The organism is Bacteroides hominis (assembly GCF_033042785.2).
GTDB lineage: Bacteria > Bacteroidota > Bacteroidia > Bacteroidales > Bacteroidaceae > Bacteroides > Bacteroides hominis.
This window is the reverse complement of record NZ_CP178829.1, coordinates 3,571,052-3,801,737: the sequence shown is the minus strand read 5'-3', so window position 1 is coordinate 3,801,737 and position 230,686 is coordinate 3,571,052. Positions and strand designations below refer to the sequence as shown.

Here is a 230,686-nt window from a genome sequence, read left to right as displayed (position 1 = left end):
CGAGTTAAAAGGCTTATATGATAGAATAGATTCGATTGGTTATAAGCTGGTTATCGAGGATAAGGCTAAGCAATTCATTGCTTCTAAGGGCTACGATGTACAATATGGAGCCCGTCCGTTGAAGCGCGCAATTCAGGCTTATCTGGAAGATGGTTTATCTGAACTGATCATTTCGGCTTCTTTGAAAGAAGGAGATACAATAACTGTTTCTTTGAACGAAGAAAAAGGAGAGTTGGAAATGAATCATGAAGCCAAAACGACTGAATAGCTAAGTTATTTCCTTTGAGTATACGTCAAAATGTCAGACCTTCGGGTCTGGCATTTTTTTTGTCTGTATCTCTACAAAAAATAATTCGATTTAATAACCAGATAATTAAAAAATACACGTTATTATGCAAAAAGGTAATATTGGAGTTACAACAGAGAACATTTTCCCTATCATTAAAAAGTTTTTGTACAGTGATCATGAGATTTTCCTTCGGGAATTAGTCTCCAATGCTGTTGATGCTACACAGAAGTTGAATACACTGGCTTCTATCAGTGAGTTCAAAGGTGAATTGGGTGATTTGACCGTACATGTTTCATTGGGCAAGGATACTATTACCATTTCCGATCGAGGCATCGGTTTGACAGCTGAGGAGATTGATAAATATATCAACCAAATTGCTTTCTCGGGGGCAAATGACTTTCTGGAAAAGTATAAAAATGATGCTAATGCCATTATCGGGCATTTCGGTTTAGGTTTCTATTCCGCCTTTATGGTTTCTAAAAAGGTAGAAATCATTACCAAATCTTATAAAGAAGGTGCACAAGCGGTAAAATGGACTTGTGATGGTAGCCCGGAATTTACTCTTGAAGAGATAGAAAAGGCCGATCGTGGAACAGATATTGTATTGTATATCGATGATGATTGCAAAGAGTTCCTTGAAGAAGCTCGTATCTCTGCACTCTTGAAAAAATATTGTAGCTTCTTACCTGTACCTATTGCCTTTGGTAAGAAAAAAGAGTGGAAAGATGGCAAGCAGGTTGAAACCACTGAAGATAATGTAGTCAACGATACTACTCCTTTGTGGACTAAAAAACCGAGTGAACTTTCTGATGAAGATTATAAGAAGTTCTATCGTGAGTTGTATCCAATGTCTGATGAACCATTGTTTTGGATTCATTTGAATGTGGATTATCCGTTCCATCTGACAGGTATCCTCTATTTCCCGAAAGTAAAAAGCAATATTGACTTAAATAAGAATAAGATTCAGTTATATAGCAACCAGGTTTATGTGACCGATTCGGTAGAAGGTATTGTTCCGGATTTCCTTACTTTACTTCATGGAGTACTTGATTCACCGGATATTCCGTTGAATGTGTCCCGTTCATATTTACAAAGTGATTCAAATGTAAAGAAGATCTCGACTTATATTTCAAAAAAAGTTTCAGATCGTTTGCAGTCTATCTTTAAGAATGATCGTACACAGTTTGAAGAAAAGTGGAATGATTTAAAGATCTTTATTAATTATGGAATGCTTACCCAAGAAGATTTCTATGATAAAGCACAGAAATTTGCCCTATTCACAGATACGGATGGAAAGCATTACACTTTCGAAGAATATCAGGCTCTTATTAAAGATAATCAGACAGATAAAGATAAGAATCTGGTTTATTTATATGCCAATAATAAAGATGAACAGTTTGCTTATATTGAAGCTGCCAAAAATAAAGGATATAATGTGTTGTTGATGGATGGGCAGTTGGATGTGGCAATGGTGAGCATGCTCGAACAAAAACTGGAGAAATCTCGCTTTACTCGTGTAGACAGTGATGTTATTGACAATCTGATTGTGAAAGAAGATAAGAAAAGCGAAGTGCTTGAAGCCACTAAGCAAGAAGCTCTGACTGCAGCTTTCAAGAGCCAGTTGCCAAAGATGGAAAAGGTTGAGTTTAATGTGATGACTCAGGCATTAGGCGAAAATGGTGCTCCTGTAATGATTACACAAAGTGAATATATGCGTCGCATGAAGGAGATGGCAAATATTCAGGCTGGAATGAGTTTTTATGGCGAAATGCCGGATATGTTTAATCTGGTATTGAATTCTGATCACAAACTGGTAAAAGAAGTGCTGTCTGACGAGGAGAAAGAATGTAGCGCAGCTATTGCACCGGTACAAGCTGAATTGGATGAAGTGACAAAACGCCGTGATGCACTCAAGAAAAAACAAGAAGGTAAAAAAGACGAAGATATTCCTGTTGCTGAAAAAGATGAACTTAACGATTTGGATAAGAAATGGGATAATTTGAAACAACAAAAAGAATCGATATTTGCAGGATACGCAGGTAAGAATAAGGTTGTTCGTCAGCTGATTGACCTGGCATTATTACAGAACAACATGCTGAAAGGTGAAGCCTTGAATAATTTTGTAAAAAGAAGTATTGAGTTGATTTAGTCTATCACATTTAATTCATATAACATAAATTAAAAGAGCATTGCGCACGATAAAAGTGTCCGTAATGCTCTTTTTTTATTAATAAATGTGCGGTCAGAGTCGATAGATTAGAAACTATTGTATATATTTGAACGTTAAATCAACCATTTACACGATGTTTTGTTGAGCCTTATGAAGAAAGTTTTTTTATTGTTATTTCTCTTTTTACAGTTCTTACCAATGCTTGTCCACGCTCAGAAAGTTGGGTTAGTATTGAGTGGTGGCGGTGCAAAGGGGCTGACACACATAGGAATAATTCGTGCCCTGGAAGAGAATAATATCCCAATTGATTATATTACAGGTACTTCTATGGGAGCTATTATAGGGTCTCTTTATGCCATGGGATATTCACCTGATGATATGGAGACATTGCTGAAGTCAGATGACTTTAAACGTTGGTATTCTGGTGAAGTGGAAGAAAAATATATGTATTATTTCAAAAAGAATCTTCCGACTCCTGAACTTTTCAATATACGCTTTTCGTTCAAAGATTCACTTAATTTAAAGCCACAGTTTTTGCCAACCAGTGTGGTTAATCCAATTCAGATGAACCTTGTCTTTATCGATCTTTACGCACGGGCAACTGCTACTTGTGAAGGCGATTTTGATAAGTTGTTTGTGCCTTTTCGATGTATAGCTTCCGATGTGTATAATAAAAAACAACTTGTCTTAAAGCGTGGTGATCTTGGAGATGCAGTACGAGCCTCTATGAGTTTTCCTTTTATGTTTAAGCCCATTGAAATAGATAGTTTATTGGCATATGACGGTGGAATTTATAATAACTTTCCTACAGATGTCATGCGAGAGGATTTTCATCCGGATATAATTATAGGTAGTGTTGTTTCTACCAACCCGGGAAAACCGAAAGAAAATGATTTGATGAGTCAGATTGAGAATATGGTAATGCAAAAGACTGATTATTCTCTTCCGGATTCGGCTGGAATATTGATGACATTTAAGTACAACGATGTTAATCTGATGGATTTTCAACGAATGGATGAACTGGTGAAAATAGGATATGATCGGGCCATGGGCTTAATGGATTCTATCAAAAGTCGTGTTCATCGTAGAGTAAATATGGATAATATACGACTGAGGCGGTTGGTTTATAAAAGTAATTATCCGGAACTCCGTTTCAAAAATATATATATCGATGGTGCTAATTCTCATCAACAGGTTTACATAAAGAAAGAATTCCATACTTCAGATGATAAAGAGTTTACCTATGAGGATTTAAAACGGGGATATTTTCGTCTATTATCTGATAATATGATCTCAGAGATTATTCCTCATGCAGTTTTTAACCCCGAAGATGATACTTACGATTTGCATTTGAAGATAAAGATGGAAAATGAATTTTCTGTTCGTTTGGGCGGAAATGTGTCCACTACCAGTTCTAACCAAATTTATCTGGGACTTACATATCAGAATCTTAACTATTATTCGAAGGAGTTTACATTCGATGGACAATTGGGAAAAATATATAATAATGCTCAGTTTATGGCAAAAGTAGACTTTGCCACTACTATTCCTACTTCTTATCGCTTTATTGCTTCGATCAGTACTTTCGATTATTTTAAGAAGGATAAGCTTTTCTCTAAAAATGATAAACCGGCTTTTAATCAAAAAGATGAGCGTTTTCTGAAACTCAAAGTTGCTCTTCCTTTTCTTTCAAGTAAACGAGTGGAGCTTGGGTTTGGAATTGCACAAATAGAAGACCGGTATTTCCAAAATAATGTAATCGACTTCGATAAAGACAAATATGATAAAAGTGAATATCGTTTGTTTGGCGGTTCAGTAAGTTTTAATGGTAGTACATTGAATTTTAGACAATTTCCTACTCAAGGAGCACGAGAGGCACTCGTTGCACAGATATTTACAGGGAAAGAACGCTTTCGCCCTGGGGTGAATTCTGAGAGCAGGAAATCTACCGAAGAGAAACATTCATGGTTACAGTTATCCTATATGAAGGAGAAATACCATAAAATGGGAGCAAATTGGACATTAGGATGGTATCTGGATGCATTATATGCGTCTAAAAACTTCTCAGAGAATTATACAGCTACAATGATGCAGGCCAGTGAATTTGCACCTACTGCACATAGTAAATTAACATATAATGAAGCTTTTCGTGCCAATCAATATCTGGCAGCCGGGATACGGCCTATTTATCGTTTAAATCAGATGTTTCACGTTCGTGGAGAGTTTTATGGCTTTTTACCGATTTTTCCTATAGAAAGAAATCCAATTAATAAGGCTTACTATGGAAAAGCTTTCTCTCGTTTCGAATATTTGGGAGAAGTTTCAGTGGTATGTCAGTTGCCGTTTGGTGCAATCTCGGCATATGTAAATCATTATAGCTCACCGAAAAGGGAGTGGAATGTCGGTTTGACGCTCGGTTGGCAATTGTTTAACTATCGTTTCATCGAATAATTTATTTGCAAAAAAGTTTGCTGAAAGCTTGCAAATTCAAGAAAAGTCCGTATCTTTGCACCCGTTAAACAAAAACAATGGTCGCGTAGCTCAACTGAATAGAGTAGCTGACTACGGATCAGCCGGTTACAGGTTTGAATCCTGTCGCGATCACTTTAAAGTTTAACTAATGGCCGCGTAGCTCAACTGAATAGAGTAGCTGACTACGGATCAGCCGGTTACAGGTTTGAATCCTGTCGCGGTCACTCTAAAAATAACAAACGGTCGCGTAGCTCAACTGAATAGAGTAGCTGACTACGGATCAGCCGGTTACAGGTTTGAATCCTGTCGCGATCACAAAAGAAGGTGTCTTAAAAGGGTACCTTCTTTTTTTGTTATGCCGCCATTAGGATCATACCGGGATCAACGTAAGTTGATGGACTGTCTTTCTCTTCAAGAAAAACATCAATACGAAGAAGGCTGTGTGACAGAGGAAAGGTCTGGATATACAAAAAAAGAGTAAAGTCAATTTTTATGTAACTTTACTCTTTGCTTTCTTATAATGATTTAGTTATTAGCATTTTATATTTAACTCGTTAAGTACGTTTCGAATGGCTTCAAATGTTGTGATACGTGTTGGTACCAGTGGCAAACGAAGTTTATTCTCGATCATTCCCATTGCATTCAACATTGATTTTACTCCGGCAGGGTTTCCGTCTACGAATAACAGGTTAAATAACTCTGTAAATTTATGGTGTATGGTCAGGGCGTTGGCAAAGTCACCTTGCAATGCCAGGCGTGTCATCCTGCTGAATTCACGTGGAAAAGCATTTCCAATAACTGAAATAACCCCTACAGCTCCTAATGTGATTAAAGGGAAAGTAATGCCATCATCTCCGGAAATGACATCAAAATTGGCCGGTTTGTTTTTGATAATATCGTCCATCTGAGTGATATTGCCTGATGCTTCTTTAATTGCTATGACATTTTTGAAGTCTTTAGCAATGCGTAAGGTCGTTTCTGCGGTCATATTAACCCCTGTCCGGCCGGGAACATTATACAATACAATTGGAAGCTCTGTAGCGCCTGCAATTGCCTTATAATGTTGATAGATTCCTTCCTGTGAGGGCTTATTATAGTAAGGAACCACGGATAAGATGGCATCCACTCCGGTGAAATCATCATTTTTGAGTGTTTCTACGATAGCTCGTGTATTGTTTCCACCGACTCCTAATAGAATGGGAATTCTTCCGTTGACACGGTCGATTACCATTTTTTTGATTTTCTTTTTCTCGTCTTCGCTCAGAGTTGGAGTTTCGGCTGTCGTTCCCAGCACACACAGAAAATCTGCATTATTTTGAAGCAGATAGTCTACTAATCGCATTAATGCATCGTAATCAACGCTTTCATCCTCTTTGAAAGGAGTAATCAGCGCTACCCCCATTCCTTTCAATCTAGTCTGTATCATGAGTATTAATAATAATCTCTAAATAATTTGCTCGCAAAAGTACGAATATTTTCTTTTTTTACAGCAATAATAATATATAAAATAAGAATATAGCAGAAAAATGTTACAATATTAGCTTTAGAAATTCCTCTTCGTTCATAATTTTAATCCCCAGTTTATTGGCTTTTTCTAATTTAGCAGGTCCCATATTATCTCCGGCCAAGATAAAACTGGTTTTGGCGGAAATACTTCCCACATTTTTTCCTCCATGCTTTTCAATAAGATCTTTGTATTCGTCTCTTGAATGATGGGTAAACACACCACTAATAACGATGGATTGCCCGGCCAATTTGTCAGTATGCTCACTTAGATCTTCTTCCGGTCTGTATAACTGTAATCCTGCTATTTTCAATCGGTCAATTAATTTACGGTTTGAATCGTTTGCAAAATAGTTAAGAATACTCTGGGCAATTTTTTCGCCGATTTCATCGATGCTGACTAAAGTTTCCAAATCTGCATTTTCCAATTCTACTATGTCTTTGAATGATTTAGCTATTTTTTTAGCTACTGTCTCACCTACAAAACGAATGCCTAATGCAAAAATAACTCTTTCAAAAGGAATTTCCTTACTTTGCATAATTCCTCTGATGATGTTTTCCGCAGATTTGTCTCCCATACGATCGAGATTCTTAATGTCATCAGTCGTCAATTGATAAAGATCGGCTGTATTATGAATTAGATCTAAACGATAGAACATATCAACAGTTTCAGGGCCTAATCCGTCTATATTCATTGCTTTCCGGCTGATGAAATGTTCTATTTTTCCTTTGATCTGCGGTGGACAGGCAGTTTCGTTCGGGCAATAGTGGGCAGCTTCTCCTTCATATCTTATTAACTTGCTGCCACATTCCGGACAATGAGTGATGAATTTTACTTTTTCACCGATCATAAAACGGGCAGCAACATCTACGCCTGTGATTTTAGGAATGATTTCTCCTCCTTTCTCTACATAAACCATATCACCTATATGTAGATCGAGTCCTTCGATGATATCTGCATTGTGTAGAGATGCGCGTTTTACGACTGTTCCGGAAAGCTGTACCGGATCAAGGTTGGCTACAGGTGTAACAGCTCCGGTTCTTCCTACCTGGTAAGATACTGTATTCAGGCGAGTGAGTGCCCGTTCAGCCTGAAATTTATAGGCTATTGCCCAGCGTGGAGATTTGGCAGTGAATCCAAGATTTTTTTGTTGTTTGAGACTGTTAACTTTCAGTACGATTCCGTCTGTAGCAACATTTAAGTTTTTACGTTCTACGTTCCAATAATTAATAAAATCGAATACCTCCTGTAATGTTTGGCATTTACGCATTAGAGGAGAAATCTTGAAGCCCCATTTAGCCGCTTCTTGCAAGTTTTCATAATGTCCGTCAGTAGGCAAATTATCGCCAAGCAAGTAGTAGAGGTAGGCATCCAGTTTTCGGGAAGCCACGATTGCTGAGTTTTGTAATTTTAAAGTTCCTGAAGCGGCATTTCTGGGATTAGCGAAAAGAGGCTCTTCACGGGCCTCTTTTTCCCGGTTTAGCTCTTCGAAAACTTCCCATGGCATTAGGATTTCTCCACGGATTTCGAAAACATCCGGATAATTATTTCCATGCAGAACAAGAGGGATACTCCGAATGGTTTTTACGTTGTCTGTTACATCGTCTCCTTTTTCACCATCACCACGGGTTACGGCACGGATAAGTTTACCATTTTCGTAGGTCAAAGAGATCGAGGTACCGTCATACTTCATCTCGCAACAGATCTCAAAATCTTCATTCAATGCTTTTCGTACTCTGTCATAGAAATCGGTTACTTCATTCTCAGAATAGGTGTTTGACAATGAAAGCATTGGGTATTTATGAGCTACTTGAGTAAAGTTTTTATTGATATCGCTACCTACACGCATAGTAGGTGAGTTTTCATCTTTATATTCTGGATGTTCCTGTTCCAAAGTCTGGAGTTCTCTCATTAAGTCATCAAATTCTTTGTCGGAGATTTCCGGAGCATTCAGCACATAATAGTTGTAATTATGTTGGTGGAGTTGGATTCGAAGCTGATCTATTTTTTCTTTTACAGTCATATATTCTTTGGATTGTTTTAGGCAAAAATACGGGTTTCTCTTCGAATATTTGTACTTTTGCGAAAAATTAAAGATTATGCGTATCGATATTATAACAGTATTGCCCGAAATGATTGAGGGTTTCTTCAATTGTTCTATTATGAAACGGGCTCAAGACAAAGGGCTTGCTGAGATTTATATTCATAATTTGCGTGATTATACAGAAGATAAGTATCGTCGGGTAGATGACTATCCTTTTGGTGGATTTGCCGGTATGGTGATGAAGATAGAACCTATTGAACGATGCATTAATGCTTTGAAAGCAGAACGCGATTATGATGAAGTGATATTTACTACTCCGGATGGCGAGCAGTTTGATCAGAGGATGGCCAACAGTTTATCATTATCTGGTAATCTTATTATCTTATGCGGGCATTTTAAAGGTATTGATTATCGTATCCGGGAGCATCTGATAACGAAAGAAATTAGTATTGGAGATTATGTTCTGACTGGTGGTGAATTGGCTGCTGCCGTGATGGCGGATGCTATAGTGCGGATTATTCCGGGAGTAATTTCTGATGAACAGTCTGCTCTTTCTGATTCTTTTCAGGATAATTTGTTGGCAGCTCCTGTTTATACCCGTCCGGCAGAGTATAATGGTTGGAAGGTGCCTGAAATTTTGCTTTCAGGGCATGAAGCCAAAATTAAAGAGTGGGAACTTCAACAATCGTTGGAGCGCACCAAAAGACTTCGCCCCGATTTATTGGAAGACTAATTCTTATTGTATGTAAAAAAGAATGTCTTGCTAAAAGACAAGACATTCTTTTTTTATGAAACTATACTATTAATAATGGAATTTGTTTTCATGGAACTTCTCTATTTAATACCAGAATTTGTCTAACTTATTCCGGGATTAACAGAGAAAGGAATATCCATGTTTGAATAACTTTTTTATGGCTAATTGTGACGAAGGGCTATTATCTGTTTGTTACTATATCTCAAGTGCACCTATAATTTCAGAAACGGACTTGCATCCATGTCTTTCCAGGTAATCATTTATACCATCCATTACTTTGATGGTGATAGCCGGATCTATGAAATTTGCTGTACCAATCTGTACAGCTGAAGCCCCTGCAAGCATGAACTCGACGGCATCTTTCCAGTTCATGATACCTCCTAATCCTATGATTGGAATATTTACCGCTTTAGCAACCTGCCATACCATCCGTAATGCTATTGGTTTTACAGCTGCTCCCGACATACCTCCGGTTACGGTTGAAAGTATGGGACGTCTGCGTTCAGCATCAATAGCCATTCCCAGTAATGTATTAATTAATGATACACTATCGGCACCATTAGCTTCAGCTGCCCGTGCCATTTCGGCTATATCGGTAACATTGGGGGAAAGCTTAACGATAAGTGTCTTTTTGTAAGCAGAACGAACTGCCTGAACAACTTCTGATACTCCTTTAGTTGTTACTCCAAAAGCCATACCTCCTTGTTTTACATTAGGACATGAGATGTTTAGTTCGATAGCAGGAATTTTGTCAAGTTCATTAATAATCTCTGCCGTTTTTACATAGTCTTCAATAGCCGATCCGGAAACATTCACAATCATATGGGTTTGAATGTCCTTAATACGGGGATATATGTGATCAGAAAAATATTTCACACCCTTATTTTGCAGTCCTACAGCGTTTAACATTCCGGAAGGAGTTTCAGCCATGCGCGGATATGGGTTACCTTCACGCTTGTGAAGAGTAGTACCCTTCACAATGATACCGCCTATTCGCGTTATATCAATAAAATCTGCAAACTCTTCACCATATCCAAATGTACCCGATGCTGTCATTACGGGGTTCTTCATTTGTAGTTTACCAATATTTACACTTAAATCTGCCATAATAGTTTATTTATATTAAAAACCGGACCTTCTTTACAAACGCACAAATGCCCTTCTGTAGTATTCTCAACACAACAAAGACATGCACCTATGCCACATGCCATTGTATTTTCCAATGATACTTCACAATTGATATGATTAGCTTTGGCATATTTGGCTACTGCCATCATCATGGGCTTGGGACCGCATGTATATATCTGTTCGAAGTTTATTTTATTTAATATAGAATGTTGAGTGACATATCCTTTTTCGCCATAACTGCCATCTTCTGTTGTGGTGTAAACCTCTCCGTAAGCGGTAAACTCTTCCAGTTGGAGCAGATCTTTGTCGCTACGTGCTCCTAAAAGGAATGTTGGTTTGCTACCGCTTTTGAACAGCTGCTCGCCTAAATAAAGCATAGGAGCTGTCCCTACACCTCCACCTACTAATAGTAACTTGTCAGAAGGTGTTTTAGGCATTGTGAAACTGCTTCCAAGCGGGAGTACTACATTTATTATATCTCCTTGAGCGGCTTGTGCAAGGCGTTTTGTTCCATCACCGATGAGTTGAATCAGAAACCATACTTCGTTACGTTGTCTGTCTACATAGTTAATAGAGATAGGGCGGCGCAGGAAGGTGGTAGGTGAACCATCCACCCGAATTTCCGCAAACTGTCCCGGTAGCATATCCGGGAGGACGGACTGAGATGTCAATTTCAGCAGAACATAATTAGAATGCAATCTGAGATTCTCAGTTACTGTCAGATCTAAAATAAATTTTTTCATGTATTGTGAGTAAATTCGTATTCGTGTTGCAAAGATACGGGAAATTGTGCAAACAGTGATTTATCTGTCTTATTTTTCTCCTCTGAATGTCTCGTATGTATTATCATCGAAGAAAATTCTTATTTCAGTGATTTTTCTGGAAGGCTTTTCTATATATCTAATTTCCTGTTTTACAATCTCTTTATGGGATGTTTCGGGGCTTTCTAACGCTATTTCTCTGCGATTTTCCGGAGCCATCGTCTCATTGGACGGAATTATAGCATTCTCAGCAAATAAAGAAGGCTGAAAATCGGAAGTCGGTTGAATGGTTTCTTCCGACATATTGCCGTGCCCATATAATAACCATTCCAAATTTACATAATTATATTTTTGATGTACTTTCATGATAACATCTAAACTGGGATTGTTGCGGCCATTCAAAATGTGCGAGAGAGTGGATTGTTGGATACCTATGCTTTCAGCGAAAGCACCGGAAGCCATATTCTCTTTTTCCATGATCATTTTAATCCTATCTTTTATTTCCATATCCTTTGAAGGTTTTACAAATGTATGACTTATATATTAATTCACAAAAGTAAATAGCATATTTACTAATGCACAAAAGTAAAAAATAAAAATCACAAAAGCAAATTACAAATACATAATTCATATTTTACTATTGTAAACGCAAGATAGGACTTCCTCTTTAATTCTGTTTGTATTGCCTATACAGTCGTAACAATATATAAAGTATTACTTTATATAGATATTATAATATATTGATTTATTGTAATATGTATCTATGAATTTTATCTTGTGTTGCTTGTTTATTACAAATGTGTCCATATTTTCATGCATTAGTTGAATATTTGATTGATATATATTTTTTTTCTTATTGATTATTCTGTCATTAGCATGTAAAAAAGGAAATGTTAACTACTCCCCTATTACATCTACAAATGTAAATACACATATGTAATGTCGTCTATTTACATTTGTGCTATATTTATTTGCTATACAAAAATGATATTATTACTTTTGTAAATCCATATAAGGGCTATAGTCCTTATTCACAATTGTCATATTGTATCGTTATATATGCAACAAATAGCATGGGAGTTGCTTTTGTCTTTATGCCTATTGGATATAGATATAAAGAATAGCGTGTCATCATACCTTACATTTAGGCTATAATGCCAAATTTTTGCGTTATTTCCGTATGGTTGGTTATCCAAATGAAATTATTCGATTCTGAGGAAGTCAAATATCACCTAATTATTTGATATATAGAAGAATATGCTTGTTTTTTGATATATATTTTTTTTATATTCTAGAAAAATGAATCTATACATAGAGAAATAGCATTATGATATAATTTATACTACTTTAGATAGCATTATGATGAAGCATTAGCACCATATCACACCCATATAGATGATTGATAGGAATCAGTATAATCACAATTTTATTATATGGGATATGTTATCTTCTTTTTGTTGATTTTTATATTGTTCTATTGGGAGTATACTTATTCGCCCCATGCAAAATCTGTTTTCTTTTAGAAGAAACAGAATACTATATTTAAGTTTTATATGTATGGTAGAGACAGGGAAAAGAGTGTAAAATTGATGTGAAGAATAAAGTGGATAATTATAGGAAAGTATATTTCGGATTATGAGGATATATTTACTCCCCATACACATATTTTATACCGGCAAAATATATGCATATAGGGAGTAGATTTAAAGTGGATTGTTTTTAATGAAGAATCTTGAAGACCAACTCGCGGAGGATGTCTCCATCACTAATTGAACCATTGCCCACACCTTTCGATTTAGCATCTGCATATCGTATTTCTCCTACAATTTGCATTGTTTTTACTCCACTGTATTTTCGCATTGCTGCCAGATAATCGCGAGCTTGCCATGGGGTTTTTAGTCCTAACATTGTGGCTACTCCTTGCTCTGATTTATCCGGTGCATAGTACGCTAACATAAGATTTGAGTAGAAATTAAATAGTAAAGAAAGTGTCATCTGTATCGGGTTTGTTTTAGGATTTTCCTCAAAGTATTTTATTATTTTATTAGCTTTGAGTATATCTTTCTCAACCAGTGCACTACGCAATTCAAAGTTATTATAGTCTTTGCTAATTCCTATGTTTTTCTCTATCTGTTCAGGTGTGACACGTTTTTGACCACTGGGTAATGTAATAATTAGCTTTTCCAGTTCGCCTGTTAGACGGCTGAGATCAGTCCCTACAAAATCGGCCAACATCGCAGTGGCTTTGGGTTCCATATCTATGCCTTTACGTTTCATGTACGAACTGATAAATGCAGGTAGTTGCGCCTCTTTTATCTTTTTAGATTCGAATAGGACACCTGCTTTTTCAACTTCTGCAGCTAATTTTTTTCTACGATCCAAAGTGCCATGCTTATGACAAATGACTAAGATAGTTGAATTTAATGGCTTTTGCAGATAATAAGATAACTCTTCTATATTGCGTATAGCTTGTGCTTCTTTTACTATTACAACCTGATGTTCGGACATCATCGGATAACGTTTAGCGGCATTAATTACGGTTGCTACATCCACATCCGCGCCATAAACCACAGTAAGGTTAAACTCTTTTTCTGTATCCGTCAATACATTGTCGGTGATATAATCGGCTATCAAGTCGATATAATAAGATTCTTCTCCCATCAAATAATAGATGGGGCGATATTGTTTGGCCCTCAATTCTTTGAGGATATCGTCGCAAGTCAGTTCTTGTTTTGCCATATAAATGTTGGTGTGGCGTTACCAGTCGAATTTCAAGTGTTTTACAGTTTTCTTTTCGTCAATAATCATTCGTAATGAAGCAATACCTATCTCTACATGTTCCTCTACATAGTTTTTAGTAACTATATTATCGCTTTTATCGGTTTTCACTCCTTCCGGAATCATAGGCTGGTCGGATACAAGCAGCAAAGCACCGGTCGGAATATGATTGGCAAAGCCACAACTGAATAAGGTTGCTGTTTCCATGTCGACTGCCATTGCACGAGTTTTCTTCAGGTATTCCTTAAAGGCGTCATCATGTTCCCATATACGGCGGTTGGTTGTGTAGACGGTTCCTGTCCAGTAATCGCGTGCATAGTCGCGGATGGCCGATGATACGGCACGTTGTAACATAAATGCCGGTAACGATGGAACTTCGGGTGGAAAATAGTCGTTTGAGGTACCTTCTCCCCGGATAGCGGCAATTGGCAGGATCAGATCACCTATTTTGTTCTTTTTATCAATTCCTCCACATTTGCCCAGAAACAGACAAGCTTTGGGAGAAATGGCGCTTAACAGATCCATGATAATGGCTGCATTGGGACTTCCCATGCCGAAGTTGATGATTGTAATCCCTTCTGCGCTGGCAGATATCATATTGGCATCTCTGCCAAGGATAGGAACATTAAATTTTTCCGCAAATATTTCTACATACTTGTTGAAGTTAGTCAACAGGATATACTCTCCAAAGTCTTCCAGATTACGTTTGGTGTAACGGGGCAGCCAATTAGCTACGATTTCTTGCTTTGTTTTCATAAGATTCCATTAAATTTGTGCTTCCAATAACAGGAAGCCATTATTTAACTTACAAAAATAGTAAATGTTATCGTTAAACCTACCAGTATTTGACACTAAAATCGCCACTCGAAATGGAAAAAATGTTATTTTCGATGTGATTCGCCGTCGTTATGTCGCGTTGACCCCCGAGGAATGGGTCCGTCAGCACTTTGTACACTTTCTTATTGTCTATAAAGGATATCCGTCGTCTCTGATGGCCAATGAGGTGCTGTTGAACTTGAATGGAACCAAGAAACGATGTGACACAGTGCTTTATAAGCGTGATCTTACTGCCAGAATGATTGTTGAATACAAAGCTCCCCACATTGAGATCACACAAGCTGTTTTTGATCAGATTACTCGTTATAATATGGTTTTGAAGGTTGATTATCTGGTTGTCAGTAATGGTATGCAACACTATTGCTGCCGGATGAATTATGATACTCAAAGTTATTCATTTCTGGCTGATATTCCGGATTATGCTATCTTGTAAAATTAACAATGTTAACAGTGAATTTGGACCTTTATTGATTTATCTTTAGGAAGTTAATATCGTAAATGTAAAAAGCTAATTGTTTATCATTACGAAGTTAACTTTAACACACTGTTAAAGTTAACTTCGTAATGACAGATTGTTGTCTTCATAATTTGCTTATAATCAGAACTATTACCTAATAACTCAACATATTCCTATTTTTATGGAATAAGCATGAAAGCACTTAATTGTTTTTGTGATAAGTATAAGAAAAAGTCTATTGTCATCCGAGATTCAGCTCGGTGACAATAGACTGTGAAATGAAAAGGACGTTTTTTACAATAGAGATAGTGATATAGAGAACTATTTCTTTTTCTTCCGATCCAAGACGTTTTCTTGGAATTTCTGCATCAATTCATAAAAATTGGGGATATATACGGTTGCCAGCAATGTATTCAGTGCCATACCAAAGACAACAGCTGCCCCAAGAGCAATGCGGCTTTGTGCCCCGGCTCCGGTAGCGAACAGCAATGGCATTACTCCTAACACAAAGGCGAAAGAAGTCATAAGGATCGGGCGTAAACGAACGTGTCCGGCTTCATAGGCAGCGTCACGTATGGAGTTGCCTTCGGCACGGAAATCGCGTGCGAATTCTACAATTAGAATTCCATTTTTAGCTGAAAGGGCAATCAGCAAAATAATTCCAATCTGAGTGTAGATGCTCACTGGGGTACCCATGACGAAGCAGCCTATCATGGCACCCAACAGAGCCATTGGTAGTCCCATGATAGCTGATAACGGGCTTGTCCAGCTTTCGTATTGGGCTGCCAATACCAGAAATGCTACCAATAGTGCCATAATGAATACAATGGTCGTTGTGTTTCCTGCCTGCGTTTCCTGGTAAGCTACCGAAGTCCATTCGTAACCGAATTCATTGCCCAGTTGCTCTTTTATGAGATTCTCCATCTGTTGTATTCCCTCACCTGAACTACTTCCTGAGGCTACGTTGCAGGTTATGGAAGCTGTTGAATACATATTGTAGCGGCTTATCTGGTCCATACCCAGACGTTCTTCAACTTTTGTAAAAGAAGAAAATGGTACCATATTTCCCGCGGCGTTGGGGACACTGAGCTTCAATACATCATCGATTACTTTCTGTGCCTGTTCCCCGGCTTCTATTTTTACCTGATAGATGCGTCCGAACTGAACAAAGTCGTTGACATAGGCTGCCCCCATGTAATAACTTAGCGTAGAGAATACATTGTCCAACTGGATACCCATAAATTGGACTTTATCACGGTCAATATTCAGGAAGTATTGTGGCACATTGGCCTGGTACATACTGGATATGGATGCGAGGGCCGGTTGTGTGTGATAGGTAGCCATCAAAGTTTCGATAGCTCTCTGCATTTCTGTCGGTCCCAGATTGTTACGATCTTCCAGTTGTAACTGTAAACCTCCCGAGGCTCCTAAGCCGGGAATGGCCGGAGGCACCATCGCAAATATCTGCGCTTCCTGAATGCCATAAGCCATTTCATTGAAACGCTCTACTACAGCTGCAGCAGTGTGTTCTTTTCCTTTCCGTTCATCCCAGTTTTTCAGTACAACGAAATAGGTACCTGTATTTGATTGTTCGCCACCTCCCATAATAGAAAAGCCACTGATACCAATGTAGTCTTTTACTTCCGGATAACTGTCTAAAATTCGGTTCACTTTTTGTCCGACAGCTTGTGTGCGTTCGAGGCTCGATGCCGGTGGCAATTGGATGACAGCGATAAAATACCCGTCATCTTCATCGGGCACGAAAGTTGAAGGCCATTTCATGAACAGAATGACAGCTATCGCTGTAATGATCCCATAAGAGATCAGTGCAAGTCCCGGACGAATGAGTAATCCTTTTACAATGCGGTCATAGAGATTCTGTGTCTTGTCATATACTTTGTTGAATCCTTTGTATATGAAAAAATTGGATGGCTTGTTATGTTCCAAAAACAAGGCACATAATGCAGGGGTCAGTGTCAACGAGTTAATGCCACTCAATACGGTAGAAGCGGCAATGGTCAAGGCAAATTGTTTGTAAAGCTGTCCGGAGATGCCACTGATCAATGTAGTTGGTATGAAAACAGCAAGCAATACCAGTACAACCCCGACAATTGGGCCGGTGATCTCTCCCATTGCTTTGGTGACGGCATCTTTAGGAGAATACTGTCCCGTTTCCAATAATCGGGAAGCATTTTCTACCACTACTATTGCATCGTCTACCACTATCGCTACGGCAAGTATTAATCCAAACAGAGTTAAAGTATTGATTGAGAATCCAAGAGCAGCCATTACTGCCAAAGTACCAATCAGTGATACAGGGATGGTGATACATGGGATGATAACAGCCCGCCAGTTTTGCAGGAACAGGAAAATAACAAGTACTACCAGTAAGGTGGTTTCCAGGAAAGTTACCAATACTTCATCGATAGATGCATTGATGACATCGGTTGTATCCAATGTCACATTATAGCTGACGCCTGCCGGGAAGTTTTGTGCAAGCTCCTGCATCTTAGCTTTGACTCCTTTGGAAACATCAAGCGAGTTTGAACCCGGTTGTTGATAAATAGCAATGGCAGCAGTGGGATGTCCTTTTAGTTTAGAGACAACATTGTACGAGGAACTGCCAAGGTCGATGCGTGCTATATCTTTCAGTCGGAGCATTTTCCCTCCTTCTCCGGTTCGGATAATGATGTTACCGAACTCTTCGGGAGATGTCAGCCGTCCCTGTACATTCAACGTATACTGGTAGGCGTTATTATTATTTTTTCCAATAGGTTGTCCGATATAGCCGGCACTGACTTCAATGTTTTGTGACTGGATAGCTTGATAAACTTGCGCAGGAGAGAGATTACGGATACGCATTGCTTCCGGATCGAGCCAGACACGCATACTGTAGTTTCCTGCCCCCATTACATTGACAGCTCCTACACCCGGTACTCGTGTTAGTTGATCTACCAGATTTAGTTGTGCATAATTCGTAAGATATAGTCCGTCGTATACAGAGTCTTTTGCCTGCATTGTGAGAAACATCACAATGTTGGACGATTGTTTCTGTACAGTTACTCCCTGGACTACAACTGGTTCCGGCAGTGAAGATTGCGCTACACTTACCCGGTTCTGTACCTGTACGGTAGCCATGTCGATATCTGTGCCTACGGCAAAGGTTATAGTCAGTGAATAGGCACCCGAACTGGATGCGGTGGAACTCATGTAAAGCATACCGTCTACTCCGTTCACTTGCTGTTCAATGGGGATGCCGACAGTTTGAGCTACAGTTTCAGCATTTGCTCCCGGATAGAAAGCAGACACCTGTACTGTAGGTGGAGTAATCTCCGGAAACTGTGCGACAGGCAATATATTTAATGTTACCAATCCCGCCACCACGATAATCAATGCCAGTACCGTGGCAAATATAGGCCGATTGATAAAGAACTTTGAAAACATGTACTTAATGATTAGAGGTTTGTGACTCGTGATTGACTGATATTGGCTTGATTTTCATGCCGTCACGCACTTTCATTAATGCCGTTGTGACGTATTGCTCTTTAGCCGAAAGCCCGCTTTTAATTTGACGTAACGTATCGTTAACCAGCTGTCCCGGCTCGATGTGGCGATAGCGCACAACATTCGAATCATTTACAATATATAGGTATTTTCCTAACTGGTCTGTTCCAATAGAGGCTTCTGGTACGAGCAATGCTTGCTTCGCTTCGGCATATGGCAATGTAATGCTGACGTATAGTCCGCTTTTCAGAACCCCTTTCGGATTATCGAGGTTGGCGCGTACGTTAAGTGTTCCTGTACCCAGGTCTACATTGGGCGATAAGTAATCCAGTGTAGCCGGATAGTTTTGTGTACCGTTTTCTCCCAAGCGTACGATAACATTTTTGGGAAGTTCTTTCTCCTTACCGGTTTGTGAAAGTAGCATGGATAGCCATTGGTTGTCTGCTACATTAAAGTAGGTATACATTCGGTCGTCTTTATAGATCGTGGCCAAAGTGACAGGTTGTCCGGCTCCGCTGATATAGCTTCCTACATCGTAAAGTGAGCGGCTGATTGTTCCATTGAAAGGAGCACGGATGTAGCAGTATCCCAGATTGGTACGTGCAGTATTCAGGGTGGCTTCAGCATTGCTAACAGCCGCGGTGGCTTCGGCAACGTTTGATTCTGCCTGTAAAACCTGTATACGACTGACTGCATCACTTTTCAAAGCTTCTTTCATTCGGGTATAGTTATTGCGGGCATATTCCAGTTGTGCAAGCGCAGTTTTCAATTGCGCTTCAGCCTGTGTTACATTATCTTTGTAGATAGTAGGTTCGATAACGAACAGGAGTTGCCCCTGCTTTACACGAGTCCCCGGTGTGAATGAGGCGGATTGCAGGGTGCCGTTGACCCGGGCTACCAGATTTACGGTTTGTTCGGTAGTCAGATATCCCGGATAATCTTTTGTCAGGGTAATGTTTTGTACGAGTGGATATGCCACACTGATTTCCGGAGTAGGCATCTCTCCTCTTCCGGCTTCTTTTTTTCCTTTACATCCGGTCATTACCAAAGGAAAGATGAGAAAAATATACATTAGTTTTTTCATTATGATAGGTCTTTATAGTTAATCATTTAGGTTTCCGGACCATCCGCCTCCCAGGGCTTGGTACATGGCTATCAGCTGGAGCAAGGAATATCCTCTTGCTTGGACCAGTTGGTTCTCATAACTGAGTAGCGAGCGTTGTGCATCCAGTACATTCTGGAATGGGGTTAATCCTTGTTTATAGAGTTCCAGTGAGAGTGTCAAGGTTTCTTGTCCTTGATTACGCACTTCGCGTAGAGCTACTATTTGCTTGATGGAGTTCCGGTAAGCATTCATGGCATTGTCTGTCTCTTGTACGGCAGTCAATACAGTCTGATTAAACTGGTTGATAGCTTCGTCTAATTGTGCTTTAGCCAGTTTGGTGGCATTTACCAATTGAGTCCCTTTAAAAAGTGTCCAGCTTAATGCCGGTGCTATTTCATAGGTCATGCTCTTATGATGGGTCAGATCTTTCAGGTCCTTAGCAGCATAACCAAGCGAACCTTTTAGAAAAATCTGAGGCAGCCAGTCCGATTTGGATGCCCCCACTAAAGCCGCTTGAGCATTCACACTTCGTTCTGCACTACGGATGTCCGGACGACGAAGCAGTAAGTCGGCCGGAAGTCCTACTCCAATTGGTTCCATATAGTCTGGCAATATTCCTGGAGACTCTAATGTGGGACGTATCTCCTGAGGATAAGTGCCTAATAGTATAGCAAGGGTAGTAATGTATTGATTGATACCCGATTCAATTTGGGGGATAGAGGCTTTTGTGCTGAAAAACACAGATTTAGCTTGTGCTACGTCCAATTTAGAAACGAGTCCGGTATTGTATCTCACTTCTGTGATTTTCAATACGGCTTCCTGCGATGCGCAGTTCTTTTGTATTACCGCCAATTCTTGTTGCAGCTCCCGCAGGTTGATATATGCTGAGGCTACTTGGGCGCAGAGTGATACCATTGTACCGGTGTACTCTTCTTTGCTGGCAGCAAAGTTTTCTTTCTGAGCTTTTACACGGTTACGGATGCTTCCGAAGAGGTCTAATTCCCAACTCATATTCAGCGAGGCATCGTAATAATGCTGAGTGGATTGAGGCAATTCACTGGTATTGCCACTACTTTGTTGACGAGTCCATCCGGCATTCAGTCCGATCGTTGGAAAAAAGTTTCCACGCTCCATCCTCAGGTTGGCTTTTGCCATATTGATACGGTCAATAGCGGTCAGTATCGAGTAGTTTTGTTTGACCGCAACAGAAATAAGAGAATCGAGAACCGGATCCTGAAAAGCTTTCCACCATTGGTCATCCACCGGCAATACTTGCTGAAAAATTTGTGCATCTTCTTCCCATTCTTGTGGCAAAGGTTTGTCCAGATAGCGGTTCGTAGCCTGTGGAAAGGCTACGGACGAAAGAAACAGCAAGAACATGATATTTCCTATTCGTAGTTTCATAAGTTTAGGTTATTTAGAAATGAAAACATAACAACGAAAAGAAATATTTGTTTATCCTGTCTATAAGAGAATCACTATGCTTAAAGGGAATATACTTTCTTCTGTGAGAAACGGATATTAATGAATAAACCCGTAACTTTACTATGCTAACAATCGGGCTATAGTAAAATTACGGGTTTTAAATATAATGAATTCCGAACTTTTAAAATCGGACCATCAGAATATCAATGCAAGGCTTTATTCAGCTTTTCTTCTGATAGCTCTTTTGGTTGTAACGGGTGCTTCTTCTACTTTGTGTTCTATCTCCACACCTGCCAGTTCCGGGTCGATCATGATGCGTCCGCAATATTCGCAAACGATAATTTTCTTACGTGAACGGATATCCAACTGTCTCTGAGGCGGAATTTTATTAAAACAACCACCGCATGCATCACGCTGTACGTAAACAATACCCAATCCGTTACGTGAATTCTTGCGGATACGTTTGAAAGACTGGAGTAAGCGCGGCTCTATTTTTGTTTCAAGATCTTTAGCTTTATCTCTCAATTTTTCTTCCTCTTGTTTAGTTTCCTCGATGATTTCGTCCAGCTCATTCTTTTTCTGGTCAAGGTCTTTCTGGCGTTCCTCCAGTGCTTTGGTATTTTTCTCTATTTCTTCAGATTTTTCCTGCTCTTCTGCAGTGAATTCTTTGATTCTTTTTTCGCAAAGCTCTATTTCCAGGGACTGGAATTCGATTTCTTTTGTCAGGAAGTCATATTCGCGGTTGTTACGAACATTGTCTTGCTGTGATTTATATTTCTCAACCGAAGCTTTGGCTGCTTCAATTTCCACTCTCTTACCGGCGATAGCTGATTTGAGTTCGTCTACTTCCGCCTTGATCTTATCGATACGTGTACTCAGACCGGCAATTTCGTCCTCAAGGTCTTGCACTTCCAATGGAAGTTCACCTCTTAACGTTTTAATTTCGTCAATTTTAGATAATGTTGTTTGCAGCTGAAACAAAGCTTTCAACTTTTGTTCCACTGTCAACTCTTTCGGTTCATTTTTAGCTTCTCTTGCCATTTTACTTATAAATATTTAATGGGATTCGTGTTAACCTTACTAAATTGGAGTGCAAAATTAGGAAATAAATCCCGTATTATGGAATAAAAAATTTCTTTTGTGTATTGTTCGCTTTCGTAATGTCCTATTTCTGCAAGTAAAATGTCTGTTTCACGACCAAAGTAGTCATGATATTTAATTTCACCTGTGATAAAAACATCAGCTCCGCTACCTATAGCTTGTGGAATAAGGAAAGCTCCTGCCCCTCCACAGAGGGCAACTTTCTGAATCAGGCGGCCTGTTAGTTTGTTATGTTTCAAACACCCTACTTCAAATGTCTTCTTTATACGCTTCAGGAATTCAAGCTCCGATTCAGCTTCTTCCAGCTCTCCGATGATTCCTGCTCCGACCTGTGCCCAACTATTGTAAAGAGGATATAAGTCGTATGCCGGTTCTTCATAGGGATGTGTCAATAGTAACGTACGGATAACCTCTCTTTTCTTATATTCCGGCAGGATGGTTTCAATCCGTACTTCCGCTTCATGATGAAGTTCTCCTATATTTCCACAAAAAGGTTTACTTCCTTCCTGTGCACGGAAAGTTCCCTCGCCTTCTGTGTTGTAGCTGCATGAGTCATAGTCGCCTATATATCCACATCCGGCAGTGAATAAAGCATTACGGACCTCTTCGGCTTGTGCGGTCGGGACGAATGTGACTAACTTTATCAGGCAGTTCTCTTTGGGTTCAAGTATGCGTACATCTTTTAATCCTATTTTCTCAGCTATTTTATAGTTCACTCCCCCCGGAGCATTGTCAAGATTGGTATGGGCCGAATAAATGACGATGTCGTTTTTGATTGCTTTTAAGATGCAACGTTCAACATAATCTTTACCGGTAATCGATTTATAACCTTTAAAAATAAGGGGATGATGGGATATAACAAGATTACAGCCGGACGCGATAGCTTCGTCAAGCACAGCTTCGGTAACGTCAAGACACAACAAAGCCCCTGTTGTTTCCGCATCTGTCAGTCCGATTTGCAGGCCGGCATTATCAAATCCGTCTTGCAATGGCAGAGGCGCGAACCGTTCAAGGGCGCTTACAATTTCTTTAATTTTCATTATCAGTAGAAAATTTGTTGCAAAGATAAGAAAAAGCCAATACTTTACCTTGCTTTTATTGATTTTTTAATATATTTACCTCCAAATTTATAAAAGCACAAACCGATGAAGGCAATTCTATTATTATTTTTTTCTCTCTTTTTTATTATTTCATGTCAACAGCATAAAGAAACTCCTATATCTGCTACTGAAGAGGAAAATGGATTGCAAGAAACAGTAGATAGCCTTTCCAAGGCAACGGCTATTTTCTGGATCGATAAATACCATATGAAAGAAATGAAAAAGGACGATGCTCTTTCTTTTCGTACGGCCAAGGCTAAAGTTATTATTCGGACTGATGGGACGATTGCCCTTCAGTCCTTTGTGGAAGTACAGCCTGCAAATGCACAACGATATATCCGTTACCGGCTGAAAGATTTCAAAGTTAAGAAGATACTGATGGACAATCGGTATATTAATCCTGGCGAGCAATATGTGCAACTTCGCTACATACCTGCACTTGCTAAGCGTGTCAAATAGTGATTTCTACAATATTTCCTTCAGGATCCAGGATTGCACTTTCGAAATAGCCGTCTCCTGTAGTCCGTGGCTCACTTGCGATCGTAAAGCCATCCTTGCGTAGACGTTCGGTGAGTTTCAATACAGCTTCTTTACTACCGGCAGAAAAGGAGAAATGGGCCAATCCGAGGCTATCTTTTAATGCCGGGGTAGTAATGTCTTGTCGTTGCATAATTTCCAGGGAAGCGAATCCTTGGTCAAAACTGACAAAATAAGATTCAAATCCCTTTTTAGGATTGATATACTTTTCATGGCTTGTTCCGTTGAAATAAGTAATATAGAAATTTTTTAGCTCTTCTAAATGGGTACTCCAGATAGCAATGTGACTGATGTGCATATTCTTTGTAGTATTGTTTAATTATTAATGTTCGCAAATATAGGCAAATATTGATAGTAATGATTTGATTTACATCAATAATCATATCGTTTCTTTATCATTTTGTTTTTCATTGCATATTTTTCATCGACTACCCGATCGGTTGGATAGAATGTGAATGCTATGCGCCAGCCGGATTGTTGATAAATGAATTTTCTTCCGTTGGCACCTTGAATTATCTTCGCATGCTTTTCTTTTAAAAAAAAATCTATTCCTTGGGGGAGAAATTCTCCAGTTTGCAGAAAATCTGTGGTAATGAAGAATCCCGGAATATGTATTTCGCTTATTAATTGTAAAACGGAGTCGGTTAGTGTCATGGTTACTTATTTAAGGGATTCTTTGGTTATTTGTAACATACGGCCATATTCATCGAATGATTTACGGGAGGCCAGTGAGATGGTGATCATTAGTGATAGCATGGAAGCCGTAAAAGTAATGACCATAATCATCATTTGGTATTTGATGGCGACATTCGGGCTGCTTCCTCCCAGAATCTGTCCGATCATAGTACCTGGGAGTGCTACTAATCCCATTACTGAGATGTTGGCAATCAGTGGACTGAAGGATTTTATAATAGCTTGCCGTATAAATGGTGCCTGTGCTTCCTGGCGGGTGGCGCCATTGCCGAGCAGATAACAGTACAATTGTTGCTCCCGTTTCAATCCGCTGTAATATGTATTCAATGCAATGACATTGCTTGATAACATATTTCCCATTAAGATCCCGAAGATGGGGATAAAATATTGAGCGCTGAAGACGTTGTCCAGTTGCAATACAATGCCTATGAAATACATGCCAACCAGAACAACACTACACAGAAATCCAACGGATATAGGGATCAAAAGTACTTCACGTTTTAGCCCGGTGCGCATTAAGGCGGTTTGTCCGGCTACAAAAATCATGATGATAACCCAAAGAAAATTAATCCATGGATTGTTCCACAGGAACAGGTATTTGAGGTACATGCCTATCAGGAAGAGCTGTATAATCATGCGCCCCGTCCCTATCAGGGTGGCTTTCAGTAATCCGGTCTTGAATTTCCACAGGTAGAAAAGCGGGATTGCCAATAGTAGTAGTCCTACGAGTAGGTTGAAATAAGATATATCGATAGTTCCCATATAACTATAATGTGATTAGCTGGTTACATCCGTAGGCGAATGCCCGGTCATGTGAAACGGCAAGTATAGCTGTTCCTTTTGTTGTCTGGTTACGTAGAAAAGCTAAAACTTTATCTGTAGAACCGGAATCCAATGCAGATGTCGGTTCGTCTACAATAATCAAAGGCTTTTCCAGCATAGCTGCCGCTGCTATCATAATGCGTTGGCGTTGTCCACCGGATATTTCTCCTACCCGCTTCTGGTATAAGTCCTTGTCCAGACCTAATTCATCAAAATAAGTGAAGAGTTTTTCCTCAGAAAAAGAGATATGTCGGTTGGCTTTTAGTGCAAAAGGTAGTGCTATCATTTCTTTTACCCATTCGGAGGGAAGCGCTAACTCTTGTGGAATCCAAGCTATATGTCGGCGTATAATATCAATGGTGGCAGGTTCAAGTAAAATATCCCCTACTTTGATTCGGCCTTTCCGTAAAGGAACGAATCCCATGATTGCGTTGAGCAGAGAAGTCTTTCCACGTCCGGATTCTCCTGTTATACAAGCTGTTTCGCCTTTTTTAAGCTGCATGCAAAACTCAGAAAAAAGTATATCCTCCCCGAAAGCAATGCATGCATTGTCTATTTGTAACATTGTGTATCTTTAAATCTATCTTGCAAAGTTAGTGAAAATTCATAATATGTGCGGGATTTCTTTTATCTTTGTATCACTAATTAATGGACAAGATATGATACTGAACGAACGAGATAGTCGCCACGAGCATATATTGAATGTGGCACGGCAGATGATGACTGCTGCCCGTACCGCCCCTAAAGGGAAAGGAATTGATATCATAGAAACTGCAGTTGTCACCGGTAAAGAAATACAGTTACTTTCGGACACATTGAAAGTTATGTTCGAAGAGATGGGAATGAAATTTTTCTTGCGGGATGCAGATAATATTCTCCAGGCTGAATGTATTCTGTTAATAGGTACACGGGAGCAAGCACAGGGACTGAATTGTGGGCATTGCGGTTATGCTACTTGTGCGGGGCGTGCCGAAGGTGTGCCTTGTGCATTGAATAGTATTGATGTGGGTATTGCTATTGGTTCGGCATGTGCTACAGCTGCTGATCTGCGGGTAGACACCCGTGTAATGTTTTCGGCCGGATTGGCTGCCCAACGTCTTGACTGGTTGAAGGGGTGTCGCCAAGTAATGGCTATTCCGGTTAGTGCTTCTTCCAAGAATCCATTTTTTGATCGTAAGTCTAATAAATAACATAGATAGCAAGTGGCATTCAAAGATGTATCCACTTGTTATCCGTATCCTATTCTTCAAAAAACTAAAATATAATGGGAATAATAGTCGGTCTTCCTACTTCAGGAGGTTCAGAGAAAGATTTGCAACTGAACTTTGGTTTAACTGTCGATGATCAGGTAGAGATGTTGGCTCCTTTTCTGCCTGCGGAATGGTTTTTGCAAAGTGGTGTGCAATTAACATGGCCGCATGCTGAAACAGACTGGGCATATATGCTTTCTGAGGTTCAGGAATGTTTTATCAACATAGCTCGTGAAATTGCCAAGCGTGAGCTTTTGCTTATTGTTACTCCCTGTCCGGAGGTGGTAAAGAATCAGATAGCCGGAGTAGTGAATATGAACAATGTACGTTTTCTGGAGTGCGAAACGAATGACACTTGGGCACGTGATCATGGGGCCATCACTCTGATGAATACGAATGGAGCATGTTTGCTGGACTTTACTTTCAATGGTTGGGGAGAAAAGTTCGAAGCCGGTTTAGATAATCAGATAACCCGTAAGGCTGTAGAGGCTGGAGTTCTGAAAGGGCAATATAAAGATTGTCTGGACTTTGTGCTTGAAGGTGGTTCTATTGAAAGTGATGGTATGGGGACATTGCTAACTACTTCCGAATGTTTATTGTCTCCGCATCGTAATGCACCGATGAATCGGGTTGACATAGAGGAACACCTCCGCAGAGTATTTCATTTGCAACGGGTGTTGTGGTTGGATCATGGTTATCTGGCCGGAGATGATACGGATAGTCATATAGACACATTAGCCAGGTTTTGTTCTCCGGATACAATTGCATATGTGAAGTGTTCCGATCCCAAAGATGAACATTATGAGGAGCTTTATAAAATGGAAGAACAGTTGAAAACATTCCGTACGGCATCTGGTGATCCTTATCGTTTACTGGCATTACCTATGGCGGATAAAATAGAAGTATCTGGAGAAAGACTGCCTGCAACGTATGCTAATTTTCTGATTTTGAACGATTCTGTGCTCTATCCCACTTATAATCAGCCGGAAAATGATGAACTGGCAAGAACAGTGCTTCGTGAAGCTTTCCCGGCATATGAAGTGGTGGGCATTGATTGTCGTGCACTCATTAAACAACACGGGTCATTACATTGCGTAACAATGCAATATCCGATGGGAGTCATTAAATAATAAAATTTGAGTATGAGAAAAATAAAAGTAGGAATCATTCAACAGGCCAATACGTCAGATATTAGGATGAATCTGATGAATCTGGCTAAAAGCATTGAAGCTTGTGCCGCTCATGGCGCACAACTCGTCGTTCTTCAGGAACTTCATAATTCATTGTATTTTTGCCAAACTGAAAATACTGATCTATTTGAATTGGCGGAACCGATTCCGGGACCTTCTACAGGATTCTATTCCGAACTGGCGGCAACTAACCGGATAGTGCTTGTTACTTCTTTATTTGAGAAACGTGCTCCGGGATTATATCATAATACAGCCGTTGTTTTCGATCGGGATGGAAGCATTGCCGGTAAATATCGTAAAATGCATATACCTGATGATCCGGCCTATTACGAAAAGTTTTATTTTACTCCGGGAGATATTGGTTTTGAACCGATACAGACTTCTTTGGGTAAATTGGGAATATTGATTTGCTGGGATCAATGGTATCCCGAAGCTGCCCGTCTGATGGCATTGAAAGGAGCTGAAATTTTGATTTATCCTACTGCCATCGGTTGGGAAAGTTCAGATACGGATGATGAAAAAGCCCGTCAGCTCAATGCTTGGATTATTTCTCAGCGCGCACATGCGGTGGCCAATGGACTTCCGGTGATTTCTGTAAATCGTGTAGGCCACGAAGCCGATCCGTCAGGGCAGACCAATGGTATTCTGTTTTGGGGGAATAGTTTTGTTGTTGGTCCTCAAGGTGAATATCTGGCGCAGGCAGGAAATGAACGTCCCGAAAATATAGTTGTTGAAGTAGATCTTGAACGCTCGGAAAATGTACGTCGCTGGTGGCCTTTCCTTCGTGACCGACGTATAGATGAATATGGTAACCTGACGAAACGTTTTATCGATTGAAGTCTTACGTTTCTGTAAATATAAAAAGTCCCGCAGAGTCTATAATCTGCGGGACTTTTTATTGAATATTTTAATATAGTTTTTATCTAAATGTAAGTTTCTTATTGACGATGAAGTTTACTGTTCCGTAGATAAACAATCCCAGGAATTGTGCCAGATACTCATTTACATCCCCACATTCTACCAAAGTAACTAAAAAGAGGAACTGGGCGCTATATGCCAATCCGAAAGCTGAACAAAAGAATAATATCTGCTTCCAGATATTATTCTTTTTATTTTCAATCGGAAAGATCCAATATTTGCTCCAGATAAAATTATGTATCTGGGCTACTATGTACGCTGTAATGTTAGCCGGAATGTAATCGTATGACAATTCATCCATCATCAGCCAAATAACAAAGGCTGTGATTAATGCATTGAGCGTACCAATTACGACAAATCGAAAAATGCGTACTGACTCTTTCACTTACTCCTTAATATCTACAATCAGATTCAGTTCTTCCAGTTGTGACGGATCAAGTGCTGCAGGAGCATCCAACATAACATCACGGCCTGAATTATTTTTCGGGAATGCAATGCAATCGCGGATTGAGTCGAGTCCGGCAAAAAGAGATACCCAACGGTCCAATCCGTAAGCCAAACCACCGTGAGGAGGCGCACCGAATTTGAAGGCATTCATCAAGAAACCAAATTGTTCTTGTGCACGTTCCGGAGTAAATCCGAGTAGTTCGAACATTTTATTCTGTAACTGGCTGTCGTGGATACGGATTGATCCTCCTCCTACTTCTACACCATTGATTACCATATCGTAAGCGTTGGCGCGTACAGCTGCAGGATCTGTATCCAACAGATGGATATCTTCCGGTTTGGGCGAAGTAAACGGATGGTGCATAGCCATTAGACGACCTTCTTCTTCACTCCATTCGAATAGTGGAAAGTCTACTACCCATAAGCACGCGAATGTGTTTTTATCACGTAATCCCAATTGATTACCCATTTCCAGACGCAGTTCGCAGAGTTGCTTACGAGTTTTCATGGCATCATCTCCCGATAAAATCAGAATTAAATCGCCTGGTTTAGCGCCAAAAGCTTCTTTCAATTGCTGTAATACTTCTTGCGTATAGAATTTATCTACACTTGATTTTACAGTACCGTCGGCTTCAATACGGGCGTATACCATGCCTTTTGCACCAATTTGCGGTTTTTTCACAAATTCAGTCAAGGCATCCAGTTGTTTACGAGTATAGCTGGCTGCACCTTCGGCACAAATACCACCAATATATGCAGCATTATCAAATACAGAGAAACCGTGTCCTTTCAGGATATCCATTAATTCAACGAATTCCATACCGAAACGAATATCCGGTTTGTCGCTACCATACAGTTTCATTGCTTCACTCCAAGGCATGCGTGGGAATGGTTCTGTCAGTTCAATATTACGAATAACCTTAAACAGGTGTTTGGCCATTCCTTCAAATGTAACGATTACATCTTCTTGTTCTACGAAGCTCATTTCACAGTCTATTTGAGTGAACTCCGGCTGTCGGTCGGCACGCAGGTCTTCGTCACGGAAACATTTGGCAATCTGGAAATAACGATCGAAACCGGAAACCATCAACAATTGTTTCAAGGTCTGTGGAGATTGTGGCAATGCGTAGAATTGCCCCGGATTCATGCGGGAAGGTACAACAAAATCACGGGCTCCTTCCGGTGTTGAACCGATCAATACCGGAGTTTCTACTTCCAAAAAGCCCAGTTTATCAAGATAACTACGCACTTCTATTGTCATTTTATGACGTAACTCCAGATTTGAACGGACAGCGTTACGACGTAAGTCCAGATAACGGTATTTCATGCGGATATCGTCACCACCATCTGTGTTATCTTCAATGGTAAAAGGAGGAGTAATGGCTGAATTCAAGATATTCAGTTCCGAAACGATAATTTCAATATCACCGGTCGGAATATTTCCGTTCTTACTAAAGCGTTCGTTAACGGTTCCGACAATCTGAATAACGTATTCACGACCCAGCTTGTTGGCACGTTCGCAAAGCTCAGCGTCTATTTCTTCATTAAATACTAATTGAGTGATACCGTAGCGATCACGAAGGTCAACAAAAGTCATACCTCCCATTTTACGGCTGCGCTGTACCCATCCCGACAGCTTGACTTGTTTATTAACATCGGAGATTCTTAATTCTCCGCACGTGTGCGTTCTGAACATATTTAATATATTATTTTTATATTTTTGTTAAAGTAGTTTGCAAAAGTACATATTAATTCGGATTCTGTACTATTTCTAAAGGGCTATTTTTTAGTAAGCTTTTGTATCAGCTGCTTATTTTTTTTCAAAATAACTTTGTTTTTATGTGCTATGTCTTCTACGATGGCTTCATTCATCAGCTTGATACCATTCACATATTCTTGTGCTTTTTGCAGTACGTTGGAATTATCTTTTTTTTTATCGGTAGGTACAACGACTCGTAATCCTTTCTGAATCAGCTCTATCTTGATATCTTCATCAGCCTGCATCGGATCACCGTCAAAATGGACTACTCCCGGTGAACTGCGGTGGATGCACAATTTCTTGCAACGGAAGGTTTTAATTCGGCTGTTCTGGTCAATTGTTTTATTGAAGAGTTGGAAAGCCAGTGCCGGAACATCCAGTACGGTAAATGGTTCAAGAATGGTTACGTCTAACAAACCGTCTGTCAACGTAGCTTGTGGAGCTATATAAGCATTATTTCCATATTGTGAAGCATTGCCGCAAGCTATCAGGAAGGCTTTGTATCTGGAAGTACCGTCTTCTGTTTCCAGTTCATAGGTTTCTGGTTGATACTTCAGGCTTTCTTGCAGAGTTTTTTCCAGATAAGTCAGGAGTCCGCGTTTACCCGCATTGGCAAATTTCAGACTGACAAAAGCATCAAATCCTACTCCGCAGGTACAAAAAAAGTCTGTACCATTTATTTTTCCATAATCTATAATATCAACTAATCCGTCATTCAAAATCTCAAGTGCTTTACGCGGATCCATCGAAATTTGAAGATGTCGTGCCAATCCGTTTCCGGAGCCGCAAGGAATGATGCCCAATGCCGTATTGGTATGTACCAGCGAACGGGCAATCTCATTGATTGTTCCATCGCCTCCTACAGCCACTACTATATCTGTGTGGCTATCTGCCGCATCTGCTGCTATTTCGATTGCATGTCCGGCTCTTTCGGTATACACAATTTCCCAAGTATACTTATCCTTATCTATCTTCTCATCCAGTAGACTCAGAACAAGTTCCTTACTTTGTGTACCCGAAATTGGATTAACGATGAATATTATTTTTTTCTTGTTTTCGATCATGCAAGTTGGTTCCATCATTTATATGTTGTGGTCGACAAAAGTAATATAAATATCTTAATTTTTGCCCTTTCCCAGCTTTCTAAAACTATAAAGAGTATATTTTTTCATAGAAAAAGAACAGCTAAAAACATATTTTGTTATCTTTGCCCCCTGTTTTAAACACTTGTTAAGGAAAAAGGATTTAGACTATTATAAATAAGGTAGTCAATAAGCGAATTATATAAATAACTATTCATGGGATTATTACAAGAGAAGTTAGCTAAATACGACCTCCCTCAGCAGATAAAGGCTAAAGGCGTATATCCATACTTTCGTTGTATCGAAAGTGAACAGAACACAGAGGTGATAATGAGTGGCAGAAAGGTGTTAATGTTTGGCTCGAACTCATACTTAGGCCTGACTAATCATCCGAAAGTAATTGAGGCTGCTGTTGAAGCTACCCGCAAATATGGTACGGGTTGTGCCGGATCGCGTTTTCTGAACGGTACACTTGACCTTCATCTTCAATTGGAGAAAGAACTGGCCGAATTTGTTGGCAAAGAAGATGCTATCATTTATTCCACAGGATTTCAGGTAAATTTGGGTGTAGTTTCGTGTGTGACAGGTCGTGAAGATTATGTGATCTGTGACGAACTTGACCACGCTTCTATTGTTGAAGGACGTCGCCTCTCTTTTTCTACCATCCTTAAGTTTAAGCACAACGACATGGAATCTCTTGAGAAGGAGTTGCAGAAGTGTCGTCCGGATGCAGTGAAACTGATTGTAGTAGATGGAGTATTCAGTATGGAAGGTGATATAGCCAATTTGCCTGAGATCGTTCGTTTGTCTAAGAAATATGATGCCAATATCATGGTAGACGAAGCACACGGCTTGGGAGTTCTGGGCAATAACGGACGTGGTACTTGTGATCATTTCGGGTTGACTAAAGAAGTGGATCTTATCATGGGTACATTCAGTAAGTCATTGGCTGCTATCGGTGGTTTTATAGCTGCTGATGAATCCATTATTAATTATTTGCGTCATAATTCCCGTTCGTATATCTTCAGTGCAAGTAATACGCCTGCTGCCACTGCCGCTGCTCGTGCCGCACTCCAGATTATGAAAAACGAGCCAGAACGTATCGAACACTTATGGGACATTACCAATTACTCTTTAAAGTGTTTCCGTGAGCTTGGTTTCGAAATCGGGCACACCTCCACTCCTATTATTCCGCTATATGTGCGTGATATGGAGAAGACATTTATGGTAACCAAAATGTTATTTGACGAGGGCGTATTTGTAAATCCGGTAGTTCCTCCCGCATGTTCTCCGAACGATACGTTGATTCGCTTCTCATTAATGGCTACACATTCCAAAGAACAGATTGACTTTGCTATCGGTAAGTTGGTGAAATGTTTCAAGGCACTTGATCTTTTATAAATAAGATAAGGAATAAATATACGAAAGGGATTATGTTGTTTGACATAATCCCTTTTTCATTTAAGGCTCCTTTGTTTCCATTTATAGTTTACGTTATCAATATCCTTATCCTTATCAGGGGTATCCCATGACATTATCTATTCTTTAATTGCATCTATTGGATTGGACTTTGCAACCCGCCAACTGTTAAAGCTAACAGTGCATATTGTCATGACTAAAGTTATCAATAGAGGAAGAATAAAAACTTTCAATCCAATGGGGGCTCTATAAGCGAATTGCTCTATCCAGTGCAACATTAGTGTATATACAATGGGAGTTGCGATGACAAATGCAATTAAGATATAACACAAGAATGGACGATTAAGTAACCAAACGATTTGCCAGGTGGAAGCACCGTTCACTTTACGAATTCCTATCTCCCGAGTGCGTTGTTCGGATGCGTACCATGCTATGCCGAACAGACCAAAAGCTGTCAAGAATAAGCTTATGATTGAGTATACCAATAATAATTGAGAGAAATTAGTTACTTCTTGATTGAATGACAAGTATTTCATGTACAAATCTGTACCGGTAAAAGAACGATTAGGGAAATGTGTCTCCCATAGTTGTCGTATCTTTTGTAAGGTCTCAACTCGTTGGTCCGGATCGATCTTTAAAGATATATAATAAGATTGGTTCTCGGGGACTTCTTGCAAGATCATTTGCAATGGGGCTACCGGTTGATTAAAAGAGGTCAGTTTAAAGTCTTTGATTACTCCTACAATAATAGCTCCTTGCTGAGTATTATTCTTGTTGTATTTGTTCAGTGGCTGACTAATGGGGTCTTCTCCTGCGGGTACAAAATGATGTTGGAAGGATTCATTGACAATAACCGGTATAGCGGTTTGGGCTATTAGCTCTTTAGTACGTTCCGGATGAAGTAAAGTCATGTCATATAGTTCCTGAAACTTCGGGCTTTCATTGTACAAATTAACCATGACCAGTGTTTCTTCCTCTCCTTCCTGGTTCACAGGTACTGCCATGCTCCAGGGGTCAAAAATGTTCCCGCGGGTAGTAATCGCACTTTTTATTCCAGGTAGACTTTTTAAATCATTATATATTGGGAGTAATGATAGTTGCTGTCCATCTCCAAGTTCAATTATATTTTCATAACGCTTTCCTTCATTCTCTATCATATTTAATTGTGAACGTATAATTAAGAAAGTTGTCATTAAGGCAATAGATATTATGAACTGGAGTATAATCAGTATAGAGACTATGCGCCTCTTTTTTTTACCAATAAAGAACAGGCGGTAATTACTTTCTGATAGAGAATACATCTTCCTGCTCATGTAAAGTGCGGGAATGACAGATAAGATTATAATAAACAAAGCTAATAATGGCAATACCTTCCCCGAAAATATGAAACCGAATGTTAAATGCGCTGCTACAAGAGAGTTGAATGCCGGTAAAAGATCATTTATCAACAGTACAGACAGCAAGAACGCAAGCATGACAGTCAGAAAAGTATCGGCAAATAGTTGCTTGTGTATATATTGACGGGTAGCTCCCATTAATGTTTCTACATGGAGCATTCTAACCTGTTTCAGCAATCGTGAAAAACTAAGATTGACATAATTAAAACAGGCTATGGATAATATTAACAAAGCAGATAACAGCCCTATGCTGAGTAATGTAATTTCTCTATGTTCCATAGTTTGGGAAGTATCAGAGAGGTCTGTATTGAAATAAGAATCTTGCAGACCTAACAACTGATAATTTCCTTTTCCCATCAAAGTAGGCAGTCCTGTTTCTTCAAATCGTTGACGAAATGAGGCTGACTGGACTTCTTTTTTCAGGAGAATCATACAAGAGCTTCCCTGTTCGGGATCTGACAACGAGGTAAGGATATCAGCTTGTAACATGGCTTGTGGATAATGTCTGAATACCGCAGTTACTTGTACCGTATAAATGGTATCGGGCAATTCCAGTGTAATCGTACGATTTTCATAATTCTCATTTCCAAAATAAAGACGAGCTAATTTCTCGCTGATGGCTACTTGACCGGGGTGAGATAATACTTCAGGCAAATTACCATATACTGTTTCAAAAGGGAAAAAATGAAGTAGTGAACTATCTGCTTTAACTATTGTTTGTTTGTCGAATTTTTCATTTCCGACCCGAATACCTGACGTTTGAAGTTCATTCATTCGCAGATAGCTTTCAATTTCCGGGAATTGGGATACAATGTCTGGAACACTGCCTCCATAAACAAAGGTCCCTTGTTTTTGCTTTTGCATAACCGGAACATTTTGTGTTAGCCGGAAAATATCTTCTTTTCTTGGATTGGAAGATTCTATAGTGTACTCATAAGTAACGAATGATATCAGCAAGATAGTGCATGTAATGCCAATCGCTAAGCTCAATAAGGAGATGGAGGCGAATAGTTTATTTCGCCACCAACTCCTTAAAATAAGTTTCAGTATAACCGGATATTGCATTCTGTTTAAAGTTAAATACTTACTTCTGTTACTACCTGACCATCAAACAGATTAATCACTCGGTCAGCAAATCCTGCATCATGTTGGGAGTGTGTCACCATGACGATGGTAGTTCCTTCTTTATTAAGTTCATTCAGCAGTCCCATCACTTCTTTACCATTCTTGGAGTCAAGGTTACCGGTAGGTTCATCGGCAAGAATCAACTTCGGATTAGCAACGACTGCACGTGCTATGGCAACACGTTGTTGCTGACCTCCTGAGAGTTGTTGGGGGAAATGTTTGCTGCGGTGAGTGATGGCCATGCGTTCCATTGCTTTTTCCACCCGTTGTTTACGTTCAGAAGCGGGAATACCCATGTAAAGTAATGGCAGTTCAATATTCTCGTATACATTCAGCTCGTCGATCAGATTGAAACTCTGGAATACGAAACCGATAACTCCTTTGCGGAGATTGGTACGTTGCGATTCCGTATACTTGGATACTTCTTTCCCATTCAGGTAATATTCGCCTCCTGTAGGATTATCAAGCAGACCTAAAATATTGAGCAAAGTGGATTTTCCGCAACCGGATGGTCCCATAATGGCTACAAACTCGCCTTCTTTCACTTCTACACTGACATTGTTTAACGCCCAGGTTTCTACTTCTTCGGTTTTGAAAATTTTCTGTAAGTTTACTGTTTTAATCATAATGGTAATTTTTTATTGGTTTATATTATTCATTTTTAATGATATCGGCCGGGTTGAGGTGCATCACTCTGTATATTTTGTATGCCGTTGTTACAAAGATAAGCAAACCTATTACAATGAACAGGTAAATGCCCCAGGCAAATCCGCTGACACTGCTGATTGGAGAACTTTTGGTCATATCAATGATCAGTAGCCGTAACAATGGATAAGTGATCATATAGGCCAGTATGAATTGGATGATGTAGACTCTTCCAAACATGAAAGCGATCACTTTAGGTGTAGCACCGTTAATTTTACGAATGGCTACTTCTTTTTGCCGACTAACGGTATCCATGGAGATCGCAGAATACACACTTAACACCACAAGCAATATACTAATGATAGCAAGTAACAGTGAAATATCACCCATCATGTCCCTAATTCCCTGAGTCGTACTTTTTCTTACGTTCAAGGGCTCTATGTCTAATGCCAGTGATTCTGGTACATAGTTACGGCATACCTTCTCTATTTGTGCTTTCGCTTTAGAAAAGGCAATGTCATTTCGAAAACGAATGTATATGACTGATATTTCTTTGGTGGGGAAAAATACGGATATGTGGTATTGGTTATATTCGGAAAGATTTTCTCCGTAGCAGGCTTTATAGGTTCCTAAAATCCGGTAGCTCTCCTCTCCTAATTTCACGTTTCCGCTGATAGAATCTTTGTCCAGTTGTTGCCGGAAGGCTTCGCTGATATAGACCACTTTACTTGCATCGGCATCAACAGTTTCCCCTTGAAATGGAATCCGGAAGAACTGGAAATAGCTGGGATCACCTTGCCGGACATTGATGGTAAGTGTACGATGATCCGCAGACTCATAGCTGCTGGTCAAGAAAGAGTTGAATGAGCCGGTCATCAAAGCTGCGCTTGTTTCTTCCACTCCGGGTAACATCTTTATTTGTGAGAGGATAGCATCTTTGTTTTTATAGAGTGTAACGCTATTCATTTGAAGACAGAAAGTACGGCCTGTTTCTTGGTCGGATAAAGGAAGGTATAGACGGTTATCCTCCTTATTGAATAAATGAACGGCAATGGCTGTTCCCAAGAAGAAAATACACACACATAGTTGTATGCACATCATGATATTGCGGAAAATATGTTTATGACTTTTCCCCATAATATTGCTTGCAAGTCCGGATCTTTGAAGTCGTCTGACTGGAAAGAGAATAATGATTGCACAAATTATGAGTAAACCTAAATATACTTGGAATTGGATAGAGTATAACGTTTGTATATCTATTGGAATCATTTCTTTTGGCGGAATGTAATATACAAGAAGACCACTTACACATTCAGACAATACCAACGAAAGAAGTAAAGAGAAGGTAAGCATCCAGAAAACTTCCGTAAACAATAGTCCGAACAAACTTCGGGCAGTTGCTCCCATACTTTTGCGCAATGCCAGTTCACGGTTTCGGTTATAGAAAGATTGTATGATAAACTTTAAAAAGTTAATCATGCCTGATAACAAAATTAAGGAAGATAAGAAAGTGATGAATGCCATAGCAATGAGGCGTTGTGGCTCTTGATATGAATCGGCTTCTTTGGAGGCAACAAGATATGTCATTTCTCCACGATGCAGAAAAGGGACTCCTTTTAAGCTTTCATTTGCTTTATCAAGTCCGTCAGGAGTGTCTAACACTCCTTCCATAATAAATCCATTTTGCTGGGCATCGTCTCTGCGATAAGAGAAATAGATATCGGCTTGTACACGGAGTACTTTCGGCAACTCTTTTACTACGTTAACGACTTTGTAATAAATGTCTTTTTTCTTTTCTTCTTCTTTGAATTGTACTATTTTCAGCAGAGTACCGACCGGATTCTTTTCTCCATAAACTTTGCGGGCACAACTTTCGGATAACACAACCTCGTCAGGTTCAACAGGAAGTGTATTCCCGTATAAGAATGACGCTTGATAATGCGGGAAGAAGTTGGGGTCTGTACTTATATAAGATACAATATAGGGCTTTTCCTCCTGTTCTTGATTGATAAAGACGACTTCAGCTTGACTTTCAAAGGATCGGCAGCTGAGCTGTTTGATTCCGGGTATAGGATGATCTGTTAATGTTTTGATTTGGGAAGGGGTGAGAAACCATCCCCATGCCCTGTCTTCCTTATTGTTGGGGTTCATGATCCGGAGTCCGATTCTCTGTTCAAAATTGGGCAGACGACGAGTGGCGCCATCTATTTCATTAATGTAGAAATGTACAATACAGAAACAGGTCATACCTACCGAAAGGCAAATGGCTGAGATCAAGCAGTGAGTCTTGTACTTCAAGAGACTGCGAATGGCTATTTTTAAATGATGTAGTATCATAATGGTATATAGTGTAATTTGTTTTTATTCGTTTTTAATAACTTCTGCCGGGTTAGTTCGTGCAATATGGTATATTTGCCAGCTAACAGTACCTGCTATAATTATTATTAAGAGCAAAAGAGAATATATCCAAAGCCATGGGTTAGCGTAATCAAATAGAATGATTTTATGTTGGCTACCTGTAATCATGATAAACAAACTGCTCAAACTCCCTAAAATAGAAGATATTAAGAATAAAATCAGGTAGGTTTTCCCAAATAACCAATAAATATTCAACAGGCGTGCACCATTTATTTTACGGATAGCCACCTCTTTTTGTCTGCGTACGGTGTCAATACTGATTGCACCATAAATTCCTAACATCGTAATCAGTAGGCAAATAGAGGAGCAAACAATGAATAGCCATATAAGTGAGATAGTCCTCAGACCAATTTGTTCTTTATATAAGCTGATGAACTCAAAAGGTTCGTTTTGCGGCAAATATTGATTTATCTCCCCGGCCATCTCTGCTTCTATATCTTTGTGAGAAACATTGGAGGCTAATTGGATATAAATTTTTCCAATTTCATTGTTCATTGCAGAAATGGGCAGAATAGCGAGTAGCTTTGCGCTTGGTGAGTCACAACCTATATGTACCAAACCTTTCACTGGATATATTTTGTTTTGATAACGATAGATTTCCGGAGTAGAATCTGTCTGTAAAGTCTGATATAGCTGTTCGTTTACATAACAAAATGGTTCCCCTGCCTGATGTTTACAATCTATATTCATCAATTCAAAATATTCGTCTGAAACGTAAATAAGTTCTGTGAACCCATAATCCTGAGCATAATCTCTGTTACTATATGCCATTTTTTCGTTCCAGTGGCGTGAACGGAGAAAACTTATAAGTTCCTGCCGATTCTCTTCGATACGGTTATATCCTCTAATATCCAATACCATGATTTCTTTCTTTTCTTTAGCACTCAAGTACGGATTGGCTATTCGGTTATACTCCTGCATCTGCATCCAAATACTGACTGTTCCAATGACGAATAAAAGGGAGAAGAAAAGTTGGAAACCCAATAAAGAGTTTCTTATGATGTGACGCTGACCGGTAGCAGTTCCCCCCTTTAAACCTTGCGCCGCAGTTTTACGCGTAATATACCATGATGAAAGAAGAGAGACTAAGGCACTGATTGACAGTATCCCAATCAAGTATTGGCATTCGTATTTCCAGAGCCGATAGGTATCAATATACAATTCTTTTTGCATCTCATACGAAAACGTACTTATAAACCAGGGTAGGAAACTTTCGGTGACAGCTAAGGTGATTATTCCACTAATCAGGATAACGACAGCTTGTTCAAGGAAAAGTAGCATGAATTGTCCTGAATAAGTAGCTCCTAATGTACTACGTAGACTGATTTCTTTGCAGCGATTGGCAAATGTTCCTATGCTGAACGAGAAATAGTTGATCATACCTACCAATAAAACCAATATCCCAAGAATTGCAATCCATAATTCGGCACCGGACTTGTGCTCCATTTTGCTTTCTAATACTATTTGAGGTACCCATTCCGGGAATTTTGGAAAAAGTTCCAACTTTTGTAGATATTGAGAGAGCCGTTCGGCATCTTCTGCATGTTTTAATAAGATTTTGTGTGCTCCAAATGAAGCGTTTTCTGCTAACGGGAGAAAAACATCATACTGATTGTGGTAGTTGTTCATTCCTGCCGGATAAGGCTCTATGACGGCAATAATCGTATAGTTTCTTCCATTTTCAGTTAGTATGCTCTTTCCCAACGGAGATTTATTACCACAGAATTCTCTTACAAAATCAGTAGTTACTACTGCCTCATTATATGATATTCCAAACTGTTGTAATGACCCGTTCACACACTTGGCAGGAAATACTTTGAAATAATCGGCATTGCATTCAGTTTTGCTTATCTTATAATAAATGGTTTCATCCAAAGTAATCTTGGCATTAGCGTTGAAATAAAAAGCAACTGCTTCAAAGTTCTCTTTTCCGATTTTTTTTTCAAAGTCTTGTATTGGAATATTTACTTGGTATGCATTTCCCTCTATCCATATTTCAGCCTGACGTTCATAAGTCGCTAAATCTTTATTGCCAGTACTGAAAATACGATTATAATAATTGCAAACACTGAAGCAAAGCAATCCGCAAGTGATTCCCAATATAGAAATGCTAGTCTGCGTTTTGTGTTTTATCAATTGCCTGAATGTAGCTTTTATATAATGTAATATCATAATTCGTTTGTATTATTTGTTTTTATGTCTTTATTATTGTTATTATAGATTCAATAAATGTGCCAAACTTGTATAGTACTGTATTCATGTATATTACATCTATTGCTCATTCAAAAACAGTGTGTGATATTGCACGATTCCGGTGCGAATACGCACTCTGACGGCTTATTCACTTTTCATACATTCCGCCGGATTTATTTTAGCTGCTATTATTACTTGTTTTATAACGGAAAGGATAACAATAATACCGGTAAAAAGAAACACACATATAAACAGCCATCCGTGGAAGCCCGTGTGGTATGCGTAGGTTTCCAGCCAGCGGCGGATAAAGATATATCCTAACGGAAGAGCAATCGCATTACCGGTTAAAGTCAGCCATAAATACTCTTTAAAAAACAGGCACAAAATATCAGAGAATCGTGCACCGTTTACTTTCCGAATGGCTATTTCTTTCTTGCGTTGCTCAGTAGAGAGCGAAACCAGAAAGTATACTCCGAATGAAGAAATGAGAATGCAAAGGATAGCCAATAACAGGAAAATACGGAACATCATCTTTTCCGGCCGGTTGAACAATTCCATCAATGTAGAGAGCTGAATGATCTGTGCATCTTCAGTAATCTCTCCTTTGCTATATTCCGGATAAATCTGCCGGACATGTTCCAATGCTTGCTTTTCTTTTCCCGGACGTACCTTTATATAGAAGTACCGGAAACCGTTGTAAGCTTTCGCAGCATCGGCATTGCTTTGATACATAAAGAAGGTCTTCGACAGAGGATATTGCATCGGACAATAGTAATAGTCGCGTAAAATACCACTGATTCTATAAGACTTTGCATCGGTTCCTGTATTATTGATAATAGGACGACCTGTTAAGGAAGGGATATTAAGTTGGCGTGCCCCGGTTTCATTGACAACGATATCTTCCGTTCCTTGATTTTGTATCCATTCTCCTTCTTTCATCTTCATCCCAAAGAATGGGAGAAAATTCTTTTGTACGATGACGCAGTTATCCTCCTCAGATTCATCAGAATTCCGTCCTTCAATAGGGAAATTGGTAATGAAAGTACAATACCATTCCCCTCTGAAAACAAGGATCGGCTGTGTTAAAGCTGTCACTCCTTCGATAGCAGAGCTTTCTTTTAATGCTGCTATAAAAGGACTGCAGTCTTTATTATAAGTCGCATCATATCCTAAATCGATTTGCCATATATGGTCTGTAACGAGCCCTTTATCTGTGTGTGTCATGAAGCTATATTGACTGTAGAACATACATGAAGTGAAAAGAAATAAAGCACCAATAAATATTTGTCCGATGATTAATCCGTTTCGTAAGGACGTTGAAGTCCCATGACTGCTTCGTTTCAGCAATCCGATGATGGGAAGCAGACTTATGACAAGGAAAACAACACAACATAACGGATAGATCCAAAGAGCTGTTCCAAATATTTCCTGTCTGGTGATGCTTTGAATCGTGCCAAAATAATAACTGTTACTCTCTGCCACCAAGCTGGTATAATCTTTATAATATGGAAATAAGAACTCACAAACTCCCATTGATATCAAAAAAGCGATGAATAAAGGTATAATGAGCTCAAGCAGGTTTTTACCTACCAAGCTCAGGGTAGAAGCTCCGAGAGTTGAAAAAGTTGAATTATACCGTGCTTTTCGTTGCTGTTGTCCGATGAACAATACGAGCAGATTCATTAACGCACTGACAAAAGCCAGTAAACCTGCTGTTGCCAAAATGCCGATATGTTGAAATCTTCCCTTGAGTTCCGGAGAACAGTAGACATGAACCTCGGGCAATGAACGTAAGTGGAAATGCCATTCGGAATAAGTATCCCTTTGAGTGTCTGCCTCTTTAATCCGGAAAGATGTTATTTTCTTATTCAGATGTGATGCATTGGCACTGGAGTGTAATAATACATAAGTGGTGCTACGCTTCACAATATTGGCTTGGGGGGTATTCAGAATGAGATACTCAAACTTAAAATCACTGTTCTGCGGATAATTCTCCATTACTCCCGCAACGGTGTAAGATATTTCTTTATTAATTTTCACTTCTTTCCCTATACAGCTGCTGTCTCCATAAAGATGTTTTGCCATTTTCCGGGTCAGAATTACAAAGTTTGCGTTATAAGGCGTTTTATGATAATTTCCTTCGATCATCCGGCATTGGAAGATATCAAAAAAAGTGGAGTCTACTGCCATTCCTATCCAACTTCTTTCTTTACCATCTGCTTCATATTTCACATCGCTGACATGGCATACCTTAGCTATTTCAGGGAATGCTATTATCTCTTTCTCTGCCAGCTGGTGTATTTGGTTCAGTTCTCCTTCCAACCCATCGGCTGTTTTAAATATTCCGGTAGTCGTCAAGGCATAAGTATGTTCACTTTGTGGATGAAAACTGTCAAAATGGTGCTCCCAGTAGTACCAGTAGCCACCTAACAAAAAGGCTATAAAACCGATGGAGAGTCCAATAATGCTGAGTATGTTCTGAACTTTATACTTCAGAAGATTCCTACATGCTATTTTTAAATAAGATCGTATCATGCTATTTTTTTATTCTGTTTTTACTACTTCCGCCGGATTTTGTCGGGCGGCTTTCCACACTCTCCAACCAATACAAAGGCTTATGACAATAGTAGTTCCTGCCAAGATAACGATGTAAATCCAAGCATTTATATAGGTTTGTTCCACATAGCTCTGTAACCATGACTTCATGATGACATAACCGAGTGGAAATGCCAGAAGAGAAGAGAGCTGTATCAATATGAGGTACTCTTTTGCAAAAATAGAGAGTATATTTTTAAGTGTTGCTCCGTTCACCTTTCGAATAGCTATCTCTTTGCGACGTTGTTCGCAAGCCAGTGTTATTAACGAAAATATTCCAAAAATTGCGATCAAAATGCAAACTATTGCTACACAGCTTAATAATTTCAAGAGTGCATGTTCAGATTTTAAATAATCGTTATAAACATCTTCCATGTTGGATAATACGATTTTTGTGTCCGGATATTCTTTTCGGCAAAGATCTTCAACAGCCTGTTTCAGTTTAGGCCACTCCCCTTCCCTGTATTTTATCAGAATATCTCCTTTGCCAAGATAGAAACCGGAAAACCCTTTGGCTATGAATGCTATTGGTTTTACAGGAACAGTGGGCGAAGTAGTGTGGAAGTCTTTGACCAAACCGATGACAGTGGTGGCTGTTCCGTTAGGCCTGATTAATTTCTTGCCAATCGGATCGTTCCAGCCCAAAGTTTTTGCAGCCGTTTCGTTGATAACAATAGTGCTTGCGTCACTCTCTCCTTCTTTCAGCATTTTCCCTTTTAAAAGCCGGATGCCATAGAATTGGGCCAATTCCTCACTTTCCATCAGTACTTCCATGTTCATATCGGGGTCCGAAGGTTGTTTGCCATCCCAGTCCTTGAAAGCCATAGACATAGACACTGTTCTCGGGAGCAAAGAGAAATGTCCTTTCAGTATTTGAGTAACAGAAGGCATCTGCTCTATTTTATCTGCTGCGGGAGGTAGATTGTCTTGCGGATACAAGCTTAAGGTAGCAATGTTTTTACGTTCTATGCCGATATCTGTAGTACTTAGGAAATAGAGTTGTTTCATTATAATGCAGATACAGAAAATGAATCCTATACTGATTGATAACTGAAACAGGATACTTGCCTTACGAATGAAATATCGATGTCTGTTTGTGTTACTCTTCTGTATGTTGGTGTGCAGGGTCTGTCGGTTGAAATAGAGAGTGACGGGCATGAAGAGGCAAAGAGAACATCCAATAATAATCATAAAATACAGAGATGATTCCCAATATATATTTCCGTCTGTCACTCCCGAAAGCTCCTTAAACTCCGACAATACTAATTCTATTAATGCCATGCCTATCAATCCGGCCGAAATCAGGATAACCAGGAACTCGATGGTCAGTAAAGCAAACAGGTTCCGATTGGACGAACCGCAAACTTTGCGTAATGCAAGCTCCTTGGCCCGCATCCATAGGCGGCTGATAAACAGTGACAGATAGTTGATCAACGAACAAAGGATCACCAAACCTCCAATCACAGCGAAGAGAATAATATAGTTGAACTGAATGGCATTATTGTCTGCCAATATCGTGTAATGGCATTTACTGACAGGCATCATTAATAACTCCTTGATAGCCCCCTCGTTTTTATTTGTCTTTATTTCTGTTTGCTGCAGTTTATTACTTAGTGCCTTGGCATCTACTCCTTGATGAAGTTTAATAAAAACATAGAATCCATTATTGTACCAGACGTCCTGCCATTGCCGTATTCCGCCTCCTAATATGGAGAATGGTAAATTGGTATGTTCGCTCCAACTGTTGACAATGGCACAAACTGTTTTGGGGTCTCCATAGACTTTGATTTCTTTACCGATAGGGTTTTCTGTTCCAAAAAGACGGTTGGCAGCTTTGTCCGTCAAGGCTATCTTATTGGCTGATTCTAAAAAGTCAAGGTTTCCCTCAAGAACCCGTATCCGAAACATATTCATGAAACAAGAGTCAGCATTGATCCGGTATAGCTGTTGTGTGGCACCGTCATTGACAGTTATATCCGATTTATAAAATTCAAAAGCACATGCATCCTCTATTTCAGGGAGCATTCTTTTTAAAGAAGTTGAAACCGGATATGGCACCGTTTTATCAAATCCTGTAGCATCCAGTATGGATTTCTTGTATATTAGATGGATTCGGTCGGCTCCCTCGTGAAAAGTGTCGTATGTCATTTCATAGCGAATCCATAAAACGGTAAGAGCGAAACAGGTGAATCCCATAGCCAGTCCGATTATACTAATTATACTTTGGGCCTTATATTTCAATAAGTTTCTGAAAGCAATCTTAAAATAGTGTCGTATCATACTTTTCCTCTTTTATTCTGTTTTTACTACCTCTGCCGGGTTTTGCCGGGCAGCACTCCATACTCTTGAGAAAATACTGATGACAATAACTCCCGCTATGCCTGTAAAGATGGCGACGTACATCCAGGCCGGAATAGTCGTTTGCCGGATGTAACTTTCAATCCATGTTTGCATGATGATGTGGCTGATTGGAAACGCAATGATGGCGGCTATAAACAAAAGAATGAAATACTCTTTAAAGAACATCTGCAAGATGTTCTTTATGGTAGCTCCGTTCACTTTGCGGATAGCTATTTCTTTACGTCGTTGTTCGCATGACAAAGTCACTTGAGAGAAAATGCCAAAAATGGAGATAATGATACAGACCAAAGAAACAATTCCCAATAAGGTCATAAGTGCATCTTCGGAGCGCAGATATTTGTTGTATTCCTCTTCTTCGTTATACAGTCTCATGAAAGAAGACGGGAAATCTTCGTTCTGCATTTTTTGAATTGTGTCCAGACAAGCTTTCCAGCTTCCTTCTTTAAACTTGAATAGGATACTGGCACGTCCCCACAAATATTGCTGCTCTTCGGCACGGACAAAGGCGATAGGTTGCGGAGCAACCGTAGGGGGAAGATGGCTAAAGTCTTTCACAACTCCTATCACATGATAGAATGTTTTCTGTCCGTCGTATTCTGAGTAGAATTTCTTTCCGACGGCACTTTTCCACCCGAATTTTAATGCGGCGGTTTCATTGATGATAACATCATTTGTAATACTCTTATCAGATAACCATTCTCCTTCCGACAAATGCAATCCGTAGTATTTGAAGAAATCTTCGCCCGAAGGCATGATACCGACCGAATATGTTTCATCATTTGTTTTGTTCTGTCCATCCCATCCGTTGATCTCTGTATACATCATTGGCCCTGTGGGAATGATCGGGAAATAGTGTGGCGGCAAAGTTTCCGTAACCATGGGCAAACCGGCAATTTTAGTATTCCATTCATTGATATCACCTCCCTTCATCCAGATGGCAACGTTGGCTAAGTTGTGTCGTTCCATACCCAGATCTGTGTTTTTCAGATAATAAAGTTGTTTCATCATGACAGCTGTGCAGAAAATGAAGCCTAAGCTGATAATTAACTGCATGACCAATCCGGATTTGCGAAATATCCCCCGTTGGGCGGTCTCTTTTTTGTTTTGAATATTATTTTGTAAAGTCCGTTTTCTGAAGTAATACAGAGGGATTTGTGAAATGATAAATGACAGGATAATTACCGCAATGATGTATATCATTGCTTCTGAATATAGTGATGTTGTTTCTGATATTTGTGCCAGTTCTATAAATCGTGATAAACATAACTCTATAAGGACCATTCCTGTTGCAGATCCGGCAATCAATACTAACAGGTATTCGATGGAGAATAGTGCGAACAGTGAATGGTCTGTAGCACCACAAACTTTGCGAAGTCCCATTTCACGGCCACGCATGCGAAGACGACTGATAAAGAGAGTCAGGTAATTGAATAGCGAGCATAGGATGACCAGAGCCCCTGCTATGGCAAAATAACGGATATAATTAAACGAAATAACGATTTCGTCTCTATTTAAGTAATCTGAATAGCGGAGTGAGGTAATCGGCGTTATGGCCAATTGGCCCAAACTGCTCTCTTTTTCTTGTTTAGAGAGGTTGATAGCAGATACTCTTTTTTGAAAGCTCTCGATGTCCGTATTGGAACGTATGCGAATAAATATTTGTTCCGTTTCACTTAACCAGTCGGGGTAATGGCGGATGGGTAGCAAGATACTGTATGCCAGATTGGAGTGTTGTGACCAATCGCTGACGACTGCACATATCCGGCAAAGACGCCCTCCCAACTCAACCTCTTTTCCTAAAGGGTCTTCTTCTCCGAACCAACTTTTAGCCAGCGATTCGGTGATGGCTATTTCTTTTCCTCTTTCTTTAAGAAAGTTGACATTTCCTTTTAGGAGACGTATATCGAACATGTTGATAAAGGCAGAGTCTACTTCGACAGTCAGCAGATTCTCACTCCTGTCATTGAACTGAAGTTTCCGTCTTATGGGAGAGATTCCGCAGATGTCTTCTATCTCGGGTAAATTCTTTTTCAGATATTCCATGGCAGGATATGGCAGTGAATTGCTTAGTACACCGGTTGCCGATTTGAGCTGTGCTCTAACCATATAGATATTGTCGGCCTTTCTATGAAAAGTATCGTATGTCATTTCATAGCGTATCCATAAGGTAGCAAGCGTGAAGCAGGTAATTCCTACAGCCAATCCGATAACACTGATGATACTCTGAGTTTTATATTTCTGCAGATTTCGGAATGCGATTTTAAAATAGTGTCGTATCATTTGGTTCTTGTTTATACAAATAGTGTTTCAAGAAGTATGCCAAAGAAGCAACTCGTTGAGACACTATTGTTTATATGCTTATGGTGTATAGATACACCGTGTGAATTTGCACGATCATAGTGCGCATGCGCACAAAAATACAAATTTACTACTCTCCTTTCAACACTTTGGCCGGATTGATATTGGCAGCTTTTCGTATTTGCCATATCAGAGTGGCCAGCGAAATGAAGGAAGTCACTATGGCAGCAACAGCAAACAGCCACCAGGATATAGGAGCTTTGTTGGCAAATCCTTCCAGATATTTTGAGATGATATACCAGGACAGAGGTGCTGAGATGACAAATGCCACTCCCAGAATAATCGAGTATTTCTTTAACAGGAGCGGATAGATCTCCTTCAGGGTGGCTCCGTTCACTTTACGTAGTGCAATTTCGCGATATCGCTGACGGATGTCGAACATAGATAATCCGAATAATCCCAGGCAAGATATAAGAATGGCAATGACACTGAACAAGGAGTATATCTCGGCAGTTCGCTTATCTTCTTGATACATGGTCGCTATCTCGTCTTCTAAAAAGCTGTATTCAAACTCACCTTCGCCCAGTATTTCATCGTGCAGTTTTTTCAGGAAGGCAATGGCTTCTTGCTTTTTTCCGGGAATGATTTGTGCCATCAGTCGATCTCTATAACTGCCCCGCGGATCTTCGTAAACAATGAAGAGCGGAGGAGTGGTTTTTGATAAGTGACCGATCTTGAAGTCTTTGATCACTCCGATAATCTGATATGGAGGGTTCTTCTCCATTTCTTCGGATTTTGAAGAAGACCACCACAATCTTCTTTCGGGTTGAATCAGGGCCGTTTCTATATTATCTATTTCTAAGAGTGATTTGGCCGATTCATTAATGATCATTTTATAATCACTCCATTGATCAACAGAGTCATTCCACAGGCGCCCCTCTTTTAGCTGAAAGTCGAATAGTTCAATATATTTGTTGCTTAGACTGCTATAAATAACTTGCTTGAACTCATCCCGCTGCACATTCCGCACATTATTATAATTACCGTCCAATTGATTCGGGTTCTCTCCATACTCCCAACGGATAAAGAGCGGAGAATGGTCCATCTCTTCTTTGATGTAAGCCAGATTACTTTTTTCTCTTTGTTTCCGTCTCTCCCACTCTTCGTTCGACATATTTAGATCATATGAAGAACGTTCGGCATATAACTGACACTGAATGATGTCCTTGGTAGTATAGTTCAAATCGGCAGCCAACATGAAACGCACTTGCTTTGTGAAAAAGAGAGAAACAATAATAAGCACAAAGGTGATGAGGTACTGAACGAATAAAAATAGTACACGGGATACGATGGAATGTCCTCCTGCATTCACCGAACGGATAGATACGGAAGGCGAAACGTAATTGTATCTGATGAATGGATAAATAGAAGTCAATAATGGCAACAGAATCAGTACTCCGACAGAAAGTATGGCACTAAATTCCGTATTGGAGATTTGCGGTATCCGGAGCACATGTTCCATCATACCACCGGTTATTTCGATGATACACCAGGATATACATAGAGCCATGCCTGTCAGGATAAAGTTTTCAGTGAAAATCTGTGCGAATACATCCTTTGTACCGGCACCATATACCTTTTTAACTCCAAACTCTCTGGCACGCTTGAGCATCATTACCGTATAGATATTGATGAAATTGAACAAACCGATTATCAACAAAGCAATGGTGACAACAGCAAGTACTAAGATATTATTATAGTTGCCTCTCTGGAAATTACTCTTGCCGTTATCATAGATACGAATGGTCTTGTCGAAATAGAAATCTTTTAATGGAAAAAATTGCAGGCGAGTCGGTGTGTCCATATAGCACCTTAACTTCATAAACTTGTCGTTCTTGACGTTCAGCTTCTTAAAGTCCGTTCCGGGCATCAGTTGTATCAGGCTATAGCTTGAACGCGACCATGAATGTTGCAATTGTTCGGATACAATCAGGTCGAAATCTAAAAAGCTTTTCGTAGGCGGCTCCCCTATTACTCCTGTAATCGTGATGATGTCTCCTGTGCTGTAAGTCATTGTTTTCCCAATCGGATTATCTCCTTTGAACAGTCTTTCAGCCAATCGCCGGGTGATGATGGCATCATTCGGAGATTTCAGAGAGGAGATACCGGATACAGACGGATATGGCAGTATTTGCAGAAACGCACTGTCTGTCACCACGGTTTTCACATTATATATCTGTTTCCCGACTGTAATCCTGTCTTCCGAAAAATTAATCCACCGGGTACTTTTCAGAACAGACGGATCTTTCAACGGATCGATAAAGTTGGGGTCGTTATTTCTATCTTCATTGCTGCTTATTGTCCGCGTTCCATCTTCGTACTCGCAATATAGCAGATAGGTGTTTTCAAGGTCTTTGCAGAAATGGTTTACAGTAACCTCTTGATGGATATACCGTAGGATGATAAGTACACAAGCCAGACTCAAGGCGAGGCCCAGTATATTGATAAATGTATATGTTCTGAAACGTGCCAAGGCTTTCCAGGCCAGCTTTATAGTTTTCATGTTTGTAATGGTTTTGAGTTTGATTTCACCACAGAGCACCACAGAGTCTCACAGAGTTTTAATCTCTTGTTTATAGGATATTAAAAGAAAACCATCTCTGTGCTACTCTGTGGTGAGTTTGATCCATTTTTTATATTACTTCAGTATTAATTCTTCCGCCTCCCCAAAGGTATCATATCCTGTCGTAACGACATAATCTCCGGGCTCTAATCCTCCGGTGATTTCATATTGCTGAGGATTTTGGCGTCCGATGGTGATGGGCGTACGTACTGCCTTTGTTTTTGATGCATTGGTTTTGTAGATCCATTGTCCTCCGGTAGCCTGATAGAAATTACCGCGTGGGATGACAATGGCCTGTTCTGGTTGCCCCAGTTCGATCTGTACACGGAAACTCTTGCCTACACGTACATTATCGGGCATTTCACCGGTGAAAACCAGATCGACATCGAACATGCGGTCTTTCACTTCGGGTACGACTTTAGTAATGCGAAGCGGATACCTCTTGCCCTGATAGTTGACGGTAGCAGGTAGTCCGGTGGTGATGCGGTCAATATAATACTCGCTTAATGAAGTGTGAATCTTGTACTGATCGAGTACCTTGATTTCGGCAATGCTCTCACCTGAACTTACCTGCTGTCCCGGTGTCACTTTGACGAAACTGAGTTGTCCGCCGAGGGGTGCCTTCACTACCAGATTGCCCAGACGCTCTGTGGCTCGCTCATATTTCTTGCGTTCGCGTTCCATATCTGTACGTATCAGATCTTTACGGATGATGGTCACAGCCGAGTCGTGGCGCAGACTTTCACGTTGCAGTTCGGCATTTTTTACCTTATAGTTATATTCGTCTTCCGATACTTCAAGTTGTGCCTTGCTCTTGATACCCATACGAAATTCTTCTTTATCCAGCGCAAAGCTCTTTTTGAGCCGCGCCAGTTCATAATTGGTTTCCAACGTTTGTTGTTTTAGGTTCAGGCTTTTCTGTTCCATTTCGATCTCTTTTTCCTGGTAAGTGATGCGCTGCTTCTCCCAATCGTCCCGTTGGTCCTCGATGCTGCGCAACAAATCCGGATTAGAAAGGGTAAGGATCGTATCTCCCTTTTGGAGCAGGCTTCCTTCCTCAGCGATGATACGCTCTACGCTGCCGGCTTCGCGGGTGTTCACTTTGATAGTGAGAATTGGCTGGATCAGTCCTTCCACATCTACATATTCCATAAACTTACCGTCTTTGACCTCGGCTATCTGTATGTTTTCCGATTCGATGCGGAGCTTGCGCGGACCGACCGACAAAATAATGACGTAAACAAGGAAAGCGGCGAATGCAATGCCTCCGGCTATGTAGAATTTATAGCGGATGTACCAGGGTTTCTTTTCAATTTTAATATCCATATTATTTTTATTTTTTTCGATTAACGATTTTTGTTTCGGATCAGTCTATCAACAGATCATAATTCTCGGTGAGTGGTGCCTTCCCTTCAAAGTCGAAGAGAGTGAGGCTGCGTAAGGTGTAATACAAACTCCAGTAGTTATAAAGGGCTGTTATATAATTACGGCGCGCCTGGTCTTTCTCTGTGATGGAAGCATTCAGGTCGAGAATGGTCGACTTACCGAGCAGATAGAGCTTGCGTGCCACGTCGCTACGCCGTTGGGCAGTTTCGTCGGTACGTGCGGCTATCCGTACCCGCTGCGCCTGAAGGTTGAATTGTTTCACCAGTTTGCGCACATTTAGTTCGAAGTCGGTTTTGTCCTGTTCCACCTGTGTGTATACAAGGTCGCGATTGGAACGTGCCACACGTACCTTGCCTTTGCCGCGTCCCCAGTCGAGAATGGGAAGCGCAATGCCCAAACTGACGTATTGCTGGTCTAAAGGCCGTTTGTATGCACTCCCCAGTTTATCGGCTGTCTGTGTCAATCCGAAACGCAGATAAATATCCGCTTTCAGTCCGGCATTGGCTCGGGCATATGACACATTACTTTCACTTTCCAGTTTCCGGCGCATCATGTTCTGTATCTCCGGGCTGTTCTCGTTGGCCAGCAACAACGCTTCGTGCAATTCTACACTGAAGTCCGGCACATGGTCATTGACTTTCACTTTTAGTTCTTCATCACTTTGAATGCCCAGATACGAGCGTAGCTCCTGCATGCAGTTGTCCATCTCAATACGGGCATTCATTCGGTTGGTTTCTTCGGTTAGTTTGTTCAGTTCCAGTTGCAACATTTCGTTTTCGGTAATGGTACCGATGTTATAGCGCCCCTGGGCATATTGATAGAGTGTGTCTGCGTTGGCATAATTGATGGTGGCGGTTTCGTAATTGCTTTGTGCGGTGGCAAGGTTAAAGAACTTCTGTGTAGCCCGTGCAGCTACCAATTCGAGTGTTTCTACATACGATTTTTTTGCTTCCCGGTAACGTACCGGTTCAATGCGGCGGTCCCATTTCAAACTGTTGTATCCGAAGAGCGACTGGCGGTAACCTATATTAATAGGTGAAGTCTGCCAAGCCGTTGTATGATCACTGAAGAGATCCATGCGTTGCGCTGCCGTCTCTATGAAAAGTGAACCTCCGGTCCAGGGAATATTCTGAGTCAGGCTTAGGGTGAGGTCTGTGCTGAGCATATTCTGTTCTACGAACTTTACAGTTCCGTCTCCCAGTGTTACTTTGTTGATGGCCCGGTTTAAATTGGGGTCCGAAGTCAGGCTCAAAGCAGGCAAATAGTTTGCTTTATAATATTTGTAATTCCAGTAAGCCGAACGGAAACTATGGCGTGCCGTTTGTGCGTCCGGCGACTGAAGCTTGGCAAGCTTCACGGTTTCGTCCAAAGAGAGCTCCATCGTGTGTTCCTGTGCGGCGACCAATGAGATGCAACTGCATCCGGCAATAATAAATATCGTTTTCAGATTCATTGTGTATTTACTTTTTATATAAATCATTCAAAAGGTATGCCATGAATGTAAGTTGCTTTTTAATAGCATTTTATATGTGCGCGCTTCTTTGTCTTCATGTGCATATACGCACAAAAATAGTGCGAATTAGCACACACAACGCATGAATATAATCTGTATCTTTGCCCTCAGCCTAAAGGTAAGCAGTTGTATCCGGCTTACATTGGCATCATTGCATAGTGAGATAAGATGTACGAGATGTATAACCGGGATATGACGAGCTGTACAACTGGTATATCTCATCTTTTAAAGGAACATAAATTAGCTCGTAATATAATATGGAACAGCTTGGAAAGATATTAATTGTAGATGATAATGAAGATGTATTGTTTGCCCTCAATCTTTTGCTCGAACCTTATACCGAAAAGATTAAAGTGGCTACTACCCCCGATCGCATTGAATATTTTATGACTACTTTCGGCCCGGACATCATCCTGCTCGATATGAATTTTAGCCGTGACGCCATCAGTGGGCAGGAAGGATTTGAGAGCCTGCAACAGATTCTGAAGATTGACCCGCAGGCAATCGTGATTTTTATGACGGCATATGCCGATACGGACAAAGCTGTACGGGCCATCAAGGCAGGTGCAACAGATTTTATTCCCAAGCCATGGGAGAAAGAGAAACTTCTGGCAACCTTGTCTTCGAGCATGAAACTCCGACAGTCACGTCACGAAGTGAATATGCTGAAGGAACAGGTGGAAGTATTGAGCGGACAGGGAGGATCAGAGAACGAGATCATCGGTGAGTCGGCAGCCATGCAAGAAGTGTTTGCTACCATTAATAAATTGAGTGAAACGGATGCGAATATCCTGATCTTGGGCGAGAATGGTACCGGAAAGGATGTGATTGCCCGTTTGCTCTATCGTTGTTCTCCTCGTTACGGAAAGCCCTTTGTGACAATTGATCTGGGTAGTATCCCCGAACAATTGTTTGAAAGTGAATTGTTTGGTTATGAGAAGGGTGCTTTCACCGATGCCCGGAAAGCGAAAGCCGGGCGGATGGAAGTGGCTACGGGCGGAACTTTGTTTCTGGATGAAATAGGTAATCTTTCACTTCCAATGCAATCGAAGTTACTGACTGCGATTGAGAAGAGGCAAATCAGTCGGTTGGGTTCCACTCAGTCGGTGCCTATCGATGTACGTCTGGTATGTGCAACCAATGCGGATATCCGGGCAATGGTGGATGAAGGAAACTTCCGTCAGGACTTACTTTACCGCATCAATACGATAGAAATCCATATTCCTCCCCTGCGTGAACGTGGTAATGACGTCATCTTGCTGGCCGAGTTCTTTCTGGAACGTTATGCCCGCAAGTATAAAAAGGATATGCATGGGCTGACGCGTGAGGCGAAGAATAAATTGTTGAAATATAACTGGCCCGGCAATGTGCGCGAGTTGCAACACACCATAGAGCGTGCTGTGATTCTGGGCGACGGCTCTCTGCTGAAGCCGGAGAATTTCCTTTTCCACTCTTCTGTACGGCAGAAAAAAGAAGAGGAAGTACTCAATCTGGAACAGTTGGAACGGCAAGCCGTAGATAAAGCTATGCGCCTGAGCGAAGGCAATATCACCCGGGCGGCCGAATATCTGGGAATCACCCGTTTTGCTCTTTATCGTAAACTCGAAAAACTCGGCTTATGAAACGCTATTCTATCAGTGTAGTGCTACACATCCTTTTGTTGGTAATACTCTCCATCGGAGGATATCTGCTCTTCCATTACGAATTGTGGTTTAGCACTTTGATTGTGACACTTTTGCTGATTGCCACAGGAGTGCACCTCTATTCCATTCAGATGAGATTGGCAGGCATGATGCGGCGACTGACGGATAGCATCCGCTTCAATGATATGACGCAAAGTTTTCAGCCGCCGTTTAAAAGCAGGATGATGGTTGAACTGGCGGATGAACTCTCGCAAACGCTGAAATTGTTCCGAGGCAGACTTCTTGAGGAAGAAGTAAAGCATCAATATTATGAGAATCTGTTAAGTAAGGTAGATACGGCTGTGATGGTGACCGATCGTTCAGGCCGGGTAGAATGGATGAATCATGCGGCTGTGGCTTTAGTCGGGCAAGAAACCCAATTGCCTCAGGAATGGCTTACCACTTCTTGGAACGAGACGCAAGTAGTACGCATCCGGCAGCAAGGAACTTCTGTCGAAATGGCTGTGTCCTGCACCCTGTTTGCTGCACAAAACAAGGAAAGGTTACTGGTCAGTCTGAAAAATATCCATTCGGTATTGGAACGTAACGAGATGGAGGCCTGGCAAAAATTGATACGGGTATTGACTCATGAGATTATGAACTCTATTACTCCTATTATTTCTCTGTCCGAAACATTGAGTGAACGTGGAATACCCGAACGGCTTAGCGAGAAAGAATACGGTGTCATGTTGCAGGCTATGCAGACCATTCATCGGAGAAGCAAGGGACTGCTCGGGTTTGTGGAAAATTATCGTCGGCTGACCCGTATCCCTACTCCTGTCTGTGCGTTGGTGATGGTAGACGAACTCTTTTCTGATCTGAGGAAACTATTTCCGGATGCGTTTATCCATTTTGCGGCTACACATAGAGGTGCTACTCTCTACATCGATCGTGCACAGATAGAACAGGTATTGATTAATCTGATTAAAAACGCGAAAGAAGCCTGTGGACAAAGTACTGCTCCGCAGATTGAAGTGGAATTGGAACAAATACCCGGAAAAGTCTGCAGTTTGACGGTCCGTGATAACGGTGAGGGCATTCTTCCGGAAGTGATGGATAAAATATTCGTTCCGTTTTTTACGACGAAACCTTCGGGGTCCGGCATCGGACTCAGTTTGTGTAAACAGATTATGAATCTGCATGGGGGCACTATCACTGTTTCCTCAGAGATAAGTAAAGGCAGCTGTTTTACACTGATGTTTCCGGGAAGATAGGGGCTGTTAACCCCTATCCAATCCGCTCATGTCCGGATTGAGTTCTTTTACTGCATCGCGCACTTCTTTTTTGGTGGCTTCGCTGTAAGTTCCGGTTTGCTGTACGGGTACTTTGTCTTTAAGTACCTTTTCAGCCTTCTTCTGTTCTTCCGATGAAGTTTTCTCTTTTTCAGTATTCATAAATCCGATCTCCTTTATTTAGTTAATAATAATGTAAACACCCCCACAGATGGATGGTTCATTACATTTTAGTTATTTTCTGTTTCTAATTCTTTGATTTCTTTGTTCAGGAATACCGATAATATGGTTCTTACGACAACGATACCGCCTAAAATAATCAGTTCGTTCATTGTAGGCTCCAATACAGTTTTCAGGATGTCCGAAGCAATCAGAAATTCTAACCCCAATAATAAATAGGTTCCGAATACGGCTCTCAACTTCCGTATATTAGTTGGGGTATAGGTGCCGGTTATCCTCTTCAGTTCATTGAGGATAAAAGAGAGGATAGCAATCAGCGCCCCATAAGTGACAATCAGCAAGCTGATGACACTGATAATAGTAGCCAGTAGACTTAAAAATTGTGTAAGCATAAAAGTTGTTATTTTTGTGATGGATAAAGCGGGTTACCTGTCTCGTCTACTTCCGTCCAATCCTTTACGCTGACGGAAGGAATAGAAACGGAACTGCCATTGATCACCGCACTGAATAAGTAAGAATCTCCGGCTTTCAACTCTCCGCTTGGGACAGGGATCTGAACGCTATAAGTTTTCGAATTGTTGTTTCCATCTGTTTCCACTTCAAGCGTAAGTGTCATCGGATCATTGGTCTGCAGTGGAAGCATGATATATTGCGCCAGAAATCCATTAATGCCCATTTTATTGGGTTTGTCATATGATGTTGCGGGAGGAATAACTCCGGTGGAGAGTGTCATGCTCGCTCCTGGAACCGGCGGAGTGATAGTAGCTGATAGTAGCCTGCTTAATTGAATACCATCTCCGGCAGAGACTTCAACGACAACTTGTGTACAGGCATGCTGGAATACAATGGGAATATTGATCTGTGCACTGCTTACATCCTGGTCGGTACTACCCCACCAAAGATAATCGATGCCATTGAATAAAGGTTCTGACTCTTGTCCGGTAAAAGAAGGTGGTATGGTTGAGAAGTTGTCGGATACGGCGTAAAAATTATAGATGCCGTTCGCAAGATACATTTTATACCCGTCTTTTCCGGATAATACCCCCGGAGAGGAAGTGATGTACAATCCTTCGGCAAACAGAGTTTCCTGACTGGTGGTACTCTGTGCCTTTTGATAGGCGTACAAAGTGCTCTTGATTCCTTTTTTCATAGGAGACATGGCACGGGTCAGGTTTCGGCTTTCGACAGAAGCATTGAAAGTGACGAGTGTCGTCTCCTTTTGTGGAGTTTCGGGAAGATTATCTTCTCCGTTGCCATAAATAATGGTGGTATTTTTGGCACAACTGCCCATAAACAAAGCCATACCGGCAAAAGCAATGAAATACATAGGTTTAGGAATTCTAAGTCTCATGATATTTGTTTTTATAGTGATGTTTCTGTATTATACGTTTGAAACGGGATTTAGTTCACAGCTTTCGGAAATATTGCCGGAAAGTACCGTTTAAAATCTATCTAATAGTATCAAACTTCATTAACAGAGAGAACTTTTTCTATGTTTTATTGTCATTATAGCATAACAATAAAACGTAGAACATATGGCTAAAGTAATTAATAGGGATGTACCTATCGCAGAAGAAAATACCACCCTGACCGGTCAGCCGGCATCGAACATGTATGATGACTGGAGTGAAGAGATGGTGGATCGTGCAGACAATGTGTATGATGATACCAAAAAGAAACCTGCCCAAAGCAAAAAGATAAGAGAAAAGAAGATCAAGGAAATAGATGAAGTGATCAAAGAGGATCTTGAATAACTTGTCTCTGTCGTGTGTTTAGCATAAAAGTCCTGATTCTGGCGGAATCGGGACTTTTTAGGTTAATAGCTTCTATTTTTCTTATATATCCAAATGCGTGACTGATAGGATGTTAAAAAATAAATATGAAAAAATGCTTCTTTCACTATTGCATATTTAAAAATAGTCCCTATCTTTGCACCGCTTTTGAAAGGAACTTCCCTATAAGAACGGGGTGTAGCGCAGTCCGGTTAGCGCACCTGCTTTGGGAGCAGGGGGTCGTGGGTTCGAATCCCGCTACCCCGACGAAGTCAAAGGGAGTTCTTCATTAAAAGTTTTCGGGGTGTAGCGCAGTCCGGTTAGCGCACCTGCTTTGGGAGCAGGGGGTCGTGGGTTCGAATCCCGCTACCCCGACAATAAAAAAACACTGGTAATTAAGTTTGCAACTTAACTATCAGTGTTTTTTATTTATCAGATGGATATTAAAAGGATTTAAGTTCTTCTTCAAATTTGGTGGTAAGTTTTCTTTTACTCATGGAATCTAATTCCGTTTTCGGAAGCGTAAGCCCTCGTTTATAGTTGACAAAAAAGCAAGTATCCCGGTTTTCTCCCGAAGAGTCCATCCATGAGGTGAAGAAGCGAATTTTAGAATAAACCATCTGAAAATCAATATCTTTAAAAAGTAAGATTTCTATCCTCAAAAGCTTTGTTTTAACACAGAGTTAAAGCTTGTTCTTTGGATGTGAATAACAAGTTCTTTAAATGCAAAAGACTTATTATTTGCGCACAAGAACCTGACAACCTCCAAAAGGCGTTAACAATGTTAATTGAAGAAAGGTATAAGAGTGAAGATACCGGTCCGGACGGCGCAAATTCACTTCCGAAACTTGAGTTATCTTATTCAGCCGGTGTCTGGTCTTTCTTATTAAAGCAAGCAAAAAGGACAATTATCAACTTGAAAATAAAGAAATAAAGAATTTACCGCCAAATTTGAAGAAGAACCACAGGATTTATGATTCTTCAAGAATGAAAATACTGCAAAAAACGCAAATTTTAAAATGTTATCCATATAATTGTACTTATGCCGACCTGTGAAACAGAAAGATGAGAAGCTCCCATTGAAAATTAGCATATCGTACATGCAGCAATTTACATTGATAAACTTAAATGCTTTCTTTCTCTTCTAAAATGGGATACAAGAAGGGAATAATTTATAGAATTATTGCCAAACTCCGTAATAGTGCTCTTGTTGATGGCTTCTTGCGGTTTAAAGGTAAATTGGTTATGTAATTGTTGATGCACATCGTATAATACCAAGAATACTACCTGTGACAGAACGCTTGCACGGCTTTATAGATGGAACTTGTGTTAGCTTTTTCACATTTTCAGATAAAAATCCTGGGTGAGTTCTATATACTTTTCACTATATTGATGACGGGAGGTTTCAGTCAGTAATTCTTCTGTTTCGCATGTCTGTTTGGTGAATCTAAATGAAATTAGAGTTCGTTTGGGCGTTCCGCCGGGCTTGGTTATGATAAAGAGTTGACGTGAAGGATATAGCCCATATTTATGAGCAAGTGTTTTAATTTGCTCACCGACATCCATTGGTATCACTATAGTGAATGCTCCCTCTTGCGAAAGTAGTCCGGATACACCTGCTAATAATTCTTCATATGTCAGGCTGTCGTTGTGACGGGCTTTATTACGTTGTTCGTCAGAACACTTTAATGAAGCGTTAAAGTAAGGAGGATTGGAAACTATTGTATCAAATTTGGATATACCATTTTTACTGCTATAATGTTTAAAATCTTGTTGGATTACCTCTATTCTATTTTTCCAGGGCGAGCGGTTTATGTTTTCAGTTGCTTGGGCAGCAGCGACTTCATCAATCTCAAGGGCTGTAATGGAAGCTGTACTGCGCTGGGCTAACATAAGTGCCACCAGTCCTGTGCCGGTACCAATGTCGAGAATGCGGACCGAGGATTTTACGGGAGTCCATGCCCCGAGCAGGACGCCGTCTGTACCTACCTTCATGGCACATTTATCGTGCCAAACGGTAAACTGTTTAAACTGAAAATAAGGTTGGCTCATTTAGCTAATAAATAATTAAGTTCGCCAAAAATAGGTAAATATTGTGATATGACATTCCGTCCGTATTATTATTTGGCATTGTTTTTGTGTTTTTATCGAACAGATGTTTTATTCTTAATGAAGAATCGATTAACTTTGCGAACGTTTTATGCTCGCTGATATGACATAAACTAATTTATACGAAATGAAGAAAGAAAGATATTTAAGAGAGATGGATGACCAGAATGATAACGCATTTTCATTGATTGCCGATTTTGACGGAAATGAAGATCAAGTGTTTGATATTAAGGTTGGTGAAACTCTTCCGGTTCTCCCCCTCCGTAATATGGTATTGTTTCCCGGAGTATTTATGCCTGTTTCTGTAGGTAGAAAATCATCTTTGAGATTGGTGAGGGAAGCTGATAAGAAAAAATCCTATATTGCAGTAGTTTGCCAGAAAATGGCAGAAACAGACGAACCGGCATTCGAAGATTTGCATCCAATCGGAACGATAGGTAAGATTGTACGTGTGCTTGAAATGCCTGACCAGACGACAACAGTCATTATCCAAGGGATGAAACGCCTGGAGTTGAAGAACATTACAGAAACACATCCATACCTGAAAGGAGAAGTGAACATTATCGACGAAGAGATACCTTCGAAAGACGATAAGGAGTTCCAGGCATTGGTAGAAACCTGCAAAGACCTAACAATACGATATATTAAGTCATCGGACTCTTTACATCAGGAATCGGCGTTTGCCATCAAGAACCTGACGAATCACATGTTCTTGGTAGATTTTATCTGCACGAACCTTCCATTAAAGAAGGACGAGAAAATAGAATTGTTACGCATCGATTCTTTGCGCGAACGTACCTATCGGTTACTTGAAATTTTGAACCGCGAGGTACAACTGGCCGAAATTAAAGCATCTATCCAGATGCGTGCTCGTGAAGATATTGACCAGCAACAGCGTGAATATTTCCTGCAACAGCAGATAAAAACCATTCAGGATGAATTGGGTGGCGGAGGCCAGGAACAGGAAATAGAGGAAATGCGTCAGAAAGCGGAACACATGAAGTGGAGTTCCGAGGTGCATGAGACTTTTCTGAAAGAATTGGCTAAACTGGAACGTACTCATCCTCAATCACCTGATTACAGTGTGCAGTTAAATTATCTGCAGACGATGCTTAATCTTCCGTGGGGAGTATATACCACTGACAATCTGAATCTGAAGAATGCGGAAAAGACTCTTAATAAAGATCATTACGGTCTGGAAAAGGTGAAAGAGCGTATTCTGGAACATTTGGCGGTACTGAAGTTGAAAGGTGACATGAAGTCTCCTATTATCTGTTTATATGGTCCTCCGGGAGTCGGTAAGACGTCATTGGGTAAATCCATTGCCGCTGCATTGAAACGGAAATATATCCGTATGTCATTGGGAGGTGTGCACGATGAAGCGGAAATCCGCGGACATCGTAAAACTTATATCGGTGCAATGCCGGGACGTATCATCAAAAACTTGATAAAAGCCGGATCTTCTAATCCGGTGTTTATTTTGGACGAGATTGATAAAGTAAGTGCCGATCGTCAGGGAGATCCTTCTTCTGCTTTGCTTGAAGTGCTTGATCCGGAGCAGAATACGGCTTTCCATGATAATTTTCTGGATGTGGATTATGACTTGTCTAAAGTGATGTTTATCGCTACGGCAAACAATTTAAATACTATCCCGGGACCATTGCTCGACCGTATGGAGTTAATCGAAGTCAGTGGTTATATCACTGAGGAAAAAGTGGAGATCGCACGGAAGCATTTAGTGCCGAAAGAATTGGAAGCAAACGGTATGAAGAAAACCGATATCAAGATTCCAAAAGACACCTTGGAGGCTATTATCGAATCATATACACGTGAAAGCGGTGTGCGCGAACTGGAAAAGAAGATCGGTAAGATCCTTCGTAAGTCCGCCCGTCAATATGCTACGGATGGTTTCTTTTCCAAAACCGAAATTAAACCGGCTGATTTGTACGACTTCCTGGGGGCTCCGGAATATACACGTGATAAATATCAGGGCAACGATTATGCCGGTGTGGTAACAGGTTTGGCATGGACAGCTGTAGGAGGTGAGATCTTGTTTGTCGAAACCAGCTTGAGCCGTGGTAAAGGCGGTCGTCTTACTTTAACCGGAAATTTGGGTGAAGTAATGAAAGAGTCTGCAATGTTGGCACTTGAATATATCAAAGCACACGCTTCACTTCTGAACCTGAATGAAGAAATCTTTGATAACTGGAATATTCATGTCCATGTTCCCGAAGGAGCTATTCCCAAAGACGGTCCTTCGGCAGGTATCACAATGGCTACTTCATTGGCTTCTGCTTTGACACAGCGTAAAGTAAAGGCTAACCTGGCTATGACCGGCGAGATTACCTTACGTGGTAAGGTGCTTCCGGTGGGTGGTATTAAAGAGAAGATTCTGGCTGCTAAACGTGCCGGTATCAAAGAGATCATCATGAGTGCCGAAAATAAAAAGAATATTGACGAAATACAGGATATATATCTGAAAGGACTGACTTTCCATTATGTGAATGATGTAAAAGAAGTTTTTGCTATTGCGTTGACCCAGGAGAAGGTTGCCGATGCCATTGATTTATCCGTAAAGAAAGCCAGCCAGGAATGACATTCGAACTACAATATACAGACGCAAAAAGTAATGCCCGTGCCGGTCTGATCACGACAGCCCACGGGCAAATACAAACCCCTATATTTATGCCGGTAGGTACAATCGGCAGTGTGAAAGGAGTACATCAGACTGAATTGAAAGAGGATATTCAAGCTCAGATTATTCTGGGAAATACGTATCACCTTTATTTGCGTCCGGGACTGGAGGTGCTCGAGAAGGCCGGTGGGTTGCATAAGTTCAATGGATTTGATCGTCCGATGCTGACCGATAGCGGTGGTTTTCAGGTGTTTTCTTTATCCGGAATTCGTAAATTGCGTGAAGAAGGAGCTGAATTCCGTTCACATATCGATGGAAGTAAGCATATCTTCACTCCCGAAAAAGTAATGGACATCGAACGTATTATCGGTGCCGACATTATGATGGCATTTGATGAGTGTCCGCCGGGAGATTCGGATTATGAATATGCCAAAAAGTCATTGGGATTGACGCATCGCTGGCTTGACCGTTGTATTCAACGGTTCAACGAGACGGAACCTAAATATGGCTACAATCAGTCTTTGTTTCCAATTGTGCAAGGATGCGTATATCCTGATTTACGTAAACAATCCGCAGAGTATATAGCTTCTAAAGGTGCAGATGGCAATGCCATAGGCGGACTCGCTGTAGGCGAGCCTGTAGACAAGATGTACGAGATGATAGAGTTAGTGAATGAAATACTTCCGAAGGACAAACCTCGTTATCTGATGGGTGTGGGCACGCCGGTTAATATTCTTGAGGGCATTGAACGTGGAGTTGACATGTTCGACTGTGTAATGCCTACCCGTAACGGGCGAAATGGAATGTTGTTTACGAAAGATGGTATCATGAATATGCGTAATAAAAAATGGGAAGCAGACTTCTCTCCTATTGAGGCTGATGGTGCTTCGTATGTGGACACGTTGTACAGTAAAGCATATCTGCGCCATTTGTTTCATGCTCAGGAACTGTTGGCCATGCAGATAGCATCTATCCATAATCTGGCGTTTTATTTGTGGTTGGTGGGAGAAGCACGCAAGCACATTATTGCAGGGGACTTTTCAACCTGGAAACCTATGATGGTGAAAAGAGTGTCAACAAGACTATAAACTTATGAGAAGCAATCGGTTTATTAAACGCCTGGACTTGTATATCATCAAGAAATTCTTGGGGACATACGTGTTTGCTATTGCATTGATTATTTCTATTGCAGTAGTATTCGACTTTAACGAGAAAATGGATAAGTTTATGGAGCGAAGTGCACCGTGGTCGGCTATCATCTTCGATTACTATATGAACTTCATTCCTTATTTCGCAAATCTGTTCAGTCCGTTGTTCGTATTTATTGCTGTCATATTCTTTACTTCAAAGTTGGCCGAGAACTCTGAGATTATCGCGATGTTCTCTACCGGTATGAGTTTTAAACGCATGCTACGTCCTTATATGATATCGGCCGGTATCATCGCGATCTCTACCTTTATATTAGGATCGTATGTTATCCCGAGGGGAAGTGTGACGCGTTTGGATTTTGAAGATAAATACGTAAAGAAAAAAAAGACTACTTATGTACATAACATACAGTTGGAGATCGACACAGGCGTGATTGCTTATATTGATAATTATCAGGATTATAACAAAACGGGAAACCGCTTTTCGCTGGATAAGTTTGTAGATAAGAAGCTGGTGTCTCATTTGACCGCCCGCAGTATAACTTATGACACTACAGCTGTTAATAAATGGACGATCAAGGATTATATGATTCGTAATCTGGACGGATTGAAGGAGACAATTATCCGTGGGGATAAACTGGACTCCATCATACCGATGGAACCTGCCGATTTTATGATCATGCGTAATCAACAGGAAATGCTGACCAGTCCGCAATTAAGCGCTTATATTGATAAACAACGCCAAAGAGGCATCGCTAATATCAAAGAGTTCGAGATCGAGTATCATAAGCGGATCGCCATGTCATTTGCATCGTTTATCCTGACTGTAATCGGAGTATCTCTTTCTTCAAGAAAAACAAAAGGGGGAATGGGGTTACATTTGGGAATCGGGCTTGGTTTGAGTTTCTCATACATCCTGTTCCAGACCGTAGCATCCACTTTCGCAGTGAATGGAAATATGCCTCCGGTGATCGCAATGTGGATTCCTAACTTACTATATGCACTGATTGCATTTTACTTATATAGAAAGGCTCCCAAATAATGGAGTGCATCTGAATATGAAAGGTCTAAAAATAAGAATTTCCGCCTGCTCCTGTGAAATCACAAGTGCGGGCGGAATTTTTTGTTGTATTCATTTCCTCTTTTGTCTCGTTCCCAAGACCGAAGTCCTGTAGGGAACCCCCACTCTCTTCTTACGCCTTAAAATCAACCTTTGATTTTGTTTGCATAAGCAGAAAGTTCTGCAGCAGAGATGTTTTTGGCTATAATCACACCATTTCCATCCAATAAATAGTTAGTGAAACCCCGGTTCAAACGGTATTTCTTAAACAAGCCGGAGCTTTCGCCTTTAGTTTCCACGAAACAGGTGGGCGTAACTATTTGGTCCTTACGAATGGTTTCTTTAAATACCGACTGGTACTCGTCAAACGAAACGGAAACCATTTCCACATCTTGAGAAGTTGATCGAAGCGCATTGCTTAAACTTGCGTTTTGCATCCGGGACTGCGCATCATAACTTGCCCAGAAACTAAGCAGCACATATTTACCTTTCAAATCGGTTAAATCAAGATTGTGCTGTACATCTGACGTAGTTTCGATTCTGAAATCAGGGGCTACGTCACCCACGTTCAAACCTCCGGTGGGTTTGTCTTTTTCTACGAAAGAAGTCAAGGAACTAATTAGTAATACAACAAAAATCCATTTTACATGCCTCATGTAATTCGGTTTTAGTTAATACTATCCGGGACTGTCCTCTAAACAGTGGTTTCTCCCCGAAACATCGTCTTTTTAGGCACAACAGAGAGGAATCTGTTGACTGTCAAGGCCTTTAATTCAGAAACCGGGTGCAAAGGTAAGTAAATATTATTTCAACTTCCAAATAAACAAGTAAATTTCTCACTTTTTAGGTGCAGTTTTTTATGTTATTTAGCATAAATACTGGGAATTTTCTCCTACTTTTGCAGGATACTTAATGAACAATCCGCTATGCAACCATCAAAAACAGAACTAATTCTGATCCGTATCACCGGTGAAGATCGTCCGGGACTCACAGCTTCCGTAACAGAAATATTGGCAAAATACGATGCTACTATTTTGGATATTGGTCAGGCAGACATTCATAATACTCTTTCGTTGGGTATTCTTTGTATGACTGAGGAGCAACTTTCGGGATTTATGATGAAAGAGTTACTTTTCAAAGCATCTTCTTTGGGAGTGACTATTCGTTTCTATCCAATTTCTGCGGAAGAATACGAAAGCTGGGTAAATCTGCAGGGTAAGAACCGTTATATTCTTACTTTGTTGGGACGTAAGCTCACTGCTCGTCAGATTGCAGCGGTAACCCGTATCTTAGCTGAACAGGACATGAATATTGATGCCATCAAACGTCTGACCGGACGTATTCCATTGGACGAAAGGAAAATGCACACTCGTGCTTGCATTGAGTTTTCAGTTCGTGGTACCCCCCGGGATAAAGAAGCTATGCAGGGACAATTGATGAAGTTGGCCAGTGAACTTGAAATGGACTTCTCTTTCCAGCTCGACAATATGTATCGTCGTATGCGTCGTCTAATCTGTTTTGATATGGATTCTACCTTAATAGAAACCGAAGTGATTGACGAGTTGGCTATGCGTGCAGGTGTAGGGGCCGAAGTAAAAGCAATCACCGAACGTGCCATGCGCGGGGAGATTGACTTTACGGAAAGCTTTCGCGAACGGGTTGCATTGTTGAAGGGGCTGGACGAGTCTGTTATGCAAGAGATTGCCGAGAGTTTACCAATTACCGAAGGAGTCGATCGTCTGATGTATGTACTGAAGAAATATGGTTATAAAATTGCTATTCTTTCGGGAGGCTTTACCTATTTCGGACAATACTTGCAGAAAAAATATGGTGTTGATTATGTATATGCTAATGAACTTGAAATAGTCGATGGCAAACTGACAGGCCGTTATCTGGGAGATGTAGTGGATGGAAAGCGCAAGGCGGAATTGCTCCGGCTGATTGCTCAGGTAGAAAAAGTGGATATTGCTCAAACCATTGCTGTGGGTGACGGAGCCAATGATTTGCCAATGTTGGGGATTGCAGGTCTTGGCATAGCCTTTCATGCAAAGCCTAAAGTAGTAGCCAATGCCAAGCAGTCTATTAATACAATTGGGCTTGATGGGGTACTCTATTTTCTGGGCTTTAAAGACTCATATCTGAATATGTAAGAGTGGGAATAATAAAAGAACCCGAAAAATTTGTACTACGTAGTGAATTTTCTATCTTTGCGAGCAAATAAAAAGAAACGATGAAGTTTTCCGAATTACAATTAAATGACAATGTACTTGAAGCACTCGACGCTATGCGTTTTGAGGAATGTACTCCCATACAAGAACAAGCGATTCCTGTAATACTTGAAGGTAGAGATTTAATAGCAGTAGCGCAAACGGGAACCGGAAAGACGGCTGCCTTTTTGTTGCCTATATTGAATAGATTGTCCGAAGGCGGACACCCGGAGGATGCTATTAACTGTGTGATCATGTCCCCTACTCGTGAACTGGCTCAGCAAATAGACCAGCAAATGGAAGGATTTTCTTATTTTATGCCTGTTTCAAGTGTAGCTGTCTATGGTGGAAATGACGGGATACTTTTCGAACAACAGAAGAAAGGCTTGATGCTCGGGGCTGATGTGGTTATAGCTACACCGGGACGCTTGATTGCACATCTGAGTTTGGGTTACGTTGATTTATCCCAAGTTTCTTATTTTATTCTGGATGAAGCGGATCGCATGCTTGATATGGGCTTTTATGAAGATATAATGCAGATTGTAAAATACTTGCCTAAGGAACGTCAGACCATTATGTTTTCTGCTACCATGCCCTCCAAGATACAGCAATTGGCCAATACTATTCTTAATAATCCGGCGGAGGTCAAACTGGCAGTATCAAAACCGGCTGAAAAAATCGTTCAGGCTGCCTATGTTTGTTACGAGAATCAGAAATTAGGCATTGTACGAAGTCTCTTTGCGGAGGAAGTTCCTGAAAGAGTGATCATCTTTGCATCTTCCAAATTAAAGGTAAAGGAGGTTGCAAAAGCCTTGAAAATGATGAAATTGAATGTCGGAGAGATGCATTCGGATCTTGAGCAGGCACAACGTGAGTTTATTATGCATGAGTTCAAATCGGGACGTATTAATATTCTGGTTGCTACGGACATCGTATCCAGAGGTATTGATATTGATGATATCCGTTTAGTCATCAATTTCGACGTACCGCATGACAGTGAGGATTATGTACACCGCATTGGACGTACTGCGCGTGCAAATAATGATGGAGTCGCTCTTACGTTTGTTAATGAAAAAGAACAGACAAACTTTAAAAATATCGAGAACTTTCTTGAGAAGGAAATTTATAAGATTCCTGTACCTTCAGAATTAGGAGAAGCACCTCAATATAACCCTCGTTCGAATAATAGTGGCGGAAGAGGAGGAAGAAACTTTCGGAATGGAGGTAGAAGAAACAGTAATGGGGGACGCTCTGCATCACCCAGATCGGGCAGAAAATAAGCGTACGCTTTCTGCCCCCTACCCTTTTTTTCTAAAATATGTCTCTTTGATATCTTTTACAATCAGATGCTTATTTGTATTTAGCAGCTGCTATATTCAATTGTCCATTAAAGCTAATGGTCAAATTCACAAGATTGCATACCGGACTTTCCGGAATGCAAACTAAGGCTTGGTAATGATAACCTGTGCGATCAATTCCTGTAAAATTCATATCGGACAAAATGGCTTGTTGCAAAAAGTCCGCAGGAATCACATCAACAAACATTTGTTTGGTGATATCTTTGGCATATAGACTCTTTTTGCCTTCATACACACATATATGCATCACGTTATCATAGTAAATGTTGTCCATACTGATACCATCGTCTGAATATGTTGTTTTCACTACTTTCATTTGTGACGGATTAATGTATACGTAGGCTCTGTAACGGACACCATCGTATATTACTACACTATCTTTTTTAGTAACTTCCGTATAAGTTGGGATAACTTCTGCAGATTTGCGAGAGAAGACCAATGTATCATTCGGATCTTCTGATTTATGCAACTTGACAATGTTGTCAGCCAGAGAATGAAACCAAAAAGAGTATTCACTCTGTTTGTCAATCTGGTATCGGGTTATATCTTTGCCATATGTATAAAGAGTATCTTTTAAAACCTTGAAGTAAACCGGAGTGCTCTGAGTGTCGGCATAATATATAGTATCTCCGATTATGCGCATCAGGGGAGTTTCTGTTTCATCATCAAGCCAAATGCCTTGGAGGATTTCTTTAGCTTTGGGGTCTTCATTGTCTTCAGAGGGCTGTTGTCCTTTGCCATTATTGCATGCTACGAATAAGACCATCAGTAACAATGTTGCAATGTACTTTATCATCTGTTTAATTTTGTGCAAAATTACTCATTTATATCGATAAAGATATAAAAAGGAGCTGAAAAGTAAGTCGGGGATTACAAAAAAACTCCTGACTTTTCAGCTCCGTTATTACTTTTTTGAGGATATGGATATTGGATATTATTTACCGATGCAGTGGTAAATAAAGCCTTGTTCCTCCATTTCTTTTTTATCATAAATGTTACGACCGTCCATGACTACCTGTTGTGACATTGTCTTTCTCACAACAGCCCATGAAGGCAGACGGAATTCTTTCCATTCGGTAACCAGCATCAGCGCATCGGCATCCAAAACGGCATCGTACATGTCGCGTGCATAATATATGGAGTCGCCGATCCGCCTTTTACACTCATCTGCTGCTGCCGGATCATAAGCACGTACGTGACATCCTGCTTTAAGCAACTTATCAATTAATACCAGCGCAGGTGCTTCACGCATGTCATCTGTTTCGGGTTTGAATGCCAGTCCCCATAATGCAATGGTTTTGCCTTTCAGGTTTCCATTGAACTGTTTTACTAACTTATCGAATAACAGGCTTTTTTGAGCTTCATTCACATCCTCTACAGCCCGTAATACCCGCATTTGATATCCATTCTGTTCAGCCGTTTTAATCAAAGCCTTTACATCTTTTGGAAAACATGATCCGCCATAACCGATGCCCGGATAGAGGAATTTACGTCCGATACGGGTATCTGAACCGATACCACTGCGTACCATATTGACATCGGCCCCTACCAATTCACACAAGTTCGCAATGTCGTTCATGAAACTGATCCGGGTAGCTAACATTGAGTTGGCAGCATATTTAGTCATCTCAGCAGAAGGAATGTCCATGAATATCACACGAAAGTTATTTAGCATAAACGGTTTGTAAAGCTTGGTCATTAGTTTCTCTGCACGTTCCGACTCGACGCCAATGACAACACGGTCAGGACTCATAAAATCATTAACAGCATTACCTTCTTTCAGGAATTCAGGATTCGAAGCCACATCAAATTCTATTTTGGCTCCCCGTTTGTCCAGTTCTTCCTGAATGGCAGTACGAACTTTACAGGCTGTACCTACGGGTACGGTACTCTTGGTAACTACCAGTTTATATTTTTTCATGTTCTGTCCGATAGTGCGTGCTACTGCAAGTACGTAACTCAAGTCGGCACTTCCGTCTTCATCGGGAGGGGTTCCAACAGCGGAAAACACCACTTCTACATCATCCAGGCAGCTTTCCAATGAAGTTGTAAACTTCAGTCTTCCAGCTCTGGTATTACGGATAACCATTTCTTCCAACCCATTTTCATAAATGGGAATAATACCTTTTTTAAGTGCTTCTATTTTTTCGTTGTTCGTGTCAACACAAGTGACATCCACACCTATTTCTGCAAAACAGGTTCCTGTGACCAAACCTACGTATCCGGTTCCGACAATTGCAATTTTCATATTCTTTTGATTATTGAGGGTTTCTATTCAAAATACTCTGCTGCTCGGAAATTTCCTGCCTGCCGGTCTTTTTCCGACATGACGAGTTGTGAATCGGCAATAGGCCAGTCGATGCCTAATGCCGGATCATTGTATATTATGGAGGCTTCCGCCTGAGGAGCATATATATTATCTACTTTATAAGTAAAAACGGCCTCTTCGCTTTTCACCAGAAATCCATGAGCAAAACCACGAGGAATAAAAAGCTGGCGCTTATTGTCATCACTTAGCAATACGCTGATATGTTTTCCGAACGTGGGAGACGATTTTCTTAAATCAACAGCTACATCCAAAACTTCGCCTTTAATGACGCGTACCAGTTTAGCTTGGCAATAGTCTCCTTTCTGATAATGGAGTCCGCGCAACGTGCCGAATGAAGATTTGGATTCATTATCCTGTATAAAATTTATCTGCCCGATAGTAGCATCAAACTCTTGCTGCTTAAATGCTTCCATGAAATATCCGCGCGGATCAGAAAAAATCTTCGGTTCAATGATCCACACACCATCTATTTCTGTTTGTATATAATTCATTCGTTTCTAATGATATTATTAAGTAGCGCAAAAGTAGGCATTTTTTCTAATATGACAGGTATAGATAGATAAGAAAGGAAGGTTGAGTTTAGCATTTGTTAATAATAAAATGTGCAGTTTTATGGCATATCTTGAATTAATCTGTTAATTTTGCACACATGATTGAATTGGCACAGCATATTGAAGTATTATTATTGGAGAATGATTGTGTAATTATTCCCGGATTTGGTGGATTTATCGCTCACTACGCTCCTGCTATGAGAGTGGCTGAAGAAAATATATTTCTCCCTCCTACCCGTGTTATCGGTTTCAATCCCCAATTGAGGTTGAATGACGGAGTATTAGTGCAATCATATATGGCTGTGTATGATACCAATTTCTCGGATGCCACAAAAATGGTGGAAAGAGAAGTGGCAGAGCTTATTGCCGTTCTCCATGAAGAAGGAAAAACTGATTTACCTAATATTGGAGAAATCCGTTATACTATTCATAACACTTACGAGTTTATTCCATACGACAATAAAATTACTACTCCTTATCTTTACGGACTCGATTCGTTTGAGATAAAAGAGTTAACGTCTTTACGACGTCCGGAAAGAGAGAAAATTCTTCCGCTCATTCCTAAAGAAAAGAAAAATCGTGAAATCAGCGTAAACTGGGCATTTTTAAGAAATGCAGTAGCAATGATTGCTGCGGTTACATTGTTTTTTCTAATGTCTACTCCTGTCCAAAATACATATGTAGAAAAGGGTAATTATGCTCGATTGCTTCCTACTGATTTGTTTGAGAAGATAGAAAAACAATCGGTAGCAATGACTCCGGTTATGCTGAAAGCAAACGTTGCTACTCCACAAGCTAAACCGGTAACTACAAAGAAGAAAACGACGACTGTCTATAAAGCGTCTGTAACAAAACCGGTTGCAGTAAAAGAAGTAAAAGTTGCCCATCCGGAAAAGCCAATGAAAACAGCTGATGCAAAGGTTACAGAAGCTTCTTTTCCATATCATATAATCATAGCCAGTGTAGCTAATACCAAGGATGCTGAGTTAATGGCTGCCGAATTGAAAACTAAAGGTTATGCAGGTGCCAGTGTATTGACAGGTGACGGCAAAATTCGTGTTAGCATAATGTCATGTGCCAATCGTGAAGACGCTAACCGTCAATTGTTGAAATTAAGAGAGAACGAGGCTTATAAGAATGCCTGGATGCTGGCTAAATAAATATTTTTATAATGAAAAGAATTCTTTGCCCTAAGTGTGAAAATTACCTTTCTTTTGATGAAACCAAATATAGCGAAGGCCAATCATTGGTTTTTGTATGTGAACATTGTGGTAAACAGTTTAGTATCCGACTGGGAAAGAGCAAAATAAAAGCTTCCCGTAAGGAAGAGAAGTTGGACGAGGAGGTATATAAAGAAGGATATGGCTGTATCGTCGTGATTGAGAACGTATTTGGTTTCAAACAAGTCCTACCCCTGCAGGAAGGTGATAACATCATTGGGCGTCGATGTATCGGTACAAATATCAATACTCCGATTGAAACCGGCGATATGAGTATGGACAGACGTCACTGCATTATCAATGTAAAACGTAACAAGCAGGGGGAATTAGTTTATACTTTACGTGATGCCCCGAGTCTGACAGGTACTTTTCTTATGAACGAAATTTTGGGTGATAAAGACCGTATTCGTATTGAAGACGGAGCTATCATTACTATTGGAGCTACTACTATTATTCTCCGTTCTGCAAGAAAAAGAGAGGAAATCTGAATTCTCAATAGAGTATGAACAGTGATATACTTTTCATGCTAATGATCTGAAAAACAATATTTTTAGGAAGTTAATATCGTAAAGGCAGGAAGTTAACTTCTTGCAAACAAGATATTAACTTTCTATCCTTTATGAAGTTAATATCTTACCCCTCCCTTTAAAAAAGTGTTTTTCCCATATTATTTTAAAGTTTAAATTCATAAATATCTGGTTTGTCTTTGCATCTCTAAGTAATTTTTTTAATTTTGTGTTCGATAACGATAAATAAAATCGAAATATAAATAGAATATATTGTATTTATAATCAACAATATACCTTGGCTTTAATACAAATAACTATTCTGTACAATAAAAACACAAAGAAATGAAAAAATTTATGGGTAAGAACTTCCTGCTGCAAACAGAAACGGCTCAGGAATTATATCACGAACATGCATCTAAGATGCCGATTATTGATTATCACTGTCATTTAGTTCCCCAGATGGTAGCGGACGATTACCAGTTTAAATCTATAACCGAAATCTGGCTCGGTGGTGATCATTATAAATGGCGTGCCATGCGCTCAAATGGTGTGGAGGAGCGTTTTTGTACAGGAAAAGACACATCAGATTGGGAAAAATTTGAGAAATGGGCGGAAACAGTTCCATATACCTTACGTAATCCTTTATATCACTGGACTCATCTGGAATTGAAAACAGCATTTGGTATTGATAAAATATTGAACCCCAAAACAGCACGTGAAATTTATGATGAATGTAACGATAAACTGGCTTCTCCAGAATATTCTGCCCGTGGAATGATGCGTCGCTATCATGTGGAAGTCGTTTGTACGACCGATGATCCTATCGATTCATTGGAGTATCACATTAAAACACGTGAAAGTGGATTTGAAATAAAGATGTTACCCACTTGGCGGCCGGATAAAGTGATGGCTGTAGAAATACCATCAGACTTTCGTGCTTATGTTGAAAAACTATCGGAAATAAGTGAGGTCGATATCTCTGATTTTGACGATATGATAACAGCCTTGCGTAAACGCCACGATTACTTTGCCGATCAGGGATGTAAGCTGTCTGATCATGGAATCGAAGAATTTTATGCTGAAGAGTATACGGATAGCGAGATTAAAGCTATTTTCAATAAAATTTATGGTGGATCTGAACTAACAAAAGAGGAGGTTCTGAAATTTAAATCGGCTATGTTGATTATACTGGGTGAAATGGATTGGGAGAAGGGATGGACACAACAATTTCACTATGGTGCAATTCGCAATAACAACAGTCGGATGTTTAAATTGCTGGGACCTGATACTGGGTTTGATTCCATTGGTGAGTTTATGACCGCTAAAGCAATGAGTAAATTTCTGGACCGTCTGAATTCAAAAGGTAGACTGGCCAAAACAATTCTATATAATCTGAATCCTTGTGCAAATGAAATGATTGCTACTATGATAGGTAATTTTCAGGATGGCAGTATCCCCGGAAAAATTCAGTTTGGATCGGGGTGGTGGTTTCTTGATCAGAAGGATGGAATGGAAAAACAATTGAACGCCCTTTCTTTACTTGGATTGTTGAGTCGCTTTGTAGGAATGCTGACGGATTCTCGTTCTTTCCTCTCCTACCCTCGTCATGAGTACTTCCGCCGTACATTGTGTAATCTATTGGGGCGTGATGTGGAAAGCGGTGAAATACCGGCATCTGAGATGGACCGTGTCTGTCAGATGGTTAAAGATATCAGCTATTTTAATGCTAAAAACTTTTTTCAGTTTTAATTACCTGTTTATTTAACTGTTATAATAAATTAAGTCGGAAACTGGTTCTCCAAGCCTTTTTCCGGCTTTTATTTCATGAGTGGCTGGTCGGATTGGCAAAAAATCTTATCTTTGCGTTCGATTATCAATTAAAAAAAGAAAAACATAAATGAACAATTCCCCTCAGCCTGCTGCTAAAGGGTTCACAAGAGCCTTTTATGTCAGCAACACAGTCGAACTGTTTGAACGCATGGCTTACTATGCCGTGTTTATCGTTCTCACTATTTATCTATCTACAATTTTAGGTTTTAATGATTTTGAAGCAAGTATGATTTCCGGCCTTTTTTCCGGTGGATTATACTTGCTTCCTATTTTTACCGGAGCATATGCCGATAAAATCGGTTTTCGCAAATCAATGCTTGTTGCTTTTTCATTATTGACAGCCGGATACTTGGGCCTGGGAGTATTACCCACGTTACTTGAAAGCGGCGGATTAGTGACTTATGGAGAAAGCACTCATTTCGATGGACTGACGGATAGTGCCTCCCGTTGGTTGATAGTCCCGGTTCTATTTATAATTATGATAGGCGGCGCATTTATTAAATCGGTTATTTCAGCTTCTGTTGCCAAGGAAACAACTGAAGCGACTCGGGCACGCGGATATTCTATTTTTTATATGATGGTTAATATCGGTGCCTTTACCGGTAAAACGGTTATCGATCCTCTACGGAATGTTATTGGTGACCAAGCTTATATCTATATTAACTATTTCTCAGGAGTCATGACTCTCATCGCTTTGTTGGCTGTTTTCTTTTTGTATAAATCGACTCATACCGTAGGAGAAGGAAAGAGTATGCGTGAGATCGGACAAGGTTTCTTGCGTATTGTCACTAATTGGCGTTTGCTGATCTTAATCCTTATTATTACGGGATTCTGGATGGTACAACATCAGCTTTATGCTACAATGCCTAAGTATGTTATTCGCATGGCTGGTGAAACTGCAAAACCGGGGTGGATTGCCAATGTAAATCCTTTTGTCGTTGTTTGTTGTGTGAGCTTTGTGACTCGCTGGATGGCCAGACGAAGTGCTATCACTTCGATGAATATTGGTATGTTTCTGATTCCGATATCAGCGCTGTTGATGGCATGTGGTAATCTCTTGGGCAATGAAGTTATCTCGGGAATGAGTAATATTACGTTGATGATGATTGCCGGCATCGTGGTACAAGGCTTGGCAGAATGCTTTATTTCTCCGCGTTATCTGGAATATTTCTCTTTACAAGCTCCTAAAGGTGAAGAAGGCATGTACTTAGGTTTTAGCCATCTTCACTCTTTTTTGTCTTCTATTTTTGGCTTTGGGCTCGCAGGGGTGCTGCTGACCAAGTATTGTCCGGATCCTGCCCTGTTTGAATCCAGAGAAGCTTGGGAAGCCGCCAGTGTAAATGCTCATTACATCTGGTATTACTTTGCAGCAATCGGTTTGATTGCAGCAATTGCATTGCTTATTTTTGCAAAAATCACCGATTTCATCGATAAAAAGAAGAAAGCTAACACCTGATTGTTTTCTTTTTTATGTATATTTGCCGTCACTTTGCCATAAAAGTTGACGGCAATTTGCATTTAAAAGAAGAGAATAATAATGAAGATTAGATTTATAAGCCTGGCAAGTGGCAGTAGCGGAAACTGTTATTATCTGGGTACCGAAAAATACGGCATACTCATTGATGCAGGTATCGGAATTCGTACCATAAAAAAAACGTTGAGAGATATAAATGTGACGATGGATTCGATACGCGCAGTGTTTATAACGCATGATCATGCTGATCATATCAAAGCTGTGGGGCATTTAGGTGAGAAGTTGAATATTCCGGTATATACCACAGCACGTATACATGCGGGGATTAATAAAAGTTATTGTATGACAGAAAAATTGCATGCTTCTGTACGCTATCTGGAGAAAGAAGAGCCTATGCAATTGGAAGACTTCCGCATTGAATCTTTTGAAGTTCCACATGACGGAACAGACAATGTGGGTTATTGTATAGAAGTTGATGGTAAAGTCTTTTCTTTTCTAACAGATTTGGGAGAGATTACTCCGACTGCTGCCCGATATATCTGTAAAGCCCATTATTTGATTCTTGAAGCTAATTATGATGAAGAAATGCTTCGTATGGGACCTTATCCTACATATCTGAAAGAACGTATTTCAAGTAGTACAGGCCATATGAGTAATGTAGATACTGCCGACTTTCTTGCTGAGAATATCACGGAACATCTTCGTTATATCTGGCTTTGTCATCTGAGCAAAGATAATAATCATCCGGAACTGGCTTATAAAACGGTTGAATGGAAATTAAAGAATAAAGGCGTCATTGTTGGGAAGGATGTGCAACTGCTTGCTTTAAAGAGAAATACGCCATCAGAGCTCTATGAATTTGAGTAAGTGTGAGAAAAAAAGAATAAAAAAGATCCCTATTTGTTTTGCAATATGAAATAAAAGCCCTACTTTTGCAACCGCAAACGAGAAACAAGCACTCTTAGCTCAGCTGGTAGAGCAATTGACTCTTAATCAATGGGTCCAGGGTTCGAGTCCCTGAGGGTGTACAAAAGGAGATTATTTATAATCTCCTTTTTGTTTTTGTGACATTTTGAAATATTATCTTATCTTTGTCGCCGCAAAGAATAAAATTGATGAAAACAACTTATCTGTTTGACATACTTGTCGATTATTTGGAACTGGCTTAGCTACGGTTTCACCTTATTTTGATATGCCTTTTCTCGTAATGGTATATCTCATTCTTCTTTTCCTCCTGTATAAATGCAACAGAGGAATGATCTCATTCTTTATCTTATTTCAACTTTAATATGAATAATTGGAAGAAAAAGTTTATTATTATATGGACCGGGCAGCTATTCTCTATACTAAGTAGTTCTATTGCCCAGTTCTCTATTGTTTTGTGGATTAGTCTTAAAACTGGTTCTGCAGAAGTATTGTCATTTGCAACAATTGCTGCCCTATTGCCACAGGCGGTATTAGGTCCTTTTGCCGGTGTATTTGTCGATCGTTGGAATCGTAAGTGGACTATGATTGGAGCAGATAGCTTCGTCGCCCTTTGTTCCGGTATAATTGCATTGTTGTTTTATCTTGATACAGTTGAGCTATGGCATATATATTTTTTGCTTATGTTGCGCTCTGTTGGTGGTGCATTTCATACGCCTGCCATGAAATCGTCTGTGCCATTGCTGGCACCCGAGAAAGAGCTTATGCGCATTGCAGGTATCAATCAGGCGATTCAGTCAGTATGTAACATCGGTGGACCGGCTCTCGGGGCTATATTACTGCTTGCCTTCGACATGAGCCTTGTTATGCTTTTGGATGTATTTGGAGCCATAATAGCTTGTACAGCTTTACTTTTTGTGTATATTCCTAATCCTAAAAAAGAAAATGCTTCTGCTAAGAATGTGCTTTATGATATGCGAGATGGGTTTAATGTCATCATGCGCAACAAAGGAGTCAGTTGGGTTATGGTAACAGAAGTTCTTGTTACATTTTTTGTTATGCCTATGGTAGCTTTGATGCCATTGATGACCTTGAAGAATTTCTCGGGAACGGCATATCAGGTGAGTTTGATAGAGGCCCTTTTCGGTGCAGGCATGCTGGCCGGTGGTGCATTGCTGGGTGTTTGGAATCCTAAGATACGGAAAATTCTGCTGATTGCCACCTCTTACTTTTTACTCGGTCTGGCGTTGGCATTCTGTGGAGTGCTTCCGGCTGAAGGCTTTATCTATTTTGCCATACTAACAGTAGCACAGGGCATAGTTGTTCCGTTCTTTTCCGGACCTTTTACTTCATTGCTTCAAACTCAATTTGAACCGGCATATTTAGGACGGGTATTTTCACTTTTTGATAGCGTGAGCTTACTCCCCTCTATTATAGGGTTGTTTATTACGGGATTTGTTGCTGATAATCTGGGGATAGCCAATATTTTCATTTATTGCGGAATAGCAATTGTGCTTACCGCCGTTTTGATGATGTGTATTCCAGCCGTTAGGGATTTGGAAAGAAAAGGCAGGTAGAACGAATTTATTTATTATAAGTCATCCGTTTATGCTCACTGTTTATCTCTTGGGTTGTGAAGAGATAAACAGTGAGCATCTTATGAAATATAGTATAACCTGAATATATTAAAGACTATTGATTAGAAAATGAATTGGAATCTTCCCTGAACTACGCTGAAGTTTTGGTTGCTTATCTCTTTTATATTAGCTCCGGGTATCATATAGCTATAGTTTAATTTTACTCCGATGTATTTATTAATGTAATAATTAAGTCCAACGGAGATATCTTTTTGTTCTCCTCCCCAGATAGCAGCTTTTCCGTCATTAAGTGTTAGATAATTAAATCGGGAACAGAGCTCCAGGCTTTTTCCTTTCGGCCGGCCGGGACATGCGACTGATTCGTCATATAAATAAGTCTGACCGGCTAAAAGCCAAGAGCATTGAAGATAACCACCTTGTGCTACATAATTTTCAAATGCATCATCCCGCTTCACATGTGTGCGTATATATTCACTTTGCAGACAAAAACGGTGATAATAAACCAATAATTCGGTGCCAAACTTTATCTGATGTGTCGCATGGTCGACAGTGGCTGCAACAATGTTTCGGTTGTCAATCGTGCTCACTCCAGGAGATTTATAAGAAAATACGTTTTTGTCTTCTTCATTCAATGAACCGTCAGGAGTACGATAGATTGTTGCAAACCCTATATGGATAAGCTTCTCATTTTCAAATACCGGTCGATATACTATCCTGCCATCCAACGCATAGCCTTGTGAAACATTTTTCAGATTATTGACATCATTGTCGGTAAATGCCCCTCCCGACAAATAGTAACGTTTACTTCTATAGCTATATGCGACTCCCATTCGCCGACTGTTTGTCAAGGCAAGAACGACTCCGGGAGATTGATTAAAGCGAAGGTCGAAAGTACTACACAGCATTTCTAAGCTGAAGGGTTCATAAAATTGTCCAACCTGTATAGTGTGCTTTTTTTGTGTATACATTGCGTAAGCATCCTTGATTGCTGCTTTATTGCCCGTATAGCCTATTTCAACTTTCATATTCCAGTTTTGATAAGCAACTTTTGCGCCTATGCGAAGATCACCAAATTCCACTCCATTACCAAAATGGTTATCATTTTTAAGATATACGCCTCCATCCAGAAGCATTCGTCCTGTCACTTTACATTGTAGTTTGTCCGAGTTGGGCTGTGCCGAAGATAATAAAGCGTAAGATATGCCCAACAAGTAGGAAAAAGTGTGTTTTAGATATAAGTTCATTTGTTATTAGATTTTTAGCCTTGCTATTTATTTCGGATACAAAAATACATTAAAAGAAATATAGATGAAATGAATATTTATAATTTATTGATATATTGATTTTTTTTCATTAGAAGATTGTAATATAAATCTAATTAAATAGATACAGATAATTTTATAAATTATATATTATAAGAGGTATTATACATTTATCTGTTGAATTATAATAGTTTACGTAAATCGTACTATATAAAATGCTTTAATGTGCGATTAAAAAAACTTTTTTAAAACTTAATCTTTGACCGGAATATGTTTTTTCTTTACTAAATCTTAATTCGACGCTTCTTGGTCTAATATAGATTATTGTAAATGAGACAATTTATCATGTATGATTATTTATGAATGAATACTTAAAAAGATACAAGTGTTTCATTAGACAGAATAAAAGACATTCTTTAGACGAAAAAATTCCTTCAAACATTTGCAGTTTAAAAATAAAGGTTTACCTTTGCACCCGAAATCAAGAACGCTTGATAACATGCACTCTTAGCTCAGCTGGTAGAGCAATTGACTCTTAATCAATGGGTCCAGGGTTCGAGTCCCTGAGGGTGTACAAATGGTATTGAAAACCAGTAAGTTATAAGAATTACCCCTCTATTTACCCCTCTAATAGGGGTTGATGAGAGGATTTCTTGTTTAAGAGTAAGCCAAACCCTTACCGCTATGGATATGGTTTGGATACCTTGAAAACGCTTGCAAGCTTCAATGAGAGAGGATTCACGCCTTATTAGTGAGGGTTTATTTTCTCTTTCTTAGATTCTTCAGAAGTAGCCATGCTACGTAAAGCGTATGCGTGTATGGCAGATGTTCAGTAAACTTTCACGGATTCTGTGAAGGAGATTTTCGATTAATTTCAAACCTCCATTTTATGGAAAAAATTATTGAAAACGGATTGAATAAATCTGTTCTGAACATGGTGTCGTATGATACCGTAATTATGGTGCTGTATCAGCAGCAAAGCGATGTTTCTTTTCAAAGAAGTGTTCCGCAACATTTAGACACAGGAAGTCTGAAAACGCTTCCTTATGGTTCTGATGATATGAAAATTTGTGGAACAGTTGAAAACCTCCGCATCACTGTCTATCCTGAAAAGATTGTTATCATGGGTAGTCTATGCAAGTATTTGAAAGGAAACAACGTTCAAGGTCTTAGCATGGAGGAAACACGTCAAGCGATTGATTTTCTTTCGCAAAAGTTGTGTTTACCTTTAAGGTTGGCTCGTGTGATGCGGATTGACGTTGCCTACAATGCTATCGTATCTCAAAACCCTAAGGAGTATCTTAATCGACTTGGGAGTTTGAGTAGGCATGATAGGCTGGAAGAACCTGATTCTCTTTATTACAGACAGTCTAAAACTCTCTTGCATGTATATGACAAGCTTAAAGAGATGAAGCGTAAAAGAGAATTTTTCGATTGTGGTTTCAATGGAAATATACTGCGTATCGAATTAAGGTTTTCCTATGGGAAGCAGGACTGGAAACGACGCTTTGGAACTGAAACCGTTTTAGTTGATATGTTGCTGAATGAGACTTTCTTTACCAATCTTGTAAAGATGCTCTATGGACGGTACAAGAAAATAGAGAAGGTCAATGATGTGCAGTTAGACCTGCGAGTTGTAAAAGGCAAAAAGGACGCCCGTGTTTTTTTGGTTGCATACATCTTGAAGGTGCAAGGATGTGTTCCCTTGGAGAAGATGATAAGCGAACAACAGAAGACTGGACGGATTAGTTCTAGACAGGTTGACTATCTACGGTCTGTGATTAGTGAGGCTAACAGTGTCGACCAATCCTTCATTCAGAAAAGCGGTCATATTGAAGAACTGGATGCAGCATTTGAACTGATGAGGAAAATGTACGGTTTTTAAAGAACTTCTATAGTAAGCGAAAGTTTCCTTTATTTCAGAGGACTTCAATTACTTAGTTCTCTATCTGTTTGGAAGGGTGATATGATGTGAATTTTCATGTCATATCATCCTTTCTTTTCTTTATTTACATACATCTTCAATCCTGTCTAATTTGTTCAAGTAACAGCCTGATTGCATAACAGAACTTCATATCAGTATTAGGATTAAAAGAAAGGACATCACAACGGATGCCCTCTCTTTCCTCCCAATCGAGTTCATCAATCAATGAACCACTTATATCGTTCATCACCATGTAATGCGCTGCTTATTCCTACCGCTATTTCAGTAGCGTTCAGACTTCTGTCTAAGAAGCTGTCGATATAGCTTGACTTGTTAGCTCCAGTCAGAAGGTTGTAGAACCGCCACATATCCAGTTCGCTACCGAAGCTACCGAAATTCTCGTCACTAATGTATGCTCTTGCTACGGAGTTTATCTGCGTATCGGTCAGCAGCATTCTTGGTAGTCGTTTTTGATAGCCTTGTGGCAAGCACTGATACAGCCGCATTCTTCCCAACAAGGTAGCAAAGTGGTGTTCGGTCATCACTGTATTACCAAGAGACTGCATCAGATGCAGATGCTTTGCAGGGTTGTACTGGTTAAACAATTCCAATAAAGCACGGTACAAGTCTTTTGTACTGCTGACCTCTATTTGAGAACGGTAGCCGTCAGTGAACACGCACATATTGCAGCACACTTGATTCACAAAGCCGATAGCTACGCTGAACCGTTCCAATGTCTTTCTACTGTACAGGTTTTCACGATTGTACGCACGCACCCCTACAATGGAGAGATTCAGTTTGTTGCCACCTACTGTCTCGAATATTGTAGGAACATCAATGGCGAATGCACACCGTTCATAATAAATGGTCTTGTCGCTTTCTAAGAGTTGATTTGCGGGCTTGTGTATCGCTTCGGGTATTCTTCCTTTCACCACATGAGAAACCCGAATAGCTGGCGTCTCTATGCGTTCTCCATTGAAGAAGGAAGTGGCTGCATCATAGGCGGTTTCAATGAATGCAGGGTGTGAAATTGTGAGTTCGTTGTCCTTCGCAAAGACGGGAATGATACATTCCGATTTAAGAGATTTCAGGTCGATTTCCGAGGTGTTCGCTTCGATAAAGTGATTTGTCTTCTTGACGGTTTTCGGCTCGTCTAAGAGGATTTCTGCATCGTCTGCGTAGCTGTTTAGCCCTAAGGTCTTTCTCGGTTCTTGCTGTGCCGTATTCGGCAAAATGGTTACTGCTTCCATGTTGATAAATATTAATGGTTATTGATTGGTTTACGGATAGAAAGTATGCTAAACGGTATCTCGTCCGTATATTGTTCCTATCTGAATATAGACAGGGTTATAAAGTGGACTTGGGAGTATATTGGAACGGATTGGGAGAATTAATTCATCAGGTATAGCGATGAAAAAGTAAAGTAGTGCTTTTTCATCGCTTCATTCTCTTAAAATCAGGTTAATAACCAATGCTTGAAGTATCGGGGCTTTTCAGCTATCGTTAGTCTTTTTCTATCTTGTGTTATTTCACAGAAAATAGCCTGATAAATAGTGTTGTGGTATTGAAGGAAAATGAATGATATATGCAGAAACCATAATGGAATTTTTGTTAAAAGCCTGTTAATTTGAATCGTCTTGCCAAGATTAATTTTAGGAAGGGTGAGGATTAAAATTTTAAAAGCGAATAGTGCGGGGGGATATTAAAGGATAGGCTTCTTATGCTTATAGGTATAAGAAAATCGCATTTCAAGATGGGCTGTCTGTTAATGAGGGGGGGGTAATATTTTACCCCTTATTCATTCAGGATAATTCGTAGAATGAATTTAAAATCTTACTCTAAAATAAAAAGTCGTAACAGAGCATTCCATTACGACTTTCTCACGGCTTCTTTTATTTTCTATTGCTTTACTAAAGTCATGATATATTCAGTATCGTCATCCCATTCCCCTGCGTAATCATGCCAAGTATATTTATAAGTAGCCTGATTTTTAGAAATAGCTATCGTACCTTCAATATAATCATCCTGATTCAGTATGATTTTCAGGTTGCTACCATTTAAGGTATAAGAACAATTAGATGAAGTTTCTTCTCCGTCATCCCAAACTAAACTACCATTACTTTTGAAAGTGAAAGAACCTGAACGCAAATCTTCATCAGAGCTTGAAGTATATTTCCAATAATCATAAAGACATATATAAAATGAAAACAAGTTCCAAATAAATATAGATAAATCATCTATATATCAATAATTTATATACGAGTTTTTATTTTCGGTTGTTTTCTACGTTTTCAGTTGCTTTGCTCTTTTTAGGTGCATTTTTGTTTCTTGTTTGTTTCTTGATTTCGTTTTTTTATTTGTACCTTTGTGATAGGAAATAACGAATAAAAGGACACAAATATGCCAAGGACCAGAAAGCCAATAAAAGTAAAGGAGCCGATTCGTCTTCGGACGAAGGAGTTGGCCAATGGCAGCAAGAGTTTGTATCTGGATATATACCGAAATGGTAAGCGGACATACGAGTATTTGAAAATGTATCTTATTCCGGAAACGGATCGTAATGCCCGCCAACAGAACGAAACGACAATGGCTGCCGCAAATGCAATCAAATCGAAGCGTATCATAGAGTTGACAAGTGGTGAAGCCGGTATCATGAATCACAAGGATAAGGTTTATCTGCTGGACTGGATGCAACTCTATAAAGAGGAACAGAAGAAACGTGGTAAGAAAAACATAGGCCAGATAAAATCTGTTACCGGTATCTTGAAAGAGTATGCAGGAGAAAGATTCACATTAAATCAGATTGACCTCACTTTTTGCCACGGCTATATCGACTATATGCTGACAAACTACCGTCCCAAAGGAAAACCCATCTCGGCTTCTACGCGTAATACCTATTACCAGATTTTCAACGGTGCGTTAAATGCCGCTGTCCGTGCGAAACGGATCTTAAAGAATCCATTCAACGAAATGGAAAAATCGGAGAAGCCCAAGATGCCGGAAAGTGTGCGTTCGTATATGACTATTGAAGAAGTGAGATCATTAATCGCTACACCAATGCAGAACGAAGGGGTAAAAAGTGCCTACCTGTTCTCCTGCTTCTGTGGACTACGTATCAGTGACATTATCGGATTGCAATGGAAAGATGTGTTTATTGACAACGGCCAATACCGCTTGGCAGTAGCCATGCAGAAGACGAAAGAACCGATTTACCTTCCGCTCTCCAATGAAGCGTTGAAGTGGATGCCGGAACGTGGGGACAAGACAGCAGACGACCATGTGTTCGATTTGCCTTCTGGTATCAACCAGCTTATCAAACCATGGGCCAAAGCCGCCGGAATTTCCAAGCGATTCACCTTTCACACCGCCCGCCACACGTTCGCCACAATGATGCTGACATTGGGGGCCGATTTGTACACTGTATCTAAATTGCTCGGTCATACATCTGTAAAGATGACCCAAGTGTATGCCAAAATCGTCAATAAGAAAAAAGACGATGCAGTAAATCTGACCAACGGTTTATTCGATTGACAATGCAATGAACATCAGATATGTAATCACTTATAAGGGTGTTGTTCCGACAGGATTCTCTTTCGGGAGCAACACTCTTATAATATATCATATAAATCCAATTTAAAATATTTCATCATGAAAAGACCTAACAATGGCCCTCTCTCTTTTTGGAGGGAAAAAACATCTGCACCATTTTGTTGCAGAACAGGATGTAGCGAAAGAATTATTCGCATTGCTCGTTGAAGCAAAAACAATGTATCTCCGTGATGTCGTGACGGGCAATAAGCAGTACTACCGTTACGTGGAGGATTTCGTAAACAGCCACCGGTATATCGACTGTGACCATGCGGTCTGCCGGAACTGCCATGAAATGAACATTCATATCATCAAGGGGCTATTAAACGATTGCTCCCATCTTATCCGAGCATTTTTTACCGAAGCAGACTTCTCGTTCGAGAAGTGTATGGAACTGAAACGAACGTATGATACGTTTGTGCCACCATCACAGTCCGTCACGTGCTGCAAAGATGGACCGACAAGAATTTATCCTCTTTCTTTTGGATGCAATCTCACTCGTAAACAGATGATAGGTATTACAGCTTGTGCCAATGCTTATCATCTGTTTTGCGTTTCTACCCTACACGTTGAAGATATGGAAGCCCTGCTTTCCTGTAAAGAAGGATTCTGTATTCGTGTAAACAATATCCGCCATGTGGCCATCCTGTTTGATACACTCCTTGAGCACTCGTTTATCCAAGCCAAATGGCAGTCCGTTCTCAGTAATGGGCGGTTCTTGCAAACCAAGGATGGAAAAGGATTCGTTTCAGCTTCAAGCCTTTCATCCGCTCTGTCTGCCTTGCGTAACAACATGACATCAACAGGTTACGGTATCAGACGAGCCATTGATGAGCTGAGAGAGTGGTAAGAAGTGCCAATAAGCGAAGTATGTGAAAGGTAAAAGCGTGACAGTTGCCGTGATACGTGGTTACTATCACGGTACAAACTCACGCTGACCTTTTGGGTTGCCCTATCTTTGACCTCCGTTAGCGCGCTACATAACGGAGGATATACTTCATTGTCTAAATTTATAATAACTCATTTATGCAAAATAATAGATTGACATTCATGGAACGGCTGAGTGAACGGCTTACAAGCGTCGAAGCCATCCTAAAGAAATTAGATCCGATAGAAAGTCTGTTGGAACGCATCGCATTGCTGGAAAAAAATATATATACCACCAAACAGGTGTTTACCTTCCAAGAGGCTTGTATGTATATCGGAATATCCGAGAGTATGCTGTACAAGCTAACATCAGGCAAGGAGATTCCGCACTACAAGCCACGTGGCAAAATGATATATTTCGCCAAAGAAGATCTGGATGAATGGCTTTTACAGAATTATGAACCAACCGTAGATGAAGCAGCACGTATGGCAAACGAGGCCGCTGCCACACAACCTTTCTTTAATCAAAGACGCCATGGAAAACGAAAGAAGAACTGAATATAATGTGGATATGAGGCCGGAGGAGGATTTCTTATCGGATATCCTCTCCGCCTCGCAGATTCGGGCGACGGATACCTATGAAACGCCGCCACAGATTATCTGGATAGACAACTCGACCATTGCTACGCTCGGCAACTTCAGCGCATCAACCGGCAAGGCGAAATCAAAAAAAACATTTAACGTTTCGGCCATTGTCGCTGCATCGCTGGCAGGGAAACAAGTGCTGAACTACCGGGCGCACCTCCCGGAAGGTAAACGCAAGATTCTGTACGTGGACACGGAGCAGAGCCGCTTCCATTGTCATAATGTACTGGAACGCATCTTGCGGCTTGCCGGACTGCCCACTACAACCGACAGTGAAAACCTCGACTTTATTTGCTTGCGCGAATACTCTCCGGCAATACGCATTGGGGTCATCGACTACGCCTTACGTCAAAGAAAAGGATACGGACTTGTTATCATCGACGGTATCCGTGACCTGATGCTTGACATAAACAGTACCGGTGAGTCCGTGGAAGTCATTAACAAGATGATGGAATGGTCATCAAAGTATGACCTGCATATCCACTGTGTGCTACACTTGAATAAAGGAGATAACAATGTGCGCGGGCATATCGGTACGGAAATGAGCAACAAGGCGGAGACTGTACTGGTCATCAGCAAAAACAACGATTGTCCCAACGTCAGCGAAGTTCATGCGTTGCACATCCGTGAGAAAGAGTTTAAACCTTTTGCTTTCACTGTCAATGAGGGCGGGCTCCCGGTTCTCGCAGAAGGGCATTTGTTTGAGAATGCCCCACATCAGAAACCGAAACAGCGGACGGGTTTTATGGAACTAAGCATCGAACAGCACCGTGAAGCCCTTTCCGCTGCATTTGGAGACAAACCCATCCGTGGGTTTGAAAATATGCTGCAAGCCATGATGACTGCTTACGAGGCAATCGGGTTTAAGCGTGGGAGAAATGTAATGGTCAAACTGCTGCAATATCTGACTGACACCTTAAAACTGGTTATCAAACGAGATAAACTTTTTTATTATGACATGACACAGGCAGAAACCATGCTTTTCGATGAAGAATGAGAGCGGGCGCGGGCCTATATAATTCAGTTTAATTTAGTATTTATATATATAGGGGCGCAAACTAAACTAAACCGCTTTTGTACAAACAAGTGAAAAGAAATTTAATATGACCATAGACGAAGCAAAACGAGTGCGTATCGTGGACTTTTTGGCCCTGCTCGGCCACCGTGCGCAGTATATGAAATCAGAGCAATATTGGTATCTTTCGCCTCTCAGGAAAGAGGTGACGCCATCGTTCAAAGTCAATGACCGGCTGAATGAATGGTATGATTTTGGCGAGGCCACCGGAGGCGACCTTGTGGAACTGGGTAAGTACCTTTGCGGAACTAAAAGTGTGAGTGAAGCATTAGCATACATCAAACGGTATGTCAATGGTGTGTCGCTGCCGAAAACCCGGGCGTTGCCCGCAACCTCTCGACCAGTAGAAGCCGACATGAAGAATTTGATTATCGTGCCGCTGCGACACCACGCACTGCTCTCATATCTCCATTCACGTATGATTGATTCGGATATCGGACGAATGTTCTGCAAGGAAGTCCATTACGAACTGCGCCAGAGACGTTACTTTGCACTGGCCTTTGGCAATATATCCGGTGGATACGAGGTACGAAACCCTTATTACAAAGGATGTATCAAGAACAAGGACATTTCCTTGATACCCCAATCGCGTGGTGAGGCACAGAGCCGTGTCTGCCTATTTGAAGGATTCATGGACTTTCTGTCCTATCTAACCCTAAAACAGACGGACGATAGTGCCATTTGCATTAATGCCCCCTGTGACTACCTTGTTATGAACTCGGTCAGTAATCTGAAAAGGACATTGACGTATTTGCAAAAATACACGTATATTCACTGTTACCTTGACAATGACCTTGCCGGACAAAAGACAGTGGAAACCATAGCCGGGATGTATGGCAGATGCGTCTATAACGAATCAAACTGTTATGCCGGTTACAAAGACCTGAACGACTACTTACGTGGGAAGAAACAATGAACAACCCGCTCCCTAAGCCCTCCTTCATCACGGAGGGCTTTTTTTATATCCCGACTTTTCCTGTTTTCTTATCCAAAATCATATTTGAATATGATTTTGAAATATGATTTTTAGATTTTGAAAAAATGTTATATTGAAACGATACGTTTTATAATCAATAATTTTATCTTTCAAATTATCCATTCTTATTTTGCACACACAACCAAATATAAAAATCATATTATACAAAAATATATGAAATCATATTTTATTTTCACCATTGTCCTGACGGTTGCCTATCTCGTCTATTATGCAGTTATCATCGTGCAGGACCTTTATGGAAAAAAAGGAAATGGCAAGCCGGAAGAAGAGGTATTTGACCTCGGTGCGCCAGAAGATGAACAGAGTGTGTACGTGACGGAGAGCGATACGGGATTCAATGTGGGTAATGAGAAATATGAAACAGATGTTGCCCCTACCGCTTCGCCTGCACCACAGGAGACGGAAACCGCAGACAATAATGGCGAGATAGCCGTGGCGGAGAAGCTAAAACGCCTGAAAGCCCAAGCGGAGGAACAGATGGAAGAAACCGAGACCTACCTGTCGGACGCATACACGGCAGACGAACTATACAAAGCGATGCTTGCCAAAGGAAAGACGGGCAACCGTCCGAAACTGGTATGGAAACCTCTCAAAGACCGATTGTAAAATGTCGAAAGCAAAAAAAATATTATGTGCACTGTGCTTTGTCCCTTATGCGGCATTCGCCAAAAGTGGCAGCGTAAACTACAGTTGGGGTGCAGACGCACTGGCAACGATGCACGACTTCGTGGTGACGATGATGCTGTACGTGCTGTACATCTGCTACGCTGTCGCCTCGGTTTTCGTAGTCGTTGCCGCGCTCCAGATCTATATCAAAATGAACACAGGCGAGGACGGCGTGGTGAAGTCTATCGTATCACTTGTCGGTGCGTGCCTCTTCATCATTGGTGCTTCAATCGTGTTCCCTGCTTTCTTCGGCTACCGCATATAGGTGGCTGACAGAAGTGTAAAATAAATTCAAAAAACAAGAGTACCACAAAAATGTAATAAATATGTTTCAGAAATTCAAAAGAATGTGCCGAAAGGCAAAGAAAACCATCATGCAAGTTTCCACCAAAGTAAGAATGTTAATCATTGCCCTGTTGGGAGGCATACCTGCTATGGCTCAAAGTACAGCAGGCGATTACTCGGCCGGTACGACAGCTCTATCAACCGTAGCGGAGGAAATCGTGAAATACGTTCCTGTCATGGTCAAACTCTGCTATGCCATTGCTGGTGTCGTGGCCATCATCGGAGCCATTTCGGTGTATATTGCCATGAGTGCGTCCGTAATGGTTGCATGATAAATACCTCTTTAGCAAGAGGATAGGTCAGGGTTCAAGTGACCTACTTCCACCCAAATAAGCCCGAGGGGAAACCTAAAGGTGAAAATAGCACTTTGGGAAAGCAATAAGTCAGTCAAAAGCCAGACTGCGACTGAATTGCGAGGGAGAAAGACAGATATGAGGATAAAGTCCATACTGATTGAACGATAGCCCAGCGACAAAAGATGTAGCTGCGACGGAAGGCTTTTACAAACGTCGCATTGTGGCACTTAGACAACGTCATTGGTGTTATAGCAAAGAACCAGCCACAACGCAACCGCAGTAAGCGGAGAAAAGGGCGGAAGTCGTATCCGACAATCTGTCGTGCTAATAGTTATCATGCAGCTAAACGGAGATTACCTAAGTTGGAAAGCCATGAAAGTGGCTATGAGCTTTGGCTTTGAATATCCAATATGGTAACGGAGTTCCCATAGTAGTCCGAGCAAGGTAATGCCTTGTACATGGCGAAGGGGAACAGTTAGTAATGTTTTAATACAAATTTTGAAAACGTGTAAGACGTATGGAAAAATCAGAAAGAGTATTAAAAGCTCTAAGTGACCACAGTCAAAGTTCGGATTATAAGTACGAGCGACTGTATCGGTATCTGTTCAGTGAAGAGATGTTCGCTGTAGCCTACCAACGCATCTATGCGAAGCAAGGCAACATGACACCCGGAACTGACGGCAAGACCATCGATGAGATGAGTCTTGAAAGGATTGAAAGATTGATTGTGTCCTTAAAGGACGAAAGTTACCAACCCCACCCTGCACGCAGAGTGTACATACCGAAGAAGAACGGCAAGAAACGTCCGCTCGGTATTCCCTCATTCGAGGACAAATTGGTGCAGGAGGTAGTTAGACTGCTGCTTGAAGCCATTTATGAAGGTCATTTTGAAGGCACTTCACATGGTTTCCGACCGCACCGAAGCTGCCACACGGCATTGGGTATGATACAGAAGTCTTTTGCGGGAGCAAAGTGGTTTATCGAGGGAGACATCAAAGGCTTCTTTGACAACATAGACCACAACGTACTGATTAGCATTCTTCGTGAACGCATATCAGACGAACGCTTCCTAAGACTTATCCGTAAATTCTTCAATGCAGGGTATGTGGAGGACTGGAAGTACAACAAGACGTACTCAGGAACTCCGCAAGGTGGAATAATCAGCCCCATATTGGCTAACATCTACCTTGACAAGTTCGACAAGTATATCAAGGAGTACGCAGCCAAATTCCGCAAAGGTGACAGACGCAGCATCAATCCCGAATACTGGCGTTTGAACAATAAGAAGAACAGGCTGAAACAGAAGTTGCAGAAAACATCCGATGAGCAGATGCGGAAAAACTATCTGTATGAAATTGCCCAACTGAGCAAACAGATGCTGTCCACTCCTCACAAGGATGCAATGGATGCGGACTTTAGAAGATTGCAGTATGTAAGATACGCGGACGATTTCCTTATATCGGTTATCGGAAGCAAGTCTGAATGCGAGACCATCAAAGCGGACATCACCCAATTCATGAGAGAACAACTCAAACTTGAATTGTCCGATGAGAAAACTTTGATAACACACGCACAAGACAAGGCGAAATTTCTTGGATATGAAATCTTCATCAGAAAGTCAGATGCAGTGAAAAGGAACAGGGACGGAGTACTCAAAAGAGACTTCAACGGCGCAGTGGTGTTAACCCTTAACTCGGCTGTGATACAAAAGAAGCTCACTGAATACAACGCTTTGGAGGTCAGAAACATTGACGGCAAAGACATTTGGTGGTCAAAGCCTCGCAGATATATGACTCCAATGAAGCCCGAAGATATTCTTGCCCAATACAATGCGGAAATCAGAGGACTTTACAACTACTATTCACTTGCCGCAAACGTGTCCAAAGAATGTGCATCTTTCGCCTTCATTATGAAGATGAGTATGTTCAAGACACTTGGCTGGAAACTGAACACTTCCGCAAGGAAAGTTCGCCAGAAGTATCAGAAGGACAAGGACTTTGTCATTCCGTACAACGATGCCAAGGGAAAGCAGAAGTACAGAGTCTTCTACAATGAGGGTTTCAAAAAGAGAAATGCGCAGTTCGATGTTGACTATGACAAACTGCCACAGACCATGTATGTGCCATATCCGAGCCTTGTGGAAAGGTTGAAGGATGGACGGTGTGAACTTTGTGGTAAGGATGGGAAAGTAGTCATGCACCATGTGAGGACACTCACCAAGCTGAAAGGCAATAATGAGTGGGAGAAACTGATGCTCCAAAGACATCGCAAGACACTTGTTGTCTGCGAGGACTGCAACTCAATGATTCAGAACTATGGTAAAGAGTAATGTTACTAATGGAAAGCCGTATACATGGAGACATGTAAGTACGGTTTGGGGGCGAGTACTCGGAAACCGCCCACCGCAAGGTGGGTATGGCGCTGGGTGCTTAGCCCACACAACGAGGAACAGGATGTCAAGAAGAAGATTATAATGGTAGTTGGGGCGTGCCTTTTCTTGATTGCGGCAGCCCAAGCATTACCTCTATTCTTCGGAATTAACGCATAAACAGTCAGGGGAAATGATTAATGACGGACGTTATCCGGATTATCCGCTGTTCAAGGGGTTACAACGGCCTTTGGAGCTGATGGGATTACAAGGCCGCTACATCTATTGGGCGGCAGGCGTGGCTGGTGGAGCCATTGTGGGCTTTATCGCCGCCTACTGTCTTATGGGCTTTGTGGCCGGACTGGTCGTATTGGCAACTGTCTTATCTGCGGGAATCGTGCTTATCATCCTCAAACAGCGAAAAGGGCTGCACAGCAAAAATGTAAAACGTGGAGTGTATGTGTATGCCTATTCGCACAAATTATGACTATAAGAAAAACCATCACGGCAATGTGTGTGGCTGATTGATTGTTGAACGCGGGCGGGTCCGCCTCCAGCCGAGGCAGACCTGCCCCTATTTAATGAACGAATATCGGAATGACCCTATATATCATTTTATTTTTCATCGCCCTATGTACGGGTATGGCCTTGTCAGTCTATACGTTCGGTACGGGCGGCAAGCGCAAGCACATCTTTCAGAATATCTATTTCTCTGTGGAAGATACAGATGGTGTGGGTGTGCTGTACACCAAGACGGGTGAATATTCCGCCGTCTTAAAAATCGAAAATCCGGTACAGAAGTATTCGGCGGACATTGACAGCTATTACGATTTCACGCATCTATTCTCTGCCCTTGCGCAAACACTGGGCGAAGGATATGCCTTACACAAACAGGACATCTTCGTGAGAAAACAGTTCGCGAACGAGCCGGAGCATAATCAAGAATTTCTCTCAGCATCGTACTTCCGTTATTTTAATGGGCGTCCGTACACGGACAGCCTTTGCTATCTGACTATCACACAGGAAGCCAAGAAGAGTCGTCTTTTCTCTTACGATAGCAAGAAATGGCGCGATTTCCTCGTGAAAATTTATAAGGTTCGAGACCTACTACGCGACAGCGGTGTACAAGTGAAATTTCTGAACAAAGCCGAGGCAAGCGAATATGTGGACCGTTACTTTGCGATGAACTTCAAAGACCGTACGGTCTCGATGACGAATGTCAAGGCTGACGACGAAACGGTATCTATGGGTGACAAACGCTGTAAGGTGTACAGCCTCGTGGACGTGGACTGCGCCGCACTCCCCTCGCTGATACGTCCCTATACCAATATCGAGGTGAATAATACCGAGATGCCAGTGGATCTTGTCTCGGTGGTGGATAATATTCCGAACGCAGAAACGGTGGTGTACAACCAAATTATTTTCCTGCCCAGTCAGAAGCGTGAACTGGCATTACTCGACAAAAAGAAGAACCGGCACGCAAGCATCCCCAATCCAAGTAACCAAATGGCCGTAGAGGACATCAAGCAGGTACAGGACGTAATAGCCCGTGAAAGCAAACTGCTCGTGTACACACACTTCAACATGGTGGTGGGCGTGCCTGCCGACACCGACCTTCAAAAATGCACGAATCACTTGGAAAACGCTTTTGGGCGCATGGGCATACATATCAGTAAGCGTGCATACAACCAACTGGAACTGTTCGTCAGTTCGTTTCCGGGCAACTGTTACAGCCTGAACGAGGAATATGACCGTTTTCTGACCCTCTCCGACGCTGCGGTATGCCTGATGTACAAGGAACGGGTGCAGCATAGTGAGGAAACGCCGATAAAAATTTATTATACTGACCGTCAAGGTGTTCCGGTAGCTATCGACATCACGGGAAAAGAGGGAAAGAACAAGCTGACCGACAACTCGAATTTTTTCTGCCTGGGGCCTTCGGGCAGCGGAAAGAGTTTCCACATGAACTCCGTCGTGCGCCAGTTGCATGAACAGGGGACGGACGTGGTAATGGTCGATACGGGTAACTCATACGAGGGGCTATGCGAGTATTTCGGCGGCAAGTATATCAGCTATACCGAGGAACGGCCCATCACGATGAATCCGTTCCGTATCAATCGGGAAGAGATGAACGTAGAAAAAACGGGATTCTTGAAAAACCTCGTCTTGCTTATCTGGAAAGGTACGCAGGGAACGGTCACAAAGACGGAAGACCGTCTGATAGAGCACGTCATCACGGAATATTACGACGCCTACTTCAATGGTTTCGAGGGCTTCACACCCCAACAGCGTGAGGACTTGCGTAAGAGCCTCGTTATTGATGACCGCAACAGCAGTGAGAAGCGGCACGAAAGCGAACGGGAACGCGCGGTCCGCATCGAGGGTATCATTGACGAGATAGAGGGCCGACGCAAGGAACTGAAAGTGGAGGAACTGTCATTCAACTCTTTCTATGAATATTCCGTGCAGCGCATCCCGGATATCTGTGAGGAGAACCGTATCACGGGCATCGACCTCTCGACATACCGCTATATGATGAAGGACTTCTATTTGGGCGGCAACCACGAAAAAACGCTGAACGAGAACATGGACAGCTCGCTGTTCGACGAGACGTTCGTGGTCTTCGAAATCGACAGCATAAAAGATGACCCGCTGCTTTTTCCTTTGGTCACGCTGATTATCATGGATGTTTTCTTGCAAAAAATGCGCATCAAGAAGAACCGCAAAGTCCTTGTCATCGAGGAAGCATGGAAAGCCATCGCCAGCCCGCTGATGGCGGAGTACATTAAATTTATGTACAAAACAGCGCGTAAATTCTGGGCCAGTGTGGGCGTGGTGACACAGGAAATACAAGACATCATCGGCAGCGAAATCGTGAAAGAGGCCATCATCAATAACTCGGATGTGGTGATGCTGCTTGACCAGAGCAAATTCAAGGAACGTTTCGACACCATCAAGACGATTCTTGGCCTAACGGACGTGGACTGTAAGAAAATTTTCACCATTAACCGCCTTGAAAACAAGGAAGGACGCAGCTTCTTCCGCGAGGTGTTTATCCGTCGGGGCACGACCAGCGGTGTTTATGGCGTGGAAGAACCGCGCGAGTGCTACATGACTTACACGACCGAACGAGCGGAGAAAGAGGCTCTGAAGCTTTACAAGCGCGAGTTACAATGCAGCCACCAAGAGGCTATCGAGGCATATTGCCGCGACTGGAATACCAGCGGTATCGGCAAGGCATTGCCGTTTGCGCAGAAAGTTAATGAAGCGGGATGTGTACTGAACTTAACCACTAAAATAACATCATAATGAAAACGAAAAGGATTTTAATCACCCTGTCACTGGGCTACGGGATAAATATGATGGGGTTTGAAAGCAGCTTGACGCGCGAACAAATCTCTGTCAGCAATCCGGAACTCACTGTTTTGTCCCTCCGGGAGTTTTGTATGCTGTCCAAGGAGAACCTGCTCCGCATGGATGACATGACACCGGACAAAGTAGCCGCCATCGAACGGTTGTTGGCAGAGTATTCCCTTCGGTTGGGTATGTCCGATGTAGAACTGGAAGCGTATTTGAACCGGTATTATGAAGAAAACCCCAAAGAAAAGGAGTTTTACGATATGTGCGACAGGCTATGTAACAGCAAACCTGTCTTCGATGAAAACAGGTTTCGAGAAGAACTATTCAGGGAACTGAACAGTAGTCCGATGAGTGAAAAAAGACTAAGTGACTTGGGATGGCTACGTTATCAGACCGTGCGCGAAACTTATCTAAACCAGCCTTTCTTTTTGAGATGGTTCGGCTCCCAAGAAGCCCGGATCAAAAGGGCCATCAAGGATACTACCATCATACATGATATGTTCTGCCGACTTGTCACGGAGAATTGTATCGAATCTGAACGGTGGTATTTCAATCACAAGGAACCGGAATACATAAAAGAGGTCTGAAACGATGAAACGGCTGTTTATCTTTTGGGTTATCCTATTGCCTGCCCTGACACAGCACGTTCACGCACAATATTACAGCGTGAACTATGACGCTCGTACCGTGGCGGCCATGGCCGCAGCATTCGGCACGGAGGCAGTAGCCGAAAGCTACTACCGCGAGCAGGTGGATGATATTCTGAAACACTATACGGCGGCAGAAGTGGCGGCAGCAGGGATATTTTCTTCCAAATTTTTGGAACACAAGGCTCTGTCCGACCTTGGCATCTGGTGCAGCAGCACGGAAAATTACTACTATCGTCGAATTTACCACATGGTGGCAGAAAAAATCATGCCGAAAATATGGGTGGTGGCGAAGCTGATGCTGCGCTCACCACAAACAGCAATCCACTGGGGCAGCTATCTGATGAAGGTGTGCGACGATACGAAGAGCCTGTGTATGCAGTTCGAAAGTGTGGTGACAAACAGCACGCTGTCGTTCTCGGACATCGCTTTTCTGGAAATTGACCGCGACATTGCCACCTTGCTGAACCTCGCAGAATTGGGCGGTACCGATTGGCAACGGATGTTGGACAACTTTACCAAAGTGCCGGGCAATTTCACGATTGAGAACTTAAAGGGCGACATTGACAACCTTTATAACATGGGCGTAGGGCTGGCAACATCAGGTATGGAGAACCTCGGTGACGCTCTACTGCAAAGTAGTGCGTTCCATGACCTGCTGGGTGGCAAAGTCAATGAAATCGGCAACCTGTATGAACACTACGGTACTCTCTTCGAGCAGGCGGAACATGACATCGGCAGTCTGCTAATCGACATGGTGGGCGGTCAGGATAGCGTGGCCGCATTGTTCAATTTCAGCAACTACGACCTCACATCGTGGATGACCGACTATATGGACAATGCTGTCGGGAACTATTACACGCAACGGTGGTATATCGCACGGCGTGATCAAGGAAGCATTTCTCTATGCGACTACTACCCACCGACAGACGACAACAGCATATTGAATGGGGGCGCATGGACACGCTTTAACACGAGTGATCCGGGATTTTATCCGAACGCTTCGCAACGGGAGCAGGCCCTCGCCAATTCAGAACGGTATGCCGGATGGTCAAGAAGCCGAGTGCAACAGCTCAACAATAGCAACGATGGCTACACCTATACTATCAATACCCGACAACAGGCCTATATCATCAGTAAGGGTAACAAACAGACAAAGAAGGCATACGCCTACGAGATACACGTGACACAGAGTTGGAATCGGACGGAGGTGGTCTATGAGGATGTCTTCGACTCCTATTCGATGGATTTGAATACGTTCAAAGCGCAGCTCAATGCCCGCCTCTCGGAGTTCAATGACAACGAGGAAGGCTATGTCTATTACATAGCATCCGATGCACGGAACTATTATCAGGCGACGGATGCCGCAAAATTGCAGGGATGCGAAAGCGTGACCATCAGTGTAACCTGTTCAGACGGGGCGACGCTGGGACAAGGCTCGACACAATACAAGTGTCGCAAGTGTGGCGGCTCACTGGATGCCCACTCCAAAGAGTGCGTCATGCAGACCTCGGTAACGGAGAACGAACTGGACCTTTCAGAACTGGACGCACTGATACGGGAAGCGGACAATCAAGTCGCCGTTCTTCAATCTCAGATTAGTGCCTTGGAAAAGGAAAACGCCGACCTTCTGAAAAAAATTGCCGAGGCGAGCGTGGAAGACGCAGCAGCTTACCGGCAACAATATAACTCCAACCGGACACGTATCGAGGAACTGAAAAGCGAACTTGCCGAGTGGCAACAAAAACAGAAGGAGTACGCAGATGCAAAGCAGGAAGCGGAAGCAGAGAACGATGTGCCGACAGATGATTACTACCGCCTACCGGCTATCATGCAGGATTGCAAGACAGCCTATAGCCTCACTTGGCAGGACGGAGGTACATGGAGCGGCTATACGTTCGTCCGTAAGGCGACGATGCCGAACATCAATGGTATCATTACGTTCCGTGCGACTATTTCTATCGCACGGAAGCCGAAATACTTTCTGGGTATCAAGATTCACCGTGCCATTATCCAAATCAGTTGGGAATTGACTTCGGCATACACAGACACGCACGTTACCGATGTACTGACACTCGATCCGAACCTGCCGAACGAGGAAAAGACTAAAATCGTGAATAATCGCATATCGGAAATCGCACGGGAATATCCCAACTGTAAAATCACTACCGAGTATGCCCGTACAGAACCTATGGAAGAAGTACCGAACAGCGACGTGTACCACCTGCTTTGGTCAAGTGACCGCCTCGAAATCGCACGAGAAGTGGATTCACGTATCACGAAAATATACGCCGACCTCGTATCCTTGGAGAAGATGATGCACTACAAGCGGAACATCATCGACGTACTGAAGGATGTGCTACCGGGACTCGATACGGACGAGGGTCGTAGGCTGACACTCGTGGAAGAGTGCCATGACCGCTGGGTAGAAAACGCACGAACATCCCGAAGTGGCAGAAAGGAGGTACGGCCATGAAACGCACTATACTGATAGCCATTACGTTGCTTGCACTACTACCCGATGTCGCCAAGGGCCAATGGACATTCGATATCGTGTCGGTGGAAGCGTACATAAATGACCACAAAAAACAACGCAGCCTGTTGCTGGCCCGAAGCACGCTGGAATACAGCAACCAACTGCTGCATGAGTACAGCCGTGAGGAGACGGGCAAATACAAGGAAGTAAATATCGACCTTGACCGCTATACCCGTGCCTTTGATGTCATCGACGTGATGTACCAATCCCTGCGGACGGTGCTGAACGTGAAGGATACCTACAGCTCGGTAAGTGACCGTATCGGTGACTATAAGACCATGCTGGAGGCTTTCCATGAGAAAATCCTAAAACATGGGAACATCGAGCCGTCAGACGCACTGATACTGACTATCAATGAAAAAGCAATACGGGACATCGCCAACGAGGGAGAACACCTCTATAAGTCGGTGAGCGACCTCGTGCTGTATGCCACGGGCGCAGCGGCCTGCTCGACCAGCGACCTGCTTATGGTACTGGAGTCCGTGAACAAGTCGCTGGACAGCATTGAGCAACACTTGAACCGGGCATACATCGAGACATGGAGATACATACAGGTACGTATCGGCTACTGGAAATCGAAGATTTACCGGGAACGTACCAAACGGGAAATTATTGACGGTGCTTTCGGACGATGGCGCAATGCGGGACGACTGGATTATTGACGGTAAAAGAGGAAGGAGGTAAATAATGCCACAAGTTAGATTATGACTTCTATGTACCGAAATTGATAAGGGATATCTTAAAACGCAGGAAAAGCGTTTCGTCCTGAATGTTCGGAGAAGTACAAACAGAGAAAGAAACTTTAAGTACAAACAAGTCTATCTGGCCTATAACCAAGAGGCAAATGGACATTTGGATTAATAAAAGATGTAATGAAAAAGATCGTTTTTGAAAAAGACATTACGCTATATAAAGCCGATTGCCTTGAAGTAATGCCTCTTCTCCCAGAATCAAGTATTGATTTAGTTCTATGCGACCCACCTTTCGGAATTACAGCCTCGCAATGGGATAAGATAATACCATTCTCGAAAATGTGGGAGGAGATTAGAAGAGTGAGAAAGGATAATGCGCCTACGGCTTTATTTGGCAGCGAACCGTTCAGCAGCCTTTTACGCTGTGGCAATTTAGCCGAATTTAAATATGACTGGGTATGGGAAAAGTCAAAAGCAAGCAATTTCCTTCTTGCTAAAAAGCAACCTCTAAAAGCGCATGAGCTAATCAGTATCTTTTGTAACGGCAGAACTCCTTATTATCCAATCATGGAGGAAGGTGAGCCTTATGAGAATCGTACAAAGAGAGGAAGTAACTGGACAGGAGTAAACAAGGTACCAAATCCTACATTCAGAAATGAAAACAAAGGAACGAGATACCCACGAAGTGTGAAATATTTTAAAACTGCGGAATCAGAGGGCAAAACGATTCATGTTAATCAAAAACCAGTCGCATTGTTGAAATATCTGATAAAAACATACACGAAAGAGGGTGACACAGTCCTTGATTTTGCCTCTGGAAGCATGAGCACTGCAATCGCCTGTATTCATACGAATAGAAAATGTATTTGTATTGAAAAGGATGATATGCACTTCTTGCGGGGAGAGGAAAGGATTAGAAATGAATATAATATAAAAAGAAATGTGGAATAATCCTGGTGATTAACTGATTGAAGCACATTGAGTATTGAAAGATTAATAACAAATAACCGAAAGTAAATATGGACAGAATACTCTTACTCGTGACGGTTACAATAATTGCAACCACGGCGGCAAAGGCACAATCCGTGACCTATAACCACGATTCGCCGAAACAAAACCAAGTAACAGTAATGGAAACCGGTACGGGAGCACTCTCGCCCGACCTCTACTACTCCATACTGCACAACAAGTATAAGAAGTCGGCAGCAGTCAAGAACAAACTGTCGTTCCGCACACTGGCGGGCGTCCACCTATACAACCAAACGGACGAAGCTGAAGCCATCGACTCGGCATTGGTGAGCCGGGCAAAGATAGAAGCCTTGAACGTGGCTGACCGTCAAGCGGACATCGCATGGGTCGCTGAAGGCGATAAGGTCAACGGACAGATGGTACGGTTCAAACGAAACATAGACCGCATCTTGCCTGTCGGGGGGACACCGGAGGATAAAGACAGATGGACGGAATATTACCATATCTACCAGTGCGCCATTGATGCAACGAAAGATGCCTATATGCCCAACGCACAGCGGAAGAAAGAGTATCTGCGCATCTACGAGGATATAACTCGACAGAACGAAATCCTTGTCGGCTACCTTGCCAAACGGCAGAATACTACGATAACAAGTACGCTACTGAATGCTACCGCTGACCGTACTCTGGATAAGGAGAGTATTGTCCGCGATGCGGTGAACCGATGGCACGAATCGCGCTTTGCCGTGCGCGGCCCGCAATCAGGCAATAACACGGGTGGCAGCGGCGACGGAGATGAAACAGTAAACAAAGGGAACTGAAAAAACAAAAACGTATGGCAGACGGAAATATACTCTCGGATTTCGGTATTAATATCCTTGAAGAAGAAATAGACGATGTGATTTTTCAAACGAACGAGTTCCTGACTGATGCGACTTTTACCGGCTCGCAGGGACCGTTCTGGTGGATACTACAAATGTGCATGGCACTGGCTGCCCTGTTCGCTATTGTGATGGCAGCGGGAATGGCGTACAAGATGATGGTGAAACATGAGCCACTGGATGTGCTGAAGCTGTTCCGTCCTTTGACTGTTTCAATCATCCTCTGTTGGTGGTATCCGCCAGCAGACACGGGTATGGCTGGCAGTGGGAGCAGTTGGTGTTTCCTTGACTTCCTGTCTTACATCCCGAACTGCATCGGCTCGTACACGCATGACCTGTACGAGGCAGAAGCCACCCAAATAGCGGACAAATTCGAGGAAGTGCAGCAACTTATCCATGTACGTGACACGATGTACCAAAGCTTGCAAGCACAGGCAGATGTCGCTCACACGGGTACCTCCGACCCGAATCTGGTAGAAGCGACCATGGAACAAACCGGAGTGGACGAAGTGACGAAGATGGAGAAAGACGCAGCCGAACTGTGGTTTACCTCACTGACGGCAGGAGTCATCGTAGGTATCGACAAAATCATCATGCTTATCGCTCTGATTGTGTATCGTATCGGATGGTGGGCAACCATCTATTGCCAGCAAATCCTACTGGGCATGTTAACAATATTCGGACCTATACAATGGGCGTTCTCGCTGTTGCCCAAATGGGAAGGTGCATGGGCGAAGTGGCTTATAAGGTATCTGACAGTACATTTCTATGGTGCAATGCTCTACTTCGTCGGCTTCTATGTGCTACTGTTATTCGACATTGTACTGTGCATACAGGTAGAAAACCTGACGGCAATCACAGCAAGCGAACAGACAATGGCGGCCTACTTGCAAAACAGCTTCTTCTCCGCCGGCTACTTGATGGCGGCAAGTATCGTGGCACTGAAATGCCTAAACCTCGTGCCGGACTTGGCAGCATGGATGATACCTGAAGGCGACACGGCCTTCTCTACACGGAACTTTGGAGAAGGTGTGGCGCAGCAGGCCAAAATGACGGCTACGGGCGGTATCGGCTCGATGATGAGATAATGATAAACCTAATATTAAATATCCAAAAGATGAATGTACAACAGAAAATTGAGAAATGGTGCAGGAACGAGCGTTTCGTGCACTATGCAAATGAACGCATAAGCGAAGAACTCGTTTATGCACCTAACCACCGAATTGATCCGGAATATGAAGAACTGGACGAAGCCATTACATGGGACAACCGATATATTGTCCCTATGATGACTTACCTTACCTATCGTCTGCAACTGGTCAAATTGCAGAAAAATGCCAAGAATCGAAACCGCCGTGTCTGGTGGATATTCGTGCATGTAATCATGCGGGAAGATTACACACAGCTTTTTGACGGGAAGTTCGAAAAATTTCTGACGGAGTTGCATGATACAGTCATGACAATGTTACATGACGAATACACACGATTGTCTAACAAGAAAAAATAAAGGTATATGGTCATCAAACATTTGGAGAATAAAATCCGACTGGTGGGCATCATCTGCACTGCTTTTCTTGCAGGGTGTATCATCATCAGCGTATCAAGTATCTGGACTGCCCGGACAATGGTAACGGACGCGCAGAAAAAGGTGTATGTGCTGGACGGAAATGTACCTATACTCGTAACCCGCACGACGATGGACGAAACACTGGACGTGGAGGCCAAGAGCCACGTAGAAATGTTTCACCATTACTTTTTTACTCTCGCACCGGACGACAAATACATCCGCTATACGATGGAAAAAGCGATGTACCTGGTCGATGAGACGGGACTGGCACAGTACAATACCCTCAAGGAAAAGGGATTTTACTCCAATATATTGGGTACGAGCGCGGTGTTCTCGATATTCTGTGACAGTATCTCCTTTGACAAAAAGAATATGGAGTTCACCTACTATGGTCGGCAGCGAATCGAGCGCCGGAGTAATATCCTGATGCGCGAACTGGTTACGGCAGGGCAACTTAAACGTGTGCCGAGAACGGACAATAATCCGCATGGATTGCTCATAGTAAACTGGCGCACATTGCTGAACAAAGATATCGAGCAAAAAACAAAGAGTAACTATTAAATCACCAAAGATATGAATATCAAAGGATTCAAACGGATGTTGTTCGGCGAGAAGATGCCGGACAAAGATGACCCGCAGTACAAGGAACGCTACGAGCGAGAGGTGCAGGCCGGGCATAAATTCGCCAAGGCGACACGCATCGACCAAGCGGCGGCCAAGGTGCAGGGCTTTGCCAACGCACACCGGACGCTGTTTCTGGTCATCGTCTTTACATTCGTCATCGGAGCTTTCGTATGGAACGCCTACCGCTTGGTAACTGTGTACAGACACAGTCCGGCAAGTCGCACGGCGACGGAAATGCAGGATTCTGTGCTTCGGAAACGGCACAAGCTGTTGCAGGAAGTCGAAATAAGGGAACATAAAAACAGAGGGGACAAACCACAATAAAAGAATACTTATGAATACACGGCTTGAAAAATCAGTCCGTTCGTCAGACGAATGGTACACGCCAAAGGAGATACTGGACGCATTGGGCAAATTCGACCTTGACCCTTGCGCTCCCATCCGTCCGTTGTGGCCGACTGCCGAGGTCATGTATGACCAGAACATAGATGGGTTGTCCCAGATATGGGAAGGGCGTGTGTGGCTCAATCCTCCCTATTCGCGTCCTCTTATCGAGCTATTCGTCCGGAAATTGGCAGAACATGGCAACGGCATTGCATTATTATTCAACCGTTGCGATTCCAAAATGTTTCAGGACGTCATCTTCCCAAAAGCGACGGGAATGAAATTCCTACGCCACCGCATCCGATTCTACCGACCAGACGGAGCACGAGGTGACTCTCCCAGTCGCGGTAGCATCCTATTAGCTTTCGGAGAAGACAACGCAGAGATACTGAGAAATTGTGCCATTGAAGGCAAATATGTACAACTCAATTAAAAGATGTATAATGAAGATATTGGAGAAAATCAATTTTCGCCAGCCGAAATATATGCTTCCCGCCATCCTTTATTTCCCCCTGCTCGGCACGTCTTATTTCATCTTCGACCTGTTTCAGACAGAAACGATAGAAATACAAGACAAGGCGTTGCAGACGACGGAGTTCCTGAACCCCGAATTGCCGGGGGCACAGATCAAGGACGATGGCATAGGCAGCAAATACGAGAATATGGCGAAATCATGGGGTAAGATACAAGACTACTCCGCTGTAGATAACATAGACCGGGAAGAACCCGATAAAAACAAGGAAGAGTATGAATCGAAATACACGCAGGACGACATCGACCTGCTCACGGAAGAACAACAGGAAAAAGCTGCGGCAGCGGAAATTGCCTCTGCCAAGACACGAGAACAGGAAGCACTTGCCGAACTGGAAAAAGCACTCGCAGAGGCGAGACTGAGAGGGCAAAACGCGACTGTACCCCCGGCAGAAGCGGACACGGCCAACATTGCTCCACCACAAGGAGCAGCAGCCTCCGGAACCATCAACGAAGAGAGCCGGGCTGTGAAAACGCCATCAGCGGACGAACCGCCCAGCGAGGTGGTACGCAAGGTGAAGACAACCTCGGACTACTTTAACACACTGTCGAAGAATGTCCGTGAACCGAAACTCATCCAAGCCATCATTGACGAGAACATCAAAGCGGTGGACGGCTCGCGCGTGAGGTTGCGCCTGCTTGACGATGTGGAGATTGGCGAGTGTGTGATAGCAAGGGGAACATACCTGTACGCTACGGTAAGCGGATTCTCATCCGGGCGCGTGAAAGGTAATATCAGCAGCATCCTCGTGAATGACGAATTGGTGAAAGTGAGTCTCTCACTCTATGATACAGATGGCATGGAGGGGCTGTATGTGCCCAACAGCCAATTCCGGGAAACGAGCAAGGATGTAGCAAGCGGGGCAATGTCGGGCAATATGAACATGAGTATGGGAAGTACAACAGGAAACAGCCTTGCACAATGGGGGATGCAGGCGGTGAACAATGCCTACCAGAAAACAAGCAATGCCATTAGCAAAGCTATCAAGAAAAACAAAGTCAAGTTGAAATACGGAACTTTCGTGTATTTAGTGAACGGACAGGAAAAAAGGAATTAAAACGATGATGACATGGAAACAGATTTATCAGAATATCACAAAGGTACGGATGGGCTTTATTATGCGGACTATATAGCCCCAAATAAAGCCGAAACATTTATCGGAAAACTTGTGAGTACCGAATGGTGGCATCACAGAGGGCAGTTTGCCCTAATATGCAACTTCCGAACAGAAGACAGACGGAGGATTGCCTTATTCGCTTTTCAAAAACATACCGGTTTTTACGGACCAAGATACGGGAATGTTAATTTCAAAACAGTGGAGAAGGGCACTCTTTGGCAATGTGAAATCCAAATGACCCGGACGGGACGTTGTACTTGGGCGCGTGCCAGGCAGATAAAGAAATGAAGCGAAATAGGGAAAAGAAATCAATATAAATATTTTTAATCATGTGCCTATGAAATCTTCAAACTACTTAAAAAAATTATACGGGAATCCGACAGATGAAAAATATACACCGGGATATGGTGTATTACCCATTATCAAATATATACCCGAAGGCAAGATAGTCTGGTGTCCTTTCGATACGAAGCGCAGTGAGTTTGTGCAGAAATTCAAGGATGCCGGTTTCCATGTCGTGTATTCCCATATCTATAACGGACAGGATTTTTTCAACTATGAACCGTCCCAATGGGATATACTCGTATCCAATCCTCCTTTCAGCCGGAAGGTGGAAGTCTTTGAACGCTGTCTGAAACTCGGAAAACCATTCGCCTTGCTGATGTCCAACTATTGGCTGAACAACGTAGCACCCTGCCGACTTTTCCAGAATACTGATCTGGAATTACTCATGTTCGATAAACGTATTCAGTTCGGAAAAGGGAAAAACGTACCGTTCAACAGCAGCTATTTCTGCCATAAAATACTTCCGAAACAAATCATATTCGAACAGATAGATGTTACGGACAAATCTCCAAGTTGTATGCAGGATGACATCCCAGATAAGGCAAATATCAATTCGCAAGAGAATAAAGCAATCATGAATTTTCAATTATAACTCTGTATTTCAATGAAAAGGAATTTATTTGGCATTATGCTTCTATCAGGTATTTCCATTTTACCGAAAGCTAACGCACAAACTACCTACGAAGAAATGGAACAACTGACGGTAAACGAACAGATAACAACTGTCATCACTGCATCGGAACCGGTGCGTTTCGTGGATATTTCCACTGACAAGGTGGCGGGCGATCAGCCCATTGACAACATCATTCGCCTAAAGCCCAAGGAAAGCGGACACGAGGATGGTGAAATACTCGCCATCGTCACCATTGTGACGGAACGATACCGCACACAATACGCACTGATTTATACCACAAGGATGAAAGAGGCAGTAACAGATAAGGAGATATTGCTACAAGAGCGTAATGCGTACAACAATCCGGCAGTCTCAATGTCCACTGCCGACATGACACATCATGCACGGCGCATCTGGAACTCACCTGCAAAAATCCGCAACGTAGCTACCAAAGCACACCGCATGGTGATGCGTCTGAACAATATCTACTCGGTGGGTGACTACTTCTTCATAGACTTTTCCATCGAGAACAAGACGAACATCCGTTTTGACATTGATGAGATACGGATAAAGCTGACAGACAAGAAACTCGCCAAGGCAACCAACGCACAGACTATCGAACTGACACCTGCCCTGGTTCTGGAATCGGGCAAGACATTCAGACACGGCTATCGGAATGTGATTGTCGTGAAAAAGATGACCTTTCCCAATGACAAGCTACTGACCATCGAAATGACGGAGAAACAGATTAGTGGCCGTAACATCAGTCTGAACATCGACTATGAGGATATACTGGCGGCAGATTCGTTCCATGCAGATTTATTGGAGGAGGAATGACTATGAAAAAGACAATCATCGTGATAATTACCTGCGTGTGTATCGCTGCAAGTACAAATGCACAACAAGGTAGCGGACGCCTCTCGCTTGGCACAGGGCTACTCTACAAGAACGGCATGGATATAACGCTCGCCTACGAACACGAAATGAACTATCGCCATACGTGGGAGTTCTTCGTCAACGGCTATCTACAATGGGCAGAGTGCGCTTCGTGCGGGCATATCTGCCTGGAATCATTTTGGCGAAACTACCGCAGCTACGGTTTTGGCGTGGCCTACAAGCCGTGCATGACGCGGGGACGCAACCACTATGGCAGTCTGCGTATCGGAGCTTCAGCCGGAAGCGACATGAATAAGTTCCTCGGTGGCCTGCACTTCGGTTACGAACACAACTATGTGCTACGGGCCGGATGGACACTGTATTGGCAAGTGAAAAGCGATGTGATGATAAAAGGTGCGGACGTGCTGCGAGCAGGTGTCGTGCTGGGTGTGAAACTACCTATAAAATAGGGAAACAAAAAAGAAAGCAATATGATACGAAAGATACATTTGGTGGCAGCGGCAACGGCTGCCGTGCTTTGCACTGCCTGTGACACGCATATAGACGTACCCGATACAGCAGTTCGTCCAGGACATATCCTCTGCGAGGATGGAACAGCCTTGCCTTACGCACAATATGAACAATCGGGGAAAAAAGCGATAGCGGTTGTCTTCGATACCGAAAAACGCGGAGATACGGAGGGGGACGGTTATGCAGTTTACCTGTGGGACATTGCTCCACAGGCATTCGCCGACAGCCTCGGCATCGCACAAGGCACATCGGCTGACATCATGGCTTATGATGGCAATGAGAATACATTCGCACTGTATGATACACAAGAAACCGCTTCGCCAATGGCAGAAGCGGTTTTCGACCTATGGCGGTACGGGCAGAGTGCCTATGTACCGTCCGTGGCAGAGATGCGGCTGCTCTACACCATGCGAAAGATAATCAACCCTGTCATCGAACAATGTGGCGGTGAGCCGTTACCACTGGATGAAAACGACTGTTGGTACTGGACATCCACAGAAGTCGAAAAGCAACAGACAGCCAAGGCATGGCTCTATTCCATGGGGAGCGGCGCAATGCAGGAAACACCTAAAGTACAGGCGCACAAAGTACGCCCTATAATTACCATAAACGAATAAAAGATAGAAAGATATGAAAGATACGGATATATTTTTCAGCATAGCATTGATGATATTGGGAATTGTCCTCATGTATAAGTCCATGAAAGGTAATTCATGCCGACAAATACTGGCAAAACTCGCAGATTCCATAGCATCGGATAAAGAAGATATTAATTTTCAAATTAAAAGGTTCGGCTACCTTTTGGACGAAATGACTGCCGATAATGAAAAAAATTCAATCTTGAAGCGTCATGCCGACAGACTGGAGGAACTTGTCACGCAATTAGACCGCACACGAAACGAGCTTGAAACAAGTAATCTGTCAATGGCGGATATTAACGGAGAGTTGAAAAGAAGTAATGCCGAACTTGTAAAGAGAGCAACCCAATTACGCAATGAGATACAGCAAGACGAGCTTGTCATCCAAAAGATGCAAGAACGCCTTGATTCTCTCAAAAGAATCAAAGTGGGGCTTGAAATAGCCCTGAATAACATTCAGGCAGAAGAAGTACACTATCTCTCGGAACCGGTATTCAGTTTGGGTATTACCCCATCCATCAAAAGCCATCTTGAATCTCATGGAATATTATATATCGGAGACCTGATTCATCTTAACGAGCAATATCTCATGGAAATCTGGGGTATCGGTCCGGTAACACTTGATAAGATAAAAACAAAACTGAACGAGAATGGTGCATGGTTCGGTATGGATGTAATCAGAGTAGGTAATCATTGGTATCGTAGAAAACAAGGACTAATAACAGACTGACTTATGGAAGAAAGTAAGGAATTGCAAGGGTTCTATAAAATATTCCGCACAGTGGTATATGTGTCCGTGCTGCTGGAGTTCTTTGAATATGCCATTGACCCTGCAATGCTCGACCACTGGGGCGGCATACTGACCGACATTCACGGACGCATCAAACAATGGATGATTTACCACGACGGCAATCTTGTGTACAGCAAAATCGCAACGGTACTGCTTATCTGCATCACTTGTGTCGGAACGCGGAACAAGAAGCATCTGGAGTTCAACGCACGCCGGCAGGTGGTGTATCCATTGACGAGTGGGTTATTGCTGCTCGTACTCTCTGTATGGCTGTTCGGCCATACGATGGAAACAAGGCTTTATACCTTACCTCTGAATATCATTCTCTATATGATTGCCTCCATTGCTGGCGTAGTACTGGTACATATCGCATTAGACAACATTTCAAAGTTCATCAAGGAGGGACTGATGAAAGACCGTTTCAACTTCGAGAATGAAAGTTTTGAACAATGTGAAGAAAAAGTCGAGAATGAATACAGCGTAAATATCCCCATGCGATACTACTATAAGGGTAAATTCCGTAAGGGGTGGATTTCTGTAAGCAACTGCTTTCGAGGAACATGGGTAGTTGGAACACCGGGATCGGGTAAGACTTTCAGTATCATAGAGCCGTTTATCCGACAGCATTCGGCCAAAGGTTTCGCCATGGTGGTGTATGACTACAAGTTTCCTACATTGGCGACCAAGCTCTACTACCATTACAAGAAGAACGAGAAACTGGGCAGAGTACCCCAAGGGTGCAAGTTCAACATGATTAATTTTGTGGATGTGGAGTACAGCCGTCGGGTGAATCCAATTCAGGCAAAGTACATCAACAATCTTGCGGCGGCCAGCGAAACGGCGGAAACATTATTGGAAAGCCTACAAAAGGGTAAGAAAGAGGGAGGCGGCGGAAGCGACCAGTTCTTCCAAACCTCGGCGGTAAACTTCCTTGCCGCTTGTATCTACTTCTTCGTGAATTATGAACGTGAACCCTACGATGCCAACGGCAAGCCTCTATATGCGGAAAGACAGCAAGATCCGCAGACCAAATTCTGGAAACCGACAGGTATCGTGCGCGACCGTGAAGGCGGCAATATCGTGGAACCTGCCTACTGGCTGGGAAAGTATTCGGACATGCCACATATTCTGTCATTCTTGAATGAAAGTTATCAGACGATTTTCGAGGTACTGGAAACTGACAATGAGGTTGCTCCGCTGCTTGGTCCATTCCAGACAGCTTTCAAAAATAAGGCAATGGAACAATTGGAGGGTATGATTGGCACGTTACGTGTTTATACCTCGCGTCTGGCAACCAAAGAGAGCTACTGGATATTCCACCGGGATGGCGATGACTTCGACCTGAAGGTGAGTGACCCGAAGAATCCGAGTTACCTGCTGATTGCAAATGACCCGGAAATGGAATCCATCATCGGTGCATTGAACGCTCTTATCCTAAACCGTCTCGTTACCCGTGTGAATACCGGGCAGGGGAAAAATATTCCTGTGAGTATTATAGTGGACGAGTTACCGACACTTTACTTTCACAAAATAGACCGTCTGATAGGTACGGCGCGAAGCAATAAGGTGAGTGTAACGCTCGGCTTTCAGGAACTACCGCAACTGGAAGCCGATTATGGTAAGGTAGGTATGCAAAAGATCATTACGACGGTAGGTAATGTGGTAAGCGGCTCGGCACGTGCCAAAGAAACGCTGGAATGGTTGTCCAATGACATCTTCGGCAAGGTGGTCCAGGTCAAAAAAGGCGTGACTATTGACCGGGACAAAACAAGTATCAATCTCAATGAGAATATGGATAACCTTGTGCCTGCCTCGAAAATCTCGGATATGGCAACCGGATGGATATGCGGTCAGACGGCACGGGACTTTGTGAAGACGAAAACAGGTATGGGCGGTTCAATGAATATTCAAGAATCGGAAGAGTTCAAGACTACAAAGTTCTTCTGCAAAACAGATTTTGATATGGCAGAAATCAAGAAAGAAGAAGCGGCGTATGTGCCGCTGCCGAAGTTCTACACTTTCAAGTCGAGAGAGGAACGGGAGCGCATCCTATATAAAAACTTCGTACAAGTGGGGCAAGATGTGAAAGAGATGATAAAAGACGTTCAAAATAAGCGCAACGCGAAATAAAAATCCGGCTGTCTGACATATAATGTAAATAAAAACAACAAAAACAAAAACCGTCAGTACAATCGTACTGGCGGTTTACTACTAACTAATCTCTTCTTCTGGTTTATCAGGAGAGCTACCTGCTTAATAATTGGGTGAGTTGCTGATGGCAATTTTTTCGTATTCCTCTTTGTCAGTACCGCATTCAATTGCCCTGTCAATGACATCCCCTAACTCGTTGTAACAAACTTCTTCATTGACACACTCTGCATCTTTGCCTTTCAACAGATATACCTCATAATAGTCCGACCCATTAAGTGCAATAATGACGTATCCGGTGTGTAACAGTCCGTTTACTTTGATACGAAGTGCAGGCAGGTCTTTGAAGATGGTGGCTGCAAACTCTGCGATACCCCATGACATGAGGACGGGCATAGGGGTAAGTCCTATCAACTGCTCTTGAATGGTCTGTGCTATTTGTATTACATACTCTTTTTCCATAACTATGCTATTTTTAAGATGATTATTGTTTTTTTATTCGAACCATTCCGGGTTGTCCTTTTTCAGTTCGGCAACCAATTCTACGTCTGTCAGTCGCAGGTTTGCCATGTCGGTAAAGAAGAAAACCTCGTCATAGATTCTTTCGGCTTCCTTGCTTGCGAAGCCTTCGTTTTCATCGTTGAAACTACCGGGCTGAAGGGCATCAAGCAAGGTAATCGAGCCGATAAGGAGTTCTTCACCCTCGTTGGATTCCACCACACGGCAAGGATAGTTATTGCCGCCAAATTGTACTTCTTGTGTTTTCATACGCTTGTTATTTTAATGGGATATGCTTTCCATTTGTCTTGAGGTATTCCATAAGACACTTTGCTTCTTCATGTGATGCACGATTGCGGTCATCATAGTGACGTGTCTCATCCGCCATCACAATGATGCACTCCTTAAACAATCTATAGAGGCTCTGTTGCAGTGTGGGGTGCATATCAGGTATAGCGGCTGCAAAACGCTTGGGATTGAAACTAAAACTATTCACTGCCATTTCCCATTCTTTGGCAAGTTTGTACTCTTTGCTTTCTTTGATGTTGTCCATTGTCATGAAATTTTAATGATTTATTTTTCTTCCCTCTGTTCGGTTCTATATTCTGTCTGAACCGCTTGGGATTTACAGATGCTTTACAGGACTGACGAACAAGCTACTTCCAACGCTTTTTTTGGAAAATTACTCTTTCACAGAAAGGAAGAATTTTATAAAAATGCACTTCAAAGCGATGGAATCAAGTGCGGCAGTCCACCTTCGCGTCTGGAAAACCAATCGGCGAGGACAGGAAGGAACCGGAGAAGGAATAAGATGGAAAAGATAAAAAGGAGGAAACTGATAGGTATAAATGAAGACGGGTGGCGGCGGGGTATCGGGAGGTAGCTATAAATGGGATAGAAAAGGCATAATCGCGCGGATGGCGGGTTTGCCCGGCAGACGCGCCGCCCGACAACGGTTTGGAGCAGTTGTCCGTGAACATCTTTAATCTAATTACAAATTAGGAACGAATAGAGGACAGATTACTCCACCCTCTATTCGTTGGTTACTGATTATGGTTAAGCTGCAATATCTTCCTCTTGTGGCTGTTCTTCGGTCTGCATCCCTACTTCGGATTGCTGTTTGTCAGATTGCTCCGCTTCCTGCTTTGCTTGTTCCTGCACCAAAAGAACGGCTTTTTTCTCTTCGATACGTTGGTGACGCTTCTCATACACTTCATTATGTCCGTTCTTGATGTCTGCCAACAGGTCGGGCATATGTTTTTGTGCGAAGTCAAGCAAGAGGGATGCAATGGCATTGTTGCCGTATGCGTTCTTGAAATTAGCAATTAGAAAATCCCTGCGAATAATCGCTTTCTGCTTGCTCGTGAGGTTGGCAATGATGTTTATCTTTTCTTCATCTGTAAGGTAGGAATAAGGCTTTTTTTCCTCGATACCTACCGCTTCGAAATGCTCTTTGCGGAGGGATGATAGCAAGAAGAAATAAATCATCTTGTCCTCGTCTTGCCCAAACTTGCAATCGGACATATCAACCTCCAAAATCTGTTTTTTTGTGTCCTCTACAGTCTTTTCAAGGGCAATTTCCTTGTTGCGTTTGTCTTGCTTTTCCAACTTCTCTACCGGTGAAAGCGTCTGCTCCTGTTTTGTGTCATTGGTAGTACAGGTAACTTTCGGAACATAACAGAGTACGATGTCCTTGCTCTCAATACGGAAATAAAGGATGATTTCACCTGCTTCACTTCGGGTACGGATTTCTTCGCATTCTTCCGTGTAATCGTTCAAATCCTGTTCGAACTCGCTCTGTGCCTGTTCGTATTCTTCGGTGGTGTCGTACTCATCTTTTCGGGGTGCTTCGGGCTGTTCGGGATATGCCTTTGCATAATAGTTAAGGCTTTCCACTTCGTAACCCATGGCGGTAAGACGTTCTACTACGGCTTCATTGCTGTTGAAACTTTCATAGCAGAGGGATACCTCAGGGCGTTCTTCCATAAGGCGCACGGCTTTCTCCGTGAGATATGCTGCATTCATTTCAGCAAGGCAAGTACGATTGGCGCAATTTCCGCAACCACCCTCGCAAAATAACATCATATTATTTGTATTGTGAGGACACGACAGACAGAGGGTCTTGTCAAATGCGTATCGCTCCAAGTCGGTGGTATATTGCCGTTCGATGTTCCGTGCAACATCAGAGGCTTTCATTCCTCGCCAACTATTGTACTGCATCCCCTCTTTAAGATGCTTGTTGTACACCTCTTTCTGAATATCTTCCCCATAACGGCAAATTTCGCTCGCTACGCTGATTGTGATTTCGTCCTGTTCCAAAAGCTGTGCGATTTCGGGCATTAAGGAAACGAATTTAAGGCGTGTGCGGATATAGCTTTCGTTTTTACCGAACTGCACCGCCAAAGACTGCACATCGTGGCGACCACTATCAATGAGCTTTTGGTAGGCATTTGCTTCCTCTATCGGGGTAACATCCTTGCGCTGGAGGTTTTCAGTTACCGCCATTTCTTCGGCAACTTCGTCTGAAATTTCCATAACGACAGCCGGAATGTCTTCCAATCCTGCCATGAGGGAGGCACGATATCGGCGTTCTCCAAAAACAATCTCAAAGCGGTTGTCTTCTATTGGGCGTACTCCAATAGGCTGTAACACACCCTGCTGACGAATACTCTCGGAAAGTTCTGCAAGGCTCGCTTCGTCAAAATTCTTACGTGGGTTGTAATTGCTCGGCTGCACGTTTGCCAATGCTACCATTGTGATGTTTTTCTCTACTGATTGAATTGCTGTTGCTTCCATAATCATAAAAATTTAATTGGTTTTAATATTTAATTTTTTATTTTCCCTTTGTTCGGTTCTCTTTTCTGCCTGAACCGCTTGGGATTTACAGATGCTTTACAAGGACTGACGAATAAGCGATTTCCGACGCTTTTTCCGGAAAATTACTCTTTCGCAGAAAGGAAGAATTTTATAGGAAATGCACTTCAAAGCGACGGAATCAAGCGCGGCAGTCCACCTTTGCGTCTGGAAAACCAACCGGTGATGGCAGGAATGGACCGGATGAGTGGCATTAAAAGAATATAGAAAAGGAAGAATACGCTGAAAGGCGGATGGTAAAACGGATGGAACTATAAAGGGATGATTAACGATACAACGGGACAAGCGGAAGGACGTAAGACCAGACGGTGTAAAACAGGAATGGAACTTACCGGATAAAAATCCTTTGAGCCATTTCGCTAAATAAATCTGTATCAATTGCCTGTTTTACCAGAAATTTGCATTATTTTTGCAGTAACGAAACAGCTGTTTCGGAAACAGCAGTTTCGGAAACAGCAATAAAAAAGGATAAGGATATGAGATTTTTTGACAGGACAGAAGAAATAGCCTCTCTTCGCAAGATTCGCGAAATGGCCAAAAACAATGCTCAGTTTACAGTGGTAACGGGACGTCGCCGTATCGGTAAGACATCACTCGTGTGGAAGGCATACGAGGACGAACCGATTCTCTATTTCTTTGTTGCCCGGAAAGCCGAAGGCGATTTGTGTGAGGATTACCGGCTTGAAATAGAGAACAAGTTGGGAGTCCCAACCATGGGGCGGGCAGAACACTTCACCGATGTGTTCGAGTACCTGATGAAACTTTCGGCAGAACGTCCCATCACACTCTTTATCGACGAGTTCCAGGAGTTTTTCCGTGTGAACAAATCGGTGTTCAGCGATATGCAGCGCATCTGGGATCTATACAGCCCGAAGTCCCGTATTAACCTGATTGTCTGTGGTTCGATTTATTCCATGATGACAAAGATATTCAAGGATAAGAAAGAGCCGTTGTATAACCGGCAGTCGCGCTTTATGACTGTGCGTCCGTTTACCCCAACTGTTCTGAAAGATATTCTTTCGGAATACAACCCCGGCTACACGGCAGAAGATCTGCTGGCCTTGTACGCTTTCACGGGCGGTGTGGCGAAGTATGTACAACTACTCGTGGATGCAGGAGCAACAACCAAAACGACTATGCTCGACCAGATTATAAAGGCCGACTCCATATTTTTGGGCGAGGGTAAAGCGATTCTTATCGAAGAGTTCGGCAAGGATTACGGAATCTATTTCTCCATACTATCGGCCATTGCACGAGGAAAAACATCCCGTTCGGAAATTGAAAACGTGGTAGGCAAGGAAATCGGCGGTTATCTTACCAAGCTGGAGAAAGAATACGAAATCATATCGAAGAAGCAACCGCTGTTCGAGAAGAGTTCCGCCAAGAATGTCCGGTATGTCATCGAGGATAATTTTTTCACGTTCTGGTTCCGCTTCATCTACAAGTACAGCTATATGCTGGAGATAGAGAACTATGGAAGTGTGAAGATGATTATAGGTCGGGATTATGAAACTTTCAGCGGTCTGATGCTTGAACGTTACTTTAAGCGTGTACTGATAGAACGGCAAGTCTATACGCGTATCGGAGGCTGGTGGGACCGCAAGGGTGAGAACGAAATAGACATAGTAACTGAAAACGAACTGGACGATACGGCGACATTTTTCGAAGTCAAACGCAAGGCCGAAAATATCGACATGGAAAAACTGGAAGCGAAAGCAGCCGCTTTCATGCGTGCAACGGGAGAGTTCAAAGGTTATTCCCTGTCATACAAAGGGTTGTCAATGACTGATATGTAGCAATACATATCGGCATAACGTACTAACAGAAGTCACTGATTTAAAAGAACGGGAAGCGAGGAACATACCCTCACTTACCGTTTTTTTCCAAATACTCCTTCATCGCCTCATTTACAATGTCTCTCAATGACATATTCTTCTCAATAGCAAGGAATTTCATACGCGTATGAACACTCTTGTCGATAACGAAATTGCAATGTACCGCAGGCTCTTTTTCAGTTTTAAGCGGTGTGGCTTCCTTCTTTTGCGGAGATTTCTTCGTGGATGACAGCAATCCGTCCAGTCCGCTTTTCATACTGTCTTTCAATAAATCACTCTTGCCCATATTGTCTTATTTTAATTTCAAAACCTCTTGTGCCAAAGCTATATAATCTTTGGCTCCATTGCAGTTCTTATTGTACTCAAAGACGTTCTTTCCCTTTATAGGAGCTTCGGCCAGTGCCACATTGTCCCGTACAATCGTTTTGAACACTTTATCACAGAAAGAGTCATTGATAATTTCAGCTACGCTCTTGTTGAGTGTCTTGCGCTTGTCAAACTGAGTAATAACAATGCCACCAATACTCAGGTTCGGGTTCAGGCGTTCCTTGACAATCTCAATTACGCTTGTAATCTTCGCCATTCCGCGCATGGCGAGGAATTGTGCCTGCACCGGAATAATCAGAAAGTCCGCTGTGGTAAGGGCATTGAGTGTCAGCAAGCCCAGTGAAGGTGGACAGTCAATCAGGATGTAGTCAAACTTCCGACTGTCAAGCAACTTCGTAATCAGTCCTTTCAGTATCAACTCACGTCCCGGCTCGTTTATCAGTTCGGATTCTGCCGCCGACAGGTCGAGACAGGACGGCACAACAGCAAGTCCATTCTCCAGTTCGATAACCGGTAAGGGATATTCACCTCTCATTGCCCCATACACCGTTTGTTCTTCCTCAATGGAGAGACCACACGATTCTGTAAGATTTGCCTGCCCGTCCATGTCAATAGCCAATACACGCTTTTTCTTCTGTCGCAAAGCAGCGGCAAGATTGATGGTGGTAGTTGTCTTGCCAACCCCACCCTTATGATTCAAAACAGCTATAATTTTTGTCATAATTTGATGTCTTTATATGCGATACAAAGATAATACTATTCTTAGTAAATACTATAATTAGTATATACTATTTTACTAAAAAGAGTATTTTAGTATTTACTACTATACTAAAATACTAATAAACTAAATGTAGTAAATACTACTTTCAGTAATAGCTAACTTACTACTTTACTATAATTAGTAAATACTACATTTAGTATTTGTTGTTTTTCAATACTATATGCACATCATCAGAACGGCAAGTCTTCCTTGTCCTCTTGCGGCATAGCTACCGGTGGTACAGGTACATTGCTTGCGGCATCTGTCGGACTCTCTGCTTCTGAAGTTGTACCCTCCCGTTTTCCGGTATTGATGAACTCCAATGTGTCTGCCGTAATGGATAGTTGAATCTGGGAGTTTTCATCTTTATCCTTCCACAGAGAAGCCGATAATGTCCCCTCAATGAGCAATAACCGTCCTTTGGTCAGGTATTCGGATAGCCGAATGTGGTTCTCTTTCTTACTCCGTACCCTTATCCAAGTAGTAACGCTGTTTCCGTGTGAATAGTCATCTACCGCCATATCAAATGCGATGAATGAACCGTGTGTTCCAGTAATAACCTGGCAATCCTTACCAATGCGACCAATTGTGTGAACGTATAACATAATAAATTCTTTTTGTGGCAGGTGGTTAGTCCTACCGTTACCTTAGTTTATCATTTTTTTATTTTCCCTCTATTCGGCCTGTTTGCGACCTCCGGGATGATTTTTTCTGCATCCAAAGGTGGCAGGAACAATCTGGCAAGGCTGAAGAGGAAAAATACGCTCACCAGCGGAGAGGAAGATTTTTGCGCTTCACTTGCGGCTGAATGCCGGCATTGACACGACTGGGACTGGCGATTACCTTTGCGGAAAAATTCAATCCACGGCAGGTTGCACGGCAGCAGAAAAGCGATAAATAGAAGTATATAAAAAAGGAATAGAAAACGCTAAAGCAGGGAATAATAAAACAGGAGAACGGACATGCAGGACTAAGCTCCAAAGACTACCTTGAAACTGTGAATAGTGATATAGTTATATCATTATCCGCAATTTCAAGTCTGTTCGTGTACCCTTTGAAAAATAACTTGACGCACTTTATGTAATGCGCTACACAAAGCGTGTCAGATTTTTCTTGTAGCAGGCTATCAGTCCTTATACAGATGGATATAGAAAAAAATATAAAAGTAACCGACAATAGCTAATGTCAAATACCCCTTGCTCCAATGGCCTGATTAGACTATTAAGTCCATAATCACTTATATGTACTTTTTAGACTCTTTTGAAAGTTCTCGTGAATTTCTATGGTTATTTTGAAAGCAGTATTCTCAAGTCATTTTTATTGATACCCATATATTTGCATATTTTAAACTCACTTATGCCGTCAGATAACATTTCTTGAGCTGCTTTTCTATTCCTTTCATACGCTTCCAGTTTGTCAAAAATGGTATCTGTTAGATAATCTATCCATTCGAAAAAGACCTTTTCCCCTTCTTGAGTACTAAAATCTATTGTACAGGTTTTCGCACACCTCCTATGAAGTATCAGATAATAAATTCCTCCAATCAGATTCGCCATAATAGCTTTAATATTGATTTTCGCCGGTTTAAACAGATTGTCATAAAACGCAATCAAATTTAGATTCATAATATCCCGTGTTTCTGCTGTTCTCTTTGTCGTTTCATTGATAACCGACATTTCATAAAGTAACAACTTTTGCATTACAGTGTTATCAGACAAGTTCCTATAAAGGGTCTTGAATGTTTCCGCAAAAAACTTTTTAGGTCCCAATATGTTCAGGCTGGAAACGTCAATAGCATCATTGATCCAGAAATCATACTGCTTGGCAAGCCTGTCGTAAAGATTGTCCATCGAGCCGTATCTTCTATAAAACACATTAGCTTCTATGTTTGCAGCTTTCATCAATGCACTCAAATTGACATTACCAAAACCATATTCAGCTACAAGCTTTTCAAGTTCGGATATTACCTCCTTGTCTATTTGTTCATTTGTCCTCCTATTTCGAGCTTTCTTTTCTTTCTGTTTCACTATTATATAGTATGTTATAAAAATAAATCTGCAAAAATCAGTAAAAGGAAATATTTTTATTTTAGCTTTCGATAAACTTCTTCTTTTCTGAATTGACGATAATATCCCAAGGTAGGCTGTAAGTATTTATGCAGCTATTCCATTCTCTTTTCATTTGTTTTGATATAGAGCAATTGGGTCTGTTGCAAATATACATTTTTATGCTTTACAAACAATAGACAGAATATAAAAACTACGTTGCCAATAAATTTGCATTTCAATAATAGACGTATTAATTTGCTTATTTATTGCTATATTATGGGAAAAAATCTCCAATTTGAAAAAAAGAACACTTTCTAATATATACCCATTTGAGAACGAAATAGACGGCTTCCGTAAAGGAAGACTCCTCAAAAACAAACCCGCTAAGATAAACAAAATAATGGAATATGGTTTTGACAATGATGGAAGGATTATTTTAGTAATAGAACATATAACGCCAGAAATATGTAACTATTCTTTTGTCAGTTATATCGACTCTAAAATTACTATATATAAGTATGTTGGAGGAATTCCTCTGTTGCAAAATATTACAATGGTAGTTCTATCTAAAACCGAACTTATTGATGCGTTATATAATTTTGGGAAGTATGGCTATAGAATTGACACTTATTTTTGTAACTCTTCAGATGAGATACTCAATGTACATAGAAAAGCAAAAGAGCACACATCTAATCAATTTATTGAATGCGACTTTCTATTTAAGTACAATGATGGGGAATTAAGCACAATTGAGCAGTCTTACACTAATGGATATAGTAAAATTATTTATAGCATTTAAATGTATTGTATAAATTTTGAAGTTATGAAATGAACGTTCAGAACAAGGAAGTTACGTCTATAGGTAAATATGTAAGACATTCATAGTGCGTAGGTGTTCGGTGATTCCCCGAACACCTACCATACGTTTGGAGCTATTGTAGTACTTCTGCCCACTCAGGCATCAAGGACAGTATGAGGATGAAGAAATGGGATTGCATTACAATAGGTTCAGGTACTATTCGCAGGATATGAGGATGTACATTTCTTCTGATTCGATTGGACTGGAGGCTAATAATCCTACTCTGTGTGGGTATGTGCAGGATGTAACCCTGAATGAACAAAAATAGAGGTTGTCTCCTGCTGCTTATATATAAGAATTTAAATTACTATAACTGATATGGATAAAATATATACATGGCTACCATTCTATAAAGAACTATCCGAATGGCTACTTGGAAAACAGAATAACCAGCCAGAGCTTATATCTAAGTTAAAAGAAATCGGTATTACCGGTTTTCGAGATGGCACAGAAAAAGGTAAAGAGATTACATTACAAGAAATAGATCCGTTCACATTCTTGGCGTATCTCAATAAATTTCACTCCGATGAAAGGAGGGTTGAAATCTTACAGGATTTAAGGCGTAAGCTACATTTTAAATGTACAGAACCGACAGATGTATCAGGCATCCCGACAACACATCCAATGAAAGTGCATCTTTTCCCATGGAAGACAATTAGGGGCAACAATGATATAAATGTATTATGGGAATTGTTCGGACAAGTAAAAGGAGGGAAAGTAGATGAACGACTTTTTCAAACTGCATTGAACATTAAAAGTGTCGGAAAGGGAAAGCTCAGCATTGTTCTGTTCTACGCTAATCCAGAAAAATATGTTCCTTTGGATTCCAACACTTCATCGTATCTAAGAAGCAAGAAACTGGGCTACACTTATGATAGTTTTGCATCATATAATGAGTTGTCAGAAAAAATAGTCAAGACTCTTGGGAAACGTCCGTGGGAGATTTCATACGAGGCATATAATTATACACCGGAGAGTGATTCATCAAGTATTGGTAGCATCCGGACTCTATTCGAGAAACTTGAAGACGAATTAGAGGACGATATGGATTACCATATCTTTTATCGAGGACAGTCAGATAAGAGTTTTGGATTGATTCCCTCCATCTATCGAGAGAAATTCTTAATCCAGAATGAAAATAGAATTTTCAGAGATATTATCGCTCAAAGTCCGGCTGATTTCAAAGGGTGTACATCTACCTTTGAGAAGTTGGTCAAGATGCAGCATTACTCCTTGCCGACACGCCTCTTGGATATTACTACAAATCCTTTGGTAGCTCTGTATTTTGCGTGCGAGAATGATGCCGTTGACGGTAAACTGTTCCGATTCGAAGTTCAAACATCGGATATTAAATATTTCGACAGTGATGCTGTCAGTGTCGTTTCTAATATCGCTAAACGCCCAATAGATTTCAGTATCGAAGATTTGAGAGAATTGGATAGGAAGGAGTTCAACTCCGAAGAAGAAATCCAATATCTTCTGCATGAAATTAAGTACGAGAAACCTCATTTCCAAAATGTGATCGACTCAAAGGATATTGAAAGAGTTTTTTGCGTGAAACCTATGTTTGACAATCCTCGCATAATTCGGCAGTCCGGGGCATTTTTCCTTTATGGTATCAATGGCAATAAAAGCCAACCAGCATCACTCAACTTCAGTTACAAAGTGTACATCATCAATAAAGCGCAGAAGCAGAAAATCAGGAAGCAACTTGAAGCCCTCGGCATAGACAAATCAACGTTGTTCCCAGAAGTCGAACACGTGGCCGAGCATATAAAGGACAAATATCATCTGCCTAAATAACCTTTCCCTCATTTAAAAAAAAAACAAGCCGAGCTATTACGCGGATAGCTCGGCTCTCAGCTTGAAAAAATTACATCAAGTCTTAATTTCGTGGTACATCTTGAACTGCAAGCATTTCTCTACTTTGTATACATACTACTTAAAAGGGAGGACAGCCTGTAAGCAGTGTTTCTTCTATCTTGTCGGTTAATAAATTTAATTGATTGCTTGTTAAGTTCAAGGGAAAATTCTATATTTGCGAAATATGATATCCTCCTTCTTGTCTTGAAAGCGGTCTGACTGCTTTAACCAAGGCGAAATGTCTTGGTTTTATAATAAATAATAAGATCAGCATGGCAGAATTAAAGGCAACCGTGTGCTTACAAGGAAAGGATATAGAAGTGATTTCATCACACATTGAATTTAACCGCAAGACAGATAATAAAGGAAGGCCAGTGACAAATGTTATTGGCGGACGTATTACCATAACCGTTGAATCTACCAGAGAAACTACTATTCTTGAAGCAATGGTAAACAGTCCTTTCAAAGCGATAAGCGGCAAGGTGATTTATTACAACACTAAGGATAATTCAATCTTTCGTGTCGTGGAGTTCAAATATGCGTATATCGTATATTACAAAGAGGTTTACAATGTTGACAGGAAACGCCAAATGTATTCCACCATCACATTTTCTGCGGATATTATTATGATAGGAGACGCATATTTAAGCAATCAATGGTAAGACTGACGATTCCTGCAAGCCTTTATTGGATCTTTCAAAGAAGAAACATGAAATTTAGTTGTTTGGATATTATTGTATTAAGAAATATCACTAACTTTGTTCATTGTGGATGTGGTGATAATGGATTTGCAGCGTCGTTTACTATTTCAATATTTAATGTTCTTATTGCTACATTTTTGTTTTCCAATGGAGTTAAAATAGAATTATGTTAATAACAAAGGTATGAATACTTTGATTCTTGATTTTTTAAACAGCTATGCTGATAATACTAATCCTCAGTATGCCGTGATGCTGAAAGGAAAATGGGGATGTGGCAAAACTCATCTTATAAAAGAATGGAAGAAGAGGTTTGATGGAACCGCAGATACCGACGAGGAAATTACGCTAAAGCCCATCTATATTTCGACCTATGGAATGGATAGCGTGAATGACATCAAGACAGCTATAGATAGGGAATTAAATCCTTTCTTCTATTCGAAAACGGGGCGTTTCATAAAGGGAGTTTTGAAATTAGCCGGTAAGGTAGTCTTCAAGACAAGTATGGATTTTAATGAAGACTCTAAAGAGGATGGTTCCTTTTCCGCAACACTGGATTCGTTGTCGTTACTACAAGTGAAAGACGACAGTATAAAAGGTGTAAAGTTTCTGATATTCGATGACATCGAAAGGTGCCTGATAGAGATGAAGGAATTGTTAGGCTTTATCAACTATTTTGTAGAGCATTGTAATTGTCATGTTGTCGTAATTGGAGATGAGAACCACCTTGAAGAACTTCCCAAGGCTGTATTGGATGAGTTTAAGGAAAAGACCATAGGCAGGGAATTTGAAATACAACCTGACATAGAAGAAGCCATCGAATACTTCCTTGGCGAAGTACCGGTATCCGATTATTTGAAAGAAATGCGTGATTTCATTATTGCCTGTTTTAAGTGTACAAAATCCGACAACTTACGGGTTTTGAGACAATGTTTATATGATTTTAAAAGCCACTTAAACAAACTTCCTCCCGAACTGGTTGAAAAGGAGAATATCTTTCTTAAAAATATTCTTGGGTCATTTATTGCAGTGTATGCAGAGTATAATAATAGAGAGAACAAAGAGGTAATTTGTAATTGGAGTAGAGATTGTCGGATTTCACTACTCCAAGATAATAATGAGGATAAGCAAAGGATACAGCATCTAAGGGAAAAATATCACTCTTTAAACAAAGAGTTAATTTATGATGTCTTAAATCCGGAGTATGTTACGGCTATTATACACTATATTATCACAGGTGCTCCACTTGTAGAATTTATTGTTACGGAGATAAGGGATAAGCAAAAAGAATTGAAACCTTGGGAAATGCTATCCGGCTTTTTCGATATGGAGCAGCAAAAACTTGAAAGTATTTGTCAGGACACTATAAAATCCATATTGGATAGAGAGATAAAAGACGCTTATCAACTTGGTTATAGTATTGCGTATCTATCATATTTTCACGCTATTGGCATTTTCTATTTTATACAGGCTTATGTCTCTTTAATAAAAGTAAGAATAGCAGAAATGATTGATAGCCAAACCAGTTTAGAGGAACTTTATCAGTTAAGAGGGCTTTTTATTAGTGGATGTAATTATGTAACCACAGATTCCAGGACCTCAATAACGGATGATATTGTGGACTATTTCTTGCAGAAGATGAAATCAAAGATAAATGAGTTGCCGGATCAAATGCAAAAAGCACTGCGTAATTTGACTGAAGGAACAGTAGAACAACTTATAATCATAGACAGATTGCCTTATCCAGATAAAAGTTGTACATACGAACTTCGTGCTATATTTGCATCTGAAGATGCCAATGCTCTTTTTGATGCTATCTGCAAACTAAGCAATAAAAGTAGAAATACTTTTACGCAATTTCTTGCTTATCATTATAAATTTGACTATGACCTACAAGATGTGGGAGACAGATATAAGGCAGATGTTCCTTGTTTACTCAAGTTAAAAGATTTGGTCGGTAATGAAATCAGTATATCAAAAGGGGTGGATAAACTTGCCTTCATAAGGTTAAAAGATGCCTTGATTGAAGCTATTAGGAGGTGTGAAGGCAAAAATGATACATTGCCACCAATGTAGAAGCTAAAAATGGCGTATCGCAAAAAACGGATATGCGATGAAAGAATATTATCTCTATTTGACTAAAAACAGAAGATATTAATAGCTATAAATGAGAATGGGTGGCGGCGGGGAATCGGGAGGCTATAAAGGGAGGAAGGATGCCATAAAAGAGTAAAGCCGTCGGCAGACCGGAGCGCAAAAAAATCCCTCTGCCCGGTCATCGCGACCATGCAGAGGGAACGGTTAAATTATGATTATGTCAAGCAGCTTCGGCAATAGCTTCGTGTTTGGCAGCCTGTGGTTGTTCGGCCTCTTTCAGACTTTCATCAATCCTGTGCTGGAGTTCCTTGCATTCCTGTTTGAGCCTTGACAGCTCATCAGTCTTGCTCCACTGGCGACAAACGATTTTCTGCAATGTAGGAATTTCGCTTTCTATCCGCTCTACCGCCTTTTGTTGCTTCTCGATAAGAGAGGGCAATTTGCTTAATGCTCCATGCGGATATTGCGCCGACTCAACGAAACCAAGCGGCAGCGCACCGCTTAGGCCGCATCGGTATTTCAACCCACTTATACCCTCTACAAAGAATGTATTGCGGTCAAACGTACCGTCCATATTATACTCGCTATGCACCAACAAGTTCAGTCCTGCATACGTGCCAACTGTGCCATACGCTCCGTTGCGGTAGGTCTTGGCTATATGGTGCAACTCCCGACCAACTTCCTCGGTACTGGCTTGCGGCAAGTTTAAAAGCAGGGTTGCCTTTGCCCCATTATACGAGTTGATGTATTCCAAATCCCTCTTGAAATCGGCCTCAGTACGCTTTGCCTTTTCGACTTCTTCCTGACAGGCAGCTATTTTACGCTCGGCACGGATGCGTTCTTTCTTGAAAATAGCCTGTTCCTTTTCAAGCTGCATAATCTTGTTGTCGAGCTTCGTCTTGTTCAGCAAGTCGTTATTTCCTGACAGAATAGCCACGAACTCGGCGAAGTTCATACCGCTGTCCTCATCCATGCCTCCCTCGTCGATACGGCGCACGGCAATTGTGCCGTTGTTAATTTGATTGATAAACATCTGCTTGTTTTTCAACAGATTAAACTTGTAGGCATCGAGGGTCTTTTCCGTACCATAAATTACGATATCCACCACATTGCCACCCCACAGCTTTACAGTGTTGCCTTTGCGTACTGCCCTGCCGTTTCGTTGTTCCATGTCAGCAGGTCGCCAAGGTATTTCAAGGTGATGCACCGCCACAGCCCTTTGTTGGGCGTTCACACCTGTGCCTAACATGGTCGTACTTCCAAAAAGAACTCGCACCTTGCCGTTATTCATTTCTTCAAACAGCTTTTTTCTTGTCCTCTCGGTAGTGGCGCATTGGATAAACTGTATTTCATCAGCAGGAATACCGAGCCGTACCAACTTTTCTTTGATGTCGGTATATATGTTCCATTCGTTCGGTTTGTATGTACCAAGGTCGCTGAACACGAACTGTGTACCCCGATTGTCATTCGAGCGTATATAGTAGTCATAGATTGTCCTCGCACAGATAGAAGCCTTGTTATCGGCATCATCCTTGAACTTGCAACCCAACAAGCGCATATCAAGAGCCATTTTTCGGGCTACATTGGTCACAACCAACATTTTAGCCTTGTCGAGGTTGTCGGGTTGCGGAACGTCAAGCCCCAAGTCCTCCCACTGGCCGCTACCGGCAAAAGATACCAAGCGTCCTATCATTTCCTCCTGCTCAATTGTCGGGGGATAAGAGAGGAAACGCACGTTCTTCTCAGGCACATCAAGATTTATCATGTCGGCTGTACGGTAATCCGTAATCTCACGCAGGAACATTGCCAGTTCCGGTACTTTGATATAAGTACGAAAACGCTCTTTGCGCTTCACCGAGCCTGTCACGTTCAACTCATAATCTGCCGTTTTCTTTGTGAATATGGCTGCCCACGCATCGAAACAGCTAATCCGTTGCCGTTGAAGCTCCTGCGGACGCAAATACTTGAACATCACATATAGTTCGGTCAGTGCATTTACCACCACTGTACCCGACAGAAACGTAGCCCCAAGGTCACGACCTGTACGAAGTTGGATGTCACGAATGGCGAACAAGAGGTTCATTGCCCTTTGAGAGCCTTTGGTGTTGCCGATACCTGCCACACGGTTATGGCGTGTCTGGAACATTAAGTTCTTGAAAATATGGCACTCATCTACAAAAATATGGTCTATTCCCATTGTGTGGAAGTCCACAGCATCGTCTTTCCGATTATTGATTTTCATACGCAGTTCTTGTAATTTAGCCCCAAGGTTCTGTTTACGCTTTTCTAACCCCTCCTGCATCTTTCCGCTACGGTAACGCATAGTGGACTGCTCCAAAAATTCAAGGTTACGTTCCACATCGGCAAGCTCTTCCGTGAATATATCTATCATGGTCTCTTCTGACTGCGGTATCTTGGCGAACTGGTCGTGCGTGAGTATGATGCAGTCCCAGTTGTTGTTCTTGATTTTTGAAAAGACCTCTTGCCTGTTGGCAGCGGTAAAATCGTCCTTGCCCGGATAGAGAACTTTGGCCGTAGGGTATGCCTTACGGAACGTATCGGCGATTTCGTGTACATTGGCTTTCAGCCCGATAATAAGCGGCTTGTGTGCCAATCCGAGACGTTTCATTTCGTAGGCGGCAACACACATTATCATCGTCTTGCCTGTGCCTACCTCGTGCCAACAGATACCGCCTCCGTTCTGCTTAATCATCCAGATAGCATCTTTCTGTGAGGGATATAGGCTATCATATGGAAATTGCTCGAAAGAGAGCTGCGGAAAGGTTTGTGCCGAACCGTCATAGTGCGGCCTGACATAGCAGTTGAAACGCTCGTTATACACCCTCACCAGCTCGTCCCGAACCTCTATCGGCTGCCTGTCAAGCCAGCAGTTGAAACGGTCTCTAATCTCCTGTATCTTGGTGGCTGCCTCCTGTATGGCTTCCTCGTCCGGTACACGCACCTTATCACCATTGCGGTATATCTCTTTCGTGATTTCAGGTACAGTATCATGCAGGGCATGAACAAACAAATCCCCACCGTCATAGTTACGAACGAAATAGGTGTTGTAAGCCACCGGAGAGTAACTTTGCAGGCGTACTATGTAGGTGTCGTTCACATCGAAATACATTACGCTTGTCTCGGTCTCGAAAAGTTCAGTTGCAAAATCGGCATATAACTTAGTGTCAATCCAACGCTCACCCATGTTAATGTCGAGTTCCTCGTAGGGTATCGCTTCGGGTGTCGCATCCGCCAAAGCCCTTACAGCAGTTTCCGTCCAATCTTTTTCCCTGTCCGTGAGTTCGGATAAGTAAGAACCTATCTCCTTGCATTTGGCTATGACATTGCCTGAAAGGAACTTGCCTTTGTGCTCCCACTCCCCGACAGCAGGATTGTAAAATATTTCACCTTTGAGGTCGCCGATGATTTCTTCCTCGGCACTATCCGTGGACTGCATCAGGTAGTCCATATCAACCCTGCCGTAGAAATTCAAGCTGCTTGCCAACGCTTCAATCGGTGTCAGCCGTTTGTTCGGGTCTATCTTCTTGAACGCCACAGGTTCACGCATGATGTCGGACTTGACTAAATCTTTTCCAAGCTGCATTTCTATTGTAAAGACTTCCACACCGAGGCTGTCAAGCATGATAAACTCCTTGTTGTCGTTCTCGTGGAAACAGCCCCATTTGGCAACAAAGGCATCGTATCGGGCGTTCAGCTCTCTACGCAATCCGTTATCCTCTTTTTGTTCTTCCCTCTCTTTGATTGACAGTTCAAAGTATGCTTTGCGTATAGGAAAATAGTCTTTCGCCCTATCTGTATTGACCTTACCCTCGTCCACCGGCACAAAATCAATGGCTACCTCTTGATAAAGACTTGATTTTCGATATTGGATAGTACCCACCTGGCCCTCAAACAGTACCATTGCGCCGTCTTTCATCCATGCTTCCACCCCATCCGTGTAGGCTCGTTTACCTTTTTCTACTTGTTTCATCGCTACATTCCCGAAAAGGGACATTTGCATATGTTCGCTGCCCTGTCCGTTCCCTGTGAAAAGACTTTTGCGGAAATATCGGCCAAAGTCGAGTTTCAGCAGTGCGGCGAGATATTGCGACATGGCATTTTCATTTCCCTGCCATTGGTATTTGCGCACATATTTTCCGTATTGGTTCTGCACAATGCGGCTACCTGTTGCAAGGGTGGTTTTCGGCATGGTAAACAATTTGTTGGCGTATTCGGTCATTGTGCCTATGGCGTCCGCCTTTTCCCTGCCTACTTGTAAAAACAGTTGTTCCCGTTGTGAGAGTACCGTCTTGTGCGTGTGCTTTTGGAATATCAGCAGGTCACTGCCTACCTCTATACCGCTTGTCTGCATGAAAAGCATATCGGGCAGACGGATTGCACTTATCAGGTCGGCATGATTTACAAGATATTCACGCACGAACTTGTTACCGGGCGTGTCGGCTATGCCCCTCGATGTGATGAAAGCCAATAACCCACCCTCATTCAACAACTCCATCGCTTTGACAAAAAAGTAGTTGTGTATGGTCTTGGTGGCCTGTTCGTACATACCGCCTTTCTTCCACAGCTCCGCATCGAATACCCGGAAATTGCCAAACGGGATGTTGGAGGCTATGACATCGAAAGTTGTATGCTCAAAACCTTGTTCTCCAATGGTTTCAAATGCAGCCGTCCGTGTTAGCGTGTTCTCATGGAGCAGGGAAAGTATCATCCCCGAAATGAGATCTTTCTCAATGGCATAGTCATACGTGCCGGACATGGCTATGGGCAGAAAACCGCCTATACCTGCACTCGGTTCGAGAAATGAACGCATTTTGAGGCCGTTTTCGCTGAACGTGGCGTGTATCTGCCGCACCACTGCATCAACAAGGAATTTAGGAGTGTAAAATGCTGTCAGTACAGATGCTTTGATACCCTCTATGACATTGTGTCGCATGGGTTCTGTGAAATGAGGGTAAGCATTGATTAACTCCTGCAATCTTTGTATCGGTTCTTGCATATCACCACTTATGGGCTTGTCCGTACCTATATTCAACACTTCTTTGATACCCCCGAAACCAGAATATCGGGATAAAATTTCTTTTTCTTCCGCAGTGGCCTGCCTGCCTTGAACTTGGATTTTCATTGCCGTTTCTATGGCTTCCACGTTCGCTACCAATGATTTCAATTTGTTGTAACTCATAATTTAACCTTTCTTTTTTTCCCTTTTTTCGGCCTGTTTGCGACCTTTGGGATTTATTTTTCTGCCTCCAAAAGGTGGCGGACACAATCTGACAAGGCTGATGCGGAAAAATACGCTCGACAGACGGAGAGGAAGATTTTTGCGGCTCACTCGCGGCGGAACGCCGGCATTGGCAAGATTGGAGCAGCCTATTACCTTTGCGGGAAAATAAGTCCACGAGAGGTCGCACGGCAGCAGCAAAACGATAATAAATGACAATCAAATAGAAAGGGATGAATAAAACTGTAAAACAGGGGTGTTAAAACAGGGTAACGGACAATCGGAACGGATTGCCCGTACTATAATCGGAGGAAGGTGAACTATAAAGGGAGGTGGAATCGGGTGGATTGGCCCATCTCTTGATAATTGCAGACTATTACTCTCAGAATGACGACTATATTAAATGTCGTAAAAAAATGCAACGGACTATTTTTTTTGTATCATGAGCGTATTATTCAGCAAATTAGTTGTATCTTTGTAATCGCATAGATTTTTTTGAAATGAAAACAGCTATACAGATTGCTAAAATAAGAGCAGTGGTACTCTACATCATGCAGAGTTTCACTCAAGGAGTGGACTATATAAAGTTATTTAAAATACTTTATTTTGCCCAACAGGACCATCTTGTCAAATATGGCAAAGTGATTGTCGAAGACTCTTTCAGAGCATTGAAGCATGGCCCGGTGCCAGCCTATACCTACAAGGCACTGCAAATTGCAGAAGGCAAACCCTTGGATGGGAATTTTGACGAGTTCCTTTCAGACATAGAGGTTCGTGACAAGAAGGTATATACTTCTGCCGTACCCGATATGGACTATATATCAGGTGCCAACAAACGTTGTCTTGACGCTGCTATCGCTAAATATAAGGATACAGACCCTTATGACTTGTCCGATTTGTCGCATGACTCGGCATGGGAAGAAGCGATGACACGCATTCAGGATGATCCTCAAAAAAACTTCATTACCATTATAGATATAGCCCGGGCAGGAAAAGCTACCAAGGACATGGTAGATTATATCCGAGAAAAGCAGATTGTCAAGAACGCTTTATCTTAAATCAAATGGACGACAAAACCGGTGCATTGGAAAAGCTGAAAGCTATAATGGCCAAAGCTGAGCAAGTAGATATGTCATCAGTCAAAATTGGTGACATTATTTATGTCCCCTTGGACGAAGAGGACGGACTGATACTAAAAGACGGATATAAAGACCGCAATAAATATATTGTTATTATCGGCTTTACTCCGGAAGGTGTCGCTATCGGTGCCTTACTGATAAATTCGGAAATAGATTCTTCCAAGAGGTCGGAAGAGCTACTGGACTGCCAATATCCTTTGATGGTTCGGAACTATCGTGATATTCTGGACTATGACAGTTGGCTGGATTGTTCCGATATATTCGAACTTTCAAAATTAAAAATCACGGAAAAGAACGGTAAACTGAAAGGTTGCCTGATTTCCGAAGACAGGGAACGGGTAATGCAGTTTCTAAGAGAGACAGAGGTGTTCGATAATGCAACTAAAAGACGTTATGGCATTATTAAATAATGGCGTTAAATCATAGGGAATGGATAGAATATGTTTAGATACCAGAATTTCAAGGAAAGAATCGTTTCTATTGGCAAATGACGGTTTGTATTTAGGCAGATTGTCGTTGAACACATCTACTCCTGATTCCATATCCAACAACGAGAATATATACGGTAGTCACTTTTCAAGTATATCTTTCAAGAATCGGTATTCCATATATGGAAGTCCCAGTTCATCATTAAGTCCATACAATCCGAATACATTAACCCCACCAGTTATTTATTTAAGAGGTGAGAAAATCGGTTGTTTGAGTAAAAATGTGAATCTTACAAATCGTGTAGATCCGGGCGTGCTTAATGACTGGATGATAAGTCAGCGATTATTTGATTAGTTTTCCATACAGAAAAATACATAAGTCTCCAATCGTAAATTGGGAACTTATGTATTTAGTGGGGCAAATGCTGATGCTGTCCTATAAAACGACTGGAGTTATCGTTGTAAGTGATAACTTCTTCAGACATCATTAATCTCTACTTTCCAATCTTATACATATTATCACGGGAGTCAAACCGCACACCGCAAAAAATGTAGTCAGGTGTACGCACTGCCCTTGCCGTGTATATATCCTTGCAGTTGCATTCTTCAAGGTATCCTGCCAAACTATCCACCATAATAGCGCAACTTAACTCCGCTGTTTGATGCTTGAACCGCCTGCCGTTTATTTCGACTAACACATAAGGGGTAAAAAAATCAAACGGGCTATTGCTTTCGGGGGATAAGATGCCGATGTCTATCAGTCTGACAGGATTTAACTTTTCGTCCTTTGCCTTGTCGTTGTCCTTTTCAATTTGTTCACGTAGCAAGCGGAGGTAGCAATCTTTCTTCGCTTCAAAAGTATGTATCGACTTAATCCACTCACGAATCCGTTTCTTAAAGTATGCCATACTATTGGAAACAAAGAGCGTTATCCGTCCGTCTATGACAAAACCGTAATCGGTCATACCACTCCATTTACCCATACATTTATGTCGTACAGGCTCCCATGTCTTGCCTCCTACAAGGGCAACAAATTCATCTACTGCTGCTTTCTCTTTCCTTTTCATTGTATATAGTTTTTAAAATACAGGAATAGTTGCTTTCTCAATCAAAACGTTGTCGGCATAATACTCAATCGCCCCCGTCGTAACACCAATATCCTGACAAACTGTTCTGAGATAGTTTTGATAGTCGTTTCCAGAAAAGTTCTTACCACATAAGTTTTTGAAAATCATCGGAATGGATATATCGTCTGTACTCGATAGTATCACTTTGCCATTCTGCCTAATCTCTGTTTTCATAATGTTATTTTTGTTTTTATTGTTACTATTTCCCTTTGTTCAACCTGTTTGCGACCTTTGGGATTTATTTTTCTGCCTCCAAAAGGTGGCGGAAACAATCTGACAAGGCTGATGCGGGAAAATACGCTCGACAGACGGAGAGGAAGATTTTTGCGGCTCACTCGCGGCGGAACGCCGGCATTGGCAAGATTGGAGCAGCCTATTACCTTTGCGGGAAAATAAGTCCACGAGAGGTCGCACGGCAGCAGCAAAACGATAATAAATGACAATCAAATAGAAAGGGATGAATAAAACTGTAAAACAGGGGTGTTAAAACAGGGTAACGGACAACCAGAACGGATTGCCCGTACTATATCGGAGGAAGGTGAACTATAAAGGGAGGTGGAATCGGATGGATTGGCCCATCTCTTGATAATTGCAGAATGACGACTGTATTAAATCATAGGGAATGAGTAAGTCTTTTTGATAAGGCAGAATGCAGTTCGGAACAGGCAACCAGAAAAACAATGTTTTTTGTTTGCTTATCCGCCAATATTTCGTTATCTTTGTCAAAATGAAGACAGCAGACGGTACTTTCGGGTACGGTTATTGTCGTGACATGGAAGATTCATACTCAGCTTGGAAACAGGCGGAGATTGATATATATATATTATACGTTCACTGAACGTCTTGGAATAGAAAACTGACACTTATCAAAAAGACAAGATGTATAGCAAAATATTCATACTGTATGTTTATACAGCAAGGGTTTGCTTATCTGCCTTTTAGGTATGGCAGTACCTCTATTCCGGAATAGCGTGGGTTCATGCTGTCCTTTAGGGTGCAAGGTGGACATAATTCTTAAAAACACATTGAATATGAAACAGATTTCCTTGCACGTGTACCAGTCCATCGACGGTTGTCCGACTCCTTCGGACAAGCATTTTGATGCGGCTGTGGATGCCTCCAGTTGTGTGCTGATTGACGAAGAAACTTACCTGCGTATTTATATGAACCATTTGGGTTGGCCGATTACGGCGAAAGAGACTTTGGTTGTGACGAACGGCGGCATCGACCTGACGGAGAATGAACGAGTGAAGTTTATCCAAGGAGATGCAGTGGCAGAACTGAGACAGATGAAGGAAAACGGCGACGGTATGGTGGTGGCTTACGGTGAGGAAATCGGGGCTTTACTCTTGGATAACGGGCTGGCGGACGAAATCACAGTGACAACCGTTCCGGTACTAATCGGCGGCGGCGAAAAGGCATTGGAATGCGGATTGAATGACGGCAGAGCTTGGATTGTGCGGTCAAATAAGGTGCTGGTGGACGGAAAAATGAGGACGGTGTACGGGAAGGTCTAATATGACAAATAGATATTATAGCAAAAGTGCAGCAACCAATTGCTGCACTTTTATTATAAAAGACGTGCCCTAAACATGCTAAATAGGCGAAAAGTAAGGCAAGTATATTACTTTTTAAGCCGAATACTAAAAAAGGTAGAGAAAGATATAAGGAGGATGGAGCCTCCGAAGATATAAAAATACAGCAACACCAACTAAACCGGCACATAGGTAAAGCCGGGCAATACATCAGAACTAATAGCGTACTTTGCCATATCACGCTATGGCTGACAAAACAGCCTTTACATGAATGGCAAAGGAGTCACCGCTACGGCTCGGAATATGCAAAAACAAGATGGCTGTTATACGATTGAGCTGCCATAGAGATTTAGAACTTTTAGTCCATTCGCTGTAGCCTTACGATAAGTATAAAACGTACCACCCTTGGGGTTTCCGTCATACCAGGCAATAAGAGACGAACTGTGAAAAACCATATAGTCGTTGCGTCGAAGCAAACAGCCATGGTAGTAGTGTTCGCTCAGGATGATAACATCATCCGAGTTACAGAGAATAGTATCATACCGGGCTTTCATCGCATCGTTCCACCGCTCGGATTGTCCGCGATACGGTACTACGGCAATAACTTGCAGACCTGACAATTCAGACTGCAACGCAAGAGCAACTTCTGCCGCCAGCATATCAAACCCCATGGCACAACCACAGTAAAAATGACGATAACCTCCAGCGTATGCCTTGGTTATCGCTGCCTTTAATTGCAGCTTCAGTTGCTTCCTGTATAGGAATGGAATATTGCGGTGTCCACTGAAGCAAACGGACACTGCCTTATCATACTTTGTCTGGGTCATATTATTTCACTTTGTAATGGGTTCTTGCGAGGAATATACCTCCGAGTACATTAGCACCAAGGCTTTCAAGCTGATTGGCATAGGTAGCATAACTCAGCCCTTTGGTTATCACATCATCAAAGACTACCACAGACCTGCCGTTGAAAAAAGCCGAATCAAACTCAATGACGTTTACCTTACGGACTTCTTTCTCTGCCTTACGGTTTTCGTGAATGGTTAGCCTCTCACCACTCACTGATACATGGTCATAACCATTGATAGCTCCCGTCAGTTCGCATACTCTTTGGCAGAATGCTTTGTAACGTATCTCGTTCTTCTTATCGGTGGATGCCGGTACGGGAGAAAATACAATGTTAGTACATGATGTTCCATAACGTTCGGTCATGTTGGCTGCCGTGCGTTGAGCAACCTCTTCGTATGCCCGTCCATCCTTGAAATCAAAGACTAACTTGCGGTCTGCTATCTCACGCTCACTCACATTGCGTATGCGTGCAGGAAAATACTTACAGAACCATGCCTGTGGCTTGTCCAACTGTTTTTGAAGTTCTATGTCTATCGTCTTTGCCATAACTCTGATAATTTTTCTTTTTCCCTCTTTTTGAAGGCTGTTCAGCCTGCTGAGGGATATTTTCTGCCATCAACTGCCGCCCAAGAATACCGATAAGACAAAACGGGGACAAGAAATACGCTCTGACGTGTCAGAGGAAGATTTTTCGTTCCAGCGATAGTGGCGATTTGATGTTTGGTAAAAGGCGGCTTACTTTGCGGAAAATATGACTACAGCAGAGCTAACCGACAAACAGAATATGCTTTCTTACTACAGGCGGTTGTCATATAGACATGTAGAATAGGTGCAAGATTTATAAAAGGAATGGGTGGGCAGTGGAGCGTCTGTGGCTTGCCGGTCCAAACTTCCCGATGAAGTGACCGTACAACTTAGTCTCAAATCTGGCGAAGCGTAAGCCTTGGCAGTTTGTGACCGAGGTGTACGGTCTTTTCATGTTTGGCTTCCGTAAAGAGTCTTTCACTCACCCCATAGCAGCTCTGCTGCCATAAGGTGAGTGAATGTCTCTTGCGGACAAGTCCTGTGACGCTCCGCTGATGGTGTGGGGCGAAGCTATAAAAACAAACAGACGGCATTGCCGGTTACAAAAGAACAGATAGCAGAGGTCGCTGCAAGGACAACAGATTGGCTTGATTGACACTTGTGGCAAATGTGCCATCGTCCTTGCTTTGCCCCAAAGACGGGTACACAGCATATAGCAGACTTGTATGCCATTTGCCGTGTACCGGTCAGGGCGAACATCTTCTATAAAAGTTGAGCATGTACAATTAAAAGAGGAAATTGTATGGGTAAGACTTTATGATATAAAAGTGATATGGCTTATAAATTATCGGTGCTATTTTAGATTAGTGCCACGATTTTGCTAACTTTGCAAGTGAGTGAAAACGAATTTGATATAAATAATGAAGCCACAACCCCCATATCCGATTATGTCGAAATACACCGTAATGTTGTAAATAACCAGATTGAAACGGGCTGCTTCATTCAAATAAAAATACGATGAATGCAAGACTATTGTTCATACTCCTGCTTTTCACAATTGGGGCATTGTGGTATATTATCGGCTACTGGCGACGAAAAGCAGGAGAAGCGGCATTCGCCGCCGCACGGTTGACCGAAAAGAGCGAGGAACGTGAACGTTACTGTCGTCTGGCGGTAATGGCCGGTCATCGGGAAGCCTGCCGTATGTTCTGTCTCTTGCATCCCGAACGGTTTGATGGCCATTCTCCCCATAAGCCGTTCAAGTTACGAGGCATCCGAATCTCCTTTTACGGATATTACTATCCGTCACGATACAATGCGCTACTCAATGATGAACAGAGGGCTTTCTGCCATTCCATCTACCAGTTCAAACAAGGAGATATACACGGAATCGAGTTCTTTAAAACGTGTATGAATGCCTTGCAACTGAAAAAGAGACCTTACCATATAATGTTCATGCCGTGTAGCAACTGGATAAAATACGGTCAACGGTTCAAACGGCTCGACTGGTACATCGGAAAGCACCGACAGGATTTAACTTCAGGACTGTACGACGTTGATATTTGCGATGCACGAGAAAGCCTGCATGAGGCCAAAGGTGGAGAGAAGCGTATCCTCGAACGAAACTACCTCATTACTGGAAAAATCAAAGGGAAAGAGATTATCATCATAGATGATGTGCTGACAACCGGGCAAAGCGTGGTGGATTACAAGGAAGAGATAGAACGGTGCGGTGGCAAAGTAGTGGCGGCTATCTTCTATGGCAAGACGCTCTCCATGCCTTCGATGCTCCTTGTACAAATACACGTCTGGGGCAACCATATTGCCCATATTATTGAACGGATGACAAAGTAACCGGAACGTTTTCAGCCCTTTTCACTTCTCTTTTACAAACCTGCCAATGCTGATATACACTCCTGCCGGATGGATTGGATATAATCGAATATAAGCGAGGGGCTGATACTCCTGCCATTGAGTTTGCAGGTGATATGCAGGTGTTCGCCGGTGCTGCGTCCTGTGGAGCCGGTAATGCCAACCACATCACGAGGATGAACTATTGCCCCTTTGACGATAAGAATTTTAGAGAGATGACAATAACTGACGGTGTACCTACCATGCCGCAAGGTTACATACTTGCCGGAAGTCTTGTCCTGTCCGACCTTCACGACCACACCCTCCATCATGGCCATCACCTTGTCGCCACGTGCGCGCAAGTCCAGTCCGCCATGAAATTTACTCTTTCCCGTAAACGGGTCCTTACGGTAGCCATAAGGCGAAGTGACCTTGATATAACGTAACGGGTAACTTACACTCAAGTAACGATCCATCCACTTTTTCTTATCCATATCTGCGGATACCGGGATACCTGTTGAAACTTCCTGTACGGAAATCTCGATTTCGGATGCCGGTTCCGCTTGGTCTAACCCCATATCCAATACCTCCATCTTGTAGCGTGTTGGGGTAACGGCAACGGTATTGAATTGTGCTTTGGCTGGCGTGATACATAATGAGACACCCGTCATCATCAATAATAAAATCTTTCTCATGGCAGCAAAGTTAGCACGCTCTTCTTATGGTCTGTCCATTGCCGACTGTTTTTTCTCCAAATATAATTATTTAATCAATTTTGAATATGATTATTTGCGAAAAATCATATTCAAAACATTAAAAATACCACTTTATAATCACTTATAAAGAAATGTTTTAGTCATCAGATAAGAAATCGCTCTATATTTGCTGAGTATAATTTTATAACATCATTCAGAATATGAAAAAAGAACAATTTGAGTTCAACGAACTGCCTTATCCGACATTGGCCCGCTTTGGGCTTACCCAAGAAATGATTGAAGATTTGCCCCTGTGTATCCTGAAAGAAATCGGGAAAGGCGGCTACTCGCCGGTACTGCCCATGCGTGTCACTAACGAGAATGGCGAAGTAATCGAGAGTCGCAGTCGGTTTGCCTTTATCCGTATGGATAGCGGCGAGGTGGATGTGGTCTTTTATCCCACACTGAAGTCGTCACCACTGGAATGCTACAACGAGGAGCAGCAAAAACAGTTGCTTGACGGCAAATCCATCATTGCAGACGTGGCTATGGCGGACGGACGACGCAGTAAAGCTTTCGTGCAAATCGACGAGGAAACAAAACAGGTGATGTATGTTCCGACACCCATCATCGCCCGTAACCTGAAAGTGCTGGCAGAGGTAATGCACTTAGGTACAGTAGAAGTAAACGGAATGCAGCATGGTGAGCCTCTGACGGTGGCAGTGGATGGCGAACCTGTCACGGTAGGCATCGACCTTCACAACAAGACAGGCATCCGTTTCTGCGCAGGTGACGCGCAGAAATGGAAAGAGCAACCCAAGCGTGAATGGGATAAGTACACCTTCGGTTGCTACGGTTGCTGGGTGATGGATGATGACGGCAATCTCGACTACGTTCCAGAGGAGGAATACACCGAAGAACTGTGGAACGAACAGAAGAAAATCGGTGAGCGTAACCGAGCGGCAGGTATTCACAAATAAGACCTATTTAATATAAGCGTATGGCACAACAGAAATATTATCCCGAAGAGATTCTCGTCGAGAAGATGCAGAGCGGCGAATACGGCTGGCTCGATTACATCAACCATTTTTCTGCCGAGTGGCAGGAGGAGTACGCCCATTACTGTGAGGAAAAAGGACTCACGGTCTGCGAAGATTCTGCCGCCGGGTTTGTCCGTTTCAAAGACGAACAATTGGAAGCGGCTATGAAATACGGCAACGCATAACAAGTAACCATCATAACATCAGACTATGACGATACGAACAAATACTAATCCTCGGCAGATGGACTTGCAACCCGAAATGCGCAATCTACTGATGCGTAACGGACTTCAAGCCCATGTCGCATTTGACGGAGGCGGCTACCGGCTGATTGTGCAAGGGCATGATTCACCGTTATTGGTCTATCCTATAACAGAACGACAGATGTTGGCTCTGACGGACTGGGGAACGAATACGGCCAACAAGAAAGCCTACAACATACTCACGAGTATCATAGGAAAAGACTTCTATATGCCGAAAAATTTCGTCCATGCCCGCAATGCCAACGGTCGCGTGGCGATGGGGCTACATGGCTACCGCATCGGTATCGGTGAGTACGGACACATGGGGCGACTGGGTATGCCCCCTCCATTCCTTGGTTGGACACCACGCGAACAGTGGGGTTTCCACCTACGCAGAGTTGGTGGGCAGCTTTTCTTTCCGGGGCCATCCATCGTACCCGAACGCCCAGACGGGCGCATGAAGCCCGGCGAACTGCAATCGGGTGGCTACGGCTTTTACTACAAAGGCGGTCAACAGGAGCAACCCATTGTACAGCAAGATGTATTGAAGAACTTGCAGGAGGTCATTACACCGCTTGTCAGCCGTCCGCGCAGCAAGGAACCGGCACAAGCATACAAGGAGTTGATTGCTTCACCAGTCTATTTTTCCAACGAGAAATGGTCGGAGTGCCTTACTTCGCACGGTCTTATCGTGGATATGGAACGGAGGACACTGACCGTACAATCGGAAAGTGTCAATGCCGATATGGTCTATGACCTGACGGAAGAAGAAGTGAAAAAACTGGCTACCGCATCCATCGAGGAACAACCTGTAGAGAAACGGTTGGATCTGCTGAACGGCATTATCGGAGCGGACTTTGCCGATAAAGTAACGATGGAACAGCTCAACAGCGAACAACGCATCAGTATCGGCCTGCATCCCGAAGTGCGGCATGAACTGGAAGAACGGCAGCGGCAGGAACAAGAATTATTCATGCAGCAAGAAACTCCGATGCGGCAGGAATACATACAGGGCAGTATCGGTGCGGCCGTGGACGGGCGTGACCTGCAACTACTCAACGAAAGCAAAGGCTGGTATCGTGAGGAGAAACATGGCCGGGAAGTAGAGGTCAGTGACATTGCCGTGCAACCGGCACAGACGGAGGGTAAATACAAGATGTCCGCTGTTATTGACGGACAGGTCATCAGCCACGAAATCAGCCAGAAAGACTACGACAAGTTTCTTGCTGTGGATGATTACCACCGGATGAAACTTTTTTCGAAGATTTTCAACGAGGTGGATATGAAGACACGTCCTGAAGCGAACAAGGGGCTTGGCGTGAAGATATTCGCTGCCCTTACCGCCGGTGCTGTGGTGGCATCGGAAGTCGCACATGGCTTCCATCACCACCACTCTCCGGAGTTCTATGGCGAACGTTTCAGCGGACCGCCACATCCATACTTCAAGCCCGGCGTAGATACACCGAGAGATGTGGCCATCCGTAATTTCGAGGCACAGATGAATCAAGATATTAATGAAATGAGAAGAGGGAGGTAAACCTATGAGAGACGGAGACCTTACATACGATGACTTTCTGCAACGACTAAACATCCAGGACGTATTGATTGACGCAGGGTATCACCTGAACCGTCGTGACGGTCTGCGCTATCCCTCGTATGTTCGTTTGGACAGCGACGGCAGACGTATCCGTGGTGACAAATTTATTGTGACACAACAAGGAAAATGTTGTTTCCACGCACAACAACAGAAAGTTTATAACATCATTTCCTTCATCAAGGAGCATCCGCACTTTTTCACGGAGTACCATGCGGGTATGTCTCCGGACAGACTGGTGAATCTTGTCTGTAACAGATTACTGAACATTCCTGTCACTGAACGGAAAACCCGAATAGTGAACCCTAAACGAGATGTAAAGCCATTTGACATAGCGGATTACGACATTCATAAGTTCAATCCGCAGAATCGGGAAACGCAGAAAAAATTTTATCCTTATTTTAAAAGCCGAGGTATCGACCTTTATACACAATATGCCTTCCATCGGCATTTTTATCTGGCTACGAAACATCGGGAGGACGGTGCGACCTACACGAACCTGTCCTTTCCACTAACCCTGCCCAAAGGCGACGGAGCGATTGTGGGACTTGAAGAACGAGGACGTGCCCGTATGGACGGGAGCGGCAGCTACAAAGGCAAAGCCGCAGGGAGCAATTCAAGCGAGGGACTGTGGATTGCCAGCCCTGCCCGCACTTCTCTCACCTCCGCCAAACATATCTATTGGTTCGAAAGTGCTTATGATGCGATGGCATATTACCAACTTCATCAGGCACAGAACAAGGATCTGCGAAAGGCGGTATTCATCTCTACCGGAGGGGCACCGAGCCAGCAGCAATTCATAGGAGCGATAAAAGCAACTCCCCATGCCTCACATCATCTTTGCTTCGATCATGACCGTGCCGGACAAGTCTATGCTATCCACTTTGCTCTCACTCATGCAGGCTGGAACTTCTCCACCTGTCTGTCACAAACCGGCAGACTGATTGTACAGAACAACAGCGAAGACTATTCACAGTATGAAATAGAACTTGAACCATTCAATTTTGAAAAGATTACAGCCATTCTGGGTATAAATGATGCAAAACAAAATTTGAAGAATGGGGAGCGTGACGACATGGGAATTGGTGACGGCTATCTACAGGAAATGAGAATGGTTTGTATGGATGAGTACGAAATGGCTCGTGACGAAGGTTCTGCCAGTGAGGAAGAATTAGAGAAAATGAGAAGCAATCTGGAAGCCATCGAAAAAGCGATTGATGCTTCCATTTCCGGTCCGGAAGCTACAGGATGCATCTTGTATGAATCTGCCGCAGAGGGTTATAAGGATTGGAACGACCAGCTACTCGGCAAACGGATAAAACCAGAGAAGGACAACCTTGACGATTGGGAGATCAGCGGTAAAGCCACGCTGAATCATGCCTTGTCCGATTTGCCCGAAGTCAATCCGGAACATATCCGAAACGGATTATACGACGAAGCGGACCATGAGGCTGTGCGAAAGCGTCTTGAACGTGCGGACAGAGTAATATTCTCCTTTGAAACCAATGACCAAGGAATGTCAGATAAGGGTTTTCAGGAAATGTACAAGATACGGGAAGAACTTGCCCGGTTGGAAGTGGATATAACCAATTCTCTTTCCGGAATGAGAGAAGACTTTCATTCCCGTTTTCACCGATAATCCATAAAACCTATGCAGAGAACTTGTCACAAAACCATTGTCATCCATCCACATACCGGGCAATTTGTCATCAACGAGCTGCCCACTCTCGTGCTGTGCGGCACTGTATGGGTGTACGGAGGCATGGAAGGGCTGCCATTGACAGCTATTGCCACAGTAATTGCCTTGATACTCTCGTTACTGTTACTCTACCGTTATCTCTACCTGCGGCGAATCCGTTATTGCATCGGCACGGAACAACTTGTCAGTGAATACGGTATTATCCGTCGCAAAGTGGATTATATGGAGCTATATCGTATCGTGGATTTTCAAGAGCACCAAAGCCTGCTGCAACAATTTTGTGGGCTGAAAACCGTACGTATCCTTTCAATGGACAGAAACACGCCCCGTCTTGACATGATCGGTATCTTCCATAGGGACGACCTCGTGTCAATTATCCGTGAACGGGTAGAAACTAACAAACGAAAAAAGGGAATATATGAAATCACGAATCATTAGTCTGGGGCTGGTTGCCTCGCTGGTATGCCTGCTTCCACAGGTGGCAGAAGCCCAAATTGCGGCTTCCAATCCGTTGGAATGGACTGCATTGGCCGAAGGTAACGAACTGATAAACGGGCAGATTGAAAAACAAATAAAGGGACAGACACAAACAGCCTTGCTCCAAAACAGCATCGCTACCGAGTTCAACCAAATCCACAAGTGGGAGAAGCAGTACAACAGTTACCTCAAGACAGCAAGCGGTTACGCTTCATCACTGAAAGCCTGTACGCATCTCTACAATGACGGTGTGCGGATTTTCCTCACGCTGGGGAAATTAGGCAAGGCCATCCAAAACAATCCGCAGGGCATTGTGGCCAGTATGAACATGAACAACCTCTATATAGAAACAGCAACGGAACTTGTCTCTGTTTTTACATTGCTGAATGACGCTGTGGCCAAAGGTAGCAACGAAAACATGCTTACGGGGGCAGAACGCAGCAAGACGCTATGGGCGTTGAACGACCAACTATCGGATTTTAGCCGGAAGTTACATCTGCTCTATTTGAGCATACGGTACTATACTTTCAATGATGTGTGGAACAACGTAACGGCAGGAATGCTTGACCGTGACAACGGTGAGGCAGCTCGTATGGCTCTGTCCCATTGGCACAGGGCGGCAGCTCTTGTCCGATAAAATATATCAGTTATGAAATGGACAATTTGGATAAGTATATTACTGCTGTGTCTTACCGGTATCGGTGAGGTACAAGCGCAGAATGACCCTGTACTGGCCGGAATGATTGCAGTATATACCGAAAAGGCAGAGAAGGAGCTGAAGAATCAGGAAAAGGTCATGCTGATGCAGACCACCGGACATATTTGGACAAAAGAAGAAGTGCAGGCGACAACAGACCTGCAACGAGAGTTTAATAACTATCTAAACTCTTTCCGGTCAATAGTCTGCTATGCGGCGCAAACTTATGGGTTCTATTATGAGGTATCGAGGCTGACAGACAATATGGGCGACTTCACCAAACAATTGAAGCGAAGTCCAGCCAATACGCTTGCCGTAGCCCTATCCACACAGCGCAACAAGATTTATAGGGAACTGATGATGAACAGCGTGGAAATTGTGAACGATATACGCACAGCGTGCCTTTCGGAGAACAAGATGACGGAAAAAGAGCGTATGGAAATTGTCTTTGGCATCCGTCCAAAGCTCAAAACAATGAACACAAAGCTGCAACGACTGACCAAAGCGGTAAAGTACACGACAATGGGCGACATTTGGCGGGAAATCGACGAGGGTGCACATCCCGAAGCCGATAAACGTAGTATCGTGGACGCAGCCAAGCGACGTTGGCGACAGATTGGAAAGAATGTAAGACCTTAAAAATGTAATGATATGGGAATTTGGGATTCAATATTAAAATATGGCGGCAAAGCAGCAAAAGCTACCGGAAGAAGTATGGGACATGCTGCACTGCATCCTTCACAAACCTTACGGGGCACAGGACAAGCCGTCAAGACCGCAGCCATCGGCGGTGCAGTCGGTTATGTGGGTTGGGAGAAACTAACCACAGATAAGAGCGTGGTACATATCGTAAGCGATGCGGTCATAGGGAAATCGGCTACGGATACCCTTGCAGATGCAGCGGACGGTGTGCGAGAACTGACAAGCAAAGCCGGAGAAGCAGTCGGTTCCGTCAGCGGTACGGTAGCCGGCATAGACTCAAAACTGGGTGGAGTATCGAATTTTCTACGGCAAGTCTCCAATGGCGGAGTTTCCGATATGTTCGGTAACTTTTTCCGTAATCTCGGACAGGGTAACGTGTCGGGATTGAGTATAGCGGGACTGGTCGCAGCAGCATTTCTTATATTCGGACGCTTCGGCTGGCTGGGCAAGATTGCCGGTGCATTTCTCGGCATGATGCTTATCGGTAACAATGCCGGTATTTTCCGCACACCTGATACGAGAAGCATACAACGAATACAGACACCCGCTCTTCCCGTTGAAGAACAGACGAATAGCGGGGGGATGAAAAGATAAGAATAAGAATCAAATATAATCACATAATGAAATATACAGAAGAAATGATCCTGCAATCCGAAAGTGGATACTGTATGCCTTTTGAAGAACGGAAGGGCAAGGATGTGAAACTATCGCTCGGCTACGGCGAACAAACCGATCCGACAACGGGCAAAACATATTTTCATCATGGCATCGACTTCGATGTACGGTGCTACACGCTGGCGGCTGTCGCCAGCGGTATCGTGTCAGGTATAGGCAATGACCCTATACTCGGCATCTGCCAAACTATACGCTATGGGGAGTATGAAGTGACCTATGGGCATTTGTCAAATGTCTTCGCCCAGTTCGGACAGCGTGTCAAGGCCGGACAGACTGTAGCTTTAAGCGGTGACAAGCTGCATATCGGGATACGCTTCAAGGGTGAGGAACTGAATCCGCTGGAATTTCTAACCATGCTGTATGGGAATATCCAAGCATTGTGTCATGCTGATGGAGGCGAAGCGGCAACATCTCCCAACATGGAGATGGCACTGACCACCGATTACGAGCAGGACAGACAGGAAATAGAGGAATTGATGCTACGTTTCCTGCCCTACTACATGGAAGACTTACAGCGTGGTGCATACCGACTTCCTCCACATACGGAGCAGTCACTCCGCCATGTCTTTACAATGGGAGCAGTCAAAGAATATTTCTATGAAAATATGCCAAGTATATCCAACCCACTCGGACTGGGACATAAAGCAATGCCGCTTGCTTGTAAGGTGCAGAACCTACTCATTGCGGACTTCCTGCATTACCTTGCCCTACGGCATGGCGTGTACTTATCGACGATGGGCGATGATGTAAAAAAAAACTCTACGACGAAGCCCTGACCCATAGTGGTATCATTGACCCACTGGCAGAATTAGACATAGACATCCAGAGCTTTGACATACCGAGAGCAGTCACGGTATATCCTGATCGGGCCGGTGTGCGCTGGTGGACAAAAGCATGGTTCAATAACCGGGAAGAGGGCGAAGCATCGGTGGAGATTGAGCGAGAACAAGCGATACGCTTCATTCACGACAACATCGAGAAGGATGTATGGCTGGAAGAGTTTTATCCCAAACAGATGGAAATTTACCACAACGCCATCGAGCAGACAAAAGAGCAATTATTAATGAATAGAATAGGATAAACATATAATACACTATGGACGGAATCAAGCATAGCGGACGGTTTGCAGAAATGGAACGCCTCGTGAACGACTATTTCAACTGCCATATCGCACCCATCATGTCAAAAACGCGGACTGACCTCATACGGAATCAGGGAGAGGAAATGAAAGAATATTCCACCTCTTTAGGTGGTATTCTCAGTATGATGGCATCTTCGGCACAACCAATGAGCGACCCCTATCAAGCACTCAAGGTCACAGGCGAATGGAACTCCAAAACAACAGAGGACTATATCGAGATGTGCAAGACGGAGATTACCGGTTCCGAGGAAATGCAGCAAGACCTTGCGTATATGGCCGGGCAGTGGCGGGATACCGTCGTGCAGGAAATCGGAAGGGCACGTTACAATGAGTTGTCAGAACAGCTCGGTTGTGACCTCGCCTATGCCTATATGGACCACCGGATAGAGGAACTGATGATTGACCGGTTGGTGAAAGAACGTATGCCCAAGTCTTCCGCTGACTACATCATCCGAAAGGCTGCCGAATCGAGTCTGCTGGGATTATCGCAGACGTTAAGCCGTTCACCGCTGACCGATGAAATAGAGGCACGAGGCGAAGCAGCTTACCGCCCGAACAGATGGGAAAAAGGTACGGGATGGATGTTGGGTACAGCCGCAGATACCCTGATGATGGGTGGTACTGGTTCATGGACGGCACTGGCAAAGTTTACCGGTGCAGATGTGGCTATTGCAGCCATCACCAATCATTTTGAAGGCAAGAAGCCTGATACCCTTTCAGTAGAACAGTGCATCAGTAAAGGAGTGTTCGGCAGAGACAGAAACGTATTCGACGATTTTCGCAAAGAGGCAGCCCAAATACAAATCAAAGAGAACACGGCGATTGGTACAGACAACAAGCAACTGAAAAAGAAAATCCCTGTCATGGACTTTGGCTTCATGGAATGGACACAAAACCAGAATAGCGGTTTATTGTGGCCGAATGTACAGAGCAAGGAAGAACAGAAATATGAGGAACGGTACAAGGATGTGCCGATTGTTGTTGCTCCCGGACAGGAAGAAGCCTACTTGCAGTCTTTGGAACAATGTGACAAAGCGAAAATGGTCAGGACAGAACAGGATGAAATTATGAAAGAAGAGAAGCATGAAACTGTTGTTCCTGCCAATGATGCGGAACAACATGTACAAACGATACAAAGTGCGCAAGTAGCACAGGGAAACGGAAACGGTTGGGGCGGACTGCTTGGTATGCTGGGACTGGATGGCATAGGTAATATCACAGGCAATCTCGGTTATGTAATGGCCATGCTCCCTGATGTTCTACTGGGAATATTCACAGGCAAGACAGAATCATTGCATTTGGAAGACAATATGTTACCGATAGCGAGCATTGTGGCGGGTATGTTTGTGCGTAACCCGTTGCTGAAAATGCTCCTGATAGGCCTGGGAGGTATGAACTTGTTGAATAAGGCAGGACACGAAGCCTTGAAAGAACGAACAGAGGGAAAACTGAACGTAACAAATGAGAACAATGTGCAGTACCGACGCTATACAAATGAAACTCTGAACCCACGTATAGTAAACCCTGTATTGCAAGATAGTACGTTGATTGCCACGATAGACCGAGTACCGTGTACCATCCAGTTGTCACCGATTGTAGCAGAAGCCTACCGTACCGGGGCATTGCCTTTGAACACGCTGGCAAATGCTGTCCTTGCCAAGAACGACCAGCTTCGCCAGGCTGCCGCACGGAATTATGAGGACGGAAAACTGGAAACCATCGTGCGCCCACGGGGTATTCAATAATCCTATAATCAAATAAACGATATGAAAGAAAAATCGCAAATCGAAAAGAAAGCCGAGGAAAAACAAATCACCTTGCTTTCTACGGCTTTGAGTGAAGCCTCGAATGCCGGTGGACACTGGCTCAACGCATCAGGAAAGGGATACCCGCGCCTCTATCCAAAGGGTGTTTCTGTCAGCGCATTCAATGCACTATTCATGACGCTGCATTCTGATAAAAATGGATGCAAAACCAACCAGTTCACGCTATTCAGCGATGCCAAGGCACAAGGAGCCTCGGTGCGTGAGAATGAACAAGGCGTTCCATTTTTGTTTTATAATTGGAACAAGTACGTTCACCGCAATAATCCAGAACAGGTTATCAGTCGTGATGACTACATGAAACTGTATGAAGAGGAACAAAAATTATATAAAGGTGTACATAACCGTGAAATTCGCACTTTGTTCAACATTGACCAGACGACACTACCCTACGTGGATAAGGAGCGATACGAAACGACGTTGCGGCGGTATGGAAGTGCAGTGGAAAGAGGATATACGGAAGCTGACAACCGACGGTTGCATATTCAATTCAACGACTTCCTACTGAGGATGCGAGACAACCTTGTGCCTGTTCGTTTGGATGGAAGCGGTGTACCCCACTACGAAACAGATAAGGATGCGGTCTATATGCCGCGACAAAGAGAGTTCAGACATTATCACGACTATATACAGGAAGCCTTGCGGCAAATCGTGAGTGCTACCGGACACCAACAACGGTTAGCGCGTGAAGGTATGGTGATGAAGAACGGTGTGGCTCCTTCGGAGGATGCTGTCAGACAGGAACGGTTGGTAGTGGAACTGGCTTCAGGGATTAAAATGTTGGAACTGGGGTTGCCAGCACGGTTGTCTGAAGAAAGTCTGAAGACAGTGGAATACTGGTGCCGGGAGCTGAAAGAGAACCCGAACTTGATGGACGCTCTCGAAAGTGACGTGAACAATGCCATCGAAGTAATCAATAAAGCGGAACGGGGCGAGAAAATCGAATACGCCACCATGCGCAACCGGCGAGACACTTCAACCATGCAGGAGCAAATGCCCAAACATTATTTTGTGTCGAACGAGATTCGGCAGCATCCGGATAAAGAAACGAAAAAAATTGTGCTTGTTATTGATCCACAGGCAAAAACCGCAGATGTAATTCTTCCAGCAGGGGCTTCTACAGAGGTAGATAACGAGATACCGGGAATGAACAAGGGACGTATCATGCGAGCGTTGCAGAAAGATGGAATCGAGCAGGTACGCTTCTACAATACGGATGGTGCATTAGGTTATCGACCCGATGACAGTTATTTTGCCGAGAAGATGATTATGCTGGCCCGGCTGAAGAACTGGGCGATGGAGAAGCTCTCCACACTGGACGTGGCGTCAGCGGTCAAACAGGCGAATGAGATCGGATTTGACCACGTAGAGATGATTCAAGATGATAAGAAACGATGGGCACTTTATATCAAACCCGAAAATAAGAGCGGATATAGCATCTATCCTGATAAAGAAGATATAAACCGCTTCTTTTCAACACTCAAGCAAGCGATGGATAACATCGGTAAGGTTCGGATGGAACTGGCGCACAAGTATTATGCGCTGGCCGAGGTCAAACCTGACCTGAAGGTGGATTTGTTCAGCAGCGAAATGCCGGAAATAGACTTGAACCGTATCCAGCGTGTTTCGGTTTTCAAAACCAAACAAGACGGCATACAATGCGTCGCAACTATTGATGGGCAGAAACAGCCTGCCCGAAGTGTCACTCCACAACAGTGGCAGCGGATGTGGATAGCGGAAGAGCGTGACAGCTACAAACGTCATTTGGCAGCTACCTTATTCGCAGACGTACTACAAAAAGGACAATCGCAGGAGGCACACACCGGAGAGAAACAACAGAAAGAAGCAGAGTTGTGGCCGATAGAAACGGTAGCGCAGGAACGGACGGAATCAGACAACAAGGGTATTTCACCGGAACGGCAGTTGTGGGACAAACTTAAAGCGAATCATCCCGATGCCTTGCAACTGCTTCGCACGAAAGATGGTTATCGGCTCTATAACGAAGATGCGGTACAGGGTGCAAAGATATTGGGCATAACCCTAAAAGAGTATCCAGAAGGGGACATTACGGCTTCAACGGAATTTTCAACGGAGCAGCTCGACAACTATCTGTCTAAGCTCGTCCGTGCCGGGGCACGGGTTGCTATAAGTGACATGGAGGAACAAGAAACACACAGAGGTTTTCATAGATAAGAAGTAAGGAAATGAGCAAGAACCAACAATACGCAATGAAATATGCAGAGTATGCTATGGAGCAGATGCGCCGGTACGGAATCCCCGCATCCGTGACGTTGGCACAAGGCATACTGGAAAGTTCCAACGGGCAAAGCCGTTTGGCGCAGAACGAGAACAATCATTTTGGCATCAAGGCTACGCCTGCATGGATTGCCGAAGGAGGAAGGTATGGTATATATACTGACGATAAGCCGAATGAGAAGTTTTGCAGTTATGACAGTGTGGGTGATTCATACGAACACCACTCCCGTTTTTTAAAAGAAAACAGCCGCTATGCCCAATGTTTTGCACTTTCGCCCGACGATTACAAGGGTTGGACACAAAATATCGAACAGGCCGGTTATGCCACAGGCGGAGAATATGCCGAGAGTCTGCAACGGATTATAGAGCAAAATGGCTTACAGCAGTATGACAAACTGGTGATGCAGGAAATGGAGACACAGGGTAAGCGGTTCGGTACGGAACATAATCCTCTCCGAACGTCTGAAAATTCAGAGTATGGTGCGGAGTACTCATTCCCGGTAGAGCGTGAAGAGTTTCTTTTTGTTACCTCGCCTTTCGGTATGCGGCAAGATCCGATGGACAACACGAAACAACAGATGCATAAGGGAATTGATATCCGTTGCAATGGCGATGCGGTACTGGCTACTGAGAACAACGGGAAGGTGGTGGCTGTGAATCAGAATAAGAACACGCCCGGTGGGAAATCGCTGACTGTGGAATATACCCGAACGGATGGCAGCAAGGTACAATGTACTTATATGCACCTTAAGGAGGTTACTGTAAAGGTCGGTGATGTAGTAAAAGCCGGTGGGAAGCTCGGCACATCGGGCAACACAGGTACACGTACAACGGGCGAACATCTACATTTCGGCGTGACAAACTTCTATGCAGACGGAACAAAGCGTGACATCGACCCTGCGGCTTATCTGACTGAAATCGCACAGAAAGGTAATATCAAATTGGAAGTGTTGCACAACGGGAACAGCCTGCTCACCCGATATAAAGGAACAGAAGAGAATGCCGCTGGCAAAAACCTTTCGCCCGACGGATGGATGAAGAAGTTGCTTTCGTCAGAGGATAGCGGTGTGGGAATGTCAGGATGCAATGACCCTATAGTAGAGATGGCGATGACAGCCTTTAGTTCCCTTATGCTATTGGCCGTACAAATCGACAACAAGAACGAGGAGGAGCAAAAGACTGCCATATCCAAACAAATGGATAGTGGACGCATCAATCTGAAATCATTATTACCGGGCATGAAAAACTGCGAACTGGCAATCAGTGAAAATGGAAAGGCTATTCTGCGAGTGAACAATGGAGAACTGCGCATGTCACGTGAGTTGACTACTGCGGAGTTAAGCCGTCTGTCGGCAACACTGAATAACAATACTCTCACAGAAGAAGCCAAAAGGATACGTGTAACCGGTATGCTGAATACGGTTATCCTCTCGGAAGCGGCTTCACAGAATTTTGAACAAGGGATGTCCCAACAGCAGGGACAGACAGAGAACCTAAAAAGATAGAAGCGTGGCGATATGGTAAAATGCGTGATGATACAGCTATGCAGATGTCTGTTCGGACTGTCCTACCTTGCCTTGTATGTCCTGCTCTGCTACCAACTCTTCGGCTGGGTAGCAACGCTCATTATCGTGAGCGTTCAACTGTTCCTTGCCGGATGGCTGATCTGGGCAATGATACGAGCACCCGATTAAGAGCAATGATTTAGCAGTTCAACAACAAATCATGGCAACACAGTTGTCGGGTGATTATGTATCACATTAAAAGACAATAGAAATGATAAAATGTAATGTTACGGTATGTGGCGTTATCGGACGTGATGCGTCGATACGCACCAATAAGGAAGGGAAAACGTTCCTGGTTTTTCCTCTTCGAGTAATGATCCCTGACACTGACGGGAAGACTATGCCTATTGAGGTGGATGTCAGCAAAGATACTGCCGGAAAGGAGGTTTCCAAATATCGAAATGGTTCCCGCATCGAGGTTTCGGGGACAATGTATCTCAAACACCGTGGTGACAAACTTTATTTCAATCTTTTTATTAACGAAATTCGTACAGCTACGGCAGATGCGAAAGATACGGTCAAGGGCGAATTAGTATTTCGAGGTAAGGTCGGGCAGCATATCGAGGAAAAAAGGGATAAGAAAGACCAGCCTTACACAATGTTTTCGGCATTCAGTACGGAGAAAGTAGAGGATGGCTTTGAATACCAATGGGTACGTTTTTTCTGTTTTGGCAAAGAACGCGAAGCATGGTTACAGCCGGGCGTGCGAGTGGATGCCAAAGGTGAAATATCCCTTTCGGCATATAACGGAAAGCTGAATGTTTCATGCAAAGTGGAAGAACTTGTACAGTATGTAGCAGATTCGTCTAATTCCAATCAGTAAAGGATATGGCCGGATATAAAAAACAGCACACGGACGGGCCGAACAGCGAAGATAAAGCATTAGACCTCTTCGCTGAAATGATGATTGAGAAAATCGAGAGTATCCGTAAGGATTGGAGAAAGCCATGGTTCACGGAAGGAGCGTTACAATGGCCCTGCAATCTTTCCGGACGCGAGTATAATGGTATGAATGCCATTATGTTGCTTATACATTGTGAAAAGGAAGGTTACAAGATTCCGCGCTTCTGCACTTTTGAGTGTGTACAACGGCTCAACAAATCCGATAAGGACAATCAGGAGAAACCTCGTGTTTCTGTACTTCGTGGAGAGAAATCATTCCCAATCATGCTGACTACATTCACCTGCATACACAAGGATTCTGGTGAGAAGATTAAGTATGATGACTACAAAAAACTATCTGATAACGAGAAGAAGGAATACAATGTTTATCCTAAGATGCAGGTATTCCGAGTCTTTAACGTGGCACAGACCAACTTGCAGGAGGCAAGACCGGAGCTGTGGCAAAAACTCGAAAAGGAGTATTCGCTACCGAATATTGAGAACGGAGAGTATTTCAGCTTCGCTCCCGTCGATGCGCTGATAAAGGACAATCTGTGGATTTGTCCGATCAAACCACAGCATCAGGATAACGCTTACTACTCTATATCGAGAAATGAAATCGTTGTGCCGGAAAAGGAACAGTTCAAATCTGGAGAGGCGTTCTATGGAACACTATTCCATGAGATGACACACTCGACCGGTGCGGAAGGAGTTCTCGACCGTATCAAGCCGACAACTTTCGGCTCGGCAGAGTATGCGCGCGAAGAATTGGTAGCCGAGTTAGGCAGCGCATTGGTTGCCCAACGTTACGGCATGACGAAACATATAAAAGAGGACAGTTGTGCCTACCTCAAAGGATGGCTCGACAAATTGAAGGAATCGCCACAATTCATCAAGACAACTCTGTTGGATGTGAAAAGAGCGGCTTCTCTGATTACCCAAAAGGTGGATAAGATTGCACTGGAATTGGAGCAGAACATTGATGAAGAGCAAACAGTAGCACCGAAAGAAAAAGTGTATTATTCTTCCGTGGCCTATCTTCAGCTTACCGATGACACGATGCGGTTGGACGCATTCAAGGATAAGGGGGACTACGAAGGACTGCTGACTCTCGCCAAGGAGTATTATGACGGTAACGGCATTAACGAAGAATATACTTATTCTTCTCCCATACAGAACCGAGGAGACAATCTTTTGATTGAGGACAAGGATTTTGCTGTGGTGTACAATGGGAGTGTCGGAGGAACTTATGAAGTGATGCTGAAATTCACGGAAAAGGAAGTACGCGACCATATCAGGCGTTATGGTATCGAACATGCTGGAGATACGTTAAAAGGGGTAGCCAAGGAGATGGCTGCGGAACAATTCGCTATCATGACACAACAAAAGATTCCTGCATTTGAAATGCCGAATGGTGATGTGCTGTATGTCAGCTATAATAAAGAATCCGACATGATAGATATCGGGCCAGTTACTAATGCGGGACTTGTCGCACAACATCGTTTCCCATACGACCATAATGCTTCGTTGGATGCCAACCTGCAAACCGTGAACGAAAAGCTGAATAATATGGAGGAATACCGGGAAGAGCTACAAGAAGCAGAGTACAGCGGCGGAATGCGCCGATAAAACGGAAAAAGATGCGGAGCTGTTTGCTCCGTACCTTTTCTTGAATTTATTTTATTACTCTAACAAATTATCTATCATAGACTGTAAATTTGTTATATCGCAATACTGATTATGTCCCCCTCTGTAATCTTTCGCGTGTTGGGCTGTCCGGATTAAGAAAGAATCGAGTTCTATTTTTACACCGCTACCCATTCGGGACAAACCGGAAGAGTGACTGATGTAAACGAATTTACCGTTACGTTCTATGAAACAAGAGGTATTATAATGCCCCTTTAAGTTGAATGTTACTTTTGCGCCAACGGCTGTTGCGTACTTGGAAATCTCACGTACTAAGGCCGTTTGGAAACTGCGGTATTTTTTTGAAACATAGACTCCTGCATCTGCAAGGATTGCGTTCTGCCATTTGGTATAAAAATTCTGTGCCATATTTTTAATATTAATTCTGTAAATAATTCTCCCAATTCTCTTTGTCAATAGTTAATTTGTTCATTTCCCAATCGTATTCCACTTCCGGCATATCAGAATAAGGGAAATACACAGTGTAGCCTATCTGTCCATAAGAACAATGTAGCGGTATAACGCAAATCTCCTGACCACAATAAGGCTGTGGCGTACAATATTTCTTCCAATCAAAACGACCTGCTGCTATATTGCAGCAAAGTAATTTTAGAGTTACTATACCTTTCCAACTCTGAAAATCTTTTTTATAACCTTTTTTCATACTACTAATGTGCTATATTATAATAAACTTCGGGTTCACTTGACACGTTGTAAATCCAGCTTCCGCAACGTACCAATAGAGCATTCTTGCCATAATAGAGTTTCTTCATTCCGGTTATACTTCCTGTTATGTGAAAGTTAGGGAAACGACTGATGTCTATTTTCTGTGCATCGCATCTGTAGAGTGTTTTAGTTCTCATTGCATTTATTTTTTTAAGTTGTTTTTTATTTCCCTCTTCTTGAAGCCTTCCGACTTTACCCAAGAGGTTGTTTCATGTGCATTTTCAACGGTGGATGCAAGAACTATGAGCAAGTAACCGGAATGAAATTTTATGAATACCGGAATCTGTGATTGCGGAAGGTTACGTCAAATTTCATTTCAGGTAGCAACAGCGGTACTTGAACATCGTTTGCCACCGTACCTTTGCGCACGAAACAAACAATGGTGCATGTCGGGACTGTGAGAATGTAATACAATTAGAACAGGTAATATAGAATCGGTAAAAGAGGCTGTGAATTGGTAACAGAGGTTCGGCAGAACATGGTCTATAAAAGTAACCGGACTGTTATATAGGAAGATGATAACCACCCGCTTGAGTTGCGGGTGGCTTTAAAAAAATTATATGGAGTATCAGAAGTGATAGTCGATGACTCCTCCGATATAGAGTATCGTTCCCGGTTCAAGCGTACAGACAAACTCCATAAATGCAAAAGATTTTTCGGCAAATGACTGGTATCCCTCTCCGTCCAAATAGAAATGATACGCAATATCCAATGGATTTTCCAATGCCTTTTCAAGTTGATAAACAGGGCCTACAAACTCCAACATATTTTCCGTCGTAATAGCTTCAGCTTTCTTACGGATGTTAGTCACAAAGTTCTCTTTCCATTGTTCCACACCACCAATGTAGCGTATGGTGTCATCACCTACAAGTTCGAACATATCTTTTGGTAGAGCAGTATTGACCAAATAACGAATATCCTCCTTACGTTCTTCGTCATCTATCTCCGCACAATAGTCATAGAAACTGCCATCTCCTTGATGGAGAGTGTCTTCATTCAGATAGTTTTCTTTTTCTATCCACATTTTAGAAATCTGAAAAATTCGGCTGTGCATAATTTTGAAATTTAAATGATTAAACTTTATTCCCTTTACTTGAAGCTCTTCCGGCTTCTTGTCTGGAATGATTTTTATGCGAAATTGACAGCAAGGAAAGGATGGATAAGGCAAGTAAACAGTGGATGGAATGAAGTGGAATACCCAAATCTTCGATATGCGGAAGGCTGCCACAAGTATCCGGGAACTGTTAGCGCAGCGTTACTTGACCATTCTAAAGCTGTATCTTTGCATACAAAATCTCTCAGATAAGAACTGCCGATGTGCGATATAAAGAATATCCGGATTGGAAGAATATAAAAGACTGGAGAAGCACTCTGAGACTGTATAAAAGGACTGAAGGCGACAAAGTCTCCCCAATCTGCATGGCAAATCAGAGAAGCTTATCGGATAATGATAGTTCGCTGCACGCTGTCAGCATACCGTCATTTCGTTTTCTGCATCGGATTAGTCTTAGCCTGCGGCATATTCATAGATGTTACAGAAAGAATTGTCGTTTTCATCTTTCCGTTGTTCGGCAATAGCAAGAATTTCTGTTATTGATTCGACAGACTGACCGCTTATCACCTCAAACCACTTGAATACTTCTGTCTGGTTGACAAAATATTCCTTGTACCATTTGTCGTCTGGAGTACATAGGTCTGCAATGTACTTGTCGGGAAAGTATTTACCCTCTTGGTCATTTGTCCAGTACTCCGCCAGACCCGACTCTTCCGATTGATAGAAATAACATAGTGTTGGGAATTTCTCACATACCAGTTCAAGTGTTTCATCACACGGAAACCAAGCTGTTTCCGTTGTGAATTTCAAGAATGTCAGGCCAATAAATGTGTTATACTGTTTAGAAACGGAGTACGACGAGTAAAAAAGGAATAGGACCGGTTGTGGGAGTTCGGTGGAGCATGGCTATAAGAGTAATCGGGCTGAATATACAATACAAGGAAATGCTATCCACCCGCTTTGGCTACAGGTGGATATGTTATTGTCATTCCGCACCTCTCATGATGGTGAGTTGGTCGGGACGGTTAGGAAACCAATAAGAATCACTGTCAATATATACACATCTGCCACTATTACAGAGATTCCCAAAAGCTAAGACCTCACAAGGTCCAAATATCACTCCATAATCGTTTGTAAACGCCACCATATCTCCCACACTCAAGTCGTTTTCCGTATCCATCACCTTGGAAAGGTGGTCGTAAAACTCAATACCTTCAGCTTCACGTTCTGTTTTCCAACGCAAAAAGTCTTCTTTATGACTTCTACCGGTATGTATCGGTGATAATTCAGAAGGAAAAACCTCCGCTTCCGAAGTATCAGATGCAATCAAAATAACGCTATCCTCTTCAATGTTTTCCGGAATAGAAGCCACTTGGTAAACCCCATTAGACAGACCACTATCTGGGTCATGCCAATAAAGAAGATTACCCAACTTGATAAAATCGTATTTTCCCATATTCTTTGATTTATTATTTCCCTTTGCTTGAAGCTCTTTCGGCTTCTTGCCGGGGATTGATTTTTATGCAGGATTAACAGTGGAATAAGGGCGATAAGACAAGTAAACAGTAAATGGAATGGAACGGAATACCCAACCTTCGAATGTAAGAGCAGAAGCATGCTTGTCCTTTTATACCTTGCAATGAGAAGGGGACTGAAAGTCAATCTTTGATTTGAGGAAGGCTGCCGTAAAATATCCAGGAACCGTTAGCATAGCGGTGCTTGACAATCGTCCGGACACTGTACCTTTGCATATAAAATCTCTTCGGCCAGATTTGCCGATGGTGCGATAAGGGAATACTCAGAATGGAAAAACATAAAAAGGGGTATCATATTATAGGCGAAATATATAACAGAGCTAATATAAGTCCTAAAAAAATATTTTTGCTATCTTTGCCAGAGTATTATATAATATTAAGAACATAACAATGGAAAAAACATTTACACAAATCTGTGAATTGTTCGATCAATTCTCAAAAGATGCCAACCTCCAGATGGAGAAAAGCAACAAAGCTGCCGGAACTCGTGCCCGCAAAGTATCACTTGAACTTGAAAAACTTCTCAAACAGTTCAGAAAAGAGTCACTCGAAGCATCGAAATAATTTTCATTCTGGTTCTGACAGTAGGAAAATGGCGAACTTCACGTGTACCATATCGAAAAAGCCTCTTCGCTTCACAGCGGAGAGGCTTCATTGATTATGACAAAGTTAAACATCAATTATGCGAAATTTCTATTTCGCTTTTGGAAAAAACAACTCCACTTTCGTATGTCTGTTGGCTTCCACGGGCGTATAGTCGGCAATTCCACCTTTGCTAACTCTGATAATCCGCTTGGCTGGTATTCCACGTTGTTCCAGTTCTGCGGTAATAAAACCTGCTCTCGATATACTCAAAGAATCATTGATACTTGATGTTCCTGTAGAACTGTCAGCAGCACCAGTTACCCTCACGGATAAACTGTATTTCTTAGCTACACGAGCCAGTTCGTCAAGATTAAGCCTCTGTGAGGTATCCGTCAGATGTGTCGTATTGAGAGCAAAAAAGAAATAGATGGGTGTACCGATGCACTCTCCATCAGCGTATGAAAGAACCGTGGAATCCATAGCGAGGGTGTCCTGATGGGCGGACTGCACATTTCGGGAAGCCGTGTAATTATATGATGGCTTTCCATTCTCTGTCTGAAGAATAGTCGTGTCAAGAGGTGACGACCCGTCCCAATAGCTATGCTTCAATCTTGCACGAAGCGAGTTCAAACCGCTATAATTATTTATAGGATATCTGCATCCGGTTATATCGTCGTTGTCAAAGATATGGCTATATGTATCGAGTAGTCCTTCGATTTCCAGAATTTTCTTTAATTCCACGAGCGTTCGCTTATCTTGATTGTGACGTCCCACATAACGCCTGTTCTCCTCCGAAAGGAAGTTGCCATAATCGACAAGCAGTTCGTTCCGATGGATGTATGGTGCCGTATCCACTGCGCGCTTCCAGCCGACCTTACCGAGATGAAAGGTGAATCCGGCAGTCAGCGAAAGCATGTGATCGCCCAGACGGTTTGGATAGCCATATCCGTCGAAATCCTGGAATGTAGTTGTGTTAGAGAGTTCCAGCATAGCACTAACCCGTTTGGAAATACGGTATTGTGTTAGTATGCCGTAAGAAAGCGCAAAGGGATTGTTCCCGTTGGTGGCGTTATGTAGCAGACCGACACCCATAAAGGGTGCAAGCCTCCAACGTACCTGTTCCTGTCGGGCATATCTGCGTCCAAGGAGATTCCACAGGAGATCTGCATGGATATAATGGTAGTCCTGCGTAGATAATTGTGCATCCTTAAACTGCAAGCCACTATAATTTACCCTTGCGCCGACCAAAGGAGTAAACCATTTGCCGACGGCGAGGCTGTACGAAGGTTTCACTCGTCCAAAAAGGTCTTCACAACCGAGAGGTGTACCAAGAAAAACTGTCGCACCTCCGGATATGCTAACAAACCAGTTGCCGGTTCGAGATGCCGGAAGTAGCACCCCGTTGAGATAGACGGGCTGCATCGGTTGAAGCAATTCCGCTACTTCATAATGAATAGTGTGTCGTACAGTGTCCTTCTGTACGGGTTGTACACTTGCTTGTGCCTGCAACGTGCAGAGCAAAGCGAAGATGAAAATAATTTGTTTCGTCATATTCCAATGATTTCATTAGTTATACTTTTAATCTGGTGTAAAGCGTATGCCATTTACCGTTTAGATTTCTTGCCGATAGTCGAGCGCATCATGCGGCTCGCCATCCTCATACAGCGAAGTGCCCATGCTCGATTGTCCTCGTCCTCGTCGCGTCCCCATTTGAGGTCACTCCCTCCGCCTCCACCACCATGTGATTCGGCAAATGTAGTGGCATCATCTACCATTCCGAGAAATAGCATTGTCGCACAGTGCATGATTTCCGTACCCCGCTCGGCGATAGACTGTACCAGTGAACCGTCAAAGAGCTGCCGTTCTGAAACATTCATTTGTGCCGATGCGTTACGATACTCGCTGATTACACTCTCCAGTAGGACGTCTTTAAACAAGCTATCCACTTTGGAGTGTACATCACGGGAATATTGATAGGCCTCCTCTTTGAGTTCTTCGGTACGTTCTTCAATGGCTCCCATATCCTTTTTCAGTTCGATGAGTTGCCGGTCAGCCGTCTGCAACTTTTCCTGCTTGTCTGCCAGTTGTCTGATGATTCCTTGCAGCTCTTTTTCCAACATTTGTATTTGGATTGCCAATTCTGCCGCATTGCCTTTGTTTTCTTTTAAATTGTACTCGGCTGCCGATAACAAGGTTTCTTTTTCAGTTTTCTGCTTTTCAAGATTGCTAATCATTGTCGTAAGCCCTTTGACTCTGCGTTCTGCCAACCGGATGTCTGATTGAAGTTCACCCAATACCTGTTGATGGAGTTTGATATTATCCTCGATTGTTGTACACTCTTCAGACAACATTCGGCGGTATTCCTCAGTCGTTCTGTGCCGTGCACCCGTTTCGGATATGCTTGTTCCTCTTGACATTCCCCACTTTGTATTGACTTCTGCGAAAAAGTCCGTATGAAGTTGTTTCATTCTTGCACTATATTCAAACTTATCCTTACCGGCGAAGATTTCCTTGTACGCAAAGCGACTATCCTTGATTGGCAGAAGCGTACAGTGGATATGCGGGTTCAATTCATCCAGATGTACAATGAATGCAGCGATGTTCTGCTCACCATATCTGCCACAAACGAATGAATAAACATCCTTGGCCCAGCGTTCAATGTCACGCTTCCGTTCGATGCGGGTATTGTCCGCACCTTTTTCAAAGTCCACCTGTTGCGTACCGAAAGCAAGTTCCTGCATTCGCTGCCGTGAACCGCCGAAGATGATATTTACCACCGTGCGGTATTTTGGTTCGAGCAGCCCCTCATTAGGATCTTTGATTCCACGGTGACTCAATATGTCCGCCATCCGTTTGGGAATGCTACGGCTTGTGTCGATGGGATGTATTTTACCTCCGGGCGCAATCTCGAAGTTCAGCCGTTTACGCGTAGGATCATAATTTCCCTTACTCATAGCGTACTTCTCTGCCTTTTCACTACGGTCACGCAGATGTTCATTACTTTGGGCGGTGGTAATCCCTTTCGACACCTGCACGTCGAGTACCTGTTTTTGATTTGCCATACGTTTTTCATATTGTTTCGGACAATCTACCGTGTCCCAGCTTGCTGCTTGTTCGGACACCCTTCCCACCAACGTCAGGCAGGTGGGGTATTAGGCTCCCCCTTCCCTTTGTTCGTGGCAGGCGGGCAAGCCCGGATGCCTTCTATAACTGGCAGGGGGGCTTCACTGGATACAAAAGTGGATTGTTGCGGTTATACATTCTGTTTTCAACCTCCAATCTGATACGTTGCCTCCTGTGCCTTTGCCGCAAATGCCAGAAAAGGCTTAAAAAGCGTTTTAAGGAACTCCCTGTCATCTTCATCATAATCGGAATTTTCATCCCTATCTACATCAAGAATAAGCCCGGCAATACCTTTCGAAGTTGCAATAAGTCCTGTCCAGTCTCCATACAATTCCAATCGGAAGTAGTCCATAAACTCTGCACTGTCATCGAATCTCGACTTACGCAGTGCCCGTTGTATAGCGGCAAATGTAATGCACTCCAAAGCTACCATACGAATCTTGACAGCTCGTTCATCATCATCCGCTGCCGGATTGATGCGAGTGATACTGTCCGGAGATGGGCAGCTATCGCATATGCCAGCTTCATCCATTGCCCGACGAACAAGTTGCTCACACTTGATTCCGATCTCGTCAAGGGACACTTTGCCGATTATCCAATCGGACAATGCCTCACGTAGCTGTTCTGCAAGGTTCAACTTCTTCTGTCCATTGCAAGACTCCGTGGATTGGCTGGTTTGCACAGTCATGGTAATGATGACGCTTTTGGAAAGCCGGATGCGATTCAACAAGCCGAACTCTTCCATTACATCCAAAAAAGAACGGACAGTAGCCCTATGCCAATGCCATTCCGATGAAAGGTCAGAAACAGTCACGTGGCACTGGTTGGGTTGAAGTTCGTAGCCTTTGTTCCTTAAAAAAGGGGAAACAAAACCTGCCAAAGATTTATCCAATAAATCACAGAAGGCTTCTGTCTTTGTTTTTCGTTCACCGACTTTCTCCTTGAGGTAGTCAAATACTTCTCTGTCTGCCAATATAGGGACAGCTATTTTCTGCTTGGTTTTCATTTTCATTTCATTTTTTAATTATTACTATTGTGCGGATATATCAGTGTTGCCGCTATCCGCATCTTGCGGCAATATCGCGTGATGATGGTCATAATAACTTTCGGCTAATAGTCTGGGGAATTTCATCCATTCAGAGATTATGCCTATGTCCTGAAATTCGGTCATAACCCGAACAGAGGGATAGAACAGGGCAGCCAAAAGAAGATAGGCGGCAGTTACCGCCGTTGTGTACAAGTGTGGAACAAAACTGATGGCCAAAGCCACCAATGAGAGTATGACAAACATACATGGTCGGTCACATAAACCTCTTAACAATCTGTCCGCTCTCCTAAATGAATATATAGTGGCACAGATAGCAGTTGAAAGAAAAACACCGAACTCGCCAACATGTCCGCTGATGTAAACATAGTGGAAGAGCAATAGCAGAATCAATACGACCTGTACATATAGTTTACGAGCCTTTACACTGTGTATCATAGCATCGTAGAACCTTACCATAAAAGAACGGTGGCTTTTGTACAATGCTAATGGCAATACGAAAAGCGTTATACAGAAGATAAGTTGTAGTATATTCCAAATCATAAATAATAGGGTTTCTCGCGTATTTGAATGGGGGATATCATCAACTCTAATTGGACAATATTGTGGGTGGCCAATAGGATGATAACTTCGGCGTCCCTCGGTGAAAGGTATATCGCTGCTTTCTTAATACGTTGCTTGAACGTATGCTCCTGCTTACGGTAGGCTGCCAATGCCTTATCCAGTTTATGTTCCGGAATTGTCCATGTCATGCCTTTGGCGTATGAGCCTTTGTCTTTGTAAGCCCGCAGTACCAACGTGCGGGAAACAATGTAATTGATATATCCGTTTCTTGACAAAGCATACTCCTTATAGAAATTGTCATCAACAACCTCTATCCATGTCCGGTATTCCCTAATCCAATAAACCATTTGTCGGTATAGTGTGTCCCGCATAACATGACCATTAAAGGAAATCCATCAAGAGATCGTCTTTGTTCTTCTTATACTTGAATGTGCCACTTTTGGAATGAAGATCCAAATCAAGGCACAGCTCGCCGTACATCTGCTCAAGAGAATCATAGATGGTGACAAGAATGCTATTTACCTTACCGTCTGCATCTGTCTTGCAATTCATCTTGAACATCTGTCCAAATGCCGGGTTGGAGTATGCACAGGTGCTATGCCCGAATTTGTCAGCGTGCGTGGGGATGTGGTGGTAGAGAGTTATAAGCTCCATATCGTCCTCAAACAGATCCATCACTTCCTCCAAATCGTAAGGGTCGCGTAGCGGGAAGGTCAGTAGAGCGTAGTCACCGTAGAATTGTGCTTCCTCCATTGTCGTCACATCGAGTAGTTGCGGTAGTTGCAGAGGGACAAATGTCATAAAGTCATTGAAAAAATGTCGTAACATATTCATTTTTTATATTGTTAGAGCGTCTGTATGAAAATATCCATAAGCATTCCTGGCAGTTCAGTCAGTTGACCACTTTCCGATTGCAGGATTCGGCTCAAGGTTTTGAACGCCACAGGTGTCTGTGCCGCCATCCTGTCAAGTTGTTTCCGTTCTTTATCGGAAAGCAATGTCATAGAGAATCCGTCCAGTGAAGTATAAGGGTGGATAAGCATCCATATATAAGCATGTGCTTGCGAAGAAGTCTTGATTTTTTTGTTCCGAACATCTTCTATACAAATCTGCATATTTTGTATTTGGCGACGATTGGTGCGCATTGTCAAATAAAGCATAGCCTCCCGATAGGTAATCTCCTTTCTCTCAGCGGCAAAGAATATCTGCGAACAACACTGTTCAGTACCACGTGTGATGTCAGCCATACTCTCACCTTCGAAATCGTGCAAGTGAGAGAGGAACGCACGGAATATAGCATCTTCTTTAGTGATATAAGTAATCAGTTCATTGCGGCTATGTATGCCGTTACGGATAGTTCGAGTCAGTAACATACGGTAAGCCGCAAGGATTTCCTCTTTGTTACCCTTATGAAGCGGAAGATTATCCAGTGAGTTGAAAAACGGGCGGATTTCTCCAGCGGCATGATGCAGTTCCTCATCATTGTTATAAGGTGAGAACTCTCCTTTGAGAGCCAAAAGTTCCTGATAAGTACGCGTCTTTGAGAGGGCTAAGCGTGAGAACTCAGTGCGGATAGAATCATGCAGTCTGATACACTCTTCACGCTGATTGGAATGGGGGTGGCTGAGCGTATCATTCCGGAGATACCTAAAAACAGAGTCTTTTACAGTTTGCCATTGTAGGATATGCTTGGTCAATACTTGAAATGAGGAATCTTTCTGACGTCGTATATTGTATAAGTACTCCCTGTATATTCCGGCAGGATCGTTCGTAGCTTCAGACAATGATTTGCCATTTCTATCGCTGCATGATATCAGGCCCAATATGGCCAATGAAACGATACATCTTCCAGTCAAAAATGATGGAGTCTTGTAGTATGATTTTAAAATTTTCATATTTAACAATTCATATTTAACGATGCAAATCTATATATTATTTTTATTGTAAAAGCTCTTTTATATCGCATTTAGTATAATTTTTGGTATCATATTAATAATATGATTATCAATGAAAACAAGTGCAAGAAAAAAAGCTAAAAAAAGGATTCAGCGAGATTTTTGCCACGATATGATTTTAGATTAAAATGAAAGTGCTATATTTGCACTTGTTATCAAAACAGTGTATATTAAAATGGCAAAAGTTGGCTATATATTCAAGGAAAATAATGACAGTTTTGATGCTGAGAGAGAATGGATGCAGCGATACGGTTGTGTACAAATCGTAGAGGAAACAGTTGAACATGAAACATTGAGACCTATGTGGAAACAGCTTATGGCGAATCTTCAAAGGGGCGATGAAATAGTCATATCCAAATTCAGCAATGCTGCACGCGGTTTAAGAGAACTGGCCGCGTTCATCGAACTATGCCGTATCAAAATTGTACGTGTCATATCCATTCATGACAGAGTTGATACTCGCGGTGAATTATTCCCCGGTACGACAGCAGCCGATGTGTTGTGGATAATAGGGGCATTTCCGGAAGAAATTGCCGCACTACGAAAATATTCCGCTCATGTCGAGAAGTTACGCCAGAATATCAAAGCCCCGGCTATGCCGAAGGTATTACCTAAAGCTGAACGAGATAAGACAATCGTGGATATGTATATCAACGGGCATTCTTTCGATGACATTTGGGCTGCAAGCGGTTTTAGCAGCAAAAGTTCTATTTGGCGCATACTCAATAAATATGGCGTAAAACTTGATCGTGGCCAAACCAGCGGTCCGCGTGTCAAACAGAACCCGAAAGAGGACGGAACAAATGAAGGTGGCTCCTGATAGAATTTTCAGATAATCAGGATCGTATATTTGTTTTTCGGTTATTATTTTGTATTTTTATTATTGTTAAAACTATAAAAGTAAGACTTATGGGAGATATTATAATTGTATTGCTGGTATTCTGGGTTGTCGGCAAGCTCTTGAAGGGCGTGTTTGGCGGTTTCAGTAAAAGCAGCTTCAAAGATGATAAGTAGGCCAGCCAAGGGATGGGATAAATACGGTCAAAAAAGACTGGTTCAAGAGGCGTGAAATTGTAAGAAGGAAGTGGAATGGAATAAATATAAACGGAGCTTCCGGCAACAGGAATCCAGGATATATCGGTTGAGATATACCCTGAATACATGTCGGATATTGTCTGTCCGGAGATGTTTAGGCTTTCCACCTATACCCCTCGTCTGTCAGTTCCAAGTATTCCTCTAATCCCGGTTTTACGAAAAAGACAATTTCAAAGGCTTCGTTACTTCCGTTATCGGGGAATGTCATGTCGGTTTCTCCATTTCGGATAGTCCCTTTGCCCACGTTGGAACCAAGGTCTTCATCCGCATAGGCATATTGAAACTCGACGTCCGGAAATATCTCGGAGAGTGTTTGGATAAGCAGAGGCACACCTTCCCAAGCCGTATCAAACCAAAGCACGTTCGGTTCTTCAAAATTCTGATTAAAGGCATTCCATTTTGTACCCCAGTTGGCAATAGACCATTCATACCAAGTAGGATAACCGTATTTTCCCCAGTTTCTCAGATATGTCATTCCAAGTTGTAATGCTTCTTCCCTGACTTTTTCCTCCTGAATTTCCATCCATTGAATGACTTTCAGGTCGTCCTGTGAATTGAACGGTTTACGTTGCTGTGCTATGATATACTGCATACCAAATTCCCCAGAAGTGGACGCTTCTATCAGTAAGTCCTTTGGCATAGGGATAATGTTGTTGAAGTCAATATAGCAAGGCGTACTGTCTTCATCAGTTTTTCCTTTTAAGAAATCCATCACATTTTGTACTGTTTCTCTGTCTGCGTTTATTTCTAAACGGTTTGTTACATAATTAGGCATGATTTTAATGTTTAAAGAATTGGTTAGTATTAACTTTTATTTCCCATATTGTCGGTTCTTTACTGATTGAACCGTTTTGGGATTTATGGATGCGGTAAACGGATGTCGATACAGCTTCATACGGCAACTTTTCTTGCCAAATTACTCTTGCGCAGGAAGGAAGAATTTTGTAAGAAATACACTTCAAGTAGCAGGATCAAGCGCGATAGCCGACCTTTGCATCTGATAAAACCAAACCGGTGATAGGATGAAGAATAGATGGGAGATAAAATGAAAAATAATTAATATAAAAGAAGAATGCTATTCCTTTTGCAGAAATATAAAAAAGGAATAGAATGATATAATTATAAAAGAGGGGCTATTATTACCCTCTCAATTATAAGAGGGTATGTTCTCAAACTCGCGCCCCTTATTTGTAATACTGTAATACTGTAATACCGCAACACCTCCGTTAAAGGTCATTACGGTATTTTTTTTGAATTATTCTTGTGTTGCTTCCATAGCATTGCTGTATTCTTTGATTTGCTCCATTGTCAGCCATTCGGGTTTTTCGTTTTCTCGGAAGCTGTCGTGAATTTTCGTCATGTATTCAATTTGTGTCTTTTCAGAACCAGCCCACAAACGACGAGAACTTTTGTTTCCAAAGCCAAGATAATATTCACAGTCGGCTTGCAAACGCCCCAATAACATATACCTGAATTTTAAATCGTGCTGTAATACTTCTTCTATTGTCATACTCGTTTTCGTTTTTAATTAAGTTTTTTATTTTCCCTTTTTTCAAGTCTTTCGACTTTGCCGGAAGGGTTGTTTTTCATGTGCGTCCCAAACGACGAAGCAGGAACGCAGTGCAAGGAATCGGAAATGAAATTTTATGAATACCGAAATCTATGATTTAGGAAGATTACGTCAAATTTCATTTCGGATAGCGTAGCGATACTTGGATAGCGTTCGTTCGCCGTAATTTTGCACACGAAAACAAGACCGGGCGAAAGTCTGGATAACGACAGGAAACATCAACATTCATTACATAAGGACTGTAAAAGAGAAGCAGGCAGTTACGCTGCTATAAAAGGGAAACAAGGAAATTAAAAAAGTGGGCACGGAGCAATCTGTAAAAAAGGGGGATGCCACCTGTCTTCGGGCAAAAGAAGATACCATACCGATATGATTTAACCGATACGGTATCTCTTTGGTAGTCATCAGTACCATACTTTCAGAAAACCATTTAAAAACATTCGATATTCGCCTCTTGGAAAATCTGCGGGGCGTGCTGATAAAGCAAAGGAAGATTCAATACCGCCATTGGATATTCCACAAATCCGCTTCTACGCTTGTAACCTGAATAGGTCGCTAAATTATTTGTCTCCAGAAACTCCATTGCATCCGGATAATGATTCACATCAATAAATGTACGGTCTGGCAAATCGAGTGCATCCATGCTCTCCAAATTGACGGATAGCACGATATACTCTGTTTCATCTTCCACACTTTGCAAAGTAAGTGCTAACCAGCCATTGCCATAAAATTGAGGCATGAGATAAAAGCGTTCTCCACGAAACTCGTATTCTTTCCGCGTTAGGGAGCTGTCCGGCTCTACCAAGCGAAAATCATCCTCTCCAGAAACAAATTCTGTTGATGGGTCGCTGACATCCACATACGTTCCATTTACATTGTGACACAAATACTCTGCATTTTCTGAACGAACAATCACAAATTGAATTTCCATACTTTTAAAATTTAGCTATTAAACATCATGTTCTTTTTTTCCCTTTTTTCGGAAGCCTTTAGGCTTCTCCAGTCGGGATTTGATTTTTACGTGCATTCAAGATTGCCTTTAAGGAAAAGCAGGCAAGGAATTTGGACAGAATTTTTACAGTTGCGGTATGGAGCGTATACGACATTTGAGCGATTGAAAATCGGGAAAGCTACTGAAAAATTGTGTTCAAATAGCGTAGCGGTACTTGAATGTTTTTCCGTGGCAATACCTTTGCACAGGAAAAAACAAGTCCTGACTGGTAGCAGCCTGAAACGAAATAATTTCGTTTTATACAAGGGTAAAACGGAGTGATAAAAAAGGGAATGACCACAAAGAGCAGCCGACAAAAGCCGGCTTTCTTTTGTTCCTGTGGGAGGAGCTGGGACATTTAATCCGTTACATCATAATAATAGCTTAGCTCGTCATCTTTCAGATACTCCATTGCATATTGACTGGCTTGTGCCCAAAGGGTATTATACAATGTCGCAATTTCCGGCCTTGTTTCATAATGCTGCCATATCTTATGGTTAAGCACTAAAACCAGTTCCGTGAGATACTTGTAGTTCTCTTTCCACTCCTCAAAAGCACGGCTGAAAGTGTCCTGTATCGCCGAAAGACCAAATCGGTCAGCAATGGAAAAATCATTCCAAAAGGTTGTTTGCAATTCATAACCGTTCTCTAACATAAATTCTCTGAATGTCATAATGCCTCAAATTTTAAGATTAATATTTTATTTATTTCCCTTCGATACTTCCTGTACCGAAAGGTTGATTATTTTTCTGCCCACGGGATTGGCGGCCAGAACGGGCAAGGAGGATGCGGAAAATACACTCTTCGATATTTCGGAGAGGAAGATTTTACAGCAGCAAGTGTCAGCGGTCCTTGACAGGACGGACAGCCGGCAATCGAATTTTGCAGGGAAATAACCAGGCTTGCGGGATAGAAATATAGGGGGTAGCTGGATGGGGCTATAAAGGAGGGCCGGAGTCTAAAAAAGGAAACTGGCACAAGCGGCCACCTACAACAGTTGGGCGGGAACATTCATAAATGTGTAAAAAGGAATAGTTTCCCACCACATTTTATGCAGAATATATACGGCATAAAACACAAGTGCCGTAACAGCCTCTTGAGAAAGCGTTACGGCATTTGTTTAAGTACAGGTTACAGGCTATTTTACCTGAACGAGGTTGTCCTGTAGAGTTTTCCAGCCATACACTGCGGCCACATAGGGGTGGAGGGAACGTGTAACTTGGCGAAAACCATTCTCGTCAATTTCATAGTTGTAGATTTTTGCGGCAATCCGTTCTGCGTCGTCACGATTTTCAGCGACACGGTACAAAACATAATTCGTGCCATCATGGTGCGACATACGGCCTCGTATATCGTAGCCGTCACCGTACCACTCTGCATCATACTGTGTAGATTGTAATATCCCGGCAATGTTGTCACCCAAAATTTGATAGCCTTGTTTGCGTCCGTTCCACAATCCTAAATCTCCAAATGCAATAATGACTCCATTGACATCCTTGTTTAGGTTCTGCCGCTCATCCCCCAATTCATTATACACTTCGTCCGACCACTCTTCATCGCTGACCTTGTAGGCATCATCGTCCAGTTCTTCTCGCTTGAAATTTTGATAATACTCTCTTGCTGTTTCATCCAATAGAGCATCACTTGACCAAATTATTTGTTTCATACATTCTAATTTTTTATTTTCCCTTCCCTTCAGAGGCTTTTACCTCGTCCGGTGGGATTTGATTTTACGTGCAAACCACAAGGCGGAAGAAGAGAACAATGCAAGGAGGAAGCGGAATCCGAAGGATTTCATTTGAACGGCATTGACTGCAAATGAAACGCGCCTTGCAGGTTCACGTCCGACTTAACTTCGCACTGTAAAATTAATGGACGGCGGACGTAACCTCACTTTTGGGAAGAAATATGGTTATAAGAGGGACTGGAAAGCTGCTCAGAGGTATGGAATTGAGAGAGTCTTCTTTTTTCTATTGAAAATCGTAATCTGCCTGTTCATCAAGTGGAGCTAAGTATAACAGTATTACCGGGTGAAGATTTCATTTGGAGCTTGGCATCGCAACAGTCACTTATAAAAGTATGATGCGTATTAATCCGGTCATGAGCAAAACAAAAGCGACCAAAAGATCGCTTTGTTCATGATAAGGCAAGAATTATTTTTTGCCTTTTTTCACGGGCTTTACCGGCTTTTCAGGAACATCCTCCTTTTCGATAGGAGGATAAAACTTGACAGCCACCATAACAACACGATTGTGCTTCACACCGACCTTGTCGGTCCACTCTTCAGGCTTAAAGTAGCCTTCAATGGTGAGCATCGTACCTTTGGTCAGTTGGTCGAATGACCCAGTATTCTCGTTTTTACGCCAAGCCTCAATATTCATAAAGGCTGAAATGCGGTTGGTTTCCTCGGCATTCCTTTCCTGACGGCTTACGGCCAATGGGAAACGTGCGACACTGCTGTTGGTGAACTCTCGGATTTCAGCGTCTTTACCTAAGAATCCGGTTACTGTGAAATTGTTTTCAATCTTTTTCATGTTGAATTGCTTTTAGAAGTTATTAAATCAATTTTTACACTGCCTAAAAAGTAGATGTCGTTTAAGGGATGCACCAAGGATAGCGCGTCAATACGCTTTATTTTTAGCCACAGGTAAAATCGAAGGCTCGATAAAGGAAGATTGAAGCGGCTACGCCATTGGTCAAGACAACCATGTCGTTCCCGTCGGCATACTATCTTTGCAGAGGAAAAATGATGATTGCTTCGATAAAAAGCGATTATGGAAAATGGGAAACAAGTAAACCGGTAATGATAAGGAAAAAGAGCAAATCCAAATGTCGGCACAAAGGCGAAACATCCGTCCGAAAGTCAGTGAAGAATAGCAAAGCCAAAGCGAGACATGCCTGGCTTGAATTGAGACTGTAACAAACAGAATACCATCCAATCAGAAAAAAGGCCACTGCATAAGGAATGTGTCAGCCAAGAGTGGACAGAAGCGTAGGTAGCCCATCCTTGGAGGATAGTGATATCCGCATCGAAAAAAAATGGAACTGGAAGGAAAAACGGCAGGAAGAACCAGACTTTTCACAAAGTGGTTTCCAATTCGCTTTGTGCGAATGGCTGGTTTCTACAAAAGGGAGTGGCGCAGCCAAAAGAAAAAGTTATAAAAGGAAAATGGAAGTAAGGCTGAAATGGGTGATTCCATTCCAGCCAGTCGATGATATTTGTCCAAGGTGTCATTGAAATTCAACCATCATAATACGATGCTCGAATATTTTGGTTTTGTCGCTGGGACGTCGCTGGCAAACCCAAAGGTGTCGTGCACCGTAACCGTATGTGAAATATTCATCAAGTGGAGTTTTTTTCTCCAACTGTCTCATGCTTTCACGCAATTCCGCCTCATTGCCAGAAAAAAGAATCGTGTTAATGATTCGGAAATAAAGTTCAGTTACCTCGTCACAATAGGGGCAAAAGCTGTGTTCAATTGTTACTTTCATGCTTCTTTTGATTTTTATTGTACTTCGATTATATCTTCAATTCGACCATATAGGACAGAACGTAGTGCGGTTTTGTCAATGGCATAATATTCGGCAATATGTCCGTGTTGTTTCACGAAATACCGTTTGAGAACATCGGAGAAGTCAAAACGGTAGCCCATTAAAGCGATACCTCTTTTGAAATGGCAGCACTCTTTCACATTGCGGGTGAGCCAGTTCTTTTCTTCCCGACTCAACTTGTCGCCATTATCAAGACGTTCCCGTAATTTGTAAACCTTGCTATCTTTCAGTTTTTCCAATTCGGGCACATCCCATTGGACGAATTTCATTGCTATCTGTGTCATGGTTTCTATGTTGTAAAATTGTAAAAATTACTTCATCACAGTATTTAATACTCTCTCTTTGCCACAGATGAAACGAACAGTGATTTTGTTGTCGAAATCACCGACAATCGTTCCATCCGTGTGTCTCTTATAGAATAAGCAAAGTGTAGGATAGAGCATAATTTTACTTTATCTTCTTCTACTCATTCAGTTACTAATTTGACCTTCCATTCTCCCTGAGAGAATATTCTAAAGCTCACGTACTCGTCTTCAAATTCATAGGTTAGAATCTTGATATAGACTTTATCTTTGTCCTCCAACGATTCTACCAATTTTTTGATTTCTTCTTCTGGATACACCCAACGAGAGGAAAATTCTGCATCTACACTATCACCATATCGATTGGTAAATTCGCTGAAAGTGTCATCCAAGAAAGCCTCTATTTTGTCGAGGTCTGTTTTATTTTCCGTTCTTGCGTGGAAAATGTTGGTTGCATAATTTGCCATAAATACCAAGTTTTAAGTTTGTTACTTTCCCTCCTGTAGCATTTCACTTACTTTCGGGCTTGATTGAAATTATGTCGCTTCAACAGGTGGCATGGCTATGTATGCAGGGTTTCACTACAAAATACGACCTCTGCGAAGCGGAGCGTGGAGATTTTGTAGTGAACCTTCAGGTTACAACCTTGCATACAATAAAGACATGGCAAATACCTTTGCGACACAATTCCCATCGGGCAGACCGAAAGTTGATATGCGAGCATGTGGGAGTTTGCTCGGTACGGATGTGTGTAAAAGGTGGCTATGAAGTAAAAGAGTATCGCAGCGAAAAGAGAAAAGAGGCAAGAGCTTATCTTCTCTTTTGGCTGTATGGGTAGAATGGGAAAATCACAAAAAGTAACATGAAAATCCAGTTTGGTTTAGTTTGTTAGCCTTATATATGCTAAACTAAATTAAACTAAATATAGGCAGGCATTTTTGGCTGCCTGTACAAAAAAGATTATCTTTGCTACAAGCAATACAACTTCAAGAGATAATAATTTGTATTCTCTTTATGAGCTGCAAATAATTTGTTAGTTAAAGTTAGGAGCAAATTCTTCGAATGATGAGAGCAGATAAAATTGCTCGGAATGCACTCTGAAAGCAAACAAACGAAAAGAAAGAAACAGAGTGCAAATAGAAAAATGAGAAATCACTTTAATTCCTATTTTTGTTCCTTATTTGTTTCTTCATTAAAATCACCTTTCTTATAACATATTGATTATAAAATATTTAAGTATGTATTTTTAAGATGGTTAAGAATATTGCCAAGTACCCTCGATTGTAGCGTTTGCTTCTTCTTCATCATCATCGCTACAAGCTGCGAAGTTCACACACATAATTACGGCTACAATAGCCATTCCGATAAATCTTAATGTTTTCATTTTAACTAATAGATTGTTATTTCTGCTCCTATGTTCCTTCTCAGAGCGTTATAAAATAATAAGGCATGAGGAACACGACATAAAGCCGCACGCTTTTTTGATTAGAAACTAAACCCTATAGAAGCAGAGACGCCATGCGGATAAACATCATCACCGTCTTTGTTCCAAGCCTCTCCGTATGCTTTGGAATTATAAGTATACCCAACTTTCAGAAACACAGATAACGTCTTATAAAAATTCCAATTCACACCAGCTCCCGGATTTGCATAGAATCCTGCTGCGTCAAGCAGACTATAGCCTACTTTCGCATCAATAAACGGAGAGATTTTCTTTTTGAGGAAGGTGTATCTCACGCTACCATATAGCGGTATGGAAGTATAATCATCGCCTAAACGTACACCTACACCTGCACCGATATAAAAACGAGAGCCAAGCTGAACCCCATGCGTTGTATAAATATCAGTAGTGCTGAACATTCCTATATCGTCAGTATGGAAAGTTCTACCGCCTTCAATAGAACCTTTGTAGTTTTGGGCGTTGCACGTTAGAGAGTTTATGCTCACTGTTACAGAAACAAGAAGCATACCGATTAATCTTAATATTTTCATTTTGTTTCAGATTGATGCTTACCTGCTCCCTTGTAAGCTGTTAAAAATAAAGAGGCGTGGGAACATTGAATATTACTGTACTGAGGCTCTCGACTGCCCTTACCCAATAATAAACAATAGCCCACGCCAAACGATATATAGACTGCTCCAAGCAGAGCAGATATATAACATCAGCGTGAGCGTTCTTGCTTATTATCTTGGGTAAAAGAATTGTCGAGATTCCAGTACAAGATAATATCTTAAACGCTCTTTTATTATAATATGTCTGCACCTCGTAAACGAAATGCAATGCAAAATTACTTTATTAAAACTAATCAGCCAAGAAAAAAGCCTTTGTTTTTTGCATATACAGCACACATGTATTGAGGAGAGATGTTTCTTAGATAGAAAAAAATGTCAACAAACCGCATTTCAGACGCTTATAGGCACTTTTTTACGTGGGGGATAAAAGTATAAAGCCGCTTCCCAAAAACCGAGAAACGGCTTCATCTTCCCATTTTGACTATCTTACCTCTTGGCTCGGAGATATGCTTTCCGACTACTTTTCATCAGTTTCAAAGCGAGGTCAGCATCAATAACTATTTTCCGTCCGACCTGCGATATAGCCTTGTCAAGGCAACCTTCCTGCTTTATTCGGTTGGCGGTTGCTATGGAGCAATGAAGTAGCTCTGCAAGTCCTTTCAATCCGTAAACAAGATGTTTTACATTCTCCGTTTTTTCAGGGTGAATGGGATTCTGATTGGAAATAACTGGTTGTAAGATATCAAGAAGTTCTTGAACCGTAAGCGCCCCCACGGGCTTGTTAATGTCCATGATTAAACATTTAATAAATTTACGTTCATCTCGCACCATATTTACAACTGTAGAAGAGTATGGTGCAGTCCTTCTGTAAAATCTGTCTTGATAGACCTATGATGCGAACATGGCTCTATAAAAAAGCCCTGATTTTACACGGTCATAATACCTTATCTATTTTCGGGTGTAAAGATAAAATAGATATTATTGAAAAACAAAGAATAGGCAGGAATATTCACTTCATCAGATTATATTCCTGCCTAATATTTATATAAGATAACAGACTATCAATCTATTAGAAATTCCATTTTCCCATATATGCAGCCTTCGTCTTGTCCGAAATCTCAATGTATGGTTTCATTGAGGCATAATCACGATGCCCCGTCCATTTCATTACGACTGTATGAGGGATTCCAAACGCAAGCGAACAACATATAAAGGTTCGGCGCCCGTCATGAGAGGAGATTATTTGATAAAATTTGTATTCTTCCCTTATGCGGTCATTTCCTATGTAGTATTCATCAACCCACGTTTTTGTTAGTTGAGCTAATAATGCAGCTTCTTTCAAATGACTGTTCAATTTCTGATTTGACAGCGGTGGGAACACATGATTTCCTTTCTGCTTCATCTTTTTATATTTCTTCAAGATTTCCAAAGCGTAATCATTCAATTCGATTTGCAGTCGTTCATCAGTCTTTTCCGTAACGATTTCCATAATCTTTCCATGTATGTCACTCCAGCAAAGGGATTTTAAATCGCTGTATCGAATGGATGTAAATGCCATAAAACAGAACATATCTCTTGATAGTTCCAATATTCCGTCTTTTTTAGGATATTGGTAATTATAAAACTGCATTAATTCTTCTATATTCAAAAAGGAAACGGGAGTCGGAATCTCTTTGAGACAAGTATTGAATTTCAGGACTTCCCGATGAATTAGCATTCCATTCTCGGCAGCCCACCGCAGAAACCAACCTAAAAATTCAAAGTACTTATTAATAGTCGTATTGCGGTATTTATGTTGTAATTTTCCGTTTTTATCTTCCGTACGATATTCAACAAACCAATCTCGGAGAGCCAGCAGTTTGTTTTCTGTAAGGTTCTGAAATGAGAGGTCAGGAGAAAAACTTCGCAAGATGTTTTTTAAGGAGATGAATTTCTTTGTCACATTCGGCACCCAGTTCTTTTGCTTCTTTTGAACTTCTATGTATTCGTCCCATACCGTAAAGAAGTTTTTGTTTTCTACTGATACCTTGACTTTTCCAAGCCTTTCATTAATCATTAGTTTGACTTCCTCCTTTGTCGGTATATGCTGGACACCCTCATAATATTTGAAAACATCCTCTATCGCATTTTTGTAGCCTCTAATGGCACGGCTTATTTCTGATGCAATCGCTTTATGCTTCCCTACCGTATGGGTCGTATTCCTTAGCGGTAATTGGTTTGCTTTATCCCATTTAGTCTCGTCGCCGTAGTAACCAATGTAAAAGTCTATTTCTCCTTTTACCCACTTCACACGACAAATAATCTGCTTGTTACGGGATTTGATGAAAACCCGTAGATTCTTTCTGATGTTCATGTTTCTATTAAATTTTAAATTAAACAATGGAGCAACAAAAAAGAGGGGTAAAAGTTGTTTTTACCCCTCTTTTTGATGCTATTTATTAAGATTTCGTGAATATGTAATATATGGATATATAATATAATGTACTGATATTGAGTATTGTTAAGTATTTAATATTATTAGTTTAAATATCAGTTCTACTCCCTGAGGGTGTACAATTCGTTATAAATCCACTGCATATAAAAATGTAGTGGATTTTTTATGTGTTTATTTTTATTTTGCTTCTGTTCTTCAACAAGATATTGAATTAATCGGAAATTTTTGTTGGTGCTCCTCTCTTTATATTTCTGCATCTTAGCGATGCCTTTGTCGCACAACCTTCTTCGTATTGATGTTTTTCCTGATAAGTAAGGATAGTCCATCAATAATGAAACCTAAAGATTCAGGTGGAAGAGTATCTTTTGATCCTTGTGAAAATGGTTACTCCCTATAATTCAAGTTCATCTTGGCAGCTAAGATACAGATCTTGCGGGCCAAGATGTGTATCTTGCGAGCTAAGATGTAGATCTTAGCCTGTAAGATGGACTTTAACTATCGGTCTGAAAAGTTTATTTTCTATGTTTCAGCACTTTAGAGTAAAGTGATTTGTTATTTTATAATTGGGTCTTTACAACCAATAAAAAGAAATGTATATCGCTCCTGTGGTTAAGTTCTGATTATATTTCCTTAGGTGTACTTTAATCATTTTTATGGGCTGCAATCGGACTGTCCCTTTTTACATAAAGATGAATGCCAACAAAAATTTCCGATTACTCCGTTTTTATGTATTTGATAGTAAATAGATAGATAATTATAGCAAAAAGACTGGAAAAAAATGGATTTTATTTTGTTTTTAACCTTGAAACTTACTATCTTTAGGAAATAGATTATAATTGGGGGCAATTAATAAGTCCTGGCCCACAGGCGAATGATATGAGAATACAATTTGAAATTAAGGAAAAGTTACCTGAAATAATCGGGGAAATTCTAAATTCCGAAAGATGGACGACCCTTATTAAGGAAGATATTTCAGGTAGGAAATTAGTCGTAATCCGTGATCGTGCATTCGATTCGGAGGCAACTGTGGAGATCTACTCTCGTGAGGTTACTATTAAAACAGCATGGTCCAGATACACTTATCGGCTGTTTATATTGGGAGATTGTGTGTGGTGTGAATACAACGGTGCTTATCGTGGGTTATTAGAACAAAACTTATTGCCGTCTATAACTCCTAAAGAGAGTTTATTGGATTCGGAAGTTTTGGATAGTTCATTGTATGGGCATGAAAAGAAAAAACTCCGGGAATATGCTGAGGATAATCTTAAACTGAAGAAATTCAGACGTGAGAATTTTAATGAAAATCGCACTGGAGTAGCTCCGTTTGATCATCCGAAAAAGGTGTATGACGAATTCATTAAAGAAGATTACATTGCTCCTTCTTCGGAAAATAATAATAAATAAGAATAATAAAGGAGGATTTTATACTATTCAGAGTATCAATCCTCCTTTATTTCTATAGAGGATTACTCTCTGTATCCTCCATTTCCGGTGCATCATGTATACTTTTCATTATAAATGCCCACGTGATAAGCAAAAAAGCTATATAAATAATTATATATTCCATAATCCCTTTATTTTATTGACTATATAACAGGTTGGATTTTGAAAAGATGTTCGTATTACATTTTTTTTGCATATTCGGATGAAAATAAATGCATTGTTCCTGAGAATACGATACATTTCTCCAATAATAACATCAGTAAGAGATTTATTTGTCATCAGAGTAGCCATATTCTTTAAGAGTATTTCTGCCAATCTCCTCCAGACAGCTTCTCAGAAACTTCCCTATTTTTTTCATGATCACATTCCTTTCATTTTAGTTGTCATTCGCCGATATAACAAAAATGATAATTCATGAGTTGTATTTTGATATTGCTTTTTGGGGGGATCTGGCTATTATTTGATCTGTATCAAGTAAACAATACAAAACGGATAGTTGTTTATATTATAAAATCTAAAAATATAAACTTATGATTTACAAATTTTTATTTCCTCTTAAACCAGACAGTATGGGAGCATCCGCATTCCTGCTGATTCTAAGAATCTCGTTTGGATTATTGTTAATGAATCATGGCATACAAAAATGGAGTAATTTTCAGGAACTTTCCACATCCTTTCCTGATCCGTTGGGATTAGGTTCTCCCCTCTCCTTGGGGTTGGCCATTTTTGCAGAGTTAGTATGTTCGATGGCCTTTATTATAGGTTTTCTTTACAGGTTGGCCATGATTCCAATGATCTTTACTATGGGTATTGCATTCTTTGTTATTCATGCAAATGATGCATTTGCAATGAAAGAATTGGCATTAGTATATTTGATTGTTTTTATTTTGATGTATATAAGCGGACCGGGGAAATATTCTGTCGATTATATGATAGGCCGGCAACTCCGAAACAAAAGGAAAATGTAAGCAGAAAAGTAACCTAAATTTGTTCTCTTTAGCTAAAAAAGAGTATATTTGCAGATTATAACAGGATCGTTTTTATATAAATGATCCATAATATTAACCTAATAACAAATAAAAAAATTAGTATGAAAAAGAACAGATTAACTTTGGTTGCTGCCATTTTTCTCAGTGGTACTATCCTGTTTAGTTCATGTGTAGGATCATTCGGATTGTTCAATCGCATTTCGTCATGGAATCAGTCCATTGGTACAAAATTTGTAAATGAACTTGTTTTCCTTGCTTTAAATATCGTTCCGGTATATGGTGTCGCTTATCTGGCAGATGCATTGGTAATTAACTCAATCGAATTCTGGAGTGGCACCAATCCTATGGCTAATGTAGGTGATGTGAAGAAAGTAAAGGGTGAGAACGGAGATTATCTGGTAAAGACCCTTGAGAATGGTTATTCCATCACTAAAGAAGGTGAAGATTCAGCTATGGAGTTGATTTATAACAAAGAAGCAAACACTTGGAATGTTGTTGCTGACGGAGTCAGCACGGAATTGTTGAAAATGAACAATGACGGTACTGCTGAAATGAATTTACCGAATGGAGAAAAGATGAACGTAACTCTTGATGCACAAGGTATGATGGCTGCACGTCAGGCTACAATGGGCGGACTGCTTTTTGCAGCACGCTGATTATCGAAATAACTATAAATATAAAGATGAAACCGCTCTGAGAGTCAGTTTCATCTTTTTTTTATCTCTATCCTTAATAGAATCAGAATGGATAGCCTACAGCAAAATGAAATGCGAAATCACGGCTAAATTTAGGATGAATAATAGGATAACGTTCTTTTGTTTTCTCATATTTAGGATTTACAGCTTTCATACCTCCGTCAAAACGAAGTACAAAAAAGTCAAGGTCCAGTCTGAGCCCTAATCCATAAGCCACTGCGATTTGCTTATAGAACTTGTCGAATTCAAAAGCTCCTCCCGGCTGGTTTTCATATTCACGGATAGTCCATATGTTACCTGCATCGATAAATGCCGCTCCGCGGAACTTCCAAAACAGACGGGTCCGGTATTCGATGCTTGCATCCAATTTGATATCTCCGGACTGATTCATGAAATTTCCATCGCCGGCAAAAGAGCCCGGTCCTAAATTACGTACAGACCATCCTCTTACGCTGTTGGCTCCTCCTGAGAAATAACGTTTCTCAAAAGGAACTACCTTTGCATTTCCATAAGGTACGGCAACTCCTATCCCCGCATGAAACGCAAGGGAATTGCGATGATCGATTATAATATTCTTGGCAAAATCAAAGTCACCTTTCAAATATTGTGCATAAGGTATCCCTAAAATAGCATATTCCCCATCTTTATTCTTTCTCATATTAATCATTTTAGAGACTCCGTAAAGAATGTTGCCTGCAGATTCGAAGCCTGCCCGTATGGAATAAGAATTGGAAGTTATCGTATTATTGACAAGGGTTCCTCCTGCACTATTATAGTTATAAGTATATCCCATACGTACAATAAGACGATTTTCATAATTATATCTGAGGATGTAGTTGTCTTTGTCCTTATCAATATAGTCTTCCTGGAATTGAGGAGAAATCCAGGGAAGGTAGAGGTAACTGATATCCAATAAATCGATGCGGTGCTGAATCTTTTGTTTTTGCATCCATTTGTAGCTCCATGAAGCCGAAGCAATGGTGCGGGAGAACTCGGGGCGTAATTGATAATTGTATTGTAGTCCGAACTCTGTCGTTGCTCTTATCCGCCGTTTAAAGTCAGAAGTAAGAAAGGGAAATAAGAAACTGGGGAAATTGATGCTTGTTTCAACTCCGTATTCAGTATAATTATGGTTTTTATATCCCGGCTGTAATCCGGATATGGCCTCATAAGCTCCTCGGAATTTTACCATGAAAGTTTCTGAGCCGCGAAATAAATTTCTATGTTGAAAAGAAACGGACGCGGCAGCTCCCAAATCACCTGCCGAATTAGTACCTTCCAACTCAAAAGAAATGGATTTATGCTTGCTTTTGGTTAGCATTACATAGCAATTCAGTCTGGTACTATCGTCATTTTGTGTCTCAAAAAAACGAATGTTAGTATACTTGAGAGCTGAAAGCCTCCCAAAATAAGTATAGGTCTTTTGTACGTTACGTTCATCATATAAATCTCCGGAGGTGAATCTTAAGTTATCTACGAGCACTTTAGGACGTAAATACAGTTGGTCTTTATAATAGATCGGGAATCCGTTATAATGCAAAGAGTCATTAATTTCAATGCTGCTCAGAGCTGATGATTGCAAGACATCATAATCAGTAATAAAATTGATTTTGTTGATCTTGTACTGAGGATGTTCTTTAGGAACATCACCAACATAAGCTTTATAGGGCAACAGATGTAAAGTCAAATCTACTTGATAAGTATTGCGGGCAGTATCTGCCGTATAAGTAATATAATCCTTATTAAATTTATAATAACCGTTACACAATAAGTAGTCTGTAATACGTTGCCGTTCCGCATCAAGTGTGTTTACATCGAAAAGCATTCCTTCTTTCAACGTTGATTTGGTAGAATCATTTTGAAGATATTCGGCTATTTTCTTATCAGAAATATCATACTTCAGTGTGCGTACAGTATAAGGTTTGCCTGAATTGATTTCATAAAACAGTTTTAGCTTTTTCTTTTTAGTTTTTATGGTTCTTTTTACGGTAGCTCCCATATAGCCGAGATTCTGCACTGCTTTTGCAATTTCTTCTTGCGAACGGATAGCATCGGCTTCATTATAGATAACCGGAGCATCTCCTATCTTGCGCAAGAATTTATTGAGCCATTTCGTAGAATCCCTTCCGGACCAATTATACACATACAGTTGAGTCTTGACTGCACTGAACCATTTCGAGTTAGGATTCTGTCGCACATAAAGTCGCATGTCCGACGGTTTTATGTCTTTATTATCAGTATGTATTTTTACTTCATCCAACAAATAAGAACCCTCCGGCACAAACTTAGTGGCAGAACACGAAGCCAGTGACAAAACAAAATAAAGAAGAATCGTGTAAAGAACTCCTTTCTTCATATACGGTTTTTAATAGATTACGCCAAATAGGTTACAAATATAAACCATATTTTTTGTTTGGGGAAATAAAAATGCCGGAAGAGCATTTCTACTTTTCCGGCATTTTTATAGATGATTACATCATTTAAGCCTAAACCTGACCGGAAGTGTAAATCGTGAGTTTACATTTTCGCCTTTGTGCTTTCCAGGAATCCAATCAGGCATTGAGTTTACCACTCTGATAGCTTCCGCATCAAGTAGCGGAGATACGCTTTTTACAACAATCGGGTTAAGCAGTTTACCATTCTTAGAAACAACAAACTGAACTACTACCTGACCTTCTTCCTTGTTTTCAATGGCTTGGGCCGGATATTTGATGCTCTTTGCAATAAACTGTAAGCATGCCTTCATTCCATCCGGAAATGTAGGAGCACTATCAACGACATCATACACTACGTCTTTTAGTATAGCTACAGAGTCCGGTACAACTTCTTCTTTAAGGGATTGTGTGGCACTTACAGAGTCTTTCACTTCGGTAACAGCCTGCTCGTTACTTGTTTTACTCCCGCAATTGCTAAACAATAGCAACATGGCTACTACCGGCAGAAATATCAGAAATTTGCTCTTCATAATTTTTTGAGTTCTTTTTTCGTTCAACATTTTAATTCGTTTTTAAAGGTTATACATTAGGATTAATATCTGGATTTGCTGCAGCCAATCAGAGCTTATTTATTTTTTAAGAGAAGATACTGTTCTTCTTTCTTTATTGTATTTTATGTGTCTGGGCATACCTTCTTCGTTCTGGATATCAATATAATGATGTATTACAAATCTACTAAATTTAAGTAGATAGTTTATATTTATCAATATAAAGTTTGTTAATGGTAAGAAAATAAAGACATAAAAAGGATTAGAAATATAATAGTTAATTGGGAATATCTTTATAGCTTTGCCGTAAAATTAGAGTTAGATGGGAACATTAAGTAAAAATAGAGTTAAATATATCCGATCGCTGGAATTAAAAAAAAATAGGAAAGAAGAAAGAATCTTTCTGGCAGAAGGTCCCAAATTGGTAGGTGATTTACTGGGACATTTCCCTTGCAAGTTTTTGGCGGCCACTTCGGAATGGCTTAGAGAACATTCTGCAGTTAAGGCTGTGGAGGTAATTGAAGTCGGTCCTGAGGATTTATCTCGTGCCAGTTTGTTGAAGAGCCCTCAACAAGTACTGGCATTGTTTGAACAACCGAAGTACGAGATCAATACAGAAGTTATTCGTAACTCTTTATGTTTAGCTTTGGATGATATTCAAGACCCCGGTAATCTTGGGACAATCATTCGTCTTGCAGACTGGTTTGGCATTGAACACATTTTCTGTTCGCCCAATACTGTTGATGTTTTTAATCCTAAAGCCATACAAGCTACCATGGGAGGCATTGCCAGAGTAAAAGTACATTATATCGCATTGCCAGAGTTGATTCATGTACTGGGAAATGTACCGGTATATGGTACCTTTCTGGATGGAAAGAATATGTATGAGCAGCCTTTGTCTAAGAATGGAATAATAGTAATGGGGAATGAAGGAAATGGTATTGGAGCCGAAGTGGAAAAGCTGGTAAACCGTAAGTTATACATTCCAAATTATCCTCAGGAACGCGAGACCTCAGAATCATTGAATGTAGCCATTGCTACCGCAATTGTCTGCGCTGAGTTTCGGCGACAGGCCGCATTGTAGCAAAGTCAAATGGAAATAACAAATAAGCCTGCCATTTCATGCATGAGGTAATTTCCGGAATAGTAATACTTTGTTCATCGGTATTGGTTAAGTTGAATAAAGTATTATTTATATCCATCCTTTCTTGCGGAATCAATAAAATGACACCGGGAAACCATTCTACAGATTCAATTTCTTCACCACAGGGAAAAATACGATAGACATACTCTCCCTCCATTTCTATGGCATGCAGTTTTAAAAATCCACTTTCCGGAATAAATATATAATGTGCAGCAAAACGTTTCATCTTATCTTCTAATTATTCTGACGACGCAATGGTCTCCTTGGATTAGTTCGTTGCTGTCTTTCTAATTGCTGTTTTTCTTTTTCTATTTGTTGCTCTTTCTCTCGTTGTTCCGGTTTAACGGGACGGACATCGTTATTGGGGCGGTTCAAATCCTTTGGATTAGTCCGTTGATGTACCGGCGTCGTTTGAATAGTATCTTGGGGAGCTTTCTTCCGGATAGAATCTACTTTGTTTTTTTCTGTTATTGAGTCGGCATTTAAAGAGTCTTTTCCCATTTGTGTTAATGAGTCATTTACATGATAACGGGTCAACGAAATGTCGCTAACCAAAAGTGTTGTTGACTTTTGGGATTGCGGATAGAAAATGAATCCTTTTATTTCCTTGATAGTCATCGTATCTGATTGAAGACGAATGTCCTGAATTCCTGATTCAAATATATGTTTCGTGCAACTATTGGTCACACTGTCGTTCTTATAAACAATCTGCATGGCCATTACCGGAGCCATTGTTGAGTCCGGCATTCCATTCAGGAAGTTATATTGTATTTTCCAGAGCAATACATCACGTTTCTTGAAATTTGTATCAGAAGGTAATGTGAACGTGAACTTATTATTCAATGGAGATCCCGTTAACTGGGCAACCCTCTGCCATGCCCAGACATCGATACTGTCGCCTGGAGCAGACATCTTAGGCTTATTATCACGCAATGCTATTAAGTGGTTGATGGCATCCTGTTGGGCTTTCAGCCTTTTATTTACCTTTTCATAGATTTCCGATAGTATTTTTGTGTTGCGTGTATACCATACCATAGACGAGTCAAAAACTTCTTCTGTTGTACCATATTTCTTAAATACAGCTTCTACATACAGTGCTTTTTTGTAATTCTCGCCACCAGGCATGTTCTCACCCATCGCTTTGGCAATGTGGTAATCGTATAGCAGATTTTCCATCTGTGATTCTGATATAACGCTATCAGGTCTTTTCACCTTACAAGCAGATGTTATCAGTACCAAAAGACAGATACAACATAATTGAAACCGGAAATACTTTTTCATTACCTCTTTTTTACTTTTTGGTCACAGAATGATGGTATGAATCATTCAGATATTTGCTATAGAACAGTAATAAGGCAATAATTCCGCAGCTAATGGCGGCATCTGCGAAATTGAAGATCGGACTAAAGAAAATGAAATGCTCTCCACCTACAAAAGGCATCCATGCCGGCCAGTTTGTATCGATAATCGGGAAATAAAACATATCAACTACTTTACCATAGAACCAAGTGGAGTAACCACCTCCTTCGGGCATAAAACTGGCTATTTGTGAATGTGTGCTTTCGTTGAAAAAGACTCCATAGAAAACACTGTCAATAATGTTACCCAGTGCACCGGTCAAGATTAACGATACACAAATGATATATCCGGTTTTTAATCCTCTTTTTACTATTTTATATAAGTACCACCCTATCAAGCCTACTGCAACGATTCGGAATGTAGTCAGAAAGAGTTTTCCAAATATCTCCATTCCAAACGCCATACCATTATTTTCGGTAAAATAAATATAAAACCAATCTGTAATACGGATACTCTCATGCCAATACATATGAGTCTTGATCCAGATTTTAATCACTTGATCAATGATCAGCACAGAAAAAATGACGAGCAGAGCGATTTGTCCTTTCGTGAGTAGTTTCTTCATTTTGTTAAGCTATCAGTTATATAAGTTACGAGCTACCAATTACAAGCTAAAGAGAAACACGATATTGCCGTGTATACACTTGTCTCTTGCAATAGGTAGCTCGTAGCCTACTATTTATTTCTTTCCACTGTTCTTTGCTTCAATGCTCAGTGTAGCATGAGGCACGGCACGCAGACGTTCTGCCGGAATTAATTTTCCTGTTTCACGGCAAATACCATACGTTTTATTCTCGATACGTACAAGAGCAGCCTGTAAACCCTGAATAAACTTCAGTTGGCGTTGAGCCAAACGTGTAGTCTCTTCTTTCGACAATGTATTTGCTCCTTCTTCCAAGACTTTATATGTGGGGGACGTGTCATCTGTGTCATTTCCGTCCAGCCCCATTAAGCTCAGTTTTAACTGTTCATAGTCACGTTGTGCTAATTCCAGTTTTTCATTAATGATGGCACGGAATTCTTCTAACTCCGCATCCGAATATCTTGTCTTTTCTGCCATAACTTTTACTGTTTATAGGTTATTAGTATTAGAATTATTCTTTCACTACATTCACAAACAAAGAGAAGTCGTCGAAATTTAATTCTGTGCCGCCTTTTACTTCGTCTGCCAAAGTAAGGGATGTACCCAAAACTTGGTTACAAATATAACCATTATATTCATTTACCGCATCATCTGTCTGCGGATTTTTAGATAATGTTATTTTTATTTTGTCTGTAATCTCGAAACCACTTGATTTACGGATATTTTGAATGCGGTTTACCAATTCACGTGCAATTCCTTCACGGCGAAGTTCTTCCGTTACAGTAACTTCCAGCGCAACAGTCAATTTCCCTTCATTGGCAACCAACCATCCCGGAATGTCCTCGCTGAAGATCTCTACATCTGCAGTTTCTATAACAGCTTCTGCCCCATCTAAATTAAGGGTATAACGGCCGTTCTTCTCGAGTTCGGCAATAGCTTCCTGTGACATTTCTGCTACAGCTGCTGCTACAGCTTTCATTTGCTTTCCGAATTTTGGTCCCAGTTTCTTGAAGTCACATTTAACCTTTTTCACCAGAACGCCGGCTGTACCATCAACGAATTTAATCTCCTTTACGTTGACTTCACTCATGATAAGTGCTTTTACAGCCTCGATATGGGCTTTTTGTGCTTCATCCACTATAGGAATCATGATACACTGCAACGGCTGACGAACTTTAATATTCACTTTACGACGCAATGCCAACACCATGGAAGTAACGTCTTGTGCCATCTGCATTTGTGCTTCCAGTTCCTTATCTACCATTTTTTCATTGTATTCCGGGAATTTCGCCAGATGGACAGAAACTACATTATCGCGTCCTGTTGCACTGATTAGGTCGCCATACAGACGGTCTGCATAGAAAGGAGCGATAGGTGCCATTAATTTGGCTACCGTTTCCAGGCATGTATACAAAGTCTGATATGCAGATAGTTTATCCTGAGTGAATCCACCACCCCAGAAACGCTTACGGTTCAGGCGGACGTACCAGTTAGACAGATTATCGTTTACGAAATCAGAAATTAAACGTCCTGCTTTAGTCGGTTCATATTCGTTATAACAGGTATCTACTTCCTTTATTAATGTGTTCAGTACAGAGAGAATCCATCGGTCAATTTCCGGACGATCGCTCATCGGAACATCAGCCTCTTTGTATTCAAACCCGTCTACATTAGCATACAAAGCAAAGAAAGAATAGGTGTTGTATAAAGTACCAAAGAATTTACGACGAACTTCTTCGATGCCTTCTACATCAAACTTCAGGTTATCCCATGGAGAAGAATTGGTAATCATATACCAACGCAAGGGATCGGACCCATATTTCTCGATGGTAGAGAACGGATCAACTGCATTTCCTAAACGTTTAGACATTTTATTGCCATTCTTGTCTAATACCAATCCGTTTGAAATGACTGCTTTGTATGAAACACTGTCAAATACCATGGTTGCAATGGCATGTAAAGTGAAGAACCATCCACGTGTCTGGTCCACACCTTCTGCAATGAAATCTGCCGGATATACCTGATGGCTATCCAATAACTCTTTATTTTCAAATGGATAATGGATCTGTGCATAAGGCATCGCACCCGAATCAAACCATACGTCAATCAGGTCTGTTTCGCGTTTCATAGGCTTACCATCTTTTGAAACAAGGATAATATCGTCTACATATGGGCGATGGAGATCTATCTTATTATAATTTTCTTCATTATACTCACCCGGTATGAAACCTTTATCTTTATAGGGGTTCGATTGCATATACCCTGAGGCAACCGATTTTTCGATTTCATTATATAACTCCTCAACCGACTCTATACATTTCTCGTCGCTGTTGTCTTCTGTTCGCCAAATAGGCAACGGAGTACCCCAGTAACGGGAACGGCTCAGATTCCAATCATTCAGGTTTTCCAGCCATTTGCCAAAACGTCCGGTTCCGGTAGATTCCGGTTTCCAGTTAATGGTTTTATTTAACTCTATCATGCGCTCTTTGCACGCAGTAGAACGAATAAACCAACTATCCAGCGGATAATAAAGCACCGGTTTGTCTGTACGCCAGCAGTGCGGGTAATTATGCACATGCTTTTCTATTTTGAAAGCCTGATTATTAACTTTCATCATCATACAGATACTTACATCCAATGATTCATCCTGATCGGATAGATTCGGATCATAAGCATTCTTCACGAAACGACCTGCATACTCTTTGTATAAATCTACGTTAACGCGCTGTTTTACAAAATCTTCATCCAACTCATCTAAAGTATAGAATTTACCGGTCAGATCTACCATCGGACGAAGTTCACCTTTTTTATTAACCAACTGTAATGGAGGCACACCGGCAGCTTTTGCCACTTGAGCATCATCCGCACCAAATGTCGGAGCGATGTGTACAATACCCGTACCGTCCTCTGTTGTTACATAATCGCCCAGTATTACACGGAAAGCACCTTCTCCCGGATTTACCCATGGAATTAATTGTTCATATTCCATGTCTACCAAATCGGTACCTTTATATTCAGCAATTACTTTGAAAGGAACCAACTTATCACCTGGTTTATAATCTTCCAGTTTCAGTTCGGCTGCTTTCGGGCTGAAATGTGCATTCAACAATGCCTTTGCCAATACTACCGTGATTGGCTGTCCTGTATATGCGTTATACGATTGAACTGCAACGTAGTCAATTTTAGGACCTACACAAAGTGCTGTATTCGAAGGTAGTGTCCATGGAGTAGTAGTCCATGCTATAAAATAAGGAGTACCCCACTCTGCCATTTCGGGTTTAGGGTTCTTCATCTTAAATTGTGCCACTACCGTTGTGTCTTTCACGTCACGATAGCATCCCGGCTGATTCAGCTCATGCGAACTTAATCCAGTCCCGGCTGCCGGAGAATATGGCTGGATAGTATATCCTTTATAAAGTAATCCTTTTTTATACAATTGTTTCAATAACCACCACAGTGTTTCGATGTAACGGTTGTCGTATGTGATGTACGGGTGCTTCATATCCACCCAATACCCCATTTGATGAGTCAGGTCTTCCCATTCTTTTGTGAATTTCATTACATCCTGACGGCAATGAGCATTGTATTCTGCTACAGAAATTGTTTTTCCAATATCCTCTTTGGTGATCCCTAAAGACTTTTCTACACCTAATTCTACAGGGAGCCCGTGTGTATCCCAACCTGCCTTACGTTTCACTTGATATCCTTTCATCGTTTTGTAACGACAGAAAATATCTTTTATAGAACGAGCCATTACATGGTGAATACCCGGCATACCGTTAGCTGATGGAGGCCCTTCGAAGAAAACAAACGAAGGACAGCCTTCACGTTCTGTCATACTCTTGGCGAAAACCTGGTTTTCGTCCCATTTTTTCAATACGTCCTTATTCACCTGCGAGAGGTCGAACTGCGAATATTCGGCAAATTTCTTGCTCATGGCTATATTTACAATTTTACTATTTTACAATTTAAGATCGGGATACCCTCCCTATTTTAAGGGTGCAAATGTACAAAAACATTCGTTTTCATACAAGAAAAGCCTTTTTAATTTCAGTCTGACAGGAAGGGCCACCTTGTGAAAAGAGTGTAAAAAGTAGTAAGGGGAGCAAAACAAAAAACTATATGCCTTGTTTATCAGGGAAATTTTAAAACCCTATATGTTATGAATTACGGTATTAGTATATTGTTCAGAGCAATTCCTTTGGCGATGGCTCTGTTTTGTTTCGGCTACGGAGCGTTTATCAGTGTATATGGAGATGATCCTAACCGATTGGTGGCAGGTCCTGTAGTCTTTTCATTAGGTATGATTTGTATTGCATTGTTTGCAACGGCTGCTACTATTATCCGGCAAATCATACATACTTATGGGCGCGGTTCTTTGTACGCACTGCCTATTATCGGTTATCTCGCTGCTGCCGTTACTATTATTGGTGGAATCTGTATGTTTACCGGATCTGCCTCTGCCTCTTCCTTTGTGGCTGGGCATGTGGTTGCCGGAGTAGGACTGATAACTACTTGTGTAGCAACCGCTGCAACATCTTCTACCCGTTTTTCACTGATTCCTGCCAACTCAAAAATGATTGGTAATGGTATTCCTAAAGGAGCGTTTACTAAAGGTCAAGAACTTGTATTAAAAACAATAGCTATTATTGTATCGTTGATTGCTTGGATATGGGCTTTTGTTTTATTGGCCAAAAGCGATGTACATCCTGCTTATTTTGTAGCAGGGCATGTGATGGCAGGTCTGGCTTGTATTTGCACAAGTCTGATTGCTTTGGTCGCTACTATTGCCCGTCAAATCAGAAATGTATATACGGATAAAGAGCGTAAACAATGGCCGAAACTCGTATTATTGATGGGAACTATTTCCCTCCTTTGGGGGCTGTTTGTTATTTTTGCCGATTCAAGCAGTACAAATGGGGTTATCGGATATATTATGATTGGGCTTGGCCTTGTTTGTTACAGTATTTCCAGTAAAGTAATTCTACTGGCAAAAATCTGGGGACGAGAATTTGCTTTGGCCAACCGCATCCCTCTGATTCCGGTATTGACAGCATTAGCTTGCCTGTTTCTGGCCTCTTTCGCCTTCGAATTAGGTACAACACGCGATGATTATTTTATCCCTGCACGCGTATTAGCCGGTTTAGGGGCCATTTGCTTCACCCTCTTTTCAATTGTCAGTATTCTTGAGAGTGGAACATCTTCAAAATAAATGCAATAGGACAATACTAAAAAGAAAGCGGAGTTCACAATTCCGCTTTCTTTTTAGAGAGTTCATTTATTCATAGAATTTATTAAGTGAGACATAATATTCTAATCGGGAATTGGGTAATGTGAATGACATATAATTGCCAAAATATACATTTGGACAGCCGGTTTCACCAAGAATTTTTCCTGCATGAGATTTTTTAATAGCAGATGCAAATGTCGACGCTCCGGAATAAGTGGTTTCATTTACCAATACTGTAACTGTTCCTTTATAAATATCTGCTTTATTCCGGTTTCCCGCTACAGAAGAATCTTGAATAGCAAATAAAGATCCGTCAGGTAAATTTTTGATCTCTTCATAGGTTTCCGGATGTTTTTGCTTATTATACAGTTTTGAGTATGAACTGATTTTTAAATCAGTTTTAGTATATAATGTATAAGCATCATGCGATAAGTATGATAGAAGCATGTCAACTCCGGCACTTGACCCTCCTTTGTTATTCCTGATATCTATAACCAAATTGGGTACATGCTCTCTGTTAATCACCGAAAAGACAGAGTCACAAAATTGTTTTAGTTGTGGTAATTGATATAAGTTCATTATTTGCAGAGTAGCAGTCTGTTTATCGGGGCTTAGAGTATAACTAAATTGCGGCAGGCTTTTTCCAAGTTTTGCTTTTAAAACAGGGAGGGCATCTATTTGTCCGATGCCATTCAATGATTCTTTCCAGATCTTATTTCCCCTTTTAATTGTAAAATCATATTTGTCACCCCAATTATATTTATACCATAGCAAAGTAGAAAGATAAAGGGTCAATTGATTTTCCTTAATAGCGTTTCCTTTTTCAGCTCCCAGTAAAAGATACAATTGGCTTAATATAGTTTGACTATTTATATTATTCATACATGTTATTTCATCATTTTCCTGCATCGAACAGGATATTAAGGGGAAATCAACTACTATCTTATCGTCTACTATTTTTAAGCGTAAAGGCAGAGTCAGTCCTCCATGATTCAAATAGTCTATTCTGTCTGGAGTAGCAGGAATTGCGAAATTAGTATGACCATCTTTTACAGATGCAACAAATGGAGAGACTATAAAGTAGAAATCGGAAACGTTTCGTTCTTTATTCAACAAGCGATATATTGAATCATGCTTTTCTTCGAATTCTTTTTGCGTTTGATACATAAATAAATCCGGATGTACTTGACATAATAAGCTATATAAGGTGTCAAAATCTTCTTTTTGCTGGCGGGAGGTTAGTACTTGAGCATTTATTGGGATGCTGAGATTACATAAAATAATTATCATCAGAATTAAAGATGGAGTTTTCATGTTTTGCCGTTTTAAGATTAGACATTTAATGATTAAGCTATTTTGTGAATGCTAATATAGATAATCTCCTGGAAAGCTACTTTATTCTAAGTACTAATTTATATTTTCTTTTGTATTCCGGTCATCCCCAACCAATATTATAAATAGCAATGTTCCTTTTTAATTTAAATCTACTTCAAAATTGTATTTAATACAAATTAATAGCCTTTTATACGTTTATTGGCATATTTTTACTTACTTTGCACCCTATAAAGGCACAACTATGCACAAAAAACTATTAGTAACTGCATATTTTGTAATAGCGGCATTATTGCAAACTATGACAGGCAATTTCCCCTTATCTTTTTTTGCATTCCCTCTGAATGTGATTGTAGCAGTTATATGGGTCTATTTATTATGGCGTCTCTATAAAGAAGGGAATAAGTTGCCGTTAACCCGTTTTCTGCTGTCTTCCCGGACAAGTATTTTATCAATCTTATTATTAGTAGGTGGCAGCTTGGTTATCGGGTTGTTTCCCCAATTATCGGAAGCAGAAGCTGCATCCATATCAGGAGTCCCAGCCTCATTGGGATGCTATAACTTTATGACTTCCTGGATATTCATTGCCATTCTTTTTCTTTTATTGAGTAATCTGGCAATGGTGGTTATCCATACTTTCTATCATCGTGTACCGACGAAGAAGCGTTTTCTCCTGAACCATTTGGGATTATGGCTCGCTTTATTTGCCGGATTCTTCGGTAGCAGCGATGTGCAGACATTACGGATTCCGCTTTATGCCGGACAACCGGGACGCGAAGCCTATAATATGGATGGGAAAGTCTATTATCTGGATTATGAATTGGAACTCTACTCTTTCAATACAGAGTATTATCCGAACGGGATGCCTTCGCGTTTTGCGGCAGATGTACGTATTGGAGAGCATAGAACTACGCTTGAAGTAAATCATCCTCACAGTTACCGTTTGGGAGAAGATATTTATCTGACCGGATATGATACACGTAATGTGGGAAATACCCAATATTGCATTCTTCAGATTGTACGTCAACCCTGGAAATATGTAATGGTGACTGGTATTTTAATGATGTTAGCAGGAGCTGTTCTGCTATTTATTAATGGTCCTAAAAAAGCTAAATCATGATAACCTGGGATAACTTCTATCTGTTTGCAACCGTCTCCATCTGCCTTTGGCTTACGGGTGCCATATCGGCACTTCGTTCATCGGGACAAAGTAAAATAGCTGTTGTACTGACTGTAGCAGGAATTACTTGTCTGGGGATATTCATTGCCGGGCTATGGATATCTCTGCAACGCCCTCCTCTTCGCACTATGGGTGAAACCCGTTTGTGGTATTCCTTTTTTATGGGGATTGCCGGGCTGTTGACGTATATTCGCTGGAAATATCGATGGATACTTTCTTTCTCTACTCTGCTGTCCACTGTTTTTGTTATCATCAATTTGCTGAAGCCCGAGATACATGACCAATCACTTATGCCGGCTTTGCAAAGTGTCTGGTTTATTCCCCATGTCACAGTTTATATGTTCTCCTACTCTGTATTGGGATGTGCTTTCATTATTGCTATTTGCGGGCTTGTACACCACAAAGAAGAATATTTGGTGACAGCAGATAATCTGGTCTATTCTGGTGTGGCTTTTTTATCGATCGGCATGCTTCTTGGATCTTTATGGGCAAAGGAGGCCTGGGGAAATTATTGGAGTTGGGATCCCAAAGAGACCTGGGCAGTGGTTACCTGGATGGGATACCTATTATATATGCACCTGCGCTTACGGGGCAGGTTTCGTAAAAAGATGCTGTATGTCATACTTATTTTCTCCTTTTTGGCTTTGCAGATGTGTTGGTATGGAGTAAATTATTTGCCTTCGGCTCAACAAAGTGTACATTTATATAATCGTAATAATTAACTAAAAGAATCCACAATGAAGAAAAGTACAAAATTTATCATCGCATTACTGGTGACGGTCGGAGCTTTGGCTATCACTTACCGCGTCGTAAATCAGGCTCCGTCAAAAGAGCTTGCCGCTGACGCTCAGATGCAAGAGATCATTACTTCCGGTGGCTGCCTGCAATGCCATTCGGGTAGTCCGGATCTTCCTTTTTATGCAAACTGGCCTGTTGCCGGCGGAATGGTTCAGAAGGACGTGGAACAAGGTTATCGCGCTTTTGACATGACCGAAATGGCTGAAGCCTTAAAAGTCGGTAAACCTGTAGGAAAAGTGGCTTTGGCCAAAGTAGAGAAAGTGATCATGGACGGAACAATGCCCAAACATGCCTACTATATGGTACACTGGGGAGCCAGTGTGACAGATGCTAAAAAGGAAATGGCTATGGCGTGGGCAAAACAACACCGTCTGGCACATTATGCTAACGGGCTGGCTTCAGCCGAATTCGCTAACGAGCCGGTGCGTCCCATCGCTGATTCCATTCCGGTAGATATGCGTAAAGTGATTTTGGGAGATATGCTTTATCACGATACTCGCCTTTCGGCCGACAACACCGTTTCATGTGCATCATGCCATGGATTGAATACGGGAGGGGTAGACAACAAGCAATATTCAGAAGGTGTAGGTGGACAATTCGGAGGTGTGAATGCTCCGACGGTATACAATGCTGCCTACAATTTCGTGCAGTTCTGGGACGGACGTGCCGGAACACTTGCCGAGCAGGCTGCCGGTCCTCCGTTGAATCCGGTCGAGATGGCTTGCCAGTCTTTTGACGAAATCATTGCAAAACTCGAACAGGACGCTAATTTCACCAAAGCCTTTTTAGCTGTATATCCCGACGGATATTCGGAAAAGAATATCACTGACGCTATCGAAGAGTTCGAAAAGACATTGCTCACTCCCAATTCTCGTTTCGACCTTTATCTGAAAGGTGAAAAGACTGCTATTAACGATATGGAACTTGCCGGATACGAATTGTTTAAGAAATACGATTGCGCTACTTGCCATGTAGGTGAAACTTTGGGTGGTCAGTCTTACGAGTTAATGGGTGTGAAGAGAGATTATTTTGCAGATCGTGGCATTGAATTGACAGAAGAAGATAACGGACGCTTCAAACAGACCCAAAATGATCGTGATAAACATCGTTTCAAAGTTCCCGGTTTAAGAAACATTGCCCTGACAGCTCCTTACTTTCATGACGGTAGCATGAAAACAATGAAGGAGGCTGTGGATTATATGGCCAAATATCAGGTAGACAAGAATCTGCCGGAAGATGAACTGAATAAAATAGTAGCTTTCCTGGAAACACTGACCGGAGAGTATAAAGGTAAACCACTGACCAATGATAATCAGAGCAAGGCATTGTAATGTCTGCCGGATAAAAACAAGAAAAGGATACTCTGCAAAGAGTATCCTTTTTAGTTTTATGCTATAAATGGATTAGTTACGAGGCAGGGCTTCTTTAACAACCATCTGACGGCCTTCGTATTCAGCACCGTTCAACTCAGCGATAACATTTTTGGCTTCGTCGTCGTTCGGCATTTCAACGAATGCGAATCCTTTAGATTTGCGAGTCTCGCGGTCGGTGATCAGTTTTACTGAATCAACTGTTCCGTACTCTTCCATTACTTGTCTCAAATCTGCTTCCTTAACACGATAGCTAAGGTTTCCAATGTACATGTTCATAAAATAAAAAAAATAAAAATTGATAAATAAATTTAGAAACAACAGAAGTTTGAGATTAGATCCGGATTCGACTGATTCAGTAGAAAATAGAGTAAAATAAAACGATCAATTGTTTTCGGCAGCAAAGAACGCCATAATATTTGGATTATCAACTATAAAAGGGCATTTATTTTTCAATAAACGCCCTTTTTTCTTACAGATGTGTCTCTATTAATGTTTACTCAGATAGCTGGCCACTCCGTCTTCGGTTGCTTTCATGGCATCTTTACCTTTCGACCAATTGGCCGGACAAACTTCGCCATACTCTTCAAAATGTTGCAAGGCATCCACCATACGCAGTACTTCGTCTACGTTACGTCCCAATGGTAAGTCGTTGATGACACAATGTCTCACTACACCTTCTTTGTCAATCAGGAACAGACCGCGGAAAGCCACCGGTGCCCCTTCGCATACCCAATTGCCATTTTCATCGGGAGCATAGCTCCCGGCCAGTACTCCGTAACTTTCAGAGATTGATTTAGAAAAGTCGGACACAATAGGATACTTCACGCCTTGGATACCTCCCTCGCTCTTGGGCATCTGCAACCAGGAGAAATGAGAATATTCAGAGTCGACCGAGCAACCTACCACAGCTACGTTCCGTTTTTCAAACTCGTCGAGCTTTTCCTGAAATGCGTGCAGTTCGGTGGGGCATACAAAAGTAAAATCCATCGGATAGAAGAAGAATACTACATACTTTTTCCCTTTATACTGATCCAACGAGAAGTCCTGAACGATTTCATGCCCATTGATTACGGCCGTGGCATCAAATTTCGGCGCTTGTTTTCCAATTAATGATCTCATAATTTTCTTGTTTTAGAAGTTATTAAACGATTCATTTCGGAAACAAAGCTATCAGAATCTTTGTTTGCTACCAAAGTTTAACGATTTATAATATCTATCGGATAATAGACAAAATCTATTGCGGCTTCTTAAATCTCACTTCATATACATCGTTCCGGCGATCTTTCAGGTTACGTACACTGCCATAAGTATGCAACTCGTTCAGCAAATCGAGATCTACGTCCGAAACCAGGATCATTTCCGTATTTGGAGTGGCTTCGGCGCGCTTTCCGTCCGTCGGGAAGGCAAAGTCGCAAGGTGTAAATACCCCAGACTGGGCATACTGAATGTCCATGTTATGTACACGGGGAAGATTGCCTACGCTGCCGGCTATTACAACAAAACATTCGTTCTCAATGGCACGTGCCTGTGCACAGACCCGTACACGTGAATAAGCATTTTGAGTATCGGTGAGGAACGGCACAAACAGAATCTGCATTCCCTGGTCGGCCATCAGCCGGGAAAGTTCGGGAAACTCTACATCATAACAAATCAATATGCCGATCTTGGCACAGTCTGTTTCGAATGTTTTCAACTGTTTGCCCCCGCTCAGTCCCCAGCTCTTTATTTCGTCCGGAGTGACATGAAGCTTTTCATACATTTCGTAAGTTCCGTCACGCCGGCAGAGGAAACCGGCGTTGTACAACAGTCCGTCCTCTTTTATTAGCGGCATGCTGCCCGTAATGATATTGATATTGTAGCTGATTGCCAGATTGATAAAGCGGTCACGGATTTCCTCGGTATATTGGGCCAGTCCGCGGATAGCTTGTGATTCGCCTTTATCATTGTACTTTGACATCAGTGGCGCATTAAAGTATTCGGGGAAAAGCACAAAGTCGCTTTTATAGTCGGATACGGCATCAACGAAAAATTCTACTTGTTCGAAAAGGTCGTCCAAAGTTTTGTAACTGCGCATCTGCCATTGCACCAATCCTACGCGAACCGTCGTTTTGGGAGCGAGGTATTCCTGTGTAGGGGGCTGATAGTAAATGTTATCCCATTGCAACAGGCAAGCATAATGTTTGGATTCTTCATCATTCGGCAGATAATTGGTCATCACCTTCCGAACGTGGAAATCATTGGAAAGTTGAAAAGTGAGCACCGGGTCGTAGATTTCCCGCTGGCGTACGCGGTCAATATACTCTTTGGGACGCATCTTGTCAGCATATTTATGGTAATTCGGAATACGTCCGCCAAACATGATCGCTTTCAGGTTAAGCGTTTCGCAAAGTTCTTTGCGATATTCGTACATGCGCCGTGCCAACCGTAATCCGCGATATTCGGGATGAATAAAGACCTCGATGCCATATAGGATATTTCCTTGGGCTGTGTGGGTATTGAAAGTCTCCTTCCCTGTGACTTGGGCATAAGTGTGGTCGTTCTTCACTTTATCATAATCTACAATGATAGAGAGTGCACAGCCAACGATCTTCTCGTCGACTACGGTTACAATCTGCCCTTCGGGGAAAATCTTGATTAGTTTCTCAATCTGTCCGTGTGTCCAGAAGACATCACTTCCGTCCGAATATACACGTGTAAACGATTGGGATAATTGAGCGTAATCTTCAATCTGGAGGTTACGGATCTGTACCTTATTAATTTTATGAGGATAATCCATAGTAACTTGTATTAAAAAAACGTTGCAAAGGTAAGCTTTATCTTTATAACCGGACAGCTTTCATATAATTTTATACCTTTGCACTTCATAACAACTATCAAGAGTATGCGTAAATTTATTATTTCTTTCTGCTGCTATGTTTTCTTTATTTTTACTTTGGCAGCGCAGGACAAGGCTCCGCACTACACCGTAATTGTTTCGTTGGATGCCTTCCGCTGGGATTATCCGGAGATGTATGATACCCCTAACCTGAACCAGATGGCCCGCGAAGGGGTTAAGGCAACTATGCTCCCCTCCTATCCGGCATCTACTTTCCCCAACCATTATACATTGGCTACGGGGCTGGTACCTGACCATAACGGTATTATCAACAACACTTTCTGGGATGTAAAACGGCATCGGCAATACTCCATGGGAGATCCTGCCACACGAAACAATCCCGACTATTATCTGGGTGAACCGATTTGGATAACAGCTCAGAAGCAAGGTGTAAAAACAGGAAACATCTATTGGGTAGGTTCGGATATTGCCATTAAAGGTTGCTGCCCCACTTATTACCGGGAATATGCAGAAAAGCCCCGTCTTACTTTTGAGCAACGGGTAGATTCGACCATAGCTCTGCTGAGAAAGCCGGAAGCGGAACGTCCCCGTTTTGTTATGCTTTACTTTGAGGAGCCGGATGGAGTGACGCATCATCATGGTCCTCACAGCGCGGAAGCTGCCGCTATCGTACATCGTATGGATAGTCTGATAGGAATGTTGCGACAGGGAATCGCTGCTCTCCCCTTCGGAAAAGATGTCAACCTGATTGTTACTGCCGATCATGGGATGACGGAAATCAGTGACGACCGGGTGGTAGATATGAATAAATATCTGCGTCCGGAATGGTGCGAAGCGGTAGACGGGCGGACACCGACTTCTATCTTTACCAAGCCGGAATATCGTGACTCGGTATACAATGCTTTAAAGAATGTAGCCCACATCCATGTTTGGAAAAAAGAAGAGATTCCTGCTGAGCTGAATTACGGAAGCAGTGACCGTGTTGGAGATATTGTAGTGGCTCCCGAATTGGGATGGCAATTTACCGACGTGCCGCGTGCGCTGAAAGGTGCTCATGGTTATTTTCCGCAAAGTCCGGATATGCAAGTAATGTTTCGTGCCTGCGGTCCCGATTTTAAGGAAGGATATGAATCGAAAGGTTTTGTCAATGTAGATATTTATCCGTTACTGGCGTATTTGATGAAGATCACTCCGGAGAAAACGGACGGACAGTTTGAAAGGATAAAAGACATTCTGAAAGATCTGTCTTTTTGATAATCTACTGCGTGTAGAATAGCATATTTCTGTCCAACGGGCAAGGCGGACAAAAAAAACGCCCGGAATTTGAATCAGTCTATTTAAGAATGAAAGCCTATTGCGCGTATTTATTACAATATGCACAACAGGCTTGCGTTATTTTAATCTTTATGATCGGAGTTGACTCTAAACAGTGATCTTTTTTCTATTTTTCGCTTGTTGATCTTTTGCGCTCAAATAGAGAAAAAAAGTCTGCGTTCTTACCATTTTATAATATCATTATACCATATGGGGCAAATGTAGTAATCATCCGGACGGGATGGTTACGGCATAATGAGCAAATGCAGTAACCATTTTCTCTCTTTGCTTACTGTAATTTGTCCGAAAGCCTATCGTTCTACCCCTCTCACGTTACTTCTGAGAGGGGTAGGACTATAGGCTTCATGTTATTACGCTTCCGGTTCGCCGGATTCATAAAAAGTGCATGTCAGCAATAGATAAGTATATGCTACATTCGGTCAGTATTCAGACCATTCTGCTTTCAAAGTGGAATGGGGCAAGAATCCTCTCCCATCAATGTTTTTTCCAAAGTTTACTCATATCTTCCAATGTCTTTCCTTTGGTTTCGGGCACCCAACGCCATACAAACAGTGCGGCAATCACACAAATGACCCCATAAAGGCTGTAAGCAAACATCGGACTGAAATCATAGAGGGCAGGGAAGGTGGACGAAACAATATAATTGAATATCCATTGAAATGCTACGGCAATGGCTACGGCTTTGCCACGGATGGTGTTGGGGAAGATTTCGGATATCAGTACCCAGCAAATAGGTCCCCACGACATCATGAAAAAGGCTGCGTATACAATTACCGACAGCACGGGAAGTATCCCCTTAACGCCCATGCTGTCGCACAAGGCAACGGCGAATGCCCCGGCCGCCATACCGATGGACCCGATGATGAGTAAGGGCTTACGACCGAAACGGTCGACGGTAAAGATGGCTACCAGTGTGAAGATAATGTTGACAATCCCCATAATGACGGTTTGCATCATTCCTCCGCCTTCGGCGCCGGCATTTTCGAATATTCGAGGTGCGTAATAAAGCACGGCATTGATGCCGATGGCCTGCTGGAAGACGGAAAGCAGAATACCGATGACAATCACTGTTGCGCCATAAGTGAACAGCTTTTCTGCCTTTTCCTGCGAAGTAGCCTTTATATCCGCCAAGATTTCTTGTGCCTTGGCGGCTCCGTTCACTTTCTTTAGAATGGAATATGCTTTCTGATCCTGATCGATCATCACCAGATAGCGGGGAGTTTTGGGTACAAAGAAGAGCAGCATGCCGAAGAAGGCAGCCGGAAAAGCTTCGGAACCAAACATGTATCGCCATCCTTCGGTTACGGTCCACATATCCGATTCGCTGCTGACGGAAAGTGTACCAGCGGCATCTTTCAGGATGATCGGATTTTGGTGGTCACCCAAAATCAAGAAGTTTACAAAGTAGACTACCAGCATGCCGAAAATAATGGCAAACTGATTGCAGGACACCAGTGTACCCCGGATATTGGATGGTGCTATTTCGGCAATATACATCGGACAGACGGCAGATGCCAGCCCCACACCGATACCACCTACGATGCGGTAAAGGTTAAAGGCTATAAGCAGGTTCATATCAGCTTTTCCATATTCAAAGAACAGGAACTCGGGGTAATATGACCCCAGTGCCGAAAGGAAAAAGAGAACGGCAGCCAGTCGCAGCGAGTTGCGGCGACCCAACCGTGAAGCAAAGATGCCGGACAATGCACCACCCAGTACGCAACCAATCAGTGCACTTGAAGAGGTGATGCCGTGCATCACTTTGTCGTATTGAAAATCTGTGGCTGTGAGGAAGAAGGCTTCGAGCCCTTTCTCAGCTCCCGAAATCACAGCGGTGTCATAGCCGAACAACAGTCCGCCCAGGATGGCTACCGATGTAATGGAATACAGGTAGAGCTTGCTACCTTCGTTGGTATGATTCATGGCATTAGCTTTTTTGAATTACGGTTTGCAGACGGAAACTGTCTGCAAACCGCATTGTACGGACTTATAGTGAGTATATGTTAACGAGCGCTTCATACAACTCCTGTTTACCACTGGTTTGTTTCGGCTCACCATTGGATTTTGCATAAGCAACAAGTTCATCCAGAGACATTTTACCTTCTTCAAACTCTTTCCCTTTACCTGTATCGAACGAGGCATAGCGTTCGGACAGCATCTTCCGGTAAGGAGATTCATTGAGCAGATTGGCTGCGCTTTCCAAAGCACGTGCCATCGCGTCCATTCCGGCAATGTGGGCAATGAAAATATCCTCCGGATCGGTAGAGTTCCGGCGGGTCTTGGCGTCGAAGTTTGTTCCGCCGTTGCCCAAGCCGTCATTACGGATAATCTGCATCATGGCCTGTGTCAGTTCGAAGTTATCAATCGGGAACTGGTCGGTATCCCATCCATTCTGATAGTCGCCGCGGTTTGCATCGATAGATCCTAACATACCGTTATCTACAGCCACTGCCAGTTCGTGTTCAAATGTATGTCCCGCAAGGGTGGCATGGTTCACTTCAATGTTCACTTTGAAGTCGCGTTCCAGCCCGTGAGCTTTCAGGAAACCGATGACGGTTTCGGTGTCGACATCATACTGGTGCTTGGTCGGCTCCATGGGTTTCGGCTCAATCAGGAAGGTGCCTTTGAAACCTTGTGCGCGGCCATAGTCACGGGCAATGGTGAGCATTTGTGCCAGATGTTCTTTTTCTCGTTTCTGGTCAGTATTCAGCAGCGACATATATCCTTCGCGTCCGCCCCAAAAGACATAGTTTGTCCCCCCCAGTTCTATAGTGGCGTCAATCGCATTCTTAATCTGAACGGCAGCACGGGCCACAACATCGAAATCGGGATTGGTAGCCGCACCGTTCATGTAACGGGCATGGCTGAATACATTGGCTGTTCCCCACAATAGTTTGATACCGGTTTCGGCCTGCTTCTGCTTTGCGTAGGCAACCATCTCTTTCAGGTTGGCTTCATAGGCCTCGATGGTATCAGCTTCTGCAACCAAGTCTACGTCGTGGAAACAATAGTATCCAATACCCATCTTCTGCATAAACTCAAAACCTGCATCCATCTTGTTCTTGGCTGCCTGTAAGGGATCAGGGTCACCGTTCCATGAAAATTGTTTGGTTCCGCCTCCAAACTGGTCACCGCCCTCGGCACAAAGTGTATGCCACCACGCCATTGCAAACTTCAGCCAGTCTTTCATCTTGCGGCCGTTAATCACTTTCTCGGCATCGTAATAACGAAATGCCATCGGGTTCTTACTATCTTTACCTTCGAACTTAATTTTCCCTATACCCGGGAAGTACTCTTTTGTTGCCATATTATTTAAAATTTTAGGAGCTTCGCCCGCTCCTTCTTCATTTGGAGAAAGCACAGGAGACAGCTTTGATGATTCATTTTTTTATCTTATGATTATTCGTTTTCTTTATTCATCTGCATAGATCGGGCCAGGCATTGTTTCCAACGTCTATATGCATCGGCATATTCCTGTTGCCGGGCCGGATCGGGTTCAACGACTTCCAGCTTGTCGAGTGACGCGAAAGCCTCTTGATGGCTTTTGTAGATGCCTGCTCCCATCCCGGCACCCTTGGCTGCGCCGACAGCACCATCTGTGTCATAAAGTTCGATGGTAGCTCCCGTCGTGCCGGCCAATGTCTCACGAAAAATGGGGCTGAGAAACATATTGGCATGTCCGGCATGGATCTTTTCGACAGGGATACCCATTCCTTCCATAATATCGATACCATATTTAAAGGAAAAGACGATGCCTTCCTGTGCCGCACGGATTAAATGCGCCTTGTCATGCATGTTGAAGTCAATTCCGTGAAAACTGCAACCGGTCGTCCGGTTGTTCAGCATGCGTTCCGCCCCGTTACCAAAAGGCAGAATGCTGATGCCTGCACTGCCAACCGGAACCTGTGAAGCAAGGCGGTTCATCTCTGTATATGAGATGCCTTCCGGAGCGACATTGCGTTTTATCCACGAATTGAGAATCCCTGTTCCGTTGATGCAAAGCAATACACCCAGACGTGGATTCGCGGCAGTATGATTGACATGCGCAAAGGTGTTGACACGCGACTGCGGATCATAGCTGATTTCCCCGTTTACTCCGTATACGACTCCCGACGTTCCGGCAGTGGAAGCTATTTCACCCGGATTAAATACATTCAATGAAAGAGCGTTGTTAGGTTGGTCGCCAGCACGGTAAGTGATCGGTGTACCTTCCTGCAATCCAAGTTCCCGGGCAGCACTCCCGGTTAATAGTCCCTGTTCGGCGAAAGTTGGCCGGATGTCGGCTATCAGAGAGGAATCGAACCCATAATATTGCATTAGGAAATCTGCCGTACGGTCATTCCGGAAATCCCAAAGCATACCTTCGGAAAGCCCTTCGACTGTCGTACAGATTTCTCCGCTCAGTTTCATGGCAATATAATCACCCGGCAACATAATTTTATCAATCTGTGCGTAAATGTGCGGCTCGTTTTCCTTTATCCATGCCAGTTTAGAAGCGGTAAAATTGCCGGGAGAATTGAGCAAGTGCGCAAGGCAAAACTCCTCTCCGATTGTTTCGAACGCCTTTTGTCCATAGGGGACCGCACGCGAATCGCACCAGATTATAGCCGGGCGCAGCACGCGCTGCTGTCTGTCTACACATACCAGGCCGTGCATCTGATAAGAGATGCCGATGGCCTTGATGTCTCCGGCAGCTATCCCCGATTCTGAAAGGACGGACTGTGTGGAGAGTTTCAGATTCTCCCACCAGTCTTCCGGTTCCTGTTCTGCCCATCCGGAGCGTACGGCAATAATGCCTGCCTCCGTTTTCGGAAAGAATGCGGAAGCGACACATTTGCCTGTCCCGGCATCTACCAAGCTCGCTTTGACGGACGAGCTGCCTATGTCATACCCTAATAAAAACATGATCTTGTTTATTAATTAATTTGTGATTTAAAATAAAATCTCCATAAGACTTACCGTCTTACCTTATTATATATCTTTTTGTCGAATTTATAATAGCGGGCTGCCCGGTGGGCCACTCCGGTTTGTTTTTCTTCCAATGGTACGACGTACTCCATCAAGGCTATCTTTTTATGGAAGTTGCGTACATCCACTGCTTTGTCGTATACCAGTTCGAACAAGATCCGAAGTTGGGAAGCGGTAAACTTGCGCGGCAGCAGATCAAACAGCATCGAAGGATTGAACTCCACAAATTGCCGGATATAAATCAGCGCTTCTCTGATAATCAGATTATGGTCAAAAGCTAACGTCTTTATGTCTTTCAGTGCCACCCAACAGGCCTGGAACTCATCCAGGTTTTTGTCCAACGCCCGGTCTATCTTTACCATCGATAGATAAGCTATGGTGACAATGCGCTCTACTTTCGATTGCATTGCCCGTTCCAACCAACGCACATCTTTAGGATTGCTCGTCCGGTTTTTAGAACCAAATGCTTTAAATTGCATCAGGTTGACGCTCCGGATACCTGTCAGTTCGAATAAAACACGTTGTGCTGCTTCGTCCAGGTCTTCATCCATGTAGATCAGGCTCCCGGGAAGCTTCATATCATGGTAAACTTCTCCGTTTTCCTCTCCTACCCGCTTAATCAACAGGACTTTGAGTTGCTCTCCGTCAAAACCAATCACTACACAGTCTACTGAGATATGATTGTTTGCCAATGGGGTTTGTTTCGGTATGTCATGCATAATATTTAGTCTTTGAACATTGCAAATATAGAGATATTCTCATCTGGTAAGCAATTAAATTATATGCTATAAAGCATTGTTTTTCATATATATACATATCGTATGTTTTACACTAAGGAGTATTCATCTTATTGTATATACAACAATATGTATTTCTACCTTCCAGGAAAGACAGTAATTGTAGAAAGTACAAAAAGACGGGGATACTTTATAATCAGCTCTTTCGATTGATGGCAGACCATTGGTTTTACGGCGGACTTATTGTATTTTATAAGGTGTGTCATTTTGTATCTTCTTTGTTTTTATCCTATCTTTGTTGTGGAATTATTAAAAAAAACTAAAATGAAACGTTATCCGGTTGTTCTTTCTATTGCCGGTTCCGATTGTTCGGGAGGGGCGGGTATACAGGCAGATATTAAAACGATTTCTGCTCTGGGCGCATACGCGGCATCGGTGATTACCGCAGTCACCGTACAAGATACAAGGGGAGTGAAGGCTGTACACACGGTTCCCGCTGCGATTGTGCAGGGACAGATTGAAGCGGTAATGGACGACTTATGTCCGGATACTCTGAAAATAGGTATGGTAAGTGAACCGCTCCTCGTAAAAGTGATTGCGGATTGCTTACGAAAATACCCTCACCGCCCGGTGGTTTATGACCCCGTTATGGTGTCTACCAGTGGGCGGAAATTAATGACTGACGATGCAATACAGTTGATTAAAGAAGAACTTATCCCGCAAACAATCCTGATAACTCCCAATCTGGATGAAACGGAAGTGCTGACAGGAATGAAAATAACCACAGTGGAAGAGATGATAGATGCGGCCCGGACGCTCTCCACGATGTATCATACTGCGGTATTGGTGAAAGGAGGACACTTGCAGGGAAACGAAATGCAGGATGTATTGTTTGCGGGCGGAAACACCTATATATATAAGGAGAGAAAAATAGAAAGCCGGAATTTACATGGTACCGGATGTACTCTCTCTTCTTCAATCGCCACCTATCTGGCATCAGGACTTCCAATGGATCAGGCAGTAGGCAAAGCTAAAACATATGTCAGCAGGGCCATTGATGCCGGAAAAGAAATAATTGTCGGTCATGGCAACGGTCCGTTGTGTCATTTCTGGGGACCGGAAAAAGCCAGTATATGGGAAGATAAAGAAGAGGAATAAACCGAAAAACACTTCTCTATTGCACAATTTTGTCAATTCTGTGCTATCATATTGCAAAAATATATAACTTTGCACCCGCAAATTAAATTAAAAAACAAAAATATGAAAGCATTTGTATTCCCCGGTCAAGGCGCCCAGTTCGTAGGTATGGGCAAAGACCTGTATGAAACTTCAGCTTTAGCAAAAGAATTGTTTGAAAAAGCAAATGATATCCTGGGATATCGCATTACAGATATTATGTTCAACGGTACTGATGAAGACCTCCGCCAGACCAAGGTTACCCAACCTGCTGTATTCCTTCATTCTGTTATCTCTGCGCTTTGCATGGGGGACGATTTCAAACCGGAAATGACTGCCGGACACTCATTGGGTGAGTTTTCTGCATTGGTTGCTGCCGGTGCTCTTTCTTTTGAGGACGGTTTGAAACTGGTTTATGCACGTGCCATGGCAATGCAGAAGGCTTGTGAAGCTACTCCTTCTACAATGGCTGCCATTATCGCTCTGCCTGATGAGAAAGTAGAAGAAATCTGTGCGGCTGTTGTCGCCGAAGGCGAAGTTTGTGTACCGGCTAACTACAACTGTCCGGGACAGATTGTAATTTCCGGATCTGTACCGGGAATCGAGAAAGCTTGCGAACTGATGAAGGCAGCCGGAGCAAAACGTGCACTTCCGCTGAAGGTAGGTGGAGCGTTCCACTCTCCTCTGATGGGTCCTGCCAAAGTAGAACTGGAAGCTGCTATCAACGCAACCGAAGTCCACACTCCGAAATGTCCGGTTTACCAGAATGTGGATGCTCTGCCTCATACAGATCCGCAAGAAATCAAAAAGAACCTGGTTGCTCAATTGACAGCTTCTGTACGCTGGACTCAAACCGTAAAGAATATGGTTGCCGACGGTGCTACCGACTTCACAGAATGTGGACCGGGCGCCGTATTACAAGGGCTGATCAAGAAGATCGACTCTACAGTATCTGCTCACGGAATTGCATAAAAGTCTTTTTGAAGACTTTTTCTAAATACAACACCGAAACTCTTTCTATAGGGTTTCGGTGTTACTTTTTTAAAATAACATATCCGATATCTTGATTTTACAATCTTCCTTCTGGTTTTAAGGAGATATCCAGTTGCCTTTATACCCATTTTGCACAAGTGAATCCGATGGGTGGACATATCTGGCGTGTCCTGAGTACTTTGCAACCTTTTTGCCTATGCTTTTGTTATAATTAGAAACAAACCTATTTGTCCAATGAAAGTACACGAATATCAGGCAAAAGAGATTTTCTCCTCTTACGGAATACCTGTCGAAAGACATGCTTTGTGCCATACTGCAGACGGCGCTGTAGCCGCTTACCACCGTATGGGTGTAAACCGGGTCGCAATTAAGGCACAAGTATTGACCGGGGGCCGTGGAAAAGCCGGTGGGGTAAAACTTGCCGATAACGACAGGGATGTCTATCAATATGCTCAAACGATTTTGGGGATGACCATTAAAGGATATCCCGTAACCAAAGTCCTTCTTAGTGAAGCCATCAATATCGCCGCAGAATATTATATCAGTTTTACGATAGATCGTAATACACGTTCTGTTGTACTGATCATGAGTGCAGCCGGTGGCATGGACATTGAGGAAGTGGCTCGTCAATATCCCGAAAAAATAATGCGTTACAACATTGATCCTCTGGTCGGGATTCCCGATTATCTGGCACGTAAATTTGCTTTCTCTCTATTCGAACAAGCAGAGCAGGCCAATCGGATGACAACCATTATTCAAAACCTTTACAAAGCATTTATTGAAAAGGATGCCTCACTGGCTGAGATTAATCCATTGGTACTTACCCCTACGGGTACATTACTGGCAATTGATGCGAAAATGGTGCTTGATGATAACGCACTTTACCGTCATTCGGATTTGCAGAAACTATCAGAACCTACAGAAGATGAAAAGCTTGAAGCTATTGCCAAAGAGAGGGGATTCAGTTATGTCCGTATGGATGGCGAAATTGGCTGTATGGTTAACGGAGCCGGTTTAGCTATGGCAACCATGGATATGATTAAACTTTATGGAGGTAATCCGGCAAATTTTCTTGATATTGGCGGTAGCTCGAATCCTATCAAAGTAATAGAAGCAATGAAATTATTGCTGGATGATAAAAAGGTAAAGGTTGTCTTTATCAATATTTTCGGTGGCATCACCCGAGGTGATGACGTGGCTGTCGGACTATTGCAGGCATTTGACCAGATACATACGGATATCCCTATTATTGTACGACTGACGGGCACGAACGAACGTATGGGACGTGAATTATTGAGTAAAAATAGTCGTTTTCAGGTAGCACAAACAATGGAAGAAGCTACTCGGATGGCTGTAGAATCATTAAAAAAAGAATCAATATGAGCATACTTATTGATAAATCCACCCGACTCCTGGTACAGGGAATTACAGGCAGGGACGGACTCTTTCATGCAAAAAAGATGGCTGAATATGGAACTAATGTAGTGGGTGGCACATCGCCCGGAAAAGGAGGCACAATGGTAGATGATACCTTTCCGGTATTCAATACCATGTATGAAGCTGTCCGCCGCACACAGGCCAATACATCTATTATTTTTGTACCGGCCCGTTTTGCTGCTGATGCTATTATGGAAGCTGCCGATGCAGGTATCCGATTGATTATTTGCATTACAGAAGGAATTCCGACACTGGACGTGATAAAAGCCTATCGGTTTGCTGAACAGAAAGGAGCAAAACTGATTGGACCAAACTGTCCGGGGCTTATCTCTCCGGGGAAAAGTCTGGTAGGTATTCTTCCCGGACAGGTATTCAGTCCGGGCAATATAGGAGTGATAAGCCGAAGCGGAACACTGACTTACGAAATCGTGTCACATCTCACAGCCGAAGGTATGGGGCAATCCACCGCTATCGGCATGGGAGGAGATCCTGTTGTCGGACTTTATTTCCGTGAATTGTTGGCAATGTTACAGAATGATCCTCAAACAGATGCTATTGTTATGATTGGTGAGATCGGAGGAAATGCAGAAGAACTGGCCGCAGCATATATTCGTGAACATGTAACTAAACCTGTAGTAGCATTTATTGCAGGGCAATCTGCCCCGCCAGGCAAGCAGATGGGACATGCCGGAGCCATTATATCCGGAAGTTCCGGTTCTGCTGCCGAAAAAATTTCAGCATTGGAGATTGCAGGAATCAGGGTCGCCGGCGAACCTTCGGAAATACCGGACCTGTTAAAGGGTCGTTTTTGAACAAATCATTTTAATTCATCAAACTTATAGACTTAACGATATGAGCAGGCGCAAGGAATTAGAGCATGAGGTATCTCTTGCTCAGGAAAGAATTAAGAAAGCTCCCAAAGATACCCCCAGAGAGATACTGAAGATATGGGAGCAAGAGTTGGTTGATCTGGAAGTGGAACTTAATAATTTGGTCGACGACGAGGAAGATAATAACGATTGAATCACTTTTCTGCATAATAAAAGGCCCGTACAAAAATTGTACGGGCTTTTTCAAAGGAAATAGAATACTCCCGGTTACCTTCGGGAATGGCTACGCATAAAGGGTGTACGGCTCCCTCACTTTATCAGTTGTATAACATTTATAATAAGACGGTATTTTATCTACTTTGTTCCGTTTTCATCCATCTTTTAACTATTTATTTTCACATTTACTCTTTGTCGGGTTATTCTTTGATAAGATGTAACAGGATTATCCTGCAATCATTGACATACATCAAAAACAAACAGTTTAAAACAGCCTTTTTATCCTACGTCAATTCAATCGTCATATTTCTCCCTTACATTTGTAATGTTTTCAAGGTATAACATAAAAATTTGAGATTATGAAATGGGTAAAAAGATTGTTTGATAGAATCGGTAATTCCGATTCTATGATTTGGGGCTATGTAATGCTCCATGAATAAAGGATTATAAAACAGAGTTTGATTGAAAAAAACGTTTGAAAAAGGAGGCCGGGATTATCGCGGACTCCTTTTTTAGTTAATCCCCCTTATTATTTGCACAAATATGGTTTATTTTACTCTTCTTGTTCCAAAGCCGGATTATCCGGTAAAGAGTACTTGAGATTTACACTAAAAAATGCAAAACCAGAATAAAAACATGACTTAAAAATTCTGTATTTGAATGTTTTTCTGTATATTAGGAACATAACCAAATAATGTAAAATGGAATTAGAAACAATTGGAGAAAACGCCGGCAAAGTATGGCGCACCCTGAATGAAATGAGGGAAAAAATATCTATTCAGGAACTTAGTCGGAAAATTAACCTCAGCGCTGAAGATGTTGCACTTGCAGTAGGTTGGTTAGCCAGAGAAAATAATATTTTTATTCAGAGACACAACTACCTGCTATATGTCAGTCATGATGCTTTCTGATTTTACTTTAAGAGAATTGACTGTCAGAGTCTAAGAAATATAATAGGGATTATTCGTCACCGGATAATCCCTATTATATTTCTTACGATTTAGGACAAGTATGCGTGTCACTCTCTTTCCTAAAAATTAAATTTGTCAGAAAATAAGCTAACTCTACCATCATGATGCCAATGGTAGCACCAGCCAATACGTCACTTAGCCAATGACGATTGTTTAATTGGCGTGTGAAGCCGGTAACAACAGCCGGCAGGAAAGTGGCAATGGTGGCTAAAGGAGTCTTGAAGCCATATTCTTTATATAAAAGAGTAGCAGCCGTAAAAGCAGTAGCCGTATGGCCTGAAGGGAAGGAAAGAAAATCCGAACCGTCTGGACGGAGAACACCCGCCAATGATTTCATGGAGATGACTACTGCTCCCATTAAGACATACGCAAATGCAGTTGAAACGAGCATACGTTTCCAGTTACTACGACTTTTTACTCCTGCAAGTTTCAATATAAACATGACAACAATCGGTAGATAGGGTAGAAAATCATCATACCGATATGCAAAAGTCGAAGCATGCATATTCCGCAGATGATAGATATATTGATCTGCACTTGTCAATAACCCGGCCCGCAGGGCACATACTATAAGGGTACAGGCAAATAGCCAAAGTATTAATTTACGTGGACTCATTTCGTTCTATTATAGGTTTATAGTATATGCCTACAAAGATAATTCTTTTGATGCAGAAGACATTAGGAACAATTAATATGAAAATATTATTTGTCTTATTATAACATTCATATTAATAAATATTCCGGGAGCTGCAAAGATCGAACGAAAGTAGATAACTCAATCTGTCAAATGTCAGAAAAACCGGAGCCCTACTTCTGCTGTCACATTTTACAATAAATAGAAGCAGGCATTATTCTCAAAAGCATTGCTACATATCTCCATCTTCTTGAGATGTATACAACTTTTCTTTTCCGAAAGATCGCCCGGTATATCTGTTGTACGGCTTTCTGTAGTGGAGTGACCCAAAACAACCCCTCTCCTTTAGCCATCGCTGTATCTACGAATCCTGGGCGTATGTCCGTAATGTGAATGGGGTAAGATAGCTTGGCTGCTTTCTTCCTCAAGCCTTCCGTATAATTGATTTGATAGGCTTTCGAAGCATTGTATGCCGGTGCTATTCCTTCACCACGCATCCCGCCTACAGAGGAAATTGTAACCAGATGCCCCGATTCTTGTCTCTGGAAAAAATAAAATGCCCAGTCTGCCACATTGGTGAATCCGATAACATTGGTCAAAAGAGCCGGTCTCTCTAAATTATAATCGAGCTCAGGGTTTAGTTCCCCTACCCCCGAACAGAACACGAGTATATCCATACCTCCCATTCTGTCCACAAGATTATTGAGTTGCCGGATTGTATCAGTTTCCTTTGTAACATCTGATATGGTATAAAAACAGTTTTTATTTTGTGAACAAAGCTCTTGCAGTTTATTTTCCCTTCGTCCCGTTATGCCAACCATATTCCCTTCCTGAATAAACCGTTCTGCCAATCCTCTACCGATCCCGGATGTAGCTCCTATTATGATAACCTTTTTCATTTTTATTCTTTTTAATGCTTACACAAAGGTATTGGGATCGGAACAAATGAATCTTGACTGAAATCAAGATTTTATTTTTGTACTAACTTTCTTCGAAGACGGCTGAGTGTTTCCGGACATATCATCAGATAGGATGCCAGTTCCTTCAATGAAATCAAATTCAACAGTCCGGGACAACGTTCAAGTATCTCCCTATATCGTTCTTCGGGCGTCATGCTGTACATCGATATCATCCGTTCATATACTTCCCATAACAATATTTCAGCTATATGTCTACCCAATTTCAGATTCGTGTCGTCCCGGTCATAGAATTCCTCTAACTGTCTGTTGTTTACTATATAAACAGTGCAGTTACAAATGGCTTGTATATCTACATTTGAATTATCTCCTAAACGGAATGCCGGATAATTACCCACAAACGAGTGTTCGAATGTATAGCCTACAATTTTATTTTCTCCCCGACTGTTGGTACAGCAATAGCGGAAAGAACCTTCTGCCACATACCCCATCAATTTGCAGGATTCACTTTGTCGGCAAAAGAAATCTCCTTTTTGATATTGGGTAAGTTGCCCATTTTGAAGTACAAAATCTGTAATGGGGGCAAAGTTAACCTTCGATGTATACTTATTGAAATCTTTTGCTTCTTCCATGATATAATTTCATTTTGAAGTGCGAATATAAATAATGCGGACTGAACTATGATACTCAATCCGCATTAAAATGATCTTTGGGGGACTTTATCCGCAATGGAAGTACTTGCTTACTAATGCCAGCATCTCCTCCGGTTTGCCCTGTATCTCTATACGCAGGGTAGCATCATTATAGCTTCGTAATCTACTGATAATGCCATCAATCATAGCAGGGCTGAATACATTATACTGTTCAAATACAGTCCGTTGTTTCTGTAAGCAGTCTGCTGATGCCGCACAGCTATCCGGTAGTTGTGCTAAGTTTTTCAGTTTATCAACATTTTCTTTCTGATGGATATTTACGTTAACGTATGTCTTCTCTGCAATGGTTAAGGCGTTGTCTATCTCAAAACCGTGACGACAGGCCACTGCAAGTCCTGCCAGTAATTGATAGAGATCGGCTGATCCGTCCGGTGAACGCATTTCCACTGTCTGCTTTTGCATCGTGTCATAGTGGCTGTCCGACTCCAATGGATTGGCTAACGCACACATATCTGTCTTAGCAGACCATCCCAATGGAACTCGTACCAATACAGAACGGTTTCGATCGCCCCAACAAACATTAGTCGGCGCCTCTTGATGTGGTACAAGCCGGAAATATGAAGTAGGATTTGTATTTCCGAAAGCCGTGATGGATGGGGCAAGCAGCATCATACCCGCAATGGCTCTACGAGCTGTATCAGAAAGAATCCCGTCTTTTAGCATTTGGTTCCGTCCGTCTTTCATCATGCGCATATGGATATGTAATCCGGATCCAGCTTTGCCCACTGTAATTTTCGGAGCAAATGTAATATCATAACCATATTGGTAAGCTAAGTTGCGGATAACCCATTTGGCTATTATCAATTGGTCGGCAGCATCTTCTGCACGGACTGGCAGAAATTCTATTTCATTTTGCTCGTAGACTTTACCGTCAAGCATAAAATTACCGACTTCAGAATGCCCGTATTTTATTTGTCCTCCCGTTTGAGCTATGTAAGACATACATTGTGTACGGAAATCATTGAATTTAGCATAAGGTCCTGATTCATGATAACCGCGCTGATCGGTTGCCGGAAACATTCCGTCGTCCTCGGCAATCACATAATACTCCAATTCTCCCATAGCCTGAAACTCCATGCCTGTTACTTCCGTGAACGCTTTACAAGCTTTGTGTAAGGTATATTCGGGAGAACTTTCCAGAGGTTCTCCATCTTTATTAAAGAAAGAGCAAAGCATCACGAGTGTAGGTAATTCTGCAAATGGATCAACGAATGCGGTACGGAAGCGTGGAATTACATACAAATCACTGCTCCCTGCCTCTATAAAAGGAAACAGGCTTGATCCATCCACTCGTTCACCACAAGTCAGGATAGCATCCAGATAGGCAGCGTTGTTTATTACAAAATTCAATGTTTTAAGTCGTCCGTCCGCAGCAGGATACATAAAGTTAACCATGCGGATTTCATTTTGTTGGATATAGGAAATAATATCTGCTTTTGTAAATTCAGCAGCAGGCTTTTGCAAAAATGTCACCAGATGATTGGGACTCATTAATAATTCTTGATTCATCATACGTTGATTGTTGTTTCATTAATTATTTGGGTTAACAGATTATTTTATGAACCAAAGATACACAAAAAGTTAGCAAATCAAGATTTATTCCCATGAAAAATAATAGTTCCCTTTCATCCGCTGACGATTCGGCTATTCTTTAATTTAGACTCACTCCTATGCTACTTACTTCTTTGTTTTTTATACCTTTGCATCCGATTTTAAATAAGGTATAGAATATATGGTACAAAATCAGGTCCAACCGGTTCGTAGGATTGCATTTCCTATATTGATCGCATTAAGTATTTCTCACTGTTTAAATGATCTTTTGCAGGCTGTCATTTCGGCTGTATATCCTCTCTTTAAAGAAGATCTCTCGTTAAGTTTTGCTCAGATTGGATTGATAACTCTTGTTTACCAGATGTCCGCTTCCGTGTTTCAACCACTGACCGGTCTTATTTTTGACAAACGTCCTATAGCATGGTCACTTCCCATCGGAATGAGTTTCACACTGGTAGGTATGTTGAATCTGGCTTTTGCATCCAATTTACACTGGTTGCTTGCATCCGTTTTTATTATTGGAATCGGTTCTTCTGTCCTTCATCCCGAAGCATCACGTATAACCTTTTTAGCTTCAGGAGGAAAACGGGGATTAGCGCAATCACTCTTTCAGGTGGGCGGCAATTTGGGCGGATCATTAGGCCCTTTGTTAGTGGCGTTGTTAGTGGCTCCTTACGGCAGGCATTATATTGCTTTGTTTGCAATTCTTGCTTTAGCGGCTATCTGTGCAATGTTCCCTATTTGTCGGTGGTACCGGGCCTATCTGAACCATCTTAAAAAACGTCCCATACTTGCAAGAACCTATATTGAACGCCCGCTCTCTCCAGGCAAAACAGTGTTTGCCATTACGATACTGATGATCTTGATCTTTTCTAAATATATTTATATGGCGAGTCTGAATAGCTATTATACTTTCTATCTGATACATAAGTTTAATGTAAGTATTCAGCAATCACAACTCTTCTTATTTGTATTTCTGGTAGCTACTGCCATCGGTACATTAATGGGAGGCCCTATCGGTGATAAGGTCGGGCGCAAATATGTAATTTGGGGATCAATCCTTGGCACAGCACCGTTTAGTTTGTTGATGCCACATGCCGGACTTGTATGGACTGTACTTCTTAGTTTTTGCGTCGGACTGATGTTATCGTCCGCTTTTCCCGCTATTTTGCTTTATGCGCAGGAACTGCTTCCTAATAAATTAGGGCTGATTTCGGGACTTTTTTTTGGATTTGCATTTGGTGTTGCCGGTATCGCCTCTGCTGTCCTTGGCAATATGGCCGATAAATTTGGAATCGATGCGGTATACAATGTTTGTGCATTCATGCCGTTATTAGGATTGGTAACTTGGTTTTTACCGGATTTAAAAAAAACGAAAAAAGAAAAATAAGAATAATTGAAAAGTAGTCTGTATCTGCTTTTTATATTTGAATAAATAAAATCCGGAAGCACTTTTCCGGATTTTATCCTTTTTAATGCTATTTTCTACCAGTTTTTTTCTTATATCAATTCTCCCTCTTAATTATTTTACTAATTTCGTGGCGTACATATATGAATCAAGTAAATGAAAATGGAGAATAACGCATTAACCGGAAAACCTTATAACATTGGATATGCCTTAAGCGGAGGCTTTATTAAAGGATTTGCCCATTTGGGAGTTATCCAGGCCTTATTGGAGCATGATATTAAACCGGATATCATTTCAGGAGTAAGTGCCGGAGCTTTGGCCGGAGTTTTTTACGCCGACGGTAACGAACCCTATAGAGTGTTGGACTACTTTTCCGGACATAAATTTCAGGACTTGACCAAACTTGTGATTCCCAAAGTCGGTTTATTTGCACTGGGAGAATTTATAGACTTTCTGAAGTCGAATCTTAAAGCACAGAAACTGGAAGACTTAAAACTTCCACTTATCATCACCGCCACTGATCTGGATCATGGGCGCAGTATGCATTTTCATAAAGGGAATATAGCCGAACGAGTGGCAGCTTCATGCTGTATGCCGGTATTGTTTACGCCTGTAAAAATAGGAAATACACACTATGTGGACGGAGGGCTTTTGATGAATCTACCGGTTTCTACCATCCGAAATGAATGTGAAAAAGTAGTGGCAGTAAATGTCAGTCCGCTGATGGCAGAGAAATATAAAATGAATATTGTCAGTATTGCCATGCGCTCTTATCATTTTATGTTTCGCGCCAATACGTTTCCGGAGCGCGATAATTGTGATTTACTAATAGAACCTTATAATCTGGAGGGTTACAGCAATACTGAGCTTGAAAAAGCTGAAGAGATTTTTGAGCAAGGCTATAACACAGCTTCCGAAGTTTTGGATCAACTGATTGAGGAGAAAGGAAAGATATGGAGATAATAAAAACCGGATTGGCTGCTTTTGGTATGTCGGGACAGGTATTTCATGCCCCGTTTATCAGTACGAATCCGCATTTCAAACTTTGTAAAATAGTAGAGCGTACCAAGGAACTCTCTAAAGCACGTTATCCGCAAGCAACGATTGTGCGTAGTTATAATGAGTTGACAGAGGATCCCGAGATAGATCTGATTGTGGTTAATACCCCGGACAGCACACATTATGAATATACCCGAATGGCTCTTGAAGCCGGAAAAAACGTGGTAGTTGAGAAACCTTTTACTTCTACTACAGAACAAGGAAAAGAATTAATAGCTTTGTCTGAACAAAAAGGACTAATGCTTAGTGTGTATCAAAACCGCAGGTGGGATGCAGACTTTTTGACAGTACGTGATATTCTTGATAAGTCGTTGTTAGGTCGCTTAGTGGAATATGAATCAACTTTCGCCCGTTACCGAAACTTTATCAAGCCTAACACATGGAAAGAAACCGGAGTATCGGGAGGTGGACTGACATATAATCTGGGATCACACCTGATTGATCAGGCAGTTCAGCTTTTCGGAATGCCTGAAGCTGTTTTTGCCGATTTGGGTGTACTTCGTAATGGAGGAAAAGTAGATGATTATTTTATAATTCATTTGTTACGTCCTTCCTTGGCACCTGATGTGAAGATCACCCTGAAAGCAAGCTATTTGATGCGGGAAGCCGAACCACGTTTCATGTTGCATGGGACGTTAGGATCGTATGTCAAATATGGAGTCGACAAACAAGAAGCTGCCTTATTGGCTGGTGAAATGCCTGGCAGCCCTAATTGGGGAGAGGAATCGGAACAAGAATGGGGATTATTGCATACAGAAATGAATGGAAAAGAAATCTGCCGGAAATATCCGGGTATATCCGGTAATTATGGTGGTTTCTATCAGAATATATATGAACACTTGTGTTTAGGAAAAACGTTGAAAACGCATGCACAAGACATCTTGAATGTGATACGAATAATCGAAGCGGCTTATCAGAGCCATCGGGAAACTAAAATAGTTAATCTTAAATAGCTTTTATAAAAATGAAGAACGAAGAAAAAATGATTATTTATCAAGTGTTTACGCGCTTGTTTGGAAATAATAATAACCACTGCATCAATAACGGAGACATCTTACAAAACGGTTGTGGAAAAATGGCTGATTTCACAGCCAAAGCTTTGGGTGAGATCAGAAAGCTCGGAGCGACTCATATTTGGTATACCGGTATTATCGAACACGCTACTCAGACTGATTACAGAAGATATAATATCCGACCGGATCATCCGGCTATTGTAAAAGGCAAAGCGGGCTCTCCTTATGCCATTAAGGATTATTATGATGTAGATCCGGATTTGGCTACTGATGTTCCCGGACGAATGAAAGAGTTTGAAAACCTGGTAAACCGCACACACAGGGCAGGACTAAAAGTGATTATCGACTTTGTACCGAATCATGTAGCGCGCCAATATCATTCGGATGCACAGCCGGATGGTACCAGCCAACTCGGAGCCAACGATGATCCTAATTACTCGTTCAGTCCATACAATAATTTTTATTATATTCCACAATCGGAATTGCACGGTCAGTTTGATATGACAGGAAACGCAGTGGAACCTTATCGTGAATTTCCTGCCAAAGCAACTGGTAACAATCGATTTGATGCTTACCCGAATATAAATGACTGGTATGAAACTGTAAAGCTGAATTATGGAGTAGATTATCAAAATGGAGGAACCTGTCATTTTTCACCGACTCCGGATACCTGGATTAAAATGTTGGATATTCTTTTTTTCTGGGCTTCCAAGAACATTGATGGATTCCGTTGTGATATGGCTGAAATGGTTCCGGTAGAGTTCTGGGAATGGGCTATTCCACAAGTGAAACAAACCTATTCCAATATTTTGTTTATTGCTGAAGTATACAATCCTCACGAATATAAAAATTATCTGTTTCGTGGTAAGTTCGATTATCTCTATGATAAAGTAGGACTGTATGATACCTTGCGTAATGTGGCTTGTGGTTACGATTCAGCAACTGCCATCACCCGTAGTTGGCAGTCTTTGGGGGGGATTGAAAAGCGGATGCTTAACTTCCTTGAGAATCATGACGAACAGCGCATTGCATCTGATTTCTTTGCCGGAGACCCACGCAAGGGCATTCCCGCACTAATCGTATCAGCTTGCATGAATACGAATCCGATGATGATCTATTTTGGTCAGGAGTTCGGAGAAATGGGAATGGATAGTGAAGGATTCAGCGGACGTGACGGACGAACCACTATTTTCGATTATTGGAGTGTAGACACCATTCGGCGTTGGCGTAACGAAGGTAAATTTGATGGAAAAATGCTAACTGAAGAACAAAAGCATTTATATGCAATTTACCATAAGGTTTTGACTCTATGTAATGAAGAGCAGGCAATATCAAAAGGTGTATTTTTTGATTTGATGTATGCCAATGAAAATGGATGGAGATTTAATGAACATAAGCAGTATACTTTCATGCGTAAGTATAAAAATGAATTGCTGTTTGTAGTCGTAAACTTTGATAATCAAACGGTAAATGTTGCAATTAATGTACCTTCTCATGCCTTTGATTTTTTGCAGATTCCCCAATTTGACTCATACAAAGCAACCGATTTAATGACCGATAAAGAAGAAGTAGTCTGTTTATTGCCTTATAAAGCCACAGAAATAGCTTTAGGAGCATATACCGGTAAAATACTGAAGATTAAATTTTAGTTGAATATAAAACAGCCCTTGCAATCTAATCTGTGCAAGGGCTGTTTTTTATCTGTTTATTCCCATTTTTATTTGGTTCTTTTCAATACCATTGCTGTTCGCGCAGGAATATAGAGTTTCAACCATTCTTTCTTTTCTTTTTTATATAAAGAATCGGGCAATGTGAAATGTTTCACACTATCGTCTGACAAGCCATTGCCTCCATAAACTACATTGTCTGTATTCAATATTACCTCATAAGTTCCGGGGGTTACCAAAAATCCATAATCAGTAAATGATTGTTTCGGATTGAAATTGAACACAAAAATCAAGTCTTTACGTTGGTATGCCAGTACTTGGTCACCATCGTTATGCCAAATTTCCTGTACAGGAGTCTGCTGAATGTTTTTAACGCTCTTGATTACTTTCAGCATGTCAGCATCAAAATCACCTAAATAATGGTAAGTCAGGTTTTTATTATCAACCAAATCCCACTGCCGGCGAGCATATTTACATGACCATCCGTTACCTTCACGCGGGAAGTCAATCCATTCCGGATGTCCGAATTCGTTTCCCATAAAATTCAGGTATCCACCGTTGATCGTACTTGCCGTAAGTAGACGAATCATTTTATGGAGAGCAATGCCCCTATGAACCATATAGTTTTCATCGCCCTTCTGCATATGCCAGTACATGTCGGCGTCAATCAGGCGGAATATGATTGTCTTATCTCCTACTAACGCCTGATCATGGCTTTCGGCATATGAGATTGTCTTCTCATCCTGTCGGCGGTTAGTTACTTCCCAAAACATGCTGGATGGCTTCCAGTCTTCGTCTATCTTTTCTTTAATGGTCTTAATCCAATAGTCGGGGATATTCATAGCCATACGATAGTCAAATCCATACCCTCCGTCTTCCACTTTGGCGGCAAGTCCCGGCATACCGGATACCTCTTCTGCAATGGTAATAGCCTTAGGATTCACTTCATGAATCAATTCATTAGCCAGTGTCAAGTAACAGATGGCATTGCCATCCTGATGCCCATTAAAATAATCTCCATAATTACAGAATGCCTCGCCCAATCCGTGGCTGTAATAGAGCATAGAAGTGACACCATCGAAACGGAATCCGTCAAAGCGATACTCTTCCAGCCAGTATTTGCAGTTTGAAAGCAAGAAATGCACTACTTCGTTTTTACCATAGTCGAAGCAAAGTGAATCCCATGCCGGATGTTCTCTGCGTCCGCCCGGATAGAAATATTGGTTCGGATCACCTGCAAAGTTGCCCAACCCTTCTACCTCATTTTTTACGGCATGCGAATGAACAATGTCCATAATAACGGCAATACCCAGTTCGTGAGCTGTATCAATTAACAGTTTGAGTTCCTCTGGAGTGCCGAAACGAGATGATGCCGCAAAGAAACTTGACACATGATAACCGAAACTACCATAATATGGATGCTCCTGTATGGCCATAATCTGGATACAATTGTATCCCTCTTTGGCAATGCGTGGCAAAATTTTCTCGCGAAATTCATTATATGTTCCAACTTTTTCCTCTTGCTGTGCCATACCGATGTGGCATTCGTAAATCAGCAATGGATCGGTACTGGGTTTAAAGGTTTTCTTTTTAAATTTAAATGGCTTCTCCGGTGCCCATACCTGAGCACTGAATATTTTGGTGCTTTCATCCTGCACGACCCGGTTAGCCCAAGCGGGAATTCGTTCTCCCTGACCACCTTCCCAGTATACATGTAATTTATATAGATCGCCGTGTTTGATAGCGTCAGCAGGCAATTTAATTTCCCAGTTACCATTTTTCAGGCGTTTTAGTTTATAAGTAGGTTTTTCTTCCCAATTACTGAATGTACCTACCATGTAAATATGCGACGCATTCGGTGCCCACTCACGGAATATCCATCCTTTATCAGTGCGATGTAAACCGAAATAAAGATATCCGGAAGCGAAGTCCGACAACGTAGATTTTCCCCCATTGGTCAATTCGGCCTTCTTATCCATGGCATGTTCAAAACGTCCGACGATAGCGTCTTTGTAAGGTTCCAGCCAAGGATCATTTTTAATCAGATTAAGAGTCTTTTCCATAAAAAGGATGTATTATTGTGTTTCAGAATTTGTTTTTAGAGTCATTCAGGATATACCTATCCAATCGTTATTCAAAATCATCGATAGTAAAATTCGTAAAATCAGCAAAGCGTTTGAATTGCCGGAACACCTCTTCTGTTTTATCCAGAATATCAGGAGCCAGGAAAAAACTGTCTGGCACAGAATAAGCACAAGTAAATTCTTTAGGTTTCAAATAATCAATGTATTTGAAATCTTTAGGAAAACCTTTAGGAGCAGTTTTTAGAAAATCTTCACCAACGACTGGAAAGAACTTTTTGAATTCAGGATCTTCCACAATTGAACGATACTCGTCAATGTTATCATAAATAGATTGACGCAATGCTTTTAAAACGTTGGGTGGCAGGCATAAACTACCTCCGGCCAGCATACAACCTTCTGGTTGTATATGTACGTAATAACCACTATGATTGGATTTTTTCCCTTTCGCATTAATATATCCTCCGAAATGATTCTTATAAGGAGTTTTATCAGAAGAAAAACGGGTGTCTCGGTAAATACGATAGGTACAATCTTTGGGTTGAATGCCACGGATACTTTCGTCAAAGAGTGAAATACGGGCAATTACGGAAGAAAGGAAGTTTTCAAATTCTATGCGGGCTATTTCATATTCACCCCGATGTTCATTAAACCACTCACGATTGTTATTCGCAGTAAGGTCTTTTAAAAAACGAAAGATAACAGGTATATTACTCATTGTGTCATTCTTTTCTGTTTATATCCCACAAATATATAAGAATTATTTGTAACTATCCATAAAATTGACGAAAAACAGGTATAAAAAAAGTGTCGGCTACAAAGAGCCGACACTTTAACACATTTATCAATAAAACAGACGCCTCTGTTTCTGACGTACTTACTTATCACAAGCTGGTACAATCTCTTTAATTAATCTTATATCTAATACTATGAAAAACACATCTATATAACATGCCCCAAAGAGGTTTTGTTCAAACAGACCAGAAATAAACTTGTTAATAATCGTTATATCCGTATGAGATCCTGATTGACATCAATCTTTATCTTACCAAAGTCGATCATTGCGTTGAATAAACAGATTTGAGAGTATTCAAACAACCGCTCTACGGTTATTTCTTTTTCCTTGATTAGATTCATAGCTAACAATGATGCTCTTCGGGTACCTTTAAGGAGAGGCTGTTTTGGGGTATACCATTCATTTCCATCGAAAAGAGCAATATTACCTATAGATGTATCTGTCAGAAGTCCATTCTTGACAATTAGTATGTCGTCTTGTTCCTGTCTGCGAGCGAAAAGTTCATTAATTACACTCCGATCTGTACTTTTGTAAGTGTAATCGATATCATCCGAATAAACAATCTGTAAAGAATGTACCGGACGTATCTGATAAGACGTATATGTAATCTCCTCTATTTCGCGACCATAGATTACTCTGCACTTCATCACTCCTTCGCTTGATACAGGATAAAGGTATTTTGATAGCTCTAACGCTGGCTGTTCCGGCCAGAAAACTGCACGTGTCCGGTTCATCCGATTCGTGTGATAATCCAGATTATATATTATTCCTCTCTCTATATGTATTGTTTCAATAAATTGGCACATAAACTTTCTGCTTCATTTCATTATATTCACTTTCTAAGTCACTTTTACAGGTAATCCCTCCTCCACTCTTAAAAAACATTTTTCCATCTTGTTCTTCAATGAAACGAATCATGACGGCACTATCCAACTTTTTTCCGTTATAGTATCCGGTAATGCCAGTATAAAACCCTCTATCATAATTTTCCGCCTGTTCTATTATCTCCATCGTTTTATGTTTTGGGGCTCCCGTAATGGAACCGGCAGGGAGAAGCTTGAAAAGAATATCTCCCAAACAGGAAACATAATCTTTCGGCAAAATCCCACTGATTTCCGAACTGGTCTGTAAAATAGGGCCGTGATTTGTATGGAGAGTATCTACATAGCGATAACGGGTTACAGCTACACAATCTGCCACCATACTCAAATCATTCCGTATCAGATCAACAATTGTGGCATGTTCTGCCGCCTCCTTTTCATCCTCCATCAATACCTCCAAGGCGGAAGGTAAAGTTGCGTCCATTGTTCCTTTCATAGGATAAGAACAAATCTTCCCATTCTCTATACGAATGAATATCTCTGGGGAAAAAACGACAAAGCGATTCTTCAGCCAAAGTTTGTATAAAGCTTGAGAATGATAAAAAATATCTTCCAATCCTAAATTTGTAGCGACCGGAGTTATACAGGTGAGATTCGTTAAAAAACTATTTCCTCCCAGAATATTTCTGCGTACAATATCGAACGAAGTTTTATATTGTACAAGCGATATTGGGGTCGGCCTCCATGTTATAGGAGATTGTAAAGGTATAGGTACAGACGTACAGTTGCTAAAGCCATTCAGATTATAAAGAAGCTCAGACGGGTCTATATTATCTATCTGCTCTACAAAAGAACAATCTTGTTTATAGTTTATAATAAACAGAAACGCTTTTCCTGTTTTGGCCAGTTTATTTATACGGTCGATAGCTTCATTTTTACTATAGGATTGCATCATTCTTTTTTTCACTGTTTAGTTCAAGTGACAAACTTACAATAAAAAACAGATGCATACAAAAAAATAGGGTTGCTGATTTTAGCAACCCCATTCTCTTCTATCTTTAGGATAATCTTTTTATTTTATCATTCCTTTTGCTTGATCTTGCATCTGTTTGATTTCAGTTCTATTGGGTGACAAGGTAATTGCCTCTCCCAGGTAGTCTACGGCTTTTTTGAAATCTGCATCTGCTTTGGCTTTCTCGGAAGCATATTTTTCTTTGTTCGAATTTGCTAAAGGAGTTGCTTTCTGCAGAACACTTGCTCCATTGTTATAGAACAAAACTCCCAAGCTATATAAAGCATCAGTCTTCCACTTTTTACTGCTCACGTCAGTTGCATGTTTATAATTCTCTTCTGCTTTTTCAATATTGCCTGCCTGCTGAAATTTCTGCCCCTCTTTTAAATAGTATATTGCATATAGCTTTTCAAGCGTTGCATTGCCTGGAACAGCTTTGATACCTTCTGCCAATGTAGCAATATACTCCTTATTATTCTTCATATCACGATAGGCAGCCGATTTACCGATATATGCATTTGCTAAGTTGTACCTTTTTTTAATTGCAATATCAAAATAGTTGGCAGCTTCATTATATTTCTTTATGTTATCCGCACATACGCCACAGTTGTATGCAGTAACAGAGTCCTGATTATTAGTTAATTTCAGGTATTCGCTATATTTCTCATAAGCAACAGCATAATTTTTTGCATTCAAAGCGTCATTACCTTCATTCTTCAGTTGATTCGGATCAGTAGTCTGCGCAAAGAAATTATTTGCGGTAAAACATAAAGCAAGTAATAAAATAATTTTTTTCATGGTTATTGTGTTTTTTAATTGTTTATCGTTCAAATGTAACACGAATCTTATGTAAACACAATATATTTTTTCATCTTTTGACTTTTTTGAAAAGTCAATAACGATAGTTATTTTTCCGTTAAAAAAAGTGATAAAATACCAATCTGATAATATTCCGGAAGCCATACACCAACTTTATGCCCGCTGCAAAATACTTTTGTCCGTTGGCATTTTCTTTATAAAATCATTACCTATCGGGTATGCCCCCATTTCATCTGAAGAATATGGTTTAAAGAAATATTCAATATTCTCGCGGGATAATTCAGGATTCAGCCACTGTTCTTCATCTTCCGGTGACAAAATAGCCGGCATTCGGTGTTTAGTGTTATGTATGTAATCCGTCAACGAATTTGTAGCAGTCGTTATGATGGAGAAAGTAGCATGCTGCCTACCCGATTCCTTATCTGTCCAGATGTCATAAATGCCTGCCATTGAAAAGATGGATTCATTTTTAACATAAATATAATAAGGAGTCTTCTTACTCTCTTCATGTCTCCACTCAAAATATCCAGTAGAGGGAACGATACATCTTTTCCTCATTATAGATTCACGAAACGACGGCTTTTCAAATATTGTTTCTGCTCTTGCGTTTAAGGTCATTTTACGCATCTCTTCAGCATCCTCTTCTGTCTTTACCCAAAAGGGAATAAGTCCCCAATTGAATACCTGTATCTCATCAGATGCAGTGATAATCGGATATTTGGGAAAGTTAAAGGCGTTAATGTGATATTGTTCGTTAAGAACATCCCGATATATCTCAATGATATCAGATTTTCGTCCGTAACGTGTAGCCAGTTTTATAGCTTTGGCAGACATTGAATTATGAAAACACATGGTTTAGTAGTTAATAGTTAGTATTTCATTAATATTGGTTATATAACATCCAGATGGCTTTACTTGTTTCCATCCACTACTTTAGTTGTTTTCTAAATTCTTTCTACCATGCCCCTATTGGGGCATGTTTTCTACCTTTTTGAAGAAATTCGCACGATTTTGATCTGAAACGATATAGTACTAAGTGTCTGATAGCCAGAAAATGACGAAAGGCAAGCAGTCTTTTTACAGACTACTTGCCTTTACGTTGTGATTCCGAAGCGATTCGAACGCTTGACCCACGCCTTAGAAGGGCGTTGCTCTATCCAGCTGAGCTACGGAACCATCCTTGATTGCGAGTGCAAAGGTAGTGCTTTTTCTGAAATCTCCAAAAGAATCTATGACTTTTTTTACTTACATTTTCATCACACTATTCTATAATCCTAAAGGTAAGCCAGTTAAATACCAAATAAAAAGTAACATAGTCCAGCCTATCAATATATATACAGAATATCGCCAAGTATATTTTAAAAGCGAACCATAAGTGGCCTGTTTATCGTATTGTTGCATATAGGTTAATACTAAAGGCATATAAAACATAAATGGGGTAATGGCATTCGTCGCACTGTCACCTATCCGAAAAGCGCATTGCGTCATATCCGGTTCAATCCCCATCCGTGCAAATACAGGTACGAAGATAAAAGCCATAAAGGCCCACTTGGCAGTCGCAGAAACCATAATCAGATTGATTGCAGCAGTGAACAATATAAACAGGATGAGAGTCCATAATGGACCTGCTTGCACCGAAGAAAGCAAATTAGCCCCTATGATAGCCACACATTTATCAAGATGTGAATATTCAAGGCAAGCAAACATCTGAGCAGCAAAAAAAGCAATGACAAGATAGCCACTCAATAACTTCATCGGTTTTGCCAGTCCCTCTATTACATCTCCGTCCGTACGATAACGTCCGGAACTAAATCCGTAGACCATTCCCATGATTGCAGCTCCCAACGATAGTAAGAATAAAATGCCCATAATGAAAGGTGAACGTATCAGTCCTCCATTTACTCCCCGCAAAATACCCCAAGATGAAAAAGTAGCCCATAGTATGATTGAGGCGTAGATCATCCCTACTACGATTGCCATAGTCATAGCCCGACGTTCTTTCCGTGAGAGTTGTTTATAGACCTCAGATATTTGCATTCCTTCATATTCTCCCAAAGAAGGAATCAGTTGTTTACAGGTTATTCTATAAATAATAGCTCCAATAATAAATGTAGAA

Annotated in this window: 213 protein-coding genes, 8 tRNA genes and 3 pseudogenes (2 of these 224 cut by a window edge); 116 read left to right on the top strand and 108 right to left on the bottom strand. The window is 41.8% G+C overall.

Features of this window, described 5'->3' with window-relative positions; genetic code table 11:
• From R3O62_RS16000 to R3O62_RS15975, 6 genes are all read left to right on the top strand, one after another.
• Positions 1-268: the 3' end of an ATP-dependent Clp protease ATP-binding subunit gene (locus tag R3O62_RS16000; protein ID WP_032539274.1), read on the top strand. Its footprint begins 2,267 nt before the window's first position; 268 of the gene's 2,535 nt are visible here — the last part of the coding sequence; the start codon falls outside the window, past its left edge; it ends in the stop codon at positions 266-268.
• A 124-nt stretch (positions 269-392) separates the two neighbouring features.
• A complete protein-coding gene (htpG, locus tag R3O62_RS15995; protein WP_005806267.1) occupies positions 393-2,438 on the top strand; it encodes a molecular chaperone HtpG in 2,046 nt (681 codons plus the stop codon).
• A gap of 219 nt (positions 2,439-2,657) precedes the next feature.
• Positions 2,658-4,910 (top strand): patatin-like phospholipase family protein, encoded by a 2,253-nt coding sequence (locus R3O62_RS15990; protein ID WP_233481297.1) that lies wholly within the window; start codon positions 2,658-2,660, stop codon positions 4,908-4,910.
• A 79-nt stretch (positions 4,911-4,989) separates the two neighbouring features.
• Positions 4,990-5,063 (top strand) — tRNA-Arg (locus R3O62_RS15985).
• Between the two features lie 18 nt (positions 5,064-5,081).
• A tRNA-Arg gene (locus R3O62_RS15980) sits at positions 5,082-5,155 on the top strand.
• A gap of 17 nt (positions 5,156-5,172) precedes the next feature.
• Positions 5,173-5,246, top strand: a tRNA-Arg gene (locus R3O62_RS15975).
• Between the two features lie 217 nt (positions 5,247-5,463).
• Here the strand turns inward: R3O62_RS15975 and dapA are convergent.
• Both dapA and ligA read right to left on the bottom strand, forming a co-directional pair.
• Entirely contained in the window at positions 5,464-6,357 is an 894-nt protein-coding gene (gene dapA, locus R3O62_RS15970; RefSeq protein WP_005806263.1) for a 4-hydroxy-tetrahydrodipicolinate synthase, read from the bottom strand.
• 103 nt (positions 6,358-6,460) lie between these two features.
• On the bottom strand, positions 6,461-8,458 hold the full coding sequence (gene ligA / locus R3O62_RS15965; RefSeq protein WP_005777859.1) for an NAD-dependent DNA ligase LigA: 1,998 nt from the start codon (positions 8,456-8,458) through the stop codon (positions 6,461-6,463).
• A gap of 76 nt (positions 8,459-8,534) precedes the next feature.
• Here ligA and trmD point away from each other — a divergent pair, with 76 nt between their 5' ends.
• Complete coding sequence (trmD, locus tag R3O62_RS15960) at positions 8,535-9,212, top strand: tRNA (guanosine(37)-N1)-methyltransferase TrmD (RefSeq protein WP_005777857.1); 678 nt, start codon at positions 8,535-8,537, stop codon at positions 9,210-9,212.
• 216 nt (positions 9,213-9,428) lie between these two features.
• Here the strand turns inward: trmD and R3O62_RS15955 are convergent, their stop codons facing one another.
• The 5 genes from R3O62_RS15955 to R3O62_RS15935 form a co-directional block, all read right to left on the bottom strand.
• On the bottom strand, positions 9,429-10,340 hold the full coding sequence (locus R3O62_RS15955) for a dihydroorotate dehydrogenase (RefSeq protein WP_269109789.1): 912 nt from the start codon (positions 10,338-10,340) through the stop codon (positions 9,429-9,431).
• Complete coding sequence (locus R3O62_RS15950) at positions 10,328-11,104, bottom strand: dihydroorotate dehydrogenase electron transfer subunit (protein WP_005806253.1); 777 nt, start codon at positions 11,102-11,104, stop codon at positions 10,328-10,330. The genes R3O62_RS15955 and R3O62_RS15950 overlap by 13 nt, the downstream gene beginning before the upstream one ends.
• A 69-nt stretch (positions 11,105-11,173) precedes the next feature.
• The gene (locus R3O62_RS15945; protein ID WP_005806250.1) at positions 11,174-11,629 is read right to left on the bottom strand and encodes a helix-turn-helix domain-containing protein; all 456 of its coding nucleotides are present in this window, start codon (positions 11,627-11,629) and stop codon (positions 11,174-11,176) included.
• A 1,212-nt stretch (positions 11,630-12,841) separates the two neighbouring features.
• Complete coding sequence (holA, locus tag R3O62_RS15940; RefSeq protein WP_005777846.1) at positions 12,842-13,861, bottom strand: DNA polymerase III subunit delta; 1,020 nt, start codon at positions 13,859-13,861, stop codon at positions 12,842-12,844.
• Between the two features lie 18 nt (positions 13,862-13,879).
• On the bottom strand, positions 13,880-14,656 hold the full coding sequence (locus tag R3O62_RS15935; RefSeq protein WP_005777845.1) for an AMP nucleosidase: 777 nt from the start codon (positions 14,654-14,656) through the stop codon (positions 13,880-13,882).
• 64 nt (positions 14,657-14,720) lie between these two features.
• Here R3O62_RS15935 and R3O62_RS15930 point away from each other — a divergent pair, with 64 nt between their 5' ends.
• Entirely contained in the window at positions 14,721-15,170 is a 450-nt protein-coding gene (locus tag R3O62_RS15930; RefSeq protein ID WP_005777844.1) for a type I restriction enzyme HsdR N-terminal domain-containing protein, read from the top strand.
• 345 nt (positions 15,171-15,515) lie between these two features.
• Here R3O62_RS15930 and R3O62_RS15925 read toward each other — a convergent pair whose 3' ends face one another.
• From R3O62_RS15925 to R3O62_RS15905, 5 genes are all read right to left on the bottom strand, one after another.
• Positions 15,516-18,638, bottom strand: coding sequence for an efflux RND transporter permease subunit (locus R3O62_RS15925; protein WP_005777843.1), 3,123 nt, complete (start codon positions 18,636-18,638; stop codon positions 15,516-15,518).
• A 4-nt stretch (positions 18,639-18,642) separates the two neighbouring features.
• Positions 18,643-19,782: an efflux RND transporter periplasmic adaptor subunit gene (locus R3O62_RS15920; RefSeq protein WP_005820339.1), complete on the bottom strand. Its 1,140-nt coding sequence runs from the start codon at positions 19,780-19,782 to the stop codon at positions 18,643-18,645.
• Positions 19,783-19,800: 18 nt separating this feature from the next.
• Positions 19,801-21,207, bottom strand: a complete 1,407-nt coding sequence (locus tag R3O62_RS15915; RefSeq protein WP_005777841.1) for an efflux transporter outer membrane subunit — start codon at positions 21,205-21,207, stop codon at positions 19,801-19,803.
• A 237-nt stretch (positions 21,208-21,444) separates the two neighbouring features.
• Positions 21,445-22,269 (bottom strand): zinc ribbon domain-containing protein, encoded by an 825-nt coding sequence (locus tag R3O62_RS15910; RefSeq protein WP_005777840.1) that lies wholly within the window; start codon positions 22,267-22,269, stop codon positions 21,445-21,447.
• Between the two features lie 5 nt (positions 22,270-22,274).
• On the bottom strand, positions 22,275-23,369 hold the full coding sequence (locus tag R3O62_RS15905; RefSeq protein ID WP_005777839.1) for a Nif3-like dinuclear metal center hexameric protein: 1,095 nt from the start codon (positions 23,367-23,369) through the stop codon (positions 22,275-22,277).
• A 105-nt stretch (positions 23,370-23,474) separates the two neighbouring features.
• On the opposite strand from R3O62_RS15905, the gene R3O62_RS15900 reads away from it, so the two are divergent.
• A complete protein-coding gene (locus R3O62_RS15900; RefSeq protein WP_005806231.1) occupies positions 23,475-23,888 on the top strand; it encodes a DUF4891 domain-containing protein in 414 nt (137 codons plus the stop codon).
• Here the strand turns inward: R3O62_RS15900 and R3O62_RS15895 are convergent.
• From R3O62_RS15895 to R3O62_RS15880, 4 genes are all read right to left on the bottom strand, one after another.
• Complete coding sequence (locus R3O62_RS15895; RefSeq protein WP_005777837.1) at positions 23,881-24,264, bottom strand: VOC family protein; 384 nt, start codon at positions 24,262-24,264, stop codon at positions 23,881-23,883. The two genes, R3O62_RS15900 and R3O62_RS15895, sit on opposite strands and share 8 nt — an antisense overlap.
• 74 nt (positions 24,265-24,338) lie before the next feature.
• Entirely contained in the window at positions 24,339-24,620 is a 282-nt protein-coding gene (locus R3O62_RS15890) for a hypothetical protein (RefSeq protein WP_005777836.1), read from the bottom strand.
• Positions 24,621-24,626: 6 nt separating this feature from the next.
• Positions 24,627-25,421, bottom strand: coding sequence for an ABC transporter permease (locus tag R3O62_RS15885; protein WP_005777835.1), 795 nt, complete (start codon positions 25,419-25,421; stop codon positions 24,627-24,629).
• A 4-nt stretch (positions 25,422-25,425) separates the two neighbouring features.
• Positions 25,426-26,046: an ABC transporter ATP-binding protein gene (locus tag R3O62_RS15880; protein WP_005777834.1), complete on the bottom strand. Its 621-nt coding sequence runs from the start codon at positions 26,044-26,046 to the stop codon at positions 25,426-25,428.
• Positions 26,047-26,140: 94 nt separating this feature from the next.
• On the opposite strand from R3O62_RS15880, the gene R3O62_RS15875 reads away from it, so the two are divergent.
• The 3 genes from R3O62_RS15875 (at position 26,141) to R3O62_RS15865 (ending at position 28,758) form a co-directional block, all read left to right on the top strand.
• Positions 26,141-26,671, top strand: coding sequence for a ferredoxin domain-containing protein (locus R3O62_RS15875; RefSeq protein WP_005806227.1), 531 nt, complete (start codon positions 26,141-26,143; stop codon positions 26,669-26,671).
• Between the two features lie 74 nt (positions 26,672-26,745).
• On the top strand, positions 26,746-27,861 hold the full coding sequence (locus R3O62_RS15870; protein WP_234071469.1) for an agmatine deiminase family protein: 1,116 nt from the start codon (positions 26,746-26,748) through the stop codon (positions 27,859-27,861).
• Positions 27,862-27,873: 12 nt separating this feature from the next.
• Positions 27,874-28,758: a carbon-nitrogen hydrolase gene (locus tag R3O62_RS15865; RefSeq protein ID WP_032537067.1), complete on the top strand. Its 885-nt coding sequence runs from the start codon at positions 27,874-27,876 to the stop codon at positions 28,756-28,758.
• An 82-nt stretch (positions 28,759-28,840) separates the two neighbouring features.
• Here the strand turns inward: R3O62_RS15865 and R3O62_RS15860 are convergent, their stop codons facing one another.
• From R3O62_RS15860 to R3O62_RS15850, 3 genes are all read right to left on the bottom strand, one after another.
• Positions 28,841-29,224, bottom strand: coding sequence for a GtrA family protein (locus R3O62_RS15860; RefSeq protein ID WP_317472749.1), 384 nt, complete (start codon positions 29,222-29,224; stop codon positions 28,841-28,843).
• Positions 29,225-30,982, bottom strand: a complete 1,758-nt coding sequence (gene aspS / locus R3O62_RS15855; RefSeq protein ID WP_005777829.1) for an aspartate--tRNA ligase — start codon at positions 30,980-30,982, stop codon at positions 29,225-29,227.
• Positions 30,983-31,065: 83 nt separating this feature from the next.
• Positions 31,066-32,124 carry a diacylglycerol/lipid kinase family protein gene (locus R3O62_RS15850; protein WP_005806223.1) on the bottom strand — a complete coding sequence of 353 codons (1,059 nt, stop codon included), beginning with the start codon at positions 32,122-32,124 and terminating at the stop codon, positions 31,066-31,068.
• Positions 32,125-32,343: 219 nt separating this feature from the next.
• On the opposite strand from R3O62_RS15850, the gene spt reads away from it, so the two are divergent.
• On the top strand, positions 32,344-33,528 hold the full coding sequence (gene spt, locus R3O62_RS15845) for a serine palmitoyltransferase (protein WP_005777827.1): 1,185 nt from the start codon (positions 32,344-32,346) through the stop codon (positions 33,526-33,528).
• A 137-nt stretch (positions 33,529-33,665) separates the two neighbouring features.
• Here spt and R3O62_RS15840 read toward each other — a convergent pair whose 3' ends face one another.
• The 10 genes from R3O62_RS15840 to R3O62_RS15795 form a co-directional block, all read right to left on the bottom strand.
• Positions 33,666-36,008, bottom strand: coding sequence for an ABC transporter permease (locus R3O62_RS15840; protein ID WP_250746348.1), 2,343 nt, complete (start codon positions 36,006-36,008; stop codon positions 33,666-33,668).
• Positions 36,009-36,019: 11 nt separating this feature from the next.
• Positions 36,020-36,694: an ABC transporter ATP-binding protein gene (locus R3O62_RS15835; RefSeq protein WP_005777825.1), complete on the bottom strand. Its 675-nt coding sequence runs from the start codon at positions 36,692-36,694 to the stop codon at positions 36,020-36,022.
• A gap of 25 nt (positions 36,695-36,719) precedes the next feature.
• Positions 36,720-39,050: an ABC transporter permease gene (locus R3O62_RS15830; RefSeq protein WP_032539280.1), complete on the bottom strand. Its 2,331-nt coding sequence runs from the start codon at positions 39,048-39,050 to the stop codon at positions 36,720-36,722.
• Positions 39,051-39,074: 24 nt separating this feature from the next.
• Complete coding sequence (locus R3O62_RS15825) at positions 39,075-41,303, bottom strand: ABC transporter permease (protein ID WP_032539281.1); 2,229 nt, start codon at positions 41,301-41,303, stop codon at positions 39,075-39,077.
• Between the two features lie 165 nt (positions 41,304-41,468).
• Positions 41,469-43,859: an ABC transporter permease gene (locus R3O62_RS15820; protein ID WP_032539282.1), complete on the bottom strand. Its 2,391-nt coding sequence runs from the start codon at positions 43,857-43,859 to the stop codon at positions 41,469-41,471.
• A gap of 9 nt (positions 43,860-43,868) precedes the next feature.
• On the bottom strand, positions 43,869-46,199 hold the full coding sequence (locus R3O62_RS15815) for an ABC transporter permease (protein WP_032539283.1): 2,331 nt from the start codon (positions 46,197-46,199) through the stop codon (positions 43,869-43,871).
• 12 nt (positions 46,200-46,211) lie between these two features.
• Complete coding sequence (locus R3O62_RS15810) at positions 46,212-48,560, bottom strand: ABC transporter permease (RefSeq protein WP_223129473.1); 2,349 nt, start codon at positions 48,558-48,560, stop codon at positions 46,212-46,214.
• 148 nt (positions 48,561-48,708) lie between these two features.
• Entirely contained in the window at positions 48,709-51,141 is a 2,433-nt protein-coding gene (locus tag R3O62_RS15805; RefSeq protein WP_223129474.1) for an ABC transporter permease, read from the bottom strand.
• 135 nt (positions 51,142-51,276) lie between these two features.
• On the bottom strand, positions 51,277-52,527 hold the full coding sequence (locus R3O62_RS15800) for an efflux RND transporter periplasmic adaptor subunit (RefSeq protein WP_005777818.1): 1,251 nt from the start codon (positions 52,525-52,527) through the stop codon (positions 51,277-51,279).
• A gap of 40 nt (positions 52,528-52,567) precedes the next feature.
• A complete protein-coding gene (locus R3O62_RS15795; RefSeq protein WP_005777816.1) occupies positions 52,568-54,040 on the bottom strand; it encodes a TolC family protein in 1,473 nt (490 codons plus the stop codon).
• 317 nt (positions 54,041-54,357) lie between these two features.
• On the opposite strand from R3O62_RS15795, the gene R3O62_RS15790 reads away from it, so the two are divergent.
• Together R3O62_RS15790 and R3O62_RS15785 are read left to right on the top strand one after the other, a co-directional pair.
• Positions 54,358-55,722 (top strand): sigma-54-dependent transcriptional regulator, encoded by a 1,365-nt coding sequence (locus tag R3O62_RS15790; protein ID WP_250746350.1) that lies wholly within the window; start codon positions 54,358-54,360, stop codon positions 55,720-55,722.
• Positions 55,719-56,996 carry a sensor histidine kinase gene (locus R3O62_RS15785; protein WP_005777812.1) on the top strand — a complete coding sequence of 426 codons (1,278 nt, stop codon included), beginning with the start codon at positions 55,719-55,721 and terminating at the stop codon, positions 56,994-56,996. The genes R3O62_RS15790 and R3O62_RS15785 overlap by 4 nt, the downstream gene beginning before the upstream one ends.
• Before the next feature lie 6 nt (positions 56,997-57,002).
• On the opposite strand, the gene R3O62_RS15780 is transcribed toward R3O62_RS15785, so the two are convergent.
• The 3 genes from R3O62_RS15780 to R3O62_RS15770 form a co-directional block, all read right to left on the bottom strand.
• Positions 57,003-57,176: a hypothetical protein gene (locus R3O62_RS15780; protein WP_005777810.1), complete on the bottom strand. Its 174-nt coding sequence runs from the start codon at positions 57,174-57,176 to the stop codon at positions 57,003-57,005.
• 68 nt (positions 57,177-57,244) lie between these two features.
• A complete protein-coding gene (locus tag R3O62_RS15775) occupies positions 57,245-57,586 on the bottom strand; it encodes a DUF1622 domain-containing protein (RefSeq protein ID WP_005777808.1) in 342 nt (113 codons plus the stop codon).
• Positions 57,587-57,594: 8 nt separating this feature from the next.
• Complete coding sequence (locus R3O62_RS15770) at positions 57,595-58,545, bottom strand: fimbrillin family protein (RefSeq protein WP_250746353.1); 951 nt, start codon at positions 58,543-58,545, stop codon at positions 57,595-57,597.
• A 184-nt stretch (positions 58,546-58,729) separates the two neighbouring features.
• On the opposite strand from R3O62_RS15770, the gene R3O62_RS15765 reads away from it, so the two are divergent.
• From R3O62_RS15765 to R3O62_RS15750, 4 genes are all read left to right on the top strand, one after another.
• A complete protein-coding gene (locus tag R3O62_RS15765) occupies positions 58,730-58,948 on the top strand; it encodes a hypothetical protein (protein ID WP_005777804.1) in 219 nt (72 codons plus the stop codon).
• Between the two features lie 210 nt (positions 58,949-59,158).
• Positions 59,159-59,233, top strand: a tRNA-Pro gene (locus R3O62_RS15760).
• 33 nt (positions 59,234-59,266) lie between these two features.
• A tRNA-Pro gene (locus tag R3O62_RS15755) sits at positions 59,267-59,341 on the top strand.
• 328 nt (positions 59,342-59,669) lie between these two features.
• Positions 59,670-59,900 (top strand): hypothetical protein, encoded by a 231-nt coding sequence (locus tag R3O62_RS15750; RefSeq protein WP_032530019.1) that lies wholly within the window; start codon positions 59,670-59,672, stop codon positions 59,898-59,900.
• A gap of 404 nt (positions 59,901-60,304) precedes the next feature.
• Here the strand turns inward: R3O62_RS15750 and R3O62_RS15745 are convergent, their stop codons facing one another.
• Positions 60,305-61,018 (bottom strand): tRNA1(Val) (adenine(37)-N6)-methyltransferase, encoded by a 714-nt coding sequence (locus tag R3O62_RS15745; protein ID WP_032530003.1) that lies wholly within the window; start codon positions 61,016-61,018, stop codon positions 60,305-60,307.
• Positions 61,019-61,202: 184 nt separating this feature from the next.
• On the opposite strand from R3O62_RS15745, the gene lon reads away from it, so the two are divergent.
• The 3 genes from lon to R3O62_RS15730 are packed head-to-tail and all read left to right on the top strand — an operon-like array spanning position 61,203 to position 65,900.
• Entirely contained in the window at positions 61,203-63,671 is a 2,469-nt protein-coding gene (gene lon, locus R3O62_RS15740) for an endopeptidase La (protein WP_032530004.1), read from the top strand.
• Positions 63,668-64,798: a tRNA guanosine(34) transglycosylase Tgt gene (gene tgt, locus R3O62_RS15735; protein ID WP_005806101.1), complete on the top strand. Its 1,131-nt coding sequence runs from the start codon at positions 63,668-63,670 to the stop codon at positions 64,796-64,798. The genes lon and tgt overlap by 4 nt, the downstream gene beginning before the upstream one ends.
• A 4-nt stretch (positions 64,799-64,802) precedes the next feature.
• Complete coding sequence (locus tag R3O62_RS15730; protein ID WP_005777794.1) at positions 64,803-65,900, top strand: LptF/LptG family permease; 1,098 nt, start codon at positions 64,803-64,805, stop codon at positions 65,898-65,900.
• Between the two features lie 164 nt (positions 65,901-66,064).
• Here the strand turns inward: R3O62_RS15730 and R3O62_RS15725 are convergent, their stop codons facing one another.
• On the bottom strand, positions 66,065-66,574 hold the full coding sequence (locus R3O62_RS15725) for a thioredoxin family protein (RefSeq protein WP_005777789.1): 510 nt from the start codon (positions 66,572-66,574) through the stop codon (positions 66,065-66,067).
• Positions 66,575-66,844: 270 nt separating this feature from the next.
• Between R3O62_RS15725 and serB the strand changes: the two genes are divergently transcribed.
• Entirely contained in the window at positions 66,845-68,068 is a 1,224-nt protein-coding gene (gene serB / locus R3O62_RS15720) for a phosphoserine phosphatase SerB (RefSeq protein WP_005777787.1), read from the top strand.
• 80 nt (positions 68,069-68,148) lie between these two features.
• Positions 68,149-69,405 (top strand): DEAD/DEAH box helicase, encoded by a 1,257-nt coding sequence (locus tag R3O62_RS15715; protein ID WP_032539288.1) that lies wholly within the window; start codon positions 68,149-68,151, stop codon positions 69,403-69,405.
• A gap of 70 nt (positions 69,406-69,475) precedes the next feature.
• Here the strand turns inward: R3O62_RS15715 and R3O62_RS15710 are convergent, their stop codons facing one another.
• The 3 genes from R3O62_RS15710 to rfbC form a co-directional block, all read right to left on the bottom strand.
• A complete protein-coding gene (locus R3O62_RS15710; RefSeq protein WP_005777779.1) occupies positions 69,476-70,279 on the bottom strand; it encodes a DUF4738 domain-containing protein in 804 nt (267 codons plus the stop codon).
• A gap of 138 nt (positions 70,280-70,417) precedes the next feature.
• Positions 70,418-71,731, bottom strand: a complete 1,314-nt coding sequence (locus R3O62_RS15705; RefSeq protein WP_022011012.1) for a UDP-glucose dehydrogenase family protein — start codon at positions 71,729-71,731, stop codon at positions 70,418-70,420.
• A 23-nt stretch (positions 71,732-71,754) separates the two neighbouring features.
• Positions 71,755-72,303 (bottom strand): dTDP-4-dehydrorhamnose 3,5-epimerase, encoded by a 549-nt coding sequence (gene rfbC, locus R3O62_RS15700; protein WP_022011013.1) that lies wholly within the window; start codon positions 72,301-72,303, stop codon positions 71,755-71,757.
• A 158-nt stretch (positions 72,304-72,461) separates the two neighbouring features.
• On the opposite strand from rfbC, the gene R3O62_RS15695 reads away from it, so the two are divergent.
• The 7 genes from R3O62_RS15695 to R3O62_RS15665 all read left to right on the top strand — a co-directional run bounded on the left by R3O62_RS15695 (position 72,462) and on the right by R3O62_RS15665 (position 79,897).
• Positions 72,462-73,523 (top strand): SPOR domain-containing protein, encoded by a 1,062-nt coding sequence (locus R3O62_RS15695; RefSeq protein WP_032539289.1) that lies wholly within the window; start codon positions 72,462-72,464, stop codon positions 73,521-73,523.
• An 11-nt stretch (positions 73,524-73,534) separates the two neighbouring features.
• Positions 73,535-74,071: an FHA domain-containing protein gene (locus R3O62_RS15690; protein WP_032539290.1), complete on the top strand. Its 537-nt coding sequence runs from the start codon at positions 73,535-73,537 to the stop codon at positions 74,069-74,071.
• A 363-nt stretch (positions 74,072-74,434) separates the two neighbouring features.
• Positions 74,435-75,841 (top strand): glucuronate isomerase, encoded by a 1,407-nt coding sequence (gene uxaC / locus R3O62_RS15685; protein WP_032539291.1) that lies wholly within the window; start codon positions 74,435-74,437, stop codon positions 75,839-75,841.
• A gap of 148 nt (positions 75,842-75,989) precedes the next feature.
• Positions 75,990-77,378 carry an MFS transporter gene (locus R3O62_RS15680; protein ID WP_032539292.1) on the top strand — a complete coding sequence of 463 codons (1,389 nt, stop codon included), beginning with the start codon at positions 75,990-75,992 and terminating at the stop codon, positions 77,376-77,378.
• An 81-nt stretch (positions 77,379-77,459) separates the two neighbouring features.
• Positions 77,460-78,263 (top strand): MBL fold metallo-hydrolase, encoded by an 804-nt coding sequence (locus tag R3O62_RS15675; RefSeq protein ID WP_005777763.1) that lies wholly within the window; start codon positions 77,460-77,462, stop codon positions 78,261-78,263.
• Between the two features lie 88 nt (positions 78,264-78,351).
• Positions 78,352-78,424 (top strand) — tRNA-Lys (locus R3O62_RS15670).
• Positions 78,425-78,685: 261 nt separating this feature from the next.
• Positions 78,686-79,897, top strand: a complete 1,212-nt coding sequence (locus R3O62_RS15665; RefSeq protein ID WP_032530007.1) for an MFS transporter — start codon at positions 78,686-78,688, stop codon at positions 79,895-79,897.
• A 122-nt stretch (positions 79,898-80,019) separates the two neighbouring features.
• On the opposite strand, the gene R3O62_RS15660 is transcribed toward R3O62_RS15665, so the two are convergent.
• On the bottom strand, positions 80,020-81,162 hold the full coding sequence (locus R3O62_RS15660) for an OprO/OprP family phosphate-selective porin (RefSeq protein ID WP_165017173.1): 1,143 nt from the start codon (positions 81,160-81,162) through the stop codon (positions 80,020-80,022).
• Between the two features lie 519 nt (positions 81,163-81,681).
• Here R3O62_RS15660 and R3O62_RS15655 point away from each other — a divergent pair.
• Positions 81,682-81,754: transfer RNA gene (locus R3O62_RS15655), tRNA-Lys, on the top strand.
• Between the two features lie 315 nt (positions 81,755-82,069).
• A complete protein-coding gene (locus R3O62_RS15650) occupies positions 82,070-83,065 on the top strand; it encodes a phage/plasmid replication domain-containing protein (RefSeq protein WP_050550176.1) in 996 nt (331 codons plus the stop codon).
• Positions 83,066-83,322: 257 nt separating this feature from the next.
• Here R3O62_RS15650 and R3O62_RS15645 read toward each other — a convergent pair whose 3' ends face one another.
• Both R3O62_RS15645 and R3O62_RS15640 read right to left on the bottom strand, forming a co-directional pair.
• Positions 83,323-84,354: a DUF3871 family protein gene (locus tag R3O62_RS15645; RefSeq protein ID WP_032539294.1), complete on the bottom strand. Its 1,032-nt coding sequence runs from the start codon at positions 84,352-84,354 to the stop codon at positions 83,323-83,325.
• 649 nt (positions 84,355-85,003) lie between these two features.
• A complete protein-coding gene (locus tag R3O62_RS15640; protein WP_317472748.1) occupies positions 85,004-85,315 on the bottom strand; it encodes a hypothetical protein in 312 nt (103 codons plus the stop codon).
• A gap of 189 nt (positions 85,316-85,504) precedes the next feature.
• Here R3O62_RS15640 and R3O62_RS15635 point away from each other — a divergent pair, with 189 nt between their 5' ends.
• The 30 genes and pseudogenes from R3O62_RS15635 (at position 85,505) to R3O62_RS15490 (ending at position 113,183) form a co-directional block, all read left to right on the top strand.
• Positions 85,505-86,635: a site-specific integrase gene (locus tag R3O62_RS15635; RefSeq protein WP_005777415.1), complete on the top strand. Its 1,131-nt coding sequence runs from the start codon at positions 85,505-85,507 to the stop codon at positions 86,633-86,635.
• 133 nt (positions 86,636-86,768) lie between these two features.
• Complete coding sequence (locus tag R3O62_RS15630) at positions 86,769-87,542, top strand: hypothetical protein (RefSeq protein ID WP_008640347.1); 774 nt, start codon at positions 86,769-86,771, stop codon at positions 87,540-87,542.
• Positions 87,543-87,718: 176 nt separating this feature from the next.
• Positions 87,719-88,117, top strand: coding sequence for a helix-turn-helix domain-containing protein (locus R3O62_RS15625; protein ID WP_004322056.1), 399 nt, complete (start codon positions 87,719-87,721; stop codon positions 88,115-88,117).
• Positions 88,095-89,201: an AAA family ATPase gene (locus tag R3O62_RS15620; protein ID WP_004310190.1), complete on the top strand. Its 1,107-nt coding sequence runs from the start codon at positions 88,095-88,097 to the stop codon at positions 89,199-89,201. Before R3O62_RS15625 ends, R3O62_RS15620 begins: the two co-directional genes overlap by 23 nt.
• 106 nt (positions 89,202-89,307) lie before the next feature.
• Entirely contained in the window at positions 89,308-90,195 is an 888-nt protein-coding gene (locus R3O62_RS15615; protein WP_008640349.1) for a toprim domain-containing protein, read from the top strand.
• 234 nt (positions 90,196-90,429) lie between these two features.
• A complete protein-coding gene (locus R3O62_RS15610) occupies positions 90,430-90,882 on the top strand; it encodes a hypothetical protein (protein WP_008640351.1) in 453 nt (150 codons plus the stop codon).
• Between the two features lies 1 nt (position 90,883).
• On the top strand, positions 90,884-91,207 hold the full coding sequence (locus tag R3O62_RS15605) for a DUF4134 domain-containing protein (protein WP_004310187.1): 324 nt from the start codon (positions 90,884-90,886) through the stop codon (positions 91,205-91,207).
• A 61-nt stretch (positions 91,208-91,268) separates the two neighbouring features.
• Positions 91,269-91,538: pseudogene (locus R3O62_RS15600) on the top strand (DUF4134 family protein); the annotation flags it as partial.
• A gap of 562 nt (positions 91,539-92,100) precedes the next feature.
• Positions 92,101-93,912, top strand: a complete 1,812-nt coding sequence (locus R3O62_RS15595; protein ID WP_007219429.1) for a reverse transcriptase domain-containing protein — start codon at positions 92,101-92,103, stop codon at positions 93,910-93,912.
• Positions 93,913-93,936: 24 nt separating this feature from the next.
• Positions 93,937-94,131: a DUF4134 family protein gene (locus R3O62_RS15590; protein WP_413958292.1), complete on the top strand. Its 195-nt coding sequence runs from the start codon at positions 93,937-93,939 to the stop codon at positions 94,129-94,131.
• Between the two features lie 13 nt (positions 94,132-94,144).
• Positions 94,145-94,438 (top strand): DUF4133 domain-containing protein, encoded by a 294-nt coding sequence (locus R3O62_RS15585; protein WP_117833886.1) that lies wholly within the window; start codon positions 94,145-94,147, stop codon positions 94,436-94,438.
• 110 nt (positions 94,439-94,548) lie between these two features.
• Complete coding sequence (locus R3O62_RS15580; RefSeq protein ID WP_004322061.1) at positions 94,549-97,260, top strand: helicase HerA domain-containing protein; 2,712 nt, start codon at positions 94,549-94,551, stop codon at positions 97,258-97,260.
• Complete coding sequence (locus R3O62_RS15575) at positions 97,260-97,898, top strand: hypothetical protein (RefSeq protein WP_004322062.1); 639 nt, start codon at positions 97,260-97,262, stop codon at positions 97,896-97,898. Before R3O62_RS15580 ends, R3O62_RS15575 begins: the two co-directional genes overlap by 1 nt.
• A gap of 4 nt (positions 97,899-97,902) precedes the next feature.
• Positions 97,903-100,434 carry a hypothetical protein gene (locus R3O62_RS15570; protein ID WP_032577526.1) on the top strand — a complete coding sequence of 844 codons (2,532 nt, stop codon included), beginning with the start codon at positions 97,903-97,905 and terminating at the stop codon, positions 100,432-100,434.
• Positions 100,431-101,156 (top strand): hypothetical protein, encoded by a 726-nt coding sequence (locus R3O62_RS15565; protein WP_004322064.1) that lies wholly within the window; start codon positions 100,431-100,433, stop codon positions 101,154-101,156. The genes R3O62_RS15570 and R3O62_RS15565 overlap by 4 nt, the downstream gene beginning before the upstream one ends.
• Positions 101,157-101,366: 210 nt before the next feature.
• The gene (locus tag R3O62_RS15560; RefSeq protein ID WP_004310179.1) at positions 101,367-102,137 is read left to right on the top strand and encodes a DNA-methyltransferase; all 771 of its coding nucleotides are present in this window, start codon (positions 101,367-101,369) and stop codon (positions 102,135-102,137) included.
• Positions 102,138-102,205: 68 nt separating this feature from the next.
• Positions 102,206-102,976: a DUF5045 domain-containing protein gene (locus R3O62_RS15555; protein ID WP_032577527.1), complete on the top strand. Its 771-nt coding sequence runs from the start codon at positions 102,206-102,208 to the stop codon at positions 102,974-102,976.
• Positions 102,977-102,990: 14 nt separating this feature from the next.
• Positions 102,991-104,124 carry a hypothetical protein gene (locus R3O62_RS15550; protein ID WP_117833885.1) on the top strand — a complete coding sequence of 378 codons (1,134 nt, stop codon included), beginning with the start codon at positions 102,991-102,993 and terminating at the stop codon, positions 104,122-104,124.
• 29 nt (positions 104,125-104,153) lie between these two features.
• Positions 104,154-104,543: a hypothetical protein gene (locus R3O62_RS15545; protein ID WP_004310176.1), complete on the top strand. Its 390-nt coding sequence runs from the start codon at positions 104,154-104,156 to the stop codon at positions 104,541-104,543.
• Between the two features lie 6 nt (positions 104,544-104,549).
• Complete coding sequence (traK, locus tag R3O62_RS15540; RefSeq protein ID WP_004310175.1) at positions 104,550-105,164, top strand: conjugative transposon protein TraK; 615 nt, start codon at positions 104,550-104,552, stop codon at positions 105,162-105,164.
• 12 nt (positions 105,165-105,176) lie between these two features.
• On the top strand, positions 105,177-105,551 hold the full coding sequence (locus R3O62_RS15535; protein ID WP_117833884.1) for a hypothetical protein: 375 nt from the start codon (positions 105,177-105,179) through the stop codon (positions 105,549-105,551).
• A gap of 10 nt (positions 105,552-105,561) precedes the next feature.
• Positions 105,562-106,044 carry a DNA N-6-adenine-methyltransferase gene (locus tag R3O62_RS15530; protein ID WP_009017608.1) on the top strand — a complete coding sequence of 161 codons (483 nt, stop codon included), beginning with the start codon at positions 105,562-105,564 and terminating at the stop codon, positions 106,042-106,044.
• 10 nt (positions 106,045-106,054) lie between these two features.
• Positions 106,055-107,200: a conjugative transposon protein TraM gene (gene traM, locus R3O62_RS15525; protein ID WP_032577472.1), complete on the top strand. Its 1,146-nt coding sequence runs from the start codon at positions 106,055-106,057 to the stop codon at positions 107,198-107,200.
• 12 nt (positions 107,201-107,212) lie between these two features.
• Positions 107,213-107,548: a hypothetical protein gene (locus R3O62_RS15520; protein WP_004322067.1), complete on the top strand. Its 336-nt coding sequence runs from the start codon at positions 107,213-107,215 to the stop codon at positions 107,546-107,548.
• Between the two features lie 49 nt (positions 107,549-107,597).
• On the top strand, positions 107,598-108,197 hold the full coding sequence (locus tag R3O62_RS15515) for a hypothetical protein (protein ID WP_007218153.1): 600 nt from the start codon (positions 107,598-107,600) through the stop codon (positions 108,195-108,197).
• Between the two features lie 12 nt (positions 108,198-108,209).
• Positions 108,210-109,055 carry a conjugative transposon protein TraN gene (traN, locus tag R3O62_RS15510; protein WP_007218152.1) on the top strand — a complete coding sequence of 282 codons (846 nt, stop codon included), beginning with the start codon at positions 108,210-108,212 and terminating at the stop codon, positions 109,053-109,055.
• Positions 109,052-109,564, top strand: coding sequence for a hypothetical protein (locus R3O62_RS15505; protein ID WP_065739942.1), 513 nt, complete (start codon positions 109,052-109,054; stop codon positions 109,562-109,564). Before traN ends, R3O62_RS15505 begins: the two co-directional genes overlap by 4 nt.
• Before the next feature lie 21 nt (positions 109,565-109,585).
• Entirely contained in the window at positions 109,586-110,242 is a 657-nt protein-coding gene (locus R3O62_RS15500) for a DUF1566 domain-containing protein (RefSeq protein WP_117833883.1), read from the top strand.
• A 13-nt stretch (positions 110,243-110,255) separates the two neighbouring features.
• Positions 110,256-110,993 (top strand): DNA-directed RNA polymerase subunit alpha C-terminal domain-containing protein, encoded by a 738-nt coding sequence (locus R3O62_RS15495; protein ID WP_004310167.1) that lies wholly within the window; start codon positions 110,256-110,258, stop codon positions 110,991-110,993.
• A gap of 3 nt (positions 110,994-110,996) precedes the next feature.
• Positions 110,997-113,183: a type IV secretory system conjugative DNA transfer family protein gene (locus tag R3O62_RS15490; RefSeq protein ID WP_004310166.1), complete on the top strand. Its 2,187-nt coding sequence runs from the start codon at positions 110,997-110,999 to the stop codon at positions 113,181-113,183.
• Positions 113,184-113,306: 123 nt separating this feature from the next.
• On the opposite strand, the gene R3O62_RS15485 is transcribed toward R3O62_RS15490, so the two are convergent.
• From R3O62_RS15485 to R3O62_RS15470, 4 genes are all read right to left on the bottom strand, one after another.
• Entirely contained in the window at positions 113,307-113,663 is a 357-nt protein-coding gene (locus tag R3O62_RS15485) for a hypothetical protein (protein ID WP_004310165.1), read from the bottom strand.
• Between the two features lie 33 nt (positions 113,664-113,696).
• A complete protein-coding gene (locus tag R3O62_RS15480; RefSeq protein ID WP_004310164.1) occupies positions 113,697-113,969 on the bottom strand; it encodes a hypothetical protein in 273 nt (90 codons plus the stop codon).
• A gap of 7 nt (positions 113,970-113,976) precedes the next feature.
• Complete coding sequence (locus tag R3O62_RS15475) at positions 113,977-114,252, bottom strand: hypothetical protein (protein WP_065739955.1); 276 nt, start codon at positions 114,250-114,252, stop codon at positions 113,977-113,979.
• A 503-nt stretch (positions 114,253-114,755) separates the two neighbouring features.
• Positions 114,756-116,495 carry a ParB/RepB/Spo0J family partition protein gene (locus R3O62_RS15470; protein WP_181989547.1) on the bottom strand — a complete coding sequence of 580 codons (1,740 nt, stop codon included), beginning with the start codon at positions 116,493-116,495 and terminating at the stop codon, positions 114,756-114,758.
• A gap of 48 nt (positions 116,496-116,543) precedes the next feature.
• Between R3O62_RS15470 and R3O62_RS15465 the strand changes: the two genes are divergently transcribed.
• The gene (locus tag R3O62_RS15465) at positions 116,544-116,780 is read left to right on the top strand and encodes a hypothetical protein (RefSeq protein WP_005777345.1); all 237 of its coding nucleotides are present in this window, start codon (positions 116,544-116,546) and stop codon (positions 116,778-116,780) included.
• Between the two features lie 269 nt (positions 116,781-117,049).
• A complete protein-coding gene (locus R3O62_RS15460) occupies positions 117,050-118,369 on the top strand; it encodes an ATP-binding protein (RefSeq protein WP_117833881.1) in 1,320 nt (439 codons plus the stop codon).
• A 70-nt stretch (positions 118,370-118,439) separates the two neighbouring features.
• Here the strand turns inward: R3O62_RS15460 and R3O62_RS15455 are convergent, their stop codons facing one another.
• The 4 genes from R3O62_RS15455 to R3O62_RS15440 all read right to left on the bottom strand — a co-directional run bounded on the left by R3O62_RS15455 (position 118,440) and on the right by R3O62_RS15440 (position 121,522).
• On the bottom strand, positions 118,440-118,694 hold the full coding sequence (locus R3O62_RS15455; RefSeq protein WP_004310159.1) for a hypothetical protein: 255 nt from the start codon (positions 118,692-118,694) through the stop codon (positions 118,440-118,442).
• 6 nt (positions 118,695-118,700) lie between these two features.
• Positions 118,701-119,456, bottom strand: coding sequence for a ParA family protein (locus R3O62_RS15450; protein ID WP_117833880.1), 756 nt, complete (start codon positions 119,454-119,456; stop codon positions 118,701-118,703).
• 230 nt (positions 119,457-119,686) lie between these two features.
• Positions 119,687-120,100, bottom strand: coding sequence for a single-stranded DNA-binding protein (locus R3O62_RS15445; RefSeq protein ID WP_008776221.1), 414 nt, complete (start codon positions 120,098-120,100; stop codon positions 119,687-119,689).
• Positions 120,101-120,781: 681 nt separating this feature from the next.
• Complete coding sequence (locus tag R3O62_RS15440) at positions 120,782-121,522, bottom strand: TetR/AcrR family transcriptional regulator (RefSeq protein WP_008776219.1); 741 nt, start codon at positions 121,520-121,522, stop codon at positions 120,782-120,784.
• A gap of 316 nt (positions 121,523-121,838) precedes the next feature.
• On the opposite strand from R3O62_RS15440, the gene R3O62_RS15435 reads away from it, so the two are divergent.
• From R3O62_RS15435 to R3O62_RS15415, 5 genes and pseudogenes are all read left to right on the top strand, one after another.
• On the top strand, positions 121,839-122,342 hold the full coding sequence (locus R3O62_RS15435; RefSeq protein ID WP_317472550.1) for a hypothetical protein: 504 nt from the start codon (positions 121,839-121,841) through the stop codon (positions 122,340-122,342).
• Between the two features lie 163 nt (positions 122,343-122,505).
• Positions 122,506-122,670: pseudogene (locus R3O62_RS15430) on the top strand (RHS repeat-associated core domain-containing protein); the annotation flags it as partial.
• Between the two features lie 50 nt (positions 122,671-122,720).
• Positions 122,721-124,205 (top strand): FRG domain-containing protein, encoded by a 1,485-nt coding sequence (locus tag R3O62_RS15425; protein ID WP_117833912.1) that lies wholly within the window; start codon positions 122,721-122,723, stop codon positions 124,203-124,205.
• Positions 124,206-124,537: 332 nt separating this feature from the next.
• A complete protein-coding gene (gene tssD / locus R3O62_RS15420; protein ID WP_004308665.1) occupies positions 124,538-124,927 on the top strand; it encodes a type VI secretion system tube protein TssD in 390 nt (129 codons plus the stop codon).
• 222 nt (positions 124,928-125,149) lie between these two features.
• On the top strand, positions 125,150-127,039 hold the full coding sequence (locus R3O62_RS15415; RefSeq protein ID WP_117833913.1) for a P-loop NTPase fold protein: 1,890 nt from the start codon (positions 125,150-125,152) through the stop codon (positions 127,037-127,039).
• A 241-nt stretch (positions 127,040-127,280) separates the two neighbouring features.
• Here R3O62_RS15415 and R3O62_RS15410 read toward each other — a convergent pair whose 3' ends face one another.
• Entirely contained in the window at positions 127,281-132,260 is a 4,980-nt protein-coding gene (locus R3O62_RS15410; RefSeq protein ID WP_117833914.1) for an N-6 DNA methylase, read from the bottom strand.
• 539 nt (positions 132,261-132,799) lie between these two features.
• On the opposite strand from R3O62_RS15410, the gene R3O62_RS15405 reads away from it, so the two are divergent.
• The 3 genes from R3O62_RS15405 to R3O62_RS15395 are packed head-to-tail and all read left to right on the top strand — an operon-like array spanning position 132,800 to position 134,221.
• Positions 132,800-133,357: a Panacea domain-containing protein gene (locus tag R3O62_RS15405; RefSeq protein ID WP_004308669.1), complete on the top strand. Its 558-nt coding sequence runs from the start codon at positions 132,800-132,802 to the stop codon at positions 133,355-133,357.
• A 5-nt stretch (positions 133,358-133,362) separates the two neighbouring features.
• Positions 133,363-133,848, top strand: a complete 486-nt coding sequence (locus R3O62_RS15400) for a hypothetical protein (RefSeq protein WP_004308670.1) — start codon at positions 133,363-133,365, stop codon at positions 133,846-133,848.
• Between the two features lie 19 nt (positions 133,849-133,867).
• Positions 133,868-134,221 carry a hypothetical protein gene (locus R3O62_RS15395; protein WP_117833915.1) on the top strand — a complete coding sequence of 118 codons (354 nt, stop codon included), beginning with the start codon at positions 133,868-133,870 and terminating at the stop codon, positions 134,219-134,221.
• 139 nt (positions 134,222-134,360) lie between these two features.
• Here R3O62_RS15395 and R3O62_RS15390 read toward each other — a convergent pair whose 3' ends face one another.
• Both R3O62_RS15390 and R3O62_RS15385 read right to left on the bottom strand, forming a co-directional pair.
• On the bottom strand, positions 134,361-134,933 hold the full coding sequence (locus R3O62_RS15390) for a hypothetical protein (protein WP_007218123.1): 573 nt from the start codon (positions 134,931-134,933) through the stop codon (positions 134,361-134,363).
• Positions 134,934-134,945: 12 nt separating this feature from the next.
• Positions 134,946-135,167: a DUF7688 family protein gene (locus tag R3O62_RS15385; RefSeq protein ID WP_117833916.1), complete on the bottom strand. Its 222-nt coding sequence runs from the start codon at positions 135,165-135,167 to the stop codon at positions 134,946-134,948.
• A gap of 475 nt (positions 135,168-135,642) precedes the next feature.
• On the opposite strand from R3O62_RS15385, the pseudogene R3O62_RS15380 reads away from it, so the two are divergent.
• A pseudogene (locus tag R3O62_RS15380) lies at positions 135,643-135,845 on the top strand (hypothetical protein).
• Positions 135,846-136,024: 179 nt separating this feature from the next.
• Positions 136,025-136,510, top strand: coding sequence for a dihydrofolate reductase family protein (locus R3O62_RS15375; protein ID WP_117833917.1), 486 nt, complete (start codon positions 136,025-136,027; stop codon positions 136,508-136,510).
• A gap of 341 nt (positions 136,511-136,851) precedes the next feature.
• On the opposite strand, the gene R3O62_RS15370 is transcribed toward R3O62_RS15375, so the two are convergent.
• From R3O62_RS15370 to R3O62_RS15360, 3 genes are all read right to left on the bottom strand, one after another.
• Positions 136,852-137,355, bottom strand: coding sequence for an SLOG family protein (locus R3O62_RS15370; protein ID WP_004313628.1), 504 nt, complete (start codon positions 137,353-137,355; stop codon positions 136,852-136,854).
• A gap of 1 nt (position 137,356) precedes the next feature.
• Positions 137,357-137,923: a ribonucleotide-diphosphate reductase subunit alpha gene (locus R3O62_RS15365; protein ID WP_004323418.1), complete on the bottom strand. Its 567-nt coding sequence runs from the start codon at positions 137,921-137,923 to the stop codon at positions 137,357-137,359.
• A gap of 460 nt (positions 137,924-138,383) precedes the next feature.
• Positions 138,384-138,614 carry a hypothetical protein gene (locus R3O62_RS15360; protein WP_009017574.1) on the bottom strand — a complete coding sequence of 77 codons (231 nt, stop codon included), beginning with the start codon at positions 138,612-138,614 and terminating at the stop codon, positions 138,384-138,386.
• A 305-nt stretch (positions 138,615-138,919) separates the two neighbouring features.
• Between R3O62_RS15360 and R3O62_RS15355 the strand changes: the two genes are divergently transcribed.
• Positions 138,920-139,756 (top strand): phosphoribosyltransferase family protein, encoded by an 837-nt coding sequence (locus tag R3O62_RS15355; RefSeq protein WP_004308677.1) that lies wholly within the window; start codon positions 138,920-138,922, stop codon positions 139,754-139,756.
• Between the two features lie 32 nt (positions 139,757-139,788).
• Here R3O62_RS15355 and R3O62_RS15350 read toward each other — a convergent pair whose 3' ends face one another.
• Entirely contained in the window at positions 139,789-140,448 is a 660-nt protein-coding gene (locus R3O62_RS15350) for a M23 family metallopeptidase (RefSeq protein WP_008640404.1), read from the bottom strand.
• A 221-nt stretch (positions 140,449-140,669) separates the two neighbouring features.
• Here R3O62_RS15350 and R3O62_RS15345 point away from each other — a divergent pair, with 221 nt between their 5' ends.
• The 16 genes from R3O62_RS15345 to R3O62_RS15270 all read left to right on the top strand — a co-directional run bounded on the left by R3O62_RS15345 (position 140,670) and on the right by R3O62_RS15270 (position 156,870).
• Positions 140,670-141,428 (top strand): DUF4099 domain-containing protein, encoded by a 759-nt coding sequence (locus R3O62_RS15345; RefSeq protein ID WP_117833918.1) that lies wholly within the window; start codon positions 140,670-140,672, stop codon positions 141,426-141,428.
• Between the two features lie 20 nt (positions 141,429-141,448).
• Complete coding sequence (locus tag R3O62_RS15340) at positions 141,449-141,673, top strand: hypothetical protein (protein ID WP_005836766.1); 225 nt, start codon at positions 141,449-141,451, stop codon at positions 141,671-141,673.
• 25 nt (positions 141,674-141,698) lie between these two features.
• The gene (locus R3O62_RS15335; protein WP_008659504.1) at positions 141,699-143,267 is read left to right on the top strand and encodes a hypothetical protein; all 1,569 of its coding nucleotides are present in this window, start codon (positions 141,699-141,701) and stop codon (positions 143,265-143,267) included.
• 4 nt (positions 143,268-143,271) lie between these two features.
• Positions 143,272-144,963, top strand: coding sequence for a toprim domain-containing protein (locus R3O62_RS15330; RefSeq protein WP_004323422.1), 1,692 nt, complete (start codon positions 143,272-143,274; stop codon positions 144,961-144,963).
• 12 nt (positions 144,964-144,975) lie between these two features.
• Complete coding sequence (locus R3O62_RS15325) at positions 144,976-145,461, top strand: PH domain-containing protein (protein WP_117833919.1); 486 nt, start codon at positions 144,976-144,978, stop codon at positions 145,459-145,461.
• A complete protein-coding gene (locus R3O62_RS15320) occupies positions 145,442-146,137 on the top strand; it encodes a hypothetical protein (RefSeq protein WP_004308684.1) in 696 nt (231 codons plus the stop codon). The genes R3O62_RS15325 and R3O62_RS15320 overlap by 20 nt, the downstream gene beginning before the upstream one ends.
• 12 nt (positions 146,138-146,149) lie before the next feature.
• Positions 146,150-146,836: a hypothetical protein gene (locus R3O62_RS15315; protein WP_004323423.1), complete on the top strand. Its 687-nt coding sequence runs from the start codon at positions 146,150-146,152 to the stop codon at positions 146,834-146,836.
• Positions 146,837-146,848: 12 nt separating this feature from the next.
• A complete protein-coding gene (locus R3O62_RS15310) occupies positions 146,849-147,493 on the top strand; it encodes a hypothetical protein (RefSeq protein ID WP_004308686.1) in 645 nt (214 codons plus the stop codon).
• Positions 147,494-147,519: 26 nt separating this feature from the next.
• The gene (locus R3O62_RS15305; RefSeq protein WP_004313633.1) at positions 147,520-148,350 is read left to right on the top strand and encodes a M23 family metallopeptidase; all 831 of its coding nucleotides are present in this window, start codon (positions 147,520-147,522) and stop codon (positions 148,348-148,350) included.
• Positions 148,351-148,373: 23 nt separating this feature from the next.
• Positions 148,374-148,655, top strand: coding sequence for a hypothetical protein (locus R3O62_RS15300; protein ID WP_009017568.1), 282 nt, complete (start codon positions 148,374-148,376; stop codon positions 148,653-148,655).
• A gap of 14 nt (positions 148,656-148,669) precedes the next feature.
• Positions 148,670-150,460, top strand: a complete 1,791-nt coding sequence (locus tag R3O62_RS15295; protein ID WP_008640415.1) for a hypothetical protein — start codon at positions 148,670-148,672, stop codon at positions 150,458-150,460.
• Positions 150,461-150,481: 21 nt separating this feature from the next.
• Positions 150,482-152,731, top strand: a complete 2,250-nt coding sequence (locus tag R3O62_RS15290; RefSeq protein WP_065739949.1) for a zincin-like metallopeptidase domain-containing protein — start codon at positions 150,482-150,484, stop codon at positions 152,729-152,731.
• 11 nt (positions 152,732-152,742) lie between these two features.
• Positions 152,743-154,299: a glucosaminidase domain-containing protein gene (locus R3O62_RS15285; RefSeq protein ID WP_008640417.1), complete on the top strand. Its 1,557-nt coding sequence runs from the start codon at positions 152,743-152,745 to the stop codon at positions 154,297-154,299.
• Between the two features lie 12 nt (positions 154,300-154,311).
• A complete protein-coding gene (locus R3O62_RS15280; RefSeq protein ID WP_004313634.1) occupies positions 154,312-154,488 on the top strand; it encodes a hypothetical protein in 177 nt (58 codons plus the stop codon).
• 82 nt (positions 154,489-154,570) lie between these two features.
• Positions 154,571-155,182, top strand: coding sequence for a hypothetical protein (locus tag R3O62_RS15275; RefSeq protein WP_004308698.1), 612 nt, complete (start codon positions 154,571-154,573; stop codon positions 155,180-155,182).
• A gap of 5 nt (positions 155,183-155,187) precedes the next feature.
• Positions 155,188-156,870: a zincin-like metallopeptidase domain-containing protein gene (locus R3O62_RS15270; protein WP_117833920.1), complete on the top strand. Its 1,683-nt coding sequence runs from the start codon at positions 155,188-155,190 to the stop codon at positions 156,868-156,870.
• A 54-nt stretch (positions 156,871-156,924) separates the two neighbouring features.
• Here R3O62_RS15270 and R3O62_RS15265 read toward each other — a convergent pair whose 3' ends face one another.
• The 4 genes from R3O62_RS15265 to R3O62_RS15250 all read right to left on the bottom strand — a co-directional run bounded on the left by R3O62_RS15265 (position 156,925) and on the right by R3O62_RS15250 (position 158,707).
• The gene (locus tag R3O62_RS15265) at positions 156,925-157,296 is read right to left on the bottom strand and encodes a hypothetical protein (protein ID WP_004308703.1); all 372 of its coding nucleotides are present in this window, start codon (positions 157,294-157,296) and stop codon (positions 156,925-156,927) included.
• Between the two features lie 10 nt (positions 157,297-157,306).
• Positions 157,307-157,591 (bottom strand): hypothetical protein, encoded by a 285-nt coding sequence (locus R3O62_RS15260; protein ID WP_004308705.1) that lies wholly within the window; start codon positions 157,589-157,591, stop codon positions 157,307-157,309.
• A 4-nt stretch (positions 157,592-157,595) separates the two neighbouring features.
• A complete protein-coding gene (locus tag R3O62_RS15255) occupies positions 157,596-157,790 on the bottom strand; it encodes a hypothetical protein (protein ID WP_004313635.1) in 195 nt (64 codons plus the stop codon).
• A 431-nt stretch (positions 157,791-158,221) separates the two neighbouring features.
• Positions 158,222-158,707 (bottom strand): hypothetical protein, encoded by a 486-nt coding sequence (locus tag R3O62_RS15250; protein ID WP_004323429.1) that lies wholly within the window; start codon positions 158,705-158,707, stop codon positions 158,222-158,224.
• 15 nt (positions 158,708-158,722) lie between these two features.
• Here R3O62_RS15250 and R3O62_RS15245 point away from each other — a divergent pair, with 15 nt between their 5' ends.
• On the top strand, positions 158,723-158,959 hold the full coding sequence (locus R3O62_RS15245; RefSeq protein WP_117833921.1) for a hypothetical protein: 237 nt from the start codon (positions 158,723-158,725) through the stop codon (positions 158,957-158,959).
• A 201-nt stretch (positions 158,960-159,160) separates the two neighbouring features.
• Here the strand turns inward: R3O62_RS15245 and R3O62_RS15240 are convergent, their stop codons facing one another.
• Positions 159,161-159,517 (bottom strand): hypothetical protein, encoded by a 357-nt coding sequence (locus tag R3O62_RS15240; RefSeq protein WP_008640420.1) that lies wholly within the window; start codon positions 159,515-159,517, stop codon positions 159,161-159,163.
• A gap of 175 nt (positions 159,518-159,692) precedes the next feature.
• Positions 159,693-160,163, bottom strand: coding sequence for a hypothetical protein (locus tag R3O62_RS15235; RefSeq protein ID WP_004308716.1), 471 nt, complete (start codon positions 160,161-160,163; stop codon positions 159,693-159,695).
• 469 nt (positions 160,164-160,632) lie between these two features.
• On the opposite strand from R3O62_RS15235, the gene R3O62_RS15230 reads away from it, so the two are divergent.
• Positions 160,633-160,806, top strand: a complete 174-nt coding sequence (locus R3O62_RS15230; protein WP_004323432.1) for a histone H1 — start codon at positions 160,633-160,635, stop codon at positions 160,804-160,806.
• Positions 160,807-160,935: 129 nt separating this feature from the next.
• On the opposite strand, the gene R3O62_RS15225 is transcribed toward R3O62_RS15230, so the two are convergent.
• The 7 genes from R3O62_RS15225 to R3O62_RS15195 form a co-directional block, all read right to left on the bottom strand.
• Positions 160,936-162,378, bottom strand: a complete 1,443-nt coding sequence (locus tag R3O62_RS15225) for an OmpA family protein (protein WP_004308721.1) — start codon at positions 162,376-162,378, stop codon at positions 160,936-160,938.
• A 53-nt stretch (positions 162,379-162,431) separates the two neighbouring features.
• On the bottom strand, positions 162,432-163,889 hold the full coding sequence (mobV, locus tag R3O62_RS15220) for a MobV family relaxase (RefSeq protein ID WP_032946564.1): 1,458 nt from the start codon (positions 163,887-163,889) through the stop codon (positions 162,432-162,434).
• A gap of 206 nt (positions 163,890-164,095) precedes the next feature.
• Complete coding sequence (locus tag R3O62_RS15215) at positions 164,096-164,956, bottom strand: hypothetical protein (RefSeq protein WP_008640423.1); 861 nt, start codon at positions 164,954-164,956, stop codon at positions 164,096-164,098.
• A gap of 24 nt (positions 164,957-164,980) precedes the next feature.
• Positions 164,981-165,538, bottom strand: a complete 558-nt coding sequence (locus tag R3O62_RS15210) for a hypothetical protein (RefSeq protein WP_004323436.1) — start codon at positions 165,536-165,538, stop codon at positions 164,981-164,983.
• Positions 165,535-165,930, bottom strand: a complete 396-nt coding sequence (locus R3O62_RS15205; protein WP_008640424.1) for a hypothetical protein — start codon at positions 165,928-165,930, stop codon at positions 165,535-165,537. Before R3O62_RS15205 ends, R3O62_RS15210 begins: the two co-directional genes overlap by 4 nt.
• A 10-nt stretch (positions 165,931-165,940) precedes the next feature.
• On the bottom strand, positions 165,941-166,387 hold the full coding sequence (locus R3O62_RS15200; protein WP_004308726.1) for a hypothetical protein: 447 nt from the start codon (positions 166,385-166,387) through the stop codon (positions 165,941-165,943).
• A gap of 17 nt (positions 166,388-166,404) precedes the next feature.
• Positions 166,405-167,454, bottom strand: coding sequence for a hypothetical protein (locus R3O62_RS15195; RefSeq protein ID WP_004323439.1), 1,050 nt, complete (start codon positions 167,452-167,454; stop codon positions 166,405-166,407).
• A gap of 235 nt (positions 167,455-167,689) precedes the next feature.
• On the opposite strand from R3O62_RS15195, the gene R3O62_RS15190 reads away from it, so the two are divergent.
• Complete coding sequence (locus R3O62_RS15190; RefSeq protein ID WP_032946524.1) at positions 167,690-168,334, top strand: recombinase family protein; 645 nt, start codon at positions 167,690-167,692, stop codon at positions 168,332-168,334.
• 369 nt (positions 168,335-168,703) lie between these two features.
• On the opposite strand, the gene R3O62_RS15185 is transcribed toward R3O62_RS15190, so the two are convergent.
• From R3O62_RS15185 to R3O62_RS15160, 6 genes are all read right to left on the bottom strand, one after another.
• Entirely contained in the window at positions 168,704-169,384 is a 681-nt protein-coding gene (locus R3O62_RS15185) for a hypothetical protein (protein ID WP_004308730.1), read from the bottom strand.
• 480 nt (positions 169,385-169,864) lie between these two features.
• On the bottom strand, positions 169,865-170,119 hold the full coding sequence (locus R3O62_RS15180; protein WP_032946527.1) for an LPD11 domain-containing protein: 255 nt from the start codon (positions 170,117-170,119) through the stop codon (positions 169,865-169,867).
• Between the two features lie 490 nt (positions 170,120-170,609).
• Positions 170,610-171,110 (bottom strand): DUF4313 domain-containing protein, encoded by a 501-nt coding sequence (locus R3O62_RS15175; RefSeq protein ID WP_007218096.1) that lies wholly within the window; start codon positions 171,108-171,110, stop codon positions 170,610-170,612.
• 418 nt (positions 171,111-171,528) lie between these two features.
• The gene (locus R3O62_RS15170; RefSeq protein ID WP_008640431.1) at positions 171,529-171,843 is read right to left on the bottom strand and encodes a hypothetical protein; all 315 of its coding nucleotides are present in this window, start codon (positions 171,841-171,843) and stop codon (positions 171,529-171,531) included.
• A 465-nt stretch (positions 171,844-172,308) separates the two neighbouring features.
• Positions 172,309-172,836, bottom strand: coding sequence for a hypothetical protein (locus R3O62_RS15165; protein WP_004308734.1), 528 nt, complete (start codon positions 172,834-172,836; stop codon positions 172,309-172,311).
• 487 nt (positions 172,837-173,323) lie between these two features.
• Entirely contained in the window at positions 173,324-173,704 is a 381-nt protein-coding gene (locus R3O62_RS15160; RefSeq protein ID WP_004308735.1) for a single-stranded DNA-binding protein, read from the bottom strand.
• A 431-nt stretch (positions 173,705-174,135) separates the two neighbouring features.
• Here R3O62_RS15160 and R3O62_RS15155 point away from each other — a divergent pair, with 431 nt between their 5' ends.
• Positions 174,136-174,408 (top strand): hypothetical protein, encoded by a 273-nt coding sequence (locus R3O62_RS15155; protein WP_004323449.1) that lies wholly within the window; start codon positions 174,136-174,138, stop codon positions 174,406-174,408.
• On the opposite strand, the gene R3O62_RS15150 is transcribed toward R3O62_RS15155, so the two are convergent.
• From R3O62_RS15150 to R3O62_RS15140, 3 genes are all read right to left on the bottom strand, one after another.
• A complete protein-coding gene (locus R3O62_RS15150) occupies positions 174,402-174,662 on the bottom strand; it encodes a hypothetical protein (RefSeq protein WP_004308737.1) in 261 nt (86 codons plus the stop codon). The genes R3O62_RS15155 and R3O62_RS15150 overlap by 7 nt on opposite strands.
• Before the next feature lie 14 nt (positions 174,663-174,676).
• The gene (locus R3O62_RS15145; protein WP_004323450.1) at positions 174,677-175,006 is read right to left on the bottom strand and encodes a hypothetical protein; all 330 of its coding nucleotides are present in this window, start codon (positions 175,004-175,006) and stop codon (positions 174,677-174,679) included.
• A 182-nt stretch (positions 175,007-175,188) separates the two neighbouring features.
• Entirely contained in the window at positions 175,189-175,491 is a 303-nt protein-coding gene (locus R3O62_RS15140) for a hypothetical protein (RefSeq protein WP_004323452.1), read from the bottom strand.
• A 71-nt stretch (positions 175,492-175,562) separates the two neighbouring features.
• On the opposite strand from R3O62_RS15140, the gene R3O62_RS15135 reads away from it, so the two are divergent.
• On the top strand, positions 175,563-175,862 hold the full coding sequence (locus R3O62_RS15135) for a hypothetical protein (RefSeq protein ID WP_032946529.1): 300 nt from the start codon (positions 175,563-175,565) through the stop codon (positions 175,860-175,862).
• 417 nt (positions 175,863-176,279) lie between these two features.
• On the opposite strand, the gene R3O62_RS15130 is transcribed toward R3O62_RS15135, so the two are convergent.
• From R3O62_RS15130 to R3O62_RS15115, 4 genes are all read right to left on the bottom strand, one after another.
• Positions 176,280-176,408 carry a hypothetical protein gene (locus R3O62_RS15130; RefSeq protein WP_317472612.1) on the bottom strand — a complete coding sequence of 43 codons (129 nt, stop codon included), beginning with the start codon at positions 176,406-176,408 and terminating at the stop codon, positions 176,280-176,282.
• Positions 176,409-176,509: 101 nt separating this feature from the next.
• Positions 176,510-177,016 (bottom strand): hypothetical protein, encoded by a 507-nt coding sequence (locus tag R3O62_RS15125; RefSeq protein ID WP_032539296.1) that lies wholly within the window; start codon positions 177,014-177,016, stop codon positions 176,510-176,512.
• 507 nt (positions 177,017-177,523) lie between these two features.
• Positions 177,524-177,832 carry a DUF3853 family protein gene (locus R3O62_RS15120; protein WP_080715506.1) on the bottom strand — a complete coding sequence of 103 codons (309 nt, stop codon included), beginning with the start codon at positions 177,830-177,832 and terminating at the stop codon, positions 177,524-177,526.
• Between the two features lie 274 nt (positions 177,833-178,106).
• On the bottom strand, positions 178,107-179,390 hold the full coding sequence (locus tag R3O62_RS15115; protein WP_317472552.1) for a site-specific integrase: 1,284 nt from the start codon (positions 179,388-179,390) through the stop codon (positions 178,107-178,109).
• A 957-nt stretch (positions 179,391-180,347) separates the two neighbouring features.
• Here R3O62_RS15115 and R3O62_RS15110 point away from each other — a divergent pair.
• The 3 genes from R3O62_RS15110 to R3O62_RS15100 all read left to right on the top strand — a co-directional run bounded on the left by R3O62_RS15110 (position 180,348) and on the right by R3O62_RS15100 (position 182,559).
• Complete coding sequence (locus R3O62_RS15110) at positions 180,348-180,875, top strand: hypothetical protein (protein ID WP_005806074.1); 528 nt, start codon at positions 180,348-180,350, stop codon at positions 180,873-180,875.
• A 569-nt stretch (positions 180,876-181,444) separates the two neighbouring features.
• Positions 181,445-181,882 carry a DoxX family protein gene (locus R3O62_RS15105; protein WP_005806070.1) on the top strand — a complete coding sequence of 146 codons (438 nt, stop codon included), beginning with the start codon at positions 181,445-181,447 and terminating at the stop codon, positions 181,880-181,882.
• Between the two features lie 122 nt (positions 181,883-182,004).
• Entirely contained in the window at positions 182,005-182,559 is a 555-nt protein-coding gene (locus R3O62_RS15100) for a DUF3332 domain-containing protein (RefSeq protein WP_005806068.1), read from the top strand.
• Between the two features lie 82 nt (positions 182,560-182,641).
• Here the strand turns inward: R3O62_RS15100 and R3O62_RS15095 are convergent, their stop codons facing one another.
• A complete protein-coding gene (locus tag R3O62_RS15095) occupies positions 182,642-184,954 on the bottom strand; it encodes a BamA/TamA family outer membrane protein (RefSeq protein WP_005777747.1) in 2,313 nt (770 codons plus the stop codon).
• 120 nt (positions 184,955-185,074) lie between these two features.
• The gene (locus R3O62_RS15090) at positions 185,075-185,563 is read right to left on the bottom strand and encodes an energy transducer TonB (RefSeq protein WP_234076987.1); all 489 of its coding nucleotides are present in this window, start codon (positions 185,561-185,563) and stop codon (positions 185,075-185,077) included.
• A gap of 340 nt (positions 185,564-185,903) precedes the next feature.
• Between R3O62_RS15090 and R3O62_RS15085 the strand changes: the two genes are divergently transcribed.
• The gene (locus R3O62_RS15085; protein WP_032530014.1) at positions 185,904-186,665 is read left to right on the top strand and encodes a TrmH family RNA methyltransferase; all 762 of its coding nucleotides are present in this window, start codon (positions 185,904-185,906) and stop codon (positions 186,663-186,665) included.
• On the opposite strand, the gene R3O62_RS15080 is transcribed toward R3O62_RS15085, so the two are convergent.
• From R3O62_RS15080 to ileS, 5 genes are all read right to left on the bottom strand, one after another.
• Positions 186,619-186,951 (bottom strand): hypothetical protein, encoded by a 333-nt coding sequence (locus R3O62_RS15080; protein ID WP_032530015.1) that lies wholly within the window; start codon positions 186,949-186,951, stop codon positions 186,619-186,621. The two genes, R3O62_RS15085 and R3O62_RS15080, sit on opposite strands and share 47 nt — an antisense overlap.
• A gap of 8 nt (positions 186,952-186,959) precedes the next feature.
• Complete coding sequence (locus tag R3O62_RS15075; RefSeq protein ID WP_317471681.1) at positions 186,960-188,006, bottom strand: DUF4296 domain-containing protein; 1,047 nt, start codon at positions 188,004-188,006, stop codon at positions 186,960-186,962.
• Between the two features lie 10 nt (positions 188,007-188,016).
• The gene (locus tag R3O62_RS15070) at positions 188,017-188,649 is read right to left on the bottom strand and encodes a lipoprotein signal peptidase (RefSeq protein ID WP_005777738.1); all 633 of its coding nucleotides are present in this window, start codon (positions 188,647-188,649) and stop codon (positions 188,017-188,019) included.
• A gap of 114 nt (positions 188,650-188,763) precedes the next feature.
• Positions 188,764-189,144, bottom strand: coding sequence for a TraR/DksA family transcriptional regulator (locus tag R3O62_RS15065; protein WP_005777736.1), 381 nt, complete (start codon positions 189,142-189,144; stop codon positions 188,764-188,766).
• Positions 189,145-189,178: 34 nt separating this feature from the next.
• Entirely contained in the window at positions 189,179-192,604 is a 3,426-nt protein-coding gene (gene ileS / locus R3O62_RS15060; protein ID WP_005777733.1) for an isoleucine--tRNA ligase, read from the bottom strand.
• Between the two features lie 225 nt (positions 192,605-192,829).
• Here ileS and R3O62_RS15055 point away from each other — a divergent pair, with 225 nt between their 5' ends.
• Entirely contained in the window at positions 192,830-193,879 is a 1,050-nt protein-coding gene (locus R3O62_RS15055; protein ID WP_005806062.1) for a DUF2776 domain-containing protein, read from the top strand.
• A gap of 66 nt (positions 193,880-193,945) precedes the next feature.
• Here the strand turns inward: R3O62_RS15055 and R3O62_RS15050 are convergent, their stop codons facing one another.
• Positions 193,946-195,211, bottom strand: a complete 1,266-nt coding sequence (locus R3O62_RS15050; RefSeq protein WP_005806060.1) for a S41 family peptidase — start codon at positions 195,209-195,211, stop codon at positions 193,946-193,948.
• A 262-nt stretch (positions 195,212-195,473) separates the two neighbouring features.
• Between R3O62_RS15050 and R3O62_RS15045 the strand changes: the two genes are divergently transcribed.
• From R3O62_RS15045 to R3O62_RS15035, 3 genes are read left to right on the top strand one after another with little or no spacing between them, the layout of a single operon-like run.
• Positions 195,474-196,349: a cytochrome c biogenesis protein ResB gene (locus R3O62_RS15045; RefSeq protein ID WP_317472553.1), complete on the top strand. Its 876-nt coding sequence runs from the start codon at positions 195,474-195,476 to the stop codon at positions 196,347-196,349.
• Positions 196,346-197,131 (top strand): cytochrome c biogenesis protein CcsA, encoded by a 786-nt coding sequence (gene ccsA / locus R3O62_RS15040; protein ID WP_005806056.1) that lies wholly within the window; start codon positions 196,346-196,348, stop codon positions 197,129-197,131. Before R3O62_RS15045 ends, ccsA begins: the two co-directional genes overlap by 4 nt.
• Before the next feature lie 15 nt (positions 197,132-197,146).
• Positions 197,147-198,538 carry a cytochrome-c peroxidase gene (locus R3O62_RS15035; RefSeq protein WP_005777723.1) on the top strand — a complete coding sequence of 464 codons (1,392 nt, stop codon included), beginning with the start codon at positions 197,147-197,149 and terminating at the stop codon, positions 198,536-198,538.
• 72 nt (positions 198,539-198,610) lie between these two features.
• Here R3O62_RS15035 and R3O62_RS15030 read toward each other — a convergent pair whose 3' ends face one another.
• The 3 genes from R3O62_RS15030 to R3O62_RS15020 form a co-directional block, all read right to left on the bottom strand.
• Entirely contained in the window at positions 198,611-198,856 is a 246-nt protein-coding gene (locus tag R3O62_RS15030) for an RNA recognition motif domain-containing protein (protein ID WP_005777722.1), read from the bottom strand.
• Between the two features lie 210 nt (positions 198,857-199,066).
• Complete coding sequence (locus R3O62_RS15025) at positions 199,067-199,699, bottom strand: peroxiredoxin (RefSeq protein ID WP_005777720.1); 633 nt, start codon at positions 199,697-199,699, stop codon at positions 199,067-199,069.
• Positions 199,700-199,814: 115 nt separating this feature from the next.
• Positions 199,815-201,356 carry a carbon-nitrogen hydrolase family protein gene (locus R3O62_RS15020; RefSeq protein WP_005777718.1) on the bottom strand — a complete coding sequence of 514 codons (1,542 nt, stop codon included), beginning with the start codon at positions 201,354-201,356 and terminating at the stop codon, positions 199,815-199,817.
• A gap of 105 nt (positions 201,357-201,461) precedes the next feature.
• Here R3O62_RS15020 and R3O62_RS15015 point away from each other — a divergent pair, with 105 nt between their 5' ends.
• On the top strand, positions 201,462-202,670 hold the full coding sequence (locus tag R3O62_RS15015; RefSeq protein WP_317472554.1) for an alkaline phosphatase family protein: 1,209 nt from the start codon (positions 201,462-201,464) through the stop codon (positions 202,668-202,670).
• Between the two features lie 555 nt (positions 202,671-203,225).
• Here R3O62_RS15015 and xylE read toward each other — a convergent pair.
• The 4 genes from xylE to R3O62_RS14995 form a co-directional block, all read right to left on the bottom strand.
• Positions 203,226-204,674 (bottom strand): D-xylose transporter XylE, encoded by a 1,449-nt coding sequence (gene xylE, locus R3O62_RS15010; protein ID WP_022012729.1) that lies wholly within the window; start codon positions 204,672-204,674, stop codon positions 203,226-203,228.
• 64 nt (positions 204,675-204,738) lie between these two features.
• A complete protein-coding gene (gene xylA, locus R3O62_RS15005; protein ID WP_122142200.1) occupies positions 204,739-206,058 on the bottom strand; it encodes a xylose isomerase in 1,320 nt (439 codons plus the stop codon).
• Between the two features lie 92 nt (positions 206,059-206,150).
• Positions 206,151-207,656: a xylulokinase gene (locus R3O62_RS15000; RefSeq protein ID WP_317472555.1), complete on the bottom strand. Its 1,506-nt coding sequence runs from the start codon at positions 207,654-207,656 to the stop codon at positions 206,151-206,153.
• Positions 207,657-207,706: 50 nt separating this feature from the next.
• Positions 207,707-208,438, bottom strand: coding sequence for an NUDIX hydrolase (locus R3O62_RS14995; protein ID WP_005806044.1), 732 nt, complete (start codon positions 208,436-208,438; stop codon positions 207,707-207,709).
• 342 nt (positions 208,439-208,780) lie between these two features.
• On the opposite strand from R3O62_RS14995, the gene thiD reads away from it, so the two are divergent.
• The 6 genes from thiD (at position 208,781) to R3O62_RS14965 (ending at position 214,019) form a co-directional block, all read left to right on the top strand.
• Positions 208,781-209,614: a bifunctional hydroxymethylpyrimidine kinase/phosphomethylpyrimidine kinase gene (gene thiD, locus R3O62_RS14990; protein WP_234070744.1), complete on the top strand. Its 834-nt coding sequence runs from the start codon at positions 208,781-208,783 to the stop codon at positions 209,612-209,614.
• 102 nt (positions 209,615-209,716) lie between these two features.
• A complete protein-coding gene (gene fabD / locus R3O62_RS14985) occupies positions 209,717-210,604 on the top strand; it encodes an ACP S-malonyltransferase (protein WP_234070747.1) in 888 nt (295 codons plus the stop codon).
• Positions 210,605-210,859: 255 nt separating this feature from the next.
• Positions 210,860-212,008 carry an ADP-forming succinate--CoA ligase subunit beta gene (sucC, locus tag R3O62_RS14980; protein ID WP_022012734.1) on the top strand — a complete coding sequence of 383 codons (1,149 nt, stop codon included), beginning with the start codon at positions 210,860-210,862 and terminating at the stop codon, positions 212,006-212,008.
• Positions 212,005-212,874, top strand: coding sequence for a succinate--CoA ligase subunit alpha (gene sucD / locus R3O62_RS14975; protein ID WP_005820220.1), 870 nt, complete (start codon positions 212,005-212,007; stop codon positions 212,872-212,874). The genes sucC and sucD overlap by 4 nt, the downstream gene beginning before the upstream one ends.
• 40 nt (positions 212,875-212,914) lie before the next feature.
• On the top strand, positions 212,915-213,085 hold the full coding sequence (locus R3O62_RS14970) for a hypothetical protein (protein ID WP_005806034.1): 171 nt from the start codon (positions 212,915-212,917) through the stop codon (positions 213,083-213,085).
• A 724-nt stretch (positions 213,086-213,809) separates the two neighbouring features.
• On the top strand, positions 213,810-214,019 hold the full coding sequence (locus R3O62_RS14965; RefSeq protein WP_317472556.1) for a winged helix-turn-helix domain-containing protein: 210 nt from the start codon (positions 213,810-213,812) through the stop codon (positions 214,017-214,019).
• An 82-nt stretch (positions 214,020-214,101) separates the two neighbouring features.
• Here R3O62_RS14965 and R3O62_RS14960 read toward each other — a convergent pair whose 3' ends face one another.
• From R3O62_RS14960 to R3O62_RS14945, 4 genes are all read right to left on the bottom strand, one after another.
• Entirely contained in the window at positions 214,102-214,695 is a 594-nt protein-coding gene (locus tag R3O62_RS14960; RefSeq protein ID WP_005777688.1) for a phosphatase PAP2 family protein, read from the bottom strand.
• A gap of 203 nt (positions 214,696-214,898) precedes the next feature.
• Positions 214,899-215,612, bottom strand: coding sequence for an SDR family NAD(P)-dependent oxidoreductase (locus R3O62_RS14955; protein ID WP_005806030.1), 714 nt, complete (start codon positions 215,610-215,612; stop codon positions 214,899-214,901).
• Positions 215,613-215,683: 71 nt separating this feature from the next.
• On the bottom strand, positions 215,684-216,262 hold the full coding sequence (locus tag R3O62_RS14950) for a Crp/Fnr family transcriptional regulator (RefSeq protein WP_032539307.1): 579 nt from the start codon (positions 216,260-216,262) through the stop codon (positions 215,684-215,686).
• 87 nt (positions 216,263-216,349) lie between these two features.
• Complete coding sequence (locus R3O62_RS14945) at positions 216,350-217,852, bottom strand: glutamine synthetase family protein (protein WP_188521491.1); 1,503 nt, start codon at positions 217,850-217,852, stop codon at positions 216,350-216,352.
• A gap of 223 nt (positions 217,853-218,075) precedes the next feature.
• On the opposite strand from R3O62_RS14945, the gene R3O62_RS14940 reads away from it, so the two are divergent.
• The 4 genes from R3O62_RS14940 (at position 218,076) to R3O62_RS14925 (ending at position 223,023) form a co-directional block, all read left to right on the top strand.
• Positions 218,076-219,284 (top strand): MFS transporter, encoded by a 1,209-nt coding sequence (locus R3O62_RS14940; protein ID WP_005777683.1) that lies wholly within the window; start codon positions 218,076-218,078, stop codon positions 219,282-219,284.
• A 180-nt stretch (positions 219,285-219,464) separates the two neighbouring features.
• Positions 219,465-220,265 carry a patatin-like phospholipase family protein gene (locus R3O62_RS14935; protein ID WP_005806024.1) on the top strand — a complete coding sequence of 267 codons (801 nt, stop codon included), beginning with the start codon at positions 219,465-219,467 and terminating at the stop codon, positions 220,263-220,265.
• Positions 220,256-221,314: a Gfo/Idh/MocA family oxidoreductase gene (locus tag R3O62_RS14930; protein WP_022012739.1), complete on the top strand. Its 1,059-nt coding sequence runs from the start codon at positions 220,256-220,258 to the stop codon at positions 221,312-221,314. Before R3O62_RS14935 ends, R3O62_RS14930 begins: the two co-directional genes overlap by 10 nt.
• A gap of 11 nt (positions 221,315-221,325) precedes the next feature.
• Positions 221,326-223,023: an alpha-amylase family protein gene (locus R3O62_RS14925; protein WP_032531476.1), complete on the top strand. Its 1,698-nt coding sequence runs from the start codon at positions 221,326-221,328 to the stop codon at positions 223,021-223,023.
• A 68-nt stretch (positions 223,024-223,091) separates the two neighbouring features.
• Here R3O62_RS14925 and R3O62_RS14920 read toward each other — a convergent pair whose 3' ends face one another.
• The 8 genes from R3O62_RS14920 to R3O62_RS14885 all read right to left on the bottom strand — a co-directional run.
• Positions 223,092-225,104 carry an alpha amylase C-terminal domain-containing protein gene (locus tag R3O62_RS14920; RefSeq protein ID WP_005806019.1) on the bottom strand — a complete coding sequence of 671 codons (2,013 nt, stop codon included), beginning with the start codon at positions 225,102-225,104 and terminating at the stop codon, positions 223,092-223,094.
• Positions 225,105-225,171: 67 nt separating this feature from the next.
• On the bottom strand, positions 225,172-225,840 hold the full coding sequence (locus R3O62_RS14915) for a DUF2461 domain-containing protein (protein ID WP_005777676.1): 669 nt from the start codon (positions 225,838-225,840) through the stop codon (positions 225,172-225,174).
• Positions 225,841-226,127: 287 nt separating this feature from the next.
• On the bottom strand, positions 226,128-226,724 hold the full coding sequence (locus tag R3O62_RS14910; protein ID WP_005777672.1) for an aminotransferase class IV family protein: 597 nt from the start codon (positions 226,722-226,724) through the stop codon (positions 226,128-226,130).
• Positions 226,708-227,691: an aminodeoxychorismate synthase component I gene (locus tag R3O62_RS14905; RefSeq protein WP_080594334.1), complete on the bottom strand. Its 984-nt coding sequence runs from the start codon at positions 227,689-227,691 to the stop codon at positions 226,708-226,710. The genes R3O62_RS14910 and R3O62_RS14905 overlap by 17 nt, the downstream gene beginning before the upstream one ends.
• A gap of 120 nt (positions 227,692-227,811) precedes the next feature.
• A complete protein-coding gene (locus tag R3O62_RS14900) occupies positions 227,812-228,549 on the bottom strand; it encodes a hypothetical protein (protein WP_005806012.1) in 738 nt (245 codons plus the stop codon).
• Between the two features lie 174 nt (positions 228,550-228,723).
• Entirely contained in the window at positions 228,724-229,422 is a 699-nt protein-coding gene (locus R3O62_RS14895) for an SOS response-associated peptidase (RefSeq protein WP_005806010.1), read from the bottom strand.
• Positions 229,423-229,672: 250 nt separating this feature from the next.
• Positions 229,673-229,746: transfer RNA gene (locus R3O62_RS14890), tRNA-Arg, on the bottom strand.
• Positions 229,747-229,836: 90 nt separating this feature from the next.
• Positions 229,837-230,686, bottom strand: partial view of an AbgT family transporter gene (locus tag R3O62_RS14885; protein ID WP_022012743.1) — the 3' portion only. The gene runs 605 nt beyond the window's last position; the window shows 850 of its 1,455 coding nt (coding positions 606-1,455); its start codon lies beyond the right edge, outside the window — the gene reads right to left on this strand; its stop codon occupies positions 229,837-229,839.

Bases quoted from the DNA above. Each gene is read 5' to 3' on its own strand.
- htpG (WP_005806267.1), top strand. From the start codon at position 393: ATGCAAAAAGGTAATATTGGAGTTACAACAGAGAACATTTTCCCTATC.
- R3O62_RS15990 (WP_233481297.1), top strand. From the start codon at position 2,658: ATGCTTGTCCACGCTCAGAAAGTTGGGTTAGTATTGAGTGGTGGCGGT.
- dapA (WP_005806263.1), bottom strand. From the start codon at position 6,357: ATGATACAGACTAGATTGAAAGGAATGGGGGTAGCGCTGATTACTCCT.
- ligA (WP_005777859.1), bottom strand. From the start codon at position 8,458: ATGACTGTAAAAGAAAAAATAGATCAGCTTCGAATCCAACTCCACCAA.
- trmD (WP_005777857.1), top strand. From the start codon at position 8,535: ATGCGTATCGATATTATAACAGTATTGCCCGAAATGATTGAGGGTTTC.
- R3O62_RS15955 (WP_269109789.1), bottom strand. From the start codon at position 10,340: ATGGCAGATTTAAGTGTAAATATTGGTAAACTACAAATGAAGAACCCC.
- R3O62_RS15950 (WP_005806253.1), bottom strand. From the start codon at position 11,104: ATGAAAAAATTTATTTTAGATCTGACAGTAACTGAGAATCTCAGATTG.
- R3O62_RS15945 (WP_005806250.1), bottom strand. From the start codon at position 11,629: ATGGAAATAAAAGATAGGATTAAAATGATCATGGAAAAAGAGAATATG.
- holA (WP_005777846.1), bottom strand. From the start codon at position 13,861: ATGGCAAAACAAGAACTGACTTGCGACGATATCCTCAAAGAATTGAGG.
- R3O62_RS15935 (WP_005777845.1), bottom strand. From the start codon at position 14,656: ATGAAAACAAAGCAAGAAATCGTAGCTAATTGGCTGCCCCGTTACACC.
- R3O62_RS15930 (WP_005777844.1), top strand. From the start codon at position 14,721: ATGTTATCGTTAAACCTACCAGTATTTGACACTAAAATCGCCACTCGA.
- R3O62_RS15925 (WP_005777843.1), bottom strand. From the start codon at position 18,638: ATGTTTTCAAAGTTCTTTATCAATCGGCCTATATTTGCCACGGTACTG.
- R3O62_RS15920 (WP_005820339.1), bottom strand. From the start codon at position 19,782: ATGAAAAAACTAATGTATATTTTTCTCATCTTTCCTTTGGTAATGACC.
- R3O62_RS15915 (WP_005777841.1), bottom strand. From the start codon at position 21,207: ATGAAACTACGAATAGGAAATATCATGTTCTTGCTGTTTCTTTCGTCC.
- R3O62_RS15910 (WP_005777840.1), bottom strand. From the start codon at position 22,269: ATGGCAAGAGAAGCTAAAAATGAACCGAAAGAGTTGACAGTGGAACAA.
- R3O62_RS15905 (WP_005777839.1), bottom strand. From the start codon at position 23,369: ATGAAAATTAAAGAAATTGTAAGCGCCCTTGAACGGTTCGCGCCTCTG.
- R3O62_RS15900 (WP_005806231.1), top strand. From the start codon at position 23,475: ATGAAGGCAATTCTATTATTATTTTTTTCTCTCTTTTTTATTATTTCA.
- R3O62_RS15895 (WP_005777837.1), bottom strand. From the start codon at position 24,264: ATGCACATCAGTCACATTGCTATCTGGAGTACCCATTTAGAAGAGCTA.
- R3O62_RS15890 (WP_005777836.1), bottom strand. From the start codon at position 24,620: ATGACACTAACCGACTCCGTTTTACAATTAATAAGCGAAATACATATT.
- R3O62_RS15885 (WP_005777835.1), bottom strand. From the start codon at position 25,421: ATGGGAACTATCGATATATCTTATTTCAACCTACTCGTAGGACTACTA.
- R3O62_RS15880 (WP_005777834.1), bottom strand. From the start codon at position 26,046: ATGTTACAAATAGACAATGCATGCATTGCTTTCGGGGAGGATATACTT.
- R3O62_RS15875 (WP_005806227.1), top strand. From the start codon at position 26,141: ATGATACTGAACGAACGAGATAGTCGCCACGAGCATATATTGAATGTG.
- R3O62_RS15870 (WP_234071469.1), top strand. From the start codon at position 26,746: ATGGGAATAATAGTCGGTCTTCCTACTTCAGGAGGTTCAGAGAAAGAT.
- R3O62_RS15865 (WP_032537067.1), top strand. From the start codon at position 27,874: ATGAGAAAAATAAAAGTAGGAATCATTCAACAGGCCAATACGTCAGAT.
- aspS (WP_005777829.1), bottom strand. From the start codon at position 30,982: ATGTTCAGAACGCACACGTGCGGAGAATTAAGAATCTCCGATGTTAAT.
- R3O62_RS15850 (WP_005806223.1), bottom strand. From the start codon at position 32,124: ATGGAACCAACTTGCATGATCGAAAACAAGAAAAAAATAATATTCATC.
- spt (WP_005777827.1), top strand. From the start codon at position 32,344: ATGGGATTATTACAAGAGAAGTTAGCTAAATACGACCTCCCTCAGCAG.
- R3O62_RS15840 (WP_250746348.1), bottom strand. From the start codon at position 36,008: ATGCAATATCCGGTTATACTGAAACTTATTTTAAGGAGTTGGTGGCGA.
- R3O62_RS15835 (WP_005777825.1), bottom strand. From the start codon at position 36,694: ATGATTAAAACAGTAAACTTACAGAAAATTTTCAAAACCGAAGAAGTA.
- R3O62_RS15830 (WP_032539280.1), bottom strand. From the start codon at position 39,050: ATGATACTACATCATTTAAAAATAGCCATTCGCAGTCTCTTGAAGTAC.
- R3O62_RS15825 (WP_032539281.1), bottom strand. From the start codon at position 41,303: ATGATATTACATTATATAAAAGCTACATTCAGGCAATTGATAAAACAC.
- R3O62_RS15820 (WP_032539282.1), bottom strand. From the start codon at position 43,859: ATGATACGATCTTATTTAAAAATAGCATGTAGGAATCTTCTGAAGTAT.
- R3O62_RS15815 (WP_032539283.1), bottom strand. From the start codon at position 46,199: ATGATACGACACTATTTTAAGATTGCTTTCAGAAACTTATTGAAATAT.
- R3O62_RS15810 (WP_223129473.1), bottom strand. From the start codon at position 48,560: ATGATACGACACTATTTTAAAATCGCATTCCGAAATCTGCAGAAATAT.
- R3O62_RS15805 (WP_223129474.1), bottom strand. From the start codon at position 51,141: ATGAAAACTATAAAGCTGGCCTGGAAAGCCTTGGCACGTTTCAGAACA.
- R3O62_RS15800 (WP_005777818.1), bottom strand. From the start codon at position 52,527: ATGGATATTAAAATTGAAAAGAAACCCTGGTACATCCGCTATAAATTC.
- R3O62_RS15795 (WP_005777816.1), bottom strand. From the start codon at position 54,040: ATGAATCTGAAAACGATATTTATTATTGCCGGATGCAGTTGCATCTCA.
- R3O62_RS15790 (WP_250746350.1), top strand. From the start codon at position 54,358: ATGGAACAGCTTGGAAAGATATTAATTGTAGATGATAATGAAGATGTA.
- R3O62_RS15785 (WP_005777812.1), top strand. From the start codon at position 55,719: ATGAAACGCTATTCTATCAGTGTAGTGCTACACATCCTTTTGTTGGTA.
- R3O62_RS15780 (WP_005777810.1), bottom strand. From the start codon at position 57,176: ATGAATACTGAAAAAGAGAAAACTTCATCGGAAGAACAGAAGAAGGCT.
- R3O62_RS15775 (WP_005777808.1), bottom strand. From the start codon at position 57,586: ATGCTTACACAATTTTTAAGTCTACTGGCTACTATTATCAGTGTCATC.
- R3O62_RS15770 (WP_250746353.1), bottom strand. From the start codon at position 58,545: ATGAGACTTAGAATTCCTAAACCTATGTATTTCATTGCTTTTGCCGGT.
- R3O62_RS15765 (WP_005777804.1), top strand. From the start codon at position 58,730: ATGGCTAAAGTAATTAATAGGGATGTACCTATCGCAGAAGAAAATACC.
- R3O62_RS15745 (WP_032530003.1), bottom strand. From the start codon at position 61,018: ATGAGCCAACCTTATTTTCAGTTTAAACAGTTTACCGTTTGGCACGAT.
- lon (WP_032530004.1), top strand. From the start codon at position 61,203: ATGAAGAAAGAAAGATATTTAAGAGAGATGGATGACCAGAATGATAAC.
- tgt (WP_005806101.1), top strand. From the start codon at position 63,668: ATGACATTCGAACTACAATATACAGACGCAAAAAGTAATGCCCGTGCC.
- R3O62_RS15730 (WP_005777794.1), top strand. From the start codon at position 64,803: ATGAGAAGCAATCGGTTTATTAAACGCCTGGACTTGTATATCATCAAG.
- R3O62_RS15725 (WP_005777789.1), bottom strand. From the start codon at position 66,574: ATGAGGCATGTAAAATGGATTTTTGTTGTATTACTAATTAGTTCCTTG.
- serB (WP_005777787.1), top strand. From the start codon at position 66,845: ATGCAACCATCAAAAACAGAACTAATTCTGATCCGTATCACCGGTGAA.
- R3O62_RS15715 (WP_032539288.1), top strand. From the start codon at position 68,149: ATGAAGTTTTCCGAATTACAATTAAATGACAATGTACTTGAAGCACTC.
- R3O62_RS15710 (WP_005777779.1), bottom strand. From the start codon at position 70,279: ATGATAAAGTACATTGCAACATTGTTACTGATGGTCTTATTCGTAGCA.
- R3O62_RS15705 (WP_022011012.1), bottom strand. From the start codon at position 71,731: ATGAAAATTGCAATTGTCGGAACCGGATACGTAGGTTTGGTCACAGGA.
- rfbC (WP_022011013.1), bottom strand. From the start codon at position 72,303: ATGAATTATATACAAACAGAAATAGATGGTGTGTGGATCATTGAACCG.
- R3O62_RS15695 (WP_032539289.1), top strand. From the start codon at position 72,462: ATGATTGAATTGGCACAGCATATTGAAGTATTATTATTGGAGAATGAT.
- R3O62_RS15690 (WP_032539290.1), top strand. From the start codon at position 73,535: ATGAAAAGAATTCTTTGCCCTAAGTGTGAAAATTACCTTTCTTTTGAT.
- uxaC (WP_032539291.1), top strand. From the start codon at position 74,435: ATGAAAAAATTTATGGGTAAGAACTTCCTGCTGCAAACAGAAACGGCT.
- R3O62_RS15680 (WP_032539292.1), top strand. From the start codon at position 75,990: ATGAACAATTCCCCTCAGCCTGCTGCTAAAGGGTTCACAAGAGCCTTT.
- R3O62_RS15675 (WP_005777763.1), top strand. From the start codon at position 77,460: ATGAAGATTAGATTTATAAGCCTGGCAAGTGGCAGTAGCGGAAACTGT.
- R3O62_RS15665 (WP_032530007.1), top strand. From the start codon at position 78,686: ATGAATAATTGGAAGAAAAAGTTTATTATTATATGGACCGGGCAGCTA.
- R3O62_RS15660 (WP_165017173.1), bottom strand. From the start codon at position 81,162: ATGAACTTATATCTAAAACACACTTTTTCCTACTTGTTGGGCATATCT.
- R3O62_RS15650 (WP_050550176.1), top strand. From the start codon at position 82,070: ATGGAAAAAATTATTGAAAACGGATTGAATAAATCTGTTCTGAACATG.
- R3O62_RS15645 (WP_032539294.1), bottom strand. From the start codon at position 84,354: ATGGAAGCAGTAACCATTTTGCCGAATACGGCACAGCAAGAACCGAGA.
- R3O62_RS15635 (WP_005777415.1), top strand. From the start codon at position 85,505: ATGCCAAGGACCAGAAAGCCAATAAAAGTAAAGGAGCCGATTCGTCTT.
- R3O62_RS15630 (WP_008640347.1), top strand. From the start codon at position 86,769: ATGGCCCTCTCTCTTTTTGGAGGGAAAAAACATCTGCACCATTTTGTT.
- R3O62_RS15625 (WP_004322056.1), top strand. From the start codon at position 87,719: ATGCAAAATAATAGATTGACATTCATGGAACGGCTGAGTGAACGGCTT.
- R3O62_RS15620 (WP_004310190.1), top strand. From the start codon at position 88,095: ATGGAAAACGAAAGAAGAACTGAATATAATGTGGATATGAGGCCGGAG.
- R3O62_RS15615 (WP_008640349.1), top strand. From the start codon at position 89,308: ATGACCATAGACGAAGCAAAACGAGTGCGTATCGTGGACTTTTTGGCC.
- R3O62_RS15610 (WP_008640351.1), top strand. From the start codon at position 90,430: ATGAAATCATATTTTATTTTCACCATTGTCCTGACGGTTGCCTATCTC.
- R3O62_RS15605 (WP_004310187.1), top strand. From the start codon at position 90,884: ATGTCGAAAGCAAAAAAAATATTATGTGCACTGTGCTTTGTCCCTTAT.
- R3O62_RS15595 (WP_007219429.1), top strand. From the start codon at position 92,101: ATGGAAAAATCAGAAAGAGTATTAAAAGCTCTAAGTGACCACAGTCAA.
- R3O62_RS15590 (WP_413958292.1), top strand. From the start codon at position 93,937: ATGGAGACATGTAAGTACGGTTTGGGGGCGAGTACTCGGAAACCGCCC.
- R3O62_RS15585 (WP_117833886.1), top strand. From the start codon at position 94,145: ATGATTAATGACGGACGTTATCCGGATTATCCGCTGTTCAAGGGGTTA.
- R3O62_RS15580 (WP_004322061.1), top strand. From the start codon at position 94,549: ATGACCCTATATATCATTTTATTTTTCATCGCCCTATGTACGGGTATG.
- R3O62_RS15575 (WP_004322062.1), top strand. From the start codon at position 97,260: ATGAAAACGAAAAGGATTTTAATCACCCTGTCACTGGGCTACGGGATA.
- R3O62_RS15570 (WP_032577526.1), top strand. From the start codon at position 97,903: ATGAAACGGCTGTTTATCTTTTGGGTTATCCTATTGCCTGCCCTGACA.
- R3O62_RS15565 (WP_004322064.1), top strand. From the start codon at position 100,431: ATGAAACGCACTATACTGATAGCCATTACGTTGCTTGCACTACTACCC.
- R3O62_RS15560 (WP_004310179.1), top strand. From the start codon at position 101,367: ATGAAAAAGATCGTTTTTGAAAAAGACATTACGCTATATAAAGCCGAT.
- R3O62_RS15555 (WP_032577527.1), top strand. From the start codon at position 102,206: ATGGACAGAATACTCTTACTCGTGACGGTTACAATAATTGCAACCACG.
- R3O62_RS15550 (WP_117833885.1), top strand. From the start codon at position 102,991: ATGGCAGACGGAAATATACTCTCGGATTTCGGTATTAATATCCTTGAA.
- R3O62_RS15545 (WP_004310176.1), top strand. From the start codon at position 104,154: ATGAATGTACAACAGAAAATTGAGAAATGGTGCAGGAACGAGCGTTTC.
- traK (WP_004310175.1), top strand. From the start codon at position 104,550: ATGGTCATCAAACATTTGGAGAATAAAATCCGACTGGTGGGCATCATC.
- R3O62_RS15535 (WP_117833884.1), top strand. From the start codon at position 105,177: ATGAATATCAAAGGATTCAAACGGATGTTGTTCGGCGAGAAGATGCCG.
- R3O62_RS15530 (WP_009017608.1), top strand. From the start codon at position 105,562: ATGAATACACGGCTTGAAAAATCAGTCCGTTCGTCAGACGAATGGTAC.
- traM (WP_032577472.1), top strand. From the start codon at position 106,055: ATGAAGATATTGGAGAAAATCAATTTTCGCCAGCCGAAATATATGCTT.
- R3O62_RS15520 (WP_004322067.1), top strand. From the start codon at position 107,213: ATGGAAACAGATTTATCAGAATATCACAAAGGTACGGATGGGCTTTAT.
- R3O62_RS15515 (WP_007218153.1), top strand. From the start codon at position 107,598: ATGAAATCTTCAAACTACTTAAAAAAATTATACGGGAATCCGACAGAT.
- traN (WP_007218152.1), top strand. From the start codon at position 108,210: ATGAAAAGGAATTTATTTGGCATTATGCTTCTATCAGGTATTTCCATT.
- R3O62_RS15505 (WP_065739942.1), top strand. From the start codon at position 109,052: ATGACTATGAAAAAGACAATCATCGTGATAATTACCTGCGTGTGTATC.
- R3O62_RS15500 (WP_117833883.1), top strand. From the start codon at position 109,586: ATGATACGAAAGATACATTTGGTGGCAGCGGCAACGGCTGCCGTGCTT.
- R3O62_RS15495 (WP_004310167.1), top strand. From the start codon at position 110,256: ATGAAAGATACGGATATATTTTTCAGCATAGCATTGATGATATTGGGA.
- R3O62_RS15490 (WP_004310166.1), top strand. From the start codon at position 110,997: ATGGAAGAAAGTAAGGAATTGCAAGGGTTCTATAAAATATTCCGCACA.
- R3O62_RS15485 (WP_004310165.1), bottom strand. From the start codon at position 113,663: ATGGAAAAAGAGTATGTAATACAAATAGCACAGACCATTCAAGAGCAG.
- R3O62_RS15480 (WP_004310164.1), bottom strand. From the start codon at position 113,969: ATGAAAACACAAGAAGTACAATTTGGCGGCAATAACTATCCTTGCCGT.
- R3O62_RS15475 (WP_065739955.1), bottom strand. From the start codon at position 114,252: ATGGACAACATCAAAGAAAGCAAAGAGTACAAACTTGCCAAAGAATGG.
- R3O62_RS15470 (WP_181989547.1), bottom strand. From the start codon at position 116,495: ATGGAAGCAACAGCAATTCAATCAGTAGAGAAAAACATCACAATGGTA.
- R3O62_RS15460 (WP_117833881.1), top strand. From the start codon at position 117,050: ATGAGATTTTTTGACAGGACAGAAGAAATAGCCTCTCTTCGCAAGATT.
- R3O62_RS15455 (WP_004310159.1), bottom strand. From the start codon at position 118,694: ATGGGCAAGAGTGATTTATTGAAAGACAGTATGAAAAGCGGACTGGAC.
- R3O62_RS15450 (WP_117833880.1), bottom strand. From the start codon at position 119,456: ATGACAAAAATTATAGCTGTTTTGAATCATAAGGGTGGGGTTGGCAAG.
- R3O62_RS15445 (WP_008776221.1), bottom strand. From the start codon at position 120,100: ATGTTATACGTTCACACAATTGGTCGCATTGGTAAGGATTGCCAGGTT.
- R3O62_RS15425 (WP_117833912.1), top strand. From the start codon at position 122,721: ATGGATAAAATATATACATGGCTACCATTCTATAAAGAACTATCCGAA.
- tssD (WP_004308665.1), top strand. From the start codon at position 124,538: ATGGCAGAATTAAAGGCAACCGTGTGCTTACAAGGAAAGGATATAGAA.
- R3O62_RS15415 (WP_117833913.1), top strand. From the start codon at position 125,150: ATGAATACTTTGATTCTTGATTTTTTAAACAGCTATGCTGATAATACT.
- R3O62_RS15410 (WP_117833914.1), bottom strand. From the start codon at position 132,260: ATGAGTTACAACAAATTGAAATCATTGGTAGCGAACGTGGAAGCCATA.
- R3O62_RS15405 (WP_004308669.1), top strand. From the start codon at position 132,800: ATGAAAACAGCTATACAGATTGCTAAAATAAGAGCAGTGGTACTCTAC.
- R3O62_RS15400 (WP_004308670.1), top strand. From the start codon at position 133,363: ATGGACGACAAAACCGGTGCATTGGAAAAGCTGAAAGCTATAATGGCC.
- R3O62_RS15395 (WP_117833915.1), top strand. From the start codon at position 133,868: ATGGATAGAATATGTTTAGATACCAGAATTTCAAGGAAAGAATCGTTT.
- R3O62_RS15390 (WP_007218123.1), bottom strand. From the start codon at position 134,933: ATGAAAAGGAAAGAGAAAGCAGCAGTAGATGAATTTGTTGCCCTTGTA.
- R3O62_RS15385 (WP_117833916.1), bottom strand. From the start codon at position 135,167: ATGAAAACAGAGATTAGGCAGAATGGCAAAGTGATACTATCGAGTACA.
- R3O62_RS15375 (WP_117833917.1), top strand. From the start codon at position 136,025: ATGAAACAGATTTCCTTGCACGTGTACCAGTCCATCGACGGTTGTCCG.
- R3O62_RS15370 (WP_004313628.1), bottom strand. From the start codon at position 137,355: ATGACCCAGACAAAGTATGATAAGGCAGTGTCCGTTTGCTTCAGTGGA.
- R3O62_RS15365 (WP_004323418.1), bottom strand. From the start codon at position 137,923: ATGGCAAAGACGATAGACATAGAACTTCAAAAACAGTTGGACAAGCCA.
- R3O62_RS15360 (WP_009017574.1), bottom strand. From the start codon at position 138,614: ATGCTGTGTACCCGTCTTTGGGGCAAAGCAAGGACGATGGCACATTTG.
- R3O62_RS15355 (WP_004308677.1), top strand. From the start codon at position 138,920: ATGAATGCAAGACTATTGTTCATACTCCTGCTTTTCACAATTGGGGCA.
- R3O62_RS15350 (WP_008640404.1), bottom strand. From the start codon at position 140,448: ATGAGAAAGATTTTATTATTGATGATGACGGGTGTCTCATTATGTATC.
- R3O62_RS15345 (WP_117833918.1), top strand. From the start codon at position 140,670: ATGAAAAAAGAACAATTTGAGTTCAACGAACTGCCTTATCCGACATTG.
- R3O62_RS15340 (WP_005836766.1), top strand. From the start codon at position 141,449: ATGGCACAACAGAAATATTATCCCGAAGAGATTCTCGTCGAGAAGATG.
- R3O62_RS15335 (WP_008659504.1), top strand. From the start codon at position 141,699: ATGACGATACGAACAAATACTAATCCTCGGCAGATGGACTTGCAACCC.
- R3O62_RS15330 (WP_004323422.1), top strand. From the start codon at position 143,272: ATGAGAGACGGAGACCTTACATACGATGACTTTCTGCAACGACTAAAC.
- R3O62_RS15325 (WP_117833919.1), top strand. From the start codon at position 144,976: ATGCAGAGAACTTGTCACAAAACCATTGTCATCCATCCACATACCGGG.
- R3O62_RS15320 (WP_004308684.1), top strand. From the start codon at position 145,442: ATGAAATCACGAATCATTAGTCTGGGGCTGGTTGCCTCGCTGGTATGC.
- R3O62_RS15315 (WP_004323423.1), top strand. From the start codon at position 146,150: ATGAAATGGACAATTTGGATAAGTATATTACTGCTGTGTCTTACCGGT.
- R3O62_RS15310 (WP_004308686.1), top strand. From the start codon at position 146,849: ATGGGAATTTGGGATTCAATATTAAAATATGGCGGCAAAGCAGCAAAA.
- R3O62_RS15305 (WP_004313633.1), top strand. From the start codon at position 147,520: ATGAAATATACAGAAGAAATGATCCTGCAATCCGAAAGTGGATACTGT.
- R3O62_RS15295 (WP_008640415.1), top strand. From the start codon at position 148,670: ATGGACGGAATCAAGCATAGCGGACGGTTTGCAGAAATGGAACGCCTC.
- R3O62_RS15290 (WP_065739949.1), top strand. From the start codon at position 150,482: ATGAAAGAAAAATCGCAAATCGAAAAGAAAGCCGAGGAAAAACAAATC.
- R3O62_RS15285 (WP_008640417.1), top strand. From the start codon at position 152,743: ATGAGCAAGAACCAACAATACGCAATGAAATATGCAGAGTATGCTATG.
- R3O62_RS15280 (WP_004313634.1), top strand. From the start codon at position 154,312: ATGGTAAAATGCGTGATGATACAGCTATGCAGATGTCTGTTCGGACTG.
- R3O62_RS15275 (WP_004308698.1), top strand. From the start codon at position 154,571: ATGATAAAATGTAATGTTACGGTATGTGGCGTTATCGGACGTGATGCG.
- R3O62_RS15270 (WP_117833920.1), top strand. From the start codon at position 155,188: ATGGCCGGATATAAAAAACAGCACACGGACGGGCCGAACAGCGAAGAT.
- R3O62_RS15265 (WP_004308703.1), bottom strand. From the start codon at position 157,296: ATGGCACAGAATTTTTATACCAAATGGCAGAACGCAATCCTTGCAGAT.
- R3O62_RS15260 (WP_004308705.1), bottom strand. From the start codon at position 157,591: ATGAAAAAAGGTTATAAAAAAGATTTTCAGAGTTGGAAAGGTATAGTA.
- R3O62_RS15255 (WP_004313635.1), bottom strand. From the start codon at position 157,790: ATGAGAACTAAAACACTCTACAGATGCGATGCACAGAAAATAGACATC.
- R3O62_RS15250 (WP_004323429.1), bottom strand. From the start codon at position 158,707: ATGCACAGCCGAATTTTTCAGATTTCTAAAATGTGGATAGAAAAAGAA.
- R3O62_RS15245 (WP_117833921.1), top strand. From the start codon at position 158,723: ATGATTAAACTTTATTCCCTTTACTTGAAGCTCTTCCGGCTTCTTGTC.
- R3O62_RS15235 (WP_004308716.1), bottom strand. From the start codon at position 160,163: ATGGGAAAATACGATTTTATCAAGTTGGGTAATCTTCTTTATTGGCAT.
- R3O62_RS15230 (WP_004323432.1), top strand. From the start codon at position 160,633: ATGGAAAAAACATTTACACAAATCTGTGAATTGTTCGATCAATTCTCA.
- R3O62_RS15225 (WP_004308721.1), bottom strand. From the start codon at position 162,378: ATGACGAAACAAATTATTTTCATCTTCGCTTTGCTCTGCACGTTGCAG.
- mobV (WP_032946564.1), bottom strand. From the start codon at position 163,889: ATGGCAAATCAAAAACAGGTACTCGACGTGCAGGTGTCGAAAGGGATT.
- R3O62_RS15215 (WP_008640423.1), bottom strand. From the start codon at position 164,956: ATGAAAACCAAGCAGAAAATAGCTGTCCCTATATTGGCAGACAGAGAA.
- R3O62_RS15210 (WP_004323436.1), bottom strand. From the start codon at position 165,538: ATGATTTGGAATATACTACAACTTATCTTCTGTATAACGCTTTTCGTA.
- R3O62_RS15205 (WP_008640424.1), bottom strand. From the start codon at position 165,930: ATGCGGGACACACTATACCGACAAATGGTTTATTGGATTAGGGAATAC.
- R3O62_RS15200 (WP_004308726.1), bottom strand. From the start codon at position 166,387: ATGTTACGACATTTTTTCAATGACTTTATGACATTTGTCCCTCTGCAA.
- R3O62_RS15195 (WP_004323439.1), bottom strand. From the start codon at position 167,454: ATGAAAATTTTAAAATCATACTACAAGACTCCATCATTTTTGACTGGA.
- R3O62_RS15190 (WP_032946524.1), top strand. From the start codon at position 167,690: ATGGCAAAAGTTGGCTATATATTCAAGGAAAATAATGACAGTTTTGAT.
- R3O62_RS15185 (WP_004308730.1), bottom strand. From the start codon at position 169,384: ATGCCTAATTATGTAACAAACCGTTTAGAAATAAACGCAGACAGAGAA.
- R3O62_RS15180 (WP_032946527.1), bottom strand. From the start codon at position 170,119: ATGACAATAGAAGAAGTATTACAGCACGATTTAAAATTCAGGTATATG.
- R3O62_RS15175 (WP_007218096.1), bottom strand. From the start codon at position 171,110: ATGGAAATTCAATTTGTGATTGTTCGTTCAGAAAATGCAGAGTATTTG.
- R3O62_RS15170 (WP_008640431.1), bottom strand. From the start codon at position 171,843: ATGACATTCAGAGAATTTATGTTAGAGAACGGTTATGAATTGCAAACA.
- R3O62_RS15165 (WP_004308734.1), bottom strand. From the start codon at position 172,836: ATGAAACAAATAATTTGGTCAAGTGATGCTCTATTGGATGAAACAGCA.
- R3O62_RS15160 (WP_004308735.1), bottom strand. From the start codon at position 173,704: ATGAAAAAGATTGAAAACAATTTCACAGTAACCGGATTCTTAGGTAAA.
- R3O62_RS15155 (WP_004323449.1), top strand. From the start codon at position 174,136: ATGTGTCAGCCAAGAGTGGACAGAAGCGTAGGTAGCCCATCCTTGGAG.
- R3O62_RS15150 (WP_004308737.1), bottom strand. From the start codon at position 174,662: ATGAAAGTAACAATTGAACACAGCTTTTGCCCCTATTGTGACGAGGTA.
- R3O62_RS15145 (WP_004323450.1), bottom strand. From the start codon at position 175,006: ATGACACAGATAGCAATGAAATTCGTCCAATGGGATGTGCCCGAATTG.
- R3O62_RS15140 (WP_004323452.1), bottom strand. From the start codon at position 175,491: ATGGCAAATTATGCAACCAACATTTTCCACGCAAGAACGGAAAATAAA.
- R3O62_RS15135 (WP_032946529.1), top strand. From the start codon at position 175,563: ATGTCGCTTCAACAGGTGGCATGGCTATGTATGCAGGGTTTCACTACA.
- R3O62_RS15130 (WP_317472612.1), bottom strand. From the start codon at position 176,408: ATGAAAACATTAAGATTTATCGGAATGGCTATTGTAGCCGTAATTATG.
- R3O62_RS15125 (WP_032539296.1), bottom strand. From the start codon at position 177,016: ATGAAAATATTAAGATTAATCGGTATGCTTCTTGTTTCTGTAACAGTG.
- R3O62_RS15115 (WP_317472552.1), bottom strand. From the start codon at position 179,390: ATGAACATCAGAAAGAATCTACGGGTTTTCATCAAATCCCGTAACAAG.
- R3O62_RS15110 (WP_005806074.1), top strand. From the start codon at position 180,348: ATGAGAATACAATTTGAAATTAAGGAAAAGTTACCTGAAATAATCGGG.
- R3O62_RS15105 (WP_005806070.1), top strand. From the start codon at position 181,445: ATGATTTACAAATTTTTATTTCCTCTTAAACCAGACAGTATGGGAGCA.
- R3O62_RS15100 (WP_005806068.1), top strand. From the start codon at position 182,005: ATGAAAAAGAACAGATTAACTTTGGTTGCTGCCATTTTTCTCAGTGGT.
- R3O62_RS15095 (WP_005777747.1), bottom strand. From the start codon at position 184,954: ATGAAGAAAGGAGTTCTTTACACGATTCTTCTTTATTTTGTTTTGTCA.
- R3O62_RS15090 (WP_234076987.1), bottom strand. From the start codon at position 185,563: ATGAAGAGCAAATTTCTGATATTTCTGCCGGTAGTAGCCATGTTGCTA.
- R3O62_RS15085 (WP_032530014.1), top strand. From the start codon at position 185,904: ATGGGAACATTAAGTAAAAATAGAGTTAAATATATCCGATCGCTGGAA.
- R3O62_RS15080 (WP_032530015.1), bottom strand. From the start codon at position 186,951: ATGAAACGTTTTGCTGCACATTATATATTTATTCCGGAAAGTGGATTT.
- R3O62_RS15075 (WP_317471681.1), bottom strand. From the start codon at position 188,006: ATGAAAAAGTATTTCCGGTTTCAATTATGTTGTATCTGTCTTTTGGTA.
- R3O62_RS15070 (WP_005777738.1), bottom strand. From the start codon at position 188,649: ATGAAGAAACTACTCACGAAAGGACAAATCGCTCTGCTCGTCATTTTT.
- R3O62_RS15065 (WP_005777736.1), bottom strand. From the start codon at position 189,144: ATGGCAGAAAAGACAAGATATTCGGATGCGGAGTTAGAAGAATTCCGT.
- ileS (WP_005777733.1), bottom strand. From the start codon at position 192,604: ATGAGCAAGAAATTTGCCGAATATTCGCAGTTCGACCTCTCGCAGGTG.
- R3O62_RS15055 (WP_005806062.1), top strand. From the start codon at position 192,830: ATGAATTACGGTATTAGTATATTGTTCAGAGCAATTCCTTTGGCGATG.
- R3O62_RS15050 (WP_005806060.1), bottom strand. From the start codon at position 195,211: ATGAAAACTCCATCTTTAATTCTGATGATAATTATTTTATGTAATCTC.
- R3O62_RS15045 (WP_317472553.1), top strand. From the start codon at position 195,474: ATGCACAAAAAACTATTAGTAACTGCATATTTTGTAATAGCGGCATTA.
- ccsA (WP_005806056.1), top strand. From the start codon at position 196,346: ATGATAACCTGGGATAACTTCTATCTGTTTGCAACCGTCTCCATCTGC.
- R3O62_RS15035 (WP_005777723.1), top strand. From the start codon at position 197,147: ATGAAGAAAAGTACAAAATTTATCATCGCATTACTGGTGACGGTCGGA.
- R3O62_RS15030 (WP_005777722.1), bottom strand. From the start codon at position 198,856: ATGAACATGTACATTGGAAACCTTAGCTATCGTGTTAAGGAAGCAGAT.
- R3O62_RS15025 (WP_005777720.1), bottom strand. From the start codon at position 199,699: ATGAGATCATTAATTGGAAAACAAGCGCCGAAATTTGATGCCACGGCC.
- R3O62_RS15020 (WP_005777718.1), bottom strand. From the start codon at position 201,356: ATGGATTATCCTCATAAAATTAATAAGGTACAGATCCGTAACCTCCAG.
- R3O62_RS15015 (WP_317472554.1), top strand. From the start codon at position 201,462: ATGCGTAAATTTATTATTTCTTTCTGCTGCTATGTTTTCTTTATTTTT.
- xylE (WP_022012729.1), bottom strand. From the start codon at position 204,674: ATGAATCATACCAACGAAGGTAGCAAGCTCTACCTGTATTCCATTACA.
- xylA (WP_122142200.1), bottom strand. From the start codon at position 206,058: ATGGCAACAAAAGAGTACTTCCCGGGTATAGGGAAAATTAAGTTCGAA.
- R3O62_RS15000 (WP_317472555.1), bottom strand. From the start codon at position 207,656: ATGTTTTTATTAGGGTATGACATAGGCAGCTCGTCCGTCAAAGCGAGC.
- R3O62_RS14995 (WP_005806044.1), bottom strand. From the start codon at position 208,438: ATGCATGACATACCGAAACAAACCCCATTGGCAAACAATCATATCTCA.
- thiD (WP_234070744.1), top strand. From the start codon at position 208,781: ATGAAACGTTATCCGGTTGTTCTTTCTATTGCCGGTTCCGATTGTTCG.
- fabD (WP_234070747.1), top strand. From the start codon at position 209,717: ATGAAAGCATTTGTATTCCCCGGTCAAGGCGCCCAGTTCGTAGGTATG.
- sucC (WP_022012734.1), top strand. From the start codon at position 210,860: ATGAAAGTACACGAATATCAGGCAAAAGAGATTTTCTCCTCTTACGGA.
- sucD (WP_005820220.1), top strand. From the start codon at position 212,005: ATGAGCATACTTATTGATAAATCCACCCGACTCCTGGTACAGGGAATT.
- R3O62_RS14970 (WP_005806034.1), top strand. From the start codon at position 212,915: ATGAGCAGGCGCAAGGAATTAGAGCATGAGGTATCTCTTGCTCAGGAA.
- R3O62_RS14965 (WP_317472556.1), top strand. From the start codon at position 213,810: ATGGAATTAGAAACAATTGGAGAAAACGCCGGCAAAGTATGGCGCACC.
- R3O62_RS14960 (WP_005777688.1), bottom strand. From the start codon at position 214,695: ATGAGTCCACGTAAATTAATACTTTGGCTATTTGCCTGTACCCTTATA.
- R3O62_RS14955 (WP_005806030.1), bottom strand. From the start codon at position 215,612: ATGAAAAAGGTTATCATAATAGGAGCTACATCCGGGATCGGTAGAGGA.
- R3O62_RS14950 (WP_032539307.1), bottom strand. From the start codon at position 216,262: ATGGAAGAAGCAAAAGATTTCAATAAGTATACATCGAAGGTTAACTTT.
- R3O62_RS14945 (WP_188521491.1), bottom strand. From the start codon at position 217,852: ATGAATCAAGAATTATTAATGAGTCCCAATCATCTGGTGACATTTTTG.
- R3O62_RS14940 (WP_005777683.1), top strand. From the start codon at position 218,076: ATGGTACAAAATCAGGTCCAACCGGTTCGTAGGATTGCATTTCCTATA.
- R3O62_RS14935 (WP_005806024.1), top strand. From the start codon at position 219,465: ATGGAGAATAACGCATTAACCGGAAAACCTTATAACATTGGATATGCC.
- R3O62_RS14930 (WP_022012739.1), top strand. From the start codon at position 220,256: ATGGAGATAATAAAAACCGGATTGGCTGCTTTTGGTATGTCGGGACAG.
- R3O62_RS14925 (WP_032531476.1), top strand. From the start codon at position 221,326: ATGAAGAACGAAGAAAAAATGATTATTTATCAAGTGTTTACGCGCTTG.
- R3O62_RS14920 (WP_005806019.1), bottom strand. From the start codon at position 225,104: ATGGAAAAGACTCTTAATCTGATTAAAAATGATCCTTGGCTGGAACCT.
- R3O62_RS14915 (WP_005777676.1), bottom strand. From the start codon at position 225,840: ATGAGTAATATACCTGTTATCTTTCGTTTTTTAAAAGACCTTACTGCG.
- R3O62_RS14910 (WP_005777672.1), bottom strand. From the start codon at position 226,724: ATGTGCCAATTTATTGAAACAATACATATAGAGAGAGGAATAATATAT.
- R3O62_RS14905 (WP_080594334.1), bottom strand. From the start codon at position 227,691: ATGCAATCCTATAGTAAAAATGAAGCTATCGACCGTATAAATAAACTG.
- R3O62_RS14900 (WP_005806012.1), bottom strand. From the start codon at position 228,549: ATGAAAAAAATTATTTTATTACTTGCTTTATGTTTTACCGCAAATAAT.
- R3O62_RS14895 (WP_005806010.1), bottom strand. From the start codon at position 229,422: ATGTGTTTTCATAATTCAATGTCTGCCAAAGCTATAAAACTGGCTACA.